Raw genomic sequence first — 225923 nt, 5'->3', positions numbered from 1 at the left:
AGCGCCCGGACGGGCGTGCCCATGGTCGCCTCGACGTTGAGCGTCGACCCGGTGGAAACGCTCGTCCCGGAACTGGGCGACACGCCAGGGTTCTTCCAGCTCTACACGCCGACTGACCGCGACCTCGCCGCCTCGCTCGTGCAGCGCGCCGAGGCGGCGGGCTTCCGCGGCATCGTCGTCACGCTCGACACGTGGGTCACCGGCTGGCGGCCGCGCGACCTGTCGACGGCGAACTTCCCGCAGCTGCGCGGGCATTGCCTGGCCAACTACTTCGCCGACCCGGTGTTCCGGAAACGGCTCGGCAAGGCTCCGGAGGACGACCCGGCCGCTGCCGTCGGGCTGTGGGCGCAGCTTTTCGGCAACCCGCTGACCTGGGAAGACCTGCCCTGGCTGCGGTCGCTGACCAAGCTTCCGCTGCTGGTCAAAGGCATCCAGCATCCCGACGACGCCCGCCGCGCGATCGACGGCGGGGTCGACGGGATCTACTGCTCGAACCACGGCGGACGGCAGGCCAACGGCGGCCTTCCGGCACTGGACTGCCTGGCCGAAGTGGTCGACGCCGCGGACGGCACGCCGGTGCTGTTCGACTCCGGCGTTCGCTCCGGGGCCGACGTGGTCAAGGCGCTGGCCTTGGGCGCGACCGCGGTGGGCGTCGGCCGGCCCTACGCCTGGGGATTGTCGTTGGCTGGTGAGGACGGCGTGGTCCATGTTCTGCGTACCTTGCTGGCTGAAGCTGACTTGATCATGGCGGTGGACGGCTATCCGACCCTGGCCGATCTCACCCGCGAAGCGCTGCGGAGAGTCGGCTAGCTCTTACGCGGGCAGGAAGTACCCCTCGCTCTCGTTCCACGGGATGTCGAAATCGTCGAGGTGCACCTGCCATTCCGCGTCCGGGAGGGCACGGCGCAACTCGGTCACCGAGCCCAGGACGTGTTCGAGCACCGGCATCACGCGGTCGACGTCGAACGGCATCTTGGTGGACCCGGCCACGATCGCGTCCGGCTCCTCGTACAGAAAGAGGGATTCCTCGTCGGGACAGGGAAAAGACGCCTGCCGCGCGGTGACGACGCGCTCGATGGCAGTGGTCTCGGCAGCGGTGAGCGCGGTCGCCCGGCTCGCGGTGTAGTAGAGGGAAGTGCTCATGGGCCAGACAGTAACGACGGGGTACGACAATTCCGGGAAAACGGTCATCCGGAACGGTCCGCCCGCCTCTTGAGCAGGCAGCTACAATCGCCGCCCGTATGTGGTTTCAGGGAAAGGCCGGGCGGCTCCTCGCCTGGTTGTCCGCGCTCGGCGCGATAGCCGTCGTCGTGGGCGTAGCGGTCGTCATCAGCAGCTTCAACCCGGTTGACTTGCAGGTTTACCGCTTCGGAGCGGACGCCGCCGTCCATGGTGGTGACCCATACGGTCCGCTCCCGACCACCACGGCAGGTTCCATGCTGCCGTTCATCTATCCGCCGTTCGCCGCGCTTCTCTTCTCCGGCTTGGCGTTCCCGCCGCTCGCCGTCGCGACCGTTCTGCTCGACCTCCTCTCCGTCGCCTCGCTCTGGCTCGTCTTGTACACCGTGGTGCGCCGCCGGTGGCGAGACTGGGGCCGCCGGACCGCGGTCCTGGCCGCGTGCGCGCTCACCTTGGCGGCCTTCGCTTTCGAGCCCGTGCGCTCCACTGTCGGCTTTGGACAGATCAACCTCGTCCTGATGGCCCTGGTTGCCGTGGATTGCCTAGCGCTTACCCCGCGGTGGCCGCGCGGAATCCTCGTCGGCTTGGCCGCCGCGATCAAGGTGACGCCCGCCGGTTTCCTGTTGTTCTTCGTGCTCACCAAGGATTTCCGAGCCGCCCGCACCACCCTGTTCACCGGTGCCGGCGTGACCTTGCTCGGCTTCCTGGTCGCCCCGCACGCTTCCGCCGAGTACTTCTTCGGCGGCGGCCTCACCAGCGCCGACGGCTTCAGCGGCGCGCCCTACGCGACCAACCAGACCATCCAAGGCGCCCTCAACCGCCTCGCCCTGCTGCCGCAGACCCACGACCTGCTGTGGCTGACCTTGTCCGCGTTCGTCCTGGTCACCGCGGTGCTCGTCATGCGGCGCGTCGACACCTCGCTCGCCTTTGTCGTCAACGCGACGGCAGTGCTCCTCGTATCCCCGATTTCCTGGTCTCACCATTGGGTTTGGGTGGTGCCCGCGGCGCTCATCCTCGCTGCCCGCGTCCGCACCCTTCGCGCTGGTGCGGCGCTGGCGGCGGGTGCCGCGGTCTTCATCGCCGCCCCGCACACCTTCGTGCCTTCCAGCGGGATGCGGGAACTCGCGTGGGAACCGTGGCAGCACCTCGTCGGCGATGCTTACGTCCTTCTCGGCTTGGGTTTCCTTGCCTGGCAACTATTCACGGTGCAGTTCGCCCGGGTTCCCGTACTGGAACGGGTCCGTTAAGCGGAACCGGGCCACGCCAGCGTCACCGGATCCCGGCCGGAGGACCCGAGATCCGGCGGCATTTCCGGGTCTACGCCCATCTCCAGCAAGGCCCGCTCGACCTCTCCGGCCGCGTCGGCGGGCAAGCACAACCGCCGCCGCACGACGTCCGCCATGGTCGAGAATTCCGCGTACTCCGGCTCCGGCGGCCGCCGCCATTCCACGACTTCCGGCTTGATTCCCGCTTCCGCGAGCGCCGCGAGACAGTCCACCGCAGTCGGCCCCGACGGGCGCTCGATTCCGTGAAACCGTTGCCACAACGGGTTAAGCTCGGTCAACGGATGCCGCGCGGCCGTCTCGACCACGACCCGCCGCCGGGCCGCCGCAGTGAGCGCCGCGGCGAACGGGGCCAGGTCGGGGACGTTGTAGACGACATTCCCGCACACGACGACATCCGCCACCCCAGCTTCGTCCGCGAGATCAGGCCACCGGCCGGACAACAGCCGGTGCTTCACACCCGCAGCCCGCTCGCCGAAGGCGGCGAGCAGCTCGTCGTCGGCGTCCAACGCTGTCACCGCGGTGACGTTCGACCGGCCGACCAGGGGCAGACTCGCCGCCCCGGCCGCCGCGCCGACGTCGAGCACCGTGCCAGGTTCCTGCAACGCTTCGGCGGCCAGCCGGTGAGTCGCCCCGATCGGCGCGGCGATCTGCCGGTCGGCCCGCCGCAGGAACACCTCCCGCGGAAGGACCCACGGCGATTCCGGAGGGTGCACGGTGTCCGGAATCGCCCAGGCGGCAAGGAGATCTCGCCAGGTCGACAGAGCGGTCATCGAGCCCGAATCAGGTCGGCCGCCTTCTCCGCCACCATGATCGTCGGTGCGTTGGTGTTCCCGCGCGGCACCACCGGCATCACCGAAGCGTCCACCACCCGCAGCCCCGAAACGTCGCGCACCTTCAGTTCCGGATCCACCACCGCGTGCTCGCCGCTGCCCATCGCGCACGTGCCGACCGGGTGGTACAGCGTCTGCGTGTTCTCCCGGACATGCTCAGTCAGTGCCTCGTCCGACAGGTCATGCGTCGCCGGCAAGAACGGTCGATCCAGGAACTTCGCCAGCGGACCAGACCGGCCGATCTCGATCAGCGACCGCAGGGCCGACTTCACCGACTCCAGGTCGATCGACTCCGCGTAGTAAGCCGGGTCGATTTCCGGCTTCCACAACGGATTCGCTGATTTCAACCGCAGCCGGCCGCGGCTCGCGACGTCGACCAGCGTGGCCGCCGACGTGAAGCCAGGACAGGTCGGTTCGCGCATCCCGTTGTCGTAGAACAACGTCGGGGCCACGTGGATCTGCATGTCCGGTGCGGCCAGCCCGTCGCGCGTCGAGTAGAACGCGCCCGCCTCGCCGATGTTCGACGCGAGCGGACCGCGTTTGGTCAGCTGGTACCGCACCAGTCCGGCGGGCGTCGCGGAGTCCGCGATGTCGGTCGTGCCCTTCGTCGACCAGATCACGCCGACCGCCGGGTGGTCGTGCAGGTTGTCGCCGACGCCGGGCAGCGCGGCGACCACGTCGATGCCCAGTTCGCGCAGGTGCTCGGCCGGTCCGACGCCGGACAGCATCAGCAGCTGCGGCGAGTTGATCGCGCCGCCGGAGAGCAGCACTTCGGCGTCCGCGCGGACCGTCGTCGGCACGCCTTTGTCCAGATAGGACACTCCGACCGCGCGGGTGCCCTCGAAGACCACCTGCGTGACCTGCGCGTTCGTCCGCACGGTGAGGTTCGGCCGCGACAACGCGGGCCGCAGGTAAGCGTCCGCGGTGGACCAGCGGCGGCCGCGCTTGCAGGTGACCTGGTAGAGCCCGGCCCCCTCCTGCGATTCGCCGTTGAAGTCGTCGGTGTGCTTGAGCCCCCACGCGACCGCGCTGTCCACCCACGCGTGCGACAGCTCGTGCGTGAACCGCCGGTCCTCGACGTGCAGCGGGCCGTCCGTGCCGTGCAGCGGACCGCCGAAGCGCTGGTTGCCCTCGGCGCGCTTGAAGTACGGCAGCACGTCGTCCCAGCCCCAGCCGGTGGCCCCGTGCGCATCGCGCCAGCCGTCGTAGTCGGCGCGGTTGCCGCGGATGTAGATCATCGCGTTGATCGACGAGCAGCCGCCGAGCATCCGGCCGCGCGGCCAGTACGCCGTCTTGCCGGTGTGCTTCTGCTCGACGGTCTCGTAGTTCCAGTCCCACTTCGTCTTGAACAGCGACGCGAACGCCGCCGGGATCCGGACCTCGTCCGCGGTGTCCTCGCCGCCCGCCTCGAGCAGCAGCACCCGCGCGGACGGGTCCTCGCTCAGCCGGTTCGCCAGCACGCAGCCCGCGCTGCCCGCGCCGACGATCACGTAGTCGAAGGAGTCCTGCTCTGGCACGCTGCCTCCCGGTGGTGTTGACACCCTGTCAACGACACATCATGGCGCAGGTCACGCTACGCGCAACTCCCCGGAAATCCGATCAGTCAGAAGTGGGGTCGAAGGAGGTGACGCACGCGCCGTCGACCGCGCGGTCGTCCGTTTCCACCCGGCCCTCCTTGGCGACGCCGTCGAGCTTGGCGTCGACGTGCACGATCGTCCGGCCTGCGGTCCGCAGCACGTCCGTCTTGCGCACGGTCAGCTTCGTTTCGCCGTAGATCCACTGCTGGGTGCCGTCACGGGTGGTGTCCGGCGCGTCGCGGCACATGACCGACAACGCCGCCGGGATGTCGCGCGCGTTGACCGCGTCGATGAACTTCGTCGCGGCGTCCGTGCCGTCCTTCATCGGCGGCCGCGGCTTCGGATCGGTCGACAGGCTGGCCAGCGGTGCCGGTTCGCCGTCCGCCTTGACGTCGCGCACGCACCAGCCCGTGCCGTCCGGGATCAGCGCGATGCCGAAGGCGAGGTTGCTCGCGGTGATCGTGGCCGCGCGCTCCTGCGGTCCGGTCGGGTGCACCGGGTTGCTGATCTTCGCGTCGCCCTTCGCGCCCCGGAACATCTCCTCGGCGGCGTAGGACCGCTTCGACCGGATCTTGCACCACAGGTCGTTCAGCCCGGTCTGCTCGGTGATCGAGTTCGCGACCGACTGGGCCAATTGCTCCGGCGTTCCCCGCGACGTCGTGTCCAGCTTCTCTTTGAAGAACCCCGGGGTCACCCAGCCGGTGAACGCGACCGCGCCGCCGAGCACCACGACTGCCGTGCCGAGCGAAATCCACAGCCCGGCCTTCGACTTCTTCTTCGACGGCTGCGGGTACTGCCCGAATTGCCCAGGTGGCGGCCCCTGCTGCGGCCCGCGCGGCGGAAAAGGCCCCTGCTGCGGGTACGGGCCCTGCGGCGGGTGGTTCATGTCTCCCCCTCGATACCGGTCTGTCTGCCGGTCAGGCTAGTGAAGTACGCTTCAACCGCACCCACGACCTGCAGAAATAAGGAGCAGCCAGCCGTGGCTCGAGTCGTTGTCGACGTCATGCCCAAACCCGAGATCCTCGACCCGCAGGGCCAGGCGGTGGCGCGCGCGCTGCCGCGGCTGGGCTTCTCCGGGGTCGCCGACGTGCGCCAGGGGCGGCACTTCGAACTCGAGGTCGACGACGACGTCGATGACGAGACGCTGGCCAAGATGGCCGAGGGCTTCCTCGCCAACCCGGTGATCGAGCAGTGGACGATCCGGCGGGTGGACGCGTGAGCGCCCGCATCGGCGTCATCACCTTCCCCGGCACGCTCGACGACGGCGACGCCGCCCGCGCGGTCCGCTACGCCGAGGCCGAGGCGGTTTCGCTCTGGCACGCCGACGACGACCTGAAGGGCGTCGACGCGGTCGTCGTCCCCGGCGGCTTCTCCTACGGCGACTACCTGCGCGCCGGCGTGATCGCCCGCTACGCGCCGGTGATGTCGTCGGTCATCGACGCGGCCCGCAAGGGCATGCCGGTGCTCGGCATCTGCAACGGCTTCCAGATCCTGTGCGAGGCCGGTCTGCTCCCCGGCGCGATGATCCGCAACGTCGGCCTGCACTTCGTGTGCCGCGACCAGTGGCTGCGCGTGGAGAACAACACCACCGCGTGGACCACGCGCTACGAGGCGGGCGCGGAAATCCTGATTCCGGTCAAGAACAACGACGGCTGCTACGTCGCCGAACAGTCCACTGTGGACATGCTGGAGGCGGAGGGCCGGGTGGCGTTCCGCTACGTCGGCGGCAACCCGAACGGCTCCCGCAACGACATCGCGGGCGTCACCAGCGAGAACGGCCGCGTGGTCGGTCTCATGCCGCACCCGGAGCACGCGATCGACGCGCTCACCGGCCCGTCCGACGACGGCCTGGGCCTGTTCTACAGCGCGGTCGACGCGCTCGTGAAAGCCTGATCCGCACCGAAAAAGGGGCCCTGGGGAACTTCCCGGGGCCCCTTTTCGCGTTACTTGCTGTGGTCGCTGGAGAGCCAGCGTTCGGTGCGCACCCGCACCAGCACCGAGGTCTCCTTGAGCGAACCCTCGACGAACTTCCGCGCCTCGGCCTCCGGCGCGTACCGGGAGGCGATGGCGAGCGCCTGCTCCTCGGTCGGTGCCGAGGACCGGTCGACGACCGGACCGGATACCGTGACGTACTTGTACGGCTGGGTTTCCTGCTGCACCGTGAGGCTCAGCTGGCCCGCCGCCTCGATCGCGCGATCCTTCGCCGAGCCGCGGTCCATCCAGATCAGCAGTTCGCCGCCGGGCTCGTAGTCGTACCAGACCGGCACGGCGAGCGGGGCCGCGCCTTCCCGGCCGATCGACAGCACGCCCACGCGCTCCTCGGCGAGGAATTTCTCTCGTTCGTCCACCGTCATGACCGCCATCCGGCGTCACCCCCAGGCTAGGAAGATCAGGATCCGCCTGAAGCCAACGCCGGATGCCCTCCGGACATTCCGGTCAGTTCGCCGCCCAGGCTCTTTCACCAATCGGAACCACACCGCGGGATCGCGCCGGCTTGAAGGCGATCCCGCACGCCTCGGCGGAGCCGAGGCAGAAGACTCAGCCGAGCCGGAAGACCAGCGCCGTGGACTGCCCGCTGTAGATCCCGCGGACTCCGAAAACGACCCCGTCTGCCCAGAACAAGCGGCAGAACCACGGTGCCAAGCCGCGATTGCCGGAGCCCGGGAGCGAGACCGTGCGCACGGGTGTCACGGCTCCGGTGTCCAGCGCGAACTTGACTATGTGCTGATCAGGACTGTCCTGGCCAGCGGAGACCACGGCGATCACCTGCCCGCCCTCCACCGCGAGCGGTGCCGCGACAATGCCGCCGCCGGGTGCCGGGACTTCCCAGCGTTTGGCACCGGTGCGGAGGTCGAACGCGGCGAGGCGGTTGGGCTTCTGCGGGCTGGTCAGCGCGATCATCGTGGTGCCCGTGACGAGTGCTCGCGAACGTCGATGTGACGTGCCGTGGGAGACCCCGCTCAGGCTGTAGCCGAATCCGTCGTCGCCCATGAAGCCGTTCAACGCGTCTCCGGCCTCGATGGTGGAAACCGGTTCGAGCGAGTCGTCGAGAGTTTCGTACAACCCTTTCGATGTATCGCTGAGGTAGGCGACCAGCGGCGACGCGCTCACCCACGCCATCGTGAGGAAGGACTTGCTCTTCACGAACTCGTTGTGCTGCTTGATTTTTCCGGTCGCGGGATCGACGGCAACGGCGACGTACAAGTCGTCGCCGGCGTCCTTGGCGCTGCAGTGGGACAGCAGCACGAAGTCCGCGCTGCGCGGCATCCCGTCCGACGGGATGCAGTTCGAGTACACCTTCTCGTCGGTCGGTGGCGTGACCTCGGACCAGCGGACGGCGCCGGTGGCCGCGTCCAGCCCGAGCAGCTGCTGGTAGTGCACGACCACGACCGAACCGCCGACGATCGCCAGCACCGCGTGCTCGTCGAGTTTCGCCTCCGACGGGCTTCCCGACGAGGTGATGGGCATCGCCCGCTGCCACAGCAGCTTTCCCGCGTTGACATCCAGTACGGCCGCGCTCGAGCAGAGATCCCCATAGCCGACGGCGATGCGGTTGTCGACGACAGAGGTGCTCGCCCCGCAGAAATGGCCGGAGGGGGAGGGGATCCTCCAGCGTTCCTTGCCGTCGCTCCGTGCGTACGCGACCGCATAGGTGTCGTTCACCAGCACCAGATCGTCGCCAACGACCCAGGAATCGATGCCGATCTCGTACGGCGCGATCCGGTCCGATCCCAGCTGCCACGGACCTTGCTGGGACACCGCGATCGCGTGGCCGGGCACCTTGCCGCTGTTGAGCGCGAGCGGTACCACGATCGCCGCGATCACCACGGCTGCCAGAAATGCTGAGCTTACGAGGAGGGCCCGCCGGCCGCCCATTTTGTCCGTCACTACCCGCTCCCCCTTTCGATGCGGGCAGTGTATTTGGGGAAATCTGATTCTTCCAAAGTTCCGCCACAGCTTTCCCCGCGCCGGATTTGTCGTCAGGGAATCGCGCTTCAGCTCGCCGCCGCGACCAGCCGCGAGTACGGGCCGCCCGCCGCGATCAGGTCCTCGTGCGGGCCGAGTTCGGTGATCTTCCCGCCTTCGACCACCGCGACCCGGTCGGCTGCCGCGGCCGTGTGCAGCCGGTGCGCGATCGCGATCACCGTGCGGCCTTCGAGCACCGCGTTCAGCGACCGTTCCAGTTCGCGCGCCGAACCGGTGTCCAGCAGCGACGTCGCCTCGTCCAGCACCAGCGTGTGCGGGTCGGCCAGGACGACCCGGGCCAGCGCCAGTTGCTGCGCGAGACCGGCCGGAACCGCGTACGCGCCCGAGCCGAGCTTGGTGTCCAGCCCGTCCGGCAGTCCGGCCGCCCACTCCGCCGCGCCGGCGGACGCGAGCGCGGCCATCAGTTCCTCGTCGGTCCAGTCCCCGCCGTCGCGCCGGGCTGGAAGAGCCAGGTTTTCCCGCAGCGTCCCGGAAAACGTGTGGTGCTCCTGCGTCAGCAGCAGAACCTCGCCGCGCAGCACGTCGTCGGAGAGCGTCGACACCTCGGTGCCGCCGACCTGGATCGACCCCGCGGTCGGCGCCGAGATCCCGGCCAGCAGCCTGCCCAGTGTGGACTTGCCCGCGCCGGACGGTCCGACGATCGCCAGCCGTTCGCCGCGCGGCACGCTCAGCGAGATGCCGTGCAGCACCTCGCGATCGGCCGTGTAGCCGAACCGGACGTCGCGCACCTCGATGTCGCGCCCGCGCGGCGCGGCGGTCACCTTGTCCGCCGCTTCGGCCGGCTGCACGCCGATGATCCGGCGCGTCGCGGCGATCGCGACCTGCAGGTCCTCCAGCCAGAACATCGCCTCGCTGAGCGGAGCGGTCATCGCCTGCGCGTACGCCAGCATCGTGGTGATCGTGCCGAGCCCGGCCCAGCCCTGGCTGTAGGCGAACATGCCGAGCAGCAGGAGCGCGGCGATCGGCAGGACGTAGCTGATCTCCAGCGTCGGCAGCCAGCGCATCTGCAGCGCCCGCATCCGGCGTTCGCCGAGCGTCGCCTGGTCGAGCGCGTGGTGCCCGGCGCGCATGCGCCGCCGCGTGAGGCTGAGCGCCTCCGTGGTCCGCGCGCCCTCCACGGTCTCGTGGGTGATCGACTGCAGGTCGCCCCAGCGGTCGAGCATCCACGCGAACGCGGTCGGGATCTTCCGCTGGTACCAGACGTTCACCGGCACCAGCAACGGGATCGCGACCAGCAGGGCCAGCGCGAGCAGCGGCGACGTCACGATCATCGCGATCGTCGTGAACAGCACGGTCACCGCGGCGATGAGGATTTCCGGCGCGGCGAACCGCACCGCGACGTCCAGCCGGTTGATGTCGCTGGTCGCCCGGCTGAGCAGGTCGCCGGTGCCGGCCGCCTCGACAGTGCCGAGCGGCAGGCCGAGCGCGTTCGTGACGAACCGTTCGCGGGTCTGCGCCAGCACGCGCTCGCCGAACATCCGGCCGCGCAGCCGCGCCGCCTTCCTCGCCCACGCCTGCAGCACGAGCACCACCACGAACGCCACGGCCAGCAGATCGACCTGCAGCGTCGGACCGTGCTCGACCACGCCGTCCACGAGCCTGCCGAGCAGCTGCGGCCCGGCCAGCCCGACCACCGTGGCCAGGCAGAACAGCCCGAGCATCACGGAAAACTCGCGCCGGTGCTCGACCGCCACGCGTTTCGCCCAGCGCCGTACGTCGCGTTTCGACGCCAGCGGGAGCCGCGTCGTCATACCGTCACTGCCTTTCCGTGGACGACCTCGTCGGCCACGTTCCTCCACAGTGGACTCTGGCTGAACACCACCGTGGTCCTTCCGGCCCGCAATTCCTTGGTGCGCCGGGTGATCCGGGCTTCGGTGTGCGCGTCGACCGCCGAGGTCGGCTCGTCGAGCAGCAGCACGTCGGAGTCCATCGCCAGTGCACGGGCCAGGCTCAGCCGCTGCCGCTGTCCGCCGGACACCTCGCGGCCGCGTTCGCCGATCAGCTCGTCGACTCCGCGCGGAAGGGCCTCGATGATGTCCTCGGCGTCCGCCGCGTGCAGCGCCGAGAAGATGTCGACCTCGCGCGGATGCTCCGGCGTCAGCTGATCGCGCAGCACCCCGGAAAACCACAGGTCCTGGTTGTGCGCGTACACCACCCGCCGGCGCAGTTCGGCGAGCGCGACGCGATCCGCGGGCACCCCGCCGACCAGCACCTGCTCGCCCTCGTCCGCGTCGGCGAACCGGCTCATCCGCGCGGCGATCGCCTCCGCCTCGGCGCCCAGATCGACCACGGTCAGCTTGCCCGGCGCGATCCGGATGCCGCTGGCGGTGTCCACCAGTTCGAGCGGACCCTCCGGCAGCGGCCGCGGCGACACCGGCTCGGCGAGCTTCGGCCGCAGGGCCAGCAGCCCGCACACCTTGCGCGCCGCGACCAACCCCGAGCTGAGCGAGCTGACCTGCTCGGTCGCCGTGGCGACCGGCACCACCAGGAACGCCGAAAGACCGTAGAACGCGACCAGTTCGCCGACGCCGATCGTGCCGTCGAGCGCGAGCCGCGCGCCCAGCCAGGTGATCGCCACCGTGACCAGCCCGGGCAGCAGCACCTCCGCGCCGGCGAGCCAGGCTTCGCTGCGCCCGACCTCGACGCCGGAGCGCCGCACCAGCTGGCTGGCCTCGCGGAACCGGGCGAGGAACCGCCGTTCGCCGCCGACGCCGCGCAGGATCCGCAGCCCGGACACGATGTCCGCGCCGAGTGCGTTCACGTCGCTCAGATTCTCCCGCTGCGCCGTTTTCCGCTTCTGCAGCGGCGCGAGCAGCGGACCGATGCCGAGCACCGCGAGCGGGACGCCGACCAGGGCGACCGTGCCCAGCACCGGCGAAGTGCCGAGCATCGCGATCCCGATCACCACGAACGCGACAATCGACCCGAATGTGCGACCGACGACCTCGAACGCGTTGCCGACCCAGTTCATGTCCGACGACGTGACCGCGACGACGTTGCCGGTGCTGGTCGCGTCGCGCAGGGACGCGCCGAGCCGGGTCGTATGGTCGGTGACCAGGCGTTGCGTGCTGCCCGCGCCGTGCATCCACAGGCCGTACGAGGCGAAGTGCAGACCGGTGCCGAGCAGCGCCTGCGTCACGCCGAGCACGCCCGCGACCAGCGCCCAGCGGCCCAGCGCGGCCGAGTCGCCCGCGGCGATCGCTCCCACGCCGCGGCCGATCACCAGCGGCAGCAGGGCGCTCGGCAGCGACCAGCCGGCCCCGGTGACGATCGCGGCGAGGACGAGCCCGGGCCGCGCGCGCAGGACCGCCAGCAGGTACCGGACCGGCGTCGGGTGTTCCGGCAGTCGGATCTCGGGAAAGCGGTACGTGGCGGAAAGCACGATCACTGACGCTAAGCCGCCGGGGCTGTCCGGCGCGACTGATTTATCCCCAGGCGAACGGTCCGTGAAGGGCTCCTTGAGGGAATCTGATTCCCTCAAGGAGCCCTTCACGGACCTTCCCGGGACCAGGGCGGGCGGCTGCGGGTGTGACCCGGCCGACACGTAGTCTGGAGCCTGTGGCGAACCCTGACACGGACACCGTGACCAGCACAGTTGACACCACCGCAGTGGCCGCGGCGACCCCGGAAACGAGCCAGCCGTACGTCGAACTCGGCCTCGCCGAAGACGAGTACGCGCGGATCCGGGAAATCCTCGGCCGCCGGCCCACCGACGCCGAGCTCGCGATGTACTCGGTGATGTGGAGCGAGCACTGCTCCTACAAGTCCTCGAAGAAGCACCTGCGCTACTTCAGCGAGACCGCCACCGACGAGATGAAGGCCAAGATGCTGGCCGGCATCGGCGAGAACGCGGGCGTCGTCGACATCGGCGACGGCTGGGCGGTCACCTTCAAGGTGGAAAGCCACAACCATCCGTCCTATGTGGAGCCGTACCAGGGCGCGGCCACCGGCGTCGGCGGCATCGTGCGCGACATCATGGCGATGGGCGCGCGGCCGCTCGCGGTGCAGGACGCGCTGCGCTTCGGCCCGGCCGACGCGCCGGACACCAAGCGCGTGCTGCCCGGCGTGGTCGCGGGCGTCGGCGGCTACGGCAACTGCCTCGGCCTGCCGAACATCGGCGGCGAGCTGGTCTTCGACCCGTCGTACGCGGGCAACCCGCTGGTCAACGCCCTGTGCGTGGGTGCGATGCGGACCGAGGACCTGCACCTGGCGTTCGCGTCCGGGGCCGGCAACAAGATCATCCTGTTCGGCGCGCGCACCGGCCTCGACGGCATCGGCGGCGTGTCCGTGCTCGCCAGCGACACCTTCTCCGGCGACGAATCCGCGTCCGGGCGGCGCAAGCTGCCCAGCGTGCAGGTCGGCGACCCGTTCACCGAGAAGGTGCTCATCGAGTGCTGCCTCGACCTGTTCAAGGAGAACCTGGTCGTCGGCATCCAGGACCTCGGCGGGGCCGGGCTGTCGTGCGCGACGTCCGAGCTGGCCGCGGCGGGCGACGGCGGCATGCACATCTACCTCGACCGGGTTCCGTTGCGCGCCACCGGGATGACGCCCGCCGAGGTGCTCTCCAGCGAATCGCAGGAGCGCATGTGCGCGGTCGTCGCGCCGGAGAACGTCGAGGCGTTCATGGCCGTCTGCGCGAAATGGGACGTCATCGCCACCGACATCGGCGAGGTCACCGACGGCGAGCACCTCGTCATCACCTGGAACGACGAGATCGTGGTCGACGTGCCCGCGCACACCGTCGCGCACCAGGGCCCGGTGTACGACCGCCCGATCGAGCGCCCCGCGTTCCAGGACGGCCTGATCGCCGACACGTCCGCGAAGCTGCCGCGTCCGTCGACCCCCGAGGAACTGCGCGCGGACTTCCTGAAGCTCATCGCGTCGCCGAACCAGGCGTCGAAGGAATGGGTGACCGCGCAGTACGACCGCTACGTGCGCGGCAATTCGGTGCTCGCCCAGCCCTCCGACTCCGGCATGATCCGGATCGACGAGGAGAGCAACCGCGGCGTCTCGGTCGCCACCGACTGCAACGCGAAGTTCGTCTACCTCGACCCGTACCGCGGCGCGCAGCTCGCGCTGGCCGAGGCGTACCGGAACGTCGCCACCGGCGGTGCGACCCCGGTCGCGGTGTCCGACTGCCTCAACTTCGGCGCCCCGACCGACCCGGGCGTGATGTGGCAGTTCGAGCAGGCCGTGCACGGTCTCGCCGACGCGTGCGTCGAGCTGGGCATCCCGGTCACCGGCGGCAACGTCAGCTTCTTCAACCAGACCGGCGACACGGCGATCCTGCCGACCCCGGTGATCGCGGTGCTCGGCGTGATCGACGACGTCACCCGCCGCATCCCGACCGGCATCGGCGCGGAAGCCGGCGAAACGCTGCTGCTGCTCGGCGAAACCCACGACGAGCTGGACGGTTCGGCCTGGGCCCGCGAACTGCACGGCCACCTCGGCGGCGTCCCGCCCCGCGTGGACCTGGCCCGCGAGAAGCTGCTTGGCGAGATCCTCGTGGCCGGTTCGCGCGACGGCATGATCTCCGCCGCGCACGACCTCTCCGACGGCGGCTTGGCGCAGGCCCTCACCGAGACTGTCCTCATTGGACAGTGCGGGGCCCGCGTGTTCCTCGACCGCGACCAGGACCCGTTCGTGCAGCTGTTCTCCGAGTCGTCCGGCCGCGTGCTCGTGGCGGTCCCGCGCACGGAGGAACTGCGGTTCACCGAGATGTGCACCGCGCGCGGCCTGCCGTGGCGCAAGACCGGCGTCGTCGACCCGGATTCCGGCACGCTCGAGATCCAGGGCATCACGGAGTTCTCCCTCGACGAGCTGCGCGAGACCTGGGAGAAGACCCTTCCGGCGCTGTTCGACTGAGCCCTCGTGAGTGCCTGCGCTGGTCAGAACGGCGCAGGCACTCACGAGCGGAAGGTGACCGCCTCCGCCAGCTCTGCCCGGGGAATCGCCGGCCGAGGCTCGTCGGGATCGGCATATCCGATCGACATGCCGCAGCCGAGGACGTACCCGGCCGGCGGCTCCGCGATCTCCGCGACGCTGCGGTGGTACCGGCCCCACGCGATCTGCGCGCAGCTGTCGAGCCCTTCGCCGCGCAGCAGCAGCATCACGGTCTGCAGGAACATCCCCGCGTCCAGCCATTGCGGCGGAAGCATCTGCTCGTTCAAGTAGCAGAACAGTGCGACCGGGGCGCCGAAGCAGTCCCAATTCCGGACGCGGACCCGCTCGCGGCCCGCATGGTCCTCCCGGGCCACTCCGACCGCGCCGTAGCGCAGCGCACCCAGCTCTTCGAGCCGCCGCGCGTACTGCTCGGGCAGTTCCCGCGGGTAGGGCAGCACTGGCGGCGGATCGCCGGGATCGCCGTCGGCGATGCGCTGCCCGACCAGGTATTTCAGCTCGGCCAGCTTCGCGCCGGACAGGACGTAAACCCGCCACGGCTGCAGATTTCCCCCGGACGGGGCGCGCAAGGCCGTGGTCAGGACCCGGGTCAGGACTTCGCTGGGTACCGGCTCGCCGAGAAAACCGCGGACAGAGCGCCGGGAGCGCACCGCTTCGTAGACGTCCACGGTTTCTTGATGCTACTCAGATCGGCACCGCTGCATATCCGCCATTTCGCGGTTCCAGCTTCCAGCCGTCCGGCAGCTGCACTTCCGCTGAATCCGAAAATGTCGCACCGTCGAACAGAACTTCCTTCGCGAAGGTCGCGCCCTTGAAGGTGGTCCGCCCGGCGAAAGTGGTGTCGGAGAAATCCGCCCGTTCGGAGAACGCGGTGCCGGAAAACCAGGCGCGGTCGAGGAAAGTCGTTTTGCGGCAACGGAACATGCCGACGAGGCGGCCGGGACCGGTGCCCGCGGCGGTGAAGTAGACCTGCCCGGTGAAGACACATCCGCCGAGATTCGTGCTGCTGTACAGCGAAGCGTGCCGCAGCAGCAGACTGCCGATCCGGCGGTGGGAAAGATCGAAATACTCGAGCACCGCGCCGGTCAGGTCGAGGTCCGGCCCTGGTCCGTCCACATCGGACGGTGGCAGCAGGTCCCGGATCAGCCGTTGCGCGGTGAGCCGCACTTGCAGCTCGCGTTCCTCTTCCGGCGTGCCGCTCTTCTCGGACTTGGCATAGCGGCCATGCGTGAACGGCCGCCGCAGATAGGAACACAGCACGTCCAGCACGGTCTGCCGATACTCCGGCCGCGTCCGCGCCAGCCCGGCCAGCGCGTGCAATGCCCCGACGCGCACCTGATCGGCCTCGTGCCCCAGCAGTTCCACCGACTTGGCGAATCGCTCGTCGGAGATCCGCTCCCGGTCGACGTCGTGCCGTTGCTGTTCGATCACCTGCCGCGCTTCTTCGACGCGGCGACGGCGATCGTTGAGCCACAACGCGTACAGCGCCACGACCGCGCCACCGGCGAGACCACCGGTTTTCAGCGCTTCGCTACGGCTGGTCGCGGGGTCGGCGAGCAGCCAGCCGCCGACCCCGCACAGCAGTGCCACGGACGCGATCAGCGTCCACAGCAGCGGCGAGCGCACCGGATCAGAAGGCCAGGATCAGGTACAGCCCCACGCACGCACCGCTGCCGCGGTTCATGATCACCATCGTGCCGCTGGCGTCCTTGCCCGACAGCGTGCCGGTGATCCGGGCGCTCGTCGTGGCGCTGCCCGCGGTGACCTTTCCGAGCGTGAGCTGCGGGTCGCCGCTCGTGGTCTCGTCGATGCTCTTCTTCGACATGCTCTCGGTGCCCTGGCAGACCAGCGAGGTCGCCCCGGCCGCGTCCTTGGCGTTGAGCTTCGCGAGGAAGTTGTCGATGACCTGCTTCGCCTCGCCCGACGCCCCGCTCGAACCGGGGTCGTCGCTCGAATCCGTGGACGGCGACGACGAGTCGCTCGGCAGCGGGGCCTCCGACGACTGGGACGGCGACGGGGCCGGGGCCGGCGGCTGGGCCTGCGAGCTGCCCTTGTCGTCCTTGCTCAGGAAGAACCCCGGCGCGACGAAGCCGGTGATGCCCAGCGCGACCACCACGACGACCGCGACGGCGATGCCGATCCACAGGCCGGTCTTGTTGTTCTTCGGCGGCTCGCCGCCCGGTCCGCCCGGGTATTGCCCCTGGTCCCAGCCCTGCTGCGGGAACTGCTGGGTGCCCGGGTAGGGCTGCTGCTGGTACCCCGGGTACTGCTGCTGAGCGTTCGGGTCCCAGCCCTGCTGCGGCTGCTGGTGAGCGTTCGGGTCCCAGGCGGGCTGCTGCTGGTGCTGGGCGTTCGGGTCCCATCCCGGCTGCGGCTGCGCCTGGTTGGGGTCCCACCCCGGCTGCTGCGGCACCCCGCCCGAGCCGGGCTGCTGCCAGCCCTGGCCGTAGGGGTCCCCGCCCTGTCCGGGCTGCGGTGGGTAAGTCATGGTTCCGCCTTCCTGCTGCACCGACTCGCGCCGCGGTCTGACGCCCCGCCGGCTCAGGCGGTTCCGTCTCCGCCCCAGGTCTGCAATTGTGCAAGGCCGGTAAAGCTCGCACAAAAGCGGCTCCCGGCCGCCCCGCCCGGCAGGAGGAGGGGAGAACCGGGAGCCGCGTCCGTGCGCGCCGTCAGGTCAGCCGTTGGCGAGTGCCTGCAGCCGGTCGTAGGCGCCGTTGAAGGTGTCCTGGTCGAGCGGGCTGGAGGTGTACTGCCACACGGTGTAGTAACCCCAGTTGTACGGCAGCGTGCCCGCCGAGGACGCGTACCGCGCGACCCACAGCGGCGCGGTGCTGGAGAAATCGCCGTCGACGCACTGGCTCCACCAGTTCGTCGAAGTGTAGATCACCGGCCAGCGCCCCGTTTTCGCGTGATAGGTGTCGTGGAAGTCCTTGATCCACGCCGTCATCGCGGATTTGCTCAGGCCGTAACAGGTCGCGCCGTAGGGGTTGTACTCCATGTCCAGCGCGCCGGGCAGCGTCTTGCCGTCTCCCGACCAGCCGCCGCCGTGCGCGACGAAGTAGGTCGCCTGCGCCGCGCCGCTGGAGGTGTTCGGGGTGGCGAAGTGGTAGGCGCCGCGGATGAAGCCCTGGTTGTAGGAACCGTTGTACTGCTGCGCGAAGTACGGGTTCGTGTAGTTCGTGCTCTCGGTCGCCTTGGTCCAGACGAATCGCTTGCCCTGGCCCCACCAGTTGCCCCAGTCGACGTTGCCCTGGTAGCTGGCGACGTCCATGCCGGCGACGGTGGCCGCCACCTGGTTCGGCAGCGCGGCCGCGGGCTGCGGTTGCTGCGCGGCGGCTTTCGTGTCGGGGGTGGACTGATCCCCCTCGACGCGCCGGATCTGCGAACCCATGGTGTGGTTGTTCGCCTGGATGTCGGCGTTGACGGCGTTGATCTCCCGCGTCGAAAGCGGGGAAGCCGCCGGGGCGGCCATCGCCTCCGTCGACGCGCCGAGCAGGAGCGCGACAACCGGGACGGTCAGAGCGGACAGCAGCGCGGTGCGCCGCCCTCTTCGGGAAGTGGACATCGTCGATCCCTTCACAGATACCCTCGCGGAGGGCGGCTATGTGCAGGTAGCCGCCACGGGGGAGATTCTTGAGGACGAATCGTCGTTTGTCATCAAGTTCCGTGAAGATGAATGGGCGGGTGGGTGATTTTCATCGGGCGGTGATGACTAATTCGTGACGCCGTCACGAACGTTCACCCGAATGCCAGATTGCGTAGCGCTGTTTGGGCTCCGTTGAGCCAGTTCTGGTCCCCGGGCAGGGTCCCGCTGTTCGAGAACTGCCAGATGGCGTGCTGTCCCCAGCCCGCGGGAAGTTCGCCGATGAACGAGTTGTAGCGCGCGATCCACAGCGGATTCCCTCCGAAAGAAGGGTTGTTTCCGGTGCAGCGTTTCCACCAGCTCGTCGACGTATAGATCGTCGGCAGCCGTCCGGTGCGGGCGCGATAGGTGTCGGAGAACGCGCGGACCCACTCGACCATCCCGTTCGCGTCCTTGCCGTAACACGTTTCGCCGTAGGGGTTGTATTCCATGTCGAGCGCGCCCGGAAGCGTCCTGCCGTCGGCCGACCAGCCGCCGCCGTGCGCGAGGAAGTAGTTGGCCTGCGCGGCTCCGTCGGACACGTCCGGGCGCGCGAAGTGGTAGGCGCCGCGGACGATCCCGGCTTGGTAGGAACCGTTGTACTGCTGGGTGAATTGCCCGCTCACGAACCCGGTGCCCTCGGTCGCTTTCACGTACACGAACTTCGCGCCTGCTCCGGCCGCGGCGGGCCAGTCGACCGGGCCCTGGTGTCCGCTGACGTCGTGGCCGAGGTACTGATCTTCGGTCGTGTACGCGATGTTCGGCGCGCCCAGAACGCCTTCGTGCTTCGCGATTTGCGAACCGGCGTAGTTGTCCGCGGCCCCGGCGTAGCTGGGCGCCGCCTCCGCGGTTTCGCACAGGGACGTGCCGGTGATCCCGGCGAAGAGAACCGCGCTCCAGCGCAGCAGCAGATGACGCTTCACCCAGGACTCCTCACCGGACGCATGTACTCCTACTGCGTCACGATGCCCGGATGCGGGGGTTTCGGCGAATCATGATCACTCGGCAGAGTGGTCTGCCCAGGTCAGCGCCGCTCTTCGGCCAGTGCCTTCAGCAGGTGCTCGGCCGGGACGACGGCGGTGATCAGGTCGTGCGGGTTGATCGCGAGCGGATGTCCGGCGAGCAGGCCGACGATGTCGCGGCCGAGCACCGCGCGGGCGTGCGGCCATTCTCGCGGCACCAGCGACTTCGACGTGTACGCCGGCACCATGACGCGGCCGTCGGCGTTGTGGAAGCCGATCACCGTGCGCTGCACCGGGGAGAGGGCGTAGACCAGCAGCGTCGAGTCGAGGATGACGCGCGGCAGGTCCTCGGCGGGCCGGTGTTCGGTCCGGACCATCTGCAGCAGCCGCTCGAGTTCGTTGCGCGGCTCGGGAAAACCGAGCGCCTTCGGCGAGGGCCGGTACCGGTCGTTGGGGTGGAAGTCCTCGACGACCTCTCCCGTCCCGTTCACCGGATACGCGCCGACGACCGCCCATGACGGCACCGGGCCGCGGGCGTCGAAGGCCTCGTCGATGACGTACAGCCAGCTGTTCGGGTTGGTCCGCGCGTTGGCCCGCATCTCGGGAGTGATCTCGGGCTTTCCCTGCGGTCCGCGGCGGGGGTACGCGTTCCGGCGCGCGCGTTTGCCCGCCGGGGTCCGGGAAACCATCCGATCTGCCTCGTCCCGCTGCGCCATCGCCGTCCCTCGGTGCCGGGTGCCTGAAAGTCCGTCCGCGGCCACTCTACTGTTGTCGCATGGCCTCTTCGCGTTCGGTCGATCCCGCTCAGTTACGGGCGGCGGTGCTGGCCGTTTCGGACTGGTTGCGCGGCGCCGGACCGGATCCGGCACGGGCCGAGCTGGCCGCCGCGGTGCGCGCGACGCTGCGGACGCTCGCCCAGGACGCACCCGGGCACACGGTCGAGGTCCGGGTGCCGCCGTACGCCGCGGTGCAGTGCATCGAGGGCCCGCGGCACACCCGCGGCACGCCGCCCAACGTCGTCGAGACCGACCCGCGGACGTGGCTGGAACTGGCCACCGGCCTCCTGGACTGGGACGACGCGCTCGGCGCCGCCCGCGTGTCCGCCTCGGGCAGCCGCGCGGACCTTTCGCACTGGCTTCCGGTCGTGCGGATCTGATTTTCCGCGCCGATTGTTCTCTCAGGTGTGTCTTCTGAGGCACACACTCCGTAGAATCGCCTGAGCCGAGGCCTGTGCCGTGCTGTCCGGGGCAGGGTCTTGCGTGTACTTTGGGTGGTCGGATTCCGACTCCCAGTAGAACAAGCGGCGATGGAAGGGCCCTGGTCATGAACGCGGTAGGCGTGTCCGCCGGCGAGCAGAGCCTCGGCCCGACAGCGCGCCGGATGATCCTCGGCTCGCAGCTTCGCCGGTTGCGCGAGGAAGCCGGGATCACGCGCCAGCAGGCGGGCTACAACATCCGCGGTTCGGAATCCAAGATCTCCCGGCTGGAACTCGGCCGCGTCGGATTCAAGGAACGCGACGTCGCCGACCTGCTCACCATGTACGGCGTCTCCGACGAGGAGGAGCGCAAAGCGTTCCTCGACATGGTCAAGCAGTCGAACGAAGCGGGCTGGTGGCGCAAGTTCGGGGAGACGGTGCCCGGATGGTTCACCGACCTCGTCGGGCTGGAAGAGGCGGCGTCCCGCATCCAGATCTGGGAGCCGCTGTTCGTGTCGGGCCTGCTGCAGATCGAGCCGTACGCGCGAGCGATCTTCAGCCACGGCCGCCCGGAGATGGCCGACGAACGCGTGGACCAGCTGGTCGCCCTGCGCATGCGGCGGCAGAAGATGCTGGCCCGCCCGGACGCGCCGCGGATCTGGGCGGTGCTCGACGAATCGGTGCTGTACCGGCCGATCGGCGGCCCGAAGGTCTTCCGGCAGCAGCTGGAGTACCTGCTCGAGGTCACCACGCTGCCGCACGTGTCGGTGCAGATCCTGCCGTACTGCCGAAGCGGTCTGTCGGCGGAGCACGCGTTCTCGCTGCTGCGCTTCGCGGAGGCGGAACTGCCGAACATCGTCTACGTCGAGTACCTGACCGGCGCGCACTACCTGGACAAGCGCGACGAGATCGAGAAGTACGGCCGGGCGCTGGACCTGCTCGCGGTCGACGCGGAGACGCCCGAACGCAGCCGGGCCCGCATCGCCAAGCGCAAGGCCGAGATCTGAGCGCTCGTCGCCTCCCGCACTTCCTCCGATGAATTCTCCCCGTCGAGAATTCCCGCCCATCCGAGCGATGGGCAGTCGAATAGCGAACGCCCGGCCCGCATTCACCTCACCGAACGTGCATAAGTCCGGAAACCGCGTTCCGCCGACCCGGTTCTCCGTCTCGCGAAGTCCTGCTTCGGACGTCACGTTGAGTGTTCCCCATTCACCCACTGCACCCGGCGACGGCGAGTGGCGAACGCACTGCGTTAACCGACTGCCAATATCGTGACCCAAGGTAATTATTAACCCATTAGGGTAGTGCTCGAATCACCTGTCTGGGAACTTCTACTGAACCGTGTCGTCACGCAGTGAGAAATTTGCAGAAAATTCTGCACGTGCATTTACCGCTGCATGCGCGCGTGCTAGCGTCGAAGTCACAGGCAGATGCACATGCAGATTCCTGAGCTTTTCATCGTCCTTCCCGGAAGGTGGCATCATGGCTGAGCGGTTCGAGAACGGTATTCCGGCCGACCGTCTGACCGGCGCGCAGTGGCGCAAGGCGAGCTACAGCGGCGCGGTGGGCAACTGCGTCGAAGTGGCCCCGCTGGTCTCGGGCGAGATCGCGATGCGGAACTCCCGTTTCCCGGAGGGCCCGGCGCTCGTCTACACGCGTGCGGAAATGGCCGCGTTCCTCGCCGGCGCGAAGGACGGCGAATTCGACGATGTCCTCGGCTGAGGCCAGCGTCGCAGACTCCGGCTTCGACCTGGACCAAGGCCTGCAGCAGCTCATCGCCCGCGGCTACCAGTTCGTCCACCCGACGAACGGAGCGGGCGAAGTGCAAGCCGTGGTCGGGGTGCGAGTCCACGACAACGTGGTAGACGTGGTCCGCCTGAACGCGGAAGACGACGTCGAAGCCACTCGCCTCCCTGGCGGCGAGCAGAACATCTTCGCCCCGACGTCCACGCTGTGGCGCTCGCGCGGCGAAGCAAGCCAGGTACTGGGCGAAGTGCTGGCCCTCCCCGAGCGCCCATCGGCCGCTCCCGCAGCCCCCGCGAACGGCTGCTGGGTCCCAGGGCGAGGCGGCCGCTCGAAGTGGCTAGCTGCCCGCTGATCCATCGATCTCTCCGCGCGCTGTTCCCCACCGGTGCCCCAGATTTCAGGCCCCGTACGAAGTGGCCCAATCCACTTCGTACGGGGCCTGGCTCATTTCTGCCCTCCCCGCCCGCCGCACGTGCTTCCGGCCGCGCGCCGTGAGGGCCACCTTCACGGACTCTGAGTCCCTCAGGGTTCCCCTCACGACCCGCGCAAGTCCGTGAGGGGCCCCTTCCCAGACCTAGATTCCCTCAAGGAGCCCTTCACGGCCGCCCGCCCGCAGCCCGCAGCGATGCGCCCCAACGCCACACCGGGGCGCCAGCCCTCCACACCCCCAACGCGAGCGGACCTCCCAACCCCGCACCCCGAACCGCAGCCCGCAAACCCAAAGCCCCATGCAGCCACCCCCCGCCCTGCACCCCGATGCGAAGCCTCCCTGCGGTCTGAGGGTGGTTGTCAAGGCATCTTTCCCGCCTTGACAACCACCCTCAGACCGTCAGCACACTCGGCTTCGGGGTGCCTGCCAGCCCAACGACAGCAATGTCGCCGCCAGGCGACGAGCCGAAGACCCCTGCTCACAACACAGAGCACCGCTCACCACAATCTCCCCCGTAGTGGTCAGAACCACGCCGCAACCCCACTCCCCACCTCATCCACCCCTTACACTTGAACCCGGCCCGCCCACGTCTTCCTGGGAGCTTCCCGGTGGTTTCCGACCCCTCCGCCAGTCCTGCTCGACCCGAAGATCACGCAGATCAACCCGACCCGGAACCCCGTGAGGAGTGCGGCGTCTTCGGCGTCTGGGCTCCCGGGGAAGAAGTCGCCAAGCTCACCTACTACGGCCTCTACGCCCTGCAGCACCGCGGGCAGGAGGCAGCGGGCATCTCCGTCTCGGACGGCTCGCAGATCGTCGTCTTCAAGGACCTCGGGCTCGTCAGCCAGGTCTTCGACGAGCAGGTCCTGCAGTCGCTGCAGGGGCACATCGCCGTCGGGCACTGCCGGTACTCCACGACCGGGGCCACGATCTGGGAGAACGCCCAGCCGATCTTCCGCACTACGGACACCGGCAGCGGCCTGTCCTTCGCGCACAACGGCAACCTGGTCAACACCGCCGAGCTGCGCGATCGCACAGTCGCCGCGGGGCTGAAGCCGCACGCCGGGCTCACCGGGTCCTCGAGCGACTCCGACCTGGTCTGCGGCCTGCTCGCCGCGAACGCCGCGGACAAGGGCATCGAGGCCGCCGCGCTGGAGCTGCTGCCGACGCTCAAGGGCGCGTTCTGCCTGGTCTTCGCCGACGAGAACACCCTGTACGCGGCTCGCGACCCGCACGGCGTGCACCCGCTGGTGCTCGGCAGGCTGGAGCGCGGCTGGGTCGTGGCGAGCGAGACCGCCGCGCTCGACATCTGCGGCGCGTCGTTCGTGCGCGAGGTCGAGCCGGGCGAGCTGATCGCCATCGACGCCGAGGGGCTGCGCTCGTCGCGGTTCGCGAACCCGGAGCCCAAGGGCTGCGTGTTCGAGTACGTCTACCTCGCCCGTCCGGACACGTCGATCGCCGGCCGCAGCGTGCACGCCACGCGCGTCGAGATCGGCCGCAAGCTGGCCGCCGAGCATCCGGTCGACGCCGACCTCGTGATGCCCGTTCCGGAATCCGGCACCCCGGCCGCGATCGGGTACGCGCAGGGTTCGGGCCTGCCGTACGGCACCGGTCTGGTCAAGAACGCCTACGTCGGGCGCACCTTCATCCAGCCGTCGCAGACCATCCGGCAGCTCGGCATCCGGCTGAAGCTGAACCCGCTGCGCGACGTCATCCGCGGCAAACGCCTGGTCGTGGTGGACGACTCGATCGTCCGCGGCAACACCCAGCGCGCGCTCGTGCGGATGCTGCGCGAGGCCGGCGCGCTCGAGGTGCACGTGCGGATCGCGTCGCCGCCGGTGCGGTGGCCGTGCTTCTACGGCATCGACTTCGCCTCGCGCGCCGAACTCGTCGCGAACGGGGTCGACCTCGACGGCATCCGCCGTTCGATCGGGGCCGATTCGCTCGGCTACATTTCGCTGGACGGCCTGGTCGCGGCGTCGGAGCAGCCGAAGTCGCGGCTGTGCACGGCCTGCTTCTCCGGCGAGTACCCGATTCCGCTGCCCGAGGACGCGCTCATCGGCAAGCACCTGCTCGAAAGCATGGACGCCGCCGGTGGCGCGGCGACTCCGGTCAGCGCCGCCGGGTACGGTGCCGAAGACGCCGTCCGGCGTCCGTGAACCAAGCATGTCCAGTAGGGAGTCCGCTTCCGTGAGCGAGTCCACGAGCGCCACGTACGCAGCCGCCGGGGTCAGCATCGACGCCGGTGACCAGGCCGTCGAGCTGCTCAAGCCACACGCCGAGCGGGCCACCCGGCCCGAGGTGCGCGGCGGGGTCGGCGGTTTCGCCGGGCTCTTCTCCCTCAAGCTCGACAAGTGGAAAGAGCCGATCCTCGCGTCGTCGACCGACGGCGTCGGCACCAAAATCGCGGTCGCGCAGGCGCTCGACAAACACGACACGGTCGGCATCGACCTGGTCGCGATGGTCGTCGACGACCTGGTTGTCACCGGGGCCGAGCCGCTCTTCCTGCAGGACTACATCGCGGTCGGCAAGGTCGTGCCGGAGAAGATCGCGGCGCTGGTCGGCGGCATCGCCGAGGGCTGCGTCCAGGCGGGCTGCGCGCTGCTCGGCGGCGAGACGGCCGAGCACCCCGGCCTGATGGGCGAGCACGACTACGACCTGTCGGCCACCGGCGTCGGCGCGGTCGAGGCGTCCGCGCTGCTGTCGCCGGAGAAGGTCCGTCCTGGTGACGTCGTGCTCGCGATGGGCTCGTCCGGGCTGCACTCCAACGGCTACTCGCTGGCCCGGCACGTGCTGCTGGACATCGCGCGGATGCCGCTGGACGGGCACGTCGAGGAGTTCGGCCGCACGCTCGGCGAGGAACTGCTCGAGCCGACCAAGATCTACGCGAAGGACTGCCTCGCGCTGGTCGCCGAGACCGAGGTGCGCACGTTCGCGCACATCACCGGCGGCGGTCTCGAGGCGAACCTGGCCCGCGTGATGCCGCGCGGCCTGGTCGCGAAGCTCGAACGCGGCACGTGGACGCCCGCTCCGGTGTTCGCCCTGATCGGCCAGCGCGGCAAGGTCGAGCGCGCGGAGCTGGAGAAGACGTTCAACATGGGCGTCGGCATGGTGGCGATCGTGTCGTCGGAGGACGTCGACCGGGCGCTGGCGGTGCTCACCGCGCGGCACGTGCCCGCGTGGATCCTCGGAGACATCCAGCCCGCCGAAGACCCGGACGGTCCGCGCGCGGTCCTGTCCGGCGACCACCCGCGGTTCTGAAAGCCGCTTGCCCCGGCTTGAGACACTGAGGACATGGCGGAGGACGTACGCGTCGGCGCCCGGTTCGTGATCCCGGGCGCCGAACTGCGAGAGCGCTTCTCCCGATCCTCGGGACCGGGCGGACAAGGCGTGAACACGACGGACTCGCGCGTCGAGCTGTCGTTCGATGTCGCGGGCTCCGCCGTGATCCCGCCCGCGCTGAAAGAACGCATCACGGCCCGGCTGGGCGCCCGCCTGGTCGGCGGAGTGCTGACCATCGCGGCCAGCGAATACCGCTCCCAGCTGATGAACCGCGACGCGGCCCGGGAGCGGTTGGCGGAGGTGCTGACGCAAGCCTCCGCGCCGCCGCCGGCCAAACGGCGTCCCACCAAGCCTTCGCGAGGCTCGAAGGAACGCCGGTTGGCGGCGAAGAAACGGCGCAGCGACGTAAAGCGCGGCCGGGGTGGCCGGTACGACGACTAGCTCAGCGACAGGTGCACGCACTCACCGGCGACTTGGTAGCCAGCTCGCTGATACACCGTCCCGATTCCGACCTCGCCCGGCGTAAGAAACGCCGTCCGCGCACCGCGTTCGTGAGCGAGGCGCGTGAGGTGGGCGGTGATTGCCGCTGCGACGCCTTGGCCTCGATGGGACGCGGCTACTGCGATGCCGACGATTTCCGTTGTCCCGTAAACGATATCCAGCGCCATTCCGCCGCCCACGATGGTTTCGTCGTGTTCGGCTAGGACGGTCAGGTGTTCGCGGTTGCGTTCAATCTCAGCGTCGGACACCTCCGGCGACCCGCCGAAGGCGACGTTCTGCACGGACCGCAAGCGGCGGAATTCGTCGTCGGACGACGGTTCGCGCAGCTGAATGTGTTCTGGCGCAACACAATCCACGCGATCGTCGGCGGTGCAGGTCATCACCGGCACTCGGCGTTCGAGGGTAAACCCGGCAGTGGCAAGGGAATTCTCCACGTCGGGACCGGCGTCGGTGAAGAACTCCAGCCGGGGCAGGAGATTCCGTTGCCGGTAAGCGGAAATCAGGAGAGCGATCTCGGCGGAAGAGGGCTGCGCGCCGTCGTCGGGGATGGCGTAGTTCTCCATCGGATGCGAGCTGTTCCGGGCGAAAGTCGCCAGGAATGGGCCGATTCGCTGGGTGTCGCGGCCGATCGGTGCGGTCGCGCGGACGTAGGCCTGAAGGGCGGACATCTTGGGTGGAAGCCTTTCGGGGAAGAAGGAAGCACGAAAACCGGCAACCCAACGCCGGGCGCGCAGGCAGCTCAGGCCACGCGGCCGGAGTGGGCCGTGGCGGAGCACATAGGCATTCCTTCGTCCGAAACGAACTTCCCGTTCATCGTCTCAGACCGGGCAAGCGAATTACCGGTCTAGCGCAGCACGCGCCTGGTCGACGATCCGAGCCAGGTGCACGCCTCGCCGGACATCGCACGGATGCGTGGTCGTTCCGGACGCCACCATCGCGGCGAAATCGTCCAGCAGCGCGGTGTACGCCTCGTTCGCCGTGCCGGTCCGGCCGAGCGTGCGGAAGCCGTGTTCGCCGAAGACCGAGTACTCGACCACCGTCGGCTGAACCGGCAGGCGCAGGCTGAGCGTCGCGGTGCTCGTGATGCCGCCCTCGTGTTCAAGCAGGAGCTGCCACAGGTCTTCCGGACCGCGATGCGCGGCGAGGACGTTGGTGATCGGGCCAAGAGCGGCGTCGAGCAGGTCGAACGCGTGCGGGCCGATGTCGGCGAGTGCGCCGCCAGCCGGGTCCTGCCGCCAGGCCGAGGTCGCGTACTTGCCGGCGAGCAGTGCGCCGGACAGCCAGCGCACGCTGCCGCCTCGCCAGGCGCCAGCCGCGGTCACGCCGTCCAGCCAATCGCGCGTCTGCTGGGCGAACCGCAGCGTCAGCATCACCAGCGAAGCGACGCCAGCGGACGTCACGGCGTCGGCGAGCCGCTCCGCCGCAGCCAGGTCGGAGGCGATCGGTTTCTCCAGGATCAGGTGCTTGCCCGCCTCCGCGGCCCGGGTCGCCAGCTCGGCCTGCACGGTCGGCGGCACGGCGAACGCGAGCGCGTCGACCTGCTCGAACAGTTCGTCCAGGGCACTGGTCGGCACCGCGTCGTAGGCCTGCGCCAGCGCGGCCGCGGCTTCCGGACGGCGGCTCCACACCGCACTGAGCACGGTCCCTGGATGATCCGCGAGCCCGGGGGCGTGCACCGTGGTGGCCCACGGTCCGGTTCCTACGAGGCCGACGCGCAATTGGTCCTGTCCCACGCCCGGAAGTGTAGGTGTGTCCGCGGTCGCTTCCGGCGGAGCCTGCGGTGCGTTAACGTCGACAAGTTCTTCGCCACGAACGGGGGAAGCCGGTGAGAATCCGGCGCTGGCCCGCAACCGTGAGCGGCCCCGGGTGGGACCGCGAGCCGGATCGCCCGTCGTGGTCCGATCGATGCGAGGTACATCTGACATGCGGTTCGTGCACGCGCGGCTCTGGGGGCGAGTCCTCGCCGGCTGCGCTCTTCTCGTCGCTACCGGTTTAGGCGGGGCGTCCTCCGCCTCCGCGACCACGCCCGGCAAGGGCGCCGACGGCTATTGCCAGGACGACAACGGCGTCACGGTGGTCGTCGACTTCCAGGGACTGGGCGGCGAAACCCTCATCCGGTGCGCGCCTGGCAAGCAGGAAAACGGCGTCACCGCCCTGCAAAACGCTGGTTTCGAACTCACCGGCGCGGGCAAATACGGCCTGGCGGTGATGTGCAAGATCGAGGGCAAGCCCGCCGACCAGACCTGCACCGGCATGCCGCCGGAGAAGGCTTCGTGGAGCTTCTGGACCGCCGCCAACGGCGGCAAATGGGAGTCCGCGCAGGTCGGCGCGCAGAGCTGGAAGCCACTGGCCGGTGCGTTCGAGGGCTGGTCGTTCGCGATCGGCAAGTCCTACACCGAGTATCCGCCGCCGCGCACCGAGCCGGTGCGCAAGGCCAACGCGCCCGCGCGGGCCCCAGCGTCCACTTCGGACAGCGGGTTCCCGTGGGGCGTGGTGCTCGGCATCGTGGTCGTCGTGCTGCTCGCGGTGGCCGGGACGGTCGTCGCGGTGCGCCGCAGGCGTGCCGCGGAGTAGTCCGCGAGCGCTCCATCCCGGCGCGTGGTGGGTGTGGGCGCTCGCGCTCGCCGTCGCCGCGAGCCGGACCACGAACCCGGTCCTGCTCGCGCTCGTAATCGCGGTGGCCGGGTTCGTCGTGGTGCTCCGCCGCGGCGACGCGCCGTGGGCGATGGCGTTCCGGATGTACGCCTGGATCGCCGGGGTCATTCTCGCCTCGCGCGTGCTGTTCCGGATCCTGATCGGCGGAGAGGACGGCGGCCACGTCCTGTTCACGCTGCCGACCATCCCGCTGCCGAGCGTCGCGGCCGGCATTCAGCTCCTCGGCCCCACTTCGGCCGAGGAGCTGCTCGGCGGGCTGTACGACGGGCTCCGGCTGGCCACGATCGTGCTCTGCGTCGGTGCCGCGAACGCGCTGGCGAACCCGAAACGCCTGCTCAAGGCCGTACCCGGGGCGCTGTATGAGGTGGGGACGGCGGTGACCGTCGCGCTGTCCGTCGCGCCGCAGCTGGTCGAGAGCGTGCAGCGGGTGCGCCGCGCGCGTCGGCTGCGCTCCGGAAAGACGCGCGGCCTGCGGTTCGTGAAGGGGATTTTCGTGCCGGTTCTCGCCGACGCTATGGACCGGTCTCTGCAGCTCGCGGCGGCCATGGACTCTCGCGGCTACGGACGGCGCAGCTACCTCTCGCCGCGCGTCCGGATCCTGATCGCGACCTGCGTGCTGGCCGGTTTGGTCGGCGTCGCGGTCGGGGTCTACGGCGTGCTCGACGGCTCGGCGTCGTGGCTCGGGGTGCCCATGCTTCTCGCCGGTCTGGTCCTTGCCGCCGCCGGATTCGTGCTGGGCGGACGGCAGATCCGGCGCACGACCTACCGGCCCGATCCGTGGCGGCTGCCGGAAACGCTGGTCTCGCTGTGCGGCGTCGCGACCGCGGTGCTCGTGCTGCTCGCCGACCCCGTTTCGCTCACCACCCCGGCCAGCCCGCTGACCTGGCCGGAGCTGCCGCTGCTGCCGACCGTCGCGGTACTGGTCAGCGTGCTGCCCGCTTGGTTCGCGCCGCGTCCGGCGCTGGTGTCGGAGGTCGCCCGATGATCGAGTTTTCGCACGTCAGCGTCACTTACGACGGGGCGGACCGGCCGGTGCTCCGGGACGTGGACCTGGCGATCGAGGAGGGCGAACTCTGCCTCGTCGCCGGACGCACCGGGGTCGGCAAGTCGACCTTGCTCGGCGCGATCAACGGCCTCGTCCCGCATTTCACCGGCGGCACGATGACCGGGCGCGTCAAGGTGGCCGGATTCGACACCGCGACGCATCCGCCGCGCGAACTGGCGTCGGTCGTCGGCGTGGTCGGACAGGATCCGCTGGCCGGGTTCGTCACCGACACCGTCGAGGAAGAACTGGCGTACGCGATGGAGCAGCTCGCTGTCGCGCCGGATGTGATGCGCAAACGCGTCGAGGAAACCCTTGATCTGCTGGGCATCGCCGAACTCCGTGACCGTCCACTTCGGACGCTGTCCGGCGGGCAGCAGCAACGCGTCGCGATCGGCGCGGTGCTCACGGCGCACCCGAGCGTGCTGGTGCTGGACGAACCGACGTCAGCGCTCGACCCGACCGCGGCCGAGGAAGTCCTGGCCGCGATCACGCGCCTGGTGCACGACCTGGGTACGACAGTCGTCGTCGCCGAGCACCGGATGGAACGCGTCGCGCAGTACGCCGACCGCCTGCTCTACCTGCCCGGCGACGGCACCGTGGTCTCCGGCCAGCCCGCGGAGGTTTTCGCCGAGACCGACGTCGCGCCGCCGATCGTCGAACTGGGCCGACTCGCGGGCTGGTCGCCGCTGCCGCTCTCGGTCCGCGACGCCCGCCGTCTCGCCCGCCCGCTTCGGGAACGCCTAGCCGAGCGCCGCCCCAATGCCACATTGGGTGCGTCAGACGCACCGAATGCCACTTTGGGTGCGTCGCATGCACCCAATGTGGCATTGGGGCGCTCTGGGGAGGCGGTGCTCAAAGCGGAGGGGGTGCGGGTCCGATACGGCGGCGTGAACGCGGTGCGCGGCGTTGACCTGCGGCTGAACCGCGCCGAGGTCGTCGCGTTGATGGGCCGGAACGGTTCGGGCAAGTCCTCGCTGCTGTGGGCGTTGCAGGGCAGCGGACCCCGCTCCGACGGCATCGTCGACGTCCTCGGCGCGGACCCGAAGACGCTCCGGTCGCGAGCGGCCCGCACGCGCGTCGGACTGGTTCCGCAAACCCCGTCCGACCTGCTGTATCTCGATTCGGTCGGGGCGGAATGCCGCCAAGCCGACGTCGAATCCGGCGTCGACGCGGGGACTGCCCGGAAGCTGCTCGACCGCCTCGTGCCGGGCATCGAAGACGACACCAACCCGCGCGACCTGTCCGAAGGCCAGCGACTCGCCTTGGTCCTGGCCGTGCAACTCGCCGCCGCCCCGCCGGTCGTGCTGCTGGACGAGCCGACCCGCGGCTTGGACTACCCGGCGAAACGGCACTTCGCGACCATCCTCGCCGATCTGGCCGCCGCCGGGCATGCGGTGCTGCTGGCCACCCACGACGTCGAGTTCGTCGCCTCCGCCGCGCATCGCGTCGTGGTCCTCGCCGAGGGCGAAGTAGTCGCCGATGGCCCGACCGCAGACGTCGTCGTGGCCTCGCCCGCCTTCGCGCCGCAGGTAGCGAAGATCCTCGCGCCGGAGCCGTGGCTGACCGTGGACGCGGTGGCGAAGGCGCTGGCGTGACCGATTTCCTGGGCCCAGCCGTCCGCATCCGGCACCGCACGGCGCTGGTGCTGACGGTGGCCGTCGTGGTCGGGCTGGCGATGTTCTGCTGGCCGCTGCTCGCCCGCAGCACCGTCGGCACCTCGGCACACGTGACCGACGCGCCGTTCGTTTTTCTCGTGACGCTGCCCGTGCTGATCCTGATCGTGCTGGCCGAACTGTCCAGCGGCGGACTCGACGCGAAGGCACTCGCCCTCCTCGGCGTGCTGTCCGCGGTGAACGCCGCGCTGCGCCCGCTCGGCGCGGGCACCGGCGGGATCGAGCTGGTGTTTTTCCTGCTCGTGCTGGCCGGACGCGTCTTCGGGCCGGGCTTCGGGTTCGTCCTCGGTTCGACGTCGCTGTTCGCGTCCGCTCTGCTCACCGGAGGCGTCGGGCCCTGGCTGCCGTTCCAGATGCTGGCGTCTTCCCTGGTCGGCCTTGGTGCCGGGCTGCTGCCGCGCCGGGCGAAGGGCCGGTCGGAGATCGCGCTGCTGGCGTTCTACGGCGTGGTCGCCGCCTACTTCTACGGCCTCGCGATGAGCCTGTTCACCTGGCCGTTCCTGGCGAACCACACCGCGCTGGACTTCGTCCCCGGCGGCCCGCTCGGCGACAACCTGCACCGGTTCCTGGTCTTCACCGTGCTGACCTCCACCCTGGGCTGGGACACCGGCCGCGCGCTCACGAATCTGGTCGCGATCCTCGTGCTGGGCCCGTCGATCCTGACGGTGCTGCGCCGGGCCGCCCGACGAGCGTCGTTCACCTGAGCGACTGGCCCACCTTGTCCAGCACCTCGACGAACTGAGCCATCCCGGCCGCGTTCGGGAAGTGCGAGGTGTCGAGGTCGTGCACCTCGAACGGGTTGCCGGGCGTTCGCGCGTCGGCCTCGGCGATCATCCGGTCCTGCAGGGCGAGCGGCACCAGGTGGTCTTGGAGATGCCGGACGTAGTGCCGAGGGACGCGGCCCCAGCGTTCCGGCGTGCCGCGCGAGTCGGTGGCGCTGCGGCCGATGATGTCGTCCGGAGCCATCGCGTTGAGCAGGGCGTAGAACTCGCCGTCGGTGGCGTCCGCGCAGAGCGCCGCCTTCGCCGCGTCCAGCGCCTCCGCCGAGGAAGACCGCCAGTTGAAGCGCATCACCCCGACCACCGCCGGATCGGCCGCGAGGAACCCGAGCATCGCCCCGACCTGCGACGTCGCGGCTTCGGGCGTGGCCAGGTACTCCTCCGGCGTCGGCAGCGCGACGCAGCAGAACGCGGCGTCGTAGACCAGCGCCGACACCAGCTCCGGGACCTCTTCGGCGACGAGCGTGACCAGCGCGCCGCCGATGCTCGACCCGACCAGCACGACCGGACCCAGCTCCGCGGCCCGGCGCACGACGTCCACCGTGGACGCGACCTGGTCGGCCACGGTCACGCCGGCCAGCGCCGACGGTTCGGTGGCGAACGCGCCGAGATCCTGCGGAGCCTGGTACGACCGCCGGAACTGCTGTTCCGGCTGCGGCACCCCCACCCCGCGATATCCGCGCAGCACGAGTTCCGGCGGGGCGGCGGACACGCCGTTGGCACCGGCGGCGAAGACGAACGTCGAAGTCATGCCGCACAGTCAAGCGAGCCGCCCGGCCGGGCACAGCGGGGAAAGGTTGCCCGTCCCCGCAACTAAAGTCAGGAGTACGAGTAGAACCCGCGGCCGGTCTTCTTGCCGAGCAGCCCCGCGTCCACCATGCGCAGCAGCAGCGGCGGCGACGAGTACAGCGGCTCCTTGAACTCGGCGTACATCGAGTCCGCGATCGCCTTGATGGTGTCGAGGCCGATCAGGTCGGACAGCCGCAGCGGACCCATCGGGTGCGCCGTGCCCAGCTCCATGCCGCGGTCGATGTCCTCGGCCGAGGCGAAGCCCGATTCGATCATCCGGATCGCCGACAGCAGATACGGCACGAGCAGCGAGTTCACGATGAACCCGGCCCGGTCCTGCGATCGGATCACCGTCTTGCCCAGCGCGCCGGTGGCGTGCTCCTCGGCCCGGCGGGCGGTCTCCTCGCTGGTCAGCAGCGACGGGACCAGTTCGACCAGCGGCAGCACCGGCACCGGGTTGAAGAAGTGGATGCCGACGACCTGCTGCGGACGGCCGGTGGCCATGCCGAGCTTCATGATCGGGATCGACGACGTGTTGGACGCGAACACCGCGTCCTCGCGCTCGACGATCTTGTCCAGTTCCCGGAACACGTCGACCTTGGCCTGCTCCTGTTCCAGGATGGCCTCGACGACGAGATCGCGGTCGGCGAACTCGGCGAGGTCCGTGGTGAAGCGCAGCCGCCCGAGAGCCGCCTCGGCGTCCTCGGCGGCCAGCTTGCCGCTTTTGACGCCGCGCTGCAGCGACTTCTCGATGCGCGCCTTTCCCGCGTCGAGGGCGGGCTGGTTCACCTCGGTGACCAGCACGTCCAACCCGGACCTGGCGTGCACCTCGGCGATGCCGGAGCCCATCAGCCCTGCTCCGACCACACCTACTCGTGCGATGTCGCTCACCCGTCCCACTCCTTCGTCACCTCACCGGCAGAGCCGGAGAAAACGGGCAGCACACAACGCACGAGGGCGTCTCGGACCTCGGTCCGATTCCGCCCTCGCGTGTCGTGTGCCTGCGTCAACGGCGGTACTCGTCGTACCCGTCGTCGTACGGGTCCTCGTACCGCTTGTCGTCCTCGTGGTTGTCCGAGGAACTACTCGACAGCTCGCGCTGCAAAGCATCGAAGTCGGTTTCGTGGGAGCTGTATTTGAGCTCGCGCGCCACCTTCGTCTGCTTGGCCTTAGCCCGGCCGCGCCCCATGGCTCGACCCCCTCGCACAGGGGCGGGGCGGCCGGGGGAATCGGCGGCCCCGCATCGTCTCGACAGTTCTTTCCTGCTGACACCGTACCGTGTCCCGGGGGTTGGATGCGACGTGGCACGGTGTGCTCGTCGCGACAGTGTCCGCCGGACGCCGGTTACCGGCACGTCGATGCGGATCGGCGCTGGTCGGCGTGCCACGATGCTCGGGTGCTCCGACCCTTCGCGGCCTATCTGCGGGTGTACGAACCTCTGCGCGCGCTGGGCGATCCTCCCGCGCAACAGCTGGTCCAGGCCGTTTTCGCGGGCGGGCTCAGCCGGGTCGGGATCGGCGAACGCGAACAGTGGATGTGGCTCAAGTCACAGGCGGCGGCTCCGGTGCGGCTGCTGCCCGCGCAGCTGCGCGACGGACGTCCCTCGCCGAGCCTCGTCAACGACGTGCTCGTGCTCGATCCGGCCGACGTCCCCGCCGGCCACTCGGCCGAGGGCCCGTTCGTGTGCCCGCTCGAACTGCGCGCCCGCTCCGCCGCGGCGCTGAGCACCTTCCTCGCCGACGCCGAGCCGGCGCTGCGGATCGCGGTCCTCGACGCGGGCGGCGTCACGGCGGACCGGGCCCGCGCGCAGGCCAAGGCCGCGATGACCGACCTCACCGCGGCCGCCGCGCACACCCTCACCACCACCTGGACCGTCCCGCTGCCCTGGTTCTCGCTGGTCGACCCGGACGAACGCAAGCTCGTGCTGGGCAGCGGCCCGGCCGATCCGGAGCGGGAGGCGTCCTGGCGCACGCCGATGTCGGCCGCGCTCCGGCGGGCGTCCGAGGCGGCCGAGCTGATCGAGACGACCTTCGGCGACTCCGGCCCCGGCCGGGTGCTCTCGCAGACCCGGCAGTGGCTGGAGAGCTTCGACCCGGACTCGGTCGTCGAACTGGACTACGGCGGTCTCGTGCAGCTGTTCGCCGATTCGCTGCTGGACGCCGACTCCACCGCCGAGGAGGTCCACGACATCCTCGACGCGCTGCGCACCGGGAACGTCGAGGAGCTGGCCGAGCTGTTTTCGCAGCTGCGCGAGTTCTGGGGCGACCTCGCGGCTAAGGAGCACTCCAACTGACCCGCAGCTCGCCCTGCGGTTTGCCGCCGCCGAGCACCGGCGGGTGAGCCAGGTCGGCCAGCTCGTCCGGAGTCTCGACGCCCAGCCGGGCGAGCACGGCCATAGCCAGCGGTGCCAAGGCCCGCTTGTTGCCGTCCGCGATCTTGATCGCGCACGCGGTGCCGTCGCCCAGCGTGAACGCCAGAACACCTTCCGCGCCGCTCTTCGACAGCAGCCCGGGCACGGCCTGCATCAGCCGGGTGTCTTCCCGGCCGGTGCCCGCGACCAGCCACGGGTGCTCCCGCATCGCGTCCGCCACCCGCCGTTCGTCGGTGCCCGGGCTGGCCTGCGCGAGCCGGCCGAACGATCGCGCGAGCCCGGTCGGCGAGAAGGCGAACAGCGGGGCGCTGCAGCCGTCGACCCCGACCGCGGCGATGGACTCGCCGGTCAGCTCCTCGACCGTCTTCGCGAGCTGGACCTGCAGCGGATGGTCCGGCAGCTGGTAGCCGTCGGTGGGCCAGCCGTTCGCGACGCAGGTGGCGAGCATCGCGGCGTGCTTGCCCGAGCAGTTCATGGTGATCTTCCGCGGCTCGTCAGCCGCGCGGCGGGCGTCCTCGCCGATCGGGAACTCGGCCGGGCAGGCCAGTGCCGACGGATCGAGCCCAGCGGCGGCGAGCATGGCGGCGACGCGCTCGACATGTCCGGTTTCGCCGGAATGCGAGGCGCACCCCAGCGCCAGGTCCGCGCCGTCGTAGCCGAGTCCGGCGCGAAGCATCCCGACGCCCTGCAGCGGCTTGTTCGCCGACCGGGGGAAGAACGGGCTGGTCACGTCGCCCGCGGAGAACAGAACGGAGCCGTCTGGCGCGGTCACGACGAGGCATCCGTGGTGGACGCTCTCGACGAACCCGTTCCGGACGACCTCGACGAGGATCGGCTGGCCGGTCATTCCTCGACGCGCCCCAGTTCGCTGTCCAGCAGCTGGTCCACAGTGGCCGCTCCGCTGCTGTAGCGCGCGGCGATCTCGGCGTTGAGCGTGTCCATCACGGTCTGGACCTGGCGGCGGAAGGAGGACACGGAGGCTTCCTCGGCCGCGTAGGTGTCCAGCGCGGCGGCGAGCTTGGCGTCGGTGAGCGAGCCGACGTCGGTGAGCCCGGTGTCGCCGATCAGCGCTTCCGCGTGTCTGCGGTGCTCGCCCGCGCGCGACGGTTCGAGCTGCTGGTGGCGGCCGGAACCGGCGGCCGGGCCGAGCGCGTTGTCGGCGAGGATGGACGCGAGCCGGTCGACGATGCTGCTTTCCCCGCCGGACGAGCGGCGCTCCTGTTCGGCGCGCACGATGTCGATGCGGGCGTGCAGGAGCCGGCGCAGGTAGGACAGGTCCGTCTCTTCCTGCGCGGCCTCGTCGCGCCGCTCGCGCAGCACCGGGAGCGGCAAGTCGCCTAGTCCGGTGAGATATCCCGGGCCGAGGACGCGGTCGATCCGTCGTCGCCCGCCGGGACGCACTTCGATCACGGGCACATCCTGCTCCACATTCGGCGACGACGCTACCGTCGAGTTCACTTCAGCCCCGGAGTCTCTGCGCCGCTTCCCGTCCGGGCGCCGCGTGAACGGCCGGCACCGAGTCCGGATCGACAGTGGCCTGGACCACTCGGTCCTCGTCGCCTGCCAGCAGTTCCGCCCCGCCCGGCACCGAACGTTTGACCAGCGCCAGCGCGATCGGCCCGAGTTCGTGGTGCTGCGCGACCGTGCCGATCCGGCCGACGACGCGCTCGCCGAGCTTCACCGGATCGCCGGTCTCCGGCGTGATCTCCGGCGAACCGTCGAGGTGCAGCAGCGCGAGATACCGCGGCGGGCGGCCGACGTTGTGCACCTTCGAGACGGTTTCCTGGCCGCGGTAGCAGCCCTTCGCGACGTGCGCGGCCGAGCCGATCCAGCCGACCTCGTGCGGGATCGTCCGTTCGTCGGTGTCGACGCCGAGGCGCGGATGCCGCGATTCCACGCGCAGCGCGTCGAACGTCCAAGAGCCGGCCGGACGCGCGCCCGCGTCGGTGAGCCGTTGCCACCATTGAGTGAGCTGAGCGCGCGGCACCACGAGATCCGCGCCCGCTCGCGTCGGCCACGGCATCCGGCGCGCGAAACCGCCTTCGGGCAGCGCGGCCACCGAGTACGGCTCGGTGCCGAGTTCAACGCCCAGCACGCTGTCGGTCTCCGGGCCGAGCACCGAAAGAACGGCGAGTTCTTCGGTCGCGTCGCGAATCTCGACCTTGGACCAGAACTTCATCGCTTCGAGGTACTCGCGCAGGGTTTGCTTGCCGCCCTTGGGCAACGCGCTCGTGACGAGCGGACCGGGGTCGCTGTCGAGGTACACCGTCTCGCCGGCGTGCGCGAGCACGAAGTGGGTGTCGACGTGGCCCTGGCTGTCGAGGACGAGCGCCTCGGTGCCGGTGTTCCCGGCGAGTTCGGTGACGTGCTGCGAGATCACCAAATGCAGCCAGGACAAGCGTTCCTCGCCGGTGACAGCGAGGATTTCTCGGTGCGAGCGGTCGATCACGACCACTCCTCGGGCGGCGGTGCGCTGCTCGGCGAACGGATCGCCCCAGTGCCACGGAACTCCGGCTTCCGGATGGCCCTCGGGCGCGGCGACCGCGCGGGGGATTTCGAGCAGCGGCGAGCTGTACGGCATAACCCTAAGAGTAAGTGAGTACCTTGTGGGGATGCGCGTTCTCGCCTTCCTCGACGGTTCACTGGCCGACCCCGAAGCCGCTCACCTCCGGGTGGACGACCTCGGCCTGCTGCGCGGAGACGGGGTGTTCGAAACGATCCTCGTGGCAGTGAAAAAGCCGCGGGAAATGGGTCCGCACCTCGACCGGCTCGCCCGTTCCGCGGCGATGCTGGACCTGCCCGCCCCGGACCTCGACGGCTTCGCGCGCGCCGCACAGGCAGTCGTCGACGCGTGGCAGGGCGGTCCGGAGATCGCGCTGAAACTCGTGTACACGCGGGGTGTCGACGGCGATCCGGAGGGCAAGCCGACGGCGTTCGCGATGGGCCTGGAGGTCGACGAGAAGGTGCTGCGGGCGCGCACCGAAGGCGTTTCGGTGGTGACTCTGGAACGCGGTTTCGGCCCGGAACTCGCCGAACGCGCCCCGTGGCTTTTGCTGGGCGCGAAAACGGTTTCCTACGCGATGAACATGGCCGCCCTCCGCGAGGCGGCCCGGCGCGGAGCCCAGGATGTGATCTTCACCGCTACCGACGATTCGGTGCTCGAAGGCCCGACCTCGACGGTCGTGCTGGCTAAGGAGCGCACGCTGTACACCCCGCCGTCCACTGTTGGCATCCTGCCAGGAACGACGCAGTACGCGTTGTTCCGCGGCGCGGAGAAGGCCGGTTGGTCGGTGAAGGTGGAGCCGCTGTCGGTGGACGACTTGCTGCGCGGGGAAGGCGTTTTCCTCACGTCGTCGGTCCGGAAGGTGACCCGGGTGCACACGCTGAACGGCACGGAGTTGCCGGATTCGACCGCATTGCACGGGGAGCTGGTGGCGGCTTACGAGAGCGAGTACTGAGCACGGTTCGCCTCGATGTGCGCGAGGTCCCGCAGATAGACCCGATCGTGTCCGGCTGCGAGGTGGCTGGCAAAGCCCTCGTGGCCGGACGCGGCTTGGGTGCGCATGAGGTGCACCAGGTCGCGCAGCCGGGCGACGGCCGATTCGAGCACCGCCGCGCGGTCGGTGAATCCGTAGCTGTCGCAGAACAGCTTCGCGCGGGCGGCCTGCTCTTCGATCGAGCCGAAACCGTCCTGATTGGCCGGATCGGTCAGCGGCGCGAACCGGTAGACGGCGTAGCCGAGGTCGTGCAAGCGCGGGCCGGGATGCGCGGTGTCGAAATCGATCAGGCCCACGACTTCTTCGCCGCGCAGCACGCAGTTGTACGGCGCGAAGTCGCCATGACAGATGACCTCGGCCGGTTCTCGGTCGGGCAGCATCCAGCCGCCGGGAAGGACGAGGTCCGCAGTCGCGTCGTGGTACCTGCGCAGCAGCTTCGCGGCGGAAATCAACGCGGTGGTGCTGCGAGCCGCGGGGGTGAGCGGGTAATCGCTGACCTCGCCGGGCAGGAACTCCAGCACGTCGGTGTCGCCTTCGCTGCCGAAATACCGCGGAGCCTGCCGGAATCCGACGTCTTCGAGGTGGCGCAGCAGCGCGGCGACCCGGTCGCTCCACGGCCCGCGGTCGCGCCGGACCGTAGAGCCGATCCGGACGACCGTGTTCAGCCCGCCGCGGAACACCTGCCGATCTTCGGTCATCTCCCCGAAGTTAGCTGGAACTTTCGGCCCGAGCAGCAGAAATAAGCACCACCGACGGCGTGACCCCCTCCGCCCGGTACGCGCTGATCTTGTGGTGCCCGTCCACCAGCATCGGCCGCGTACCGGACAAAACCACCGCCACTGGCCGGTGTCCTGACCGGATTGCCGTGCGGTAGTAAGCGACTCCGGCGTCGTCGTCGTCCGGCCAGTCGGTCGCCGGGGCCAGCGTCGCCGCTTCGAAGCGTTGGGGGCCGCTCACCCGGTAGTGGCCGTCGACGAGCAGCGCCAGCAGGTCGCGGAGGGTTTCCGCCAGCGGCAGGCGGACCTGACCGGTCGCGAGCGCGATGCGCAGCGACTGCGGCAGCTCCGCCCGTCCTCCGGTGTTCAGCTCCAGGAAACCCGCGCCGCCGGTGATCGTTACCCGTTCCACGCTCAGAAGGACGCGTGGAACCGCACCAAGGTTCCGGGGCGTGCTTGCGCGAGTGCTCCGAGTGACGCCCGTCTCACGACCGCGACCACGGGATAACCGCCGGTGGTCGGGTGATCGGAGAGGAAGACCAGCGGCAATCCGTTCGGCGGGACCTGGATCGCGCCGGTGAGCACGCCTTCGCTGGGCAACTCCGAAGTGGACACTCGACGTAGTGGCGGCCCGTCCAGGCGGACCCCCACTCGGTTGGATTCCTCGGTGACTGTCCACTGTGCGTTGAGCGCGCTCGTGGCGTCGGCGAACCAGTCGTCGCGGGGGCCAAGCAGAACCGGCACGGTCAGCTGCGGCGGCGCGGGCGGGGCGGCGACCACGTCGGCACCGGACGGAACACCGGTGACGGGACCGAGGGGGACCGTCCTGCCCGCGTCCAACGGAGACGGTCCCAGTCCAGAAAGGACATCCGTCGACCGGCTCCCCAGCACCGGCGGAACCGCGACGCCGCCGGACACCGTCAGGTAGCAGCGCAATCCGGTCGCGGGTCGGCCGATGGTCAGTTCTTGGCCTGGCTGCAACGGAATCGGCGTGTGCGAGCCCATTTCCCTGCCGCCCACGGACACCGCGACGGGTGGTCCGGTCACCGCGGCGGTGCACGAAGCAGCGGCCCGGACGGTCAGCCCGCCCAGCACGGTTTCGATCCCGGCGGCGTCCTCGGGATTGCCGACGAGCCGGTTGCCGAGTCGCAACGCGGCGACGTCGAGGGCACCCGACGGTGGGACGCCCAGATGTGCGTAACCAGGGCGGCCGAGGTCTTGCACCAAAGCCAGCGAACCGGGCGAGACGATCTCCAGCGCACGCATCAGACGCTCCGGAACCGCACTCGGAGACCGGGCGTGAACAACGCCGGCTGCGCGGCGGAAGGGTCGAACAGCGTCGCCTCGGTGTGTCCGAGCAACCGCCAGCCACCAGGGGATTCGCGCGGATAGACGCCGGTGTACTCGTCCGCGATGGCCACCGACCCGGCGGGAACGCGGGTGCGCGGAGAACTGAGCCGCGGCTGCCGCAGTTCGGCGGGAAGTCCGGCGAGATAACCGAAACCGGGCGCGAAACCGGTGAACGCGACCGTGTAGACCGCGCTGGTGTGGAGAGTGACGACCTGGTCGACGGTGAGCCCCGCGTCCTCAGCGACCAGGGCGAGATCTTCGCCGGAGTAGCGCACGTCCAGAACAACTTCGCGGCCGTCCCCGGCAGGCGGATGCGCCAGATCGGCCGAAGCCAGCAGCGATCGCGCGGCCTCCCGAGCCGCCGCGGTCCCGACCACCAGCAGGGTGCGCGCCCCGGGAACGATCTCCTCGACCCCGTCGAGCGCGGCTTCGAGGAGGGTGGCCCGGGCCGCGCTCATCTCCTCGAGCGAGGCGCAGTCGAGCAGGGCGGCGTCTTCGCCGTACCGCCGCCAGCGCACGGCGTCTCCCGGAGCCTCAGCCCACCACGCGGCGCAGCAGCGCGGAGGCGTGCGGCTGCATTTCCTGGCCGACCATCGCGCGTTCCTCGACGTAGCCGAGGTCGCCGTTCACCAGGCCGTACAGCCGCTGCGCACCAGTGACCTCCTTGGCCGTCGCGGTGCGGATGACCGCGTCGGTGCCGAGTTCCCAGGCCGTCTGGCTGCGCGGTTTGCCGTAGAACAGCTCGACGATGCCGGAGCTGTGCGTGAGCAGCAGTTCCAGGGTGTCGTCCTCCTGCGGCCGCCAGAACCCGGTTTCGCGGGCGGCCGGCCGCAGCACGCTGCCGTCCTCGTTCAGCAGCCACGAGCGCGCCTCGTGGAACAGGAACGGGCGGCCGTCGTGGGAGACGGTCAGCTGCTGGGCGAACTTGATCGGCCCGTCGATCGTCGGGTAGTCGATCTCGCCCTCGCCGCGCCAGACGCCGACGAGCGGCAGCAGCGCGAGGCACGCGTCGTTCAGGTTCGGGCCCTCGCGCAGGTTGGCCGTGTCGTTCGGGATCGGCAGGTCGTCCCACAACGGCAGGTTGCGGTCGCGCGTGCTTTCCGCCCGCTTCTCGGCTGCCGCGATGGCTTCGTCGCCACTCGTCATGCTGATCAGCGCTGGTCGGCGTACAGCCGGTAGACGACGTAGACCGCGAACCACACGGTGGCGATGCCCGCGATGATCAACAGGGTCGTAAACAAGGTCTCCACAGCGAGGACAATAGTCCGCCCCGGCTCATCTAGCGCCGCGCAGGGTCGCGGCGGTGAGGACGGTCACCGCCAGCAGCGCCGCTCCGGCCACCGCCATCGCGGTCCACAGCCCGGACGTGAGCGTGCTGCCCTGATCGAGGAGGGCTCCGAGCGCGGCCACGCCGAGCGCCATTCCGACCTGCCGCGCGGCGTTCACCGTGCCGGCCGCGGTGCCCGTGCGCCGCACCGGAAGCCCGGCGAGGCCGACGACGTTGGTCGGGGTGATGCTCAGGCCCAGTCCGACGCCGGACAGCGTCAGCGGGACGCTGAGCAGCCAGTACGGGCTCGCGGCGTCGACCAGCAGGAAGGCGAGACTGCCCGCCGCCGTGATGGCGAGACCGACCGGCAGCACGCGTTCCGCGGTGAACCGGCCGGCGAGCCGTCCGGAGAAGAACGCGAGAACGGCGTTGGCGACGACGTACGGCAGCATCTGCACGCCGGTCGCCGAGGCGGTGCTGCCCCAGGCTTGCTGCAGGTACACGGCGAGCAGCATCGGCAGCGGATAGCACGCGAAGCCGAGGACGAACGAGGTGAAAATCGAGGCGGCGAACCGGAACTTGCCGAACAGCCGGATCGGCAGCATCGGATGCGGGGCGCGCAGCTCCACGACGATGAACGCGGTCAAGCCGAGTGCGCCGAGCGCGGCGGCCACGATGTCGGACGCGATCACGGCGTAAGTGAAGGATCCGATCCATAGCGCGCCGAGCAGCTGTCCCGGCAAGTCCAGCGCGCCGTGCGCCGGATCGGACGACTCCTCGAGACCCCGGCGGCCAGCGAGTACCGCGAAGATTCCGATCGGCAGGTTGATCAGGAAGATGGTCGGCCAGCCGAGCGCGTCGGTGATCGGTCCGCCGATGAGCGGGCCGATGACGAGCGCGCATCCGGCCACTCCGCCCCACGCCCCCAGCATCCGGGCCCGTTCCCGCGGCTCCGGATACGCGTGCGCGAGGAGCGCGAGTCCGCCCGGGATGACCGCGGCGGCCGCGATTCCTTGCAGCACACGGGCGGCGATGAGCAAGCCGAGCGTCGGGGCGAGGCCGCACCCCAGCGAGGCGAGCGTGAACACGGCCAGCCCGCCGAGGTAGATCCGCCTGCGGCCGTACCGGTCGCCGAGCGTGCCGCCGGTGAGCATCAGCGCGGCGAGCCCGACGGTGTATCCGTCCACGATCCATTGCAGGTCAGCGAATTCGGCGTGCAGGTCGCGCTGGATGGTCGGCAGCGCGATGCTCACCACGCTCGCGTCGAGCAACGCCATGAAGCTGCCGAGGAACACGGCGGTGGCCAGCAATGGGCTCCGCGTAACGGTTTTCGTTTGCGTCACGCAAGCGAGCTTGGGTCCTCAAGCCGCCTTGAGGTCAAGCGTTCCCGCGGACGCGAGAAGGGCCCCTCGGCAACCGAGGGGCCCTTCTGCGAGAAAACCTTGTCAGGCAACCGAAATGGCCAGCTGGTGCAGGCCCGGCCCCTCCGCGGTCACGTTGGCCTCGCCGTTGCCCGTGCGGTGCAGCGCGCGCACCGTCCAGGAACCCTCAGCCGCGTAGAACCGGAAGTCGCCGTCCGCCGAGGACACGACCTCGCCGGCGAAGTCGCCGCCGCCGTCGAGCAGCCGGACGAACGCGCCGCCGACCGGTCCCTCCGCGCCGGTGACCTTGCCGGCCAGCACGACCTGACCGTTGGTGTCGAAGTCCGCCGGGGTCGCGACCTGTGCCGGTGCGCTGCAGCCGTCTGCCATCACTTAGCTCCCAACTCGACCGGAACGCCGACCAGCGAACCGTATTCCGTCCACGAACCGTCGTAGTTCTTCACGTCCTGCTGGCCGAGCAGCTCGTGCAGGGCGAACCAGGCGATCGACGAACGCTCGCCGATGCGGCAGTACGCGATGGTCGGCTTGCTCTCGTCGTAGCCGGCCTCGGCGTAGAGGTCCTTGATCTCCTGCTCGGACTTGAAGGTGCCGTCCTCGTTGGCGACCTTCGCCCACGGCACGTTCAGCGCGCCCGGGATGTGGCCCGGCACCTGCGACTGCTCCTGCGGCAGGTGCGCCGGGGCGAGCAGCTTGCCGGAGAACTCGTCCGGCGAGCGCACGTCGATGTAGTTCTTCGAGCCGATCGACTGGACGACCTCGTCGCGGAACGCGCGCAGCGACAGGTCCTGGTCCTTGGCCTTGTAGTTGGTCGGCTCGCGCTTGACCTCGTCGGAGTTCAGCTCGCGGCCGTCGAGCTCCCACTTCTTGCGGCCGCCGTCGAGCAGCTGCACGTTCTCGTGGCCGTAGAGCTTGAAGTACCAGTACGCGTACGCGGCGAACCAGTTGTTGTTGCCGCCGTAGAGGATCACGCGGTCGTCGTTCGAGATGCCCTTCTCCGACAGGAGCTTCTCGAAGCCCTCCTTGTTGACGAAGTCGCGGCGGACGCCGTCCTGGAGGTCGTTGCGCCAGTCGAGCTTCACCGCGCCGCGGATGTGCCCGTTGTCGTAAGCGGTCGTGTCCTCGTCGACCTCGGCGAACACCACGCCCGGGGTGTCCAGGTTTTCCTCGGCCCACTGGGTGGTGACCAGGACGTCTTCTCGGCTCATGGGAGGCTGGCTCTCTTTCTGATCGATACTGCGGCGCGCAGCGCTGTCGGTTGAGGGTGGTGGCGGGGGCATGGATGGATGGGGTTTTACGAGGACGCCCGCGCGGGGCTGAAACGCTTGATCAGCAGGTACACCTGGCACCCGAGGCAGTAGTTGAAAGCCGCGTTGAGGAACGCGGCGAAGAGCGCGAACGCGGTCGCGACGACGCCGAGCGGCGTCACGCCGGTCGCGAAGCCGATCGTGCCGACGAGCGCGAACACGAACCCGACCGCCTGCGCGAACCGCAGCGGGGCGGCGTCCTCGCGTTCGGTCGTCGGCCCGAGCCGCGGCGCGACCACGAGCCGGTACAGCACCGAGTACGGCGCGGGCTTGAGCCCGACGAACGCCCCGATCGCGAAGACCACGGTCTGCAGCGCGAGCAAGGGCCACCACTGCGTGACGAGCACGACGGCGAGCACCACCGTGGTCACGATCGCGGCGAACCTGGGACCTCGCGGGTCTACGGCCGGTCCGGCGGACATGGGTTCCTCCTGCTCAGTGCGAGGGGAAGGGCGTGCGGACGCACGCGGCGAAGACGGGTCGAGCGGCGGGACGGCGCGAGACGTGCTTCAGCGCCGACCGGAAAAAGGCAGACACAAGCTGCTGCGCACGCGGCAGAAATCGACCGCGCGGCGCTGCGTCAGGAGGGTGATGGGCAGCTCGTCCACAGGGGGGAGGGTACCCAGGCTCGCTCGCTCCCGGAACCATGTTCATTCCTTGGGACGAGGTCCGGATCCTGAGAATCAACCATCGCGGACCGCGGTGCCAGGCGCTTCCCCAATGTGGCATTGGGTGCATCTGACGCACCGAACGCCACATTGGGTGCGTGCGACGCACCCAATGCCACATTGGGGCGGCACCGGGAGGCCGGGGAGGCAGGGACCGCGCGGGTCAGTGCGACGCGGCGGCCAGATGCGGGCGGAGCGCCTCGAGCAGCTCCGGGCACTTGGGCACGCCGCCCACGCGCAGCAGTTCCCGGCCTTCCGGGTCCAGCGCGAGCGTGGTCGGCGTGCTGAGCACCGACAGCGCCTGCGCGACCTCGGGACGTTCGGTGACGTCCAGGTCGACGTGGTGCAGGCCGTCGGTCTTCTCCGCGAGCGACGACAGAATCGCCCGCGTGTGCCGGCACGGGGTGCAGAAGGTGGTGGAGATCTGCACCAGGGTGACGGCGGATTGCGGATCAAGGGCCTCGGCGACCGGAGCGGGGAGCGGGCGGGTCGCGGCGGCCGGTTTGGCCGCGCGGATCCGCCCGTTGCGGGCGCGCAGGACGAGGCCCGCGGCCGTCGCGACGACCAGCGTCGCCAGCAGCACCCACACTCCGGTCACCGGGATCAGCCTCCGTGGTTGGCGGACAGGTCGGCGAAGTTCACGTCGTGCGCTTCGCCCTTGATCGTCACCGAACCGCTGTCCACGCGGACCGCGGTCGGGGTGACCGACAGCGGCAGCCGGGTCGTCGAGATGGACGCCCGGAAGTTCGGCAGCAGAGCTTTCTGCACAGCTTCCGGAACGATCGTGGTCGTCTGGTCATTCCCGAACTGCAACCGGTAAGGCACGATCGAGATCGTCTTTTCCTTGAGCTGGATCAGCGCGAAGCAGAAGATCTCCACCTTCTGCCCGGCCACCTGCACGTCGCCGGAGATCCGCACGCCCGCGCTGGTGCCGTCGGCCGGTTCGCCGTCGGCGTTGGTCGGCGTCGGGTCCGGCTGCTTGCCCTGCTCGGTGTCGCCGTACTTCACGTACGCCTGGGTCGACTGCTCGATCTTCAGGTTCTGGATCTTGTTCAGCGGCGAGACCCGGGCGAGGTCGGACGCCTTGATCGTCACCGCGCCGGTGAGCTTGCCGATCTTCACCGCCTTGGTGTTGCCGGACGTCAGGTCCGACAGCGGCGCGATCACGTCCTCCAGTTCGGCGCTCACGCGCAGGTCGCGCAGTTCGCTGCCGACGGGCACGCCGTCCGCGGAAACGGTGATGTGACTGTAGTCACCCGAGAGCGCCTGCACGGTGAACGGGAAGCCGTGGATGGTGACCGACGGATCGTCGCTCAGCCCGAGCTGTGCGCGGGCCTTCTGCGAGATCGTGTGCTCGGCGAAGGCCGCCGCTCCGAAATCCGCACCGACCAGCAGGAGCACCAGCACTCCCAGCACGATGAGCCACCGCCGTACGCGCCTGCCTCGCCGGCCGCTGCCGGGGTTGCTGGCCGGTCGGTCGTCCCGGGTCACGGGCCTGCTCGCCATCGCCTCGGTTCTCCTGTTCGGGTGGATTTCGTCGTGGTGCGGGTCACGCCCGGACCATCGGCCCAGGTGTGATCGATCCAGCACGCGCTAGGTGCCGGGGTGTTCACCCGCTATTCTCACTTAGCACCGACCGACGCCACGTTCGAGGCGACGAATCTGAAGGCGGTGCGGATCATGAGCTTGGACCTGCTGGTGCTGACGGGGGAACTCGACGCTACCTCCGTATTACCCGCGCTGGACCTGCTGCCGCACACCGTACGCGTACGCGAGCCGGAAGTGACGGCCCTGCTCGACGCGGGCCACCGCGACGTCATCCTTCTCGACGCGCGCAGCGACCTCGCTTCCGCGAAGAGCCTGTGCCGTCTGCTCAAAGGCGCGGAGGACGAATCGGGCACGCCGGTCATCGCGGTCGTCGGCGAGGGCGGTTTGGTCGCGGTCAACTCCGAATGGCGCACGGACGACATCCTGCTGCCCACCGCCGGTCCCGCGGAGGTGGACGCACGGCTGCGGCTGGCCACCACTCGCGACGGCGTCGGCCTGCAGGCGGATGCCGAACTGCGCGTAGGCGACCTTGTCATTGACGAAGCGACGTACACGGCGAAGCTGCGCCGTCGCACGCTCGAGCTGACGTACAAGGAATTCGAACTCCTCAAGTACCTCGCCCAGCACGCTGGCCGCGTCTTCACTCGCGCGCAGTTGCTGCAGGAAGTGTGGGGCTACGACTTCTTCGGCGGCACGCGCACGGTCGACGTCCACGTACGGCGGCTTCGCGCGAAGCTCGGCCCGGAGCACGAGCAGATGATCGGCACTGTGCGGAACGTCGGTTACAAGTTCGAGCGTCCGGCGAAGGGCGCGAAGCCGGTTGTCGCCGTTCCCACCGACGCTTCGGAGCTGACCTCCCGCTGACGTTCGCCGGTAAGGTCGGTTCGTGGCTATCGACCTTGGCGACTGGACGACCGATCCCGACGACGCGGTGCGCGAAGTGCTGCTCGCGGCCAAAGCGACCGACGGACGTCCCGAGGTCGACGCGAGCGGTCCGTTGCCGCGTGATTTCGACGGCGGACTGCATCTCCTCGCTCGCTTTGACGGCGCGCCGGCCGGATACGTCCACCTTGATACTGAAGGCGACTCACACGGCCATCAGGTCGCGGAGCTGTTCGTGCACCCGGATTTCCGGCGTCGCGGCGTCGGCACCGCGCTCGCGCAGGCGGTCGTCGAGCGCGCCGACGCGGGGCTGCGCGTGTGGGCGCACGGCGATCACCCCGGTGCGGCCGCGATCGCGGCGAAACTCGGACTCGGCCGTCAGCGCGAGCTGCTGATCCTGCACGTCGACGTCTCCGCTGCGGACTGGCCGGAACCGGTGCTGCACAACGGTTTCCGGCTGCGGACGTTCGTCCCCGGCCAGGACGAGGACGCGATGGTCGCGGTCAACGCGCGCGCGTTCGACTGGCATCCGGAACAGGGCGCGCTGACCGTCGCCGAGGTCCGCGCCGAAGAACGCCACGCCTGGTTCGATCCGGCCGGTTTCTTCCTCGCGGAGAACGAAAGCGGCGAGGTCGTCGGCTTCCACTGGACGAAGGTGCACGACCCGGTGCCCGGCCGTTTCGACGGCGACCCGGTCGGGGAGGTCTACGTGGTTGGCGTCGATCCTGCTACTCAGGGTAGCGGCCTGGGGAAGGCGCTGACCTTGGCCGGACTCCGCTACCTGCGGTCCCGGGGACTACCGAGGGTGATCCTCTACGTCGAGGGCGACAACGCCGCGGCTTTGGCGGTGTACAACAAGCTGGGGTTCCAGCGTTTCGAGACCGACGTCCAGTACGGTGCGTGATCACGGTCGACGCGAGCGGTGACCTGTGTTACTTTCCGCGTACTAGCAGGTCACGACCAGGCCACGGCACCCGTTCGGGGTAGTAGTCCTGCTCACAAACGGTGACTTGTTCACCTGCCGTTCATCCAACCAAGGACGGCCGTCCACCGAGGCTGCCTAGTGTCCGGTTTCGGCGCGGCTCACCCCGCCGCCGATCCCGACCGGATTCAAAAAGGCACATCTCCGAGTGGAGGAAATGCAGTGAAGATCATGCGGCCCCTGGGTGCCGTCGGCATCGTGGCGAGCGCCGCGCTCGTCCTTGCCGCTTGTGGCTCCGACCCTTCGGCGTCCAACAGCGGCTCGGGCTCGAACTCCGCCGCTCCCGCCGCCACCGGAACCGCCCAGGTCGACTGCGGGGGCAAGAGCCCGCTTTCCGCTGAGGGCTCGACGGCCCAGAAGAACGCCATCGAGGTGTTCAACCAGGCCTACGGCAAGAAGTGCGACGGCCAGAAGGTGAACTACAACGGCACCGGCTCCGGCGCCGGCGTCAAGCAGTTCAACGCCAACCAGGTCGACTTCGGCGGCTCGGACTCGCCGATCAAGGACGCCGACCTCGAGGCCGCCACCAAGCGCTGCGGTTCGCCCGCGCTGAACATCCCGCTGGTCGTCGGCCCGATCGCGGTCGGCTACCACCTGTCCGGCGTGGACAAGCTGACGCTGACCCCGCAGGTCATCGCCAAGATCTTCAACGGCGGCATCAAGAACTGGAACGACCCGGCCATCAAGGCGGTCAAGGGCAACGAGAACCTGAACCTGCCGGACAAGCCGATCCAGGTCGTCTCCCGCTCCGAGGAGTCGGGCACCACCGACAACTTCCAGAAGTACCTCGGCGCGGCCGCCAAGGACGTCTGGACCCAGGGCGCGGGCAAGAAGTTCAACGGCGGCGTCGGCAACGGTGCGCAGGGCTCGAACGGCGTCGCGAGCACCGTCAAGGGCGCGGACGGCTCGATCACCTACGTGGAGAGCGCCTTCGCCAAGGACGGCGTCACCCCGGCCCTGATCGACAGCGGCTCCGGCGGCGTCGAGCTGAACGCGCAGAACGTGGCCAAGTCCCTGGACGCCGCGAAGTTCTTCCACCCGGGCACCAACGACCTGGCGATGGACCTCAACGGCATCTACTCGAGCAACGTGCCGGGCGCCTACCCGCTGCTGCTGACGACCTACGAGATCGTGTGCTCGAAGTACTCGAACCCGGACGTCGCGAAGGCCGTCAAGGCGTTCCTGACGGTGGCCGCGACCGACGGCCAGCAGCCGCTGTCGGCCAAGGGCTACGTCCCGATCCCGCAGAGCCTGCAGGACAAGGTGCTGAAGGCCGTCAAGGAAATTTCCTGAACCGCCTGACTGGTACGAAGGCTGACTAGAGACTGTCGATGAGCGACCAATCCTCGACGCGAACGCCCACCGGCGACCCCGGTGGGCGTTCGTCGTCCGCCCGAGCGTTCCCGGAGGATCCGATTTCGGACAAGCCACCCGCGCCGGCGCCTGATGCGCCCCCCGCGCGGAAGAAGCCGACGAAGGTGCGAGCCGGTGACCGCATCTTCCAGAACCTGACCACCGGGGCCGGGATCTTCGTCGTCGCCCTGATCGCCCTGATCGGGATTTTCCTGGTCGTCCAGGCGATTCCGGCGCTGAAGGCGGACAAGGTCAACTTCCTGTTCAACCACGGGTGGTCGACGAACGATCCGACCAACATGGCGTTCGGCATCGCCGATCTCGCCGAGGTCACCGTGGCGACCTCGCTGGTGGCGCTGATCATCGCGATGCCGATCTCGCTGGGCATCGCGCTGTTCCTCACCCAGTACGCGCCGCCGAAACTGGCCCGGCCGTTCGCCTACGTCGTGGATCTGCTCGCCGCGGTGCCGTCGATCATTTTCGGCCTGTGGGGCATTCTCGTGTTCGCGCCCGCGATCGAGCCGTTCTCCCAGTGGGTGAACACCACCTTCTCGTGGATCCCGATTTTCGCGCCGGGCAACATCGCGCCGAACGTGCGCGGCACCATTTTCACCGCCGGAATCGTGCTGGCGGTGATGATCCTGCCGATCATCACGTCGCTCACCCGCGAGGTTTTCGAGCGCACGCCCACCGCGCAGGTCGAAGGCGCGCTCGCGCTCGGCGCCACGCGCTGGGAGGTCATTCGCACGACGGTGCTGCCGTTCGGCAAGGCGGGCTTCGTCGGTGCTTCGATGCTCGGCCTCGGCCGCGCGCTCGGTGAAACCATTGCGCTGGCAGTGATTCTGCTGATCCCGCAGGGCCGCAACTTCGACTGGAGCCTTTTCGACGGCGGTGCGACGTTCGCCTCGAAGATCGCCCAGAACTACAGCGAGTTCAACAACCCGACCTCGGCCGGCGCCTACATCGCGGCCGGCCTGGTGCTGTTCGTGCTGACGTTCCTGGTCAACTTCGCCGCCCGCTCGATCGTCGGCAAGAAGGGGGAGTGACCGTGTCGACCACCCTCGAACGGCCCGCGACGACACCGGCTTTCCAGCAGGTGAGCGCGGCCCGGAAGGTCAAGAACGGCGTGGCCACCGTCCTGGTGTGGCTGTCCTTCCTGATCGCCGTGATCCCGCTGGTGTGGGTGCTGTACACGGTGATCGCCAACGGGATCAAGCGGATCCCGTACAGCAACTGGTGGGGCCAGGACTTCGGTTCGGTGCTCGGCGACGAGGTCGGCGGCGGCGTGCTGCACGCGATCATCGGCACCCTGCTGCAGGGTCTGGTGTGCGCGGTCATCTCGGTGCCGATCGGCCTGCTGGTGGCGATTTACCTCGTCGAGTACGGCCGGGGCAAGCTGGCCAGGGCCACCACGTTCATGGTGGACATCCTCTCCGGTGTTCCGTCCATTGTGGCCGCTCTGTTCATTTACGCGCTGTGGGTCACCACGCTCGGCCTGCCGCGCAGCGGGTTCGCGGTGTCGCTGGCCTTGGTGCTGCTGATGATTCCGGTGGTCGTCCGCTCGGCGGAGGAAATGCTGCGGATCGTGCCGGACGACCTGCGCGAGGCGTCGTACGCGCTGGGCGTGCCGAAGTGGAAGACGATCATGAAGATCGTGCTTCCGACCGCGCTGTCGGGCATTCTCGGCGGCATCATGATGGCGCTCGCCCGCGTGATGGGCGAAACCGCGCCGCTGCTGGTGCTCGTCGGGTACACGTCCTACGTCAACTGGAACATCTTCAGCGGGGAGCAGGCGTCGCTGCCGCTGGTGATGAACAACGAGCGCGCGACCAACTCGATGGACCCGGGCAGCGTCGGCTTCGACCGGATCTGGGGAGCCGCGCTCACCCTGGTGCTCATCATCGCCGTGATCAACCTGCTCGCCACGGTCCTTTCCCGCATCGTCGCCCCGAAGAAGAAGTGAGTCATGGCCAAGCGAATCGACGTCAAAGACCTGGACATCTACTACGGCAAGTTCCACGCCGTGGACAGCGTCACGCTGAACGTCCCGCCGCGGAACGTGACCGCGTTCATCGGGCCGTCGGGGTGTGGCAAATCGACCGTGCTGCGCACGCTGAATCGGATGCACGAGGTCATTCCCGGCGCTCGCGTCGACGGCCAGGTGCTGCTCGACGGGGAGGACATCTACGCCTCGGCGGTGGACCCGGTGCAGGTGCGCCGCACCATCGGCATGGTGTTCCAGCGGCCGAACCCGTTCCCCACGATGTCCATTAAGGACAATGTAGTGGCCGGGCTCCGGCTCGGCGGGGTGAAGAGCCGCAAGCAGCTCGACGAGGTCGCCGAGCGCGCGCTGCGCGGCGCGAACCTGTGGAACGAGGTCAAGGACCGGCTGAACAAGCCGGGCGGCGGCCTTTCCGGCGGGCAGCAGCAGCGGCTCTGCATCGCGCGGGCGATCGCGGTGCAGCCGGACGTGCTGCTGATGGACGAGCCGTGTTCGGCGCTGGACCCGATCTCGACGCTCGCGATCGAGGACCTGATCGGCGAGCTGAAGAAGGACTACACGATCGTCATCGTGACGCACAACATGCAGCAGGCGGCGCGAGTTTCGGACCAGACCGCGTTCTTCAACCTGGCCGGCGTCGGCCAGCCCGGCCGGCTGATCGAGCTGAACGACACGGAGAAGATCTTCTCCAACCCGGACGAGAAGGCCACCGAGGACTACATCTCGGGCCGCTTCGGCTGATTCCACTGTGGACGGCCGCCTCGGTTTCCTTGCCGGGGCGGCCGTTTTCTGGGTACTAAAAAACCGCCACCCGTCGGTCCGGGCGGCGGTTTTTGTTGTGGTGTCTCAGATGGTCAGGTCCTCGTCGTCGGTGCCGTAGCCGGGCATCCGGCCGGTGACCACGAAAATCATCCGCTTGGCGACGGACACCGCGTGGTCGGCGTAGCGCTCGTAGAAGCGGCCGAGCAGCGTGACGTCGACCGCGGAGGCGACGCCGTGCGGCCATTCGCGGTCCATCAGCACGGTGAACAGGTGCCGGTGCAGGTCGTCGACCTGGTCGTCCTCGGCCTCGAGGTCCTTGGCCGCGGACACGTCCTTGGTCTTGATGATCGCCTCGACCTGGCGGGCGAGCTTGACCGCGGCCCGGCCCATCTCGGCGAAGTACGGCTTGACGGCGTCGGGCAGCACCGGGTCCGGGTGGCGGCGGCGGGCGGCCTTGGCGACGTGCAGGGCGAGATCTCCCATGCGCTCCAGGCTTTCCGCCGCGTGGATGGCGGCGAGCACGGTGCGCAGATCGGTCGCGACCGGGGCCTGCAGCGCCAGCAGCGCGTACGCCTGCTCCTCGCATTCGGCGCGCGCGTCGTCGACCTTCGCGTCGTCGCTGATCACCTGCTCGGCGAGGCCGAGGTCGACCTCCAGCAGTGCTTTGGTGGCCCGCTCCATGGCGTCGGCGACCTGGACCGACATCGCGGCCAGGTTTTCGGCGAGCTGATCGAGTTCCACATGGTAGGCCTCACGCATGAGCACACCCTACGTCGTGGACTGTCCGAATACCGCATCGCTGGGTGAACCGCATATGAACCCCGCCTAACGAATCCGGGTGCTCAGCCGTTGCTGGCGCTCTTGCGCGAATCCGCGTTGGCGGGCGGCGCGTTCGCCGCGGTTCCGGCGGGCTGGTTGCCCGGCAGCGGCGTGTTGTCGCGCAACGCGTCGAAGAGGCTCTTGGTCTTTTCCTGGATCAGGACTTCGTTGCCACGCTTGTTCGGCAGGCCGACGGTGGGCACGGTCAGGAAGTTGATATTGGCCGGGTTGAGCCCGCGCATCGATTGCGCGAGCGTCATCATCTGCTGCACGCCGAGGTTGTCGCCGAACGTCGCGTGCGCGAAAGCGGTGATGAAACCGGAGAGTTTTCCGGGATCCAGCACGACATCCGAAGACATGACCTTCTTGAGCAGCGCTCCGATGAACGCCTGCTGCCGCTTGATCCGGCCGTAGTCGGAGGTCGGGTCGCCCTTGACGTGCCGGGCGCGCACGTAGCTCAGCGCCTGGTCGCCGGAAATGGTCACGTCGCCGGTTTCGGCCAGCACTTTGCCGAGCACCGTGTCGTCGATCGGTTTCTCGTTGTGCACGGTCACTCCGTGCACCGCGTCGACCATTTCCTTGAATCCGTTGAAGTCGATGCCGACGAAGTGGTTGATCCGCAGGCCGGTGACTTTCTGGATCACCTTCGTCATGCATTGCGGCCCGCCGACCGCGTAGGCCGTGTTGAGCTTCGCGGTCTTCTGCTCGGGCACGATCTCGTCGGTAGTCTGCGATTTGGCCGGATCCCACCGATTGCAATCGGGCCGGTCGACTTCGAGGTCACGCGGGAACGAAACGACGACGACCCGCTTCCGGTCCGCGGGAACGTGCGCCACCATCACCGTGTCCGACCGCGCGCCGGGGATGTTCGCCGCGTCTCCGACGTTTTCCTCGGAGGACGCGCCGTCGCGGGAATCGGAGCCGACCATGAGGAAGTTCTCGTCGTTGGCCTGGCCCTCGGCGTTTTGGATGTCGGAAGAATTCTCGTCCAGCGCGGACACCTGAGCGAACTTGGCGTCGAACCAGGTAACCGCGCCCCACGCGACTCCGGTGCCGATGAAAATAAGCGCGACGACCACAATCAACGCGATCCGCCCGATCCGGACATTGCGCGCGGTGTGCCGCTGCTTCTTCTCCTGAAGCCGAGTCTGCTCCGATTTTTCGGCGGGCTGCTCTTCTTCCTCGTCTTTGTCGAGCAATACGACCCGCTGCAACGCGGTCCGGGTCTGCTCGAACAACGCCATCGACTTGGTGGTGAGCCGCTCGCGCCGCTCCCGCCGCTTCGCTTCTTCGGCCGCGGCGTCATCATGCGCGGCGGAGAACCGAGCGAGACTGTGATCGATCTTGCGACGGTATTGCGTCGCCTCGTCGATCGCCTCCATCTCGTCGGTCATCGTGAGCGGATCCATCTCGGCCCGAACGGCCGCCGCAGGCTTCGCCGGGGTGCGCCGAGGCCGCTTGGGCACCTCGACTGCGGGGCTCAGCTGAGTGCGCTCCGGATCCGGTTTCGCCACGGAGCTGAACTGAGTCTGCTCCGGGTCCGGCTTCGCCGCCGGGCTGAACTGAGTCTGCTCCGGGTCGTCGGCGGCCTTGAGCCCGATCCCCTTGACCGGCGTGAACTGCGTCCGATCCGCTGCGCTCTGCTTGGCTTCGAGAGCTGGGCTGAGCTGGGTCCGCTCGCCGTCTGCTTCGGGCCGACTGTTCGGTGCGGGCCTCCGTCGGGGGCGGTCCCCTTCTGCGGCTGGCGTCGGGCTGAGCTGGGTCCGTTCGCCGTCTGCCTCGGGCCGACCGTTGGGTGCGGGCCTGCGTCGCGGAGGTTCCGCTTCGGCGGCTGGCGTCGGGCTGAGCTGAGTCCGCTCGGCATCTGCCTCGGGCCGACCATTCGGTCCGGGCCTGCGTCGCGGACGTTCGACTTCCCCGGCCAGCGCCGGGCTGAGCTGGGTCCGCTCCGGGTCCCGCGCCGCGTTCCGGCCATTGACCCCAGGACGGCGCGGAGGTCCGTCCGGCGAGTTGCCGTCCAGCGCCGGGCTGAGCTGAGTCTGCTCGAGCCCTGGGGCCGCTGCGTTCGGCCGCCCCGGAGATGGCGCGTTACGCCCTCGCTCAGGCTGCTTGCCCCGCACCGGGCCCGGCTCGAGCGCCGGACTCAGTTGCGTCTTCTCAAGTTCGTCCTCGGGCGTGCCGGGCACCCCGTTGCCGACCCCAGGCCGCCCCGGGCCCGCCGCCCGTCGGCTGGGCGTCCGAGGGGCACCGGAATCCTGCCCGCCGGGCACTGCCAGCGACTCAGGTCCCAGATTCTCGGCGGCTCCGCCAGGTACGCGTGGTCCCGCCGGGCCTTGTCCAGCGGACTCCACCGCCGCCGCGCTCGACCCAGCCCGGCGGGGACGGTCCGATTCCGGACCAGGCGATCCGCCGGAGCCCGGTCCTGCCACCGGTTGCCCGCCCAGTTCCGGACCGGTCGGCCGCTGCCCAGGAGCGTTCTCCGCCCCGTGCGGCCGCCGAGGCCCAGGCGGTTCCGGCGAAACCGGCCCCCCGACGCCTTGGCGAGGCCGCGGCGGAAGACCATCCGCCCGCCGTCGCCGGGGCCGCATCCCCGTCTCGGGAGACTCTGCTGCGGCGCTCCTCTGACTAGGCCCGTCCACGCCGGCCTGCGGTTCTGCTTCCCCGGAACCGGGCCGAACTCGCGCGCCCGGTTCCGCCAGAGGACCTTCAGGCAGCACCCGAGACCCGTTCGGCTCCCCGCGTCGGCCACCGGCTCGCCCGGCTGCCTCGTCCTGCTCTTGGGGAAGTCCAGCCGCGGGCCGCCCGTTCAGATCGCTGCGACGGTCACCAGGCTCAGAATCCGGCGCGGCATGCCGAGTCGTCCGGCGAAGGTCAGCTTCCTGAGCGCGCCGACCACCCGGCGGCACCGCATAGCCAGTCTCGCCGAGTCCCTCAACCGGCTCGGCCCGATAACGCCGCGAGCCCGGCTCCGCGGCCTGAGCATCGCCGTCCGGTACCGGTCCGCCAAGAAGCGCGCGCCCACCCACTCGAGCAGGCCCCGCGCCGTCGACGTCCGAGCTGCGCCGCGCCCGACGTCCGCCGGGAAGACCAACTTCGTCCGAAACGCCCCCACGCCGGTTGCCTGCCCCGTTCTGAGTTCCCAGCGCAGGGACATCGGCCGGTCCGGTTGCCCGCCCAGGGATGTCTACCGGTCCGCTGGCCTCATGACCGGGCCCGAGATCGTCGGCCGCCTCCCGGCCGTGCCGGTTCCCGACCCCGTTGACGTGCCCATTCGCGCGTCGGCCACTAGCCGCGGCGTCGTCCCCAGGCCCGGCGTGCCGACTGCCAACCGCATCGACGCCGCTTCCGCTGGACTCGCGGCGACGTTTGCCAACCCCGTTGACTCGCCCGTCAGCTGGTGCGGCGGGGGCGTCGTCCGCGGGTGCGGCCTGTCGTCCGGCGACTCCGTTGACCTGCCCGTTCGCTCGTCCGCTGGCAGGCGCAACGCCGCCTTCCGCAGGCTCACCGCGCCGTCCGCTGACGCCATTGATGCGCCCGTTCGCCAGGCTGCTGGTCAGCGCGACGCCGTCGTCGGCAGGTTCGCCGTGGCGTCCGGCGGTGCCGTTGATTCGCCCGTTGGTTGGTGTGATGCCGTCTTCGGCGGGTTCGCCGTGGCGTCCGCCGATGCCGCTGGCTCGCCCGTTGGCTGATGCGACGCCATCGTCCGCGGGTTCGCCGTGGCGTCCGGCGGCGCCGTTGACGTGCCCGTTCGCCAGGCTCCCGCCCAGCTCCGAGCTGTCTCCCGGCTCAGCGTGCCGGCTGCCGACCCCGTTCGCCCGCCGTCGGCCGGGCTCGGCGGGCAGGCCAGCGCGACCGTTCGTCCCCCGAAAACCGGCGTCGGGATCCGCTCGCCGTCGTCCTGGTTCGGGGCGGTCAGTGTCCGCGCGGCGACGGCCCGGCTCGGCCCGGCGGGTGGCCGGTTCCGCGAGGCGGCTCACCGGTTCCGCGTGCCGGGTGCCGGGATCGTCGGTGAAGGCGGGGCGTTCGCCGGTGTGCCGCGCGACCACGTCGGACACGCTGATGCCGCCGTGAGTGTCCATCGAACGGCGGCGTCCGCCGCGGGGGCGAGCCGTGGAGTCGGAATGGCGACCGGTGCCGGGGGTGGTGCGCTCGTCGGGCACTCGGTCTCCTCTCGCACGTCAGGCGCCAGGCTGGGCGGCTTACCTTTGAACACCCGGCGGCTTCGCCGGGTCTCCCAGGACTCGTCGTACCGGGGGAGCTTTTCGTTATCGTACGGATACCCGCCGTTCGTGACGACACCCTCCCGCGAATTTCTTCACCATGAGTCGCCCTTAGGCACACTGAAGCGGACGAACAGGTGAAGATCGGGTTCAGCGAATGGAGTAATCGCCGACGTGCGTTACTCAGAGTGCGTAATTACCCGCGCGGTCTCGCAGTCGTGAAAAGCGACCTTGTTGCGTCCCGCCCGCTTCGCGGCGTAAAGGAGATTGTCGGCTCGATGGAGCTGGCGCGGCCCGGATCCGGTGCCGTGCGCGAGGCCGACACTGATCGTCACGCGCAGGCCCGGCTGTAGTTCTGACCAGGGATGACGGGCGACTCGAAGGCGCGCGGCGTCGGCGATCCGGACGGCGCCCCGGTGATCGATTCCGGGCAGGACGAGAGCGAATTCCTCGCCGCCGTACCGTGCGCAGAACGCATCGGCGGGCAGCCCCTCCTGCAGGAGATCGGCCACCCGGCAGAGGACGCGGTCGCCGAGAAGGTGACCGTACGTATCGTTCACGGACTTGAACCGGTCGAGGTCGACCAGCGCGACGGCCACCGCGGCTGGCAGTTCGGGCAGTCGCTGGTCGAGGTAACGGCGGTTGTAGCTGGAGGTGAGCGGGTCGCGCAGGCTGCCCGCCCGCGCGATGTCGAGCGCGGAACGCAGGTGCCGGTAGGCCCGCCGCCAATCGCCGCGCGTCGCGAACAGGTCCGCGATGGACTCGTGCAGCGAGAGCAGGTCGGGCGCGGTCTCCCCCGTTCCGAGCTCGTCGTCCGCCGCCACTCTGACCTCCGCCACTCCATCGTTTTCGTCGTATAGGAGCGGCGGCTTGAGTGATCGGTACGGACGAAGGTGAATTTCGCTCAAGTGGACGACGGACTTCCGCCGATGTCACTCAGCGCAGTTTCTTCGCTCAGAGCGCGGAGAACGGCTTTTTATCCTTGAGCTGCGCGAATTGATCACGGGCCCAGTAACTCGCGTCGGCCGTCGGATCTGTGATCCACTGTGTGTAATCAGCCCAGGAAATCCATCGCCAGCCACCCACTTCTTCGGGATTCGGCCGCGGATCAGCGTCCGTCCAAGCAGCGAACACCGGGCAGAACTCGTTCTCCACGATCCCCTGGAAGGGCGGCGTGCGGTAGCGGTACGTGGGCAGCACGCACTCAAGCTCCTCGAGCTCGGGCAGCCCAAGCTCGTACGACGCCCGCCGGCGCACGGCGGTCTCCAGCGCTTCGGCGGGAGCGGGATGACCGCACACGCTGTTGGTCCACACCCCCGGCCACACCTTCTTGTGCAGCGCGCGCTGGGTGATCAGCAGGGCGTTGTCCGAACGGCGCAGGACGTAGCAGGAGAACGCGAGGTGCAGCCGCGTCTCCGCGTGATGACTGGCGAGCTTAGGCCCGGTTTCCCCGGTGGGCACGCCGTCCTCGGTCACGAAGACAACGCGTTCGGTTTCGGCTTCAGTGCTGGTGTCCACTCCGGATACTGAACACCACGCACCCACCGGCCGATACCGCGAGCCGGGTGGCCGTTTCGCCCGATTCGAGTGTCGCGCCCTCACGCAACGCGCGAATCCCCAGTCCGTCGAACGCCCAACCGAACGACAGTCCACGCAGGACCCGGTGTCACCGGCTGCCGAGATGCTCGACGATCAACGAGGTCAAGGCCTCCGGCGCTTCCTCCGCTACCCAGTGCGACACCTCCTCCAGCATCTCGAATCGGTACGGCCCGGTGCACCAATTCGCGGTGTCGAGCGCGGCGGTGGAACCGAAGGCGACGTCCTCTGTGGACCACACGTACATCGTCGGCACCGAAACCTTGCCGATCTTCCCGCCCGGCCGCCCGGCCCGGTACCAGTTCAGCGCGGCGGTGAGCGCGCCCGGTTCGGACAGCCGCTGGACGTACTCGTCGATCTTGCTCGGCGGGATGCGCCGGTCGAAGATCTCGCGCAACGCCTTGGCGTTGTCGGCCAGCATGCGGCGCTCGGTCGCGGGCGTCTGCCGCCACTCCGTCATGTAGGCCGAGCGCAGATGCTGGTCCTCGTCGGTCCGCATCGCCTCGGCGAGTGCGCCCGGGTGCGGCGTGGACACCGCGGTGAGGCTGCGCAGGCGCTCCGGGTGCTCGTCGGCCGTCCACCAGGCGACCGCGCCGCCCCAGTCGTGGCCGACCAGGTCGAACTCGTTCCAGCCCAGCGCGTCCGCCATCGCCGCGACGTCGGACACCAGCGTGGCGATGCCGTATTCGGCCGGGCGCTCGGGCCGCACGTCCGGCGAATAACCGCGCTGATCCGGCGCGACCGCGCGGTAGCCGAGCACGCCGAGCGTCGCCACCTGGTGCTCCCACTCCACGGCGGCCTGCGGAAAACCGTGCAGCAGCAGAACCGGGCGGCCGTCTTCGGGGCCGGCGGCGATGGCGTCGAAGGATCCCGCGTCGGTCGGGATGGTCAGCTGGTCGATCACGAGACGCACTCTACGGACCGGCACCGACAGTTTCGGCCGGTCTCGCACCAGTGTTGTGATGTGAGCTACACGGGAACAAATAAGTTGAGTCGCACGTTGGCAACTTTGCAAGGCTTGGTCAGCGCCCCAGCAGCTGGCCGCAGTTGTCCGAAAGGGGATTCGACAATGCTGATCCGCACTGACCCGTTCGCCCAGTTCGACCGCCTGGCCCAGCAGTTCTTCGGCGGTCAGGGCACCGCGCCGCGTTCCGTCCCGATGGATGCCTACCGCGCCGACGACGAGTACGTCGTCCAGTTCGACCTCCCGGGGATCGCCCGCGACTCCATTGACGTGAGCGTCGAGCGCAACGTGCTCACCGTCCGCGCCGAGCGCACGCCGGTCGCGGTCGAGGACGCGCAGGTCCAGGTGTCCGAGCGGCCGCGCGGCAAGTTCTCCCGCCAGCTGTTCCTCGGTGACACGCTCGACACGACGCGCATCGCCGCGGACTACGTCGACGGCGTGCTGACCCTGCGCATTCCGGTCGCCGAGAAGGCCCAGCCGCGCAAGATCACCGTGGGCGGTGCGCCGCAGGAGATCAACGCCTGTGGCGCGTACCCAAGTTGTCCCCAGGTTGTCCACAGTGGGTTGTGGATAACCTGGGGACAAGTGTTGTCTGCGCAGGTCGATGTGGATATTCGACCGGGCGTTCGCGCGATCGAGGACCACTGTGCGCGGGCCTCAAGTCCGATCAGCCGGGTCGACTCGGTCAGCCGCCGGAGTGCATGTCTTCGGCCTCGGGGACGCAGTCGTCGTCCGGGTCGTCCAACCAGCCGTGCGGGAGCGTCACCTTGCCCGGCGAACCCTGCCGCCCGCGCGGACCGGTCGCGGCGGACGGGAACGGGGCGTCGTGGTCCAGCTGCGCGATCAGGTCGTCCAGCTGGTTCAGGCTCGTCACCATCGCGAAGCCGCGGCGCAGCTCGGAGCCGACCGGGAAGCCCATCAGGTACCAGGCCATGTGCTTGCGGATGTCGCGCATGGCCTTGTCCGGGCCGTCGTGCTCGATGAGCAGTTCGGTGTGCCGCCGCAGGACGCGCGCGACCTCGCCGAGGTTCGGCCCCTCCGGAATCTCGCGCCCTTGGAAAGCGGCTTCCAGCTCGCCGAACAGCCACGGCCGACCGAGGCAGCCGCGTCCGACGACCACGCCGTCGCAACCGGTCTCGGCGACCATGCGGAGGGCGTCGTCCGCGCTGAAGATGTCGCCGTTGCCCAGCACCGGGATGCTGGTGACCGCCTCTTTCAGCGCCGCGATCTTCGACCAGTCGGCCTGACCGGAGTAGCGCTGCGCGGCCGTACGCGCGTGCAGGCTGACGGCAGCCGCGCCCTCGGCTTCGGCGATGCGTCCGGCGTCGAGGAACGTGTGATGGTCGTCGTCGATGCCGACGCGGAACTTGACGGTGAACGGAACGCCGCCCTCAGCCGCCGCTTTCGCCGACTCGCGCACGATGTCCGCGAACAGCCGCCGCTTGAACGGCAGCGCCGCGCCGCCGCCCTTCCGCGTCACTTTCGCGACCGGGCAACCGAAGTTGCTGTCCACGTGGTCGGCGAGTCCTTCGCCGACGATGATCCGGACCGCCTCGGCCATGGTCTTCGGGTCGACCCCGTACAGCTGCATGGACCGCGGTTTTTCGTTCTCGCCGAAGGTCATCATGTGCATCGTGCCGGGGTGCCGTTCGACGACCGCGCGCGCGGTGATCATCTCGCAGACGTAGATGCCCGCGCCGTACTCCTGGCAGAGCTGCCGGAAGGCGACGTTGGTGATGCCCGCCATGGGAGCGAGCACGACGGGAGGATCGACCTGGTAGGGGCCGATCTTCAACGTGGGCGCGCTCAAGGTGGCAGTCACGTCCTCCATTGTCGCCTGTGACGTCTGCCACGCTCGGTCGGGCTGGTTGATGGTCGGCGTCGCTTGCCCGTGTCGTCTGGCTCGGCCGGGGCCGTCGTCAGCTGCGGTGAGAGCCGTTTCCGCAGGTCGGACCGCCGTGTCGCCATGTTGACAACGGACAGCAAACGAGTACGCGATACCCAACTCGGGCTGGCCCATGCCGTCCCCCAGTTGTTCACCCGCTTCGCCCCTTCGCTGTCGGACCGGAGCTGCCCGTCACCGTTCCCGACAGGCTGCACGGGCAGGCGGTGATCCGCGATGCGTTCGGGGGGGAATTCCGGATGATCACCGCCAGAGGGCTGCCACCGCGTTGGCGTAGTCGGCGAAGGAGACCGGCGGTCGTCCGGTGATCCGCTGGACTTCGCCGGTCACGTCCGCGGCCAAGTTGTTGCGGATGCCCTCGTACAGGGCGGCGTAGAAGTCGGCGACATGGCCAGGAATGCCCCCGCGGAGCATGGCTTCGCGGAACTCGGCCGGGTCCATTGCCTGTTTTCTGCACCGGTTTTCCCCCGCCGCGTCACCCACGATCGCGGCCATGTTCCGAAAAGGACAGTGAATCGGGTCTTTGTTCAGTGTTTTTAGGTCTTGTGCTGATGCCCGTTCCTCGGTCAGGGCGACCGCGGCGACGGCGGCGATGTCCTCGACGGAGATCGGCGCCACCCGGCCATCGCCCGCGGGAACCGAGACGAGACCGGTGCGAATGCCCTGCAGGATCGCGGGGTGTTCGGAGAAGTTTTCGGCGAAGACGTTGGGGCGCAGGATGGTCGCGGGCACCGGCCCGGTTTCGAGGTAGCGTTCGACCCAGTGCATCGGGAAGTCTTCGCCGGACAGCTGCGCCGTCGCATTGGACAGGTGGACCACCCGGCGAACCCCGGCGGTCTTGGCGTCGTCCAGCAGCGCCGCGACCTCTGTCGTGGTGTCGGGGCTGATCGGGAACCACTGGTAGATCGCGTCCACGCCGTCCAGCGCGGGCGGGTAGGTCGCCGGGTCGCCCCAGTCGAAATGGATCGGCGTCACCGAACCTTCGGGACTCCCCGGGGCCCGGCTCGCTGCCCGGATCGTGTGTCCCTGCTCAGCCAGCAAGGACACCACGCGGCGTCCGGTGCGGCCGGTCGCGCCGAGAACAAGAACTGTGGCAGGCACCCGTTCCTCGCAAGTAAGGTCGAATCGGTAACACCATCACCGTAGGAATGGGTTATCGACGCACGCCATGGCAGTTCTCGTCAGATTCATGTCCGATCGGCACCGTGCCGGAGCGAATCGGGTACGGCGGTGCCCGTGAAAGCGGTCGGTCGTGAGCGCGATCATGTGGCCGACGTCGTGGGCCAGATCGTCGCCGCCCTGAGGCGCGGCGGCGTTGTCTACGGCAGGGCGTTGCTGAGCGCCCCCTGGGGAATCGCGTTCGAATCGCGATCGATCGCCACGATTTACGTAGTGATCGCCGGTTCCTACGTGCTCGTCCCCGACGGCGGGCAGGCTCTGCATCTCGCGCAGGGGGATGTCGCGTTGCTGCCGTCCGGCGCCGGGCACGTCGTCGCCGACGCCCCCGGACGACCGGCTCCCACCGTGCGTGAGCTGTTCGGTGCCGACCTGGAAGAACTGTCGGCCACCGACCTCGTCATCGAGGGCGAGGGACTCGAGACCGTCCTGGTCTGCGGCGCGTACCTGCTCGAACCGGTACCGCAGCACCCGTTCGTCGACTCTTTGCCCGACGTCGTGCACGTGACGGCGAGCCAGATGCGCGGCACCAGCCTCGCCGCCGCCGTCCACCTGCTCACCACGGAGGTCGACCAGGCCGGCCGCGGTACGCCAGCGGTGGTGGCCTCGCTGCTCGATCTGCTGTTCACCTACACGCTGAGGACCTGGTTTCTGGGCCAGTCTGACCAGTTGGTCGGGTGGGCCCACGCGCTCCACGACCCTGCGGTGGGCCCCGCGCTCGCACTCCTGCACGACGATCCCGGCAAACCCTGGACCGTGGAGACCCTCGCGCACGCCGTCGGTGTCCCGCGCGCCCGATTCAGCCGCCGATTCACGTCGACGACCGGCCACACCCCCATGGAGTACCTCGGCATTTGGCGGATGACCGTGGCCGCTCGCCTGCTGCGCGAGGACCAAGCGCCGCTGCGTCAGATCGCCCGGAAGGTCGGGTACGACTCGGAATTCGCGTTCGCGCGCGCGTTCAAACGGATCGTCGGCCAGGCCCCGGGGCGTTATCGCGCGACGCACCATCGCGATTCGGGCGCTGTTGATACACCGCGATGACACGTCGTTGAGCGCCGTACGGTCCTCGGGTGTCTTGTCACGCCGCGAACTCATCGCAACGTGACAAGGCAGCCGTCCCTGCTCGCGGCTTCCGTGAGCTGACCACGGCGAAGCCGCGGAACAGTCCGAACCAGTTGCCAGCCCAGGTGACCGCGGGTACACGGCTGTACCCGCGGTCACGAGACCATCTCGTGTCCGGTCTTGAGTAGTGCTACGGATCCGATCATCGTGTCGTTTCGCCAATGCTGTCCGGTATGACCACGGAAGCTGCAACGCTCCACCGCCTGGCCGGCGAACTGGACGACCTCGGCCGCCGCCTGACGCACGTAGGCGCTGAGCTGCGCGCGGTGCGTCCCCAGCCTGAACTGGCCACTGACCAGCCCGCCGAAGCACCCGCCCCGCACCCGGCGGCGGACTCCCAGCCGACGCCAGGCCAACCGGGCAGCCCCGCTGACCGGGCAGCGCCGACTCGGCAGGCGTCGCAGACGGCGTATCCGTCTGGCGACACGCAGCCCGCGAGCACTCCGCCCGTCGGCTCCGGCCACTCGGCTGAGCAGGGCTCCGTCGACCCAGCAGGATCCTCAGCCTCGTCGGGCCAGGCTGCCGCGCTAGGCCAGGCTGCCGCGCCGGATCGGGCTGCTGCGCCGGGCCAGGCTGCCGCGCCGGATCGGGCTGCTGCGCCGGGCCAGGCTGCCGCGCCAGGCGAGCCGTCCGCGTCAGGTCGTCCTGCCGAAGCGGACTCGGTCGCCGCGACCGAGCACGCCGCCGAACCCGGCTACGCCGCCGAACCCGGCCACCCTGGCACGCCGGGCCAAGCACCCGAGCCGGGCCGCCGCGTCGAACCAGGCCAGCCCGTCGGACCGGGTGAAGCTGCCGAGCCTGGTCACCCTGCCGAACAGCAGCAGACCGCCTCGCCAGGCCACCCAGCCGCGCAGGCTCCCCCGACTCCTCCGGGTCACGTGCCCGCCCAGGGCTACCCAGCTGCGCAGGGCCAGGGCCCGTACTTGCACCCGGCCTACGCGGCCGCGCACGGGACAGCATTCCACCCCCGCCCGGGCTACTATCCGTACAACCCTTACGCGGCACCGTATTCCGCCCAGCCCACGGCCAGCGCGACCCACCCGTCGACGCCACAACCCGGGACTGAACAACCCGCCGCTGGCGATGTCGCAGCCGACCAGTCCGCCGACCAGCCAGGCCACGGACAGCGCGCCACCAACGTGTTCGTCGGACAGCCTGGCCAGGAGCACCCCCAGACAGCGTCCCAACAGCCGTCGTCTGCCCAGGGGCACGCGCAGACCAATCCCCACGAGCCGCCGTACGGTCAGCCGCCCTTTGCCCAGCCGCCATACGGTGCGCTGCACTACGCCTCGCCGCCGTACACCCCAGTTCCGACGCTCCGTGAGCGACTCGGCCGTGAGGGCGCGGGTTCACGGCTGCTGGCGTGGATCGGCGGTGCGGTGACCTTGCTCGGGGTCGTCCTGCTGTTGATCCTGGCCATCCAACGCGGCTGGCTCGGTCCGTTGCCGCGGGTCGCGGTCGGCGCTGCGTTCGGTGGGATCCTGGTCGGCGCGGGTGCTTGGCTGCACCGCAAACCAGCTGGGCGCACAGGGGCGTTCGCCCTTGCCGCCACTGGGATCGCGACGCTTTACCTCGACACTGTCGCTGCCACCTCCTTGTACGATTTCCTGCCGGTTCCCGCCGGGCTCGCGGTCGGTTTGGCGATCGCGATGGGCGGCCTTGTGCTTGCGGTCAAATGGGATTCCCCTCTCCTGGCGAATGCCGTGGTGGGAGGATGCGGAGTGTGTGCGCCCCTGATCACGTGGGGCTTCACCGGTGAACTCGTGACGTTCCTTCTCATGATCCAGATCGCGACCGTCCCTGTCCAGCTCCGGCAGTCATGGTGGCCACTTTCGTTTACTGCAGCCATTCCTCCCTTGACAACGGCGCTCATCGGTATCGGGCTGCGCACGTTGCCGGTGTGGGCGGTGATCGCTGCCGGTGTCGTCAGTGCGGCGGCTGCGCTGATCACGTTGCGGCGCAATGACAATGAGCCTTACTCGCTGTCCGTCCTGGCTGTTTCTCCGCTGCCGATCCTGGTTGCCGCACTGGTGCTGCACAGGCCGGAATCCGTGCTTCTGGCGGGCGGAACAGCGGTCGTGCTCATCGCGACCTGGATCATCTTCCGGGGGAATTCCGGTACTGTCGCGGGAATCGCGGGACTCGTCGCCGCGATGCAGGCGACCGTCACGCAGTTCGACGGCGGAGCTGTCCTGCTCGGCGAAGCGGTAGCGCTCGCGTTCGCGGCGAAGTTCGCTCGAAACCGTTACGCGCTAGGCGGTTCGCTCACCTTCGCGGTGATCGGCGGGCTGTTCGCGCTCGGTTCGGAGGTGACGCCGGCGCTGTTGGTGCTCCCGCATTGGCATCCGCGTGACCTGCTCCTTTCCATGCTGGTCTCGGCAGCGCTTCTCCTCGCAGCAGCGATTGCGTTGCCGTGGGCGGCAATTCGGCTCAAGGTAGTGACATCGGACAGCCTCGCCCCTTGGCTGCCCGCGGGGTTGTGCGCGCTCTACGGTGCCGCCGGGCTGGTGCTCGCCGCGTCCATGCTCGTAGCCCCTGGCCGCGTCGGATTCCTGGTTGGCCACACACTCGTCACGGTTTCCTGGACGGTCGTGGCCTTCGTCCTTCTCCTGCGCGGGATCAAGGTGGTCGCGTTGCGGATCACCGGACTGGTGCTGGTAGCCGCGGCGGTGGCGAAGCTCGTGTTGTTCGACCTCGCCGCGCTGGACGGGTTGGCGCGCGTGGGCGCTTTCCTCGGCGCCGGGGTAATCCTGCTGGTGGCGGGTGCCCGCTACGCGCGGGTTGTCGCGTCCCGCTGAACGCCCGAGATATCCCCCGATCCGGCGAATCGAGATTGAGTCCGGATCGGGGGTTTCCCTTTTGCTGCAACAAAAATTGGCTGTCGGCGCGATGGTCGAGGACGGCTCTGTGAGGCCTCGGCACGGACCAGCGGCACAGAACTGTCGGTGGCTCGTGGTTACCTGGGAAACCTACCGAGGAGGTATCCGACCATGACCTACACCCACGACCCGAAACTCATTGAACGAGCAGGCGAATCCGTCGCATGGCTCACCACCGTGACTGCGAGCGGACGGCCCGCGCCGAGGCCGGTCTGGTTCGTGCTCGACGGCGAGGACATCGTGGTCTTCAGCCGGCCCGGGACGGCCAAACTCCGGCATCTCGCTGCCAATCCGGAGGTGAGTTTCCACCTGAATAGCGACGAACACGGCGGGAGCATCATCGTCGTCAGCGGACGTGCGCACATCGACGAGGCCAAAGCCTCCGAAGCGCCCGGCTACCTGGCGAAGTACCAGCGGCATTACGCCGGTATCGGGTTCGCCGATCCGGCTGCCTTCGACGCCGACTACTCCGTTCGGATCCGGATCGTGCCGGAGAAGTCCTGGGGGTTCTGAGCCAGCTCCTTTAGAAGCCGACGTCCAGGCAAGCCAGCCGTCCACCCGCGGTTCCGGCGTGCCCGGGGCCGGTGTGGGTGTGGGTTTCGTGGATCACCACGGACTTCGCCCGCGGTCCAGTGAATGTCCAGTCCACCATGGAGGTTGCATGACCGATGCCTGAGCGGTCGGTGGTGAAGTCGAGCCAGATCTCGTTGCGCGAGTTGGCGTAGGCCGGATCCACCGAAGGCTTAACCGGGTCCGGCACGTGCTGGAAGTGTCCGCCCGCGGCGTCACCGGTGGCGCCGCAGGAGTTGACATGCGCGTGTGCACCGTATTCGTGCTGCGGCAGGAGGCCGCTGATCACCAGCACGGTGGTGGTGCCGACGCGGCTGGCGGACAGGGCGGAGACGTGCGCCCTGGCTCCGGCAGGCACGAGAGCCGGACGGTAGGTGACGGCATGGCTGCCCGGCGCGTAGGCCTCGAAGGTGCCGTGGGCAGCAGTGAAGTGCAGCGGCGAAGCCTTGGTTGGACCAGCTGCGGCGGTGGTGGCCGGGAGACTCGTGACGGAGAGACCGGCGGCGAGAGCCGCGGAAAGGAGCTTAGGGAGGAAACGCATGAAACTTCTCTAACCAGTCGGTGCCTGCGGTGCCATGTTCTCCACTCGAACGTGTGGGGGTCGCCCGGATCTCGGCAGGCTTTCCGTGCAGGGTGAGGTGCGTGCGGCCGTTGGGTGGTGACGGTGCCGGGGTCAGCCCCTTCAGGCGTGTGTGCCGGGGTCGGCCGTTGACCGGGCCGGGCGAGGGTCGGGTCGAGTGCGGACCTGGGCCGGGCGAGGGTCGGGTGTGGACCGGCGTGGTGAGGGTCGGGGTGTGGACCGGCGCATGCCGAGGGCCAGGTCTGACGTCGGCTGGCGGGACGAGGGCCAGGTCTGGAGCGGTCCAGGCCCCGAGGCACCGGTGTGCGCCTCGCCTGGATGCCGGACGGGCCATCAAGCCTGACGCTGGCCGTGGAGGGCCTCTCGAGGTGTGGCTGGTTCGACTTGAGGCGCGCTCCGCGCCAAGGAGCGGCTGCCGGGCCGGAGGCGGTTCGCACGGCGGTCGCGGGGAGGTCCGAGTCGCCCGGCTGGCGTGGCGAGTTTTCGGGCGTTGGCGCGTTGGGTACTTGGCAGCGTGGCAGCGTCGGACTTGCCCGGCGATGCTTCGGCGAGCACCGGTGGAGCCTGACATGCCTGACGACCCGACTGACGCCATGGGGTTTGACGGCCGTCGTCCAGATGACCGTGGATCGGCAGGTGCGAGCGCGCCTGGCGAGGCTCGCGGGCCGTCGGAGAGCGGTGGATCGGCGGACCCCTGCGGGCAGGCCAGCGGTGACGGACCGACCGACGCCGGAGCGCCCGGAGATGGGGCGACCCGCGGCGGGCTGGCGCGCGGCGGCGAATCGACCGAAGGTGCATCGGCTGGAGGCGGGCCGGCGCGTGGCGGTGGAACGGCGCCATCCGGTGGGCGGGCGCAGGAAGGCAAACTTGCGGAGGCCCCCGGACCGTCGCGAACTGCCGGGTCGCCACCACCTAGCGGGTCGGTACGAGCCAGCGGCCCAGGGCAGGTTCCTGGATCGCCGGGGTCTAGCGGGTCGGCGCAGGGCAGCGGACCTGTACTTGCCCCCGGACCGGCGGAGGTCAGCAGGTCGGCCGAGACCGGCGAGTCGGCCACCGGCAGCGGGTCGGGCGAGAGCAGCGAGTCGGCCAGCGGCAGCGCGTCGCCCGGGGTTGGCGAATCTGTGCAGGGCAGTGGTCCAGCGCAGGTCGACGGGTCGGTGGACGTTGGCGACGACGTCGAGCACACCGGCGAGACGCGGAACCAGATGCTGCAGCGGAACGTCGGCGAGCTGTTGCAGGAGTTGCGGGTCGCGCAGGCGGGCGTCCAGATCCTCTTCGGGTTCCTGCTGTCGGTGGTCTTCACGGGCCGGTTCCACGACGCCAGCGGGTTCGAGAAGACGCTGCATCTGCTCGCGGTGCTGCTGACCGTCGCGGCGACGGCCTTGTTGATCGCGCCCGCGGCGTGGCACCGGATGCTGTTCCGGACTGGGCGGCGGGAGCAGATCCTGCGGGTCGGCAACCGGGTCGTGCTCGTTGGCTTTGGGTGTCTTGCCGCGGCGATCACGGTGACTGTCGCGCTGATCGCGAAGGTCTCCTTCGGCCCGGTCGCGATGGGGCTCGTCGGCGGGATGGCCGTGTTGCTGTTCGGGCTGCTCTGGTTTGCGGTGCCGGGCATGCTCGTCGGCGACCAAAGGCGCCGCGACGGTCACTGAGCGGCGTCGGTCCGACTGCTGTTTGTCCTGCGCAGGACAGAAATGTCGGTGTTCATCGAGCCGTCGGCAATTGTTGCCGTAGCGGTCGGGACCGGCCCGTAGCTTCCAGCTCGTGACTGACTCTTCACGGCGGAACTTCCTGCGCGGTGCCGGAATTCTCGGTGCCGGGGCGGCTGTGTCCGCGCTTCCTGGTCTGAACGGGATCGCCGCGGCCGATCCCGGTGTCGCTCGGCGGCCGGACGGTGACAGCCCGCGGTTCACGATCGCGGTCATGCCGGACACCCAGTACCTGTTCGACGAGGACCGGGGCGACTCGACGCCGGTGGACGCCTCGTTGTCGTACCTGCTGCGGCACGCACAGGACGACAACGTTGTCTTCCTCGCGCACCTCGGCGACCTCACTCAGAACGGGCAAGCCCGGGAGTTCGCTGGCATCAGCCGGTCGTTCCAGGTGCTCGACCGGTTCCGGTTCCCGTACAGCACGCTCGCGGGCAACCACGACATCGACGGTTCCACCGACGACCAGCGCGGCCGGACGCCGTACCTCGACGCGTTCGGGCCGCAGCGGCAGCGAAACTCGCCGACGTTCCGCGGCTCGTCGAAGGACGGCTACAACACCTACCACGTGTTCCGGGCCGCCGGTCGGGAGTGGCTGGTGCTCGCGATGGACTGGCGTCCCTCAGCGGGCGGGTTCGCGTGGGCGAAGCAGGTTCTCGCGCAGCACCCGAAGATGCCCGCCATCCTGACGATCCACGAGCTGGTCAACTCCGACGAGCAGGGCAAGGCGTTCCTGTCGGACTTCGGGCAGAAGGTCTGGGACGAGTTCGTCAACGAAAGCGACCAGATCTTCCTGACGCTCAACGGTCACTACTGGCCGCCGAGCCGTCTGGTGAAGCGCAACGCCGCCGGCCACGACGTGCACCTGCACCTCACCAACTACCAGGACCGCTACTACGGCGGCAGCGGCATGATCCGGCTGTACCAGTTCGACGTCGCCCGCGGCGTGATCGACGTGCGCACCTTCTCGCCGTGGCTCGACGGCAAGCGCGACCTCACCGAACTCGAGCGCATCGAGGCCGAGCGCAGCACCGACGTCGACTACTTCAGCCTCGACATCGACTTCGACCAGCGGTTCGCCAGTTTCGCGCCCGTGCCGGTGCCGCCGGCTCGCCCGGTGAAGCCGCAGCTCGTGCCGGGCACCGTCGCGTACTGGCGGTTCGAGGGCGGTCGCGCGGGGGCTCCGGTGCCGGACGACGCGGTGATCAAGGATCTCTCCGGCCGCGGCAACGACCTGCGTCGCGCGACCGTGCCGGGCAGCGGGCCCGGTGCGTTGACTTACTCGGCGGATTTCTCGCCCCGCCAACCGTCACGGGCGAGTCTTCGGTTCGACGGCGCGCGCAACCCTGGTCGCGGCGCGTATCTCCAGACCGTCGACAGCGCACCGATGAACAACCTGACCTTCCAGCGCGGCTACACCGTCGAAGCGTTCATCCGCCTGCCCGAGGACTTCCGCGACGGCACCCACGGCTGGTGCGGCATCTTCGCGCGCCTCGGCAACGGCGGCGCGGCCGGGAAATCCGGCGACGACCCCAACGAATCGGCCGCGACGTTCAGCGTCTCGGACGGCGCCGAGCTGCAGTGGGCGGTATTCCCGTTGAACCAGAACGGAATCTCGACCAACTGGGGTCACGAACTGCCGCTGGCGAAGTGGTGGCACGTCGCGGTTGTCAACGACGGATGGCGCAGCACCCTGTACGTCGACGGCTGCCCGCTGTTGCGCAACCCCAAGACCCCGGCGATCGGCCTGGCCAATCCGGGCGGCAGCTGGCTGGTCGGCGCGTCGTCGTACCGGGGCAAGGTGGAACGGAGCTTCTACGGCGAGATCGGCGAAGCGCGCGTCGTCGACCGGGCGCTGGCTCCGCGGGAATTCCTGCTGGGCGGATAAGCGATGCCGATTGGGCTCGGCGATTGCGGAACGCCGGGCGCGCGGGCCGGGGATTGGATCCGGACTTGGCAGCTGAGGCCGACCCGAATCCGCGGCTCGCTATTCCGAGTGCGCGGTGGGCAAATTCGACTGGTGCGGCCGTTCGGAGGCATTAGCGAAACTGATGGCTTCGTCCGGTCGGTCTAATCGGGGGCGGGAGGTAATAGTCATCTTGAAGTAGCATCAGGGGGCGGGAATTCTTTCCAGGGTGAGTGCTGGCCTCGTTTTTGCTGAGGTCAGCACTGTGCCGGTGAGCGGGACTGGGCTTGTTGCGCGGAAGGCGTGCCCGGCGAGCGTTCCCGTGCCGGGGACTGGGGCAGGGAACGTCGGGGCCGGTCCGTCGCCGGGCAGCGTCGTTGCTGGAGCCGACGGGTGGGTTGGTGTCGTGTGCTGGGTCAGCGTCGTTGCTGGTGCCAGCGGTGGGGCTGCTTCCGTGTGCTGGGTCGGCATTGTTGCCGGAGCCAGCGGTCGGGCCGTGGTCTGGGCCAGCGTCGTTGCTGGCTGGTGCCGGGTGCCGCCAGCGTCGTTGCTGGGACGGGGTTAGCCCGCGCTGGCCAGCGTCGTTGCTGGACCAGCCGTGGGGCTGGGTGCGGTGCCTGGGCGGGTGGTTGAGCCCGCTGTCGGAACGGGTGGTTGGGTCGGACCTCGCCGGGCCGACATTGGCACCGGAATTCCGGAGCCGTCACCAGCGCTGATGCTAGAAACGGGACTTCGGAGCCGGTGCTCGACGTCCTGGCTGATCGCGTCTGGGCAAGCCTGACCTCGGTCGATCGGGTGCCAGCCGCCCGGGGTCGTGCCGCGGGGCCGGGTTGGTCCAGTCCAGGAGCGCCGTTGGCGACGGCGGCCCGGGAGCCGTGTCCGCGGAACCAGGTGGTCTAGACCGCGGACCAGTCGATCCTGCCGGGAGGCAGTTCGATCCGGTCCAGCTAGCCAGGCCGATGCAGCCTGGTGCCGATCCGGTCCAGCCGACTGAGCTAAGCCGACGCAGCCGGGTGCCGACCCGGTCCAGCCAACGAACCAAGCCGACACAGCTGGGTGCCGACCCGGTCCAGCCCGCCGAGCTAGGCCGACACAGCCGGGTGCCGACAGATCCAGCTCACCGAGCTAGGCCGAGGCAGCCGGGTGCCAGATCCAGCTCAACGAGCCAGGCTGACGCAGCCGGGTTCCGACTCAGTCCAGCTCAACGAGCCACGCCGACGTACACGCCGACGCAATCGACCCGATCCGGCTCGACGGGCCGCGCCGGTGTCGACCCGGTTCAGCCCGCTCAACCAGTCCGGCGCAGCCGATCGATCCGGCCGCGCTGGTCTGGGGACCGTGCCGAGGACCCGCGGGCATCGCCCGAGGGGCCAGTCGGGGGCTCCAGCGCATGAACCTGGACCTAAAGCCCAGCTCAACTGCCCAGCCAAGCAGTCAGTCCGTCCGCGCCGCGCCGGAAGCCCGGCCAGCACCTCAGACCGAGAACCCCACCGAGAACTCAGTCTGAGCACGCCAGCCCACGAACCCAGCCCGTGCACCTAACCCGCGCACCCGGCCCGCGAATTCCGCGAGACCCGGCCCGCGAGCCCAGGCCGCGAATCCAATCCGCGCACCCGGCTCACGAACCCGCGAGACCCGGCCCATGAACCCCGCGAGACCTAGCCCGCGAAGCCGATCCGCGCACCGAGCCCGCGAATCCTGCGAGACCCAGCCCGCGAGCGCAATCCGCGCGCCCAGCTCACGAACCCCACGAGACCCAGCCTGCGAGCCCCGCGAACCCCGCGAGAGTCAGCCTGCGAGCCCCGCGAACCCCGCGAGACCCAGCACGCGATCCCGATCCGCACACCCAGCCCACGAACCCCGTGAGACCCAGCCCGCGAACCCCGATCCGCGGAAACCCGGCCGCGAAACCAGCCAGGAATCCGTGGTTCAGGCGGTGAGCCGTCCCCACGAATAGTCCTGTTTCGCGAGCTTCAGGTACACGAACAGCTCCGTCGAGACCACGCCCGCGATCGGCCGTACCTCGTCGCCTAGTACGGACAGCAGGTGGTCGTCGTCGCGGCAGAGCAGTTCCGCTAGCAGGTCGAAGCGGCCTGAGCAGAGTGCTACCTGGTGCACGTCGGCGACCTTGGCCAGTTGCTGGGCCACTTCGCGGGCGTCTCCGTCCACCGTGATGCCGACCATCGCCCTTCGGGTCAGGTCGACGTGTTCCGGCGAGGTCACGGCGACTATCTGCACCATTTCCTCCCGCAGCAGCCGTTGTACTCGCTGCCGCACCGCGCCCTCCGAAAGACCCACCGCCTTGGCCAGCGCGGTGAACGACGCCCTGCCGTCTTCCTGTAACAGCGTGATGAGCGTCCGGTCCGTCCCGTCTAGCGCTCTCGGAGCACGCGGTTCCTCGATTTTCGTACGGTTTTCGTCACCCATGCCGTCCCTCCCTGTGTTTCGGCATGTGATTTGTCAGACGCGCAGCGTATCGGCAGGAGCCGGAGAGCAGGAGACCCTTTCCCGTTTTCTTCTCCAGATGGCGGACATGTGCGCTCCCGCACGCCCCCGTTCTGGCTCGGGCAAACAGCGGGTACGGTCGCGAACCGCCGATCTCTAGGAGGAATATTCCAATGACCGAAGCCGTCGCCGCACCTGTGGTGCCGGCCAAGGGGCTCCGTTCGAACGCGCTCGGCATGGTGTCTTCGACGGTGATCGGGATGTCCTCGACCGCCCCGGCCTATTCGATCGCCGCGACGCTCGGGTTCATCGTGCTCGCCGGGACCGGGTTCAAGGCGGCCGCGTTCGTGCTGCTGTCGTTCGTGCCGGTGCTGTTCGTCGCCTTTGCCTTCCGGGAACTGAACGCGGCCGAACCCGATTGCGGCACCAACTTCACCTGGGCCACCCGCGCGTTCGGCAGCCGGGTCGGGTGGATGACCGGCTGGGTGGTCCTGGTGGAGCAACTGCTGGTGATGAGCAGTCAGTCCGCGCTGACCGGCCGGTACACGCTGCTGCTGTTTGGTCTAGACGACCTCGCCGGCAACCGCGCGGTGACGACCGCGATCGGAGGCGCGTGGCTGCTCGCGCTCTGCTGGCTTTGCTACCGCGGCATCGAGGTGTCCGCGCGGGCGCAGTGGATCCTCCTCGGCATCGAACTCGCCGTCCTGGTGATCTTTTCCGTCGTAGCGCTCACGCGCGTCTACCGAGGCACTGCGGGCCCGCAAGCGAGCCTGCCGCGGTGGGACTGGCTGTGGCCGAGCGGAGTGAGCGTCGGGACGGCGGTGTCGGCGGTGCTGCTCGCGGTCTTCATCTACTGGGGCTGGGAGAGTTCGCTTTCGGTGAACGAGGAATCGGCCGATCCGCGGCACGCGCCGGGCCGCGCGGCGATCCTGTCCACCGTGCTGCTGGTGCTCAACTACCTGCTGGTGACCGTCGCGGCGCTGGCGTTCGCGGGCGTCGGCGAGCACGGGATCGGGCTGGCCAACGAGGCGAACGCCGAGGACGTGCTCGCCGGGCTGGGCGGCGCGGTGTTCGGGACGTCCGGGTTCGGCAAGGTCATGGGGGTGCTGCTGATCGTGTCGGTGCTGACCAGCGGCGCGGCGACGAGCCAGGCGACGATCATGCCCGCCGCGCGGACGACGTTGTCGATGGCCAGCCACGGCGCGCTGCCCAAGGTGTTCGCCCGCGTGCATCCGAAGTACCAGACGCCGTCGGTGACCACGTGGGCGTTCGGGCTGGTGTCGCTGGCCTTGTACGTGCTGCTGGCGTTGTGGAGCCGGAACGTGCTCGCGGATTCGGTCGACGCGGTCGGGCTTACGATCGCGATCGAGTTCACGATGACGGCACTTGCGTGCGTGTGGGTGTTTCGCCGGACGCTGTTGTCGAGCGTGCGTAACTTCTTGCTTCGCGGCCTACTGCCATTTGTGGGCGGCGTGTTCTTCCTGGCGGTACTGGTGCTTGCGGCGATCGCGTACGCGAAGCCTGACGCTGGAGAGACCACTGTGTTCGGTATTGGCGGCGTTGCGGTGATTGGGGTCGTGGCGATCCTCGTGGGTTTCCCGTTGATGTTCGCCGTGCAACGCGCGTGCCGAGACTTCTTCGCCGGGCGACGTCTGACGCGCGGCGCCGTTGCCCGCGACGGTCAGACCATCGAAAGCTAGCAGCGGCGAAGCAGGTCTTCTTCGGTTTCGCGGCGTACGAGGAGCGTCGCGTGTCCGTCGCGGACGCCGACCAGCGGTGGGCGTCCGACGAGGTTGTAGTTCGACGCCAGCGAGTGGTGGTACGCGCCGGTGCACGGTACGGCCAACAGGTCGCCGACGTGGATGTCGTCGGGCAGACAGACATCCGCCAGTACGTCGCCGGACTCGCAGTGTCGTCCGACCACTGTCATCGGCGTACGCGCGGCCTTCGTGCGACGGCCGACGAGACGCGCGGTGTAGCGCGCGCCGTACAGTGCGGGGCGCGGGTTGTCGCTCATACCGCCGTCGACAGCGACGAAGGTGCGCGCGCCGCGTTTCACTGCGCACACGCGGTAAACGGTGATCCCGGCCGGTCCGACGATCGCGCGGCCGGGCTCGATGGTCAGTCGGGGCAAGGGGAAGTCGCGTGACGAGCATTCGTAGCCCAGCGCGACGCGGAGACGTCGTGCGTACCCGTCGAGGTCGAAGGATGCTTCGCGGTCGGCGTACGGCACCGCGTGGCCGCCGCCGAGATCCAGTTCGCGCAACGTGATTCCGTATTGGTCGCGGATGCGGACGAGTACTTCGACCATCCGCCGCGCGGCTTCCTCGTAACGGTCCACACGGGACACTTGCGAGCCGATGTGGCAGTGCAGTCCGGTCAGTTGCAGGCTTGGCTGCGAAAGTACTGCTGCGACAGCGCGGTCGACGTTGTCGCGTACGTCGGCGCGTAGCGAGAAGCCGAACTTCTGTCCTTCGGTGCCGGTTGTGATCGCAGCGTGCGTGTCGCCGCTGACGCCGGGCGTGACGCGAATGAGGACGCGTTGTGCGCCGTGTGCGAGCGCGCCGAGTTGTTCGACTTCGTCGAGAGAGTCGAGGACGATGCGGCCGACGCCGTACTGCAGCGCGGCTTTCAGATCTTCAGGTGTCTTCGCGTTGCCGTGCAACAGAATGCGCTCCGCGGGAAAACCGACAGCGCGCGCGACGGCGATCTCTCCTGCGGAGCACGTGTCGAGGGACAGTCCTTCTTCGGCGACCCAACGCAACACTGCTCGCGTACAGAGCGCCTTGCTTGCGAAGGCGACGTCGGCTTCCGGCAGCGCACGGCGGTACGCGCGGGCCGTTTCGCGCACCTGTTCCTCGTCGAGGAGGTAGGCGGGCGTACCGAAGCGCGCGGCCAGGTGGCTGACCGGCGCGCCGGCGAAGAGCAACTCGCCGCCTTCGCCGAGCTTCGTGCCTTGCGGCCAGAGTCCCGGCTCTAGGTGGTCGGCGGCCTCGCAGCCGAGACTCGGGAGCAGCTCGCTGAGCGTCACGGTTACCTCCGGTCGATGTCGATCGCGGCGAACACCGCCAGCACACGGCGCCGACCCCGGACCGGAACGTCCCGGAAACGGGCCCCTGACGGTCCGGGCGGTCGTGCTGACGCGTTCTTAACGCGCGAGTAACTTCCGCCACGCCCCGGTTGAGCTGGGCTTTGCTGAGTTTTCGGGCGACTCGCCGTCTTATCGGACATGGTTGAACAGATGACCGACTTCGCGAGCGAGACCGAGCCGTACCGGCACGAGCTGCGGGTGCACTGCTACCGGATGCTGGGCTCGTTCGACGAGGCGGAAGACCTGGTCCAGGAGACGCTGCTGCGCGCGTGGCGCAGCCGTTCGACGTATGCGGGCCGCGCCAGCCTGCGGGCGTGGCTGTACCGGATCGCGACCAACGCGTGTCTCGACCACCTCGAAGCGCATCCGCGCGAGCTGCCGACGCTCGATCTGCCGGTTGCGCACGACTCCGACCTCGCGCCGCGCCCCGATGTCGCCGTGCCGTGGTTGCAGCCTGCGCCCGACAGCGCGCTTCAACCGGACGCTGTCGTCGTCGCGCTCGAGACGGTGGAGTTGGCGTTCCTCGCCGCCATTCAGCATCTTTCGCCGCGACAGCGTGCTGCGTTGGTGCTTCGCGACGTACTCGGCTGGTCTGCGCGCGAAGCGGCTTCAGTGCTCGGTACGACGCCTGCGTCGGTGAACAGCAATGTGTTGCGCGCGCGGGCCGAACTGCAGGAGCACTTGCCTACACGACGTACGGAGTGGGCGTCGGCGTCCGCGAGCGACGAGGAACGCGCTGTCGTTGCGAAGTACGTGAAGGCGCTCGTAGAGCACGACGAAGCGGCCTTCGCTGAGCTGTTGCGCGAAGACGTGCGTTGCAGTCACGCTCCCGGCGCTGGCGGGCACATGGGACCGGAACCGACTTGGTATGCGGGGCGAGCCGCAGTGCTCGAAGCCTGGGCACCGGCGTTGCAAGGGGGCAACGCTGTCGAGTTCCGCGTGGTCGAGACGCGCGCGAACGGTCTGCCCGCCCTCGCGACGTACGCGCGCACAGTCGGAGAGTTCCGGCCTTTCGGTCTGGTGACGCTGCGGCTGGACGGCAGTCGGGTCGCGGAGGTGACCACCTTCGGCCCGGAGGTATTCCCAGCCTTCGACCTGCCGCCAGCGCTCGCCTGACTCGTTACGAAAGCCCCCACGCGGACAGGATTCCGAACAGCTGGTCCCGTTCGGCCGCAGTCAGCAGCCTGCTCGGCGGCCGAACGTCGGGGCGGCACAGGCCGAGCTGCGAGAGCGCGTCCTTGACCACGCTGACGTTATTCGCGTTGCTGTGGGCGGCGCGCATCTCCTCGAACGGGCGGATGCGGTCCCAGATCTCCATTGCTCCGGCGAAGTCGTGGTTGCGCAGGCGGCGGAACAGGTCGAGCGAGATCTGCGGGGCGACGTTCACCAGCCCGGAGGTGAAGCCCGTCGCGCCGACCGCGAAGTACCCAGGGGCGGACAGTTCGGCGAGACCGGCGATCCACACGAAGCGCTCGTACCCTGCGTCGCGCGCGACGGTGCGGAAGCGCACTGGGTCGGGCACCGCGTACTTCACGCCGAGCACGTTCGGTGCGGCGTCGGCGAGCTGTGCCAGGTCTGCCCCCTCGATGGCGGGGTTGCGCACGTACAGCACAACCCCGAGTTCGGGCACTTCGTTCGCGATAGCGCGGTGATAGTCGATCCAACCCGCGCGCGATACGTACGGATGCACGGGCTGGTGGATCATCACCATGTCCGCTCCGGAAGCGCGCGCGTGCTTCGCGGCCTTCACCGCTGTACGCACGTCATGGCCGACGCCTGCGAGGACGCTCGCCTCCCGCGCCGCCTTCGTGGTGAGTTCGAGACACTGTCGCGTTTCTTGCTCTTCGAGCGCGTAGAACTCGCCGGTGTTGCCGTTCGGCGTGACGACCTCGACGCCGCTCAGCACGAGCCGTTCGACGAGCCGCTCGTACGTCTCGGCGTCCACGTCCCCGGCCGCGGTGAAGGGGGTCACCGGGATCGCCACCACGCCGGCGAGCCGCTGTCGCTGTTTCTCGAACGCCACGAGCAGATCCGATCTGATATATGATGTCTCGACAAAGCGAAGAGTAACACGAGGCGAGCCAGGACAATCGTCCTGACCTTTGGGTTCAGCGTCCTGGAAATCCGTCGAAGAGCGGCCCGACCTGGCGAGAACCTGGGTACGGTGGGCAGATGCCCGACGCGTTGTTCGCCCATCCCCGCCTCGCGCCGATCTACGACACGTTCGACGGCGACCGGGTCGACCTGCCCGCGTATCTCCGGATCGCAGACGAGCTGGCGGCTCGCCGGGTGCTGGACGTCGGCTGCGGCACCGGCTGCCTGGCGGTCTTGCTCGCCGAAACCGGACGCACCGTCATCGGGGTCGATCCGGCGGAAGCGTCGCTCGACATCGCGCGGGCAAAGGACCGCCGCGTCGATTGGCGGCACGGAGACGCGACCACCCTGCCCCCGCTGGACGCGGATCTCGCGGTGATGACCGGGAACGTCGCGCAGGTCTTCCTGACCGACGACGACTGGGCGGCGACCCTCCGCGGAATCCGGACGGCGCTGCGGCCCGGCGGGTATCTGGTGTTCGAGACCCGGCGGCCGGATTACCGCGCGTGGGAGACCTGGGACGTGCCGCCGCACACCCGCGAGGTGCCCGGGATCGGGGCGGTGGAGCAACGAGTCGAGGTCACCGAAGTCCGGCTGCCGCTCGTCTCATTCCGCACCACATACCGGTTCCTGGCCGACGGGACCGTTATCGCCTCGGACTCGACCCTCCGATTCCGCAGTCAGGACGAGGTCGAGACGAGCCTGCGCGCGGAGGGCTACCGGGTCCTGGACGTCCGGCAGGCCCCCGACCGGCCGGACCGCGAGTTCGTCTTCCTCGCCCAAGCCGAGTGAACCGGCACGCCCCCGGCGAAGAGGGCGTGCCGAATCCTCAGCGCAGGGCGTCCAACGCGAACGCCGTGTACATGGCGACCCCGGCGGCCATCGCCGGTTCGTGGAACTTCACCCGGTTCGAGTGGTTGTCCTCGGTCGTCGCCGGATCCGCTCCCGGCTCGCGCGCGCCGATGAACGCGAACGTGCCCGGAACCCGTTGCAGCACATACGAGAAGTCCTCCGCGCCCATGATCGGCGTGGTCAGCTCCTCGACGTGGTCCGGCCCCAGCACCTCCGCACCCAGCGACAACACCTCAGCCGCCACCTGCGGGTCGTTGACCGTCGTCGGGTAGCCCGGGTCCACCCCAGCCGACACGCGGCAGCCATGGGCCGCTCCGACCGCCTCGCACACCTTCGGCAGTTCCTCGCGGACGAAGGACCGCGTCGTCTCCGAGAGGGTGCGAATGGTCCCCTCGAGCACCGCCGTCTCGGGGATGATGTTCGTCGTCGTTCCGGCCACGATGCGGGTCACCGAGACCACCGCCGGGTCGAAGACGCTGATCCGGCGCGTGACCATCGTCTGCAGCGCGCCGACCATCGCCGCCGCGGCGGGAACGGGGTCGATGGCGTCGTGCGGGGCGGAACCGTGGCCGCCGCGGCCGGTGACCTCGACGCTGAACGTGTCGGCCGACGCCATCATCGGCCCGCCGCGCACCTGCAGCACGCCGCTTGGACTGTTGGCGATCGTGTGCAGGCCGAAGGCACGCGTGACGCGCGTGCCGGCCGCGTCCAGCACTCCCTCGTGGATCATGTGCCGCGCGCCGTGCAGGCCCTCCTCGCCCGGCTGGAACATGAACACCACCGAACCCGCCAGCTCGTCGACGCGCTCCGACAGCAGCCGGGCGGCCGACGCGAGCATCGCGACGTGCGTGTCGTGTCCGCAGGCGTGCATCGTGCCGTCGATCTCGGACGAGAACTCCAGGCCGGTGTCCTCGGTCAGCGGCAGCGCGTCCATGTCGGCCCGCAGCAGGATGGCCGGGCCTGGCCGGGCACCGCGCAGCACGCCGGTGAGCGACGTCGTGGAGCGGCCGTCGGTCAGTTCGATCGGCAGGTCGGCCAGCGCGGCGCGGATCGCCGCCTGGGTGCGCGGCAGCTGCAAGCCCTGTTCAGGGTGCCGGTGCACGGCGCGGCGGAGCTCGACAGTGCGGTCCTGCAGCTGCCGCGCGGCGTCGAGCAGCCCGGGGTGGCGATTGCCGGGCAGGGTGGGGAGGTCGGTGGGTCCGGTCATGGCTCGATAGTGGCACCTCGCACGCTTCGGGCGCACCGTGCGTGCGTTCGCCAGCGAGGCGGAATACGGTGTGCGCATGGCGGTGCAAGAGCCGGTCACGGGCTTCGCGATAGCTGTGGTCCGTGAAGACGGTCGGTGGCGGTGCAGTGCGCTCGATTCCTCGGCGCTCACAGAACTGGATGCGGCGATCACCGAGCTGGGCAAGCTCCGGTCGACCGGGGCGGCGTTCGGCCTGCTGGCCGTCGACGACGAGTTCTTCGTGATCGTCCGGCCGAGCCCGAGGGGACCGTCGCTGCTGCTGTCTGACGCCGCCGCGGCGCTCGACTACGACATCGCGGCCGACGTCCTCGACGTCCTGCGCGTCGACCCCCCGGACGAGGACGACGACGCGGTCTGGCCCGAGGGCGACCTCGAAATCCTGGCCGACCTCGGCCTGCCCGGCGGCGAACTGGAGGTGATCGTCGGCGAGGTCGACCTCTACCCGGACGAACAGCTCCAGATGATCGCCCAGCGGTGCGGCTTCGAGGCCGAGTTCTCGAAACTGCTGGACCAGCTCTGAGACGGCCGGACGACACCGAGGCCGTGCGGGCCGCGCTCGACGCGGCCCGCGCCCCCGGTGCCGACGTGCCCATCGGCGCGGTCGTCTTCGACCCCGACGGGCGCCCGCTGGCCGCGGCCCGCAACGCGCGCGTCGAACTGGCCGACCCCACGGCGCACGCGGAGATCCTCGCCCTGCGCGCGGCGGCCCGCGAGTTCGGCGACGGCTGGCGGCTGGAGGGCTGCACCCTCGCGGTCACGCTGGAACCCTGCACGATGTGCGCCGGCGCGCTCGTGCTCGCCCGCGTCGCGCGGCTGGTGTTCGGAGCCTGGGAGCCCAAGACGGGCGCGGTGTCGTCGCTGTGGGACGTCGTGCGCGACCGCCGCCTCAACCACCGGCCGGAAGTCCACGGCGGTGTGCTCGAAAGCGACTGCGCGGCCCTGCTCGAGGCGTACTTCGCGGACCGCCGGCTAGGGGCCGAGTAACCCCCGCCGAACCCCGCGGAAGGGGTCCGGTATTGTTCTCGGCGGTGGCGTGTCCGAGCGGCCGAAGGAGCACGACTCGAAATCGTGTGACGGTTAATCCCGTCCGTGGGTTCAAATCCCACCGCCACCGCGTGCGAGTGGGCGAGCCATGCCGACGGAAAGCGTCGGCCTGGCTCGCCCGCCGTGTTTCTGGGGGTGCAACCCCCAGGCCCCGCCCGGAGGGGCTTCGCCCCCCGGACCCCCCGTCGTGGTGCTCGCCTTGGGTGGGCGGGTTCGGCCACCGGAGGGCTTCGCCCCCGGGCCCCTGTCGTGGTGCTCGCTTTGGGTGGGTGGGTGCGGCTAGCGAGTAATGGCCGTCAAGTGGGGTGTTTTCGCAGTAGCGTGGGGAGCATGAGCGGAGAGCTTCCGGCTGTTGGCAAGACTGCGGTGGGGGTCGCCGGGCTGCGGGCGTTGGAGAGCGGGCGGCCGGATCGGCTGTTCGAGGATCCGTACGCGGGGGCGTTTTTCCACGCCGGGCGCGCGATCTTCGAGGGCCGGGAGAATCACCGCGAGCTGGGGATGGTGTTCGCGCAGCAGGTCGCGATCCGCACCCGGTTCTTTGACGACTTCGTCGCTGGTGGCACGCAGACGGTGCTTCTCGCGGCCGGGCTCGACGCGCGGGCGTTCCGGCTCGACTGGCCCGACGGGGCGCGCGTGTTCGAGGTCGACCTGCCGGACGTGCTCGCGTTCAAGGAAACCGTGCTGGCCGAACAAGGGGCGCGCGCCCGGTGTGAGCGGACGGTGGTCCCGGTGGACCTGCGGGACGACTGGGTCACTGCCTTGCGCGACAAGGGATTCGACCCGGGCAAGCCGACGGTGTGGCTTGCCGAGGGGCTGCTGGTCTACCTCAGCCGTGACGAGGCGGAGCGGCTGCTCACGGCCGTCACCGAGGTGTCCGCACCGGGCAGTCGGATTTCGTTCGAGCATCGGCCGGACGGCGATCGCGACGGATTGCTGGAGCGGGCGCGCAAATACGGCGGCGAGGTCACGGCGCTCTGGCGCGGCGGGCTCGCGGGCGACGCTCCGGAGTGGCTCGCCGAGCACGGCTGGCGGCCGGAAACCGTTACGGTGGCGGAACTTTCCGTCCGGTACGGGCGTGAACCGCTGGAGCACACTCGCGGCGGATTCGTGCTCGCGACCCGTTAATTCTCTTCCTGCAACACGGGTGTGCCGAACGCGTCGAGGAAAGTCGTTGCCTCTCCTATGGTTGCGACGCCGCGCTCGACCGCTTCCGCGATGGTCGCGCACGCTTCGCGCACCGCTGGCTCCGCGGATCGGTCACCCGCCAAGAGCGCGACGGCCGCCGGCGACACTCCTTCGGCGATCAGCATGACCCGCGCCGCGGTCTGATCTGCCAGCCGGTCAAGCAAATCCGCCAGATCCAGGCCGACCGACGCGGTGCGGGCAGCGGCTTCGGCAGCCTGCCGGTAATGCGCGTCCAGTTCGTCGGCGCAGCCCCGGAATCGCGCGGCCGGTTCGCCGCCCCACTTGCGTTCCGCGCTGTGCGCCCCGCGTTCGAACTCCAGCCGCGCCATCACCAAAACGTCGCGTCCGCTGGAAAGCGTGCGCGCCGATTCGCGGATCGTCTGCGGGGAACAGTCGATCTGGCGCAGTGCGGCGACCGGGTCCGGTGCGCCGATCGCGGCGGCCGCGGCGCTCAATGAGGCAAGCCCGGCGGCCGCGTTGTCCAGCGCCGGGTGGAGGAACGGCATCAACTCAGCAGCGCCGTCGCGATCGTCGGGCGGTGGTGGTGGCCGCGGGCGGCCATCCGCAGCTGGCCGGCGAGGTCGGACGTCGCGTCGCCGAGAATGCGCGCGTCGACGTCCCGCGCGGCGAGCGCGGCCTCCCACCGGGCGGCGATTTCCCGCGCCGGCGCGGAAATGCCCCACGGCGTCGATTCGAGACGGGCTTCGGCGAACCGGCCCGCCGCTCGGTCCGCGTCGGCAGCCGCTCGATCGAGCGCGTCCGCGGCGGCGTTGAGCCGCTCGCTCATCGAACCTGCCATCGGGACCTCCGCTTCCGGGAGAGCGCGAACCGCGGCCCGCCACCCTCTGAGGAGATCTAACCCCATCGAGGCGGCCCGGGTCACTCGGCCGGGCGTGCGACGATTCCACATCGTGGGGATCCTTGACCAGCCGCTCCGCGCCCCGCCAGAATTGGAGTCATGCCAGAGAACCGGGTAGTGCCGCAAGCCGGCCGTGCCCCGGCGCGGTCGGACGGCGAGGGTGTAGCCGCCCTCCTGAGGCGTCGCGGTCGTCTCGGCTCCCCTCCCGCGTAGGCGATTTCCCGCTCACCAAGCCGAATTCGCCTATTCTTCCGGGAGTACCCCCATGTCTGTAGACCTGCCTGCCCGCCTGCGCTCGTCCGTCACCCCGGACGACGGGATCCTCGAAGGACCGCGCGTGCTGCGCCGCCTTCCGGACGGCGGCGAAGAACGTCCCTACGAGCTTTTCGCCCTGCGCCCGCTCGGAAGGGTGATCGGCGCGGAAATCTCCGGAGTGGACCTCGGCGCGCCGGTTTCGCCGCGGCTGCGGGCCGAGCTGAACCGCGCGCTGCTGGAGTGGAAGGTGCTCTTCTTCCGCGACCAGCACATCACGTCGCAGCAGCAGCGCGCGTTCGCCGCCAACTGGGGCGAGCTGGAGACCAACCCGTTCATCCCGCGGGGCGATTCCGACGAGGTCGTGCGGTTCACCCGCACCGCCGGGATGCCCGGGTACGAAAACATCTGGCACACCGACGTCACCTGGCGGCCGAACCCGGCGCTCGGTTCGGTGCTGCGGCTCGTCGAGGTCCCGCCGATCGGCGGCGACACGATGTGGGCCGACATGGCCGCCGCCTACGACAACCTGCCCGCCGACGTCCGCGAGCGGATCGACGGCCTCACCGCGGTGCACGATTTCGTCCCCGGTTTCGACCGGTTCACCGACCCGGACCTGCTGGCCCAGTGGCAGGACGCGTACCCGCCGGTCGAGCACCCGGTGGTGCGGACCCATCCGGAGACCGGACGGCGGACGTTGTTCGTCAACCAGGCGTTCACCACGCACATCGTCGGCCTCGACCGCGGCGAAAGCGACCGGCTGCTGCGGTATTTGTTCCTGCAGGCGCACACGCCGGAGTTCCAGGTGCGCTTCCGCTGGGAGCCGGATTCGGTGGCGTTCTGGGACAACCGCGCGACCCAGCACTACGCGGTCAACGACTACCACCCGCACGTCCGGATCGCCGAACGCGTCGCGATCGTCGGGGACCGGCCGTACTGATCAGCGGGGTACCCCGGTGAGGACGGTGTCGACGAGTCGTTCGAGATAGACGTCGTCGGCGGAGTTCGCCCGGATCAAGGTGTGGAACCAGAGGTTCCCGCCGAGCAGATCCATGATCATTTCCGCATCCGCGGGATCGGCGAGTTCGCCTCGGTCGTGGGCGCGGTCGAAAACGGCCTGCTCACGGCCGAGGCGGTCGGCGAAAAAGCGTCCGGCGGCCTCGGCGGTGGCGGCCCGGTCCGGCAGCGCGGAGACGACGGCCGTGATGACGCGCCGGTTCGCCGGATCGGTCAGCAGCCGGTGGATCTGCCTCGCCAGTTCGAGGAGATCGCCGCGCAGCGACCCGGTGTCGGGGATCTCGAAGGTCAGCTCCGGGGCCTGGACGAGGGCGTCGGCGAGGACCTCGTCCTTGGTCGCCCACGTGCGGTAGATCGTCGTTTTGTGCACCCCGGCTCGCGCGGCGACCGCTTCGACGGTCAAGGCGTCGTAACCGCGTTCGGCCAGCAGCGCGAGGGTCGCGGAGAAGATGGCGTCCGCCTTGCGCGGACGGGAGGCGGTCCGGTCCATGGCTCGATCCTAACCACGTTTGCAACGGTGCGTTGCATTTGGTAGACCGGTGATATGCAACGCACCGTTGCAAACTGGGCGAAGGGGGAGACATGAGCGACGTGCTGCCGGTGGTTTTCGTGCACGGCATCCGGCTGTCCGGAGCGTGCTGGCAACAGCAGAAACGCCTGGCACGGGGTCGAATCGCGACGCCGGACCTGCCGGGACACGGGACGCGGCGCGGGGAACGGTTCACTCTCGACGGTGCGGTCGACGCGGTCGCCGACGCTATCGACGAGGTCGGCGGCCGCGCGGTTCTGGTCGGGCATTCCCTCGGCGGCTATGTCTCGATCGCGACCGCGGCCCGCCATCCGGAGCGGGTCGTATCCCTGGTGGGAGCTGGCTGTTCGCTCGTGCCCAGTCCGATATTGCGCGGCGGGTTCCGGTTCGCGAGCCGCGGGCTGGCGGCAGCTGCGGACGACGGCGCGTGGCTGCTCCGCCGGGTTCTTCCCGCCGAGGTGGCGGAACCGACGATCGCCGCGGGAATCGCTTCCGAGGTCATCCCCGACGTGCTGGCGGCTGGGATGGATCCGCTCGCCGACCTCGCGCGGTACCCGGGGCGGGTACTGCTGCTGAACGGCCGCCACGACCACTTCCGCCTTGGCGAGCGCCGGTTTTTGGCTGCCTGTCAGGACGGAGCGCTGCAGATCGTGCCGGGAGCTGGCCACTACCTGCCGCTCACCCACGGCGAGATCTGCGCGCGAGCGGCGGCGCTGGTCAGCGGTTAATGCTCACGAGTGGCGAGGCAGGCCGCCTTCCTCCCCCTCCCGCGCTCCCCCGCGCGGTCAAGGCGGCGCCTCGCCACTCGCGAGGCTTCCCCGGGGCAAATCCGTGGAGCCGCGGTCGCGGGAGAAGCGGAAAAAGTCCCGCGCCCGCGGCTGTTTTCCTCCGGCGGTGGCACCCGCGCACTCGACGACGGTCAACCCCCACGTGACCGTGTCGCCTCCCCCGCGAGGTGCTACCCGTGAGCGCCGGGGCGGCCCGAAAGTGGTCTGGGCCACAGTTTCCGTGCTCATCGGTAAGGTACTCCCGCCCGGTACCCGCCGACCCCGGGCTTGAGCTGCATTTAAGGCAGATGCGCCGTCCGGGTGAAGGCGGGACCGGCGGTCTAGCCGCGAAGTCCTTCGACGGTCGCGAAGCCATCACTGACCGTCACGGTCGTGCCGCGCCGCGCGGACAACTCCACGAAGCGCCGCAGTGCTTCGTCGGCGTCGGCTCCCGTCAACGGTACGCATTCGTTGTCTTCGTCGCGGCGGATCGGCACTAATTCGACCCGCATCTGCTCGCCGACGACGCAGCCGGCGAGCAGGCCGTCGCGGTGCCGGTCGCGCATGGCCGGCCAGTCGAAGACGAGGTTTCCCAGGCTGTAGAGGATCGGGCGGCCGCGGTACACCTCGACCGGCTGCACGGTGTGCGGTCCGTGCCCGACGACCAGGTCGGCCCCGGCGTCGACGATCGCGTGCGCGTAGGTCACCTGGTACTCGGCCAGTTCTTCGCCAGGGAGGCCCCAATGCATCGACACCACGACGTGGTCGGCCTCGGCGCGGGCGCGGCGGATGTCGGCGAGCAGCAGCTCCAGGTCGCGGCGGACCGGCGTGGTGTGCACGATCGGCGGGCGGCCGGGGACGTCCAGGACGCGCGGATCCGGTTGGTACGACGTGTAAGCGCCCGCTACGGCGACGCCCGGCGAGTCCTCCGTCGCCTCCTGCCCGACGGGCCAGCACAGCGACGTGTAGGCGAGGAACGCGATCCGGCCGCCGGGCCGTTCGAGGATCGCCGGCGCGTGCGCTTCGGCGAGGTTCGCGCCCGCGCCGCAATGCGCGATTCCGGCGCGGTCCAGGACGGCGAGGCTCGCCATCGCCGCGGCCGGCGGGTAGGTGACGTTGTTGGCCACCGACACGACGTCGATCTCGGCGGCGGTCAGCGCGGCGACCATCTCCGGCGGGGAATGCCGCCAGTTCGGCTTGTGCGGGATGTCCGTGCCGGTCGAGCCGGACAGCGGTCCCTCGAGATTCACGAACCGCACGTCGGCGCCGGTGAGCAGCGAGCTCAGCGGCTGGAACGCCGTTTCCGGGTTCGCGCGGCCCTGCAGGTTGACGTCTCCGCCGAGTACGAGCGTGATCATTGCGTCAACCCGTCCAAAGGAGGAAATCCCTCCAGCTCGTTACGAATCGTTGCCCTTTCGTCTTCCTCTGCTTCGCTTGTTCGGGGGACGATGCCTCGACCGTTGTCATGCAGAGGGGACTCAGGGTGACCATATCCCGTCGTCCCGCCGGGGGCCGCAGCGCCGGTGGGACAAGACTGACCAGAGGCGCGGTTGCCGTCTCCGCCGCTGCTCTCGCGCTCGGCGGACTGGCCGTGCCCGCTGCCGCGGCGCCGAGCGCGGACGCCCTGATCGCCGAGGTCTACGGCGGCGGCGGCAATTCCGGCGCCACGCTCACCAACGACTTCATCGAACTGGCCAACCACGGCGGCGCGCCGGTCGCGCTCGACGGGTACAGCGTCCAGTACCTGCCCGGTTCGGCGAGCGCGTCGAGCAAGTGGCAGGTCACGCCGCTCACCGGGTCCGTCGCGCCGAAGGGCCGCTACCTCGTCGCGGAGGGGAAGGGGAACGGCGGCACGGTCGCGCTGCCGACGCCCGACGCGACCGGCGGCATCGCGATGTCCGCGACCGCGGGCACCGTCGCGCTCGTGTCCGACAGCGCGCCGCTGACCTGCAAGACCGCCGCTGACTGCCTGGCCGACAGCCGCGTCAAGGACCTCGTCGGCTTCGGCGATGCCGTTGTCCGCGAAGGAAATCCGGCCGCCGCGCCGTCCAACACGACCTCGGTCGCGCGGGCGGCGACGCTCGCCGACACCGACGACAACAGCGCGGACTTCACCGTCGGCGACCCGACGCCCACCAACACCAAGGGCGAGACCACCGGCACGCAGCCGGGCGAACCGGGTGTTCCGGCGAAGATCCACGACATCCAGGGCACGACGCGGATCTCGCCGTTCAAGGACAAGCAGGTCGAGGACGTCACCGGCATCGTCACCGCGGTGCGGAGCTTCGGTTCGGCGCGCGGGTTCTGGATCACCGACCCGCATCCGGACAGCGACCCGCGCACCAGCGAGGGCCTGTTCGTCTTCACCGGCTCGACGACGCCGGCGGTCGCGGTCGGCGACGCGATCACCGCGCGGGGCAAGGTCAAGGAGTACTACCCGGACGCGCCCGCGACGTCGAACTACCAGTCGCTGACCGAGCTGACCAGTGCACAGTGGACGGTCGACTCGGCGGGCAACCCGCTGCCCGCCCCGACCGTGCTGACCCCGGACCAGGTGCCGGATGTGCTGGCTCCCAACGCGGGCGGCAACATCGAGTCGTTGCCGCTCGAGCCGTCGAAGTACGCGCTGGACTTCTGGGAAGCGCACGAAAGCGAGATCGTCCAGATCTCGGACGCGCGCGTGGTCGGGCCGAGCAACAAGTACGGCGAGCTTTACGTGACCACGAAACCGCAGCAGAACCCGACCCCGCGCGGCGGCACGGTTTACCTCGGCTACGACAAGATCAACACTGGCGTGCTGAAGGTGCAGTCGATCATTCCGGCCGCGCAGCAGGCGGCTCCGAAGGTCAACACCGGCGACGTGCTCACCGGCGTCACCTCCGGCCCGGTGGAGTACAGCAACTACGGCGGCTACACGCTGCTCGCGTCGAAGCTGGGTGCGGCCAAGGACAACAAGCTGCAGAGGGAAACGACGCGCAAACAGCGTCCGGGCGAGCTTTCGGTGGCGACGTACAACGTCGAGAACCTCGCACCGTCCGATTCGGACACCAAGTACGCGCAGCTCGCGCACGGCATCGTCGACAACCTCGCGACGCCGGACATCGTTACCCTGGAAGAAATTCAGGACAACAGCGGCGCGACCGACGACGGCACGGTCGATGCCGACGCGACGCTGAAGAAGTTCACCGACACGATCGTTGCCGCGGGCGGACCGCAGTACCAGTGGCGGCAGATCAACCCGGTGAACGACGAGGACGGCGGACAGCCGGGCGGCAACATCCGCGTCGGCTTCCTGTTCAACCCGGCGCGGGTGTCCTTTGTGGATCGACCGGGCGGCAGCCCGACCTCTTCGGTGGGCGTGGTTTCCGACCACGGCAAGGCGCATCTGACGCAGTCGCCGGGCCGGGTCGACCCGGGCAACGAGGCGTGGGAGGACAGCCGCAAGCCGTTGGCGGGCGAGTTCGTGTTCCGCGGCCGCACGGTTTTCGTGCTGGCCAACCACTTCAACTCGAAGGGCGGCGACCAGCCGACGCACGGCCGCTACCAGCCGCCGACGCGCAGCTCCGAGGTGCAGCGACAGAAGCAGGCGACTGTGCTGCAGGGTTTTGTGGCGCAGCTGCTCGGGGCGGACCCGCGGGCGAACGTCGTGGTGGCCGGTGACTTGAACGACTACCAGTTCTCGCCGGCGTTGGCGAAGCTGACCTCGGGTGGGTTGTTGAAGGACCTGATTTCGACGCTGCCTCCGGCTGAGCGGTACAGCTACGTGTACGAGGGGCAATCGCAGGTGCTGGACCACATTCTGGCGTCGGGTGCTCCGCGCGGGGTGGATTACGACGTCGTGCATGTGAATGCCGAGTTCGCTGACCAGGCCAGCGATCACGACCCGCAGGTGGTGCGCTTCCGTCCTTCGGCGGGGAATCCGTTCGCGGACTTCGCGAACGACGTGCTCGACCAGCTGGACCGCTTGCTGCACCGAACGGCGTAGCTAGTTGTTCGTGAAGGACTCCTTGAGGGAATCAGATTCCCTCAAGGAGTCCTTCACGGACTTTGGCCAGCCCGGCGCGAGGTCAGCGTTTTGCTCGCCAGCCGAGCCCCAGGACTGCCTGCACCAGTTCCTGATAACTCGGCTTGACCTCTTCCAAATACCGGTCCAGATACTGCGGCCGAGCCGTAGTAACCGGCTGCGGGTCGTCCAATGCCTCGACAAAGCTCAGCCGCGAAACGTTGTGCAGCGCCATTTTCCACCACCGGCTCGCGCGTTCGTGGGCCTTCTCCTCGCGTTCCCGAGCGGCAGCAACCGCGGCGTGCGCGTCTGCCAGCTGGCGTTCGATTTCGTCCGCTCGGGCCAGTTCCCACGCGCGCAGGTTGTCCGCCGAACCGCGGGCCAATCCCACGATTTCCTTGTAGCGCATGGCGGGGCTGGTGGTTCCCTCGGTCACGGCGTGCCTCCCGCGGTCGGCTCGGTTTCCGGGCGCTGGAACGGGATGATGACTTCCGGCGCCCCGTGCGTGGTGCGGTCGAAGAACAAAGCCCGGCCCGGGCGGGGCGACCAGTGCACGACCTGGCCCGCGGCGAACGGGGACAGTTCGTTGCCCTGGACGTCCAGCGCGGCCCAGGTGCCGATGTCGTCCGTGCCGCCGAAGCCGAGGGTGTCCTTGAGCCGGGCGACGCTGCGCCACCAGCCGATGGTGTGGACGCCGTGCGACGGGCCGTTTTTCAGCAGCGTGCGCAGGTGGTCCAGGCCGCTCTTCAGCTGACCGACGGCCTTGGCTTCCAAAGACGGCAGCGCGGCGTCCACTCCGTACAGCAGCAGGATGCGCGGCGTCGTCGTGTCGAGCGAATCGACGATGGTCTCCAGGTCAGCGGACAGGTTGTCGGTCAGCGTCGCGAGATGTCCTTCGGCGACCAGCCGGTCCTTGAGGTCCACGACGGCTGACGAACTCGCTTCGATCGGGCAATGCAGCAGGAACTCGACTTCGCCTTCCTTGAGCTGCTTGGAAAGCGAGCGAGCCGCGGAGTCCATAATGGACAGCGCTTCCGCGGTCGCGCCGCCGAGGACCGCGACGTTTCGGCCGGGAACTCGGGGCAGTTCGACCCCGCAGGCGGCCTCGGTGACGTCGATCGACTGGCCGAGGATCGCCCGCGGCTGGGGGCTCGGCTTGAGTTCCATAAACGCCGGGAACTGTTCCAGCACCGGCGAATGCGCCCCGTCGAACAGACGCGGCCGGGTAAACCGGCCGGCGTAGAGTTCCCACAGTTTTTGCTGCAGGTTCACGAAAACGTTGCGGGTGCTCGCATCCGGGACGTGCGCGAGCTGGTTGCCGTGCGCGACACCGGAATCGTGGTTGATCACCGCGTGCCACTTGGGAGCGGAGACGGCCGCGTTGTTCGTTTCCGCGAGCACCCGGCGCGCCTTCGGCATCGCGATGCGCAGCGTGCATTGCTCGAAGACCGCGGGTTTGCCCCAGAAGGCTTCGATGCCCGCGACGTCCTGGCTGGCCAGCACCAGGTGGATGCCCTGCGAACGACCGCGGCGCGCGATGTCTTCGAGCAATTGCGTGGCCTGCGCGGTGACCTGGTCGCGTCCGGCGAAGAGGTACTGGAATTCGTCGATCACCGCGACGATCCGCGGCCAGTGTCCGCCCGGATCCTGTTCGCGCAGGTCGGCCAGGTTCGTGACCTCATGCTCCTTGGCCGCGGCGGACCGGCGGCGCAATTCGTCGGCGAGGAAGCGCAGCAGCGCCAGGCCGAATTCGCGGTCGGTGTTGACGTTGACGCCGACGAGTTTCGCGTGCGGCAGCCAGCTGGAGTCCTTGCGACCGGGCGCGAGACCGGCGAACGAGACGCCTTCCTTGAAGTCCAGCAGGTACAACGCCAGCTCGTCCGGCGAGTAGCGCGCGGCGAGGCTGCCGAGCAAGGCGTACAGGAAGTTCGTTTTCCCGGAACCGCTCGGGCCGCCGATGAGCGCGTGCGGGCTCGCGTCGCCGATCACCACTTCGACGGCTTCGCCCTCGTGGAACCCGATCGGGGCGCGCAATTCCCGCGCGGAACTCTCCTGTCCGATCTCGGCGGGCATCAGGTCGGCGAACGAACGCGGGCCGCCCTGTTTGGAAATCAGGGCTTCGGCGATGCGGTTCGCCGCGCGGATGACCTGCCCGGACGGCATCGGCGGGTCGAGGTCGACGACCAGGTCGCTGCCGGTCATGCTGCTGACCGCGCGGCGTTCGTCCAGCAGGCTGAGCGTTTCGATCGACGCGCTCACCGCGGTCGGCACGTCCACCAGGATCAGGCAGATCCCGGCCGCGAGCGCGCCGCTGGCCACGCGTTTGAGGTCGCGCGCGCGTTCCGCGTCGAGGGTTTCGCCGTTGCCGTACAGCACCGCGATCCGGTACGGCTCCAAGCGCTGGCCGGTGGCTTTTCGCAGTTCCCGCAACGAGGTGTGGCCCGCCTGCATGCCGGTGGCGTGGATCCGGCGGATGTGCCCGGCGAGTTCGTCGAGCAGATCCTCCAGCCGCGTCGGGTCGTACAGCGACAGCGCGCTCGTGCGGCTGAGCGGGTACAGGTCCGGCAGGATCGCGGTGAGCTGCCCGACGTCCCACAGGTGGATTTTCACCGCACCGGGCTCGAACGCGGACAGCACGCGCATCAGCAGGCCCTGCACGATTCCGTCGACCACCGGCCGCGTTTTCGGCGCGGACGTGATGGCCAGGTGCGATTCGTCCAGCAGCGGCACGGCGACGTCGAACGTGCGCGAGATGTCGCGGCCGGCCGCGGTGGCCGACCCGACCCGCCACAGGCCGGGCGCGGTGACGCCCGGATTCGTGCCGACGCGGCCGAGCCATTCGCTCGGCGGCCGCCCGGCCGGGCCCGGCGCGTGCGCGGCGACGAGGTCGCGCAGTTCGCCGGGACCGGCGCTCCAGTCGGTGTAGAAGGCGGCGCGGGTGCCGCCGAGCGCGGCGAACACCTCGTGCGCCGCCGGATGCCGGGCCCACTCCGTCTGCTGCGCCGGATCGGCGTGGTCCATGCCGACCCGGACGATCTCCTGTTCCAGCGTCAGCCGGGCCACCTCGGCCTCGGCCATTTCGCGCGCGCCCGCCGCGGCCCCGAGCACGAGCCCGATCTGGTGCCGGACCCGGTCGAGGGCGGTTTGCACACGGTTGCGCTGCTCGGCTGCCTTGCTGGCCATCTCATCCCTACAGACGTGACTGGTAGCCGCCCACCAGATCGTCGGCGGCGGCTAAACGGGTGAGGAGGTGCTCGAGTGCCTCGTCGGCCTGCGCCAATTGCCCCGGCAGCCACGGATCTGCCTTGGCCTGCGCGTCGACGAGTGCGCGCCGGGCGTCGCCGAGCAGAGTCCTCGCCCGCTCGGCGTGCGCCCGTCCGTCGCCGACCCCCGCTCGCGCGGCGGTGAGCAACTGGTGGATTTCGGCGAGCCCCGACATCGGCGTTAAAGCCGCGCCGAGTAGGAATCGGCCGACGAGATGCCGGCCTGGATGGTGCTTTGCATGCCGGTGATCCCTTGCAGCGCTTCGGCGAGCAGGCCGTGCGCCTGATTCACCTCGTGCTGGCTGCTGCCCTGGGTGGCTTGGGACAGCGACAGCTGTGCTTCTTCGAGTGCCTGCGCTGCCTGCTGCAGCGCGGCGATGCTCGCGGACGCCTTCTCGTTCGCGAGCGCGATACCAGCGCGGATCTCTTCCACTCCGGCCATGGGGGCGGGCTCCTCGGTGCGTCGTGGGCTGAAACGACCACATACAAACTTAGCGTGATCAGGTGTCTTCGGTAAGTAAGTGAGAACGGGAGAATCGACAAAGCCCCGGACGCGGTCAGCGGTCCGGGGCCTGTCAGGCGTCGGCTTCCCGTGTGCGCACGCGGTGCCCGAAACCCGCGTTTCAGCCTTCTGACCTGCGGGTTCTCGGCGTGCGTGCGGCGGCCGACGCCCAGGTCAAAACGGTATTCGTGACACCGGGAAACCTCTCCGGACGGCTGCGATGAAGTCTGCGGCGAAGCCTAGCGGGTAGGCCCGTTCGGCCGAGCCGAGCCCCTGCCCCGGTTGCGGACAGCGACGGCCCGCCGCCCGGTTCAGCGAGCGCCGGCCGGATTCGGGTCGTCGCCGAGGTAGGTGCCGTAGCCCTCGACGACGAGCGGGCCGTCGAAGACCAGGACCTCGCTGACCAGCCCGCCCTTCTGGTTGCGGTAGTTGATGACGAGCGCGTCGACTCCGACATAGACGCCGAGGACCTCGAAGCGGAGGTCGGGAATCCGGCGCAGCCCCTCGGCCCAGTACGCGCGCAGCGCCTCCTTGCCGCGGATCACGCCGTCGCCGCCGAGCACCTGGATCGCGACCGGGGACCGGAAGGTCACGCCGTCGGCGAAGTGGGTCATCAGGGCGTCGAGGTCGTGGGCGTTCCAGGCCTTGGCCCAGTGGGTGGCGAATTCTTGAGCTGCGCGGTGGTCCATGAACGAATTCTGCCAGCGTCCGAGGGGCGGGAGCGGGTGCCGTCAGAGGATTCCCTTGCCCGCCAGATCGGCCGCGATCCCGTCCAACACACCGGAGAGCCCGGACGCGAACAGTTCGTCCAGCTCCCACGGGTCGGCCATCGCCCGCATCGCCTTGCCGAGGCGCGGGTAGGCGTCGAAGCTCGGGTGGTGCACCGGTGCGCCGCGGCGTTCCGCCTCCACGTCGCTGACGTAGGTGAGCGCGACGCCTTGCACGTACGAGGCGAACAGGAACAGGTACCGGAACGCGTCCGCCGGGTCGAGGTCGAGGCCGTCGAAGGAGGCGAACGCGTGCTCGCTGTCCGCGGAGAGCGCGGGGCTGTCGTGGGTCCGGGTGGTCACCAGCACTTTCGCCAGGATCCACGGGTGCCGGTGGTAGAGGTCCCAGTCGCGGTACGCAGCGCGCTCCAGCCCGTCGCGCCAGTCTCGCGGCGGGGTTTCCGGCAGCGGGACCTCGGTGAGCGCCGCTTCGACCATCAGCGCCACCAGGTCGTCTTTGGACGCGACGTGCCGGTACAGCGCCATGGTTCCCGCGCCGAGTTCGGCCGCCACCCGGCGCATCGACAGCGCTTCGAGCCCCTCGGCGTCCGCGACCGCGATCCCCGCCCGCACGATCCGGTCGACAGTCAGGTGGCCGCGGTCCTCTTCGGACTCTGCTTTGCGAGCGCGGTACGCCCTCGCCTGGCAGGCCCTTGAGCAGTATTGCCGCGGACGGCCCCGATCCGGAGCGGCGAGCGGCTTTCCGCAGGATCCGCACTGCACCCGAGGCACCTCTTTTCGTCACACATCGACTGGCTGTGCGGAAAGTCTAACGCGTTGGATAATGGCCGCATAACTGCGCCGGATAAAAGACTTTGAGGGTTGCCGTCGAGCATGCGTACTTTGTACGCATGCTCGAAGAATCAACCTCCGCGAAAGCCGGTCCACGGGAATGGCTCGGGCTGGCTGTCCTGCTGCTGCCGTGCGTGCTGGCGTCGATGGACATGTCGGTGATGTTCGTTGCCATGCCGTCGTTGACCGCCGATCTGGAGCCGAGCGGCGCGCAACTGCTGTGGATCATGGATTCGTACGGTTTCCTGCTGGCCGGCCTGCTCATCACCATGGGCACGCTCGGCGACCGGATCGGCCGCCGCCGGTTGCTGATGGCCGGAGCGGCGGCGTTCGGCGGCGCGTCGGTCCTCGCCGCTTTCGCCGCCACGCCGACGATGCTCATCGTCGCCCGGATGCTGCTCGGCATCGCCGGGGCCACGCTCGCGCCTTCTACCCTCGCGCTGATCCGCAGCATGTTCCACGATGCCCGGCAGCGCGCGACGGCGGTCGGCCTGTGGACAGCGGGTTTCGCGGGCGGTGCCGTGCTCGGCCCGATCATCGGCGGCCTGCTGCTCCAGCACTTCCACTGGGGTTCGGTGTTCCTGATCAACGTGCCGGTGATGCTTCTCCTGTTGATGCTCGGTCCGTTGCTGCTGCCCGAACACCGGGTGCCCGTGCAAGGCCGCTTCGACCTGCTTGGCGCGGTGTTGTCGATCGGGTCCGTGCTCGGAATCGTCTACGGCGTCAAGCAACTCGCCGCGCACGGCTTCGGTTGGCTGCCGATCGCGAGCTGTGTTGCCGGGCTCGCTGTCGGGGTGGCTTTCGTGCGGCGTCAGCGCACCGCCGCGCGTCCGCTGATCGACCTCGCGCTGGTGCGGTCGCGCGCGTTCGCGGTGCCGTTGCTGATCGATCTGCTGGCGACGTTCGCGCTGGTCGGGTTCAACCTGTTCACCTGGCAGTACCTGCAGGTCGTGCTGGGGATGAGCCCGCTGGAGTCGGCGCTGTGGTCGCTGCCGACGTTCGCCGTGATGCCGATCGGGATCGCCGCGGCCGCCACGCTGGCCGCCCGGATCGGCAAACCGCGCGTGATGGCGATCGGCCTGCTCGTGGCCGCGGCGGGCTTCGTCGTGCTGACGTTCCCGCCGCCCGGAGTCGGGTCTTTCATCGCGGCGCTCACGGTGGTGTCGCTCGGCATCGCCGGAGTCGCGGCGGTGGTGACGGACGTGATTCTGTCCGCCGCGCCCCCGGAACGAGCCGGAATGGCGTCGGCGATGGCGGAGACGTCCGCGGAGTTCGGGGGCGCGATGGGAATCGCCCTGCTGGGAAGCATCGGCGCGGCCGTGTACCGCTCGGCGATGGGGCCGGAGGGCGGGAAAACCCTGGAGTCCGCGGCGAAGCTCCCGCCCGGAGACGCGCTGCGAGAGGCGGCCTTCGCGGCGTTCGGCACGGAAACCCGAGTGGCAGCGGCGGTGTGCGCGGCACTGACTCTCGGCGCGGCTGTGGTGATCGCGCGCACTCGGTGAAACGACGAAGGTCCCGGCTTCTGAGAAACCGGGACCTTCGTCTTACCGCGGCGGAGGATACAGGATTCGAACCTGCGAGGGCGTGAACCCAACACGCTTTCCAAGCGTGCGCCTTAGGCCGCTCGGCCAATCCTCCGTGGGGAAGAATACCGGATGGCCCTCCGGCCTTTCGCAGGTGGTCCGACCTGCGGCGACGGGCTCAGGCCGGGACGACGTCGGCGACCACGATGGTGATGTTGTCCGGGCCGCCGCCCTCGTTGGCCAAAGCGATGAGCCTCGGGACGACTTCCTCCGGGGCGCCCTGGGAGAGGACCTCCTGGATGGCCGGTTCGCTGGCGCCCGCGGTGAGGCCGTCGGAGCAGAGCAGGTAGCGGTCGCCGGGGTGCGGGGTGAATTCCCAGACGTCCGGTTCGGCCGAGCCGGTGCTCAGGAGTGCCTTCATCAGCATCGAGCCGCGCGGGTGGTGGTCGGCGTCGGCGGCGCTGATCGTGCCGTCTTCGACCAGGGCCTGCGCCAGGGTGTGGTCGCGCGTGATGCGCTGCAGTTCGCCGTCGCGCAGGAGGTAGCCGCGGGAGTCGCCGACGTGCGCGGCGGCGAAGTGGGTGCCGTCGAACAGCAGCGCGGTGAGGGTAGTGCCCATGCCATGCGTGGCGGGGGTTTCCTCGGCCACGCGCGCGAGCTGCCCGGCGACCCGGCGGACGCCGTCGGAGAGCAGGTTCGACAGGTTGTGCGCGGTGAGGTCCAGGGTGCGCAGCTCCGCGTCCAGCGAGGCCAGCACGCTGACCGCGGTCGAGCTGGCCACTTCGCCGTGCGGCTGGCCGCCGATCCCGTCCGCCACCACGAGCAGCCGCCCGCTGGCGTACACGGAGTCCTCGTTGTTGGGGCGTCGTCGCCCTTGGTCCGAGCCCGCGGAGTACCGCAGGGTGAACCGGGTCTGCTCGGTGGCCATGCCCCCATGAAACCATTGGTTGACTGAGTTAACAAGCAAAACGATGGAAACCGCTGTCGTCGGCTATCGTGCTCGACATGGCAGACGACGCGGCGGTGAGTGCGGCCGACATCGCGCGCCTGGCGGGCGTGCGCCGGGCGGCGGTGAGCAACTGGCGGCGGCGCCATGACGATTTTCCCAAACCCGTAGGCGGCACGGCGTCCAGCCCGTTGTTTTCGCTTCCGGAGGTGCAGGCGTGGCTGCGCGGGCGCGGTCGTCCGTTCGAGCTGGCGCCGATTGACGAAGCGTGGCAACGGCTGCGCGCGCTCGGCGACGACCTCGACCTCGGCACACGGCTGGCGGCAGTCGGCGAGTACCTCGCGGGCGACGGGGAAGGCCCGGACGACCCGGAGCTGCTGGCGCTGATCTCCCAGCTCGCCTCGAGCGAAGGCGCGGCGGAGACCTTCGAGCAGCTTTGCGATCGCTTCTTCGAAGCACACGCCCGTCGGCTCTCGCCGACGCCGACCGCGTACGCCGACCTGATGGTGCGGCTGACCGGCGCGAAGGGGGCCAAGGTGCTGGACCCCGCGTGCGGGTTCGGCTCGTTGCTGCTGGCCGCCGCGGCGACGCGGGCGCGAGGGCAGGACGTCGACCCGGACACGGCGCGGATCGCGGGCATCCGGCTGCGGTTGCACGGCGCGGACGCCGAGGTGTACGCCGCGGATGCGTTGCGCGCGGACGCTTTCGCCGGTCGGCTGGCGGACGTCGTGCTGTGCGATCCGCCGTTCAACGAGCGCGGGTGGGGGCACGAGGAACTCGTCGGCGACGCGCGCTGGGAGTACGGCCTGCCGCCGCGTGGCGAGTCGGAGCTGGCGTGGGTGCAGCACTGCCTGGCGCACGTGAAACCCGGTGGCGCGGTGGCGGTGTTGATGCCGGGCGCCGCGGCCGGACGGCGGAGCGGGAAGCGCATCCGGGCCAATCTCCTTCGAGCGGGCGCGTTGCGCGCGGTGTGCACGCTCGCGCCGGGCACCGATCTCTGGCTGCTCACCCGGCCGGAACCGGAGCGGCGCGCGCCGGCGACGGTGTTGATCGCCGACACCACCGCGGACGACGTCGAGCAGCTGTGGCAGGACTTTCTCGCCGATCCGGACCTCGGCGAACGCATCATCGACGTGCTCGACGACGACGTCGACCTGACCCCGTCGGGCCGTCCCGGCGAGAGCGATTCGGGCGAGGCTTTCCTTGCCGCGCAACGGGTTTTCGGGCAGATCGGGATCGAGCTGCCCGAGTTGGAACCGGCGTCCGGCGAAACGGCGCACACGACCGTCGGCGAGCTGGTGAAGGCGGGCGCGCTGCGGATCACGCACGCGCCCCCGCGCACCGCCGACGGCGACGAACCCGTGCTGACCACCGACGACGTCCTGCTCGGCGGCCCGCCGACCGGGCACGCCGCACCGGATCCGGCGGCGGTGTTCGCGCACGACGGCGACGTGGTCGCGTCGGTCACCGGCGCAGTGATCGTCCACAGTGGAGCGCCGGTGCGGCTCGGGCCCGCGCTTTCCCGTTATCGCGTGGATCCGGAGCTGCTCGACGCGCAGTTCCTCGCCGGCTGCCTGCGCGCCGCGGACTTCCCGGTGCACAGCGCGTCGACCCGGATCGACGCGCGCCGGCTCAAGGTGCCGCGGCATCCGCTCGAAACGCAGCGTGCGTACGGCGTCGCGTTCCGCGCGCTCGCGGACTTCGACCGGGCGCTGCGGCAAACCGCGGAAATCGGCCGCGACCTGGTGCGGCTAGGCTTTGCCGCACTCGCCGAAGGACGGCTGAAGCCCGGTGGCGGGTGAGCGCTGTGAGGGGGCCCATGCTGATCGCGGACCGCTACGAGGTCGACGATCTGCCGCTCGGGCGGGGCGGCATGGGTTCGGTGCACCGCGGGCTCGACCGGCGGCTCGGCCGGCGAGTCGCGATCAAGCTGCTTCGGCTTCCCGGCGGTGACGAAGAGCTGGAAGAACGCTTCGCCCGCGAAGCGCGGATCCTCGCCACGCTCGACCATCCCGGCGCGCCCACGCTCTACGACTTCGGTGCCCATGACGACCGGTTGTTCCAGGTCATGCAGTTCGTCGAAGGCGTGACGCTGGACGATCTGCTCGCCGAACACGGTCCGCTGCCGGTGCCGTGGGCGGCGGCGATCGCGGCGCAAGCGGCTGCGGTGCTGTCGGCGGCGCACGCTCGCGCGGTCTGTCACCGTGACCTCAAACCGGCCAACCTCATGCTTTGCCCGGACGGCAGCGTGAAGGTGATGGACTTCGGGCTCGCTGTGTTGCGCGAAGCCGACACTGCTCGCTTCACGCGCGCGGGGCAGTTGCTGGGTACGCCGTCGTACATGGCTCCAGAGCAGATCCAGCGTGGGCACGCGGAGCCGCGAAGCGACCTGTACGCGCTTGGTTGTGTACTGCACGAGATGCTCACTGGCCGTCCGGTCTTCACCGGGCCGACGGCGTACGCGGTGTTCGACAAGCAGGTGAAGGAAACAGCGCCCGTCGTTCCTGGCGTACCTCGGGAGCTGAACGCGCTTCTCGCTGCGACGCTTGCGAAGGATCCTTCGGTGCGACCGTCTGGGGCCGAAGTGCTGTACGCGCATCTCGTGCCCTTCGCGCGCGACTTGCCGCCATTGCCGGGATTCCTGCACCCGCCAACCGTGCTGAGTCCTTCGCGGATGTACGCGCGCATGGTCGGGCTTAGCGGCGAGCGCTGATGCTCGTCGGCGTCTGCTCCGAGAGCGGCAGACCACGCTTCTGAATGCGGTAGTAGGTGGTGGCGTTCTGTACGCCGATGCTGATGCCAATCGTGAGCATGATCGTCGACGACGTCACGGCGTTGCTGACGCCCATCGCGGCTCCTAGGAAAGAGAAGCCGACGCGTACGCCGATGGTGGTGAACCACAGCACCAACGTGAGCGGAGTGCCCTTCACGAACGTCGTGCCTTCGCGGGCACTGAGGACCGAAGTGGAGCTACGCAGAACGCCCAGCAGTCCGAGAAGCACGACGTCGCCGATCAGCAGCGCGTACTCCGTCGCGGTGGCGCTTTGCAGGGTGGTGGCGGCGGAGAACACGCCGATCGCGGTCAGGATGAAGGGGAGCGTCACCAAACGTTTGCGGCTGAGGAGCGTGCCGCGCCACTGCCGGTAAACGACCCGGTACAGGACGAGTGCCGCGATCGCGGCGTAGAGAACGATGGTGAGCGGGCCGAGGTTCACGGTGTTCCTTCGCGGTGGTCGTCGGCTTCGCCCGGCCGGCGGCGGGTGCCGGGAGGGTGCCCGGCGTGCTTTCAGCGTCGTCGGAATGGATGCGGTTTTCGTCGGCGTCCGGGCTGGCGCCGGGTGGATTCGCGACTCAACCCAGAGGTGGAGACGCCGGATCGTGACCATCGCCGAGCAACCACGGTGGGGTGACGGTCGTCTATTCGGGTGATACGGGTCCGGAAGAGGACCCGACCGAACGCGGGGGGTACCGGATCGTGAAGAGGGTTCTGGTGGGGATGGCGGCGCTGGCCGCGGCTTTCGGGCTCGTGGCGTGCTCCGGCGGGACGGCCGGGTCGGCTTCCGGCGGCGGCGCGGTGGCCGCGGCGGCGAGCGTGCCCAGTTCGTCGTCCAGCGCGCCGACCAGCAGTTCTGCCCCGGCGACCAGTGCCAGCCCGGAGAGCACCAGCGCGAAGCCGACCCCGAAACCGACGCCGAAGCCCGCTCCCAAGCCGAAGGCGGACCCGGAGCCGAGCACCGCCGACGTTCCGTGCGCGGCGGCCGCCGCTGCTTCCGGGACCAGCGCTTGCGTGGACATTTCCGCGCACCGCGCCTGGCTGCTGCAGGACGGCAAGGTGATCTACGGTCCCGTTTCGATGCTTCCCGGGCGCAGCGGTCACGCGACGCCGACCGGCACGTTCCACGTGCTTTCCAAGGAAAAGCTGCACCTGAGCAAGCAGTTCGACAACGCGCCGATGCCGAACTCGGTCTTCTTCTACCCGGGCGACGCGTTCCACACCGGCAGCCTGAAGGTGTACTCGCACGGCTGCATCCACCTGTCGGCGGCGTCGTCGCTGCGGTTCTTCAACACCCTGCACGTCGGCGACGTGGTCCAGGTCGTGCCCTGACCGTGCGTCACGGTCGAGTAAATATCACCCAATAGCGGCAACTTACTCCCCCTTTCGAGCGATTACCGGTCGCTGAGAAAGGGGTCCTGAATGGCCTGGCGCAAGCTCCGCTCCCTGCTGGTGGCCGCAGTCGCGGTCCTCGCCGTCCCCACCGTGGTCACCGCCGTCGCCCCGGCGGCAGCAGCCGGCACCCCGGCGCTGCCGCCGGGGTTCGTCTTGCGGGACCTGCCCACCGGACTCGGACAGTACGAGTTCACCGACTTCGCCTGGCTGCCCGACGACAGCGTGCTGGCCCTCGGCAAGTCCGGCGTCGTCAACTGGGTCCCGGCCGCAGGCGGCGGCGCGCCGGCGCGGATCGCCGCCTTCCCGGTCGAAACGCAGGGCGACATGGGCCTCACGAGCATCGCCCTCGCACCGGACTACGCCGCCTCGCACCAGATCTACCTGAACCGTTCGGTCTCGCTCGGCAACGGCCAGTACACGCTGCGCGCCGCGAAGTTCACCGTGCAGCTCGACGGCGCGGGGCATCCGTCCGGACTGACCGGCGAGCAGGTGATTTTCGACCTGCCCGGCAGCCCGTACTACATCCACGGCCTCGACACGGTTTACCCCGCGCCGGACGGCACGCTCTGGTACTCCGTCGGCGACAACGGCGACGCGGGCAAGACCAACCCGGTCGCCTTCGTCGCACAGGACCTCGACTCGCCGTTCGGCAAGATCCTGCACCTCACCGCGGACGGCAAGGGCGTGCCGAGCAATCCGTACTACAACGCGGCCGCGCCGGATTCCGCGCGCAGCAAGGTGTTCGCCAGCGGCTTCCGCAACCCGTTCCGGTTCAGTCTCGACCCGAAGAGCGGACTGCCGGTGGTCGGCGACGTCGGCTGGTACACGTGGGAAGAGCTGGACGTCGTCCAGCCGGGGGCGAATCTCGCGTGGCCTTGCTACGAGGGGAACCACCCCACGCCGGGCTACTCGACCGACTCGCGGTGCGCTTCGGCGGTGAACACCGCGCCGTTGTGGGACTACCAGCACGGGACGGATCCGTCGCAGGGCAACTGCGTCACCGGCGGGATCGTGTATGGCGGCACTACTTATCCGGCGGCTTACCAGGGTGCGTACTTCTTCGGCGACTACGCGGGGGAGAAGATCTGGACGTTGCGTTATGACGAGCAAGGCAAGCTTACGCAGGCACCGACGAGTCCAGCGCCGTTCCAGAATGTCGGTGGGGTTACTAGAATTTCCGCCGCGCCTAACGGGGACATCGTGTTCAGCGACCTCAACTCTGGCCTGCTGCGCCGGTTGAGCTATTCGACGAACAACTCCCCTCCGGTGGCTAAGGCGACGTCTTCGACGGATCCGGATACGCGTACGGTTTCCTTTGACGCCAGCGGTTCTACGGACGCGGACAGCGATCCGCTCACCTATTCCTGGGACTTCGGCGACGGCAGCACCGGTACTGGGGTTCAGGCCAGCCACCAGTACGGAGACGGTGCTTCGTTCACCGCGACCTTGACGGTTTCCGATCCGCTCGGCGGGGTCGGGACGGCGAAGATCGCTGTCGCACCGGGGAATCACTCGCCAGTGCTGACTTTGTCCGCACCGGACAAGGACTTCGCGGTCGGTGAGCCGGTTTCGTTGTCGGCGACGGCTACCGATGTCGAGGATGGGCCGCTTCCGGTTACGTGGACGTCGTTGATTCGGCATTGTCCAGATCTCGGGGCCTGTCACGTGCATCCAGGGGACGGAACAACTGGTCCTACGTGGACTGTTCCGTTTACCGATCACACTGACTCCCGGATGGAATTCACCGCGACGGTCACGGACAGCGCGGGGGTGCAGGCGAGCAAGACGTACGTCGCTTACCCGCGCCAGCACCGGTTGACGTTGGTGGGGACGCAGCCCGCCGCGCTGAGCATCCCGAGCGAGGGCGGCGTCAGCACCTCGATGGTCACTGAGGGTGCGACGTTTGACGTGACCGCGGCGTTGGTCGGCACCGATGGGGTCTCCAAGTTCACCGGTTGGCAGGGCGGTCCGGCTACCTCTTCGTGGTCGATCACCGTGGGCACCAGCGACATGACGCTGACCGCGAACTACCTGACGGCGATCGATCAACGATATGCGGCTGAGCCGGGATTGCAGAGTGTGCTCGGCGCGCCGACGGGTCCCGAGGTGGTGGACGGCCTGGTGCGGTACCGGCCTTACGCGAACGGGCGGTTGTACTGGTCCGCGGCCACCGGGGTGCACGAGATCGGCGGGCAGATCCTGGCTCGGTATCTCGCGATCGGCGGGCACCAGGTGTACGGGCCGCCGGTGACCGACGAGACTTCGACTCCGGACGGCGTCGGGCGGTACAACCATTTGCTCGGTACGCCGGCCAGTCAGGCCGCGTCGGTTTACTGGACTCCGTCCACCGGAGCGCATTCGGTGCAGGGGCAGATTCGGGCCAAGTGGGCCGCCCTCGGCTGGGAGCGCGGGGTGGGGTATCCGACCACCGACGAGACCGGGACTCCCGACGGGGTCGGGCGGTACAACCACTTCACCGGCGGGTCGGTGTATTGGACGCCTACCGGTGGCGCGCATCAGATCGGCGGCGCGATCCGGGACAAGTGGGCTTCGCTGGGCTGGGAACGCGGTCTTGGCTACCCGACCACGGACGAGTCGGTGACGCCGGACGGCGTGGGCCGGTACAACCACTTCACGATCGGCGGGTCGATCTACTGGACGCCGTCGACCGGGGCGCACCAGATCGGCGGGGCGATCCGGGACAAGTGGGCTTCGCTGGGTTGGGAGCGCGGGATGGGATACCCGACGACCGACGAAACCAGTACTCCCAACGGAATCGCGCGGTACAACCACTTCACCGGCGGTGGCTCGATCTACTGGAGCCCGGGCACCGGAGCGCACATGGTGCAGGGAGAGATCCGCAAGCGGTGGGCCGCGCTCGGCTGGGAGAACGGGTACCTGCGGTTGCCGACCTCGGACGAGTACCCGATCAGCGGTGGCGCGCGCAGCGATTTCCAGGGCGGGTACGTCGTTTACCGGTATGGGAGCACGGCGGATTATCGGTGGTGAGGCACGTTGGCGGCGGTCGTCGGGCAGCATCTCCCGACGGCCGCCGCTGGCTTCGCGCCGGAATTTCTTGTTACTGTGTCTGCAGGCCGTGACTGGCGTCTGAAGATGGATCACCATCGGGGAGCGGCCTCGTCCACGTGACGTCATGCCGTACGCCTGGGCTCTTGTGGGATCGAGATCCGGGAGACGCGGCGATGGTTTATCCTCTTGCCCTTTCGGGAGAGTCCGGGCACCGGCCCCGGCTGGTCGGGATTGTCAACGTCACCGCAGACTCGTTCTCCGACGGAGGCCGGTTCCTCGCCCCGGAGAATGCGCTCGCGCAGGCTCGCCGGTTGCTGGCGGCGGGGGCGGACGTCGTCGAACTCGGACCCGCGGCGAGTCATCCCAGTGCCGAGCCGGTGACCGCCGACGAGGAGGTGCGGCGGCTGGACCTGGTCCTGGACCAGCTGGTCGCCGAAGACATCCCGGTGTCGGTCGATTCGTTCCAGCCCCAGACCCACGTGTTCGCCGCGGCTCGCGGCGCGATGTTCCTCAACGACATCCACGGTTTTCCGGACCCCGAGCGGTACGCGGAGCTGGCTGACACCGGATGCCGCCTCGTCGTCATGCATTCGGTGCGGCGGCAGGAGCCCGCGACCGATCCGCGGGCGGTGCTGACCGCACTGGAGCGGTTCTTCGACCAGCGGCTGGCCGCGCTCCAGGCGGCGGGCATCGACCGCGAACGGCTGATCATCGATCCCGGGCTCGGATATTTTCTCGGCACCACGCCGGAACCTTCGCTGGCGGTGCTGTCCGCGCTCCGGACGATCCAGGCCCGCTTCGGGGTCCCGGTCATGGTCTCGCCGTCCCGGAAATCGTTTCTCCGCGCGATCACCGGACGTGCGCTGGCGGAGATCGGACCGGCCAGCCTGGCCGCGGAGCTGTACGCCGCCAGCCACCGCGTCGATTTCATCCGCACGCACGACGTCGCCGCGCTTCGGGACGCACTCACCGTCCTCGCGGCTTTGGACCAGTACCCGGGAGCCAGCCGATGACGCGTCTCGACACCGCTCGGATCCGAGCTGCTCGCCAGCGGATCGACCCGGTCTTTCTCGACACTCCGCTGTATCGCTGCGAAGGATTGGAACGCGACCTCGGCTGCGCGGTGAGCATCAAACTCGAAACGGCGAACCCGGTCCGCAGCTTCAAAGCGCGCGGCACCGAAGTGGTCGCCAGCGCGCTTGCCGACAACCGTGCCTCCGCGGTCGTGTGCGCGAGCGCGGGAAACCTTGGCCAAGCACTCGCCTGGTCCGGCCGCGGCCGGGGACTCGACGTGACCGTGGTGGCGTCCCGTTTCGCGCCCGCAGCCAAACTTGCGCGCATCCGTGAGCTGGACGCCAGGTTGGAACTGGTGGACGGCGACATCGAAACAGCTCGCGAACGAGCGGCGGCCATCGCGCGGCACGACGGCATCCGGCTGGTCGAAGACAGCCTGGACCTCGAGACCTGCGAGGGAGCGGCAACCATCGGCCTCGAGCTCGCGGACGCCGCGCCCGCGTTCGACGCCGTGCTGATCGCGCTGGGCGGAGGAGCGCTGGCCACCGGGGTGGGCCACGTGCTCAAGGAGCGCGCGCCCGAGGTCGAGGTGCTCTGCGTCCAGCCGCTCGGCGCACCGGCGATGACGCGCTCCTGGCACCAGCGGCGCGTCGTCACCACCGACTCGACCGACACCATCGCCGACGGCGTCGCCGGCCGGTTTCCCATCCCGGCCGTTTTGAACGACCTCCTCCTCGTCGCGGACGACGCCGTCCTGGTCCAGGAGGCGTCGATCATCGCCGGCATGCGGCTGCTGCTCGATCGCGCCGGACTCGTCGTCGAACCCTCGGCCGCGCTCGGCATCGCGGCGATTCTCGAAAACCGAGCCCGCTTCACCGGACGGCACGTGGTCACGATCGTCTGCGGGAGCAACGTCGACGCGGGCGCCTACCGCCGCTGGACCGATGCGGCCGCCGACGACCAGCCTTGACCGGTTTCGGGCGCGACGGGCGCGGCAGCGGGGTCCGCGAGAGGGGTCCCCGACGCAGGGAGGCTCCGACGGACCACGGGCGGACTTCGTTTCCCCGCAGCCGAATCTGCGGAGCCGCGAAATTCTCCAGGCGCGACGAGGACCGAGGCGGCGCCGCAGGGTCGTTGCGCCGCAGGCGGATCCGCGGCAAACCGGCCGATTCTAGGTCGAAGTGTGTCAGTGCAGTCCAGGGTCAAGTCGATGGTCGCAGTCATGCCGAAAAGCTACTGCGCACCACCGACAAAAACTCAGGCCAGATCAGCCGGCCGGGTGCCAACGGAGGTCAGCGGCAGGCCCAGCGCCACCCGTTCGGTGAGCCAGCCACTTGGGCGGTAGCGCGGATCACCGGTGGCGCGCAGCAGGCCGTTCAGGATGCGCAGGACCTTTTCCGGCCCGACCAGGTCGCCCCATTCCAGCGGGCCGCGCGGGTAGCCCAGGCCGAGGCGGACCGCGGTGTCGATGTCGGCGGGCGCGGCGAGGCCCTGGTCGGCGAGGTAGCAAGCGGTGTTGATGATCGAGGCCAGCAGGCGTTGCGCGATGGGAGCGGCACCGTCGCGGACGACTGTCACCGGGGTTCCGGTCGCGGCCAGGGCACCCCAAGCCGCACGGCCGTAGTGCGGGTCCAGTCCAGGATGGACAGACATCGTGAAGCGCGATTCGTAGCCGAGCGCATCGACTCCGACGACGCGCGACGCGGGCAGTTCCAGTTGCCGGGCAGCCTCCACAGTGGACTCTCCGCGCAGGGTCACCAGGAGAACCGTGTCCGGATAGGCGTCCGGGACCACGTCGACGCCTGCCGCGGACAGGAGACGGCCCAGGCGTTCGTCGGCGGCGTAGACCGGCATGGTCGGGGCGGGCGGGGCCGCGGGCTCCGGGGGAACCTCTTGTTTTCCGTCGACATAGCGGTAAAAGCCCTCGCCGGTCTTGCGGCCGAAGAGTCCGGCGGCGACGCGCGGGCGGGTGAGCCACGACGGGCGCAGGCGCGGTTCGGCGTGGAAGCCGCTCCAGATGCTTTCCAGCACCGCGTGCGAGACGTCCAACCCGGTGAGGTCCAGCAGTTCGAACGGGCCGAGTTTGAGGCCGAGGACGTCGCGCGCGATGCGGTCGACCTCGGCGGGCGCGGCGAGGGATTCCGAGAGAATCTGCAGCGCTTCGGTGTTCAGGCCGCGGCCCGCGTGGTTGACGAGGAAGCCGGGAGCGTCCTTCGCCAGCACGGGTTCGTGGCCCCAGCGGCGGACGAGTTCGCGGGCTTCGCCGGGCAGCCAGTCGGCGGTGCGCGCGCCGGGGACGACCTCGACCAGCCGCATGAGCGGGACCGGGTTGAAGAAGTGCAGGCCGATCATCCGCGACGGATCGGTGAGCCCGGCGGCGATTTCGGTGACCGACAGCGAGCTGGTGTTGGTCGCGAAAATCGTGTCGGGGCCGCAGATCTTTTCGAGACCGGCGAAGAGCGTCTGCTTCGTTTCGAGGTCTTCGCGGACGGCCTCGAGCACCAGGTCCACCCCGTCGGCGGGGGCGAGCGGGCCGTCGACCGGGACGAGGCGGTCCTTCGCCGCGCGCCCGGCCTCCTCGGTCAGCTTCTCCTTGGCGACCAGCCGGTCGACCATCGCGCCCACGTGGTCGATCGCCGCGGCGACGGCTTCCGGCTGCACGTCCGCGAGTTCCACGGTGACGCCGCCGGTCGCGGCGAGCTGGACGATGCCGCGTCCCATCACCCCGGTGCCGATCACCCGGATCCTGCCGACCCGTCCGGCCCATCCCGTCACGTTGAAACCGCCTTTCGCTGTGGCCCCACGGCGAACTTACCCCGGGCTACAGACCGACGAAGTCCGCCATCTGCCCGATGAGGTGCTCGAAGTACGCGTCCGCCGGGTCGACGCTGCCGACGTACTGGCCGAACAGCTCGAAGTTGAGCGCGCCGAACAGCTGGGTCCAGGCGGCGATGGCGCGCATGACGACCTCGGCCGGCGCGTCGATCTCCAGGACCTTGGTGAGCTGCTCAGCTTGCGCGCGCAGTTCGTCGGACATCGGCGCGGTGACCGCGGGCTCGTGCGGATGGGCGTCGCGCAGCACTGCGACCAGCGCGAACGCCACTCGCCCGGCGGGGCCGACGGTGTCCTGCGGAGCCTGGTAACCGGGGATCGGCGAGCCGTAGATGAGCGCGTACTCGTGCGGGTTCGCGCGAGCCCAGTCGCGGGTCGCGCGCCAGACGGCTCGCCAGCGTTCGCGCGGGTCGCCGGTGTGCGGGTCGGCCTGCTCGGCGGCCTCGCCGACGGCGTTGTACGCGTCGACGATCAGCGCGGTGAGCAGGTGATCGCGGCTCGGGAAGTACCGGTACAGCGCCGACGAGACCATCCCCAGCTCCCGGGCGACCGCGCGCAGGGAAAGCCCGTGCGCGCCGACCTCGGCCAGCTGGCGGCGGGCCTCGTCCTTGATCTCGCGGGTCAGCTCGGCGCGGACCCGTTCGCGGGCGGTGCGGGGTGCGGCTGTCATGCGATCAGTGTGCCTCGAAGGAGAGCGCCGCGCAAAATCGAGAGCACTGCTCTTGACGCGGGGCAGGCCACGGGTGTTCACTGTTCACAACAGAGAGCACCGCTCTCGCAAACCGAGGAGGACCCCATGACCAGCACTCGTTACCTCGAACCGGGCAAGGCGACCGCGGTGTTCAACGGCTGCGTCCGCTGGCTCACCAAACGCGGCTTCAGCGTGTGGGGCAGCCGGGTGCTGGGCGTCCGCGGCCGCAAGTCCGGCGAACTGCGCGAGGTGCCGGTGAACCTGCTGCCGTTCGAGGGCAAGCAGTACCTGGTGGCGGCGCGCGGCGAAACCCAGTGGGTGCGGAACCTGCGTGCGGCGGGCGAGGGTCAGCTGACCGTCGGGCGGCGCACCGAGACGTTCACCTACCGCGAGCTGGCCGACGAGGAAAAGCCCGCCGTCCTGCGCTCGTACCTCAAGCGCTGGGCGTTCGAGGTCGGCACGTTCTTCGAGGGCGTGGACGCGAAGGCACCGGAGGAGAAGCTGCTGGAGATCGCGCCGGGCTACCCGGTGTTCGAGGTCTTCGCCCGGTGAGTCAGCGCGCGCGTTTGCGGAACGCGGTGGCCGCGACGAGGACCACGCCGGCCAGGAGCGCGACCAGCCCGATCAGGAACCAGAGCTTCTGGCCGGTCATGAAACTGCCGGTCAGCACCCCGACGCCCTGCAGCACCCACACCGCGCCGACGAGCACCAGCACCACCCCGCACGCCAGCGTGATCCACCGCTTCACGACCATCTCCTCGCTCGGGAAGGGAACCTCGAGGCAAGTCTCTCAAGGTTCCCTTCTCCGAACGGGCTACCCGCGGCGGCGCGGCTGGCCGTTGCCGAACTGCTGTGCTTCGCCGAGCGAGGTCGCGGTGGCCGTCGTGCCCTGGACCTTCGCGACCACCGTGACGTTGTCGCCGGACTTCGGCGAACCGGTTTTCTCCGTGGCCGAATCCAGCGTGTAGGTCTGCTTGTAGCCGTCCTTGCTCGTGAGGGTCACCGAGGTGGCGCTGAGTTCGGTGATCGTCCCGGTCTGCAGGCGTTCGGTCACGTATCCGCCGGCCGGATCCGCCACCACGAAGTCGCCGTGCAGCGCCTCCCGCAGCGCGGCCATCCCGCCCATGCCTCCGCGGCCGGCGAAACCGCCGGGGCCGCCCGGTCCGCCCGGCCCGCCGAATCCGCCCGGACCCTGCTGCGCGGTCGCGTTGCCGCCGCTGGTGCCGGCCCAGATCGCCAGTCCGCCGCCCACCGCGATCACGACCGCGACGCCCGCCGCGATCGCGGTTTTCCGGCCCGACCACGCCTTCCCCGGACCGCTGCCGCCGGTGGCGGGAGCAGGCTGCTCTCCCCAGGTCGCGCCCTGTGCTGGATCGGTCGTCATGGTCTCCTCCGGAACGTTCGGGCTGGTCCTTCCCGAGCGTCGGGGCGGCCGCTGTGCGGAAGCTGTGGCGGACGTGGGGGACACCTGTGCGCCCCGGCGGGGGCGCCACCGCACAGGAAACACACAGGCGGGGCACAGCCCGACCTGAAGACAGGGCCCGAAGATGGCACCATGAGCAGTGTGAACGCCGCGTCTGCCGGCCGGGGCAAGGCCGAACTGCGCCGCGCGGACGGCAGCCCGGTCCGCGTGCTGGTCGTCGACGACGAGTCGACGCTGGCCGAACTCGTGTCCATGGCCCTGCGGATGGAGGGCTGGGAGGTGCGCAGCGCGGGCACCGGGGCCGAGGCGGTGCGGATCGGCCGCGATTTCCGCCCGGACGCCGTGGTGCTCGACGTGATGCTGCCCGATTTCGACGGCCTCGAGGTGCTGCGCCGGATGCGCGCCGAAACGCCGTATCTGCCGGTTCTTTTCCTGACCGCGAAAGACGCGGTGGAAGACCGGATCGCCGGGCTCACCGCGGGCGGCGACGATTACGTGACCAAACCGTTCAGCCTGGAAGAAGTGGCGCTGCGGCTGCGCGCGCTGCTGCGCCGCGCGGGCGGGGTTTCCGGGGCGACCGGCTCGCAGCTGGTGGTCGGCGACCTGACGCTGGACGAGGACAGCCGCGAGGTGCACCGCGGCGGCGACCTGGTGCCGCTCACCGCGACCGAGTTCGAACTGCTGCGTTACCTGATGCGCAATCCGCGCCGGGTGCTGTCGAAGGCGCAGATCCTCGACCGCGTGTGGAGCTACGATTTCGGCGGCCAAGCGAATATCGTCGAACTGTACATTTCCTACCTCCGCAAGAAAATCGACGCCGATCGGGAACCGATGATCCACACCATGCGCGGCGCCGGATATGTCCTCAAACCCGCCGCGGGCTGAGCGCCGCCGTCCGTGGTCGTTGCGCCGCAGGCTGATCGTGCAGCTGGCGGCGCTGCTCGCGCTGGTCTGCCTGGTGGTCGGCGTGGTCACCGAACTCGCGTTGAACAGCTTTCTCGTCGGACAGCTCGACGGGCAGCTGGCGGCGGCGAGCGACCGCGGGTTCCGGCACGGGGCGCCGCGTCCGCCGATCTTCGGGCCCGGCAAGCCGGCGCCGGATCCGCTGCGCGTGCTCGGCCAGCCCGAGGGGACGCTCAGCCTGGTGGTCCACGACGGCGCGGTCAACGGGCAGGTGATCGGCCCGTTGGGGCTCCTCGCGCTCACGCCCGACCAGGACCGGGTCCTGCTCGTGCTGTCCCCGAACGGCCAGCGCCGCACGGTCGAGCTTCCCGGGAATCTCGGGAAATACCGCGTGGTCGCGACGTATTCGCCGCGCGGCGAGTTCACCGTGATCGGGCTGCCGATGAACCGGGTCTCGGAAACGTTGTGGCGGCTGGGATTCATCTTCGGCGGGGTCGCGCTCGGCGGTATTCTCGTCGCCGGATTCGCTGGTGCGGTCACGATCCGGCGCACGATGGCTCCGCTCGACCGGCTCGCCGCGACCGCTTCCCGGGTGTCTGAGCTGCCGCTGGACCGCGGCGAGGTCGCGCTGTCCGAGCGAGTGCCCGAAGTGGACACTGACCCGCGCACGGAGGTCGGCAAGGTCGGTTCGGCGATCAACCGGATGCTGGGCCACATCGCCGAGGCGCTCGCGGTCCGCCATGCCAGCGAAAGCCGGGTGCGGCAGTTCGTCGCGGACGCGAGCCACGAATTGCGCACGCCGCTCGCCGCGATTCGCGGGTACGCCGAGCTGACCCGCCGCAGCAGCGAGCAGGTGCCGCCGGACATCGCGTTCGCGATGAGCCGGGTGGAATCCGAATCCGCGCGGATGACGACGCTCGTGGAGGATCTGCTGCTGCTCGCGCGGCTCGATTCCGGACGTCCGGTCGTGCCCGAGCCGGTCGATTTGTCCCGGCTGGTCGCCGACGCGGTCGCGGATTCGCACGTCGCCGGTCCGGAACACAAGTGGCTGCTGGAACTTCCCGGCGAACCGATCGCGGTGCTGGGCGATTCCGGGCAACTGCACCAGGTCGTGCTGAACCTCCTCGGCAACGCCCGGACGCACACGCCCGCGGGCACCACGGTGACCACCGCACTGTCTGCTCGGGACGGATGGGCGACTTTGTCCGTTGTGGACGATGGGCCGGGAATTCCGCCGGAAATCCTGCCCGAGGTGTTCGAACGATTCGCCCGCGGCGACAATTCCCGGTCGCGGGCGGCCGGAAGCACCGGGCTGGGGCTGGCGATTGTCGCGGCGGTGGTGGCCGCGCATTCCGGTCGGGTGATGGTGAACAGCGTTCCGGGGCGCACTGAATTCGTGGCGTCGTTCCCGCAGGCGTGACCTGTTCACAGCCCGCGCACAGGCGGTGCCGTGAGAATGATCGGCATGACGACTGCCGACGCGCCACGTTGGGTGCGCCCCGCCGTCGCGGTGCTGCTGCTGGGCACCGCCGCGTTGTACCTCACCGACGTCGCGATTTCCGGCTGGGGCAATGATTTCTACGCGATGGCCGTGCAAGCGGGCACGTGGGACTGGAAAGCGTGGTTCTTCGGTTCGCTCGACCCGGGCAACGTGGTCACCGTCGACAAACCGCCCCTTTCCCTGTGGATGATGGGGCTGTCCGGGCGGATCTTCGGCTTTTCCAGCTGGAGCATGCTGGTGCCGGACGCGCTGGCGGGCGTGGGCTCGGTCGGCCTGCTGTATCTGGCGGTGCGGCGGCTTTCCGGTCCGATCGCCGGGTTGCTGGCCGGGGCGTTGCTCGCGATCACTCCGGTGGCCGCGCTGATGTTCCGGTTCAACAACCCGGACGCGTTCTTGGTGCTGCTGCTCGTCGCGGGCGGGTATTTCCTGGTGCGGGCACTGGAAAGCGCCGGTACGAAGTGGTTGCTGCTGGCAGGGGTCGCGATCGGCTTCGGGTTCCTCGACAAAATGCTGCAGGCGTTTCTGGTGTTGCCTGCCTTTGTGCTCGCTTACGCGGTCGCGGCGCCGACCACGTGGGGACGGCGGCTATGGCAATTGCTCGCTGCTGCCGGTGCGGTGGTGGTTTCCGCGGGCTGGTGGGTACTCGCGGTGGCGTTGTGGCCGGTTGCCGATCGACCGTATATCAGCGGGTCGACGAACAACAGCGTGCTGGAATTGGCCTTCGGGTACAACGGACTCGGCCGGATCTTCGGACAGTCGCACGGCGGTGAAGCGCGACCGAAACTGCCTGCGCACGGCCAGCCGGGTTTGACTCGCTTGTTCACCGAGCAATTCGGCGGCGAGGCGTCCTGGTTGCTGCCAGCTGCGTTGATCGGACTCGTGGCCGGGTTGTGGTTCACCCGGCGTGCGACACGCACTGATCGAACTCGCGCGGCGCTGTTGCTGTGGGGTGCCTGGACGGTGCTCAGCGCATTCGTGTTCAGCTACATGAGCGGGATCATCCACCCGTACTACACGGTCGTGCTCGCGCCGGGAATCGCCGCCACGGTAGCGATTTCCGCGACCGAACTGTGGCGCGGCCGTGCCTACTTCGCCCCGCGCGCGGTGCTTGCGGTGATGCTGGCGGCGACTGTCGCGTGGAGTTTCGTGCTGCTGCAGCGGACGCCGAACTGGCAGCCGTGGGTGCGGTACACCGTGCTGGTGCTCGGCGTTCTAGGCGTGGCCGCGCTGTTGATCGGGACCGCCCGCCGCGCGGTCGCGGTGCTGGCGCTGGTGGCCGCGCTGCTGGGGATGGCGTCCTTCACCGTGGCGACCGCGTCGACGGCGCACACCGGCGGAGGTCCGGCGTCTGGGCCACAGCACAAGGGACGCCCCGATTTCGGTGCCTCGCAACCGTCCACTGTGGAGCTGAACCGGCTGCTGGAGACCACGACGACGAAGTGGGCCGCCGCCGAAACCGGTGCGATGCAGGCTGCCGGGCTCGCGTTGAACAGCGGCAAGCCGGTACTCGCGGTCGGCGGCTTCAGCGGCGGCGATCCCGCGCCGTCGCTCGCGCAATTCCAGCAGTACGTGGCGAGCGGCGAGATCCACTACTTCGTCGTCGGCGCGCGCAACGGCCGCGGCGGCCCGGGTGGCAGCCGCGGCACCGCCGGGAAGATCACCGCTTGGGTCAAGCAGCACTTCCGGCCCACCATGGTCGGCGGCGCGACGGTGTACGACCTCACGCAAAAGTGACCGAGGTATTGGCTCCGCACAAGACAAAACAAGGCAGCTCGGCCGGGACGCGCCCGGCCAGCCGGGCGGCCAGCGGAGCCGCGGCGGCCGGTTCGACGACGAGCCGGAAGTCGCGCCACAGCAGGTCTCGCGCGGCGAGGATCTCGGCGTCGGACACCAGCACGGACGTGACGGCCGGCGAGTTGAGGATGCCGAAGGCCAGCTCGCCGACGCGGGTCGCGCCGAGCGCGGAGGCGGCGACCGAGTCGATGGTGACGTCTACCGGCTCGCCCGCGGCGATGGCGGCGTGCAGCGCCTGGCAGTGCTCCGGCTCCACCGCGAACACCTGACGGCCGTCCGCGGCCAGCGTCGCGCCGGACGCCAGCCCGCCACCGCCGACCGCGACGGCAATGGCATCGACGTCCGGTGCGTCGGCCACGATCTCCGCGGTCGCGGTTCCTTGCCCGGCAATCACGTCGGGGTCGTCGTACGCGTGCAGGTAGCGAGTGCCGGATTCGTCGGCCACGGCCAGCGCGGCCGCGGCAGCCTCGCCGTACGTCGCGCCGTGCCGGATGAGCTTCGCGCCAGCCGCTTCGATGCCGGCGGCCTTCGCTTCGGGCACGGACTCCGGCACGTAGACGACAGCGGGAATGCCCAGCGACTGCGCGGCGGTGGCGACGCCGAGACCGTGATTTCCGCCGGACGCCGTGACGACCCGCTTCGGCTCCGGCCCGGTGAGCAGGGCGTTTACCGCGCCGCGGAGCTTGAACGACCCGGACCGCTGGAGCTGCTCCAGCTTGAGGACGAGGGGACGGCCGTCGATTTCGGTGCGTAACAGCGGCGTCCACCGGACGTGTGGTCGGAGGCGAAGGTGGGCTGCGGCGACGTCGGCGGCGACAGGTGCGGTGCGCATATCGGTCATTCTCCTCCCCGGCGTGCTCCCCGGGTGCCGCTCGCCGGGAAAACCCCAGCGTGTCAGGGCACGACACGGAACAAGAGGGCATTGTCTAGCTCTTGCCGATCTCGCTAAGCTCTGCGCAGACGTGGGGTGTCCGACCATGTGCGTACCGCGACGAGTACTACCGAGAGTAGTAGCGTCCCGCGGGTGTCCCCGTTCGGTGCACTTCACGCCTCGGTCTCGTCGGGACTCCTCGGGAACGAAAGGTGACGTGCATGCGCGACGGCTCGGCCCGGTCGCCGGAAGCCGCTGCGCGGCTGCTCGACCGCCTGGGGCTCCGCACTGTGCAGGCGCGAGTGACCGTGCTGGTCGTGGTTCCGCTGATCCTGGTCGCCGCGGCGGCGGTTCCGTTCGTGCTCACTCAGGTCACCGCCGCGTCGACGGCCGCGACCGCCTCGGACGCCGCGGCCCGGGCGCAGCGGGTGGGCGGCCTGGTGGGCCAGTTGCAGCGGGAAAGCCTGCTCGCGGCCGCTTTCGTCGCCGACCTGTCGGCCACCAATTCAGCGCTCGTCCGGCAGCAGCAGTCAGTGGACAGCGCCGCGCACGGGGTCGCAGATGGCCTGCTCAGTCCAGGCGGCTCACTGGCGAAACTGCGGCAGAACGCACTCAATCGGCAGATTTCCGTAGCCGATATCGCCTCTGGCTACGATTCCCTGTCCACGGGAGTGATCGACGCACTGGGACTGGCCACTTCGGACAGTGCGGACGCCCGAGCGCTCGACGCCTTGCTGCGCGCGGACGAGCAGCGAGCCGCCCGGGCGACCGCGCTGGTCGCTTCCGTCGGAGTTGATCGCGCAGGTCAGCGCGCCGCTGTCTACGGAGAACAGTTCGCCCGGCTGGCCGGGACTCAGGACGCGGCGCAGCTCGCCGCCGTCGAGAGCGGGACGACGGCTCAGCAGCTCGACCGGCTCGCGGCGGCCCCACGGCAAGACCGGCAGTTCGTGTCCGATGTGGTCACCGCCGGTACTCAGCTCGCCGATCAGCGCGACGCGGCGGAAACCCGGCTCGCCGGAGCGATCGCGAATGCCGCCTCCGCGAAAGCGTCCAGCGCGACCCGGACGGCGTTCCTCGTCGGCGGCGCCGCAATTGTCCTTTTCGGACTGGTTGCCGCGTTGTCCGTACTGGCCGCGCGATCCATCGCCCGGCCGCTGCGCCGGCTGAGCAGCCAAGCTCGTTCGACCGCCGACCTGGCCGCCCCCGAACTGGTTCAGATCGCCGAACCGGGATCGGATTCGCCGCAACCGTCGCTGCCCGCTCTCGAGGCCGGGACCGGTGGCGAGCTGGCCGAGCTGGCCGACGCGTTCAACCGGCTCCGCGGCGCCGCGGTGGATGCGGTGACCGAACAGGCGAACGCGCGCCGTGCCGGGGTCCAGTTGCTGGTCGGAGCGGCCAAGCGCACGCAGAACCTGGTCGCCGGCCAGCGCACGATGGTCGAGGAATTGACTCGCGGCACCGACGATCCGGTGTTGCTCGCCGGCTTGCACCGCGTGGAGCACGCCGCCCTCCGGCTGCGCCGCACCGCGGACGATCTGCTTGTGGTGACGGGAAATCGCGACGAAAGCCGGGTCGGCGGCCCGATCGAACTGGCCACCGCGTTGCGCTCGGCCGCCGTGGAAATCGACGACGAATCCCGGATCCGGATCGGCGAACCGGCGGACGCACTGCTCGCGCCCTCGCTGGGGATCGACCTGGTGCTGTTGTTCGCCGAACTGCTGGAAAACGCCGCCGCGTTCTCGCCGCCGGAATCGCCGGTGGAGATTTCGACGGAGTTCGAGCCGTCCGGCGATCTGCTGGTGCGCATCGCCGATCACGGCGTCGGGCTGTCCGCGGACCGGCTCGCGCAGGAGAACCACCGGCTCGCCGAACCAGTCGACGCGGCGTCCGGACAGCAGCTCGGCCTGGCCGTGGTCGGGCGGCTCGCGCAACGGCATTCGCTGCGCGTCGAACTGGAGTCCACTCCGGACGGTGGGGTGACCGCGAAGGTTTCGGTGCCGAAGGCGTTGTTCACCCGAGACGTCGATTTCCGGCGCGGGCCAGGGCTTTTCGAACCGGGACAGGTGCCCGACCCGCGGCCGGTGCTGCTGCCCGCGCCCGCGATCGCCGCGCTGTCCACGCCGACTCCGGCCGGCTTCAGCTGGTTCACCGACCCGCCGGAACCCGACGCTGCCGAGCCGAAGCCGGACGAGGCCCCGAAGTGGCCGGAAGCGGAGCCGGAATTCGCCTCGCTCACCGGAACGCTGGAGCTTCCCGAGGAACCTGAAGAGTCCACAAAGGACACCCCGGACACCTCGGACGTCGCGGATCCGTCGCCGACGCACCAGTTCACCGTCGTGCCACCGGAATCCCGCGACGGCGTCTTCCGCCGCGTTCCCGGCGCTCAGCTGGCCCCCGGGCTCAAAATCCCGCAGATCGTCCGGACCCCGTTGCCGCGCCGCGGACTGCGCGATCCGGCCGCCGAGCGGGCCACCTTCGACTCGTTCTCCGACGGCGTCGCCAAAGCTCAGCAAGTCACCGCCCAGCAGGCCGATCAAGGAGGATCATGACCGTTCCCGCCGCCGCGCAGAACTTCAACTGGCTGGTCAACCGCTTCGCGCTGCACACCGCCGGCGCGATCGCCGCGCTCGCGGTGTCCGCGGACGGGCTGCTGATCGCCGCGTCCCAGGACCTCGACCGCGCGGACGCCGACCGGCTCGCGGCGACCTGCTCGGCGATGCTCGCGCTGGCCCAGAGCGTGTCCGAAAGCCATCCGCTCGGCGATCCGGACAAGGTCGTGGTCGAACTCGAGCGCGGCTACCTGGTGGTCTGCACCATCAGCATCGGCTGCTCGCTCGGCGTCCTGGCCAACAAACAGGCCAGCCTCGGCACGATCGCCTACGAGATGGCGATGTTCGCCAACCGCGCGTCCGAAGTCCTCACCCCCGCGCTGGTCGAGGAGTTGAAGAACACCGCGTTCGCCTGACCCGTGAAGATCCTCGTGCTTGGCCCGGCCGGAGCCGGGAAAACGACGGCGGTGCACGCCGTTTCGGAGATCGCGCCGGTGCGCACCGACGCCGGCGACACGACCGCGGCGCTCGACTTCGGCAGGCTCGGCGAGGGCGAGCGGCGGCGGTACCTGTTCGGCGCGCCGGGACAGGCCCGGTTCTGGTTCCGCTGGCCCGACCTCGTGCGGGGCGCGGACGCGGCGCTCGTCGTGGTCGACCCGCGGCGGATCGCGGACGCGTACCCGGTGCTCGACGCGGTCGAAGGCATGCGGCTGCCGTTCGTGGTCGGCGTGAACTGCTTCGACGGCCTGCTCACGCGTCCGCTGCACGACGTGCGCTGGGCGCTGACCGTGCGCGACGGCGTCCCGGTGCACCCGTTCGACGCCCGCGACCCGGGGTCCGTGCGGGAGGTGCTCGACCTGGTCGAAGCGAGGGCGGCCGAGGGGGCGGAGGCCCGGCAACCGAGTCCGCTATAGTCGTCTGCGGGGACCCCCCGTGGCGTCCACCCTGTGAACTTCCCCAGGGCCGGAAGGCAGCAAGGATAAGCGGGCTCTGGCGGGTACGGGGGGAACCCGCTTTTTTATGCCTAGGACAGGTCTAGAACAGGCCGAGGACGTCGTCCGGTGGCGTCGGCGAGGGCAGTGATTCCGCGTCGAAGACCGGGGCCGCCTTCCCGCGCAGCTGCCGCAGTTCAGCGCCGTGCACCACCCGCGCCGGATACGGCGAAGACGCCGCGCGCCGGGTCAGCTCCGCGGTCGGCAGGTCGGACCGCGAGGCGGCCAGCACGAGGTTCCCGAACCGGCGGCCGCGCAGCACACTGGGCTCGGCCAGCAGGACGACGTGCGGAAACACCTCCGCCAACGTCGCGAGGAACCGGCGGGCGAACGGCAGACCAGGGCCGTCGGAGATGTTCGCCAGCATCGTCGCGCCCGGGCGCAGCACGCGGGCTGCGTCCGTGACGAACTCGACGGTCGCCAAGCCGCCGGCCAGGGTCGCGCGCTCGAAGGCGTCGATCACGATCAAGTCCGCCGTCGCGTCGTGCCTGCTGCGCACGCCCGCTCTGCCGTCCTCGATCCGTACCCGCAGCTTCGGGACGCTGCGCAGGTCGAGCTGTTCGCGGACCAGAGTGATCAGCGGCTCGTCGGCGTCGAAGACCAGCTGCCGCGAACCCGGTCGCGTCGCGGCGACGTAGCGCGGCAGGGAACAGCCCGCGCCGCCGACGTGCAGCGCGTCGAGCGGGCCGGGCGGGAGGAAGTCGACCAGGTCGCCGAGCCGGCGCACGTAGTCGAACTCCAGGTTCGTCGGGTCGTCGAGATCGACGTAGGACTGCGCCACCCCGTCGACCGAAAGCAGCCACGCGTTGGGCCGATCGGCGTCGCGCAGCAGCTCGGCGGTCCCGAACCGCACCGGGTAACTGCCCGGTCGCGGCCCGCTCGGCGCACGGCCGCGACCGGAACGGGAGGGGCTCACCGTGCTCACTGTAGTCTCGGGCACGTGGCTCTCGCGCTGTACCGGAAGTACCGTCCGGCGACCTTCGCCGAGGTCGTCGGCCAGGAGCATGTGACCGAACCGCTGCGCACGGCGCTGGCCGCCGGGCGCATCAACCACGCGTACCTGTTCTCCGGGCCGCGCGGCTGCGGCAAGACGTCGAGCGCGCGGATCATGGCGCGCTCGCTCAACTGCGCCCAAGGCCCGACCCCGGATCCGTGCGGCGAATGCAACTCGTGCCGCGCGCTCGCGCCGGAAGGCCCGGGCAGCGTCGACGTCACCGAACTCGACGCGGCCAGCCACGGCGGCGTGGACGACGCCCGCGAACTGCGGGACAAGGCGTTCTACGCGCCCGCCGAATCGCGCTACCGCGTGTTCATCATCGACGAGGCGCACATGGTCACGACGCAGGGCTTCAACGCCCTGCTGAAGATCGTCGAGGAACCGCCCGAGCACCTGATCTTCATCTTCGCCACCACCGAGCCGGACAAGGTGCTCACCACCATCCGCTCGCGCACGCACCACTATCCGTTCCGGCTGATCCCGCCGAGTTCGATGCGGGAGCTGCTGGAGCGCAACGTGGCGGCCGAGGGCGCGACGGTCGAACCGGCGGTGTACCCGCTGGTGATCCGCGCCGGAGGCGGTTCGGCTCGCGATACCCAGTCGGTGCTGGACCAGCTGCTCGCCGGGGCCGGTCCGGAGGGCGTCACGTATCCGCGGGCGGTGGCGCTGCTGGGCGTCACGGACACCGCGCTGATCGACGCGGTGATCGACGGGCTCGCGAACGACGACCCGGCCGAAGTGTTCGGCACCGTCGAGAAACTCGCCGACGCCGGACACGACCCGCGCCGCTTCGCCACCGACCTGCTCGACCGGCTGCGCGACCTGCTGCTGATGCGCGCGGTCCCGGAAGCGGGCGAACGCGGCCTGGTCAACGCGCCGGACGACGAGCTGAAGCGGATGACCGAACAGGCCGAGAAGCTCGGCCCGGCCACGCTGTCCCGCTACGCCGACATCGTCCACAGTGGACTCCTGGAGATGCGCGGCGCGACCTCGCCGCGGCTCGTGCTCGAACTGCTCTGCGCGCGGATGCTGCTGCCGTCGGTCACCGAGGCGGAGAAAGCCTTGCTGGCGCGGATCGAACGGCTCGAGCGACGTCCGGCAGGCGCGCCCGCTCCGGCTGGCGCCGCCCCGGCTCCGCAGGCTGGACCCGCTCCGGTCGCTGCTCCGGCCGCGTCCGCTGCTCCGGCGGAGGCTCCGGCTCGGTTCCAGCGGCCTTCGCAGCGTCCGGCGCAGGAAGCTCCGGCGGCACCGGCTCGTCCGGCGCAGGAAGCTCCCGCCGCACCGGCCCGTCCGGCGGCGGAGGAACCCGCGCGTCCGGCTCGCCCGGAGGTCAGCCGTCCGGCTCCTGCTGAACCGCCTGCCCCCGCTCCTGCCCCGGAAGCGCCCGCGGCTGCGGAAGCCCCGGCCGCGGGCGGCGTCGACGCGGCCAAGGTGCGCGAGAAATGGCCGCAACTGCTGGCGTCGCTGCGGAAGTTCACCGGCGGTCGCGCGCTCGAAGCCATGCTCACGCAGGCGACGGTCGCCGAGGTCGACGGCTCGGCGGTCACGCTGACGCACAAGTCCGAACCGCTCGCCCGGCGCCTCAGCGACCAGGGCAACGCGAGCAAGATCGCGGCCGGGCTGAGCGAGGTGCTCGGCGGCGAATGGCAGGTCCGCTGCGTGCACGGCGCGGCCGCGGCCGCCGCTCCGGCACGGCAGGCCCCCCGGCAGCAACCGGCGGCTCCGGCTCCGGAACGGTCGTTCACACGCCCGTCCGCGTCCGCGCAGCCCCCGGCGGCCGCCCCGCCCGCTCCGAAGCCCGCGCCGGAAGCGCCGAGCCGCCCGCGCGTCACCACGAGCGAACCGGACATCCCGCTCCCGCCCGAGCCCACGGACGAGGACGACGACATCTACTCCGAGGACTCCAGCCCGGTCCCGCCGCCTCCGCCGCCGCCCGCGGAGGAGGATCCGGAGCAGATCGCGCGGAAGCTGCTCTCGGACCACCTCGGCGCGCGTCCGCTGGACTGACCGCCTCGTGAGTGTTTGTGCCGGTTCTAACCGGCACAAACACTCACGACGTTCAGCGGATGGCGCGTCCGCTGGACTAGCGGATCAGCCGAACCTGCAGCGGATGTGACGTCGGCGGCGTCTGCACGGTCACCGTCCGAGTGGCCGCGTCCCAAGTCCAACTCCCGCTGCGCCGACCGTCCACGTACACCGCGGACGGCGCGGCGGCATTGGTGAACCGGACCGTCCACGCGCGCTGCGAAGGACCGATCGCGAGCGTCGCCGCGTGGGGATTTTCGTTGTAGCGCAAGGAAGTCGTGGCCGCCCCTTCGTAGAGACTGAACGCGCCGTCGTGCCCGGAAGCCACCGTGACGGTCGCGGCGGCAAGCGGATCGTGCGCGTCCCCGGCGACGTTTCCGCTGCGGGTCACCATGATTCCGCCCGAACGCACGAACACCGGCATCGTGTCCCAGCCCGTGGTGATCTGCGCGGTGGTGCAGCCGCGGTAGGTCTTGCCGGTCAAGTAGTCCGTCCAGTCGTTGCCCGGCGGGAACCAGACACTCGTGGTCGCCGTGGTGCCCGGGCTGGTCGCCGGAGCCACGAGAACGTCCGGACCGTACAGGTATTCGCCGCCGGACTGGGCGTATGCCTCCTGCTGGTCCGGATACTGCAGGTACAGCGGCCGCACGATCGGCATTCCGGTCGCGGTGGCCTGCTGCGCGAGCGTGTACGTGTACGGCACGAGATTCTCGCGCAGGTTAAGGAATTTCGTCGCTGACGCATCCGCGGCCGCACCGTACTGCCACGGCAACCGGTCGCTGTGGTTGGAGTGCAATCGGTCGATCGGCTGGAACGTGCCGAGCTGCACCCAGCGCGCGTACAGGTCGTCCGGCAGTTTCGTGCTGCCCGGTTCCGTTCCCGGCTGCTGCAATCCGCCGGTGTGGCCGCCGATGTCGTGGCTCACCGACGCCAGGCCGGTCGCCGCGGATTCGCCGGGCGTGTAACCGACCTCGAAGGCCAGCGTGGCCCAGTCGGAAATGGTGTCTCCGGTGAAGTGCAGCGTGGTGCGCTTGTCCGCCCACGGCCCGGTCGGCACGGCGGTCGGCGAGCTGTATCCACCGGCTTGCAGCGAACCGTACGCGCGGGAGAACGCGAAGCCGCCGTGCTCGGCGTACTGCTGGTTGATCCACGCGTCCGGAGTGACCCCGGCGAGGCTGGATTTCGAGGCGTCGCAACACCAATCGAGCCACCAGACGTCGTTGCCCTGCTGTTCCATCGTCCGGTGCAGGTCGAAGTAGGCCCGCAGCTGGTCGGGATCGCCGAAATCGAAGACGTAGCAGTCTTTTCCGCAACTGGGCTGCAGTTTGCCCTTCGCGGTCGCCTGCGCCGCCGGGAACTGCGGGTCGTCGCCGCGGATGCTCGGGTGAATGTTCAGCGACGTGTGCAGGCCCTGGTCGTGCGCCCACTGGAAGAACGCCTTCGGGTCGGGGAAGCGGGTCGGGTCGATTTCCCAGCCGTTCCACCGGTCCGGAGATTTGAAGTCGGTGTCGACGACGAGCATGTCGAGCGGCACGTGCTGCTCGCGGAATTTCGGCAGGATCGTTTGCTCGAAGTCGGCGGCGGTGCGGTCGTAGTACTCGGAGTACCAGACGCCGTAAGCCCAGCGGGGCAACAGCAGCGACGGTCCGGTCAGCTGGGCCAGTTCTCGCAGCGCTTGGCCGTAGTTCTGGCCGTACGCGAAGACGTAACCGTCCTGATAGGACTCGCTGCTGGGGCGTTGGGTGACGACCTTGGTGCGCGGGTCGTACAGCGCGGAGGCGGTGTCGTCGAGCAGGGACCAGCCGTCCTGGTAAAGGATTCCGGGCGCGGAGACCGCGCTTCCGTCGACCCCGTCGAGGCCGCGTCGGTAACCACCGAGCGGTGCGTGCGGGGCGAGCAGAACCGAATGCGCGGCGGTGACGGCGACGGTGTCGAGGTTGACGTGGCAGTTCGAGTCCGGGCAGGACAGGGTGACGGTGTTGCTGCCCGCCTTGAGGTTCACCGGGATTGCCTTGGTGCGCCACGAATTCCAGCTGCTGGTCGACGGCAGGCTCAGGTTGGTCGAGGCGCCGCCGGCTTGCAGCGTCAACGACGTCGGCTGGGTTTGGCCGGAAACGGCGGTCGCGTCGGCGTAGCGAAGCTGCAGGTCGTAGGCACCGTCGGCGGGGACGCCGGTGATTGTCAGCGCGTCCGACGCACCGGGTCGCTCCATGCCTGCGAGGAAGGCCTTGCCGGAGTGCCCGTCGTGGTCACTGGCCGGATGCGCGCCGCCGGACAGCGCGCCTTGCTCAGCCTCGCAGAGGACACCGAACGCGCACGGTGTCGGCGCGGGCGGCACGGGTTGCGGGTACTCGGCACCGGTGTTGACCAGGGCGAGGCTGTCGATGTTGACGTTGCCCGAGTCGGCGGTGCCGCGCTTCACGGTCACCTGGTGCTGTCCCGCGGACAGGGTGAGCGGGACGGTCGCGACGGCCCAGGTGTCCCAGTCGGTGGTGGTCGGCAGCGTGATGGTGTGGGCGTCCGTGCCGTCTACGAGGACGCTGAGCGTGCGGGTCGTGTGCTGTCCGTCGCCGCCGGTTCCGTTGGCGTAGCGCAGGTCCAGCTGGTGCGCACCGGGAGCGGTGGCGCGGAAGGACAGGCTGTCGCCGGGATTGGTGAAGCCCGCCGCGAACCCGTCGCCGGTGTAGCCGCGGTGGTCGCTGGCCACGCCTGGCCCGTTGAGCTGCAGTTGCTCAGCCTCGCAGAGGGTGCCAAACGCGCAGCTCGGCGTGAGCTTGCCCGCCCACGGCCGGGCGGTGACGTCCTGGCCGCCGGTACGCAGCTGGACGGTGAGGTTGTCGTCGGAGAACGCTCCCGAATCGAGCTTGTAGCGCAGCTGGACGGCACTGGTCCGGATGGTCAGCCAGCCGTCGCGTTTGGTTGCGGTGTATGGGGTTTGCGGAAAACCGCCGCGACCGACCGCGTTGAACGTGCCGGCGTCGACGAACTTGGCGTCGCCCGCGTATTCGGTGCGGATGAGCGTCGGCGACAGCACTTCGAACCGTGCTGATCCGGCGGTCACCGCTTGGGGTGCGGCCTCGGCGACTCCCGTCGACACGAGAGTGCCCGCCATGGCTGTCACGGCCAGCAGCCGCACCAGTCGTCCTCGGAGTGATGTTGCCACCGGTGCCTCCTCGAGAAGTCCCCAGCGACGGTAAGTCGGGACCGATCAAGAAAGAAGACGGTGTCCGGTGTTCTGTCCGCTCAGTAGCCCTTTCGGCTCTCTGGGTCAGGAACCGGCCAGGTACGCCTCGATCGCCTTCGCGATGGCCTGCGCGTAGTGCGCCCGGCCCGCCGCCGACGACATCTGGCTCGCCTCGTCGGCGTTGCGCATGTTGCCGCATTCGACGAGCACGGACGGCCGGCTCGACAGGTTGAGCCCGGCCAGATCATTCCTCGGCGACAGGCCCGCCGAGCCGAGGTAAGTGGAGGTGGGGAAGCCGTCGTCGCGGATTCCGTCGCGCATGACGCGGGCGAGCTTCAGCGACGGTTCGCCCTGCGCCGCGTTCAACGGCGGCGCCGAGTAGGCGACGTGGAAGCCGTGCGCGGTCGGCGAAGTGGAGCCGTCGGCGTGGATCGAGACCACGGCGTCGGCGTTCGCGTCGTTGCCGATCTTCGCGCGCTCGTCAACGCACGGACCGACGCCGGAGTCGTTCTGCCGCGTGTAGACGACCTTGATTCCCTTGGCCGCCAACGCGTTCCCGACCTCCTGCGCGACCGCGAAGGTGAACGCGTGCTCCGGGTACCCCGCGTTGGTCGACGTGCCGGTGGTGTTGCACGGCTTCGTCTGCCCGCGCCCGGCGGGCACCTGGCGGTTGATCTCGCCGGGATGCGAGGCGTTGCCGCCGTTGTGCCCGGGATCGAGCACCACGACCTTGCCCGAGCCGATCGGCGGCGCCGCGGACGTCGAGGGCGGGCGCGAAGACGAGGAAGACGGCGGCGGGCTGGAGGAGGACGGGCTCGGAGCCGGGGACGCCGGGGTCGCCGACGTCGGCGCGGCGGCAGGTGAGGCAGGCGTCTCGCCGCCGCCGGAACACGCTGTGAGCAGCACCAGGCCGGTCAGCAGCGGGAGTGTCTTCGCTCGCACGCGACCACGGTGCCACAGCGCAGGCGTGCCGCCAGGGCGGACGCGCCGGGTGCGCGGCTAGGCTGGGGAGGAACACCCAAACGCGGAAGGACCGAGTGCGATCATGGTGCAACCCGGCGGCGGCGGCTTCGACCTGTCGCAGATCATGCAGCAGGCCCAGCAGATGCAGCAGAAGCTGGTGGAGGCCCAGGAGGAACTCGCCAGCACCGAGGTCACCGGCACCGCGGGCGGCGGGCTGGTCACCGCGACGGTGTCCGGCGACAGCCAGCTGAAGAGCCTCGTCATCGACCCGAAGGTGGTCGACCCGGACGACGTCGAAACCCTGGCCGACCTGGTGGTCGCCGCGGTGCGCGACGCGTCGGCGAGCGCGCAGAAGCTCACCGAGCAGAAACTGGGCCCGCTGGCGGGCGGCCTCGGCGGCGGCATGCCGGACCTCGGCAGCCTCGGCTTCGGCGGCTGACACTTGTACGAGGGTGTCGTCCAGGACCTGATCGACGAACTGGGCCGGTTGCCCGGCGTCGGTCCGAAGAGTGCCCAGCGCATCGCGTTCCACCTGCTGGCCGCCGACCCCGCGGACATCGCGCGGCTGCAGGACGTGCTGGGCAAGGTCAAGGAAGGCGTGCAGTTCTGCGAGATCTGCGGCAACGTCTCGGAACAGGAAACGTGCCGGATCTGCCGGGACGAACGGCGCGACCTCACGGTGATCTGCGTGGTCGAGGAGCCGAAGGACGTCCTGGCGGTCGAGCGGACCCGCGAGTTCAAGGGCCGCTACCACGTCCTGGGCGGCGCACTCGACCCGCTCTCCGGCATCGGCCCCGAGCAGCTGCGGATGCGGCAGCTGCTGCAGCGCATCGGCGAGGCGGACGTCAAGGAGATCATCATCGCGACCGACCCGAACACCGAGGGCGAGGCGACGGCCACGTACCTGGTGCGGATGCTGCGCGATTTCCCCGGGCTGTCGGTGACGCGACTGGCGTCGGGGTTGCCGATGGGCGGGGATTTGGAGTTCGCGGACGAGCTGACTCTGGGACGCGCGTTGTCCGGTCGCCGCGCGCTGTAATTTGGCGCCGACTTCGTCGGCGCGGCGGGATCGCCTTCAAGTCGGCGTCTGACGGAGATGCGCACCCGGCCCGGGGGGCCGTGCACGCAGCTCCGTCAGACGCCGACGCGATCCCGCGTTCGGGTCGGTTTCTCTGTGGCAGCCCCGAGTTTGGTGACTTCCAGCATTTCCGCACCGACGGCCGCGCCAAGGCTGGCCCCGATCCGCTCTCCGCGCTGGAAGCCGCCAGGACCGAGTTCTTCGCGAAGATGTCCGAGCTGACCGGAAAGGGCTACGCGCCGGAGCTCCGGATGCTCTCCGGTCAGCAATAACCCAGCTGTGCCAGCGAATCCACCACGATGTCCGACGGGTGGTACTTGTCCATCCAGGACTCCCCGCGCCGGTTCTGGTACGTGTCCAGGAATTCCTGCAACCGGTCGCCGCGCATTTCGGTCAGGATGACGTTCTCGCCGATGCCCACGTGCCGTTCGGTGCGGGCGCGGTGGACCGCGCACGGCAGGCCCAGGTAACCGCATTCCTCCTGCAGCCCGCCGGAGTCCGTGACGACGTACTCCGCTCGCGCGACCAGCGGCAGGAACTTCAGGTACCGCATTTTCGGCTGCGCGATGAACTTGTCGTCGAAGAGATTGTCCAAGCCCAGCGCCCGGATCTTCTCCCGCTCCGGCGCGCCGGCCATGTACAGGATCGGCATCTCGCGGCTCTGCGCGCGCAGGATTTCCAAGACCTCGCGGTATTTGTCCGCGCGCGACACCAGCTCGAACCGGTGCAGCGTCGCCAGGCCGAATTTCTCCGGCAGTCCCGGCACGTCGAGCGGCTGGCCGATGACCTGGCGCATCGAGTCGATCGCCGTGTTCGCCTCGGTGTTCACCACGACGCCGCGCGCGTTGCGCAGGTTGTGCACCTCGCGCTCGCTCGGCGAGAAGTGGATGTCCACCAGTTTCCCGGCGATTTTGCGGTTCATTTCCTCCGGCAGCGGCGACAGAATGCTGCCGGACCGCGTCCCGGCCTCGATGTGGCCGACGCGCGCCTTCAGGATCTTCTTGCCGAGCAACGCCCCGTACGGCGTCGTGAACGTGTCGCCGTGCACCAGGACCAGGGGCGGGCGGCCGTCGGCGGTCAGCCGGGCGCGGAGTTCGGCGCGGCGGCTCCACGCGGTGCGCATCACCTGCGCGGCCCAGCCGGGGACCTGCGCGGGCGATTCGAGGTTGTGCGCCCGTTCCCGCGGCACGAACCACAGCGCGGGTTCCGGCAGCTTCAAATCCGCGAGCACGTCCGCGACCTCGTCCACGTGCTGTGCGGTGAACCAGATCTCCGGTTTCGCGCCGCGTTCGGCGATGCGGTGGAACACCGGCGCGATTTTGATCAGTTCCGCGGTGGTGCCGACAACGAACGAAATCACCGTGGATTACCCAATCTCCGGGCCGGCCACAGCCGGGTGAACAGCAGGTCAACGGCGCGGGCGCGGATGCTGCGCACTCCGTCCCGCCCGGTACAGGGTAGCCTCGCCGGGGTGAGTGCGAATCCGCCCCTCCCGTCGCTCAGCGTCGTGATTCCGGTCTACAACGAACAAGACTGGATCGACCGCAGCGTCGGCGCGTTGATCGCCTCGGCGGAGGCGGCGCGGTGGCCGGTGGAAATCCTTGTCGTGGACGACGGGAGCACCGACGGCACGCCCGCGCGGCTCGCCCGGCTGCGCGACCAGTACGGCATCACCGTGCTGAGCCAGGCCAACAGCGGCCGGTTCGAGGCCCGCCGGGCCGGCCTGGCGAAGGCGTCCGGCGAATGGCTGCTGCTGCTCGACAGCCGCGTCCTCGTGGACGCCGGCAGCCTCGGTTTCCTGCGCGACCAGCTGACCGGCCACCCCGAGCGGACAGCCTGGAACGGCCACATCAACGTCGCGTCCGAGCACAATCCTTACGCCGGTTTCATGGCCGGCCTGGTCGCATTCTCGTGGCGGAAGTACTTCGCGGATCCGAAGCTGACGTCGTTCGGCATCGAGGAATTCGATCTCTACCCGAAGGGCACCGGATTTTTCTGCGCCCGCCGCGATCTGCTCGAGGGCTCCGTCACCGCTTTCGAATCGCTGTTCGACGACGTCCGGCTCGCCAGCGACGACACCCGGATGCTGCGCTGGATCGCCGAACGCGCGCGCATTCACCTTGCCCCGCAGCTCGCCGGGACCTACCACGGCCGCGATTCGCTCAAGAAGTTCTGGGCGCAGTCCTTCTTCCGCGGTACCACCTACGTGGATTCCTACCTCGGTTCGCCCGGTCCGGCGCGCACCGCGCTGTTCGGCGCGCTCGCGGTCGGCGCGGTCGGAGCCGGGCTCGCGGTGAAGAAGCCGAAAACGACGGCCGCGCTCGGGATCGCCGGGTCGGCGGCAGCCGCCGCGGCGGTCAAGAAGTGCGGAGCCAGCACGGCCGAGGCGCGGGCGGTCGGCACCTTGCTGCCGGTGTTCGCGGCCGGGTTCGGCTCGGGCGTGTTCCGCGGGTTGTTCCTCGCCTTGCGCGCCCGGCTGCGGCGCCGATGAGCGTGGCGGACACCGGCGAGGCGGCCAACGGGGTCGTCCGGGACACCCATCGCACCGCGGGCAAGCTCGGCGGTTCGCTGATCGTGGCGATCCTCCTCGGCTACGTCCTCACCGTCGCCTGCGCGCGGCTGCTTCCCCCGGACCAGTACGCCACCTTCCTCACGTTCTGGGGCCTCCTGATGGGCCTCGGCAGCGCGCTGTCCCCGCTGGAGCAGGAGCTGTCCCGGCAGTCCGCGACGGCCGCGCTGACCGGCGGGGTCGCCGGTCGCGGAGCGCTGCGCGCGGTGGCCGTCTCCGCGGCGGCCGCGGCGGCGTTCGGGCTGGCGCTGCTCATCCCGCCGGTCAACGACCGGCTCTTCCACGGCAGCGGCGAACTCGCGCTGGTGGTCGTGGCCGGCGGCGTCGCGTTCGCCTGCCAGTTCGGCGTCCGCGGCCTGCTGATCGGCCAGCACCAGGTCAAGCACTTCGCCGGGCTGATCGTCGCCGAACCCGCGGTCCGCGCGCTGGTGCTGGGGCTGCTGGTGCTCGCCACCGCCTACCGGCTGGTGCCGCTGGCCCTGGCGGTCGCGGCGGGCTCGTTCGCCTGGCTGCTGTTCATCCGCCAGGCGTGGCGGTTGCTGGACGTCCGCGCGGACGGCGACGGCTGGGGGGTCACCAGCCGCCGGATGCTCATGCTGCTGCTCGGCGCGGCTCTCACCGCGACGGTCATCACCGGCTACCCCGCGCTGGTCGGCCTGCTCGCCCCCGGCGGCGACCGGGACCGGCTCGGCGCGGTGTTCGCCGCGCTGGTCATCGCCCGGCTGCCGCTGACGCTGGTCGCGCCGGTGCAGTCGCTCGCGGTGCCGTTCGTGGTGCGGCTCTCCGCCACCGCGGACGGCCGGAGCCGGTTGCGCCGCGTGCTGCTGCTGGGCACCTTCGCCGCGCTCGCGCTGGCCGCGCTCGGCGCGCTGGTCGGCATGCTGATCGGCCCGTGGGCGGTGCAGTTCGTCAACGGCCCCAAGTACCAGGTGGACGGCTGGGCGGTCGCCGGGCTCGTGTGGTCCTCGGTGCTGCTGGTGCCGATGCAGTTGCTCACCGCCGTGCTGGTGGCGCGCGCCCAGGCCAACCGGGTGTTGATCACCTGGGCAGTGGTCGCGGTCACGGCTTCGGCGTTGCTGCTCGCCGTTCCGGGCGACACCGTGCTGCGAGCCGTCGTTTCGCTCGCCGTCGCGCCGATGGCCGGGCTCGCGGTCGTGCTGGTATTCGTGCTCGCGAATTCGTCCGCGCAAGCAACCTCAGACACGGGTGAAGCGTGTTCTTAGCGTCGCAGTAGTGTGAGTTCCGAGCGGCCGTTCCCGGTGCGCGTCGGATGGCGAAAGCCGATCAGGGTTGGATTCGAATTCGATGAACGTTCTTCTGGTGCTGCTTGCATTCTGGGTGCCTGGGCTCGTCTTCGGAGCGGCCATCCGGTTGCGCGGGTGGACGCTCGCCGCCGCGGCTCCGCTGCTGACGTTCGGGGTCATCGCCCTCGGCGTCCCGGTGCTGGGCGGCCTGGGCATCCGCTGGACGCTGCTGAACGTCGCGCTGTGGACGCTGGTGCTCGTCGTCGTCGGCTTCGGGCTGGCGTTCGCGGTGCGGTGGCTGCGCGCCCGCAGGCATCCGGACTGGACCGGCGAGGACCTGGAGAAGCTGCCGCTGCGCGACCACCTCGTGATGGCGGCCGGGGTCGTCGTCGCGCTGGGCGTGGGCGCGGTCACTTTCTTGCGCGGCACCAACGGGATCTACACCGTCCAGCAGGGCTGGGACGCGCCGTTCCACGGCAACCTGGTCCGCTGGATCGCCGAACACGGCGACGCCCGGCCGTCCACTGTGGGCACTATCGCCAACCTGCCCAACCAGACCAACTACTTCTACCCGGACACGTATCACGCGTTGCTCGCGCTGGTTTTCGGCAAGGGCGGGCTGACCATGATGCCCACGCTGAACCTCGCCGCGCTGGCGGTGGTTTTCACCGTGCCGTTCGGGATCGCCGCGCTGTGCCGGGTCTGGGGAATGCCCGCGCTCGGCGCCGCCGCGGCGGCCGCGGTGAGCACGTGGTTCAGCGCCTTCCCGTACGACTCGCTGTGGCGCGGCCCGTTGTGGCCGTATGTCGCGGGCGTCGCATTGGTTCCGGCGATGCTCGCGCTCGGCCGTTATTTGCTGAAGCCGAACGGCATTGCCGGCCCGGTCGCGATCGGGGTCGGCGTGGCGGGATTGTGCGGTCTGCACACCAGCGTCGTGTTCGTCGTCGTGGTGTATTTCCTGTTTATTCTCGTCGCCGTTCTCTGTCGTTTCGAGAAGATCGAATGGCGGCGCAGCCTGCCGTCGCTGATCGCGACCGGCGGGCTGGCGATCGCGCTCGGCGTGCCGCTGGTGCTGCCCTCGCTGTACAACGCCGGCGGGGTGACGAGCGCGTACTGGGCGCCGGAGACCACGCTCGCCGGCGGCTTCGGCCAGACGATCACGTTCTCCCCGATGTCGGACTTCCCGCAGTGGTGGATCGGCGTGCCCGCGTTCGTCGGGCTCATCCTGCTGGTGCGGCACCGGCGGATGCTGTGGTTGGTCGCCGCGTACGTCCTGTTCGGCGGCCTCTTCATGCTGACGGTGTCCATCAACTCGCCGCTCATGCAGACGCTGACCAGCCTCTTCTACAACGACCACTGGCGGATCGCCGCGTTGCTGCCGCTGGCGGGCGCGGTCGCGTTCGGAGAGTTCGCGCACACCGCGGCCGCCTGGTTCGTGCGGAAGGCGCAGCCGCGGGTCAAGCTCGCGCCGGCCACGCTCGGCGTCGTCGCGGTCGTCCTGCTGGGGCTCGTGTGCGGCGGCCTGAGCAAGGGCGGCTACGTCGGCCGCAACGCCGTCCGGCTGGCCACGAACTACCACGACGGGCCGACGGTGTCCAAGGCCGAGGAGGCCGCTTTCGCCTGGCTCGGCCAGCACACCGTGCCGGGCGAGCGGGTGATGAACAACCGGTCCGACGGTTCGGCGTGGATGTACGCGCTGGCCGGAGTGCAGCCGGTCGAGTGGACCTTCTACGGCGCCGACGCGAACACCAAGGCCGGCTACCTGAGCGCGTGGGTCAACGACATCGACAAGTATCCGCAGGTCCGCGCGGACCTCACCGACCTGCGGGTGCGCTATCTCATCCAAGGCAAGGGGAAGGCCACGGAGACCGCGATCGAGTCCGTCGGCGTGACCCGGGTCCGGCCCGGCCCGCAGTTCCGCGTGGTGTTCCACAACGAGGGCGCGACGATCTACGAGATCGCCGGACAGTCCGGCGTGAGCGGCCCTACCACGGCGAACGGTCAGTAAGCGGTTATGGTGACTGCTGTGTCCAGCACATCCGTGAGCACTCGACGCGTGCTCATCGTGATGCCTGCGCTCAATGAGCAAGACAGCATTTCTTCGGTGCTCGACCAGGTCAAGCAGTCGCTGCCGAGTGCGGACGTGCTGGTGGTCGACGACGGTTCGACCGACCGCACGGCCGAACTCGCCCGCGACTCCGGGGTCCGGGTCGCCCGGCTGTCGGTGAATCTGGGCGTGGGCGGCGCGATGCGCACCGGTTTCCGCTACGCCGCCGCGCGCGGCTACGACGCCGTCGTCCAGGTCGACGCCGACGGCCAGCACGACCCGGACGAGGTCGGCGCGCTGCTGCAGCTGCTCGACGAGGGCGCCGACATCGCGATCGGCTCCCGGTTCGCCGGCAAGGGCTCCTACCGCGCGGTCGGGCCCCGCAAGTACGCGATGGTCGTGCTGTCGCTGGTCTTCAGCAGGCTGTCGGGCAGCAAGCTCACCGACGTCACCTCCGGGTTCAAGGCGATGGGCCCGCGCGCGATCCGCCTGTTCGCCGGCTACTACCCGGCCGAGTACCTCGGGGACACGATCGAGGCGCTGGTCATGGCGATCCGGGCGAAGCTGTCGATCCGGGAGACCCCGGTGGTCATGCGCGAACGGGCGGGCGGCAAGCCGAGCCATTCGCCGGTGAAGTCCGCGGTGTACCTGGGCCGGGCGGGCCTCGCGCTGCTGCTGGCGCTGGTGCGCCGTCGTCCGTCCGTTGACTCGTCCGACGCGGCGTAGGGAGGCTCCATGGCAGGCTGGCAGGTACTGAGCGTCGTCATCGCGGTTCTGGTGCTGCTCGTCGTCGTCGAGATGATGCGGCGGCGCAAGCTGCGCGAGAAGTACGCCGGCATCTGGCTCGTGGTGGCCATCGGCGTCGTGGTGCTCGCCGTGGTCCCGCCGGTCGCGGAGTTCCTGGCGCACCTCACCGGGGTCGCGACGCCGTCGAACTTCGTCTTCTTCCTGTCCGGCGTCGTCCTCGCCCTGGTGTCGCTGCAGCTTTCGACCGAGGTCGGGCACCTGGAGGAAGAGGTGCGGACCGCGGTCGAGGAAACCGCGTTGCTGCGCTGCGAACTCGAGGACACCCAGCGCGCTCTCGAAGCGCGCATCGCCGAACTGGAGAAGCGCACGGCCGCGCCGGACAGCGTGGACGGCCTGCCCGAAGCGAGCCCGGCACGCGTTCGCTGATCTCCGCGCTCCTCGCCGCTCCGCCCCGGCTCGGCGGCGTCCGGGTGCTTGCCATCGACGGTCCTTCCGGGGCCGGGAAGTCCACTCTCGCCGCCGAAACGGTCGGCGTGCTCGGGTCGCGCGCCGCGCTGGTCAGCACGGACGCCTTCGCGACTTGGGACGATCCCGTCGCGTGGTGGCCCCAGCTGGAAGACGGCGTGCTGAAACCGCTGGCAGCGGGCCGGTCTGGCACGTATCGCCGGGTGGACTGGACCTCCGGCAGCCCGCGTCCCGGCGAGCTGGTGCGCGTCGAGGTTCCCGAGGTGCTGGTACTGGAAGGCGTGTCGAGCGGACGCCGGGCGCTGCGGTCCCGGTTGTCGTGGCTGTGCTGGATCGAGGGCGGCAGCGAATCCGAACGGTTGTCCAGGGCGGTCGCCCGCGACGGCGAGGCCGCGCGCGACGAACTGCGCCGGTGGCAGCTGTTCGAACGCGGCTGGTTCGCGGTCGACGGCACCCGCGAGGCCGCGGACCAGCTGGTCTGAACAACCGGAGACCAGCTCGCCTCGGTTTGCGACCGGGGAAAACGGCTATTGCGCGGAATGCGCGAGCGCTGGAAACTCGAGTGCATTCGGGCTCTTCGGAGTGCCTTCCCGGGCAACTCGGAACGGCCCGCGCGGGGATTCCGGAACATCCACGGCACCCGGAACGGACAACCCGACCGGTTAGGCCGTTCGGGTGAGCAAACCACCACTCAACGTACCAAACCGGCGTATTTCGCTACGCAGCGCGCACATTTGCCGACACGTTGCGGTCAATTTGGGGTTTACGTAGCGCGATCGTAACCTCACGTGCTTAAGCGGAGGCCGAGTTCCCGCTAGTGTCACCGAACACACCGATCGCACTGGTCTTCCCGAACCGACCGCCGACGGTGAATTCGAGACACCGAACATTTCCAAGGGGTGCCAGATGCAGCAATTGCGGCTGACCCGAACACGCCGGGCAGCTCTGATCGGGCTCGCGGGCGCGCTCGCGGTCTCGCTGTCCGCGTGTGCGGAATCGAAGCGCGACGAGGCCGGAGGCGGTGGGTCCGGGGGCACCATGGTCTTCGGCAACACCGGCAACCCGAAGATGTTCGACCCGATCTTCAACGACGAGGGCGAGACGTTCCGGATCACCCGGCAGATGCTGGACACGCTGATCCAGAACAAGCCGGGCACCGCCGACCTGGCCCCGTCGCTCGCCACGAAGTGGACGCCGAGCAACGACGGCAAGACCTGGACCTTCGACCTCAAGCAGGGCGTGAAGTTCAGTGACGGCACGGCGTTCGACGCCAAGGCCGTCTGCTTCAACTTCGATCGCTGGTACAACATGAAGGGCGCCACCGCCCAGAGCCAGATGATCTACTACGGCGACGTCTTCGAGGGCTTCGCGCACAACGAGGGCACCACCAAGGGCGAGCCGGTCTACAAGAGCTGCGAAGCCAAGGACGACCACACCGCGGTCTTGAACCTGAACCGCGCGAAGGGCGCCTTCCCGGCCGCGTTCACGCTGCCGTCGTTCGCCATCCAGAGCCCCACCGCGCTGCAGAAGTACAACGCGGACAAGATCACCGGCTCCGGCACGTCGATCACGTATCCGGAGTACGGCTACAAGCACCCGACCGGCACCGGCCCGTTCAAGTTCGACAGCTGGGACCAGGGCAACGGCCAGATCACCTTGGTGCGCAACGAAACCAGCACGATGCCGCAGCCGGCCAAGCTGGACAAGCTCGTGTTCAAGGTGATCCCGGACGAGAACGCCCGCAAGCAGGCGCTCAAGGCCGGCGACATCAACGGCTACGACTTCCCGGCCCCCGCGGACTACGGGCTGCTGCGCAACGACGGCGAGCAGGTGCTGATCCGCCCGTCGTTCAACGTGCTCTACCTGGGCATCAACCAGAAGAACAACCCGCTGCTGAAGAACGACAACGTCCGCAAGGCGCTGGCGTACGGCATCAACCGCGAGCAGTTCGTCCGCTCGAAGCTGGCCGAGGGTTCCGAGGTCGCGACCGAGTTCGTGCCGAAGGCGATCAACGGCTACACCGACGACGTCGCCAAGTACCCGTACGACCCGGCCAAGGCCAAGCAGCTGCTGAAGGACGCCGGCGCCGAGGGCATGACGCTGAAGTTCTACTACCCGACCGAGGTCACCCGGCCGTACATGCCGAACCCGGCCGACACCTACACCGCGATTTCCGAGGACCTGAAGGCCATCGGCATCAACGTGCAGCCGGTCGCCGAATCGTGGAACGGCGGGTACAAGGACGACGTGCAGCAGGCGGGCAAGCAGGACATCCACCTGCTCGGCTGGACCGGTGACTACAACGACGCGGGCAACTTCGTCGGCACCTTCTTCGGCCGCCCGAAGCCGGAATTCGGCTTCGACAACCCGGATCTGTTCAAGGCGCTCGCCGACGCGGACGCCGCGCCGGCAGGCGACGCGCACACCAAGGCGTACCAGGAAGCCAACAAGAAGATCATGGACTACCTGCCCGCCATCCCGATCGCCTACCCGACGCCGGCGATCGTGGTCGGCCCGAAGATCAAGGGCGTGGTGGCCAGCCCGCTCACCGACGAACGCTTCGACAACGTCACGATCGGCTGACGTGCTCCACTGAGCAGCCAGGCCAAGGGCAGGTGCTACCGCGCCTGCCCTTGGCCTCGTTCCCGGGCTGTACACAAAGGACTACTCGTGCTCCGTTTTCTCGTGCGTCGGCTGCTACAAGCGATCCCGACGCTCCTCATCCTGTCCATCCTGGTGTTCGCCTGGTTGCGCTCCCTGCCCGGCGGGCCCGCGTCCGCCCTGCTCGGGGACAAAGCGACCCCGGAGAAACTGGCGAACCTGAATCACGTGCTCGGCCTCGACCAGCCGATTTTCGTGCAGTACTTCAAATTCCTCGGCCGGGCGGTCACCGGCGATTTCGGTTATTCGCTCGTGTCGTCGCGCCCGGTGATGTCGGAGATCGGCACGTTCCTTCCGGCGACCATTGAACTGGGCATCACGGCGATGATCATCGCGGTGGTGTTCGGCATTTCGTTCGGCTATCTCGCCGCTCGCTTCCGCGGCCAGATCGTCGACAACGTCATCATCGTGCTGACGCTGGTCGGCGTCGCGGTGCCGATCTTCTTCCTCGGCTACATGATGCAGGACCTGCTTTCCACGCCGCTCGGCTTGCCGTCGCAGGGCAGGCAGGCCCCCGGCATCAACGCCACCGCCGTCACGCATTTCGCCATTCTCGACGGAATGATGACCGGCGAATGGGACGCGGTGTGGGACGCGATCAAGCACCTCGTTCTTCCCGCGCTCGCGCTCGCCACCATTCCGCTCGCGGTGATCACCCGGATCACCCGCGCGTCGGTGCTCGACGTGTTCAACGAAGACTTCATCCGCACCGCGAACTCGAAGGGCCTCACCCAGCCCGTGGTCCGCCAGCGGCACGTGCTGCGCAACGCGCTCCTGCCGGTGATCACCACGATCGGCCTGCAGACCGGCGCGCTGCTCGGCGGCGCCGTGCTGACCGAGCGAGTGTTCAACTTCCGCGGCCTCGGCTTCCTTCTCGCCGAAGGGATCGACAAGCGGGACTACCCGCGGCTGCAGGCACTGCTGCTTCTCGGCGCACTGGTCTACGTGCTCGTGAACATGCTCGTGGATATTTCCTACGGGCTCATCGACCCGAGGGTGCGTGTGCGGTGAACACTCTGCTGAACAAGAAGAAAGAGCCGATCGACAAGCTCGCCGCGTCGTCGGCGGGCGGGCGGAGCCTCGGCGCCGAGGCGCTGCGCCGGATGCTGCGCAGCCCGGTGGCGATCGTCGGCGGCGTGATCACCCTGCTGTTCCTGCTGCTGGCGATTTTCGCGCCGCTGCTCGCGCCGAAGGACCCGCAGGTCCGGTACCTGCAGGACAAGGTCATCCTCGGCCGGGGCATCATCCCGGGCGCCCAGCCCGGTTTCCCGCTCGGCGTCGACGATTTCGGCCGCGACTTCCTGTCCCGGCTGCTCATCGGCGCACAGCAGACGCTGCTGGTCGGCGTGCTCGCCACGGTGATCGGCGTGCTGATCGGCGCGCTCATCGGCGGCCTCGCCGGCGCGTTCGGCGGCTGGGTCGACACCGTCCTCATGCGACTGGTCGACGTGCTGCTGGCGTTTCCCTCGCTGCTGCTGGCGATTTCGATCGCGGCGCTGTTCGCGAAGCCGAGCCAGTGGACGGTGATCATCGCGGTGTCGATCATCGGCGTGCCGATTTTCGCCCGGCTGCTGCGCGGTTCGATGCTCGCCCAGCGCGAGGCGGACCACGTGCTGGCCGCGACGTCGCTCGGCGTGAAGCGGACGACGATCGTGTTCCGGCACATGCTGCCGAACTCGCTCGGCCCGGTGATCGTGCAGGCGACGCTGACCCTGGCGACCGCGATCCTGGAGGCCGCGGCGCTGTCGTTCCTCGGTCTCGGCGACCCGGACCCGACCCGCGCGGAATGGGGATTGATGCTGGGCAACGCTTCCCAGCACTTCCTCGACATCCGGCCCGAGCTGGCGTACTACCCGGCGATCGCGATCATCATCGTGGCGCTCGGGTTCACGCTGCTCGGCGAGTCCCTCCGCGAAGCCCTCGACCCGAAGAACCGGCGGTGACCCCGTGGCACTTCTCGAAGTCCGCGACCTGAAGGTCGTGTTCCAGCGCCGCGGGGAACGTCCGTTCACCGCGGTCGACGGCGTGAGTTTCGACGTCGAACCCGGCCAGACGGTCGGTCTGGTCGGCGAGTCCGGCTGCGGCAAGTCGGTGACCTCGCTCGCGATCATGCGGCTGCTCGCCAAGCGCGGCAACACCGTCAGCGGTTCGGTGCGCTTCGAGGGCACCGACCTGCTGACCCTGTCCGACCGCGAAATGCGCGACCGGCGCGGCCGCGATCTCGGCATGGTGTTCCAGGACCCGCTGTCCTCGCTGAACCCGGTCATCCCGATCGGGCTGCAGATCACCGAGGTGCTGGAGCGCCACCGCGACATGCCGCGCAAGAAGGCGCGGGTCGAAGCGGCGGAACTGCTCGACAAGGTCGGCATCCCCGACCCGACGCGGCGGCTTTCCGAGTACCCGCACCAGCTTTCCGGCGGCATGCGCCAGCGCGCGCTGATCGCGATCGCGCTGGCCTGCCGTCCCCGGCTGCTCATCGCGGACGAGCCGACCACCGCGCTCGACGTGACGATCCAGGCGCAGATCCTCGCGCTGCTGCGGGAACTGGTGCAGGACACCGGGACCGCGCTGGTGATGATCACGCACGACCTCGGCGTCGTCGCCGGGCTCTGCGACGAGGTCAACGTGCTGTACGGCGGCCGGATCGTCGAGCGTCAGGAACGGCATTCGCTGTTCGCGCAGCCGCGCCATCCGTACACGCACGGCCTGCTGGCCTCGATCCCGCGGCTCGACGAGGGCCGCGGCGAGAAGCTGGTGCCGATCCGCGGTTCGGTGGCCGACAACATCCCGTGGGACGGCGGCTGCGCGTTCGCGCCGCGCTGCCCCAACGCGATCCAGGCGTGCCTGGAGCATTCGCCGGAGCTGGTTCCAGACCGGAACGGCTTGCTGCGCTGCCACAACCCGGTGCAACCCGCCGTGGCGGCAGGAGGAGGAACCCGATGACCGACGACGTGCTGCTCGAGGTCACCGACCTCAAGGTGCACTTCCCGATCAAACGCGGCATCGTCGTGGACCGCACGGTGGGCCACGTGTTCGCGGTGGACGGCGTCGACCTGGCGATCCGCCGCGGCGAAACCTACGGCCTGGTCGGCGAATCCGGCTGCGGCAAGTCGACGCTCGGCCGCGCGATCCTGCGGCTCAACGAGCCGACCGGCGGCAAGGTCGTGTTCGACGGCACCGACGTCGCCCAGCTCAAGGGCGAGCAGCTGCGCAAGGCGCGGCGGCGGATGCAGATGGTGTTCCAGGACCCGATGTCGAGCCTGGACCCGCGCCAGTCGGTCGAGTCGATCCTCGTCGAGGGCATGCGCGCGCACGGGCTCGACAAGGACAAGGAATCGACCGCCGCCAGGTTGCGCGAGCTGCTGAGCGCGGTCGGTCTCCCGGAGACTTCGCTGCGGAAGTACCCGCACGAGTTCTCCGGCGGCCAGCGCCAGCGCATCGGCATCGCGCGGGCGCTGTCGGTGGAACCGGACCTGATCGTCGCCGACGAACCGGTGTCCGCGCTGGACGTTTCGGTGCAGGCGCAGGTGGTGAACCTGCTGGAGGACCTGCAGGACGAGCTCGGTCTCACCTACGTGGTGATCGCGCACGACCTCGCGGTGGTCCGGCACATCTCCGACCGGATCGGCGTGATGTACCTCGGCGCGCTGGTCGAGGAGACGACGTCGGAGGAGCTGTACCAGAATCCGCTGCACCCGTACACGCGAGCGCTGCTGTCGGCGATCCCGGTGCCGGACCCGGTGGTGGAGGACAGCCGCGAGCAGATCCTGCTCGCCGGAGACCTCCCGTCGCCGGCCAATCCGCCGTCGGGCTGCCGCTTCCACACGCGGTGCCCGTGGAAACAGGAAAGCCTGTGCACCACGGACCGCCCGCAGCTGCGCGAACTCGGCGCCGGACACCGGGTGGCCTGCCACTACGCGGAAGACATCCGCGACGGGCGGATCCAGCCGCACAAGGTCGAGGTGGAACTGGTCGATGCCGGGGCGCTGAACCCCGATCTTGGACCGCCGGACGTCGGTTCGGCTGCCGAGATCCTCTGAGGCATCCGTGAAGGGCTCCTTCCGGGAATCTGATTCCCGGAAGGAGCCCTTCACGGCTTTTCAGGGCTGAAGATCGACAGCAGCACGGAACGAACCGTCCATGTGGAACGGCGTCGAGTTGTGCTCGTGGGCGATCCGCCAGCCGTTTCCGGTGCGCCGCAAGGCGAACGTGGTGCGGAACCAGAGCGTGAACGATTCGCTCTCCCCCCGCGGCGTCGCGGTCAGCTTCGCCAGTGCGGCCACCACCGCCAGATCGCCGGACACCGTGATCTCCTCGTCGTGGTACGTGTAGGAAATCGGTCCGTCGAAGGTGCTGAACCACTGCGCGACGTAGTCCGCGGAAGCGCCGGTCGTGCGCAGCGGCGGGGCGAGGTCGAACTTGACCGCCTTTTCGGTGTAGCTCGCGACGACCCGCTGCGGGTCCTTCGCGTGCATCGCGGCGGTGCGCTCGGCCAGCAGGTCGCGGATCTCGTTCTCGGACATTTTGTGTTCTCCTTTTCCCGGATGCGGGTTACGTCCGGGACGTCGAAGCTGTCCGCGCGGCTTCGACATCAGGGGTGGAAGAACTTTCGAGGAGGCTCCCGATGAAGTATCTGGTCCTGATCTACGGCAACCCGGCGTCGCGCGCGGCCTGGGCTGGGATGAGCGACGAGCAGAAGGCCGAGGGACTGCGCGCCTACCAGCGGTTCCACGAGGAGCTGGAGCGCACCGGCGAGCGGATCGTGTCCGAACGGCTGGCCGCGCCGGAGCTGACGAAGCAGGTCCACGTGCGCGCGGACGGCGTGAGCACCACCGACGGCCCGTTCGCCGAGATCAAGGAACAGCTCGCCGGGTTCTACCTGCTGGAATGCGATTCGGAGGCCCGCGCGCTGGAGATCGCCGCGCGGATCCCGGAGGCCCCCTTCGCGACGATCGAGGTGCGGCCGGTGATGGGACTGACCGGCGACGTGGACTTCGAGCTGTGATCGACAGCCTCCTGCGCGACCTCATCCCGCAGGTGCTGACCGCGCTCGTGCGCCGCTACGGCGATTTCGGCAAATGCGAGGACGCCGTGCAGGAGGCCCTGCTCGCCGCCGCCGTGCAGTGGCCGAAGGACGGGGTCCCGGACAACCCGAAGGCCTGGCTCATCACGACGGCTTCGCGGCGGCGGATCGAGATGTGGCGCAGCGAAGCCGCGCGGATCCGTCGTGAGGAGACGGTGGCCGCGCTGGAACCGCCGTCCTTCGAACTCGTGCCGCAGCAAGACGACACCCTCACGCTGCTGTTGCTGTGCTGCCATCCCGCGTTGAGCCGCCCGTCGCAAGTAGCGCTCACTTTGCGCGCTGTTGGCGGTCTGACCACGGCCGAGATCGCGCGGGCGTACCTCGTGCCGGAGCCGACGATCGGCCAGCGGATCAGCCGGGCGAAACAGAAACTGCGCGGTGCGGAATTCGCGTTGCCGCCGCAGGACCAGCTGCCAGAACGCGTCGCCGCGGTGTTGCAGGTGCTGTATCTGGTGTTCACCGAAGGCCATACCGCGAGTTCCGGCAGCGCGGTGAACCGCGTCGAACTGACCGCCGAAGCGATCCGGCTCGCCCGGCAACTGCACGCCCTGCTGCCTGCCGACGGCGAGGTCGCCGGACTGCTCGCGCTCATGCTGCTCACCGACGCCCGCCGCCCGGCCCGCACCGGTCCGGACGGGATCCCGGTGCCGCTGGCCGAACAAAACCGCTCGCGCTGGGACGCGTCCGCGATCGCCGAAGGCAGCGCGCTCATCGAACACGCGCTGACCACCACTCCGGTCGGCCCGTACCAACTGCAGGCCGCGATCGCCGCCGTGCACGACGAGGCCCCGACCGCCGACGACACCGACTGGCCGCAGATCCTGCTGCTGTACGACCTCCTGCAGCAGCTCGCGCCCGGTCCGATGGTCGACCTCAACCGCCTGGTCGCGCTGGCCCGTGTCGAAGGTCCGGCGGTCGCCCTCGCCGAACTGGACGCGACCGAGCACCTGGACCACTACCGAGCCGACGTGGTCCGCGCCCACCTCCTGGAACTGTCCGGCGACCCGCGCGGCGCCCACGACTGTTACGTCCGCGCCGCCCAGCGCACCTTGAGCCTTCCGGAACGGGAGTACTTCGAAGCGCGTGCTTTGCGTGTTATGTCGGAAAAACCCCGATAACCCCTGTCTGAAGACGGACCCCGGCCCCGACTCCAGGTGGACGCGAGAACGCTCGTCAGCTGGGTACCCTGCGGGGACCAGGCACGAATCACAAGGGGGTTGGCAGTGAACATCGACCACGTGCTGGAGGCGATCCCTCCGCTGTCGGTCTACCTGTTGGTGGGCTTGGTGGTGATGGTCGAAAGCCTGGGCATTCCGTTGCCGGGGGAGATCGTGCTGGTGAGCGCCGCGCTGCTGGCGTCGTCGCACAGCGGGCTGAACCCGCTGTGGATCGGCGTGCTGGCGTCGGCGGGCGCGATCATCGGCGACAGCATCGGGTACCTGATCGGCAAGAAGGGCGGCAAACGGCTGTTCGCCTGGGCGGGCCGGAAGTTCCCCAAACATTTCGGCCCGGACCACATCGCGAGCGCCGAGAGAATGTTCCACAAACGCGGCATGTGGGCCGTGTTCTTCGGCCGGTTCGTCGCGGTGCTGCGCATCCTGGCCGGCCCGCTCGCCGGATCGCTGAACATGCACTACCCGCGCTTCCTGATCGCGAACGCCCTCGGCGGCATCGTGTGGGCAGGCGGAACGACGGCGCTCATCTACTACCTGGGCGTGGTCGCCGACAAGTGGCTGAAGGGCTTCCAGTGGGCCGGTCTTGGCGCGGCGCTGGTGATCGGCGCGGTGGTGACGCTGGTGCTGAAGAAGCGCATGTCCCGCCACGCGACGGCTTCCTCGTCGGAGTCGTCGGAAGAGAAGAACGACGCGGTCGCCTGAGCCTCGAGCTGACTGACGGGATTTCCCCGGCAGGTCTTCGGACGTGCCGGGGTTTCTTGTTTCCATGCCTGGAAATAAGCGATGCCCCGGGCGGCATGCGAAAGCAGAGGCGACCCGGGGCGTACTGCGCCATACTAGCACATCCCCTCCGGCCCGAGAGGGGCGAAAAGGGGGGAGGGGCGGCCGATGCCGGAGGAGCCGGGGTGGATCCGGGACGGTTTGTCGGCCCCGAGATTCGCGCCGTATCTCGCGAAGGCGGACGGCGATTTCACCCGGGCCAGCGCGCTGTATTGGTGGAACGTGGAGGTTTCCGCGGCGTTCTACCCGGCGCTGCATTGCCTGGAGCTGGCGTTGCGCAACGGGCTGCACCGCACGTTGGCGACGGCGTTCGACCGCGAAGACTGGTGGCGGGTCGCCCCGCTGCGCCCCGATGGCGTGGGCAAGCTGGCCGAGGCTCGGCGCAAGCTGACCGTGCGCGGACGGCCCCACACGCCCGACGACCTCGTGGCGAACCTGTCGCTCGGGTTCTGGGTGTCGACCCTCAGCAGCGCCTACGACCGCACGCTGTGGGTGCCGCACCTGCATCGCGCGTTCGCCTTCTATCGCGGCAAACGGCGTGATCTGCACGCCGATCTACGCACTGTTCTGCTGTTCCGCAACCGGATCATGCATCACGAGCCGATTCATCATCGGCATCTGTGGAAGGACCACGAGACGATTCTGCGTGTGCTCGGCTACCTGGTCCCGGAGCTGGCCGGCGAGCTGAAGACGTACGACCGGGTGCCCGAAGTCCTGCGGCAGCGCCCCGGCCGCTGACTCTCACACCGGCAGCAGTTCCTCCGGCGTAACCGCCGGCTTCCTCCGCAGCGAGCCCAGCAGCACCCCGCCGATCACCACCGCCGCGGCCACCAGGGTGAGCACCGTCGGGACCTCGCCGAGGATGAAGAACGACGCCGTCAACCCCACCACCGGCACCAGCAGCGAGAACGGCGCGACCACGCCCGCCGGGTTGCGGCGCATCAGCGTGGTCCAGATGCCGGAGCCCACGACCGTCCCGAAGAGGACCACGTACGCCAGCCCCGCGACGCCGATCAGGCCCGTTTTCGTGCCGAGCGTCGTCAGCGAGTGCCAGGCGGCGCCCGGACCCTCGAAGATGCTCGACAGCGCCAGCATCGGCAGCGGCGGCACCACGGACATCCACAGCGTCAGGTGCAGCGGGTTGTCCGGCTCCGCGCGGCGCATGCTCAGGTTGCCGATCGCCCAGCTCAGCGCGGCCAGCAAGGTCAGCAGCACCGGCACGAGCGCGGCCTGTCCGGACTGCTGCCAGGCGATCGCCGTCATGCCCGCCACCGCGAGCAGGATCCCGGCCAGCTGCCGTCCGGAGACGCGTTCCCGCAGCAGCACCGCGCCCAGCAGCACGGTGAACGGCGCGGACGCCTGCAGCACCAGCGACGCGAGCCCGGTCGGCATGCCCAGGTGCATCGCGACGAACAGGAACGCGAACTGCCCGGTGCCGAACCCGAGTCCGTAGCCGAGCAGGTACCGCAGCTTCACCCGCGGCCACGGGACGAGGAACACCGTCGGGATCGCGATCAGCAGAAACCGCAGCGCGCCGGCGAACATCGGCGGGAACTGGCCGAGGGTGGCGTGGATCGCAATGAAATTCAGGCCCCACAGGACGGCGACGAACACGGCGAGCAAACGGTCCCGGATGGCCATGCCTCAAGCTTGCCTAGGCGAACCTTGAAGCACCAGCGAGAAAAACTGCACTGACTGTGTAGCGCAGCTTCACATACACTGCGCGAATGGACTTGGGCCGGCTCCGCACGCTGCGCGAATTCGCGGATCGGGGCAGCGTCACCGCCGCGGCGCGGGCGTTGCACTGCACGCCGTCGGCGATCTCGCAGCAGTTGCGCGCGTTGCAGGCGGAGGTCGGCATCCCGCTGACCGAACCGGCCGGCCGCGGCCTGCGGCTCACCGACGCGGGCCGCGCGCTGGTCGCCCGCGCCGACGACGTGCTGGCCGCGCTGGACCGCGCCGAGGCGGAGCTGGACACCTACCGCAGCGCCCCGCGCGGACGCGTGCGGATCGCGATCTTCCAATCCGCCGGCCTGATGCTCCTGCCCGGCCTGCTGCGCCGCATCGACCAGCACGAAAACCTCGAGGTCGACGTCCGCGACGTCGACATGGTCCCGCCGCAGGTGCCCGGACTGGTCGCCGATTACGACGTCGTCGTCGCCCACCGCGACGAGCACGCGCCCGAATTCGACACCGAACGCCTCGACGTCTTCCCGCTGCTGCGCGAACCGCTCGACGTCGCTCTTCCGGTCGGCCACCGGCTCGCGCGCAACCGCCGCGTCGGCCTGGCCGATCTCGCCGACGAACGCTGGATCTCGGTGGACCACGGCTTCCCGGTCGACGACGTCCTGCGCTCGCTGACCGTGCGCACCGGAGTGCGGCCGCAGATTGTCCAGCGGATCAACGATTTCCGTATCACCGAACGGCTCGTCGCGGCCGGACACGGGATCGCACTGATGCCTCGGTACACAATGGACACTCGACGCGGCAGCGGCTTGGTCGGCCGTCCGCTGGCCGGAATCCGCGCGGCACGGCTGGTGGAAGTGGTGTGCCGCACCGGCGCCGCGAACCGTCCGGCTGTCGCGACTGTGATCGACGAAATGCGCGCCGAGGTAGCCGCGCTCACGACCTAGCTGGGTTCGCTGCCACGCAACCGATGGTGCTGACCCCCGAGCGGCAGGTTCCCCCGGCCGCCGCGATCAGCCCGCTGATCAATGCGCTGTACTCGGCGCTGCGTGCCGTCGAATCCCGACCGTGATCGCCGAGCCCAGCAACACCGCGATGGTCAGCGACAACGCCAGGCTCACTCCCGGCTCGGCAACCAGTTGGCCACCGGCGTAGCCGAGGAACGCGACGTACGACGTCCACAGCAGCACGCCGAGCGCGGACGCGGTCAGAAACTCGGTGAATCGCCACCGCAGCGAGCCGGCCAGCAGCGCGCCGACCGTCCCGCCGGAAGGCAGCCACCGCGCGACCACCAGGACCGGCCTCGGGTGCCGCTGCAGGCGTCCGTCGAGCCAGGTCAATCCGGCGGCCAGCTTGCGCCGACGGCCCAGCCGGGTGAGCATCCGCGCCCCGCCGAACCGCCCGAGCGCGTACAACGCCTGGTCGGACAGCAGGCAGCCGAGGCTGGCGACCGCGATCACGACTGCCAGCGACGCCCCGTGCTGCGCGGCGGCCACGCCCATGCCGAGCAGCGTCACCTCGGTGGGCAACAACGGCACCAGCGAGACGACGAACAGCACCACCAGCCCAGCCGTCGTAGCGTTCATATCTCTATTAACCGCTCCGCCAGCGCCGATGAGTCCCAATCATCGGCACTTCACAGCAAGGCACAGCCGGGACATAGCTTCCTCGAAGAACCCGGACAGAGGATGTCAGGGTTCGCCCGCACACTGGTGGTTCACCGAGAGAAAAGGGGACGAACGGAATGAGCGGGGAACTGGCCGGCAAGGTCGCGCTCGTGGCGGGCGGCACGCGCGGGGCGAGCCGGGCGATCGCGGTCGAACTGGGCCGGGCCGGGGCGTACGTGTACGTCACCGGTCGCACGACGCGGACTGGACGGTCCGAAGTGGACCGTCCGGAGACCATTGAAGACACGCTGGAGCGGATCGAGGCCGCGGGCGGCAGGGGAAGCGCGCTGCGGGTCGACCACCTGGTGAGCGACGAGGTCGCCGCGCTCGCCCAGCGGATCGACGCGGAACACGGCGGGCTCGACATCCTGGTCGACGGCATCTGGGGCGGCGACCGTTACCTGGAGTGGGGCAAACCGGTCTGGGAGCATTCGCTGGACGCGAGCCTGCGGATGATGCGGCTGTCCCTCGACGCCCACCTGATCACCAGCCACCACCTGTTTCCGCTGGTGATCCGCCGTCCGGGCGGGCTCGTGCTCGAGCTGACCGACGGCACCGCCGAGTACAACCGGAAGTACCGCGAGGGCACGTCGCTGCCGTACTACCTGGCCAAGGCGGCGATCAACGTCCTGGCCGTCGGCGAGGCGGCCGAGCTCGAAAAGCACGACTGCACCGCGGTCGCGTTCACGCCGGGGTGGCTGCGGTCGGAGGCGATGCTGGAGATTTTCGAGGTCACCGAGGAAAACTGGCGCGACGCGACGGTCCGCGAGCCGCACTTCGTGATCTCGGAATCGCCGGTCTTCTCCGGCCGCACGGTCGTCGCGCTCGCCGCCGACCCGGACCGGCACCGCTGGACCGGCCAGACCGTCTCCAGCGGACAGCTGGCGAAGGTCTACGAGATCGACGACGTGGACGGCAGCCGCCCGGACGCGTGGCGGTACATCGAAGAGGTGCAGGAACCCGGCAAGCCCGCCGACGCCACCGGCTACCGCTGATGCCGACTGTCCGTGAAGGGCTCCTTGAGGGAATCAGATTCCCTCAAGGAGCCCTTCACGGACGGTTGCGGTCGGCGAGCGCCTGACCGAATTCCGCGACCGCGGCGCGGATCTCCGGCGGGCTCCGCACCTCGACGCCGGGGCCGAGGGAAACCAGCTGAACGACGGCGACTTCCTTGCCTTCCAGGGCGAACTCGGCCTCGGCCCACCCGTCGGCGTCCTTCGGGCCGAGCGACACCAGCACCTCGTTCATGTGCTCCGGCCCGAAAACCCGGCGCAGCGCCCCCGCCGCGGCCCGGTCCAGCCGAGCCGTCACCTTCAGCGGCAACGGCATCTTCTCGAACTCCGCCGACGATGCCCGCCACCAATCAGCGAGCGAGAATTCTTCCGGCCGCGCAAAGGTTTCGCCGGTTTCGGCGACCCCTTCCAACCGCGAGACGCGATACGTCCGCAGGTCCGCGTCGACGCGCGCCACCAGGTACCAAACCCCGGCCTTCAACACGAGACCCAGCGGATCCAGCGTCCGCCGGGTGACCTTGTCGCGCCGCCGATAACGCACGTCGAGCCGTTGCTGCGTCCACACCGCCTTCGCGACCGCGGGCAGCGCGGCCGCGTCGTCCGGAGAGGTGAACCAGGCCGAAGCGTCGAGATGAAACCGCCCGGCGACCGTCCGGGCCTGTTCCTGCAGCTGAGCGGGCATGCTCGCGGACACTTTCGCGTGCGCCGCGGCCACCGCGGTGCCGAGACCGAGCCCGGCCAGCGCGTCCGGCACGTCGAGGGCCAGCAGCGCGACGGCCTCCCGCGAGGTGAGGCCGTCGAGCCGCGAACGCCAGCCGTCCACGAGCCGGATGCCGCCGTGCCGCCCTGGTTCGCTCCAGAGCGGCACGCCGGCTTCGCGCAGCGCGGCGAGATCCCGCCGCAGCGTCCGCTCGGTCACGCCCAGTTCGCCGGCCAGCTCCCCGACGGTGCCCGCGCGTTTGCGGTGCAGCGTGAAGAGAAGCGCGACCAGGCGCTCGGCTCGCATCAGGCTCGGATCAGCGGTTGGCCCGGTTGACCGCGCTCACTACCGCGCGCAGCGACGCGGTGACGATCGACGGGTCGACGCCGATGCCCCAGAACACGCGGTCGGAGATCGCGCATTCGATGTAGGACGCGGCGCGCGAATCGTCGCCCGGGCTCAGCGTGTGCTCGCTGTAGTCCAGGAGCCGCAGGTCGTAGCCCACAGTGGACAGTGCGTCGAAGAACGCGGCGATCGGCCCGTTGCCGCGGCCGGTGATCTCGTGCTCGTCGCCCTCGACCTTCACCGTGGCCTCGAGGTCGTACTCGCCGCCGCCGTTGTCGGTGACGCGCTGCTTGATCAGCTCCAGCGGCGTCTTCGACTCCAGGTACTCGGCCGAGAACGCGCGCCACATGGTGGCCGGGTCGACCTCGCCGCCCTCGGAGTCGGTGTAGGCCTGGATGACCTTCGAGAACTCGATCTGCAGCCGGCGCGGCAGGTCGAGCTGGTGCTCGGCCTTCATGATGTAGGCGACGCCGCCCTTGCCGGACTGCGAGTTCACCCGGATCACGGCCTCGTAGGTGCGGCCGACGTCCTTCGGGTCGATCGGCAGGTACGGGACCTCCCACGGGTGCTCGTCGACCGGGACGCCCTTCTTGTCCGCGGCGTCCTTCATCGCGTCGAGGCCCTTGTTGATCGCGTCCTGGTGGCTGCCGGAGAAGGCGGTGAACACCAGGTCGCCGCCCCACGGGGAGCGTTCCGGGACCGGCAGCTGGTTGCAGTACTCGACGGTCCGCTTGATCTCGTCCATGTCGGAGAAGTCGATCTGCGGGTCGATGCCCTGGCTGTAGAGGTTCATGCCCAGCGCGACCAGGTCGACGTTGCCGGTGCGCTCGCCGTTGCCGAACAGGCAGCCCTCGATCCGGTCCGCGCCGGCCTGGTAGCCCAGTTCGGCGGCGGCGATCCCGGTGCCGCGGTCGTTGTGCGGGTGCAGCGACAGGATCACCGAATCGCGGCGCTCCAGGTTGCGCGACATCCACTCGATCGAGTCGGCGTACACGTTCGGGGTGGCCATCTCGACGGTCGCCGGCAGGTTCAGGATGACCGGCTTCTCCGGCGTCGGCTGCCAGATCTCGGTGACCGCGTTGCACACCTCGAGCGCGTAGGACAGCTCGGTGCCGGTGTAGGACTCGGGCGAGTACTGGAAGCGGAAGTCGGTGTCCGGCTGCTTCGCCGCCAGCTCGACGACCATTTCCGCGGCCGAGGTGGCGATCTTCTTGATGCCCTCTCGCTCCTCGCGGAACACCACGCGGCGCTGCAGGATCGACGTCGAGTTGTAGATGTGGACGATCGCCCGCGGCGCGCCCTCGAGCGCCTGGAAGGTGCGCTCGATCAGCTCGGGACGGCACTGGGTCAGCACCTGGATGTGCACGTCGTCGGGGATCGCGCCCTCTTCGATGATCTCGCGCACGAAGTCGAAGTCGGTCTGCGACGCGGCCGGGAAACCGACCTCGATCTCCTTGTAGCCCATGCGGACCAGCAGGTCGAAGAACTTGCGCTTGCGCGCGGGCGACATCGGGTCGATCAGCGCCTGGTTGCCGTCGCGCAGGTCGACCGCGCACCACAGCGGCGCGCGCTCGATGCGCTTATCCGGCCAGGTGCGGTCGGGTACGTCGATGTTCTCGACGACGTCGTACCAGGGGCGGTAACGGTGGACCGGCATGGACGTGCCGCGCTGCGGATTCCACGAGGGCTGTCCGGCGGGCGCGGGACGAGAGGGCGTGCGCAGACGGGAATTAGTGGTACGAGGGTCGGTGCTCATCGCGGGAAAATCTCCTGAAGGGATCGGTGCGGACGACCGGCACCACAAAGCCCCGCGACGAGGAGCCGGTCAGATCAGGCCCCGTCGCGGCAGCGAAGCAGGAGTTCACGCGCCACGGGGTCACTGTAACCACCCGACGCGCGGAAAGGAAAGCCGCCCGTCGCGATCGAACTGTTACGTCGGGTGGCTGATACCTGTTACTAGCGGGTAGCGTCCCGCGAAGCGACGTGCCAGACTGCCCGGCATGGGCGAGCACGCGGAGCAGGCACAGGAAACCGAGGCGAAGGCGCGTCCCCAGCGCACCCCGGTGGACTGGCGGCGCACCCGGGAGCGCGGGGTGTCCTTTCTCGCGGCACTGGTGCGCTGGGTCGGACTGCTGTTCGCCGCGATCCTGGTGCTGCACGTGATTTTCGTCATCGGCGAGGCGAACCAGGGCAACGGCATCGTCTCGTCCGTCCGCGACTGGGCCGACGGGCTGTCGCTCGGCTTCAAGGACCTGTTCACGCCGAGTGACGCGAAGCTGCGCGTGCTGGTGAACTACGGCATCGCGGCGGTCTTCTGGCTGATCGTGTCCGGAATCCTGGCGAAGATCATCCGCCGGGTCGGGGGCGCGGGGGCCTGAGCCGGGCTCAGGGCTGCCAGACGATCGGGTTTGCCCGGTAGTCCGTGCCTGTGGCCAGCCAGGCATAGGAGTCGCTGTCGTACTTCGCGCCGGTCACCGTGGTGCCGGGGGCGACCAGTTCCATCGTGCAGTCGCCGTAGGTCGCGCCCTTGGCCGTGAAGCCGTCGGTTTCGTCGCTGTGGCACTTCGGCGAGTCCGCGGACATGCCTAGCCTGCTTTTGGCGCCGTCCTTGAGCAGTCCGCGAATAAGGGCCACGTGGGCGTCGGAGAAGTCGTCGCCGGTCTCGTTCGACACGGTGAACCGGACGTAGAACGGCACCAGCCCGGCGACGTCGTCGCCGAGGTTCATCCGAGCCACCTCCGCCTCGGTGCCCCGGTCGATGCGGGTCACCGTGATGCCGACCGCGCCGACGGGTGAGGTGTCGGTCGTGAACGGCACCACGGCCTTCTCGCCGATCTTGAGCTTCGTGCCCGGCTTGGTGTAAGCGATCTTCTTCCGCGCGGGCGCGCTCGACGATGCGGGCGCGCTCGACGATGCGGGCGCTGCGGCCGGGGCAGTGCCCGGCGGCGGCGCATCGGCCGCGCTCGAACACGCGGACAGCGCGAACGCCAGCGTCGCCGCCAAGGCAATCGATCTTCTGCCAGCCATCCGTTCTTCCCCCAGGACGCGAAAGGGGGCGTCAGCCCTCGGCTGACGCCCCCGCGGTGGTCTTTAGCTTACTGCCAGGTCACCGCGTCCTTGCCGTAATCCGTGTTCGGCGCCAGGTCCCGGTAGGTGCTGGCGCTGTAGCTGGCCCCCTTCACCTCAGCGCCCGCCGGGGCCAATGCCAGCACGCAGCTGTTGTACGAAGCGCCCTTCGTGGTGAACGCCTTGCCGGAGTTCCCGCTGTCGCATTTCTCGAACTTGCCGATCACCGTCACGTGCGGGCCCTTGGTGCCGTCCCCGAGCAGGCCGTTCATCAGGCCCAGCGAGCTGTACGCGAAGTCCGCTCCGGTCTCGTTCGTGACCTTGACCTGGATGTAGTACGGCGTCATGCCCTTGGCTCGGTCGCCGAGCTTCAGCGGGGCCAGGTCGGCCTCCACGCCCTTGTCGATGCCGGTCACCGTCACGCCGATCGCGCCGGTGTTCTTCTGCGATTTGAACGGCACCACGGCCTTCTCGCCGATCTTCAGCTTCGTGCCCTGCTTCGTGTACTCGGCCGAGGCGGAGTCGCCGGCCGGCGCGGACGACGAAGACGACGAGGACGGGGCGGCCGCCGACGAGGAGGCGGGCGGAGTGGCGATCGGCGGGGCGGGGGTGTCCCCGGAAGAGCAACTGGACAGCGCGAACGCCATCGCCGTTGCGGAGACCGCCAGTACAACCGGCATCGCAGTACGCATTTCGTCACTCCTTGAGAAGATTCCCACCGATTCAGCTGCCTGACCGGTTTGGTGCCTATCTGACCTCAAGGACGGGCCGCCGGTTCCCTCAATCGCTCACGAAACGGTCACAGTGCCGGAGACCCCCACTTGTCCCCGAACGCGAACTCCGCGAGCGGCAGCCGTCGCCGAGGGGCCAGTTCGCGTTCGATCCGGCGCGGATCGTCCAGCACGGACGGGTCGGCGGGCGACCCGACCGCGATCGCGACCCGGGCCACCGCGTCGTCGGGCAGGCCGAATTCCTCGCGCACCCGCTCCGCCGAGAAGCCGGCCATCTGGTGCGCGATCAGGCCCAGCTCGACGGCCTGCAGGACCAGGTTCTCGGTCGCCAGCCCCAGTCCGTAGTCGCTGTAGGGCACCTCGCCCTTCTCGTTCGTGGTGACCATCACGCCGATCAGCAGCGCGCTCGCCCGGAACGCCCACGCCTGGTTCCCCGAGTTCAGCGTCGCGAGGAGGCGCGGGAACACCCGATCGCCCCGGCGGCCGACGAGGTAGCGGGCCGGCTGGGTGTTGCCGAAAGACGGCGCCCACCTGGCGGCTTCGAGCAAGGCGGTCAGCTGGGCGGCAGTGAGTTCGGCGGTCTCGTCGTAGGCGCGAGGGCTCCAGCGCTCGGCGATGGCCGGCGCGACGGGGACGCTCGTCTCGGCTGGTTTGCGCATGCGGCGAACGTAGTACGGCGCGGGAGTGCTCTCCGTCACTCCGGAGGAAGGGCTTCGAGCTTTTCCGTGCCGTTAAGGAAAATTTACTTCCAAACCCTCCGGACGGGCCGTGGCGGACCACTCGATGGGGTGGCGAGCGCCGTTCGCGCCGGTAGGCTCTTCCCCAAATGAAGGGCCGTGGGCGCTCCTCGGTGCCCTCCAAGGAGTACGCCCCGGCCCGTCAAGGAGGTTCGGGCGTGGCCCTCGTGGTCCAGAAGTACGGCGGATCGTCGCTGGAAAGTGCCGACCGGATCAAGCGCGTGGCAGAACGGATCGTCGCGACCAAGAAGGCGGGCAACGACGTGGTCGTCGTGTGCTCGGCGATGGGCGACACCACTGATGAGCTGCTCGATCTGGCGCAGCAAGTGAACCCGGCGCCGCCGGAGCGGGAAATGGACATGCTGCTCACCGCCGGTGAGCGCATCTCGAACTCGTTGGTCGCCATGGCCATTTCCGCGCAAGGCGCGCAGGCCTGGTCGTTCACCGGGTCCCAAGCGGGCGTGGTCACCACGTCGGTGCACGGCAACGCGCGCATCATCGACGTCACTCCGAGCCGCGTCACCGAGGCGCTGGAGCAGGGTTACGTCGCGCTGGTGGCCGGTTTCCAAGGCGTGGCACAGGACACCAAGGACATCACGACGCTCGGCCGCGGCGGTTCCGACACCACGGCGGTGGCACTGGCCGCGGCGCTGAACGCGGACGTCTGCGAGATCTATTCCGATGTGGACGGTGTGTATTCGGCCGACCCGCGGATCGTGCCGGACGCCAAAAAGCTCGACACCATCCCGTACGAGGAGATGCTGGAGCTCGCGGCGAGCGGATCGAAGATCCTGCACCTGCGTTCGGTCGAGTACGCGCGCCGCTACGGCGTGCCGATCCGAGTCCGTTCTTCCTACAGCGACAAGCCGGGCACCACGGTGGCCGGATCGATCGAGGAGATCCCCGTGGAACAAGCGCTGATCACCGGTGTGGCACACGACCGCTCGGAAGCGAAGATCACCGTGACCGGCGTGCCGGACCACGCCGGTGCCGCGGGCCGGATCTTCCGGGTCGTCGCCGACGCCGAGATCGACATCGACATGGTGCTGCAGAACGTGTCCAGCACGTCCTCGGGCCGCACCGACATCACCTTCACGCTGTCGAAGGCCAACGGGGCCAAGGCGGTCAAGGAACTCGAGAAGATCAAGGCGGAGATCGGCTTCGAGTCGGTCCTGTACGACGACCACGTCGGCAAGGTGTCGCTCGTCGGGGCCGGGATGCGCTCGCACCCGGGCGTCACCGCGACCTTCTGCGAGGCGCTGGCCAACGCGGGCGTGAACATCGAAATCATCAACACCTCGGAGATCCGCATTTCGGTACTGATCCGCGACGCGCAGCTGGACGAGGCCGTGCGCGCGATCCACGAGGCGTTCGAACTGGGCGGCGACGAGGAAGCCGTCGTCTACGCGGGGAGTGGTCGCTGATGGCACAGGGTCTTCGCGTCGGAGTGGTCGGGGCGACCGGCCAGGTCGGCGCCGTCATGCGCAAGCTGCTCGACGAACGGAACTTCCCGGTCGAGCAGATCCGGTACTTCGCCTCGGCTCGGTCCGCGGGACGCACGCTGCCGTGGCGTGACCAGGAAATCACCGTCGAGGACACCGCGACCGCTGACCTGTCCGGTTTGGACATCGCGTTGTTCTCCGCGGGCGGCGCGACCTCTCGCGAGCAGGCGCCGCGGTTCGCCGAGGCGGGCGCGATCGTGGTCGACAACTCGTCGGCGTTCCGGCGCGATCCGGACGTGCCGCTGATCGTCAGCGAGGTCAACCCGGAGGCGATCAAGGAGGTGCGGAAGGGGATCATCGCGAACCCCAACTGCACCACCATGGCCGCGATGCCGGTCCTCAAGCCGCTGCACGACGAAGCCGGACTGGTGCGGATCGTCGCGAGCACCTACCAAGCGGTGTCCGGCAGCGGCCTGGCCGGCGTCGACGAACTCGCCGCGCAGGTGAACGCGGTCGCCTCGCGCGCGGCCTCGCTCACGCACGACGGTTCGGCGGTCGAATTCCCGGCCCCGGCCAAGTACGTCGCGCCGATCGCGTTCAACGTCCTGCCGATGGCCGGGTCCATTGTGGACGACGGCACGTTCGAAACGGACGAGGAACAGAAGCTGCGCAACGAAAGCCGGAAGATCCTCGGCATCCCGGAGCTGCTGGTGTCCGGCACGTGCGTCCGGGTGCCGGTGTTCACCGGGCACTCGCTGTCGATCAACGTCGAATTCGAACGGCCGCTGTCGGTCGAGCGGGCGACGGAACTGCTGTCGAACGCGCCGGGCGTGCAGCTGGCGGACGTGCCGACGCCGCTGCAGGCCGCGGGCATCGACCCGAGCCTGGTCGGCCGGATCCGCACCGACCCGGGCGTCCCGGACGGCCGCGGCCTGGCCCTGTTCGTCTCCGCCGACAACCTCCGCAAGGGGGCGGCGCTGAACACCGTGCAGATCGCCGAGCTGGTGGCGCAGAACCGCTGAGCGAGTCTCGCGAAACTGCCCGGTCCCTTGTCGAAGGGGCCGGGCAGTTTTCATTTCTGCCGCCGGGTGATGGGTTTCAACCCGAAAGCGGCCCGCAGCTCCGGCTTCTGCAGCGGCCGCAGCACGGCCTGCATCAGGAAACCCCACAGAATCAGGCCGACTGGCGCACCCGAGGACCCGGAAGCCGCGGTGAACGACAGAATCGCGCCGAGCAGCAGCAGTGCGACGAACCCGCACTCCAGCCAGACGAGCGTGAGCATGACCTTGCGCTGCCGCCTGCCCAGCAGGACCGCGCAGACCACCAGCGCGACGGTCAGCGCCGAGTTGATCGCCACGATCGCCACCGGCAAGGCCGCGGCGCTCGGGGCGCCGCCGAGCCCGAGCAGGTAGCCGCCGAACGCGGCGAGCGCCAGGCAGAGCACGGTCTGGCCGCCGATCGCCCACCGCATCGACCGGATTCCGCGCCGCACCTCGTTCTCGCCGGACTCGGGCATCGGCTGGTCAGGGCTGGACACCGCGGGCACCACCTCAGGCTCGGGAACCGGAGCAGGAGACCACTGGTTCCCGGGACCGGTCCCCGCTACTTGGCGAGCCGGCAGGCCCGGCTCCGGTGCGTCCGGAATTCGTGGATCGCGCCGAAACCGCTGTACGACCACACCCGGCCGGACGCGCTCCGGCCGAGGTGGCGGAACTGCTCCACCGCTTCGGAACCACGCCGAAGTTCGACGAGCGCGCGGGCCGCGTAGGCGCGGCTGTTCAGGGTGTCCGGCGCGTCCCGGCCCTCGCCGTCGAGCCACGGCAGCAGCCGGTCGAGCGCGGCCTCGACGCGCCTGTCCCGCCACGCGTCCTTGACTCCCGCGAAGGACGCCTCGAACGCCGCGGCAAGCGGCAGAAACGCCAGTTTCGGATGCTTCTCCGCGCCCTCCTCGGCGAAGGTCCACATCAGATCGTCACTGCCGAACCAGTACTGCAGGGCGCGCGCGTGGGCGTGGACGTGCAACGGATCGCGAGCCATCGCGCCGTCCCACACCGCGCGGAATTCCTCGTGCCAGTATTGGCGGCCCATCGCGATCATGCACCGGATCGCCCACGGCGTCGGGTCCTCCGGCGCGAGTTCCGCGGCGGTCTGGCTCGCCTCGTCGGCCTCGTTGAGCACGCGCTGGAATCCCGCGAATCGCTCCGCGGTGACGTGTTTCGCCCCTCGTGCGCTGCGGATCTGCCACGCCACCTCCGTGAGCGCGTCCGCGTGGACCGCGGCGGCGTCCGCGTCGTCGGGCCGGGCCGCGCGCCAGGCCTTCAACGCGGTGTCGTCGTCGGCCGCGACCTCGCCGAGGAGGCTCACGACCGCACTGCGCCGATCCCAGTCCTGTCCGATTCCGGCTAGCAGATCAGCGCCCGGCTGCCAGTCCCCGGCGGCATGGGCGATTTTGGCGGCCCGGACGGGCTCCGGCAGCAGCGGTTTCTTGGTGAGCTTGGCGTCCGGCGGCAGGCCGAACCGTTCGACGTCCGCCGGTTTGATCGGCGGAACGAGATAACGGGCCAGGTCGCTGGTGCCGAGCGTGCGCATGTAGTCGGAGGTGGTCAAGCCGCGCTTCTTGGCGTCTTTCGCGATCCCCTTCATCATCCGGCGGTATTTCGGAACGGTGTAGAGCTTGATCAGTTTCAGCAACGGTTGTCCTCTCCGGAAAGAACCGGGGCGAGCAGCGCGCGCAGCGGCGCGGTGTTCCCGTCGACCGCCGCGCCGACGGCGGGATCCAGTTCGGTGGCATACGGTTCGGCCAGCACCAGCTTCGCTGGTCCAGACCAGGACAGTTCCCAGTGCGCCGCACCGGCTTTGGCGAGCCGTGCGTGCAGCACAATGGACAGTCGAGTGTGGACCAGCGGGCGGTAAAGCTCGCGCTTCGCCCGCGCCTTGACCTCCGGCGGAGCCGTCGAACCAGCGATGTCCTCGAGGCGTCCGGCGTCGAGCAGGTCCAGCAGGTCCTCGATGCGGCGCCTGCGGAGAATTCGCAGCGCCTCGGCCTGATTCGAATCGCGGACCCCGACGTCGACCAGGCTGGCCCAGTCGAGTTTCTTCTTCGAGGCCGCTCCCTCCGTGAAACCAGTCGTCAGCACCGCGTCAAGCAGCTCCGGTCCATTGTGGAGAAGGTCCGTCGCGGGCCGTTCGCCGCCGGGCGGCACGGGGACGTCCGGCCCGGCTTCCAGCAGGGCGATCCGTTCCGCGACCGGCGGGTGGCTGTCGTACTTCGAGGCCGCCCGGGTCGGCGGATTCTCTCGCAGGGAAGCCATTTCCGCCACGCGCTTCTCGTCGGAGATCAGCAGTTGGTAACCCTCGGCCATCCGTTCCGGCAGGTATCCGGAGGACCAGGCGACCGTCGCGTAGTCGTTCAGGAAAACCCACCACGCCGCGTCGAGGACTTCCACCTCGCGCAGCGCGCTGGCCGCGGCGGCGGTGCCGGCGACCCGCGCGGAGTCGGTGTCGGCGGCGAGTTCCTGTTGCTGGCTCACGCGCGCCGAGACCTGGAAGTACACGGTGGCGTACGCGGTGAAGATCGGGCGCAGCAGCCGACCGGACCCAGTCGAGCTGAGTCCGCTCACGACTCGCCCGATCGTCTGCCGTCCGCGATAGGTCGCGCCGGCGAACCGGGTGTGGCGGTTGCTGTATTGGCCGAGTTCGTGCCCGAGAATGGCCCGGAGCTGACTGACCCGCAGCCCGGCGAACAGCTGTGCGCCGATGAACATCCGGCGCCGCCGCACGCGCAGGCCCGCCCAGTGCGTCTCCTCGTTCACCGCCGCGTTGACCTGCGGAACGAGGTAGATCTCGTCCGGCGGCCGGGTGCCGACTTCCCGGGCGAGTTCACGGACGGTCGCCCACAGTTCAGGCTGCTCCTCGGGCGTGACCGGCACGCCGTCCACGTCGTCGCGCGACCGTTCGAACGTCAGCAGGGCGGTGGCCAGCACATACAGCACCGGAACGGCGAGGAAGCCGAGCCGCACCGCGGTGAACGGATGCCCGTGGAACGCGGCGACTTCGAGCCAGACGAGCGCTCCGGCGACGGCGAGCATCAGCACCGGAAAACCGGCCAGCAACAAGACCGCGAGCGTCGCTCGCATCGAGTACTTCATGGAAAAACGGAATCCTCCCCAAGACCGGCACCCTGGGCGAACCGGTCGTCCGAGCCCGTTATCGACGGAAGTCCCGATTTCGTTTCACCGATGTCCCGGTGTCCGAAAACCCGTTGTCGCGAGCGCCGGGGTGGCGGATGCTGAGCGGGCAAACCTCGTTCTGGGAAAGGAAAGTCATGTACACGGCAGTAGGCGGCGAGCGGGTTCCGATCCGGATGTGGGCAGATCCCGCGTCGGTCGAAGACCAGGCCATGCGCCAGTTGCGCAACGTCGCCAACCTGCCGTGGGTGCACGGCGTCGCGGTGATGCCGGACGTCCACTACGGCAAGGGCGCGACGGTGGGCAGCGTCATCGCGATGCGCGACGCGGTGTCGCCAGCCGCGGTCGGCGTCGACATCGGCTGCGGGATGAGCGCGGTGCGGACGTCGCTCACCGCGAGCGACCTGCCCGACGACCTCGGCAAGCTGCGCAAGCGGATCGAAGCGGCGGTGCCGGTCGGGTTCGGCTTGCACAAGACGCCGGTCAACACCGCGAAGGTGCACGGCGTCGGCGGCTGGGACACGTTCTGGAAGTCGTTCGGCGATCTGCACGAGGGCGTCCAGGACCTGCACGACCGGGCGGCTCGCCAGATCGGCAGCCTCGGCGGCGGCAACCACTTCATCGAGGTCTGCCTCGAACAGGGCGGAGCCGACGAGGGCCGGGTCTGGCTGATGCTGCATTCGGGTTCGCGCAACATCGGCAAGGAACTCGCTGAGCGGCACATGGCGATCGCGCGGAAACTGCCGCACAACCGGGACCTGCCGGACCCCGACTTGTCGGTGTTCGTCGCGGACACGCCGGAAATGCAGGCGTACCGGCGCGATCTGTTTTGGGCGCAGGATTACGCCGCGCGGAACCGGGCGACGATGGTCGCGCTGGTGAAGCTCGCGGTCTCGGAAGTCATTCCGGGAACGAGTTTCGACGACGCGATTTCGTGCCACCACAACTATGTCGCCGAGGAAACCTACGACGGCGTCGACCTGCTCGTCACCCGCAAGGGCGCGATCCGGGCCGGCTCCGGAGACCTCGGGATCATCCCGGGCAGCATGGGCACGGGTTCGTACATCGTGCGCGGACTGGGCAACACCGCGTCGTTCGAATCCGCGTCCCACGGCGCCGGACGGCGGATGTCGCGGACGAAGGCCCGCAAGACGTTCACCGCCGCCGACCTCGCCGCGCAGACCGCGGGCGTGGAATGCCGGAAGGACACCGGGGTCGTCGACGAGATCCCGGCCGCGTACAAGGACATCGAGACGGTGATCCAGGCACAGACCGACCTGGTCGAGGTGGTCGCCCACCTCAAGCAGGTCGTGTGCGTGAAGGGATGAGCTGGCCCCGCGGGCGAATCGCGCTGGTGCGCCCGCGGGACCCGCTACCCTGAGAGCATGAAGAGCTGGGGGGTGGCGGTCGCCTTGGCGGTGGCCGGGGCGGTGCTGGCCGGATGCGACCAGGTCGATTCGGCGGTCAACCAGACGAATTCCGCGGTCGGCAAGGTCTCCGCGTGCACCGAGGCGCTGGGCTTGGCCGACCTGAACCCGTTGGTGGACGGCGAAAAGCTCAAGGCCCGCGCGCAGGACAAGGAACGACGCCTGCGCGAGCTGGCGGCCGACGTCAAGGAAGAGAACGTCAAGAACGCCCTGCTCGGCATGGCCGACTCGTACGTCCAGGTGCAGAAGGAACACCTCGAGGACGCCGGGGTGATCGCCCGGTGGACCAAACGGAACCTGGAAAAGCTCGACGCGCTGCGCAAGGCCTGCACCTGACCTTCGCCCGCCCCGGCGCTCGGCGAATCTTGCCGGGAGAGGGCGCGCGCTGCGTGGGCGAGCGCCACTGTCGCGAAGCCGCCCCGCGAGGCAAGGTGGGTGCGCCGACTGAGACGGGATCCCTCACGGACCTCCGCACCCTGCGCCCGCCAACGTGCGACCCGCGATTGAAAGAACCCCAATGTGGCATTGGGTGCGTGCGACGCAACCAATGCCACATTGGGTGCGTGGGATGCAGCGAGTGCCGCGTTGGGTGCATGCGACGCAACCAATGCCGCGTTGGGTGCGTGGGACGCAGCGAATGCCACATTGGGTGCGTGGGACGCAACCAATGCCACATTGGGTGCATGCGACGCAACCAATGCCGCGTTGGGTGCGTGGGACGCAGCGAATGCCACATTGGGTGCGTGGGACGCAACCAATGCCACATTGGGTGCATGCGACGCAACCAATGCCGCGTTGGGTGCGTGCGGCGCAGCGAATGCCACATTGGGTGCGTGGGACGCAACCAATGCCACATTGGGTGCATGCGACGCACCCAACGCCGCGTTGGGTGCATGCGGCGCAGCGAATGCCACATTGGGTGCGTCACACGCAACCAACGTGGCATTGGCGCAGCTCAGCGCCGAGCCCGCACCGCCGCCGCCAGGGCAGGCGTTTGCACCGGACTCCGGCGCAGCGACCACACGAGTCCCAGCGCCGCCAGGGCCAGGCCGCCGAGTCCGGCTGCCGCGAAGCCCCACGCCGGGCTCGAATGGTCGATCGCGTAACCGACCACCGGGCTCCCCGCGGCCAGTCCGAGCCGGGTCGACGCGTCCTGCAGGCCCATCGCCTCGCCGCGGACGGCGGGCGGCGCGAGTTCGCTGACCGATTCCGTCGTGGCGGCGAGCGTCGGGGCGCAGAGCAGGTTCGTCGGGATCAGCAGGAGCATCAGCAGCCACCACGGCTGCGTCGCGAGCCCGACCGGGATCACCAGCAGCGCCAGCAGCAGCATCAGCAACCCCTGCGGCAGCGACTTCCGCACCGCGCCGTGCACGATGCCGCCGGTCATCGACGCCGCGCACATCACCGCGATGACCAGGCCGGTCCAGCCGACCTCGCCGTGCGAGCGCAGTGCGGCCAGCGTCGCGACCTCGGTGCCGACCAGGCAGAACATCGTTCCGGCGGCGATCAGCAGGGTCGCCAGCAGCCGCCCGGTGAGCCAGGATCGCAGCGGCGGCCGCGCGGTACCGGCCGGGGCCAGTTCGTCCTCGTTCCGGATTGGCGGGTTGAGCAGGAAGATCAGCAGCGCGGTGACGCCGAAAATGCTGCCGATGCCGCTCAGCGTCAGCGTCGCCGACAGCGACGAGATCGCCGCGATCCCGGCCGCGGGGCCGATCATGAACGACGCCTCGACCAGGACCGTGTCCAGCGAGTACGCCGCGCGCCGCTGCTCCGCGGGCACGAGCGCGGCCAGGATCTGCCGAGCCAGCGAACCCGCGGGCACCGACAGCACCCCGGCCGGCAGCGCGCACACCACCAGCGCCTCGTACGAAAGATGCGGAGCCGCGAACCAGAACGCGGTGGACGACAACCCGCACACCGCGACGACTGGACGCAGGCCGTACCGGTCGATGGTGCGCCCGATCATCGGCGCGCCGAGTGCCATGCCCAGCGTGACGGCGGCGCCGACGACCCCCGCCGCGCCGTAGCCCCGGCCGAGCCCGCTGACGACGTACAGCGTCAGCGTCACGCCGGTCATCGTCATGGGCACGCGTGCGAAGAACATCAGGGTCATCGACGGGCGGACGCCAGGGACGCTCAGGACGCGGCGATACGGCTGAAAAGGCACGTACCCCATGAGAGCAAGAGTTGGTACGAGCGTGCAACTTCTTTTCGTCACACCTGCCGCGCGACGGCCCGGTACCCGTCCGGGTGTCGCGCAGGCGTTCGGCGGACCCGGAAAATGCGCTCGCGACCTGGGTGCTAACTTCTTCGGCAGCACGGATAAGCATTTCTCGCCACCCATTCGCGAACAGTTTTTCAGATTTCTGCGCCGACCTCGGAGTTTCCGGTCGGCGCGAGGGCGATCCCCAGGAAAAAGGGGAGCCGGCCCGAATGCGGGCGGCGGTGCGTGCGTGGGGGACCCTCCACGGTCGGACGAGCGAGTTCACGCGTCCCGACGGGGTGATGAAGGTAATCGATCACGAACTACGCCTGTGTGAGTGAGCGAGGCGGCCATTCGGGCAATTCGGCTACGATGAGTCAGATTTGGGTCCGCGGTCCGTGATCGTCGGGGGACGCGCAAGCCGCCCACGTTAATCAATTGCGGGCCGGTTCCCGATTATTGGATTCGGCACGTAAGGGTTAGAAAAACTCCCTATCCGGTGATCGGCTGGTGCTGGGCCGACACGGCGGGTATCGATTTACCCGGCAGGTCCCAAAGGCCAGGGAGGTAAAGAATGAAAGGCAAGATCGGGCGGATCATCGCTGTGGTCGCCGCGGGCAGTCTGCTGGCCGTCGGCACCTCGGGGATGGCCTCCGCGAGCCCGGCGGGCGGCAAGGGCTCCTCGGCCACTCAGGCCGTCGCCGCGCAGGTGCTGCAAATGCGTGACGACCTGACCAAGGTGGCGTACGCGGGCGATGTCGCGAAGACGAGGGCAGACCTCGACCGGCTCAGCCCGGTGCTCGCGGACATCGCGGCGGGCAAGCGCTACCAGGTCCAATCCGAAACCCAGCAGCTCTCGTCGGCGGCGAAGCTCCGCGCGGACGAATCCAGCCGGCTCGTCAGCAACCCGAAGGCGACGCCGCGGCAACTGCCGCCGCTTCCAGTGCCGATCCCGTCGCTGCCGGACCTGCCCGGACCGCTGAAGATCGTGAGCGACCTGGTCAAGGCCCTGCTCGCCGCGGTGACCGGCATTCTGGGCGGCCTCCTCGGCGGGCTTCCGGTGCCGCCGCTTCCGGTGCCGCCGTTGCCGACGCCGCCGCTGCCCGCCCCGGCGGCAGTGCCGGGTACCTGAGCGGCCTGAACGGGAGGGGGAAGGCCCGGAGCCTGGTGCGGTTCGCCGCGCCAGGCTCCGTTCCATGTCCGGGCTCGTGAGTGCGCACGCCGGTGCTCACCGGCATTGCCGCTCACGACCGCTTGGCGAGTCCCACCCGCAGAGCACCGGCCATCTCGGCGATCGCCTCCCGGAACCGCGTCCCGACCCCGGCGAAGTTGAGGAATCCGTGGATCAGGTCGGACTGTCGGCTGAGCGCCACCGGTACCCCCGCGGCACGCAGTTTTTCCGCGTACGCCTCGCCTTCGTCGCGCAGCGGGTCGAAGCCCGCGGTCACGATGTAGGCCGGCGGGAGTCCACTGTGGTCAGACGCGAGCAACGGCGACATCCGCGGGTCGGCCTTGTCGATGCCTTCGGGCGCGTAATGGCCCTCGAACCACACCATCGCCTCGTCGGTGAGGAAGAGGTCTTCGCCGAACAACTGGCGAGACCGGCGGCGCGTGGTGAAGTCGACCGCCGGGTAGATCAACAGCTGGAACGCGGGCGCCGGGCCGCCGCGCCGCGTCGCCTCCAGCGCGACGACGGCGGACAGGTTGCCGCCCGCGCTGTCGCCGCCCACCGCGATCCGGTCCGGGTCCGCGCCGAGGTCGGCCGCCTTGGCGTACGCGTAGTCGAACGCGGCCAGCGCGTCCTCCACCGGCCCGGGGAACGGGCTTTCCGGCGCGAGCCGGTACTCGACCGACAGCACCCGCACCCCCGCGTGCTTCGCGAGGTAGCGCGCGGCGTTGTCGTGCGTGGCCCGGCTGCCGATGACCCATCCGCCGCCGTGGAAGAACACCAGCAGCGGCGACGGCTCCGGCAGCCCGGCGGGCGTGTAGAGAGTGGCTTCGAGGGACGCGTCGCCGGACGGAATGGCCACGTCCCGGGTCGCGACCGGGTTGATCCGCTTGCCGTTCACCAGGTGCTGGCTCGCTTCCAGCAGCGCTCGGGACCGCTCGACCGACCCGTTGACCAGCGAGGCGCCGGAGAGTTTCTGCAGCTTCAGCAGCAGCTGGGCGTCGAGCGCGAGCTCCTGGCCGTCGAGCCGCAGCGGCGCTCCGGCGATCAGCCTGCGCGCTGGCCGGGGCAGCCAGAACAACAACTGCGCGGCGGCAGCCTGGGCGCGGATCTGCAGCGGAATGGCCATCGTTCCTCCTCGAACGCCGATGCGCCGAGGTTACTTGCCAGTAGGTACGTTGGTCCAGTCGGTGTGTGACCCAAGCCTCCGTCTCAGATCCTGGTCCTCTAGTTAGGTCGAGGGGTTAGCCTCGACCTGTGACTTCCGCCAAAAGCGTCAAGGTGCTGGGTATCGGCGGCTCGCTGCGAGAGGGCTCGCAATCCGAGCGCGCGTTGCGCATCGCGCTCGCCGCCGCCGAAGAACGCGGCGTCGTGACCGAGCTGATCCCGGGTCCCGAGCTGGTCCTGCCGTTCTACGACACCGCCATCCCGGAGCGGAACGAACGCGCGCGGAAGCTCATCGAGGGCATCCGCCAGGCGGACGGGCTCATCGTCGTCTCGCCGGGCTACCACGGCGGGCTGTCCGGGCTGGTCAAGAACGCCCTGGACTACGTCGAAGACCTTCGCGAGGACACCCGCCCGTACCTCGACGGCCGCGCGGTGGGTCTCGCCGCCGTCGCGTACGGCTGGCAGGCCGCGGTCACCACGCTCGAACAGCTCCGCACGATCACGCACGCGCTGCGCGGCTGGTCCACCCCGTTGGGTGGTTCGATCAACTCCGCCGAGACGAAATTCGACGAGGGCGGCGGCGCGTCGGACGAGAAGAGCGTCCGCACGTTGCGGCTGATCGGACAGCAGGTCGCGGAGCACGCGTTGCTTCGCGCACACTGACGTTTCGCCTCCTCGGATCCCGGTTATTCCCGGGGTGATGACTGCCATGCCGGGGCACTGTTCCGCGGATGCGGGGCGTTGAACTCATTGAGACGCTGACTCCGGAGGCGTCCCGATGAGGAGGTAACCCGCATGGCCGAGCCGATCTACACCGCTGTCGCGACCGCGCGAGGAGAAGGCCGCAACGGCGACGTGACGTCCTCGGACGGCGTGCTGGACGAGTCGCTGGCGATCCCCAAGGAAATGGGCGGTCCCGGCGGGGACAAAACGAATCCGGAGCAGCTGTTCGCCGCGGGCTACTCCGCGTGCTTCCTGAGCGCGCTGCAGGCCGTGGCCCGGCAGGCGAAGGTCGCGCTGCCGGCCGCGACGGTGACCGGTTCGGTCAGCGTGTTCAAGAAGGACGTCGGATTCCAGCTCGGCGTGCGGCTCGACGTGTCGCTGCCCGGGTTGGCGAAGGCCGACGCCGACCAGCTGGTCGAGCAGGCGCACCAGGTCTGCCCGTACTCCAACGCGACGCGCGGCAACATCGAGGTGGAGCTGACCACCACCGTCTGATTAGGCACCGTCTGGATCAAGACCGAGGAGGGACACCCGAGATGACCACTTCCCCCATCAAGAGCCCGCTTTCCGACGCGGACAAGGAGATCACCGGCAACGCGCTGCAGGCGACGCTGGCCGACCTGATCGACCTCTCGCTGATCGCGAAGCAGGCGCACTGGAACGTCGTGGGACAGAACTTCCGCAGCGCGCACCTGCAGCTCGACGAGCTGGTGTCGACCGCGCGGCAGTACGTCGACGAGGTGGCCGAGCGCGCCGCCGCCATCGGGATTTCGCCCAACGGCAAGGCGAAGACCGTGGTGGCGACCTCCGGTGCGCCGGAGTACCCGGACAACTGGCAGTCCGTCGAATCGACCATCGCCGCGATCGTCGACACCCTCGCGGCCCTGATCGAGCGGCTCCGCAAGCGCATCGACGAGACCGACAAGAGCGACCTCGTGACGCAGGATCTGCTGATCGAGATCACCCGCGCGCTGGAAGAGGCGCACTGGATGTGGCAGGCGCAGCAGGCCTGATCCGCTTCCGGGGAAGAAAAGCCGTCCGCCTCGCCGCGGACGGCTTTTCCGCATCCGGTGGTCGTTCCGGCCGCCCGGCAGTAGGTTCGCTGACATGGTGCTGCATCAGGGGAAACAAGATCGGGCAGACCGGAAGACCGGCACGAATCCGTTGTACGCGGGGAGCAATCCGGCGCTCGCCGCGAACTTCACGATGCCGCGCGACCGGCTGCGGGACGATTCGCTGCCGCCGGACACGGCACTGCAGCTGGTGCGCGACGAGCTGATGCTCGACGGCAACGCGCGGCTCAACCTCGCCACGTTCGTCACGACGTGGATGGAGCCGCAGGCGCGCGAGCTGATGGCCGAATGCGTCGACAAGAACATGATCGACAAGGACGAGTACCCGCAGACCGCGGAACTCGAGCGGCGCTGCGTCAACATCCTCGCCGATCTGTGGCACGCCCCGGATCCCGCGAACATCATGGGCTGCTCGACCACCGGCTCGTCCGAGGCCTGCATGCTCGCCGGCATGGCGTTGAAGCGGCGCTGGGCGAAGCTGGGCCGCAGCGGGAAGCCGAACCTGGTGATGGGCATCAACGTCCAGGTCTGCTGGGAAAAATTCTGCGAATACTGGGAAGTCGAACCGCGCCTGGTGCCGATGGAGGGCGACCGGTACCACCTGTCCGCGGAAGAAGCGGTGAAGCTCTGCGACGAGAACACCATCGGCGTCGTCGCGATCCTCGGTTCGACCTTCGACGGCAGCTACGAGCCGGTCGCCGAGATCGCGGCCGCCCTCGACGCGCTGCAGGAGCGGACCGGCTGGGACATCCCGGTGCACGTCGACGGCGCGTCCGGCGCGATGATCGCCCCGTTCCTCGACGAGGACCTGGAATGGGACTTCCGGCTGCCGCGCGTCGCGTCGATCAACACCTCCGGGCACAAATACGGCCTCGTGTACCCCGGCGTCGGCTGGGTGGTCTGGCGCGACAAGGCGGCGCTGCCGGAAGAGCTGGTGTTCAACGTCAACTACCTCGGCGGCGACATGCCGACCTTCGCGCTCAACTTCTCCCGCCCCGGCTCGGAAGTCGCCGCGCAGTACTACACCTTCGTCCGGCTGGGCCGCGAAGGTTTCCGGGTGGTGCAACAAGCTTCGCGCGACGTGGCGACGTACTTGGCCGACGAGATCTCCAAGCTGGAGCCGTTCGAGTTGCTCACCCGCGGCGACCAGCTGCCGGTATTCGCCTTCACCACCCGGTCGGACGTCAGTTCGTTCGATGTCTTCGACGTGTCCCGCCGCCTCCGCGAACGCGGCTGGCTCGTGCCCGCGTACACGTTCCCGGACAACCGCACCGACCTGGCAGTGCTGCGCATCGTCGTCCGCAACGGGTTCACGCACGACCTGGCCGACCTGCTGCTCGCCGACCTGAAGCGGATCCTGCCGGAGCTGAACCGCCAGCCCTCCCCGCAACACGACCCGGCCACATCGACGGCATTCCACCACTAACTGGCGAGTACTCCGCCTTCCTCCCCTCCGCCGCCCTCAACGGAGTGGCTTCGCCACGCAGTACTGTCCCTAGACATGGGCCTTGCCAAAGACGAACGCCAAGCGCTGAGCGACCTCTTCGAGCAGCTCGGCCCGGACGCCCCGACCCTGTGCGAGGGCTGGCAGACGCGGGATCTGGCCGCGCACCTGGTCGTGCGGGAGCATCGGCCGGACGCGATGCCGGGCATCGTGGTGCCCGCCCTCGCCGGGCACACGCAGAAGGTGCAAGACGGCGTCGCGGCGCGCGCGTGGGACGAGCTGGTAGCGACGGTCCGCCGCGGCCCGTCCCGCTTCTGGCCGACGTCGTTCGGCCCGGTGGACGAGGCGGCGAACGGTGCGGAGTTCCTGGTGCACCACGAGGATGTCCGCCGAGCCCAACCGGAGTGGACGCCACGGCCCGCCGACCCGTCCCGAGACGGTGCGGCCTGGCGGCTGGCGACGCGGACGGCGCAGCTGAACCTGCGCAAGTCCCCGGTCGGAGTGGTGCTCCGGACCCCCGACGGCAAGTCGGCCTCGGTGAAGTCGGGTGCGCCGGTGGTGACGGTGGTGGGCGAGCCGGTGGAACTGCTGCTGTTCGTCTTCGGCCGCGATGCGGTGCAGGTGGAGTTTGAGGGCGACGAGGCCGCGGTGGCGCGGTTGAAGGGCGCTAAGCGCGGGCTGTGAGCCGGGCCGTCCAGGAACCCCCTGGACGGCCCGAACCCTCAGCGCATTCCCAAAGCCCGCAGAGCGAAGTACACCTCGATGGACGTCTGCTTGATCGTCTCCGCGATCACCAGCGAGCCGTGCCCCGCGTCGTAGCGGTAGAACTCGTGCGGCGCGTTGCGCTTGGCAAGGCGGTCCAGGTAGTTCTCGATCTGCCGGATCGGGCATCGCGGGTCGTTGTCGCCGGCCAGGATCAGCACCGGGGCGGCGACCGCGTCCACGTACGTCAGCGGCGAGCATTCGCGGTACACCGCCGGTACGTCCTCCGGAGAGCCGCCGAACAGGGCGCGGTCGAACGAGCGCAGCTGTTCCATCTCGTCCTCGTACGCGGCCACGTAGTCGGCCACCGGAACGCCCGCGACCCCAGCGGCCCATCGGGTCGGCTGGGTGCCCAGCGCCAGCAGCGTCAAATAGCCGCCCCACGAAGCGCCGTTCACGACGCACTTGTCCTTATCGGACAGTCCACTTTCGACTGCCCAGTCGTGGACCGCCGCGACGTCTTCCAGTTCCGTCAGGCCCGGTCGGCCTTCGATGGCGTCCCGCCACGCCGAGCCGTAGCCGGTGGAGCCGCGGTAGTTCACCTCGACCACGGCGAATCCGGCGTCCAGCCACGTCGCGCGGTAGGCGGAGAACCGGTCCTCGTCGGCCGCGTGCGGGCCGCCGTGCAGGGAGAACACCGTCGGCAACGGGCCTTCGGGCGCGTTCTCGGGCCGGGAAACCAGCGCGTGGATCCGGCCGCCGACGCCCTCGACGAACGCGTCGGTGACCGGCGACGAACCGGGTGCGCGCTCGCCCGGCGGCGTCAGCAGCACGGAGTCCGTGCCGTCCGCCGCGCGGGCTCGGACCGCAGCCGGCTCCGCGGCGCTGGACCACGAGTACTCGATGGTGCCGTCCGGCCGCACGCCCGCGCCGCCGATCCGTCCGGCCGGAGTGTCCACAGCGGACAGTTCGCCGGTGTCGAGGTCGTAGCGGTACAACGAACTGCGTGCCTCGTGGAAGTGCACGACGAGCAAAGCGCGGGCGTCCGGATACCAGTCCGCGACGACCTCGCCGGGCAGATCAATCAGCAGTTCGGTCTCGGTGTCCGCCTGCACGTCCCACACCAGCAGTTCTTCGCGACCGCGGCGCTCGTGCAGGACGAGGAGGCGCTGGTCGCCGGGCAGCGGCGAGAATTCCAGCGCCTGCAAGCCTTTTCCTTCGCCGTCCCACTTCTCCGCGACGGTGGTGAACCCGTCGGTGGACAGCACTCGCAACGCCGGGTGCCGGGAATCGCCGTGTTCGGAATGGGAAATGGCGAGCAGGCTTTCGTCGCGGGACATCGACGCGATGCCGGCGTCGTCCGCGTGCTGGTAAAACCGCGTGGTTTCGCCGTCGATTTTCGCGAACAGCTCGCTGCCGTCGTCGGTCGAAACGCCGGCCGCGATGACTCGATGGCCGATCTCGAGGCCGGCCGGGTATCCGTCGTGAATATCGGGCAGTGCTTTGACGGCTGCGGAGCTGTCGCCGTCGAACGGCTGGCTGCGCCAGGATCCGAACTCGTCGCCGTCGGTGTCGTCGAACCACCAGATGGCGGTCCCGTCGGGCGAGGGCGTGGCGTGCAGGGTGCCGTTGGGCCGGTTGGTGACGCGTCGGTGACTGTCGGTGGCCCGGTCCCACGCGTAAACCTCCCATACGCCGCTGCCGTTGGAGACGTACACGTTGGCGTCCGGGGCGTCGCGGGCCCATTCGGGCACCGAGATGCGGGGCGCGTGGAACCGCGCCAGCCAGCGCTTTTCGGCTTCGGGGTCGTCGAACAGGCGGTCCGGGACCACCGCGGGCGGATTTTGGTTGCCTGACTGCGTGCTCACCCCTCGATCCTGCCACCTCTCACCCGTACTCTGTGCGGGGTGCTGGAGGGTTACGCGCCGGGCTATGCCCAAGACGCGCTGTCGATGATGAACACACGCACAGCGAGTGACCGCGCCGCGTTCGCCCAACCGCTCTTCACCCCAGGCTCCCGCGTCCTGGACCTAGGCTGCGGCCAAGGCTCCATCACCGCGACCCTGGCCCCCGCCTGTCACGTAATCGGCGTAGACATCCACCACCCGTTACTAGCCACGACGTCCACAGTGGACTACCTAACGGCAACCGCCTACGCCCTGCCGTTCAAAACCGCCTCAATAGACACAGTCTTCTCCCACGCCCTCTTCGAACACCTGACAAACCCCGCCGCCGCGCTAGCCGAAATCCGCCGAGTCCTCCGCCCGGGCGGCCATCTGGCAATCTCCACCTCAGACTGGAGCAGAGCCAAAATCCGCCCAAGAACCGCGAACGTAGACGCCGCCCTGCGCGGCCACTATCTCCTGCGCCGCGCCTGCGGCGGCGACCCTTTCAGCGGCCGCACAATCGCCGCGAAACTAGCCGCCGCGGGCTTCACGAACATCACCGAACGCACGCGCTACCGAGAAGATCTGACCTACCGAGCCCTGGCCACCTACGTGGAGTCCCGCCTGGCCACCGCCCTGTCGCAACCCCTGACCAAAGACCACGACCAACTAACCTCAGCCGCCCGCTCCGCCTGGTCCTGGACGAAATCCCCCGCCATCGGCGACTTCCACCAATGCTGGCAAGAACTAACCGCCACCCGCTAACCGCCGCACCTGCCGAGGGGTCAAGGCCGCACGACCACGACAACCGCAGCCGATGCACCTTCGGAGGCGCAGGGCCACACGACGCCCAACCGCAACCGATGCACCTTCGGGGGTCCAGGGGGCGAGCCCCCTGGCGGGGGCCTGGGGGTCCGACCCCCAGAGGAAATAACGAAGTGAGGGCTCCCAGTCTGCGCTTTTTGCAGACAGAGAGCCCTCACTCACCAGTCGGGGTGGCGGGATTTGAACCCACGACCTCCTCGACCCGAACGAGGCACGCTACCAAGCTGCGCCACACCCCGAGGTACTGCTTAGCGGGTCGGGAGTAAGTCTAGCGGACGGGTTTCGCGGCTTTACGCGGGGCTGGTTTGCGGGGGTCGGAGGTGCCGGATCCGCGCGGGACCAGCGTCAATAGGCTCGCTTCGGGCGGGCAGGCGAAGCGGGCGGGGGCGTAGGGGGAGGTGCCGAGTCCGGCGGAGACGTGGAGCCACATGCGGGCTCCCCAGCGGGAGGCGCCGCGGGCGCGGCTGCGGTCGAGTTCGCAGTTGGTGATGATGGCGCCGTAGCCGGGGATGCGGAGCTGTCCGCCGTGGGTGTGGCCGGCGAGGACGAGGTCGTAGCCGTCGGTGGCGAAGGTGTCGAGGACGCGGGGTTCGGGGGAGTGGGTGACGCCGATGCGGACGGCCGCGGCGGTGTCGGCGGGTCCGGCGATGTCGGAGTAGCGGTCGCGGTGGAGGTGGGGGTCGTCGACTCCGGCGGCGAAGACGGCGCGGCCGCCGACGTCGATGGTGCGGCGGACGTGGGTGAGGTCGACCCAGCCGTGTTCGAGGAAGGCGGCGCGGAGGTCGCGCCAGGGCAGCTGGGTGCCGTGGATGCGCTTCTTTTTGCCGCGGGGCATGAGGTAGCGCGCGGGGTTTTTGGGTTTGGGCGCGTAGTAGTCGTTGCTGCCGAAGACGAACAGCCCGGGCCGGTCCAGCAGCGGTCCGAGCGCGCGGAGCACGGAGGGGACTGCGGTGCGGTGGGACAGGTTGTCGCCGGTGTTGACGACGAGGTCCGGGTCGAGCTCGTCGAGCGCGGCGACCCAGCGCTGTTTGGCCTGGTGCCCGGGAAGCATGTGCAGGTCGGAGACGTGCAGGATGGTGAACGGCGGCGTGCCGGGCGCGAGCACGGGCAATTCGACGGTCCGCAGGGTGTAGCGACGGCGTTCGATGCCGACGGCGTAACCGAGGGTGGCGGCCCCGAGGGCGATGGTCCCCGCGGCCCACCGCTTCGCGGTGCCCCCGGGCGGACTGGAGTTACCGAGCGTGCTCACAGGGTCGAGGATACGTGTTCGATCGGGTCGTCCGCTGTGGCCGGTGCCGGATGGCGCAGGGCGAAGGTCTCCACGGCGTTCTCGCGACAGCCCGCACCGGGCGTCGTTGGATTGGATTGGACCAGTCCGACGGAGATGCGGAGCCTGCCGACGGGATTTATCTCTGTCGTGGCGGCGCTTCCGTGGCGTCGGATAAAGGGTGACGGGACAAGTGAAACGGGACGGGAGGTCGCGTCTCCCGTCCCGTTTTCACCGGATTCAGTTGGTGTACGCCGGATCCTCCGGCGGCAGTGGCACGACCGGCTGGCCGTCCATGATGTTCTTCATCGCACCGAACCACGTCTGCGCCGGTGTCTTGCCACCGAACATGTTTCCGGAGCCGCAGGTGGACACGTCGCCGACGCCGTTGTAGCAAAGACCGCCGCTGCCGCCTTCGGGACGGAACACCATGGCCGCACCGGCCATCTGCGGGGTTCCGGCCACGAAGGTCGCCGAGCCGTTGTTCTGCGTCGTACCCGTCTTGCCCACCAGCGGGCGGTTCCAGCCGACCGCTTCCGCGGCCTTGGCGGACGTGCCGCCGGGCTGGTCGTCCTTGCTCATGCCGACCGCCATGGTGTTCGCGAGGCCTTCCGGCACAACCTGCTCGCAAGCCGCTTCCTTGACCGGCACCGGCTTTCCGTCGCGGTCGGTCACCGAGGCCAGCGGCGTCGGCGGGCACCATTTGCCGCCGCTCAGGATGGTCGCGGCGACGTTCGCCAGTTCCAGGCCGCTCGTCGGGCTGAAGCCGAGCGTGAACGCACCGGTGCCCGGGTACTTGCCCTTGGGCCCGTAAGCCTGGGCCTGGGTCTGGTTCTTGCTCGACTCGGTCGACTTCGGGTCGACCTTGCCGCCGCCGGGGTTGCTCGCCATGGTCTCGCGCATACCGAGCTTCGTCGCCATGTCGATGGCGGGCCCGGTGCTGCCGAGCTTGTCCTCCAGCGCCACGAACGCGGTGTTCGGCGACGTCGCCAGTGCCATCTGCAGCGAAGCCGATTCGGGGTAGGAATCGGACGCGTTGCCCACGCAGTACCAGCGCGTGTTCGGCGCGCCGGTCGGCGGACAGTGCGGCTGGCTGCCGGTGAACACGTGCGAGACGTAGCTGTTGCCGACCGGGATGTTGCTGTAGATCCCGGCGATGTGCTGGTTCAGCACCGCCGCGGTGGTGAAGATCTTGTAGCTCGACCCCGCGCCGCCGGTGTTGAACACGCCGGACGGGAGCGCGTAGGTCGTCTGCCCTTGATCCGCGTCGATGCCGTAGTCCCGGTTCGCCGCGAGCGCCACCACTTCGTGCCGGTCCTTGCCCGGCCGGATCAGCGAAAGCGTGTTCGCGACGTTCTTCTGGGTTTTGCTCACCTGGGTTTCGGCCGAGACCTTCGCCTCGTGGTTGGCCTTTTCGTCCAGCGTGGTCTTGATCGTGTAGCCGCCGGTGTAGAGCTGGTCCTTCGACATCCCGGACTTGATCAGATAGTCCTCGACGTATTGGCAGAAGAAGCCGTTCTCGGGACCGGCCCCGGTGCAGTTGGACGGGGGCTTCGAGGGAGTGTCGGGCGTGACGCCGAGCGGCTCGGCCTTGAATTTCTCCGCGTCCGCCTTCGCCAGTTTCTGGTTGCTGACCATCCGGTCGAGCACCAGGTTGCGCCGTTTCGTCGCCTTGTCCGGGTGGTTCCACGGGTCGAGCACGATCGGGTTGTTCACGATGCCGGCGAGCAGCGCGGCCTGCGGGACGGTCAGGTTCTCCGGCGTGGTGTTGAAGTAGGCGTGCGCGGCCGCTCCGACCCCGTAGATCTTCCGGGAGAATTCCACGATGTTGAGATAACCGGCCAGGATCTGGTCCTTCGAGAGCTTCGTCTCGAGGTTGATCGCGATCCGGGCTTCCTTGAGCTTGCGCGACAGCGACTGCTCCTGCGCTTTCGCCTGGCCGTTCTTGTCGTTCCGGTAGACGACGTTGATCAGGTAGTTCTTCACGTACTGCTGCGTGATCGTCGAGGCGCCCTGCGTGTCCCCGCCCGCGGTGTTGGAGACGGCGGCGCGCAGCGTCCGGCCCCAGTTCACCCCGTGGTGCTCGTAGAACGCCTTGTCCTCCGCCGACAGCAGCGCCCACTTCAGCGCCGGGTTGATCTGGTCGGGGCGGACCGGGATGCGGTACTGGTCGTAGAGCGTCGCGATCGGCTTCCCGCCGGAGTCGGTGATCGTCGTCACCAGCGGCGGCGGGATGTCGGCGAGGTCGGAAGACGTCTTGTCGACCGTCTCGCTCGCCTGGTTGGACACGACCCCCGCGGCGCCCACCACCGGGAACATGATCCCGGCGACCAGCACCCCTGCCAGCAGGCACAGGCCGAGGAGCTTGAAAAGACCATCCGTTTTGCGCACGAAAGCCAGGGTACTGAAGGCCCGTGTCGCCTTTGTGACCTCACGCCCGCGCGCCCCTCTGACGAGCGATAACGGGACCCCGTGTCGTGACCTCAGGTAACGGAATGCATGCTAGGTCTCGACGGAGGGAACCGAGGGACCCTACAGTCCGTCAACGTCTCACGTAGATGCCGACAGACGGAGCAGCCCGGGTGGGAGCCTGGCTGGTCCGGACGGCGGCAGCGGCACCGGGGAGGTGCCGTCACCGACGTGCGGCGCAGTGGGAAACGCTCGCGGGGGTGGGAGCGGGAGCTTCGCCTTCGCTGGTGCCATACACCAGATGAGGGAGCTGGGGGTATGCAAACCAATCAGGTTGGCTGGCGGATCGACGCCTCGTGCCGGGACGCCGATCCCGACGGGTTGTTCGTGCGAGGCGCGGAACAGAACAGGGCGAAAGCCGTGTGCATGGGGTGCCCGGTCCGTACCGAATGCCTCGCCGAGGCGCTCGACGGCCGGATCAATTTCGGGGTCTGGGGCGGGATGACGGAACGGGAACGGCGTGCCCTGCTGCGCCGTCGTCCGGACGTGACCAGCTGGACTGACCTGCTCGAAGCGGCCAAGCGGGACGCGCTGGCCGCCGCCGCGGCGGGCTGAACCCGCGCGTGAGCGGCTGTGCTCCGGCGCAGCCGCTCACGACGCCAGCTTCGCTCCGATGTCGCGCAGGCCTTCGAGGTCGTGCACGTCGCCGGCGAGCGCGGGCACCCGGGTCAACGGCACTTCGGGATGCGCGCGGGTGAAACGCGCCAGCAGGCGGTTTTCCCGCTCGGCCAGCGCGACCCGGTCGGCGTGCAGCCGAAGCACGGCCTCGGCGAGCGGCGCGTTCTGCACCGACTCCGCGGCGGTCAGCGCTTCGGTCGCGGACAGCGGCGCGAGCACCGGATGCGTCCGGTTGGCGACCAAGCCGGCCAGCGGCATGGACTCTCCGGCCAGGCGCTCCACGAAGTAGGACGCCTCGCGCAGCGCGTCCGGCTCCGGCGCGGCCACCACGAGGAACGAGGTGCCCGACGACCGCAGCAGCTCGGCGGTTTTGCGCGCGCGTTCGCGGAAGCCGCCGAACATGCTGTCGAAGGCCTGCATGAACGCGGACGCGTCGGCCAGCAGCTGGCCGCCGATGATCGTCGAGACGGCCTTCGCGAACATCGAGAACCCGGCGCTGACCACCTTGCGCAGACCCCAGCCGCCGGCCTTCGCCGGACCGGTGAGCAGGCGGATCATCCGGCCGTCGAGCGCGGTGGACAGCCGGGTCGGCGCGTCGAGGAAGTCGAGCGCGGACCGGCTCGGCGGGGTGTCGACGATGATCAGATCCCATTCGTCGGTCGCCGCGAGTTGGCCGAGCTTTTCCATCGCCATGTACTCCTGCGTGCCGGAGAACGACGTGGAAATGGTCTGGTAGAAGGGGTTCTGCAGCAGCTGCTCGGCCCGTTCCGGGCCCGCGTGCACGCGCACCATGTCGTCGAACGTGCGGCGCATGTCGAGCATCATCGCCCAGAGTTCGCCCTTGGGCTCGAAGCCGTCGACCTGGACCTGCCTCGGGTGATTGCCCAGTTCGCGCAGTCCGAGCGCCTGCGCGAGCCGGCGCGCCGGGTCGATCGTGAGGACCACGGTCTGCCTGCCGCGTTCGGCGGCCCGCAGCGCGAGCGCCGCCGCGGTGGTGGTCTTGCCGACGCCGCCGGAACCGCAGCACACGATCACGCGGCTGGCCGGGTCGTCGAGGAGGGCGTCCACGTCGAGCGTCGGGTCGGCGGGCATCAGCGCACCCCCTGTTCCTGCAGCGTTTCGGCGAGTTCGTAGAGCGCGGCGACGTCGATGCCGTCGGTCAGGTCCGGCAGCTCCAGCGTCGGCAGGTCGGCCTCGGCGAGCTGTTCGCGGGCCCGCTGTTCGGCGGCGACGCGGACGGCGTGCTCGACGGTCTCCTCGACCAGCGCGTCGAGCGTCGCCTCGGGCAGGTTCAGCCCGGCCGAGGCGAGGCCGGAGCGCACCCGGTCGGCGTCCACCCGGCCGTCGGCGGCCGCGGTCACCGACCGCGCGGGCAGCCGCGGCGGGCGGACCCGGTTCACCAGCACCGCACCCGGCCGCAGGTCGGCTCCGTCGAGCTCAGCCACCGCTTCGACGGTCTCTCGCACCGGCATCTCCTCCAGCAGCGTGGTGAGGTGCACGGCGGTCTCGCCGGAATGCAGCAACCGGACGACGCCGTCGGCCTGGCCGCGGATCGGGCCGGTCTTGGCGAGGTCGGTGAGAGCCTTGGTGACGTCGAGGAACTTCACGACGCGCCCGGTCGGCGGCGCGTCGACCACGACCGCGTCGTAGGTGTGCCGGCCGTCGGACTCCGTGCGGCCGACGCATTCCTTGATCTTCCCGGTGAGCAGCACGTCGCGAAGGCCCGGCGCGAGCGTGGTGGCGAACTCGATCGCCCCCATCCGGCGCAGCGTCCGCCCGGCGAAACCGAGGTTGTAGAACATCTCGAAGTACTCGAGCAGCGCCGCTTCGACGTCGATGTGCAGCGCGCGCAGTTCGCCGCCGCCGGGGACCGACGCGATCCGCTGTTCCGCGTACGGCAGCGGTTCGGTGTCGAAGAGCTGTGCGATGCCCTGGCGGCCCTCGACCTCGATCAAGAGCACCCGGCGGCCGCCCGCGGCGAGCGCGAGACCCAGCGCCGCGGCGAGCGTGGTCTTGCCGGTTCCGCCCTTGCCGGTGACGAAGTGCAGCCGGGCCCTGGCGAGCTCGTCGGTCCAGCCGGCGGAGGGTGTGGTCACATGCTCAACACTAAACCGGTGCTCAGCTGGCCAGCATCATGACGCTGACCGCAGCGGCGACCGCCGCGACGACGATCCAGGTCACCAGGGGCGGCAGCACGGTCAGCGTGAGCACTGCCACCACGAGCAGCCCGGTGAGGGTGACCGCGCCGGCGATCGCCACCTGGCCCGAACTGTCGATCCGGTCCCGCGTCTTGGCCATCACGGCCAGCACGAGCGGCACCCCGGCCGCGGCGAGCAGCACGGTCGCGACGATCCGCCAGGTCTCCACGCGCCCACGCTAGCGAGCGACGATCGAATGTGAAGTGACCCACACTCGTCCGGTCCGGCCAGGCGCTCCCCTGGACGGGTGACGGGCTTTCGGCGGCGGCGGTCCGGAGGGGCCTTGCCCGCTTGGTTACGCTCCCGAGTCATGAGTGCGACCAAATGGGAGTACGCCACCGTCCCGCTGCTGATCCACGCTACTAAGCAGATTCTCGACCAGTGGGGCGAGGACGGCTGGGAGCTGGTGACCGTGCTGCCCAACCCGAGCGGCGAACAGCACGTCGCGTACCTGAAGCGGCCGAAGAGCTGAGGGGGCGGCGTTGACCTGGAGCGACCGGCTCGCCGAGCTCGGCATCGAACTGCCCGGAGTCGCCGCACCGCTGGCCGCGTACGTGCCGGCCGTGCGCACCGGCTCGCACGTCTACACCTCCGGCCAGCTGCCGTTCGTCGACGGCTCGCTCGCCGCGACCGGCAAGGTCGGCGGCGAGGTCAGCCCGGAGGAAGCCAAGGGCCACGCCCGCACGGCGACGCTCAACGCGCTCGCCGCGGTGCACGCCCTCGTCGGCATCGACTCTGTTGTCCGGATTGTCAAGGTGGTCGGTTTCGTCGCCTCCGCGGAGGGCTTCACCGGCCAGCCCGCGGTCGTGAACGGGGCGTCCGAACTCCTCGGCGAGATCTTCGGCGACGCCGGGGTGCACGCCCGGTCGGCCGTCGGCGTCGCGGAGCTTCCGATCGCGTCGCCGGTGGAGGTCGAACTGATCGTGGAGGTGAAGTGATGGACCCCGACATCGAACAGTCCCTGCACGAACTCCTGCTGCGGCTCGCCGGCCGCCTGCCGGACCAGCTGTTGTGGCGCTTCCGCGACTGGCTCGGCGAAGGCGCGATGGGGACGCTCGCGCGGACCCTGCCGAGGTCTTTGCTCAAGCACAGGATCGATTTGGACCAGGCGGAGTACCGCCTGCTCGTGGCCGGTCTGATCCCGCACGGCGCCGACTGGCACCAGGTGAGTTCCACCCTGGGGGTAGACGACGTCACCGAGACCAGGTACACATTCACGCAGAGTGCGCCCGAATGGGTGAACTCCGTCGACTCTGTGTCCGTCTTGCTCCACGCGACGTTGCGTGGACGCGCGGATGTGGGGGAAGTACGGCAGAGCTGGCGGCGCCTCGGTGCGGCCAGTGAGGGCGGGGCGAAGCGAGTCCTGCTGGTGACGGCGACCGCGGGACAGCCCCGGCTCACCGGTGAACTGCAGCGGGTGCTGCGGGTCATGGGGGACGAGGAACCCAGCGTCGAGGTCATCCCGCCGCGCTTCGACCTTCCCGGGTACCACCGGGCCGCGCTCGCCGAGTCCGAGCTGGTCTGCGTAGGCGCCGCGGGAGCCGGTCATCGACTTGTCGCCGCTTAACGCTCGTTGCCGCCAGGCGAGCTGGGAGGAGCAGAGCCATGGTGGAGGTTCACGACGGCCCGATGGACGGGTTCTCGGTGCCCCTGCGCCTGCATAACTTGTTGCTGGCCCTGGCGGGCCGCATCGACGACAGCGCGCTCACCGAAGCGCGCGAACTGATCGCCCGGGCCCACATCGACGAGGCGGTGGAACTCACCACCGGAACGTTGATCGCGGGCCGGATCGCGGTGAGCGAGGCCGAACAGCGCGAACTGGCGCTGGTGCTCGAGATGAGCCGGTCGGACGCGACGCTCGCCAACGACCTGCTGGTCACCGACCACGAGCCGATGCACACGCACCGGTTCACCGGCGACAACCAGCCCGAGTTCGGCCTCGCCGAGGCGCTCGACCGCACCCTGCAGGTACTGCCCGACGTGCGTTCCGTGCACGCGGTGTGGCGCAACACCCCGGCGGGCAGCGTGCCGGGCGCGCTTCCGCAGCGGGTCGTGCTGGTCGAACTGGGCCCGGAGGGCAACCCGCCCGCGGTCGCGTTCCGCGTCGACACCGCGCTGCGCCGGGCGGGCATCCGCTCGGTCGTCGAGGTGAGCGGCCCGGGGATCCCGCAGTCGGACTACCACCAGGCCGCGGGCGCTGTCGCGAGCCCGGTGTGGGTCACCGGCAGCACGCATTCCGCCCCGGACTACCGGCCGGAACCGACCCCGCAGCGCAGCGCCCCGGCGCCCGCTTCGGCCCCGGTTCCCGAACCGGCCTCGGAAGCGCCGAGCCGGCACGGGCACCGGCAGCCCGAACCGGAACCGGTCGCCGCCGCCGAGCCGGTGGTCCCGGTCGCGCCCGTGGTGCCGATCGTGCAGGCCGTGCCCGCCCAGCCGGTCTCGATGCCGGAGCCGGCGGCTGAGCCCGCCGCCGCGGAGCGTCCGCGGACGGCCGGGTCGGAGACGCGTGCCGAGCGCACGTCGGACCTGACTCCGTCCGAGGTGGCGCAGCTGCGGCGCGCGCTGGCCGAGGACCCGGAGAAGGGGCGCGAGATCGCCGCGGGCAAGCCGAGCATGCACGAGGTGGTCGAGCTGCCCGCGCTGGATCTGGACGACCCGAGCCTGTCCGAACGCGACCGCGCCCTGCTGCGCGAGCTGCACGAGGAACTGGCCGAACGCGAACGTGCCGAGGCCGCCCGGTTGCGGCTCAACGGCGCGTCCCGTTCCGGCGGGGATCAGCACTGGTCCTGACGCCACTGTGGTGTTCCGTGAAGGGCTCCTTGAGGGAATCTGATTCCCTCAAGGAGCCCTTCACGGCGTTCGGGCGACCGGACGCGGGGCTTTGGGCTGGCTCGGGCCGCGGTCGGTGAGGGCCATCCTGAGTCTGTGTAGGTCCCTCTCCCGGACTGTCGCGAGGTGACACAAGTAATCCGCGACGCGTACGGATTGCGAGGTATGTTGCCCGGGTGGAACGGCCGCGTGAATTCGTTTTCGACATCCCCGCCCGTCCCGGCATCGCGATCCGGGACAACGCGGATGGCCCGCCGGCGACCCCGAAGGACGCCGCCACGGTGATCCTGCTGCGGGACGCTCCGAGCGGCGTGGAGGTCTTCCTCCAGCACCGCGTCATGGGCATGGCGTTCGCCGGCGGGATGACTGTGTTTCCTGGCGGCGGGGTGGATCCGCGCGACGCCGATGCCTCGGTGGCATGGGCCGGGCCGCCGCCGTCGTGGTGGGCCGAGCAGTTCACCTGCGACGAAAGCCTCGCCCGCGCGCTCGTGTGCGCGGCGGTGCGCGAGACGTTCGAGGAGTCCGGTGTGCTGCTGGCCGGGACCGAGGACTCGGTGGTCGCCGACGTCGCGCCGTATCACGAAGCGCGAAAAGCCTTGGAATCAAGGGAAATATCGCTCGCTGGCTTTCTCGCGGACGCCGGGCTCACGTTGCGCGCGGACCTGCTGCACCCGTACGCGCACTGGGTCACGCCGCCGCAGGAACAGCGTCGATACGACACCCGCTTCTTCGTCGCGAAGCTGCCCGAAGGCCAGCGCGCGGACGGCGCGACGTCCGAAGCGGCCGCCGCTGGTTGGCAGCCGCCCGCCGAGGCAGTCGCGGACGCGCGCGAAGGCCGTCGCACGCTGATGCCGCCGACCTGGCTGACCCTCGTCGAACTCGCCGAGTTTTCCGAGGCCGACGCGGTGCTCGCGGAGCCGCGCGAGATCGTGAAGACCGTGCCGACCCTCGTCCGGGACGGCGAGAACATCCGCGTTGTCCTCGATACTTCGGAGTCCTGAGTGACCGCTCCTGCTTACGGCGTGCTGCGCCGTGTTTCCGAAACCGCGTCGGTGCTGTTGGAGAACAACCCGTCGACGATGACGTTGGAGGGCACCAACACCTGGGTGCTGCGCGGTGGTGACGCCGCCGGCGCCGTGGTCGTCGACCCCGGCTACCACGACCTGGAACACCTGGAAAAACTCGCCGCGGTCGGTCCGGTCGAGCTGATCCTGCTCACGCACCACCACCCGGACCACGCCGAAGGCGCACCGTGGTTCGCCTCGAAAACCGGTGCCCCGGTCCGGGCCTTCGACGCTTCCCTTTGCATCGACGCACCCCCCTTCGCCGACGGTGACGTCTTCAGCGCGGGCGGCCTGGACTTCCGCGTCCTGCACACCCCCGGCCACACCGACGATTCGGTGTCCCTGCTGGTCGGCGGCCAGATCCTGACCGGAGACACCATCCTCGGCCGAGGCACGACGGTGCTGCACGACCTGGGCGACTACCTGCGCTCGCTGCGCAAACTGATCGCGCTCCCGGACGGCACTCCCGGCCTCCCCGGCCACGGCCCGGAACTGCCGGATCTGCCCGCGACCGCGCAGGAGTATTTGGCGCACCGGGAACAGCGCCTGGACCAGGTGCGTTCCGCCTTGCGAACGCTCGGCGAAAACGCGACGCCGCGGCAGGTGGTCGAGGTCGTCTACGCCGACGTCGACCGCGCGCTGTGGGCCCCGGCCGAGGCGAGCGTGCGCGCACAACTGGAGTATCTACGGGCTTCATCGGAGGACGGACAATGAGCGACGTCGAGGTCGAGTTCTACTGGCGCCCAGGCTGCGGCTTCTGCTCAGCCCTGCGCCGCCCGCTGCTGGAAAGCGGCTTGCCGGTTCGGGAGATCAACATCTGGGAGGAACCGGGCGCGGCCGAGCGAGTGCGCGAGGTAGCGAACGGCAACGAAACGGTGCCCACGGTGATCGTGGGGTCGACCGCGCTGGTGAACCCGACGTTCGACGAGGTCAAGGCCGCGGTGGCAGCGGAGACGGCTGCCTGAGGACGGCCCTTCCCGGGCTTGGCGAGGGCGCTTTCCCGCCCGCAAGCCCGGGAGTTGCCTGGTAACGGGCGCGCTCAGACGACGGGTGCGGGCCGCGAGGTACCCGCTCAGCGGCAGGCTCGAGGTCGGCCGTCGCGAAGGGTGGCAGCCGCGAAGGGTGGCAGCCGCGCGCTGCCTTCCCCGCAACCCCGGCCAAGCCGCCGCGAGTTGGCAACGGCATGCGCTAGTTGGCCGTCGACCTTGCCTCGCCGCCGCGTTCGCTTGGCACTGGTCACCGGCGCAGCATTGGCATCAAGTAGTACATCAAGGCCACCTCCCGTCCGTCCTCGTCGGCCGGGGTCAGGACGCACGCCCGCAACCCTGGCTGGATTGCCAGGCGGACTCGTTCTCCGGAGAACGGGGCGAGAGCGTCCAGCAGATAGCGGGCGTGGAAGGACGGGGACGTCCGGCCGCCGCAAACGTTTGCTTTCAGGTGTTCTTCTGCTTCTCCGGTGTCTTGCCGGGCGCTGGCCAGGCGGAGGTGGGCGTCGCCGACTTCCAGGGTCAGGACTCGGCGGTCTTCGGAGTAGACGCCGACTCGGCGGATGGCGGCGGCCAGCTCGTCGGCGCTTACCTCGACCTCCGTGTCGATCGCATTGGACGGGATGGAGTCCGCGGACAGGAAGCCCGCGTCCAGGACCGCGGTGGTGACCGTGCCGCCGGGCCAGCTCAGGGCGAAGTGGCGGTCATCGGCGTGCAGTCCCATGGCGCCGGAGCCGTGGCGGGCGGCTTCGGTCAGGAGGGTCGCTGGGACCAGGACGTCGATGGGGTCCCGGACTTCTCGCAGCGGCAGACGGGCTACGGCCATGCGGTAGCGGTCGCAAGCAGTCAGGCAGAGTTCGCCGCCGATGGACTGCACTCGTACGCCGGTGAAGACCGGGAGCGGGTCGTCCTTCGCGGCGGTGCCCGCGACGGTGCGCAAGGCCGCTTCCAAGGCCAAACCGTCTACTTTGGACAGTAAGGGTGGCGGGGACGGATCGTGGAGCAGGTCGCGGTCCAGCAGGGGCAGGGCGAACCGGGCGCTGTCTGTCCGGATCGCGAGGCGGGTTCCTTCCACGACCAAGCGGACCTGGTCGACGTCCAGCATGCGGACCGTTTCGGCGAAAGGCGCTGCTGGGACTACGACTTCGCCGTCGAGGTGCGTGGTCGCGGGGCAGGACAGCTGGACGGCCAGGTCGCGATCGTTGCCGGACACGACGAGGCCGTCAGCGTTGGCCCGCAGGCGCAGGCGGGCTTGCTTTGAGAGGAGGCGGGCGGCGGCGGTCACGGCGGCTGCTAGCGGTCGGACGAAGGAAGTGAGATCCATGCCACGCAAAGTAGCGACGACCACCGACAAAAACGGCGACTGCGGCAGCTGAACTGGGAAAACGCCGGCAAATGGACACGGGCGGTGGTGGCAAAAGGCAGGGAGTCGAGCGGAGACGGGGGGTGGTAGCGAGAGGCAGGGAGCGAAGTGGACGCGGGCGGTGGTGGCAGACGGCAGAGAGCCGAGCGGGCGCGCGCGGGCGGTGGCGGCAAACGGCAGGGAGCAGACCGGCCACCGGCGGTGGTGGCGAGAAGCGCGGTCGTGCCAAGAAGCAAGGAGCGGAGGCCCCTAGTTCGCCGCCCCAACAAGATCAGCAACCACCGGCGAAGCAGCCCGCACGGTCCCCCGCATCAGCCACACCACCACGGCCAGCGCGACACCAGCCGCCCCGGCAGCCAGGAACGCCGAAGCTGTCCCGGAATGCTCGACCAGGTAGCCGCTCGCCGACTGGCCTGCCGCGAGTCCCAGCGTCACCGCCGTGAGGACCCACCCGAAGGCCTCGGCCGCGGTGCCGCGCGGCGCGACGACCTCGATGGCCGCGGAATGGGTCGTCGACTGCGGGGTGATCATCGCGCCGGCCAGCAGCATCAGCAGCGCCAAGGCCCATAGGCTCGACGGAAGCGCCAGCAGGGCGACCAAAGCACCGAAACCGCCGAGCAGAACCGGCAGGCGCAGGCCGAGCCGGCGCGGCCAGGGGTGCAGGCTGTAGGCCACCCCGAACGCCACCGAACTCAACGACCACGCGGACAGCAGCAGTCCGCTGAGCGAAGGGTGGCCGGATTCGGTCGCGGCGGCGGGCACGGCGACCTCCACGAAACCGATCACCACGCCGAAACCGAGCGCGGCCACGGCGAGCGTCCGCATTCCGGGGCTGGCCAGCGCGCCGAGCAGCGGCGTCTTCGCCTTCGGGGCCGGACCCCACGCGCGCACGGTCGGGTTCAGCGCGAACAGCACCGCGCCGGTGACCATCGTGATCGAACCGACGACCATGCCGGTGCCCGCCCACGGTGCGGTGATCAGCAGGCCCGCGATGCCGGGGCCGAGGATGAAGAACACCTCCATGCTGATCGCCTCGTAGGACAGCGCGGCGTTGCGCGCCGGTCCTTCCGGCAGGATTTTCGTCCACAGCGCCCGCGACGCGGAGCCCACCATCGGCTCCGCAAGCCCGGTCGCGGCGGCCAGCGGGATCAGCACGAACGTCGGCAGATGAGCCTCGATCGCGACCGCGAGCGAAGCCATCGACAGCGCGAACACGGCGGCGACGACCAGCAGCGGACGGCTCGGTCCGAACTGGTCGATCAGCCTGCCCTGCACGACCGCGCCCACCGAGACCCCGGCCAGCGAAGTCGCCGAGACCAGTCCGGCCGCGGCGAACGAGCCGGTTTCGCGCTGCACGTACAGGAGCGCGGAAATGCCGATCATCGCGATCGGGAGCCGGGCGAGGATCGACGCGATCACCGGGCCGCGCGAACCAGGGGCGGTCAGCGCGGCGCGGTAGTCGGCGAGCGTGGTGCGGCCTTCGGAGCGGGCAGACTGGGACACGCGTACTAGTATGACGAAATTGGTACGGAGGTACCAGTAATTTTGCGGTCGTCTTGGTCACGCCCGATCGGGTCAGTCAGTACGCTCGCGCGATGCGGCTGATGTTCTCCTCCGGAGCCGGGTACAGCCATCTCGCGCCGATGCTTCCGCTCGCGCACGCAGCACAGGAAAGCGGGGACGAGGTCGCGTTCGTGACCGGTCCGGAAGCCGTGCGGTACCTGGAAAACACCGGCCTGCGCGCGGTGTCGGTGGGGCGGCCGAACGATCCCGCCGCGGCGGCGTCGACGTGGCAGCGGGCTCGCGAGGAGATGGCCGGGATGACCCCGGACGAGCGGCTCTCCCACCTGGTCGCCGAGTACCTGGTCGGGCTCGGCGCGGCCGCGCGGCTCGACGACATGGTCGAGTTCGTCCGCGAGTGGCGGCCGGATCTCGTCATCGCCAACCTCGCCGAACGCGCGGCCGTGCTGGCCGCGGGCTTGCTCGGCGTGCCGTACGCGATGCACGCGATCGGCCCGCCGAAGTCCGCCGCGACGATGGAGCGGGCCTGGGAGGTCGCGAACGGCCTGGTCCGCCAGCGAGGACTCGACGAGTTGCCGTCCCGCGACGCCGTGCCGTACCTGGACTTCTGGCCGGAGGGATTGCTCCCGGCTGACGTCGCGTGGGAGTACCCGACGCGCTGGCCGCTCCAGCCCGCTGGCGTAATGCCCACGCCCGGCCCGCGCCCGGCGGTTCTGGACGGACTGCCGTATGCCCGGACCGTCTACGTCACCCTCGGCACCACCCACAACGCGCGCCCCGGTGTGCTGGAAGCAATGGTGGCCGCGCTGCGCGACGAGCCGGTGAACGTCGTGGTGACGATCGGCAAGGACGGCGACGTCGGCCGGTTCGGCGAGCAACCGGACCACGTGCGGATCGAGCAGTTCGTGCCGCAGACGCAGGTGCTGCCCGCCGTCGACGCGGTGGTCTGTCACGGCGGTTCGGCGACCGTTCTCGGCGCGCTCGCGCACGGGGTCCCGCTCGTGGTTTTGCCGCTGGCGACTGATCATTTCGAAGTAGCCGCGCAGATTCAGGCCGCGGAAGCCGGGATCGCGGTCGACTCGAGCGACGGAATCCTCGACGCGGTCCAGACGGTGCTCGCCGACCCGGCCTACCGGGCGTCCGCGAAGTCGCTGGCCGCGCAGCTGGCCGAGCACCCCACCCCGGCGGCAGTGGCGGCCTGGTTGCGTGACCTGGAGGTCTCGATCCGATAACACCAGCTGGATTCTTCGTGAACTCGTGCAACGAAGACGCGGTCTTGGCGTCCTTGAGGGTGAAAGGCCTTGAATTCGTGAGTTTTGGCCGTGATGGTTGAACGACAGCCCGATGCGGGCTGGACAGCACTGCAGCACCCAGCTCCCTCCGGCATATGGGTCGGGGCCTGGTCCGGAGGGCGGGGAGCGCGGGTCGTCGGGGGATGATCCGTGCGCAGGCGAGGAGCCGGTGCGCCACGTCGGGGGTGGCGCCCGGCTCCTCGTCATTTTCCGGGTCGGTTCGGCCGGAACCGGCGCCGACACGGGGTCCGCGAGGAATGCCGCTCTTGTGGGGGACGCACGCACGAAGGCCACCCCCAGTAGGAGGTGGCCTTCGAAAAAACCCGTGCGGATTAACCCACTCGGGGGAAGATCAGCGGGCGCGGCGAGCGAGTCGCTCCGGGTCCAGGATCAGCACGCTCTTGCCCTCGAGCCGCAGCCAGCCGCGGTGGGCGAAGTCGGCGAGCGCCTTGTTGACGGTCTCGCGGGACGCGCCGACGTACTGGGCGATCTCTTCCTGCGTCAGGTCGTGCGTGACCCGCAGCAGGCCCGCCTCCTGGCTGCCGAAGCGCTGCGCCAGCTGCAGCAGCGCACGCGCCACGCGGCCGGGGACGTCGGTGAAGATCAGTTCCGCGACCATGTTGTTCGTGCGGCGCAGGCGGCGCGCGACGACGCGCAGCAGCTGCTCGGCGATCTCCGGGCGGGTGGCGATCCACTGCCGCAGCGCCGGGCGGTCCATGGTGACCGCGCGGACCTCGGTGACCGTCGTGGCGCCGGACGTGCGCGGGCCCGGGTCGAAGATGGACAGTTCGCCGAACATGTCGGACGGACCGGCGATCCACAGCAGGTTCTCGCGGCCGTCCGGGGACTTGCGGCCGATCTTCACCTTGCCGGACTGGATGATGTACAGCCGGTCGCCCGGCTCGCCCTCGTTGAAGATGACATGGCCGCGGGGGAACTCCACGGATTCCAAGGTCTGGGCCAGCGCCTCCGCCGCTGCCGGCTCCACACCCTGGAAAATGCCCGCACGGGCCAGGGTTTCGTCCACCTCGGGTGCCTCCTCGTCGAGAAACGATCACTTCCTTCGCAGGTCGAAGGCAGTGTCGCCGATCACTTTCGCGTCAGTCTAGGGCGTGTCGGGCGGATCGCTCGTCAGCTCGCCGCGCCCGGCGCGGCTGCCTGGAACGATCACGTCCGACTGAGCAGCCTAACTCCGCACCTTGCGCGCGCGTAGCCTGGCTGCCCGTCCGCCGAGCCGGCGCAGCCGGAACAGCTCGAGCGCGCGGCCGATCCCGTGTCCGTAAAGCGCCCTGACCTCGTTGGGCTGGGCCTGCTCCAGGAACTCCTCGACCTCGTTCTCCTGGACCGCGACGTGCTTGAGCCGGCTCTCGACCCGCTCCATGAACAACGCGAAGAACATGATCACCAGCGGGACCAAGATCACGAACCACACGGTCATGCCACAGCTCCGCTGTTTTCGGTGACGCACTCGGTCATGGATCTCCAGATCCTCGCTCAGGGCGGACGCACGGCCCGCAGAGGTGGTGCTCTGGCGGTTCGGCCGTCCACCGGCGGATGCTCCCGACCGGCTCGTCCGACTCGCCCGTAGGCTATCGGGGTGCCCCCTGTTGTCCCGAACGGGCCCCGCGCGGACCGCGAAGAAAGCCGGCTCGCTCTCGTGAGACGCGCGCGGCGGATGAAACGTTGCCTCGACGAGGTTTATCCGGACGCGAAGGCCGAACTGGACTTCACGAATCCGCTGGAACTGCTGGTCGCGGTGGTGTTGTCGGCGCAGACCACGGACGTGCGGGTGAATCTGGTCACGCCCGCGTTGTTCGCGAGGTACCGCACCGCGGCCGATTACGCCGGGGCCGACCGCGCCGAACTCGAGGAATACCTGCGCACGACCGGGTTTTTCCGGGCGAAGGCGAATTCGCTGATGGGTCTCGGCGCGGCGCTCGTGGAGCGCTACGGCGGCGAGGTGCCGAAGAAACTGGACGACCTCGTCACGCTGCCCGGCGTCGGCCGCAAGACCGCGAATGTCGTGCTCGGCAACGCTTTCGACGTGCCGGGAATCACAGTGGACACTCACTTCGGCCGCCTCGTGCGGCGCTGGGGCTGGACCGCGGAAGAGGATCCGGTCAAGGTCGAGCACGCGGTCGGCGAGCTGATCCCGCGGAAAGAGTGGACCATGCTGTCCCACCGCGTGATTTTCCACGGCCGCCGCGTGTGCCACGCGCGGAAACCCGCCTGCGGCGCGTGTCCGCTGCGCAAGGACTGCCCGTCGTTCGGCGCCGGGCCCACTGAGTTCGAAGTGGCCGCGAAGCTGGTCAAAGGCCCGGAGAAGGACCACATTCTCGAGCTGGCGGCGCGCGGGTGACTGCGGTCACCAAATGGGCGCTCGGGGTCGCGGTGCTGGCGGTGGCCGCGTTGGTCGCGGTCCTGACGCTGCGCGGCGGCGATGCGACGTCCGCGCCTCCCGCGTCCGGCGACCTCGCCGCGGCGCGAGCGGCGGCGAAGCTCCAGGCTTGCCCGCCCGCCGCGGCGAAGGCGGTCGGCCAGCTGTCCGGGATCGAGGCGGACTGCCTCGGCGACGGGTCCCGAGTGGACGTCGGCAAGGTCCTCGGCGGCGGTCCGGTGCTGGTCAACGTGTGGGCGTCGTGGTGCCAGCCGTGCCGCACCGAATTGCCGGTGCTGCAGCGGTACGCCGCTGAGCCGGGCGCGGTGCGCGTGGTCGGCGTGCAGGTCGCGAGCCCGGCCTCGGACGGGCTCGGCTTGTTCCAGCGACTCGGCGTGCACCTCCCGTCGCTGTATGACGGCGACGGCCAGACCGGTCCGATCCGCGCCGCGCTCAAGGTCCCCTCGTCGTTGCCCGCGTCGTACCTGGTCACCGCGGACGGCCAGGTCCGGTTCATCGCGAACCCGCGGTTGTTCGACAACACTGACCAGGTGCGCGCTGCTGTGAAGGACTACTCATGACCACCGGACCGCTCGTCGAACCCGAAGCCGTGCCGGAATGGCTGCGGCCGCTGGTGAAGGTGTCGGGAGAGGTCGACAGCCGCACCTTCACCCGGTTCAGCCCGCCGGAGGACCTGCTCACCCGCGCCGCCGCGGTGCTCATCCTGTTCGGCGAACGACCTGGTGGCGACGGTCCGGACGTCCTGTTGCAGCGGCGGGCGGACACGCTCGGCTCGCACGCCGGGCAGGTCTCGTTCCCCGGCGGCGGCGCGGAGGACGGCGACGACGGACCGGTCGGCACGGCGTTGCGCGAGGCTGAGGAGGAGACCGGCGTCGACCCGTCGGGGATCCTGCCGGTCGCGGTGCTGCCGGAGCTGTTCGTGCCGGTGTCGAGGTTCGCGGTGACGCCGGTGCTGGCGCATTGGCACACCCCGTCGCCGGTGCGCGCGGTGGACCCGGCCGAGACGGCGGCGGTCGCGCGGGTCGCGCTGGCGGACCTCGCGGACCCGGCGAACCGGTTCACCGTGCGCCGCGGCGACGCGTCGTGGCGGGGGCCGGCGTTCACCGTCGACGGCCTGTTCGTGTGGGGGTTCACCGCGGGTCTGCTGTCCGTGCTGCTGTCGCTCGGCGGCTGGGAACGGGAGTGGGACACCGGCGATGTGCGCGAGCTTGACGTAGCGTGGGCCGAACATCAGGGCCGGTTGGCGGCCCGGGACGGCACTATCGAGGAGTGACGGCGCGGTGAACTGGGTCGATGTCGTCGTCCTGCTGCTCGCGGTCATGGCCGCGGTTTCCGGCGCGTTCCAGGGCGTGATCGTCGCGCTGCCCGCGCTCGTGGGCGTCGCGCTGGGCGCGGTGGCCGGGGTGAAGCTGGCGCCGCTCGTGATCAGTCTCTTCGACAGCCCGGTCGCGAAGGTCGCCTTCGCGTTCGCGGTGGTCGTGTTCCTGATCGTGCTCGGCGAGACGCTCGGCGTGTGGGTCGGGCGGAAGCTGCGGCAGAAGATCAATCCGGACAAGCTTTCCGGCATCGACAAAACGCTCGGCGCGATCTTGCAGGCGGCCGCGGTGTTCGTGGTTGCCTGGCTGGTCGCGAATCCGTTGACGACCGTGTCGGCGATTCCTGGGTTGGCCAAGTCGATCAACTCGTCGGTGGTGCTGGGCGAGGTCAACGACCTGATGCCGGCGGAGGCGCAGGGGCTTCCCAGTGATCTGCGGAAGTTGCTTGACGCGTCTGGTTTTCCGTCTGCGTTGTCGCCGTTCGAGAAGGCTCCTTCGGCGGATACGCCGCCGCCGGATACTTCGTTGAATGTGTCTGCGGTGGCCAAGCGGGTGCATCCGAGTGTGGTGAAGATCCGGGGGAATGCGCCGTCTTGTTCTCGGGCGCTTGAGGGCAGTGGGTTTGTCGTTGCGCCGCAGCGGGTTATGACCAATGCGCATGTGGTGGCGGGGACTGAGGAGGTCGGGATCGAGTCGACCTCTGGGGATTACCGGGCTCGGGTCGTGTACTTCAATCCGGAGGTGGACATCGCGGTGCTGGCGGTGCCTGGGTTGCGGGCGCCGGTGTTGCCGTTCGCGGCGCAGACCGCCAAGGCTGGGGATAACGCGGTGGTGCTGGGGTATCCGTTGGATGGGCCGTATACGGCTACTCCGGCTCGGGTTCGGGGGCGGATCAATCTGCGCGGGCCGGATATTTACGACGCCAATACTGTGCAGCGGGATGTGTTCACCGTTCGGGGGACGGTGCGGAGCGGGAACTCCGGGGGGCCGATGATCACGCCTGACGGGGACGTTATCGGCGTGGTTTTCGGGGCTGCGGTGGAGGATCCGGAGACTGGGTTCACGTTGACCGCAGATCAGGTGCGCAGTGAGGTGGATGCGGCTTCTTCGCAGACTGAGCGGGTGGGGACTGGGGCTTGTGCTAATTGAGGGGGCGGCTCGTCGCCTGGCGGCGACATTGCCGGTTAGTGGTTGCGAGGGGCACCCCGAAGTTTCATTGTGCTGACGGTCTGGGGGTGCTTGTCAAGGCGGGAAAGATGCCTTGACAAGCACCCCCAGACCGCAGGGAGGCTTCGTATCGGGGTTGGGGGAGGGAGTGGGTGCCTCGATGGTTGGGTGGTTTGGCTGCGGTTTTTTGGCCTGCGGCCCTGTGTGGTGGGTTAGCTGATGAAGTCCACAACGGACTTTGTCACTCGGTTTGGGTCTTCCAGGTGGGGGAAGTGGCCGAGGGCTGGCCAGATTTTCGGTTCGCTGTGCGGGCCTGCCCAGTGGACTGACGCCAGCGCGGTTTCCGGGAGGATGCAGGTGTCGTCCGCGCCGTGTAGCTGGAGTACGGGGGCGTTGATGCGGGTGCCGACCGCGTCGGTGAAGCGTCTGCCTTCGCCGCGGAATTGGGCGCGGAAGGCCCAGCGGTAGTACTCCAGGGCGGAGTGGGCTACGCCGGGGACCAGCATGGCTTGGCGGAACGCGGGGACGGTCTCGGTGAAATCCGTGGAGGCTCGCCAGGTTTCGCCCGACCATTTGGTGAACAGCTCTTCCACCGCCGCCGCGTTGTCGCGGACCAGCCACTTTTCCGGGGCCATCGGGATCTGGAAGCGGAAGAGGTGGCCTACTGCGCGGATCTGGCTGCTGGGGCGCTTCACCGCGGACTTGAACGCCAGCGGGTGTGCGGCGCCGATCGCGGTCACCGACGACACCAGGCGCGGGTGCAGTGCCGCGACTGTCCACGCGAGCATGCCGCCCCAGGCGTGGCCCACCAAGTGTGCCCGGCGGGCGCCTAGGGCCTTGATCAGGCCGCCGACATCCCCCGCCAGCGTCCACGCGTCGTAGCCGCGCGGGGGCTTGTCCGAGTCGCCGTAGCCGCGCAGATCTACCGCTACCGCGCGGAAACCCGCGTCGGCCAGTGCGGGCAGCTGGTGCCGCCAGGTCCACCAGAAACCCGCGAACCCGTGCAGGAGCAGCACTAACGGGCCCTCGCCGCATTCGGCTACGTGCAGGCGGATGCCGTTGGCCGAGACGTCGCGATGCGTCCACGGCCCGTCGACCCGCACGCTCGACGGGTCCGGCGTCAGCTCCACCACCGCGCGCGGGCTGGCGTCAGCCCTGCGTCGAGGGCAGGTCGGCGTCCTCGGCCGGCTTGCGCTTGAACGCCTCGGCCGTCTCCTTGACGCTGGTGATGGTGCGTTCCGGCGCGCGCAGCTTCTTCACCTTGCGCCAGCCGAGGAACGCCGTCGCGGCCGTGGTGACCAGCATCAGGCCGAACACCGTCGCGAACGCGGGCCAGCGGATGCCCCACCAGTCCGACAGGCCCTCGGCGATCAGCAGGAACAGGAAGAAGGTGCTGTACAGAAAGACGGTGAGGGCGATCAGGAAGAAGACCGTCCCCTTGAGCGCCTTCTTCGCTTCCTGCGCCAGCTCGGCTTTCGCCAGCTCGATTTCGGCGCGGACCAGCGTCGACAGGTGCTGGGTGGCGTCGCCGACGAGCTTGCCGATGGACTGCTCGCTCGCCGCGGCTTCCTCGTCGCTGGACAGGGGCAGGTACGGCACGGCCCCCACGCCGTCGGGGCTGGTGCGCTCGTGTTTGGGGCTGCTCACTGGGTCATCGTGCCACGTCACTGTATGCGAGGCGCGACGGACCGGCGGGAGTGTCGGGATCAAGCCGCCTTCGCGTGTACGCGGCTGCGCCGCAAGAGCAGCAAAGCGGCCGTCAGCGAGGCGATCGCCGAGGCGATCAAGACCGCCGCCTTGGCCACTTCAGCCGCTTCGCCGGGCAGCGCGAGTTCGGCGATCAGCAGGCTGACGGTGAACCCCACGCCGCCGAGCACGGACAGCGCGGCCACGTCTCGCCAGCTCATTCCGCTGGGCTTTTCCGCCACGTGCAGCTTCACCGCCAGCAGGCTCGCGCCGAAGATCCCGACGAACTTCCCGACGACCAGTCCGATGAGGACAGCCAGTGGCAACGCGGTGGTGAAAACCGTCGACAGCGCGTCGCCGTTCACCGAAATCCCCGCGGCGAACAAGGCGAACACCGGCACCGCCACCGCCGCTGACCACGGCTGCAACCGGTGTTCGAGCCGGACCGCGGGCGCTTCCTCCTCGCCCTCGTCCTCGCGGACCCGGGTAAGGAGCCCGAGGGCGACGCCGGCGATCGTCGCGTGGATGCCCGCCGAGTGCACCGCGACCCAGGTGATCAGCGCGATCGGCACGTACAGCCACGGCGTGCGGACGCGTTTGTGCTGCAGGAAGGCGTACAGGCCGAGCGCGACCAGCGCGACCGCCGCCGCGATCAGGTTGAAACTGCTGGTGAAGAGGATCGCGATGACGAGAATCGCGCCAAGGTCGTCCACCACGGCAAGGGAAAGCAGGAACACTCGCGCGCTGCTGGGCAGGTTCGACGCGGTCAGCGCGAGCACGCCGAGCGCGAACGCGATGTCCGTGGCCACCGGGATCGCCCACGCCCGGTCGACGCCCGGCGCGCCCCAGGCGACCGCGAGCGCGAGCACCGCGGGCACGACCATCCCGCCGATCGCGGCGATCACCGGCAGCACCGCCTGCCGCCACCGGGACAGCTCGCCGACCACCAGTTCTCGTTTGAGTTCAAGCCCGGCGACGAAGAAGAACAGCGCGAGCAGGCCGTCCTTCGCCCAGTCTCCGAGCGAGAGGTTGAGGTGCAGGAATTCCGGGCCGAGCCGGAAGTCGCGCAGCGCCTCGTAAGCCGGGGCGAGCGGAGAGTTGGCCCAGATCAGCGCTACCGCGGTGGCGGCGAGCAGGATCAGCCCGCCGGTGGTCTCCGTGCGGAGGAAACGGGCGAATTCGGCGACGGCGCGGGCTGGGGTCACGAAAAACTCCTTGTGGGGACGGCGGCTTTCCCGCCGACCAGACTTCCCGGCACACCGATGTCCCAGTTTACCGTCCGCAGTCGCCGATTACCGGCCGTTGTGACGAACGGCAACCTCGCGCCTGCCCGAAGACGCTCGCATCCGGTGCGCCAGCGCGCAACCGCAGGTCAGCCTGCCGGTTGGAGCAAGTTGTCTAGTCCATACCGACGCCGGTTTTTCGTTCACCTGTTCGCCTTCTAGCATGCGAGGAGAGAACGACAACGCTGTTGCATACAGGGACGAGGCAGTTGTGAGCACCCCGATCGACGCCCAGGCCGACACCAGATTCTTCGGGCACCCGCGGGGGTTGGCGAACCTCTTCGGCGTGGAGATGTGGGAGCGCTTCTCCTTCTACGGGATGCAGGGCATCCTCGCCATCTACCTCTATCACTCGGTCGCGGCAGGCGGGCTCGGCCAGCCGGAGGCCGCGGCGACCAGCATCGTGGGCGCGTACGGCGGTCTGGTCTATTTGTCGACAATCGTCGCGGCCTGGGTCGCTGACCGGCTGCTCGGCTCTGAACGCACGCTGTTCTTCAGCGCCTTGCTGGTGATGGCGGGGCACATCGCGCTCGCGGTCGTGCCGGGACTGGCCGGGGTGGGCATCGGCCTGGTCTGCGTGGCCCTCGGCAGCGGCGGGATCAAAGGCAACGCCACCGCGCTGGTCGGCACGCTTTACGCGGAGAAGGACCCGCGCCGGGACGGCGGCTTTTCGCTGTTCTACATGGGCATCAATCTCGGTGCGCTGGTCGGCCCGCTGATCACCGGGTGGGTGCAGCAAGAGATCGGTTTCCACCTCGGGTTCGGGGTCGCGGCGCTCGGCATGGCGATCGGGCTCGTCCAGTACAGCCTCGGCAGGCGCAATCTCCCGGACGCGGCGCGGACGGTTCCGAACCCGCTCCCCGCCGGGCAGCGAGGCGGTGCTGTCGGCGTCGGCCTGGCGGTCGTGGCCGTCGTGTTCGTCGCGGTGCTGCTGGGCTGGGTCACCGCGGGCAACCTCGCCACCGTCACCGCGCTGGTGATCACCGCGGGCTCGATCGTGCTTTTCGCGATCTTGCTCACCAGCCGCAAGGTCACCCGGATCGAGCGGCGCCGGGTGGTGTCGTTCATTCCGATGTTCGTGGCCAGTGTCGTCTTCTGGTCGCTGTACCAGCAGCAGTTCACGGTGGTCGCGATCTACGCGGACAAGCGGCTCGATCGCGACCTGTTCGGCTGGACGATGCCGGTGTCCTGGGTGAACACGATCAACCCGGTCTTCATCGTCGTGTTCGCCGGCGTCTTCGCCGCGCTCTGGACCCGGCTCGGCGACCGGCAGCCGGCGACGCCGATCAAATTCGCCCTCGGCACCGGGCTGATGGGCGTCGCCTTCCTGCTGTTCCTGCCGACCGCCGACAGCGCGACGCGGACTCCGCTGCTGATGCTGGTGCTGATCCTGTTCGTCTTCACCCTCGCGGAGCTGAATCTGTCCCCGGTCGGGCTTTCGCTGTCGACGAAACTGGCTCCCGAGGCGTATCCGGCTCAGATGGTCGCGTTGTTCTTCCTTTCGGTCGCCCTCGGCAGCGCGCTGTCGGGTGCGCTGGCCGGGTACTACTCGCTGGACAACGAGACTCCGTACTTCGGCATTCTCGGCGGTATCGCGGTGCTGGTGGGCTTGCTGATCGCGGCCGCGTCGCCGATGATCCGCAAGCTGATGTCCGGCGTGCGCTGAACGTCAAGCGCCGGTCGCCTCGTCGAGCCTGCTGATCACCCACGCGGTAAGGCTCTGCCCGGCGGCTTGGGCGGCTTCCTCCCACCGTCGTTTGCGCTGCGGAGGAGCGTCGATGCGCAACGACACCGGCCGTGCCCCGCCGGTGCGGCCGCGCAGCTGGTCCCGCAAAGTGTTGCGGGACCAGCCGTGTTGTTCCGCGGCGAGAAGCCACCTGGTCTGCTGCTCCGCGGGCAGCCGGGCGACTTCGGCGTGATGTTGGAAACTCAGGCCCCGGCGCCGCCGGGACAGGTGGACATGGCGGGAAACCCACGCGTAGTTGCGCAGCGTCTGGTAGTCCAGCGAATGTTCGGACATGCTGAGCCGGTAGCGATCCTTGTACCGGTCTTGGCCGTAGACGAGCCAATCGCCGATCCACCATGCGGCCGCGGTGCCCAGCTGAGTCATGTGCGAGCCGAGCCGGCACCAGGAGGGCAGGCTGAGCTCCGCTTCGAAACGCAGCCCGACCGGACTGGCCGTCACGGCGAGCCCGGGCAGCGCGACGCCGAATGCGGTCCGGGAACCGTTGCCGTTGCCGTCCAGTGTTGCGGTGTCTTGTACCACGGTCGTTCCTTTCCTTGAGGTCACTGGGCATCCGTGGTGTGCAAGGCGGGGTAATCGGTGTATCCGGCGGCGCCGCCGCCGTAGAAAGTGCCGCGATCCGGTTCGTTGAACGGGCCGCCTGCCCGGAGACGGGCAGGCAGGTCGGGGTTGGCCAGGAACAGCCTCCCGAAGGACAGGACGTCGGCGAGCCCGTCGTCGATCAACGGCAGGTCCGCCGGGCCCGCCGGGATCGCGCCGTTGCCGTAGTTCTCGTGCGGGTTCAGCACGAACGGACCCGGCCAGCGTTCGCGCAGCCGCCAGGTGAGGTCCCGTCGTCCGGTTTCGAAGACGCTCAGCCCGCCGAGAGCGGTGGGCAGGGCGGCGAGCAGGGCGTCGTAGAGGGCAAGGGAATCGCCTTCGACAATGTCCGTGCCGACCTTCGCGGGCGTGAGGTGCAGCAGAACCCGGTGCGGCGGGACGACTGAGCAGACCGCCTCGACGACTTCCACGACGAAGCGCAACCGTGCCGACAGGGAACCGCCGTAGCCGTCGGTCCGGAGATTGGTGTTCTCGGCGAGGAACTCGTGGAGGAGATATCCGTTGCCCGCGTGCAACGTCACCCCGTCGAATCCCGCGTCGAGCGCCAGGCCCGCCGCGGTCGCGAAGTCGCGCACGGTCTGGTCGATCTCAGCGACCGTCAGCGCGCGGGGGCACGGGTGCGGCTGGCGGCCGCGATGCGTGTAGATCTCGCCGGGAGCCGGCACCGCCGACGGCGCCACCGGTTGAAGCCCCTGCGGATTGTTCTCCGGATGACCGACCCGGCCGGAATGCATGAGCTGAGCGAAGAAGAGGGTGTCCCGGGCTTGGACCGGGGCGGTCACCGGCAGCCATGCTTGGGCTTGTTCCGCGGTGTACATGCCAGGCGTGTCGGGTTCGCCTTGCCCATGCGGGTTGGGGTGCATGCCCTCGGAGACCATCAGTCCAGCGCTCGCGCGCTGGGTGTAGTACTCGACTGCCCCCGGCCCCGGCGTCTGGCCCGCGCCGTAGGCCCGGCTGCGGGTCATCGGAGCCATCGCGATGCGGTTCTTCAAGATCGAGCCGAACAATTCGGCGGGCTCGAAGGCGGAGCGCACCCTGTTCCCCTCCTCGGATCGATGTCGATCACCAGCCTTGGCCGGGAGCCGCTGGGAGGGCAACTGCCAGTACGAGTGGTATGCCCCGCGTGAGCGGGTAGGTGCGGCCGGATCTGTCGCTGGTTACGTTGGCGGGGAACGGTTTTGGTCCTGAGGAAGGGAAAAGACGTGGGCGTGCCAGCGATCGCACCGTACGCGATGCCCGCTGCGGAGGACGTGCCGGAGAACATCGCCCAGTGGCGGTTCGACCCAGGCCGGGCGGTCTTGCTCGTGCACGATATGCAGCGCTATTTTCTGTCGCCGTTCACCGAGGGAGCCGCACCGCGCACCGAACTGGTGCGCAACTGCGCGGCGCTGCGCGGCCGCTGTGCGGAACTCGGCGTCCCCGTCGTGTACACCGCGCAGCCAGGCGGGATGTCGGAATCGGAACGCGGGCTGCTCAAAGACTTCTGGGGGCCGGGCATGACGGTGGAACCGGCGGACCGCGAAGTCGTCGACGAGCTCGCCCCCGCACCGGGCGACGTGGTGTTCACCAAGTGGCGTTACAGCGCCTTTCACCGCACCGGGTTGCTCGAGTTGCTGCGCGACCTCGACCGCGATCAGCTGGTGATCTGCGGGGTGTACGCGCACGTCGGCTGCCTGATGACCGCGTGCGAGGCTTTTTCCCACGACGTCCAGCCTTTCCTGGTCGCGGACGCCGTCGCCGATTTCTCCTCCGAATACCATCGGATGGCTCTGCGCTACGCGGCCGAGCGGTGTGCCGCGACCCCGACCACCGCCGCGCTGTTGTCGCATGTGGACAGTCAGATGGTCACCGCGGGTTCTGGTGGATGAGCCGGGTCAGGTCCACCCGCGACCGGATCCCCAGCTTCCGGTAAATGCTCCGGAGGTGGTAGTTGACGGTGTGCGTGGAGATCATCGCGTCCCTGGCGACCTGCCGGTTGGTCAGGCCGGAGCCGACGAGCTTGGCGATGTGCCGCTCCGCGCTGGTCAGCCGGCTCCATCGGGCGGACGATTCCTGCCCGGCCTCGTCGTCGGATTCCCGGTTTTCGGCGGTTGATTCGCCGAGCAGCGCTTCGGCTTCGGCCCGCAGCGGCGCGAACACGCTCGGCGCGACGGAATCGGCGACGCCCTGCCACACCAGCCGTCCGGGGAAGCTCAGCCGTTCTCCGGATTCGACGAGCAGGCCCGCGGCCAGCGCCTCGTCTGCGCACAGCAGCAGGTTTCCGGGAGCTTCCCGGAGCAGTTTCGCCGCGTCGGCCAGGAGGAAAGCACGGCCGAGCCCCGCACCGACCTGGACGAGCTTGCGGGTCGGAGGGGTGAGGCTGCGGACCTTGTGGACCAACGTGGTCCGCAGCCGTTCCGGTGGCACCGTTCCGCGCAGCCGCGCGATTCCGTCCGCGGTTTCGATCCCGTCCTCGGCACGCAGGCCGGTCACCAGGTCGACCAGGAGCCGAGGGTTGCCGCCGAGTTCGGCGGCCGCTTGGCGCAGCGGTTCATCCGGGCGGGCGCCGAGCAAATCGCCCAGCATGGCGTCGAACGAAGCGGCGTCGAGCGGGTTCAACCTGATCGGGTGCACCAGGGTGCTGGCGGTGGTGAGCAATCGGTTCAGTTCGGTGCCGCCCATGCCCGGAACTCGCGCCAGGACGAGGCAGAGCGGGCGAGCGGAAAGCAAACCGGGCAACCAGGAGAGCCGCCGGACGGCTTCCGGTGCGGCCAGTTGAGCGTCGTCGGCGAGCACGAGCAGCGGTTGGCCGCTCGGCTGCCGCGTGCACCAGGAATGGGCCGCGCCGGATGACTGCGTGGTGTCGAACAGGGAAACACCACTGGGTGCCAGGCGAAAACCGAATTCCTCGCCCAGGTCGCGGGTCTTCTTCAGGAGAATGCTTTTCCCGATTCCGGGAGCGCCCTCCAATAAAATGATTCTCCCGGTGTTCGATCTGATGTGGATAAGCAGGTCTCTTATTCGACTGCGGACTTCGTCGCGGCCGCGCACCACCACGTTCTCGAACATCTTACCGCCCGTAGCCCCTCCGGAATCAGTTCGTTGATCATGCCATCGGAGGCTTCTCCGTTGCGGTGATGTGGCTCAGGCCACCGAATATTCATGCGAACAGCGGCGGCCGATCGGGTGATGTCCCGCCGCGGCGGGACATCACCCGGGACTCAGTGCTCGATCAATTCGGGCCGGCTCTTCGCGGGAGCCGAATCTGCCAGGCGGTCGGCCATCGCGGCCGCGACTGGCTCCACCGCTTGTGCGATTTCCCGCGTTCCGGGCGTGTTCATCTGCTCAGTCAGCAGCATTCCCGGCCGACTGACGAAGAATTCGCACTCGGGATGCTGTGCGGCCGCCCACTGGGTGAGCCCTTCGACCGCGTGTTTGGCGGCGACGTAGTGCGGCCAGTCCGCGGGCGGTTCGGCGACCGCGGACGAGGACACGACCAGGCAGCGGCCGGACGTTTTCGCCAGCGAGGGCAGCAATCCGGCCAGCGGCGCGCTCGCCAGGGCGAAAGCGTCGGCGACGAAATTCTGGACGCGCGGCAGGCTCGCGGAGTCCAAGCGCAGCGGGCGGATCGGCGGCGCGGCACTGCAGACCAGCAGATCCAGCTCATCGCCGGCGAGTCGCCTGACCTGGTCGGCCCAGGCCGGGTCTGCCGCGTCGCCGGGGCACGACACGACCTCTCCACCGAGTTCCGCGCCTTTCACGGCCAGTTCGGACAGGTCGCCGCTCCGATGGCCGACAAGCACCCGGGCGCCTTGGCTGGCAAGCGCGAGCACCAGTGCCGCGCCGAGGCCGCGGCTTCCGCCCGCGATGGCCGCGGTGCACCCGTACAGCCGGTCGGAACAGGGCAGGAGGGCGACGAGCCGGTCGCTGTCCGGTCCCGGCACCGGGCGGCGGACCATCGTCTCCAGGGTCGCTTCGGCCACGACCGCCGCCCCGTCGTCGAGTTCGGCCTCGACGGTGAGCAGACCGAAACGGGGATCGAAGTCCCGGACCTCCGCGCGGTACCGCAGCGCGGGCCGGCCGCCGGCCGGGCGCAGCCTCAGCGAAATGGTGTTGAGCAGGCAGTCGCGGCCCGGAAGTTCCATGCCCGCGACAAAACTGCACCACAGGAGCCCGGTCAACGCGGTTCGCCCGAGCAGCCGGGCCGCTCCCGGCCACCGCGCGACGAGCGCGTCCAGCTCGCTGCCCGGGCCGTATTGGCCGCTGACCGCGAGCCCCCGGGCGAATTCCTCCGGTGCGAAGGAACGCGGATGGCTGCGCGGACGGCGTGGCGCCGCGACCGCGGTGCCGCCGGGGCCGTGGGTCAGCCGGACGGTCAGGCAGGTCTCCGCTCCCTCGGCGACGGTGACCTTTGTCCGGCCGTCCGGATCGTGGGAAATATTGGTGCTGTAGGGAAAGCCGGCATGCGTCGGCCGCGTGAACTCGAGGTCGACGCCCGAGATCTCGCCCGGCGGCCCCGGAACCTCGTCGAGAGCCGCGACGGCGGTGAGCACGCCGTGCGCGACTGGTTGCCCGAAAGGCGTCCGACGAGCGTATTCGGCATCGACATGCAAGGGATTGCGATCTCCGCTCGCGTCGGCGAACAGGGTGAGGTCGGCGGGGGCAAGCAGCATTTAGGTACTCCATTCGAGGGGCGGCCGCGCTATGGGAACAAACGCGACCGGTTGACAGTGCTGTCGAAAAATGGCACGAGAACGGTGATTCGTTAGTTGGTTGTCCTCGCCGTGAATGGTGCGGTAGCCTCCGAAAGTCCGCAATAGTGCGGAAGTTCGCTCTGTGTTCGAGTTTTCTCTCCCATGCGTGCGCGCCGGGGCGCAATAAGCCAAGCAATAACTTCTTTGGGGTGATCTCATGGAGAAGCACCGGAATTCCGCGCTGGCCGTGAACTCGGCCGGGCGGCCCGACCGGGTCGAAGAGACAGTTTTGACGGCGTTGCGAGACGTGCTGGACGTGGCCGAAGTGGCTCCAGAGAACCGGTTCGCCGTGCTGGGCGGCGATTCGTTGCGCGCGGTGCGCGTGCTTTCCCGGCTGTGGCGCGAGCTGGGCGTCGAGCTTCCGGTGCACGCGTTGCGGCCCGGCACCACGGTCGGGGAGTTCGTCGGCGCGGTCCGCGAGCACGTCGAGGCGAGGCCCGCATGAACGGCGCCGGGAAACCGGGGATCGCGCTTGCCGGAACCTTCACCCTCGATGCCGTGACCGGCCCGATGGCGGCGCTGCTCGCGGAGCGGGAAGGCGGACGGCCGCTCGCGGTCGCGCCGTACGGCCAGGTGCTGGAAGCACTGCACGATCCCGCGAGCCCGTTACGCGGCCACAACGGCGTCAACGTTCTTCTCCTGCGGCCCGAAGACTTCTTTCGCGGCGGGGGATTCGCCGCCGGGCGAGACCGGGCTGACGCCATGCTCGCGGAACTCGTCGAGATGCTCGGACGGCTCCCGGACCTGGCGGCGGCCACTTGGTTCGTGGCGGTGCTGCCGGCTTCTCCCGCCGTGTGCGCCCGGCCGGAAACCCGCCAGTGGGTCCGGGAGGCAGGCGCTCGCCTCGTCGCCGCGGCCGAAGCCGTGCCCGCGGTGTACCCGGTTGCCGTCGACGAACTCGGAACTCGTTACGGCGTAACAGAAGTGCACGACGAGTACGCCGACCGCATCGGACACTTGCCGTATACCGACGAGTACTGTGCCGCTCTCGGCACTCAGCTCGTGCGGCTCGCCGCGAGCGTATGGGCCAAGCCGAAGAAGGTCGTCGTGCTCGACTGCGACAACACCTTGTGGGCCGGGGTCTGCGGCGAGGACGGAGCTCTCGGCGTGCGGGTCACCGCGGCCCACCGGCGGTTGCAGGAGTTCATGCTCGACCAGCGCGCCCGCGGAAAGCTGCTCTGCCTGTGCAGCAGAAACAACGAGGCAGACGTCAAGGAAGTCTTCGAGCGCAATCCGGGCATGGTGCTGGGCTGGCAGCACGTCTCCGCGCACCGGATCGGGTGGAACCCGAAAGCGCATTCTCTGCGCGAGCTCGCCGAAGAACTGGACCTGTCGCCGAGCTCGTTCGTCTTCGTCGACGACGACGTCGTGGAGTGCGCGTCGGTACGGGCTCAGCTGCCGGACGTCACCGTGCTGGAACTGTCGCGCGACCCCGCGGAGATCGACAGTCAGCTCGACCACGCCTGGGCTTTCGACCAGCTGGTGGTGACCGAGGAGGACCGGTTGCGCGCCGACTGGTACTCCACCCGCGGCGACCGGGTCGCGCTGCGCGATGCCAGTGCCGACTATCAGGACTTCCTCGACAGGTGCGAGATCGAGGTCGGCTTCACCGAGCTGACCGAGGACATGCTCGACCGGGCCGCTCAGCTGACCGCGCGCACCACGCAGTTCAACCTGGCCGGTGTCGTCTACTCGGTCGGAGAGCTGCGCGCGTTGCTGGCCAGCGGGTCTCGAGGCTGGACGGTGCGAGTCGCGGACCGGTTCGGCGACTACGGCACGGTCGGCCTGGTGGTCGCCGAAACCAAGGGCGACGCCCTCGAACTCCCGGTGTTCTTGCTCAGCTGCCGGGTCCTCAACCGCCGCGTCGAGCAGGAAGTGCTGCGGTTCGCGGCGGACCAAGCCGCCCGGTCGGGGCTTTCGGCACTCCGCTTGCCGGTGCGGCCGACCGCGCGCAACGCGCCGGCCAGGTTGTTCGTCGAGCAGGCGGCGGGCGTCGTCCTCGGCGAGGACGACGAGCCGGTGACCGTGACGGTCCCGGTGCGCGAATGGCTGCGCCAGCCCGCTTGAGCCGGAGCACATCCATCCGAGGGAGGAAATCGCATGTCTAGCGATCTGGGGAACATGCGAGCGGTGGCGTTGCCGGTCACCGACGCCCAGCGCGAACTGCTCGCGGTCGATCGATTCGTCCCGGTGCCCCATCTCTACAACGTCGTGGTGGAGGCGGAGGTGGATCCGGGGTGCGAACCGGCGGATCTCGCCGAGGCTTTCGCCGCGGTGCTGGCGGTGCAACCGGCATTGCGCTCCGGGCTGCCGGAACGGCCGGACGACGGTGCGCTGCTAGTGGCTTCGGACGTGGGCAGTTCCGGGGTGCTCCGGGACTGGTCGGCTCCGGCGGCGGAGTTCGAGCTCTGCCGGGCCGCCGCGCTCGAAGAAGTCGGCGCCACGGCTTTCGCGCTCGACCGGCCGCCTCTTGTCCGCGCGGTGCACCTGCGTGCCGATGACCGGTCGCGCGCCGTGCTCGTACTCGCGGTGCACCATTCGGTCTTCGACGGCTACTCGGTGGGCGTGCTTCGGACCGAGCTGAATCTGGCCCTGCAGGGAAAACTGGAAGTCGAGGACCTGGTTCCGCAACGGGAAGCGGCCTTTGCCGGAGAACTCGCCGAGCAGGTCGCGGCGGCGGCCGCGCCGGAAGCGGACGCCGCGGCGGCCGCGCTGGCCGATCGGCTCCGGGGAGTGTCCCCGACCGTGCTGTATCCGCTTCCGGGCCGTCCGGCCGAGACGCTTTTCGCCGGCGCTCGTCGGGAAATCCCGCTCACTCCAGCGGAATCGTCCGGAATCGACCAGGTCTGCCGCGAGCTCGAGATCAGCCCGTTCACCCTGTTCGCCGCACTGCACTCGGCGACGCTGGCCCGGCACACCGGCGAGGACGCCGTCGTTTTCGGGACGAGCGTGATGACCCGCAGGACCGGTGCGTCCTTCGACCTGTGCGGGTTCTTCGTGAACACCGTGCCGGTGGCCGTGCGGGTGGACTGGGACCAGTCCTTCGCCGGCTTCGTCGCCGACGCCGTGGCACCCGAGGCGGCGCGGGCGCGCCGGAACGCGGCCGTGCCGCTGAGCCGGGTCGCCGCCCATCTGAAGCCCGAACGCCGGGGCAATCGGAACCCGGTCTTCACCACGCTGCTGACGATGCAAGAACCGGCGGACGACGGGGGAGCGGGCGCGCCGGTTCGTTCGATGCGCCAGCACGGCAACGACACCGCGAAGTTCGATTTGCTGCTGTGGGCGAAGCCGACCCGGCAAGGGTGGCTGCTGGAGGTCGAGCACGACCGGCGGCTGGTGCCGGATCCCGTGGTCTCCGGTTACCTGGACTCCCTTCGGTCGGCCATCGCCGCCGTAGGCCGGGAGCGCGGCGGCGTCCCGGTGCGCGAGCTGTTCGGCAACGGTTCCGCGGTGCGCGAGCTTCCGGGCAACGTCGTGGAATATTGCGATTTCGCGCGACGAGTGCTCGAGGTCGCCGACGCCTGCCCGGACGCGGTCGCGGTGGAGGAACGGCGGACCCGGCTCGCCTACGGCGAACTCGCGAAACGCGTCCGGGAAGCGACCGGCGGCTTGGCCGAACGCGGCGTGGGCCCGGGCGACATCGTCGGCGTGACCACCGGAGACCTCGTGCACAGCGTGGTCGCGGTACTGGCGATTCTTTCGTGCCAAGCCGTTTATCTGCCGCTGGAAACGGACCTTCCCCGCGAACGGCTGGCAGCCATGGTCGAGCAGGCTGGTTGCGAGACGGTGGTCGGCGAAGGCGAATTTCCCGGGGCTCGCGTTTATCCCATCGAAGAACTCCGCGGCCCCGCGACAGAACCCGCTTCCGGCGGAGACGGCGCGTGCGGCGTCTACACGATGTTCACCTCAGGCTCGACGGGACGGCCTAAGGGCGTCTTGATGGCCAACGCGCCGTTGGCGAACCTCGCCGCATGGCAGCAGAGCGCGCTGGACATGTCTCCTCGGACGAGATTCCTGCAGTACGCGCCGCTCGGCTTCGACGTTTCTTTCCAAGAGATCTTTCCTGCCTTGCTGGCGGGCGGGACCGTCGTTTCGCGACGACCGGTCGACCGGCAGGACCTGCCCGCGTTGGTGCGCCGGGCGGCGCTGGCCGAGGTGACTCACGTCTATCTCCCCGCCGCCGCGCTCGGCGCCTTCGCCAGAGCCGCGCAGGCGGCAGGAGAACTGTTGCCCGCGGCCCGGTTTCTCTGCGTGGCGGGCGAGCAGTTGGTGGCAGACGAATCGGTGCAGCGGTTCTTCGCCGAGCGGCCGCACATCGTGCTCGTGAACATGTACGGCCCGACCGAAACCCACGTCGCCACCGCGGCCTTCTTCCGGGCCGCGGACCAGCCGTGGCGGGTGCACGCCCCGATCGGCCGTCCGCTCCCCGGCGTGGTCGCCCGGATCGTCGACGCGGCCGGGCGGTCGGCTCCTCCCGGCGTGCCCGGCGAACTTCGGCTCGGCGGGATCGCGCCGGCGTTGGGCTACGTCCGCGATCCGCGGCTCTCCGCCGAACGATTCGTCGACGGCGAATACCGCACCGGCGATCAGGTGCTGGCCGACGCGGGGGGCGAACTGGTTTACCTCGGCCGGGGCGACGGCCAGGTGAAGATCCGCGGCTACCGGGTCGAACTGGGAGAGGTGGAGGCCGCGGCGAACGGGATCGCCGGAGTGAAGCGCGCGGTCGCCGCGGTCGCGCCGGGGCAGCGGCTGATGCTGTTTTTCGTGCCTGAGGGCGACCCGGAGCCGGACGCGGTGCGTGCGGCCCTTTCCCGGCGGCTGCCCGGATACATGGTCCCCGTCCGGGTTTTCCCGGTCAGCTCGATCCCGACTGGATTCACCGGGAAGCTCGACCGGGAAGCGTTGGTGCGCAAGGCGGCCGAGGCGGTGGGAGACGAGTCGCCGTCCGCGGCCGGAGTGCCGTCGAATGCGCTGGAGGCGCAGCTGCGACGGTGGTGGGAGGAGGCGCTTGGCGCGCCGGTTCCTCTTGACGGGTCGCTGCTCGACCACGGTGCGCACTCGCTGAATGTGGTGGTCGTGCTCAGCCGGATCGAAGCCGAGCACGGGGTCGAAGTGCCGGTGCTGGATTTCTTCCGGGAGCCGACTGTGCGCGCGCTGGCCGGGCTTGTCGAGGCCGGGCGAGGTGCCGCGTGAGCCGCGCGGTGCTCGTCCCGGAGCTGCGGAAGCTCGCTTCCGGACGGACCGGCCGCCAGCTCGTCGTGCTTCCTCCCGCGGGCGGTGGTTTCCTGCCCTACCTGGGGTTGGCGGCCACGCTTGCCGAGCACGGCGACGTGCACGCGGTGCGGGCGACGGGCCTCGCCGCGGGCGAAGAGCCCGACACTGACGTACCGGCGATGGTATCCCGCTGCCTGGCCGCGATCCGCGGTCTGCCGGCCGCACCGGCGGTGCTGACCGGATGGTCGCTCGGCGGAGTGCTGGCCTGGCACGTCGCGGCTCATCTCGCCGCGCACGAAGGACACCGGCCCGCGGTCGTGCTGCTCGACAGCTTCGCCCGGCTGTCACCGGACGCGGACCTCGCCGCGTTCACTCAATCCATTGTGGACGGATGGCCTGCCTCGCTGCCGGAGGCGGACCGGAACCGTCTGCGCCGTACCGCGACCGCGCACGTACGGGCCGCGGCCGGACATCAGGTGAGCGTTCCGTACGCCGGGCCCGTCCTGTTGCTGGCTTGCGGCGACGGTCCGGTGCCGCGGCAGCGCGCGGACTGGGAACGGCTTTCGAGCCGGCTGCGCACGGAGGTGGTCGACGGCGGCCACTTCGGTTTGCTTGCGGAGGAACGTTTGCCTGCCGTCGCTGGTCACGTCGACGGTTTCCTGCACGACGTACTGGGGAAGGAGGGGAGCCCGTGAGCGACCAGGAGACGTTCTCGCGGGAGTTCGCGACCGACGGGGAACCGTTCGCTCTGCTGTACCGGCCGGGTGCGACCGGGACCGGGACACTGGAGCTGTTCCGCGGGCCGATGGCCGAGCTGTCGAGTCTTTCGGACCTGGCGGCGGAAACGCCGGAACGTCCTCGCACCGGCCCGGCGACGTTGGTGCTGGTGCCGTTCCGGCAGGTCGTCGAACGGGGATACGCCTGCCAAGACGACCACGCGCCGTTGCTGGCGATGCGGATCCGCACGGCGACGACCATCAGCCTGACCGACTTCCTCGCCGCGGTACCGGACAGCGAGGTGCGCTTCGACGCGGCCGGTTTCGACCTGGCCGACGACGATTACGCACGCATCGTCGCGAAAGTGCTCGCCGAGGAAATCGGCTCCGGGGCTGGGGCCAACTTCGTGATCAAACGGTCTTTCTCGGCCCGGGTGCGGAATTGCTCCGTGGCCACCGAGCTGACTCTGTTTCGCCGATTGCTGCTGGGCGAGGACGGCGCGCACTGGACCTTCCTCGTGCACACGGGCGGACGTACGTTCGTCGGGGCGAGTCCGGAGCGGCACGTCGGCCTGTCGGCGGGCATCGCCACGATGAATCCGATCAGCGGCACTCTGCGCTATGGCGCGACCGGGCCTTCTGTCGAGCAGGCACTCAGTTTCCTAGACGACCGCAAAGAGGTCGAGGAGCTGTACATGGTTGTCGACGAGGAACTGAAGATGATGGCGGGGGTCTGTGCCGAAGGCGTCGAGATCGACGGGCCTTGCCTTCGGCAGATGCGGCATCTGGCACACACCGAGTACTTCGTCCGCGGCCGGACGGCCCAGCCTCCGCACGAGATCCTGCGCCGGACTCTTCTCGCCCCCACGGTGACCGGCAGCCCGGTGGAAAGCGCGTGCCAGGTCCTGAAGCGACACGAACCCGCGGGCCGCGGCTACTACAGCGGGGTGGCCGCGCTGATCGGCCACGACGCCGAGGGCAGGCCCGAGATGGACTCCGCGATTCTCATCCGCACGGCCGAACTGGCGCCGGACGGTTCTCTCGCGTTCGGAGTCGGGGCGACCTTGGTCCGCCATTCCGACCCGGACAGCGAAGTGGCCGAGACCCACGCGAAAGCGGCTGGTCTGCTCTCCGCGCTGCGGGGCGAGCAACGCTCGGCCAGCGGAACGGCAGGCCTCGATCTGAGCCGTCATCCCGACATCCGGCGCGGCCTCGCCGCTCGCAACAGCGGGCTGGCCCGGTTCTGGCTGCGCGACCGGGCGGGCGTCGATTGGCAGGCCCCCGAACTGACCGGGCTACGGGCACTGGTCGTGGACAACGAAGACACTTTCACCGCGATGCTCGCCCACCAGTTGCGTGCGCTCGGCCTCGTCGTTTCCGTCGTGCCCTGGCGTTCTCGGCCCTCGCACGAGGAGTTCGACGTGGTGGTGCCCGGTCCTGGCCCGGGCGATCCCAACGACAGCGGTCAGCCGAAGATCGCCGCCCTCGGCGCCTTGATCGAGCAATTGCTCGCTGACCGCCGCGCATTCGTCGCGGTGTGTCTGTCCCACCAGGTGCTCTGCAGACTGCTGGGACTCGACGTGGTTCGTCGTCCCGAGCCCAATCAAGGGGTGCGGCACCGCATCGATCTGTTCGGCGAGAACGTGGATGTCGGCTTCTACAACACGTTCGCCGCCCGGTCCGACAGCGAGAGCCTGTTCAGCGCGTACTCCACGGAGCCGGTGCGGCTGAGCCGGGACGAGCCGACCGGCGAGGTGCACGCGGTGAGCGGCTCCGGATTCACGTCAGTCCAGTTCCATCCGGAATCGCTGCTCACCGAGCACGGCCCGCACTTGCTGCGGAATCTCGTCAGCACGGCGTTGTGGCCGGGAGTGCGCACCGTCGGCCGCCTTCGTTCCGTTCCGACCGCAAAGGATTGATCGATGTCCGTCGTGTCTCCCAGCTTCGTCGTCAGCAGGCCCGCGGCACCGCTGCCGGAAGCCGAACTCAACGCCTTGCGCGCGCTTCCGGCCGGGCAGCAGCCCAGCTGGCCGGATCCGGCGGCGCTGGCCGTTTCGACCGAATGGCTGCGGGCCGCACCAGGACTGGTCACCGCGGCCGAGGTCGACGAGCTTCGCGGCCTTCTCGCCGGAGTCGCCGAGGGCCGGTTGCGGGTGCTCCAAGCAGGCGACTGCGCGGAGGACCCGCGGCACGCGACTCACGAACACGTCGCGCGCAAAGCGGAACTTCTCGTGCGGCTCGGCGACCTGATGAGCGAACAGTCGAGCCGTCCCGTCGTCACGGTCGGCCGGATCGGCGGGCAGTTCGCCAAGCCGCGGTCATCGCCCTTCGAGGTCAGAGACGGAGTCGAACTGCCTGCATTCCGCGGCCACCTGGTCAACGATCCGGCTTTCGACGCGAAGTCCCGGACGCCGGACGCGCGGCGGCTGGTGGACGGCTACCGATCCGCCGCCCGGGTGTCCGAGGCGCTGCGCCGCACTCGCCCATCGGGGTTGAGCCGTCCTCGGGTATGGACCAGTCACGAAGCGCTGGTGCTGGACTACGAACTGCCGTTGCTGCGCCGGGACGACGACCAGCTGGTGCTGGCCTCGACCCACTGGCCGTGGATCGGAGACCGCACGCGGCAGCTCGACGGGGCCCACGTGAACCTGCTCTCGAGGGTCGCCAATCCGGTGGCCTGCAAGGTCGGTCCCGGCCTCGAAGCCGCGGACCTGGTCGAGCTGTGCGAACGGCTCGACCCCAGCCGCGAACCGGGCCGGCTGACTCTCATCGCCCGGCTCGGGGCGAGCCAGGTCGGCGACCGGCTGCCGGGACTCGTCGCGGCGGTCCGCCGGGCCGGGCATCCCGTGATCTGGTTGTGCGATCCCATGCACGGCAACACTTTCCGTGCCGCCGGAGGGCGCAAGACCCGGTTGGTCGGTTCCGTGATCCGGGAGATGCTCGGCTTCCACAGCGCGGTCCGGTCCGAGCACGGCGTGGCGGGCGGGCTGCACCTGGAGGCTACTCCGGACGAGGTCGTCGAATGCGTCCTTCAGGAGGAGGAACTCGCCGGATTGCCCGCCGGGACGGAACCGCTGTGCGATCCCCGGCTCAACCCCGACCAGGCTCGCCTGGTGGCCAGCGCGTGGCCGGGCTGAGCAGCGCCCGGAATCCCGCCCGCTCGAAGCGAAAGGAAGCGAACATGCCCACTCTCTTCGTGGCCAACAACCGCACCGAGCACATGGTCGGCGACCTCGCCGTGCTCACCGACGAGCAGCGCCGGCTCGCCGGCTACACCGCCCAGCGCATGCTGTTCTACGTCGGGGAAGGCGACATCCTGGTGGTGCCGCATCCGCCGAGCGAGTCTTTCGCGCGGTACCTCACCGAATTGATGGACGTCGACCTCGGCAAGATCCGGGTCATCGCGCCGCCGCCGGGCCGGTTCGGCCTGGACGTTCTGTCGGCCGACCGGTTCGAGGACAGCCGCTTCGACCGCGCGCTGGCCGCGGCGATCGAGGAAACCGGCGCTTCGCGCTTGTTCCCGATCATCTTCGACGCCGTGATGGTCCGGCTGGCCCGGCGGCACGGGCTGGCCGCGGACACCCCCGGGTTCGGCTTCGTCGGGCAGGGCGGAAGCGACCTGCTCAACAGCAAATCGGTCTTCCGGGCGCTGGCGGGCGGCACGGGCTGCCCGATTCCCGAGGGCCGGGTGACCGCGGACCCCGCCGCCGCCGAGGAATGGCTCTGGGAACTGCTTTCCAGCGGCCGGTGCGCGATCGTCAAACAAGACCAGCACGTCGGCGGTTACGGCAACGAGATCCTGAGCCCGCACGACGGGGTCACGCCGATCGGCGCGGCCGAGGTGATCACCGTCCCGGATCGCGAGGCGCTGCGCGCTCTGGTCAGGCGCCGCTGGCCGTGGTACTCCGGCGACGGCCGCCGCCGGGTCGTGGTGGAGCACTACGTGCCGGACTGCACGCCGGTGTACGTCGAGATGAGCATCACCGACGACGGCGTCGAGCTCTTCGGGCACGGAGAAATGCTGACCAAGCCGATCTTCAACGGCTTGGTGATCCCAGCTCAGTCCGCGGCTCACCCCGGCTGGCCGGGTTACCTCGAAGCCGCGGAAAACCTGTGCCAGGCCATTCGGGGCATGGGCTACCGCGGGCTGATCAGCATCGACGGAATTGTCACCCCGGCGGGGGAAGTACTGCTCAACGAGGTGAACGGGCGGGTCGGCGGATCAACGCATGTCACCCGGATCGCGCAGCATCTCGTCGGCCCGGGGTTTCTGCGGGAGCGGGTGGTGATGCAGCGGCATTTCTGGCCGGTGCCCTCGTTCGACCAGGCGCTGGCGGCCCTTCGGGCCGGCGGTCTCGCGTTCGATCGGAAGGACCGCAGCGGCGTGGTGCTCACCTCGGACGACGTCACCGGGGGGACCGTCGAGTATTGCCTGATCGCGGAAAACGTCGAGCACGCCACGGAACTGGAAGACCGGATCGGGAAGCTGCCGATCAGCTGATCCCGGCATCGAGCCGATCGCATCGAGGAACGGAGGCGTGTTCATGGGCTACCGGGGGCTGGCCAAGAAACCGGTGCTCCTCTGGGCGCTGGTCGCGGTGGTGGCCAGGCTGCCCATCGCGATGGCACCGCTGGGGCTTGTCTTCCTGGCCAGGGACCGGCCGGGCGGCTATTCGCTCGGCGCGACCCTCGCCGCCGCCTACGTCGTCGGCGAGGTGCTCGGCGCGTTGTTCATCGGCACCCTGCCGGTCAGCCGGGGCAAGCCCGGGCTGGCGCTCGGGCTGGGAGCGGGGGCGGTCGCGTTCGGGGGCCTCGCCCTCGCCTCCTCGGCTCCGGACCCGGTGCTGGTGGTCCTGGCCGCGCTGGCCGGTGGCTGCCCGGCGGCGAGCCCGGGCGGCATGCGGGCGATGCTGACCCGGCTGGTCGACGAGGACGTTGTCGCGTCGGCATTGAGTGCCGAATCCACCCTGACCCAGGCGATCTGGGCCATCGCACCAGGCCTGTCGGTTTCGCTGGCGTTGTGGGCAGGCGCCGAGGTGCCTCTCGAGGTCGGCGCGGCGGCGATGGCGGTCGCGGCACTGACCTTGCCCCTGCTGCCCGGACCGGCCGGCGCCGCGGCGCCGGCGAAGACACCGGCGAAGACCAGGGGCCATGGTCGGCAATTGCTGGCGGCTTGGCCGATCTACCTGACCAGCGCCGCGTCGATGGCTTTGCTGTCGGCCGCGGAGCTGATCCTTGCTCCGCTGCTGGAGTTCCGGCACCTGCAGACCGGCTGGGCGGGGGTGCTGCTGACAGTGTTCTCGGGGTCGAGCGCGGTGGGCGCGTTCGTCTACGGGCTGCGGAAATGGCCTGGTGCGGTGCGGACGCAGAGCCTGGTGCTTCTGGTCGGCATGTCGGCCTGCGTGGCGTTGATCGCGGTCGTGCCCGGCTTGATCGCGATCAGCGTCGTCTTGGTCGTCGGTGGTCTTTGCCAGGCGGCCGTGGCCGTGACGCGCAACCTCTCGTTGCGTGAAGCACTGCCGGCGGAGGTGCACACCGGCGGATACTCCGTCATGTATGCGGTGCAGGGAGTCGGCTACACGCTCACCGCGACGCTGACGGCACTGGCGCTGGCGTCGTTCACCCCGGTCACCGCGTTGATCGGCGCGGCGGCGCTGACCTTGCTGCTCACCGTCGCGAGTGCCCTGGCCGAGTTGCGCCGGGTACCGACTTCGTCGATGCCTGCGGTACCGGGTGCCGACGAATGCTGAGCTAACCGACGGTGGTGCCGAAAAGCACTCCGACGAAGTAAGTGACGAGCATGGTGAGGGCGCCGACGCCGACGTTTCGGGCGATCGCGCGCCCCGCCTGCGCGTTGCCGAGCCTCGCGCTCACGTAACCGGTGAGCGTGAGGCCGACGACCACCGCCAGCGCGCACGCCCAGACGCGGACGCCGACCGATGCCCAGGCGATCGCCAGCAACGGCAGCAGCGCGCCGACGGAGAACGCCAGCAGCGACGCCCACGCCGCCTGCCACGGGCTCGTCAGGTTGTCCGGGTCGATGCCGAGTTCGGCCTCCGCGTGCGCCTGCAGCGGGTCCTTTTCGGTCAGCTCGCGCGCGACCTGCTTCGCCAGCTCCGGCGAGAGGCCCTTGTCCTCGTAGATCTGCGCGAGTTCGCGTTCCTCGGCCTCCGGCATCGTTTTCAGCTCGTGCTTCTCGAGCCGCAGCAGCGCGCGTTCGGTGTCGCGCTGGGTGCTCACGCTCACGTATTCCCCGCCCGCCATGGAAAACGCGCCGGCGACGAGTCCGGCGATTCCGGCGGTGAGGATCGTGGTGCTGTCGGTGGTGGCTCCGGCGACGCCCACGACGATGCCCGCGACGGACACGATCCCGTCGTTCGCGCCGAGAACCCCGGCGCGCAGCCAGTTCAGCTTGCCGCCGAGATCGTCGTGCGGTTCGTGCGCGTGCACCGCGTCGCCCATCGTTTCGGTCACGGCTTCAGTGAATCACGGAAATTGTTTCCGCGCGACATTTTCCCGGGTGCTGGAATTCGGTTAAGAAAGGCAATCCTCAATGAATTGTGCCTTGCCTGACCAGGCGAATAGGCTGCCGGGATGGAGCAGGAGTGGCGGACGTTGTCGGTGGTGGAAGGGCAGCCGTTGCGCGGCGGCACCGGGCTGATCCGGGAACGGGCGCGCGCGGAACACGGGCTGGCGTACGAAATCCGTTATCCGGCAGGCGTCGCGTCGGCCGAGCACAGTCACGACCACGACAGCATCGTGCACGTGCTGGAAGGACGGCTGCGCGGCACGGTCGACGGCGTCTGGTCCGAACTCGGGCCGGGTGACGTGGTGGTGCATCCGCGCGGGGTGTGCCACCACGTCGAAGCGGTCGCCGACAGCCGGTGGATCGAGTTCAAGGCCCCGCTGCCCGGCCGGCCGCCGGTGGGCTGAAACGACGAACGCCCGGGCCCGGCGCCACCGCGGGCACCGGACCCGGGCGAACCGGGTCTGGCTCAGTTGTCGAGTTCGGCCAGCGCCGCCTTCGCGGCTTCGAGCTCGGCCTCCAGCTGCGCGACCTTCGCGGCCTGCGCCTCGCGGGCGGCGTTGATGACCTCGTCGATCGGGCCGGACAGGTCGTCGTGCAGTTCCTTCGCTGCCCGCGACACCGCCGCGGCCGGGACCGCCAGGCCCTTCGCGACCCACTTGGCGCCGTTCTTCAGCTCGGCCTGCCACTCGCCGTCCGCCGTGCCGGTGACGGTGAGCGTCAGCTCCACGGTGCGGGTCTTCTTCGCCGTCGACGCCGCGGCCTTCGGGCGGCCGCGCTTCGGCTTCGGCGATTCGACCGCCGGGGTCTCCTCAGCCTGCGAAGACTCCGGCTTCGGAGCGTCCGCCGGGGCGCTCGAAGCTTCCGGAGCGGCAGTGGGCTCGGCGACTTCCGGGGCCTCCGGGGTGCCGGCGGCCTGCGGCGATGACGCCGCCGCCGGCCCGGCCGCAGTGTCCTCGTCGTGCGTCAAGGCTTCCACGGACATTCGTGTCGTCTCCTTGCCCGGATCTGGGTTGGGTACGCGGGCATCTTAGAACATGCGTTCGATGCCCGCACTTTCAGGGGAACAATGCAGGAAGGGACCCTCCCAGCCGGGAGAGCCCCTTCCTGACGGTGAAGAACTTACTCCTCCTTGCCGGAGTTCAGTCCGGAGGAGATGAGGTCCATCACCGACGAGTCGGCGAGCGTGGTGACGTCGCCGATCTGGCGGTTCTCCGCGACGTCGCGCAGCAGCCGGCGCATGATCTTGCCGGAACGGGTCTTCGGCAGCTCGGCCACGACCATGATCTGGCGCGGCTTCGCGATCGGCCCGATCTCCTTCGCGACGTGGTTGCGCAGTTCCTGCACCGCTTCGTCCCCGCCGTCAACGGCGTTGCCGCGCAGGATCACGAACGCGACGATGCCCTGTCCGGTGGTCGGGTCGGTCGCGCCGACGACCGCGGCCTCGGCGACCGTCGGGTGCGAGACGAGCGCGGACTCGACCTCGGTGGTGGAGATCCGGTGCCCGGACACGTTCATCACGTCGTCCACCCGGCCGAGCAGCCAGATGTCGCCGTCCTCGTCGTACTTCGCGCCGTCGCCCGCGAAGTAGAAGCCCTGCTCGGAGAAGCGGGACCAGTAGGTGTCGCGGAAGCGCTCGTCGTCGCCCCACACGCCGCGCAGCATCGACGGCCACGGCTTGTCCAGCACCAGGTATCCGCCGCCGCCGTGCGGGACCTCCGTGCCGGTGTCGTCCACGACCTTCGCCGAGATGCCCGGCAGCGCGCGCTGCGCGGAACCCGGCTTGGCCGCGGTGACGCCGGGCAGCGGCGAGATCATGATCGCGCCGGTCTCGGTCTGCCACCACGTGTCCACGACCGGCGTCTTGTTCGCGCCGATCTTGTCGCGGTACCAGATCCAGGCCTCGGGGTTGATCGGCTCGCCGACGCTTCCCAGCACGCGCAGCGAAGACAGGTCGTACTTCGCCGGGATGTCCTCGCCCCACTTCATGAAGGTGCGGATCAGCGTCGGCGCGGTGTAGTAGATCGAGACCTTGTACTTCTGGATGATTTCCCAGTGCCGGCCCTCGTGCGGGGTGTTCGGCGTGCCTTCGTAGACGACCTGGGTCACGCGGTTCGCCAGCGGCCCGTACACGATGTAGGAGTGTCCGGTGATCCAGCCGATGTCGGCGGTGCACCAGTAGACGTCTTCGCCCGGCTTGTGGTCGAACACGACGTTGTGCGTGTACGCCGTCTGGGTCAGGTAGCCGCCGGAGGTGTGCAGGATGCCCTTCGGCTTGCCGGTGGTGCCCGAGGTGTACAGGATGAACAGCGGGTGCTCGGAATCGAACGCTTCCGGCTTGTGCTCGGTGGACTGTCCGTCGACCAGTTCGTGCCACCACAGGTCGCGGCCCTCGGTCCACGGCGTCTCGCCCTCGAGGTCGCTGCCGGTGCGCTTGACGACAATCACCTTCTGCACGGTTTCCGCGCCCTGCAAGGCTTCGTCGACGTTCGCCTTCATCGGCGCGGCCTTGCCGCGGCGGTACTGGCCGTCCGAGGTGATCACGATCTTCGCCGCCGCGTCGTCCACCCGCGCGCGCAGCGCCGTCGGCGAGAAACCGCCGAAGACCACGCTGTGCAGGGCGCCGATCCGCGCGCACGCCAGCATCGCGAAGATCGCCTCAGGCACCATCTGCAGCTGGATCGCCACGACGTCCCCGGCCACGACGCCCAGCGACGACAGCGCGTTCGCGGCCTTCGAGACCTCGTCCTTCAGCTGCGCGTAGGTGATGTCGCGCGTGTCGCCCGGCTCGCCGACCCAGTGGATCGCGACCTGGTCCCCGTGGCCGGACTCGACGTGCCGGTCCACGCAGTTGTAGGCGACGTTCAGCTTCCCGCCCACGAACCACTTCGCGAACGGCGCATTGGTCCAGTCCAATACCTGGGACCACTTCGTGTCCCACGACAGCCGCTCCGCCTGCCCGGCCCAGAACTTCTCCCGGTCAGCGTCCGCCGTCGCATACAACTCGGCCTTCGCGTTCGCCTGACCAGCGAACTCTTCGCTGGGAGGAAACGTGCGGCTCTCCGTGAGCAGGTTGTCCAACGCTGGGGACTGCTCGGTCATGGTGCAAAGCCTCCTGTAGTGCGAACCCGCGGCTCAGGGAACGCTAGCGACGTTAGTCCGCCTACGACAAGGTTGCAGCCACGTTGCGCGCACAGCTCCAAGCGCCGTGCGGCGAGGCTCAGCCGAGGCGGGCGAGCAGCCGGGCACGGGCGCCCGGCCACTCGGCGTCCGTCATCGAGTAGAGCACCGTGTCCCGGGTCGTGCCGTCCGGACGGATCCGGTGCGCGCGCAGCACGCCCTCGCGGAGCGCGCCGAGCCGTTCGATGGCGCGTTGCGAACGGAGGTTGCGGTTGTCGGTTTCCCACGCGACGCGCTGCGCGCCCCAGTCCTCGAAGGCGTTGCGCAGAAGGAGGAATTTGGCCTCGGTGTTGAGCGCGGTGCGCTGGAATTCCGCGCCGATCCAGGTGTGCCCGATCGAGAGGATCCGGTGCTTCGCTACTACCTGGTAATAAGAAGTGGTGCCGGCGACGCGGCCGGACGCGACGTCGATCTGCGCCCACGGGCGGCGGTCCGGGTCGGCGAGCGCGTCCTTCACCATCGTCTCGGCTTCGCCGAGGTCGGCGGGCTGCCGGACGCTCAGCCAGGCCCAGATGCCCGGGTCGGCGCCTGCCTCGAGCAGGCCGGGGGCGTGCTCGGGCGCGAGGGGTTCGAGCCGTACGTGGCGGCCGGACAGGACGGGATGCTCGTTCCAGGTCACGGGCTCACGCTACGACGGCAAGTGGATGTGCCGAAGTGCCATTTCCCGGTCATTTCAGCAGTCCACTTTACGGCCGCTTATGCTCGGCGGACCACCCGAGAAAGAGAGCGCGCATGGCCGAGGAACGAGAAAACCTCACGTGGGAGTTGTTCGGTTCGGCGAGCCGGGAGCTGGCACGGGAAGTCGCCGCGGACGGGTTCGTCCCCGACCTCATCCTCTCCATCGCGCGCGGCGGGCTGTTCGTCGCCGGCGCGCTCGGGTACGCGCTCGACGTGAAGAACCTGCACGTGATGAACGTCGAGTTCTACACCGGGGTCGACCAGCGGCTGGACCTTCCGGTCATGCTCCCGCCGGTGCCCAACGTGGTGGATCTCACACACAAGAAGGTGCTGGTCGCCGACGACGTCGCGGACACCGGCGCGACGCTCAAACTGGTCCGCGACTTCTGTGCCGACCACGTCGCGGACGTGCGCTGCGCGGTGGTTTACGAGAAGCCCGCCTCGACGGTGAAGTGCGAGTACGTGTGGAAGCGGACCGACCGGTGGATCAACTTCCCGTGGTCGGTGCTGCCTCCGGTGGTCGAGCGCGCGGGGCAGGTGCTCGACGCATGAGCGCTGCTTGCGAGCGAATCATCGATGTTCATGCCGTCGCCTTCTCGGCAACCAGCGTGCAACTCGTTATGGAGGCGACGGCATGAGCGATCCGCTGAAGCCGCTGCTGGAGCTGGACGGCGTTGCCGCGGCAGCGAAAGCCGCGCAGGACGCCATCTTCGCCGTGCACCGGCTGCCCGCGAATCTGCGGGGCGGGGCGGAAACCGCGGCGGAGGCTTCGGTGCGCGCGGCTCGGGCTTCGGCCGGGATCGACGGGGCCAACCCCGAGTTGCCGGAAGACGGTTCGGTGACCGACCCGCTGCTCGCCGGTGCGCTGCGGGTCGCGGAGAAGCTGGAGTCGCTGCTGCCGACGTGGCGGCGGGCTCCGTTGCAGGCCTTGGCCCGGCTGCATTTGCTGGCCGCGTCGGACGTTGTGTCGGATCCGGACCAGCTCGGCCGTCCGCGGCGCGGCGGCGAGCGGCTGGAGTTGCTGGCTCAGCTCGTCACCGGTGCCACCTCGGTGCCGGGCCCGGTGCTGACCGCGGTGGTGCACGGCGAGCTGCTGGCGTTGGCCCCGTTCGGTTCGGCGGACGGGGTGGTCGCGCGGGCGGCGGCACGGCTGTCGATGGTCGCCACTGGGCTGGACCCGAAGGCTTTGACGGTGCCGGAGGTCGCGTATTTCCGGCGCGTTCCGCGGTATGTCGAGCTGGCTCAGGGGTTCGCCGGCGGGACCCCGGACGGGGTCCGCGAGTGGCTGCTCTTCTGCTGCGAGGCCTTCGAAACCGGGGCGAACGAGGCGCGGAGCATCTCGTCGGCCGCTGGCTGAGACGTGTGGTCTGACCACATGACCGGACGGCGTTCTGGGGTGGGTTGAGCCATGGTCGCCCAGGTCGGAGCGACTTACTGTTTCCGGCCATGACCAGTCACAGTTCCCTCGCCGGACGCACCGCCTTGGTGACCGGCGGCGGCAGCGGCATCGGGCTGGCCTGCGTGCGGGCGTTCGGCGCGGCCGGGGCCAAGGTGCACGTCGTGGACGTCGCCGGGGCGGAGGAGGCGGCCGCTGAGGTCGGCGGGCAGGCGCACGTCGTGGACCTGACCGACCCGGCGGCGCTGGCGACCCTGCCGGTGGACGTCGATGTGCTCGTCAACAACGCGGGCGTGCAGCACGTCGCGCCGCTGCCGGAATTCCCGCCCGAGCGGTTCGCCTTCATCCAGTCGTTGATGGTGACCGCGCCGTTTTTGCTGATCCGCCAGTGCCTTCCCGCGATGTACGCGCGCGGCTGGGGCCGGATCGTGAACATGTCGAGCGTGCACGGCGTGCGGGCGAGTCCGTACAAAGCCGCTTACGTCACGGCGAAACACGCGCTCGAGGGACTGTCCAAAGTGGCCGCTCTCGAAGGCGCGGAGCACGGGGTGACGAGCAACTGCGTGAACCCCGGCTACGTCCGGACGCCGCTCGTCACCGGGCAGATCGAAGCGCAGGCCGCCGAACACGGGGTGCCGCGAGAAGAAGTGCTCGAACAGGTTCTGCTGCGCCGGGTCGCGATCAAGCGGCTGATCGAACCCTCGGACGTCGCCGATCTCGTGGTGTGGCTGTGCGGCGAGGCCGCCGGGCACGTCACCGGTGCGTCGCTTCCCGTTGACGGCGGCTGGACCGCCGGCTGAAATCCCCTTTCCCCACAACGGAGTGGAGTCCACTATGGACAAAAAGCTGCTGCGCGTCGTCGGAGCCGGGCTGATCGGAACCACCATCGAGTGGTACGACTTCTTCCTCTACACCTCGGCCGCCGCGCTGGTCTTCAACAAGCTGTTCTTCCCGACCGCCGACCCGCTCACCGGCACCCTGCTGGCGTTGCTCACCTACGCGGTCGGCTTCCTCGCGCGGCCGATCGGCGGACTCGTGTTCGGGCACTTCGGCGACCGGATCGGACGCAAGAAACTGCTGGTCGTGAGCCTGCTGATGATGGGCGGCTCGACGTTCGCGATGGGTTTGCTGCCCACGTACACCGCGGTCGGCGTGCTCGCGCCGATCCTGCTGACGCTGCTGCGGCTGATCCAGGGCTTCGCCCTCGGCGGTGAATGGGGCGGCGCGGTGCTGCTGGTGTCCGAGCACGGCGACGACCGGCGGCGCGGGTTCTGGGCGTCCTGGCCGCAGACCGGCGTTCCGGCCGGGAACCTGCTGGCCACGGCGGTGCTCGCGATCCTGGCGTCGGCGCAGTCGGACGCGACCTTCCAGGCATGGGGCTGGCGGATTCCGTTCCTGCTCTCCGGCGTGCTGGTCGTGCTCGGCCTGTGGATTCGGCTCGCGGTTTCGGAATCGCCGGTGTTCATCGCGGCGAAGGCCGCCGCGGACGAGCGTGAGCAGGCGCCGATCGTCGACGTCTTCCGCGGGCACTTCCGGGCGCTGGCGGTGACGTTCGGCGCGCGGATCGCGGAAAACGTGTCGTACTACGTGATCACCGCGTTCATTCTCGTGTACGTGACCACCGGGCTCGGCCTGCCGAAGGCGACCGGCCTGACCGCGGTGCTCGTCGCGTCGGCGGTGCACTTCGTGACGATTCCCTTGTGGGGCTTGCTTTCCGACAAGATCGGCCGGAAGCCGGTGTACCTGTTCGGCGTCGTCGGGATGGCCGCGTGGTCGTTCGGGTTCTTCTGGCTGCTCGACCTGCGCACGACCTGGTCGGTGATCGGCGCGGCAGTGGTCGGGCTGGTCGTGCACGGCGCGATGTACGGACCGCAGGCGGCGTTCTTCGCGGAGCAGTTCCCGACACGGGTGCGCTACACCGGGCTTTCGGTCGGCGGCCAGCTGTCGTCCATCGCGGCCGGTGCGGTCGCGCCGTTGATCGCGGTGGCGCTGTTCGAGGCCTACCGCTCCACGGTGCCAGTTTCGGTCTATGTGGTCGCGATGTGCCTGTTGTCGCTGGTCGCGCTGCTCGCGGCCCGGGAGACGCGCGGCGCGTCGTTGCACGAGACGACGGCCGAACGGCAGGCTTCAATGACAGCATGACGGGTGTGGACCCCACTGCCGAGGCGTATCGCCGGCTGCTCGAACTGCTCGCCGCCGGAGCGAGCAGCGAGCAGCTGGCGCACGTCGCTGCCCGGGGGTTGTCCGCGGAACAGGCCGCCGCGATCGGTTCGGCGACCGAGCTGGCGTTGCGGATCCGCGAGACGCTCAGCGAGCACCGGCGGCGGGAAGCCGAGCTGACCGCGTTGTTCGACACCGCGAGCGACCTCGCCCGGCTGCGGGATCCGGACGCGGTGCTGCGGTCGATCGTCCGGCGCGCGCGAACGCTGTTGAACGTAGACGTCTCGTATCTCAGCCTCAACGACGAAGCGAACGGCGAGACGTACATCCGGGTCACGGACGGGTCGGTTTCCGCGCTGTTCCAACAGATTGTGCTGGGAATGGGCGAGGGCCTCGG

Annotated in this window: 217 protein-coding genes, 3 tRNA genes, 1 other RNA gene, 2 pseudogenes and 2 riboswitches (2 of these 225 only partly in view); of the genes and pseudogenes, 119 read left to right on the top strand and 104 right to left on the bottom strand. The window is 69.4% G+C overall.

The features are described 5' to 3' along the window. On the top strand, nt 1-810 hold the 3' portion of the coding sequence (locus SSMG_RS37265) for a lactate 2-monooxygenase (RefSeq protein ID WP_199786421.1). It extends 357 nt beyond the left edge of the window; 810 of the gene's 1167 nt are visible here — the last part of the coding sequence; its start codon lies beyond the left edge, outside the window; its stop codon occupies nt 808-810. A 3-nt stretch (nt 811-813) separates the two neighbouring features. Here SSMG_RS37265 and SSMG_RS37260 read toward each other — a convergent pair whose 3' ends face one another. After that, nucleotides 814-1143: a hypothetical protein gene (locus tag SSMG_RS37260; RefSeq protein ID WP_037716155.1), complete on the bottom strand. Its 330-nt coding sequence runs from the start codon at nt 1141-1143 to the stop codon at nt 814-816. A gap of 98 nt (nt 1144-1241) precedes the next feature. On the opposite strand from SSMG_RS37260, the gene SSMG_RS37255 reads away from it, so the two are divergent. Then, complete coding sequence (locus SSMG_RS37255) at nt 1242-2426, top strand: glycosyltransferase 87 family protein (protein WP_009084805.1); 1185 nt, start codon at nt 1242-1244, stop codon at nt 2424-2426. On the opposite strand, the gene SSMG_RS37250 is transcribed toward SSMG_RS37255, so the two are convergent. The 3 genes from SSMG_RS37250 to SSMG_RS37240 all read right to left on the bottom strand — a co-directional run bounded on the left by SSMG_RS37250 (nt 2423) and on the right by SSMG_RS37240 (nt 5758). Continuing rightward, nucleotides 2423-3235, bottom strand: coding sequence for a bifunctional 2-polyprenyl-6-hydroxyphenol methylase/3-demethylubiquinol 3-O-methyltransferase UbiG (locus SSMG_RS37250; RefSeq protein WP_009084803.1), 813 nt, complete (start codon nt 3233-3235; stop codon nt 2423-2425). The two genes, SSMG_RS37255 and SSMG_RS37250, sit on opposite strands and share 4 nt — an antisense overlap. After that, nucleotides 3232-4812 carry a GMC family oxidoreductase gene (locus SSMG_RS37245; protein WP_037716153.1) on the bottom strand — a complete coding sequence of 527 codons (1581 nt, stop codon included), beginning with the start codon at nt 4810-4812 and terminating at the stop codon, nt 3232-3234. Before SSMG_RS37245 ends, SSMG_RS37250 begins: the two co-directional genes overlap by 4 nt. 82 nt (nt 4813-4894) lie before the next feature. After that, nucleotides 4895-5758 (bottom strand): hypothetical protein, encoded by an 864-nt coding sequence (locus tag SSMG_RS37240; RefSeq protein ID WP_009084801.1) that lies wholly within the window; start codon nt 5756-5758, stop codon nt 4895-4897. 93 nt (nt 5759-5851) lie between these two features. Between SSMG_RS37240 and purS the strand changes: the two genes are divergently transcribed. Continuing rightward, nucleotides 5852-6091 (top strand): phosphoribosylformylglycinamidine synthase subunit PurS, encoded by a 240-nt coding sequence (purS, locus tag SSMG_RS37235; protein WP_009084798.1) that lies wholly within the window; start codon nt 5852-5854, stop codon nt 6089-6091. Next, on the top strand, nt 6088-6765 hold the full coding sequence (gene purQ / locus SSMG_RS37230; RefSeq protein ID WP_009084796.1) for a phosphoribosylformylglycinamidine synthase subunit PurQ: 678 nt from the start codon (nt 6088-6090) through the stop codon (nt 6763-6765). Before purS ends, purQ begins: the two co-directional genes overlap by 4 nt. A 50-nt stretch (nt 6766-6815) precedes the next feature. On the opposite strand, the gene SSMG_RS37225 is transcribed toward purQ, so the two are convergent. The 4 genes from SSMG_RS37225 to SSMG_RS37210 form a co-directional block, all read right to left on the bottom strand. Further along, nucleotides 6816-7235 (bottom strand): pyridoxamine 5'-phosphate oxidase family protein, encoded by a 420-nt coding sequence (locus tag SSMG_RS37225; protein ID WP_009084795.1) that lies wholly within the window; start codon nt 7233-7235, stop codon nt 6816-6818. Between the two features lie 175 nt (nt 7236-7410). Continuing rightward, nucleotides 7411-8760, bottom strand: coding sequence for a PQQ-binding-like beta-propeller repeat protein (locus SSMG_RS37220; protein WP_078561031.1), 1350 nt, complete (start codon nt 8758-8760; stop codon nt 7411-7413). 107 nt (nt 8761-8867) lie between these two features. Continuing rightward, nucleotides 8868-10610 carry an ABC transporter ATP-binding protein gene (locus tag SSMG_RS37215; protein WP_009084791.1) on the bottom strand — a complete coding sequence of 581 codons (1743 nt, stop codon included), beginning with the start codon at nt 10608-10610 and terminating at the stop codon, nt 8868-8870. After that, nucleotides 10607-12241 carry an ABC transporter ATP-binding protein gene (locus SSMG_RS37210; protein ID WP_037718620.1) on the bottom strand — a complete coding sequence of 545 codons (1635 nt, stop codon included), beginning with the start codon at nt 12239-12241 and terminating at the stop codon, nt 10607-10609. The genes SSMG_RS37215 and SSMG_RS37210 overlap by 4 nt, the downstream gene beginning before the upstream one ends. Nucleotides 12242-12441: 200 nt before the next feature. Between SSMG_RS37210 and purL the strand changes: the two genes are divergently transcribed. After that, nucleotides 12442-14724: a phosphoribosylformylglycinamidine synthase subunit PurL gene (purL, locus tag SSMG_RS37205; RefSeq protein WP_009084787.1), complete on the top strand. Its 2283-nt coding sequence runs from the start codon at nt 12442-12444 to the stop codon at nt 14722-14724. A gap of 41 nt (nt 14725-14765) precedes the next feature. Here purL and SSMG_RS37200 read toward each other — a convergent pair whose 3' ends face one another. From SSMG_RS37200 to SSMG_RS37185, 4 genes are all read right to left on the bottom strand, one after another. Continuing rightward, nucleotides 14766-15428, bottom strand: a complete 663-nt coding sequence (locus SSMG_RS37200) for a nitroreductase (RefSeq protein ID WP_009084786.1) — start codon at nt 15426-15428, stop codon at nt 14766-14768. A gap of 16 nt (nt 15429-15444) precedes the next feature. Beyond that, entirely contained in the window at nt 15445-16386 is a 942-nt protein-coding gene (locus SSMG_RS37195; protein WP_009084784.1) for a pentapeptide repeat-containing protein, read from the bottom strand. A gap of 4 nt (nt 16387-16390) precedes the next feature. Next, a complete protein-coding gene (locus SSMG_RS37190) occupies nt 16391-17248 on the bottom strand; it encodes a hypothetical protein (protein WP_037716146.1) in 858 nt (285 codons plus the stop codon). A 186-nt stretch (nt 17249-17434) separates the two neighbouring features. Further along, entirely contained in the window at nt 17435-18325 is an 891-nt protein-coding gene (locus SSMG_RS37185; protein ID WP_037716144.1) for a lysozyme, read from the bottom strand. Here SSMG_RS37185 and SSMG_RS47425 point away from each other — a divergent pair. After that, the gene (locus SSMG_RS47425) at nt 18318-18452 is read left to right on the top strand and encodes a hypothetical protein (protein WP_255409789.1); all 135 of its coding nucleotides are present in this window, start codon (nt 18318-18320) and stop codon (nt 18450-18452) included. The two genes, SSMG_RS37185 and SSMG_RS47425, sit on opposite strands and share 8 nt — an antisense overlap. 46 nt (nt 18453-18498) lie before the next feature. Here SSMG_RS47425 and SSMG_RS37180 read toward each other — a convergent pair whose 3' ends face one another. Both SSMG_RS37180 and SSMG_RS37175 read right to left on the bottom strand, forming a co-directional pair. Beyond that, a complete protein-coding gene (locus SSMG_RS37180) occupies nt 18499-19305 on the bottom strand; it encodes a lysozyme (protein WP_009084779.1) in 807 nt (268 codons plus the stop codon). A gap of 101 nt (nt 19306-19406) precedes the next feature. Beyond that, nucleotides 19407-20033, bottom strand: a complete 627-nt coding sequence (locus tag SSMG_RS37175) for a type VII secretion system-associated protein (protein ID WP_009084777.1) — start codon at nt 20031-20033, stop codon at nt 19407-19409. Between the two features lie 191 nt (nt 20034-20224). Here SSMG_RS37175 and SSMG_RS37170 point away from each other — a divergent pair. From SSMG_RS37170 to arfB, 7 genes and pseudogenes are all read left to right on the top strand, one after another. After that, nucleotides 20225-20500, top strand: a pseudogene (locus tag SSMG_RS37170) (sterol carrier family protein); the annotation flags it as partial. 167 nt (nt 20501-20667) lie between these two features. Next, the gene (locus SSMG_RS37165; RefSeq protein WP_037354011.1) at nt 20668-21546 is read left to right on the top strand and encodes a helix-turn-helix transcriptional regulator; all 879 of its coding nucleotides are present in this window, start codon (nt 20668-20670) and stop codon (nt 21544-21546) included. A gap of 475 nt (nt 21547-22021) precedes the next feature. Next, the gene (locus SSMG_RS37160; RefSeq protein ID WP_009084772.1) at nt 22022-22261 is read left to right on the top strand and encodes a DUF397 domain-containing protein; all 240 of its coding nucleotides are present in this window, start codon (nt 22022-22024) and stop codon (nt 22259-22261) included. Then, entirely contained in the window at nt 22248-22637 is a 390-nt protein-coding gene (locus SSMG_RS37155; protein WP_037716139.1) for a hypothetical protein, read from the top strand. Before SSMG_RS37160 ends, SSMG_RS37155 begins: the two co-directional genes overlap by 14 nt. Nucleotides 22638-23323: 686 nt before the next feature. Continuing rightward, nucleotides 23324-24871 carry an amidophosphoribosyltransferase gene (purF, locus tag SSMG_RS37150; protein ID WP_037716136.1) on the top strand — a complete coding sequence of 516 codons (1548 nt, stop codon included), beginning with the start codon at nt 23324-23326 and terminating at the stop codon, nt 24869-24871. 31 nt (nt 24872-24902) lie between these two features. After that, a complete protein-coding gene (purM, locus tag SSMG_RS37145; protein ID WP_009084767.1) occupies nt 24903-25973 on the top strand; it encodes a phosphoribosylformylglycinamidine cyclo-ligase in 1071 nt (356 codons plus the stop codon). A gap of 33 nt (nt 25974-26006) precedes the next feature. Then, complete coding sequence (gene arfB / locus SSMG_RS37140; RefSeq protein ID WP_009084765.1) at nt 26007-26435, top strand: alternative ribosome rescue aminoacyl-tRNA hydrolase ArfB; 429 nt, start codon at nt 26007-26009, stop codon at nt 26433-26435. On the opposite strand, the gene SSMG_RS37135 is transcribed toward arfB, so the two are convergent. Continuing rightward, nucleotides 26432-27271, bottom strand: coding sequence for a GNAT family N-acetyltransferase (locus SSMG_RS37135; protein ID WP_199786093.1), 840 nt, complete (start codon nt 27269-27271; stop codon nt 26432-26434). The two genes, arfB and SSMG_RS37135, sit on opposite strands and share 4 nt — an antisense overlap. Before the next feature lie 60 nt (nt 27272-27331). Further along, complete coding sequence (locus SSMG_RS37130; RefSeq protein WP_037716133.1) at nt 27332-28228, bottom strand: Gfo/Idh/MocA family protein; 897 nt, start codon at nt 28226-28228, stop codon at nt 27332-27334. Nucleotides 28229-28275: 47 nt separating this feature from the next. After that, nucleotides 28276-28406, top strand: a riboswitch (cobalamin riboswitch). Between the two features lie 12 nt (nt 28407-28418). Here SSMG_RS37130 and SSMG_RS37125 point away from each other — a divergent pair. From SSMG_RS37125 to SSMG_RS37110, 4 genes are read left to right on the top strand one after another with little or no spacing between them, the layout of a single operon-like run. Further along, entirely contained in the window at nt 28419-29069 is a 651-nt protein-coding gene (locus tag SSMG_RS37125) for a hypothetical protein (RefSeq protein ID WP_009084761.1), read from the top strand. Then, nucleotides 29056-30135 carry a CbiQ family ECF transporter T component gene (locus SSMG_RS37120; protein ID WP_009084757.1) on the top strand — a complete coding sequence of 360 codons (1080 nt, stop codon included), beginning with the start codon at nt 29056-29058 and terminating at the stop codon, nt 30133-30135. Before SSMG_RS37125 ends, SSMG_RS37120 begins: the two co-directional genes overlap by 14 nt. Beyond that, nucleotides 30132-31790, top strand: coding sequence for an ABC transporter ATP-binding protein (locus SSMG_RS37115; protein WP_009084755.1), 1659 nt, complete (start codon nt 30132-30134; stop codon nt 31788-31790). The genes SSMG_RS37120 and SSMG_RS37115 overlap by 4 nt, the downstream gene beginning before the upstream one ends. Beyond that, a complete protein-coding gene (locus SSMG_RS37110; protein WP_009084753.1) occupies nt 31787-32572 on the top strand; it encodes an ECF transporter S component in 786 nt (261 codons plus the stop codon). The genes SSMG_RS37115 and SSMG_RS37110 overlap by 4 nt, the downstream gene beginning before the upstream one ends. On the opposite strand, the gene SSMG_RS37105 is transcribed toward SSMG_RS37110, so the two are convergent. From SSMG_RS37105 to SSMG_RS37095, 3 genes are all read right to left on the bottom strand, one after another. After that, nucleotides 32565-33398, bottom strand: a complete 834-nt coding sequence (locus SSMG_RS37105; RefSeq protein ID WP_009084752.1) for an alpha/beta fold hydrolase — start codon at nt 33396-33398, stop codon at nt 32565-32567. The two genes, SSMG_RS37110 and SSMG_RS37105, sit on opposite strands and share 8 nt — an antisense overlap. 68 nt (nt 33399-33466) lie before the next feature. Further along, nucleotides 33467-34327 (bottom strand): 3-hydroxybutyryl-CoA dehydrogenase, encoded by an 861-nt coding sequence (locus SSMG_RS37100; protein WP_078561029.1) that lies wholly within the window; start codon nt 34325-34327, stop codon nt 33467-33469. Between the two features lie 115 nt (nt 34328-34442). Continuing rightward, the gene (locus SSMG_RS37095) at nt 34443-34625 is read right to left on the bottom strand and encodes a DUF3073 domain-containing protein (protein ID WP_037716129.1); all 183 of its coding nucleotides are present in this window, start codon (nt 34623-34625) and stop codon (nt 34443-34445) included. Nucleotides 34626-34832: 207 nt separating this feature from the next. On the opposite strand from SSMG_RS37095, the gene SSMG_RS37090 reads away from it, so the two are divergent. Continuing rightward, a complete protein-coding gene (locus SSMG_RS37090) occupies nt 34833-35729 on the top strand; it encodes a hypothetical protein (RefSeq protein WP_009084746.1) in 897 nt (298 codons plus the stop codon). Here SSMG_RS37090 and SSMG_RS37085 read toward each other — a convergent pair. Genes SSMG_RS37085 through SSMG_RS37075 form a run of 3 tightly spaced genes read right to left on the bottom strand, consistent with a single transcriptional unit; the run spans nt 35710 to nt 38388 of the window. Next, nucleotides 35710-36654, bottom strand: a complete 945-nt coding sequence (locus SSMG_RS37085; protein ID WP_009084744.1) for an asparaginase — start codon at nt 36652-36654, stop codon at nt 35710-35712. The genes SSMG_RS37090 and SSMG_RS37085 overlap by 20 nt on opposite strands. Then, nucleotides 36651-37217 (bottom strand): hypothetical protein, encoded by a 567-nt coding sequence (locus SSMG_RS37080; protein WP_009084742.1) that lies wholly within the window; start codon nt 37215-37217, stop codon nt 36651-36653. The genes SSMG_RS37085 and SSMG_RS37080 overlap by 4 nt, the downstream gene beginning before the upstream one ends. A gap of 49 nt (nt 37218-37266) precedes the next feature. Continuing rightward, nucleotides 37267-38388, bottom strand: a complete 1122-nt coding sequence (locus SSMG_RS37075; RefSeq protein ID WP_009084741.1) for a folate-binding protein YgfZ — start codon at nt 38386-38388, stop codon at nt 37267-37269. 31 nt (nt 38389-38419) lie between these two features. On the opposite strand from SSMG_RS37075, the gene SSMG_RS37070 reads away from it, so the two are divergent. Further along, entirely contained in the window at nt 38420-39265 is an 846-nt protein-coding gene (locus SSMG_RS37070) for an aminodeoxychorismate lyase (protein ID WP_009084739.1), read from the top strand. Here the strand turns inward: SSMG_RS37070 and SSMG_RS37065 are convergent. From SSMG_RS37065 to SSMG_RS37015, 11 genes are all read right to left on the bottom strand, one after another. Next, nucleotides 39247-40002 (bottom strand): aminoglycoside phosphotransferase family protein, encoded by a 756-nt coding sequence (locus tag SSMG_RS37065; protein WP_009084737.1) that lies wholly within the window; start codon nt 40000-40002, stop codon nt 39247-39249. The two genes, SSMG_RS37070 and SSMG_RS37065, sit on opposite strands and share 19 nt — an antisense overlap. Before the next feature lie 10 nt (nt 40003-40012). Continuing rightward, on the bottom strand, nt 40013-40432 hold the full coding sequence (locus tag SSMG_RS37060) for a hypothetical protein (RefSeq protein ID WP_009084736.1): 420 nt from the start codon (nt 40430-40432) through the stop codon (nt 40013-40015). Between the two features lie 2 nt (nt 40433-40434). Continuing rightward, the gene (locus SSMG_RS37055) at nt 40435-41286 is read right to left on the bottom strand and encodes a biotin-dependent carboxyltransferase family protein (protein ID WP_009084734.1); all 852 of its coding nucleotides are present in this window, start codon (nt 41284-41286) and stop codon (nt 40435-40437) included. After that, on the bottom strand, nt 41286-41888 hold the full coding sequence (locus SSMG_RS37050; protein ID WP_009084733.1) for an allophanate hydrolase subunit 1: 603 nt from the start codon (nt 41886-41888) through the stop codon (nt 41286-41288). Before SSMG_RS37050 ends, SSMG_RS37055 begins: the two co-directional genes overlap by 1 nt. A 16-nt stretch (nt 41889-41904) precedes the next feature. Continuing rightward, nucleotides 41905-42516, bottom strand: coding sequence for an FABP family protein (locus SSMG_RS37045; protein ID WP_009084731.1), 612 nt, complete (start codon nt 42514-42516; stop codon nt 41905-41907). 129 nt (nt 42517-42645) lie between these two features. Continuing rightward, nucleotides 42646-43980, bottom strand: a complete 1335-nt coding sequence (locus SSMG_RS37040; protein WP_009084728.1) for an MFS transporter — start codon at nt 43978-43980, stop codon at nt 42646-42648. Nucleotides 43981-44082: 102 nt separating this feature from the next. Continuing rightward, complete coding sequence (locus SSMG_RS37035) at nt 44083-44388, bottom strand: DUF1416 domain-containing protein (protein WP_009084726.1); 306 nt, start codon at nt 44386-44388, stop codon at nt 44083-44085. Further along, nucleotides 44388-45224, bottom strand: coding sequence for a sulfurtransferase (locus SSMG_RS37030; RefSeq protein ID WP_009084724.1), 837 nt, complete (start codon nt 45222-45224; stop codon nt 44388-44390). The genes SSMG_RS37035 and SSMG_RS37030 overlap by 1 nt, the downstream gene beginning before the upstream one ends. Nucleotides 45225-45310: 86 nt before the next feature. Then, nucleotides 45311-45745 carry a DUF4395 domain-containing protein gene (locus SSMG_RS37025; protein ID WP_009084723.1) on the bottom strand — a complete coding sequence of 145 codons (435 nt, stop codon included), beginning with the start codon at nt 45743-45745 and terminating at the stop codon, nt 45311-45313. 409 nt (nt 45746-46154) lie between these two features. Further along, nucleotides 46155-46589, bottom strand: a complete 435-nt coding sequence (locus SSMG_RS37020) for a thioredoxin family protein (protein WP_037716126.1) — start codon at nt 46587-46589, stop codon at nt 46155-46157. 5 nt (nt 46590-46594) lie between these two features. Then, nucleotides 46595-47497, bottom strand: a complete 903-nt coding sequence (locus tag SSMG_RS37015) for a DUF2993 domain-containing protein (RefSeq protein ID WP_078561026.1) — start codon at nt 47495-47497, stop codon at nt 46595-46597. A 174-nt stretch (nt 47498-47671) separates the two neighbouring features. Between SSMG_RS37015 and SSMG_RS37010 the strand changes: the two genes are divergently transcribed. From SSMG_RS37010 to pstB, 6 genes are all read left to right on the top strand, one after another. Continuing rightward, nucleotides 47672-48403, top strand: a complete 732-nt coding sequence (locus SSMG_RS37010; protein WP_037718614.1) for a response regulator transcription factor — start codon at nt 47672-47674, stop codon at nt 48401-48403. 22 nt (nt 48404-48425) lie between these two features. Further along, the gene (gene mshD, locus SSMG_RS37005) at nt 48426-49325 is read left to right on the top strand and encodes a mycothiol synthase (RefSeq protein ID WP_009084714.1); all 900 of its coding nucleotides are present in this window, start codon (nt 48426-48428) and stop codon (nt 49323-49325) included. 249 nt (nt 49326-49574) lie between these two features. Then, on the top strand, nt 49575-50696 hold the full coding sequence (gene pstS / locus SSMG_RS37000; RefSeq protein WP_009084712.1) for a phosphate ABC transporter substrate-binding protein PstS: 1122 nt from the start codon (nt 49575-49577) through the stop codon (nt 50694-50696). Between the two features lie 185 nt (nt 50697-50881). Beyond that, a complete protein-coding gene (gene pstC / locus SSMG_RS36995) occupies nt 50882-51802 on the top strand; it encodes a phosphate ABC transporter permease subunit PstC (RefSeq protein WP_037716120.1) in 921 nt (306 codons plus the stop codon). Next, entirely contained in the window at nt 51799-52719 is a 921-nt protein-coding gene (gene pstA, locus SSMG_RS36990) for a phosphate ABC transporter permease PstA (protein WP_009084708.1), read from the top strand. The genes pstC and pstA overlap by 4 nt, the downstream gene beginning before the upstream one ends. Nucleotides 52720-52722: 3 nt before the next feature. Next, a complete protein-coding gene (pstB, locus tag SSMG_RS36985; RefSeq protein ID WP_009084706.1) occupies nt 52723-53499 on the top strand; it encodes a phosphate ABC transporter ATP-binding protein PstB in 777 nt (258 codons plus the stop codon). 105 nt (nt 53500-53604) lie between these two features. Here pstB and phoU read toward each other — a convergent pair whose 3' ends face one another. After that, complete coding sequence (gene phoU / locus SSMG_RS36980; protein ID WP_037716118.1) at nt 53605-54279, bottom strand: phosphate signaling complex protein PhoU; 675 nt, start codon at nt 54277-54279, stop codon at nt 53605-53607. 83 nt (nt 54280-54362) lie between these two features. Next, nucleotides 54363-55733 carry an LCP family protein gene (locus tag SSMG_RS36975; RefSeq protein ID WP_199786092.1) on the bottom strand — a complete coding sequence of 457 codons (1371 nt, stop codon included), beginning with the start codon at nt 55731-55733 and terminating at the stop codon, nt 54363-54365. Nucleotides 55734-57542: 1809 nt separating this feature from the next. On the opposite strand from SSMG_RS36975, the gene SSMG_RS36965 reads away from it, so the two are divergent. Further along, nucleotides 57543-58028, top strand: coding sequence for a hypothetical protein (locus SSMG_RS36965; RefSeq protein WP_037716111.1), 486 nt, complete (start codon nt 57543-57545; stop codon nt 58026-58028). A gap of 710 nt (nt 58029-58738) precedes the next feature. Here the strand turns inward: SSMG_RS36965 and SSMG_RS36960 are convergent. The 3 genes from SSMG_RS36960 to SSMG_RS36950 all read right to left on the bottom strand — a co-directional run bounded on the left by SSMG_RS36960 (nt 58739) and on the right by SSMG_RS36950 (nt 61059). Next, nucleotides 58739-59467, bottom strand: a complete 729-nt coding sequence (locus SSMG_RS36960; protein ID WP_009084699.1) for a GGDEF domain-containing protein — start codon at nt 59465-59467, stop codon at nt 58739-58741. A gap of 46 nt (nt 59468-59513) precedes the next feature. Continuing rightward, nucleotides 59514-60077, bottom strand: a complete 564-nt coding sequence (gene idi, locus SSMG_RS36955; protein ID WP_037716109.1) for an isopentenyl-diphosphate Delta-isomerase — start codon at nt 60075-60077, stop codon at nt 59514-59516. A 148-nt stretch (nt 60078-60225) separates the two neighbouring features. Continuing rightward, nucleotides 60226-61059, bottom strand: coding sequence for an alpha/beta fold hydrolase (locus SSMG_RS36950; RefSeq protein ID WP_037716107.1), 834 nt, complete (start codon nt 61057-61059; stop codon nt 60226-60228). Between the two features lie 165 nt (nt 61060-61224). Between SSMG_RS36950 and SSMG_RS44065 the strand changes: the two are divergent. Further along, nucleotides 61225-61635: pseudogene (locus SSMG_RS44065) on the top strand (Hsp20/alpha crystallin family protein); the annotation flags it as partial. A gap of 169 nt (nt 61636-61804) precedes the next feature. Here SSMG_RS44065 and dusB read toward each other — a convergent pair. Next, a complete protein-coding gene (gene dusB / locus SSMG_RS36940) occupies nt 61805-62941 on the bottom strand; it encodes a tRNA dihydrouridine synthase DusB (RefSeq protein WP_286157002.1) in 1137 nt (378 codons plus the stop codon). Between the two features lie 324 nt (nt 62942-63265). Further along, entirely contained in the window at nt 63266-64123 is an 858-nt protein-coding gene (locus tag SSMG_RS36935) for an NAD(P)H-binding protein (RefSeq protein WP_009084690.1), read from the bottom strand. A 165-nt stretch (nt 64124-64288) separates the two neighbouring features. Here SSMG_RS36935 and SSMG_RS36930 point away from each other — a divergent pair, with 165 nt between their 5' ends. Then, complete coding sequence (locus tag SSMG_RS36930; protein ID WP_199786091.1) at nt 64289-65242, top strand: AraC family transcriptional regulator; 954 nt, start codon at nt 64289-64291, stop codon at nt 65240-65242. A gap of 716 nt (nt 65243-65958) precedes the next feature. Here SSMG_RS36930 and SSMG_RS45745 read toward each other — a convergent pair. Next, nucleotides 65959-66201: a hypothetical protein gene (locus tag SSMG_RS45745; RefSeq protein WP_158688128.1), complete on the bottom strand. Its 243-nt coding sequence runs from the start codon at nt 66199-66201 to the stop codon at nt 65959-65961. 261 nt (nt 66202-66462) lie between these two features. On the opposite strand from SSMG_RS45745, the gene SSMG_RS36915 reads away from it, so the two are divergent. Next, a complete protein-coding gene (locus SSMG_RS36915) occupies nt 66463-68121 on the top strand; it encodes a DUF2339 domain-containing protein (protein WP_199786090.1) in 1659 nt (552 codons plus the stop codon). 192 nt (nt 68122-68313) lie between these two features. Beyond that, a complete protein-coding gene (locus SSMG_RS36910) occupies nt 68314-68715 on the top strand; it encodes a TIGR03667 family PPOX class F420-dependent oxidoreductase (RefSeq protein WP_009084682.1) in 402 nt (133 codons plus the stop codon). Nucleotides 68716-68725: 10 nt separating this feature from the next. On the opposite strand, the gene SSMG_RS36905 is transcribed toward SSMG_RS36910, so the two are convergent. Continuing rightward, a complete protein-coding gene (locus SSMG_RS36905) occupies nt 68726-69313 on the bottom strand; it encodes a superoxide dismutase (protein WP_009084681.1) in 588 nt (195 codons plus the stop codon). Nucleotides 69314-70509: 1196 nt separating this feature from the next. On the opposite strand from SSMG_RS36905, the gene SSMG_RS36900 reads away from it, so the two are divergent. Both SSMG_RS36900 and SSMG_RS36895 read left to right on the top strand, forming a co-directional pair. Further along, nucleotides 70510-71004: a DUF6328 family protein gene (locus SSMG_RS36900; protein WP_009084677.1), complete on the top strand. Its 495-nt coding sequence runs from the start codon at nt 70510-70512 to the stop codon at nt 71002-71004. Between the two features lie 112 nt (nt 71005-71116). Beyond that, nucleotides 71117-72949 carry a LamG-like jellyroll fold domain-containing protein gene (locus SSMG_RS36895; RefSeq protein WP_009084675.1) on the top strand — a complete coding sequence of 611 codons (1833 nt, stop codon included), beginning with the start codon at nt 71117-71119 and terminating at the stop codon, nt 72947-72949. A 1947-nt stretch (nt 72950-74896) separates the two neighbouring features. On the opposite strand, the gene SSMG_RS36890 is transcribed toward SSMG_RS36895, so the two are convergent. After that, nucleotides 74897-75394 (bottom strand): Lrp/AsnC family transcriptional regulator, encoded by a 498-nt coding sequence (locus tag SSMG_RS36890; RefSeq protein ID WP_009084674.1) that lies wholly within the window; start codon nt 75392-75394, stop codon nt 74897-74899. 191 nt (nt 75395-75585) lie between these two features. Between SSMG_RS36890 and SSMG_RS36885 the strand changes: the two genes are divergently transcribed. Further along, nucleotides 75586-77112, top strand: coding sequence for an APC family permease (locus SSMG_RS36885; RefSeq protein WP_037716099.1), 1527 nt, complete (start codon nt 75586-75588; stop codon nt 77110-77112). Here the strand turns inward: SSMG_RS36885 and lysA are convergent. Next, a complete protein-coding gene (lysA, locus tag SSMG_RS36880; protein ID WP_009084670.1) occupies nt 77109-78443 on the bottom strand; it encodes a diaminopimelate decarboxylase in 1335 nt (444 codons plus the stop codon). The two genes, SSMG_RS36885 and lysA, sit on opposite strands and share 4 nt — an antisense overlap. A 210-nt stretch (nt 78444-78653) precedes the next feature. Here lysA and SSMG_RS36875 point away from each other — a divergent pair, with 210 nt between their 5' ends. Beyond that, nucleotides 78654-79619: an RNA polymerase subunit sigma-70 gene (locus tag SSMG_RS36875; RefSeq protein WP_100267180.1), complete on the top strand. Its 966-nt coding sequence runs from the start codon at nt 78654-78656 to the stop codon at nt 79617-79619. Nucleotides 79620-79623: 4 nt separating this feature from the next. Here SSMG_RS36875 and SSMG_RS36870 read toward each other — a convergent pair whose 3' ends face one another. Then, a complete protein-coding gene (locus SSMG_RS36870; RefSeq protein ID WP_009084667.1) occupies nt 79624-80532 on the bottom strand; it encodes a dihydrodipicolinate synthase family protein in 909 nt (302 codons plus the stop codon). A gap of 143 nt (nt 80533-80675) precedes the next feature. On the opposite strand from SSMG_RS36870, the gene SSMG_RS36865 reads away from it, so the two are divergent. Next, nucleotides 80676-81389 carry a class I SAM-dependent methyltransferase gene (locus SSMG_RS36865; protein WP_009084665.1) on the top strand — a complete coding sequence of 238 codons (714 nt, stop codon included), beginning with the start codon at nt 80676-80678 and terminating at the stop codon, nt 81387-81389. 37 nt (nt 81390-81426) lie between these two features. On the opposite strand, the gene SSMG_RS36860 is transcribed toward SSMG_RS36865, so the two are convergent. Beyond that, the gene (locus SSMG_RS36860) at nt 81427-82656 is read right to left on the bottom strand and encodes a M20 family metallopeptidase (protein WP_037716094.1); all 1230 of its coding nucleotides are present in this window, start codon (nt 82654-82656) and stop codon (nt 81427-81429) included. A gap of 76 nt (nt 82657-82732) precedes the next feature. Between SSMG_RS36860 and SSMG_RS36855 the strand changes: the two genes are divergently transcribed. The 4 genes from SSMG_RS36855 to SSMG_RS36840 all read left to right on the top strand — a co-directional run bounded on the left by SSMG_RS36855 (nt 82733) and on the right by SSMG_RS36840 (nt 84864). Next, nucleotides 82733-83215, top strand: a complete 483-nt coding sequence (locus SSMG_RS36855; RefSeq protein WP_037354362.1) for a tRNA adenosine deaminase-associated protein — start codon at nt 82733-82735, stop codon at nt 83213-83215. Between the two features lie 23 nt (nt 83216-83238). Continuing rightward, nucleotides 83239-83679, top strand: a complete 441-nt coding sequence (locus SSMG_RS36850; protein WP_037716091.1) for a nucleoside deaminase — start codon at nt 83239-83241, stop codon at nt 83677-83679. A gap of 43 nt (nt 83680-83722) precedes the next feature. Then, nucleotides 83723-83809, top strand: a tRNA-Ser gene (locus tag SSMG_RS36845). A gap of 260 nt (nt 83810-84069) precedes the next feature. Continuing rightward, on the top strand, nt 84070-84864 hold the full coding sequence (locus SSMG_RS36840; RefSeq protein ID WP_078561024.1) for an SAM-dependent methyltransferase: 795 nt from the start codon (nt 84070-84072) through the stop codon (nt 84862-84864). On the opposite strand, the gene SSMG_RS36835 is transcribed toward SSMG_RS36840, so the two are convergent. Then, entirely contained in the window at nt 84861-85430 is a 570-nt protein-coding gene (locus SSMG_RS36835; RefSeq protein WP_009084656.1) for a hypothetical protein, read from the bottom strand. The genes SSMG_RS36840 and SSMG_RS36835 overlap by 4 nt on opposite strands. Beyond that, nucleotides 85430-85723 carry a hypothetical protein gene (locus SSMG_RS36830; RefSeq protein WP_037716087.1) on the bottom strand — a complete coding sequence of 98 codons (294 nt, stop codon included), beginning with the start codon at nt 85721-85723 and terminating at the stop codon, nt 85430-85432. The genes SSMG_RS36835 and SSMG_RS36830 overlap by 1 nt, the downstream gene beginning before the upstream one ends. A gap of 325 nt (nt 85724-86048) precedes the next feature. On the opposite strand from SSMG_RS36830, the gene SSMG_RS36825 reads away from it, so the two are divergent. Beyond that, nucleotides 86049-86975 (top strand): TauD/TfdA family dioxygenase, encoded by a 927-nt coding sequence (locus tag SSMG_RS36825; protein WP_009084653.1) that lies wholly within the window; start codon nt 86049-86051, stop codon nt 86973-86975. Here SSMG_RS36825 and SSMG_RS36820 read toward each other — a convergent pair whose 3' ends face one another. Continuing rightward, entirely contained in the window at nt 86976-87542 is a 567-nt protein-coding gene (locus tag SSMG_RS36820; protein WP_009084651.1) for a TetR/AcrR family transcriptional regulator, read from the bottom strand. Nucleotides 87543-87634: 92 nt separating this feature from the next. Here SSMG_RS36820 and SSMG_RS36815 point away from each other — a divergent pair, with 92 nt between their 5' ends. Further along, nucleotides 87635-88309, top strand: coding sequence for an alpha/beta fold hydrolase (locus SSMG_RS36815; RefSeq protein ID WP_009084649.1), 675 nt, complete (start codon nt 87635-87637; stop codon nt 88307-88309). Nucleotides 88310-88689: 380 nt separating this feature from the next. On the opposite strand, the gene SSMG_RS36810 is transcribed toward SSMG_RS36815, so the two are convergent. Continuing rightward, a complete protein-coding gene (locus tag SSMG_RS36810; RefSeq protein WP_009084646.1) occupies nt 88690-89706 on the bottom strand; it encodes a CapA family protein in 1017 nt (338 codons plus the stop codon). Nucleotides 89707-89813: 107 nt separating this feature from the next. On the opposite strand from SSMG_RS36810, the gene SSMG_RS36805 reads away from it, so the two are divergent. Then, complete coding sequence (locus SSMG_RS36805; protein WP_107487939.1) at nt 89814-92333, top strand: endonuclease/exonuclease/phosphatase family protein; 2520 nt, start codon at nt 89814-89816, stop codon at nt 92331-92333. Between the two features lie 82 nt (nt 92334-92415). Here the strand turns inward: SSMG_RS36805 and SSMG_RS36800 are convergent, their stop codons facing one another. The 6 genes from SSMG_RS36800 to SSMG_RS36775 all read right to left on the bottom strand — a co-directional run bounded on the left by SSMG_RS36800 (nt 92416) and on the right by SSMG_RS36775 (nt 97606). After that, nucleotides 92416-92787, bottom strand: a complete 372-nt coding sequence (locus SSMG_RS36800) for a hypothetical protein (RefSeq protein ID WP_009084642.1) — start codon at nt 92785-92787, stop codon at nt 92416-92418. Beyond that, on the bottom strand, nt 92784-95534 hold the full coding sequence (locus SSMG_RS36795; protein WP_037716085.1) for an FtsK/SpoIIIE domain-containing protein: 2751 nt from the start codon (nt 95532-95534) through the stop codon (nt 92784-92786). Before SSMG_RS36795 ends, SSMG_RS36800 begins: the two co-directional genes overlap by 4 nt. Before the next feature lie 7 nt (nt 95535-95541). Continuing rightward, on the bottom strand, nt 95542-95790 hold the full coding sequence (locus tag SSMG_RS36790; RefSeq protein ID WP_009084637.1) for a hypothetical protein: 249 nt from the start codon (nt 95788-95790) through the stop codon (nt 95542-95544). Between the two features lie 5 nt (nt 95791-95795). Next, complete coding sequence (locus SSMG_RS36785; protein WP_009084635.1) at nt 95796-96056, bottom strand: hypothetical protein; 261 nt, start codon at nt 96054-96056, stop codon at nt 95796-95798. Between the two features lie 371 nt (nt 96057-96427). Then, the gene (locus SSMG_RS36780) at nt 96428-96805 is read right to left on the bottom strand and encodes a nuclear transport factor 2 family protein (protein WP_009084634.1); all 378 of its coding nucleotides are present in this window, start codon (nt 96803-96805) and stop codon (nt 96428-96430) included. A 42-nt stretch (nt 96806-96847) separates the two neighbouring features. Then, the gene (locus SSMG_RS36775; protein WP_199841109.1) at nt 96848-97606 is read right to left on the bottom strand and encodes a TetR/AcrR family transcriptional regulator; all 759 of its coding nucleotides are present in this window, start codon (nt 97604-97606) and stop codon (nt 96848-96850) included. 128 nt (nt 97607-97734) lie between these two features. Here SSMG_RS36775 and SSMG_RS36770 point away from each other — a divergent pair, with 128 nt between their 5' ends. Beyond that, complete coding sequence (locus SSMG_RS36770) at nt 97735-99177, top strand: MFS transporter (protein ID WP_009084631.1); 1443 nt, start codon at nt 97735-97737, stop codon at nt 99175-99177. A 51-nt stretch (nt 99178-99228) separates the two neighbouring features. Here SSMG_RS36770 and SSMG_RS36765 read toward each other — a convergent pair. Together SSMG_RS36765 and SSMG_RS36760 are read right to left on the bottom strand one after the other, a co-directional pair. After that, nucleotides 99229-99313, bottom strand: a tRNA-Ser gene (locus SSMG_RS36765). A gap of 63 nt (nt 99314-99376) precedes the next feature. Beyond that, nucleotides 99377-100126, bottom strand: coding sequence for a PP2C family serine/threonine-protein phosphatase (locus SSMG_RS36760; RefSeq protein ID WP_009084629.1), 750 nt, complete (start codon nt 100124-100126; stop codon nt 99377-99379). A gap of 77 nt (nt 100127-100203) precedes the next feature. On the opposite strand from SSMG_RS36760, the gene SSMG_RS36755 reads away from it, so the two are divergent. Next, on the top strand, nt 100204-101946 hold the full coding sequence (locus tag SSMG_RS36755; RefSeq protein WP_037718605.1) for a class I SAM-dependent DNA methyltransferase: 1743 nt from the start codon (nt 100204-100206) through the stop codon (nt 101944-101946). 17 nt (nt 101947-101963) lie between these two features. Next, nucleotides 101964-102857 carry a serine/threonine-protein kinase gene (locus tag SSMG_RS36750; RefSeq protein WP_037716082.1) on the top strand — a complete coding sequence of 298 codons (894 nt, stop codon included), beginning with the start codon at nt 101964-101966 and terminating at the stop codon, nt 102855-102857. Here the strand turns inward: SSMG_RS36750 and SSMG_RS36745 are convergent. Next, nucleotides 102841-103359 (bottom strand): hypothetical protein, encoded by a 519-nt coding sequence (locus tag SSMG_RS36745; RefSeq protein WP_037716080.1) that lies wholly within the window; start codon nt 103357-103359, stop codon nt 102841-102843. The two genes, SSMG_RS36750 and SSMG_RS36745, sit on opposite strands and share 17 nt — an antisense overlap. Before the next feature lie 202 nt (nt 103360-103561). Then, nucleotides 103562-103939: a hypothetical protein gene (locus tag SSMG_RS46515; RefSeq protein ID WP_009084620.1), complete on the bottom strand. Its 378-nt coding sequence runs from the start codon at nt 103937-103939 to the stop codon at nt 103562-103564. Here SSMG_RS46515 and SSMG_RS46510 point away from each other — a divergent pair. The 4 genes from SSMG_RS46510 (at nt 103932) to SSMG_RS36725 (ending at nt 109326) form a co-directional block, all read left to right on the top strand. Next, entirely contained in the window at nt 103932-104249 is a 318-nt protein-coding gene (locus SSMG_RS46510; RefSeq protein WP_009084622.1) for a L,D-transpeptidase, read from the top strand. The genes SSMG_RS46515 and SSMG_RS46510 overlap by 8 nt on opposite strands. Nucleotides 104250-104339: 90 nt before the next feature. Further along, a complete protein-coding gene (locus SSMG_RS36735; RefSeq protein WP_009084618.1) occupies nt 104340-107321 on the top strand; it encodes a PQQ-dependent sugar dehydrogenase in 2982 nt (993 codons plus the stop codon). Nucleotides 107322-107399: 78 nt separating this feature from the next. Beyond that, nucleotides 107400-107490, top strand: a riboswitch (ZMP/ZTP riboswitch). A 25-nt stretch (nt 107491-107515) separates the two neighbouring features. Then, complete coding sequence (folP, locus tag SSMG_RS36730) at nt 107516-108355, top strand: dihydropteroate synthase (protein WP_009084617.1); 840 nt, start codon at nt 107516-107518, stop codon at nt 108353-108355. Continuing rightward, nucleotides 108352-109326, top strand: a complete 975-nt coding sequence (locus SSMG_RS36725; protein WP_009084615.1) for a threonine/serine dehydratase — start codon at nt 108352-108354, stop codon at nt 109324-109326. Before folP ends, SSMG_RS36725 begins: the two co-directional genes overlap by 4 nt. A gap of 287 nt (nt 109327-109613) precedes the next feature. Here the strand turns inward: SSMG_RS36725 and SSMG_RS36720 are convergent, their stop codons facing one another. Next, entirely contained in the window at nt 109614-111131 is a 1518-nt protein-coding gene (locus tag SSMG_RS36720; protein WP_009084613.1) for a 3-hydroxyacyl-CoA dehydrogenase, read from the bottom strand. A gap of 46 nt (nt 111132-111177) precedes the next feature. Continuing rightward, nucleotides 111178-111858: a TetR/AcrR family transcriptional regulator gene (locus SSMG_RS36715; RefSeq protein WP_037716077.1), complete on the bottom strand. Its 681-nt coding sequence runs from the start codon at nt 111856-111858 to the stop codon at nt 111178-111180. 126 nt (nt 111859-111984) lie between these two features. Here SSMG_RS36715 and SSMG_RS36710 point away from each other — a divergent pair, with 126 nt between their 5' ends. Continuing rightward, entirely contained in the window at nt 111985-112431 is a 447-nt protein-coding gene (locus tag SSMG_RS36710; RefSeq protein WP_037716075.1) for a nitroreductase family deazaflavin-dependent oxidoreductase, read from the top strand. Nucleotide 112432: 1 nt separating this feature from the next. Here the strand turns inward: SSMG_RS36710 and SSMG_RS36705 are convergent, their stop codons facing one another. Continuing rightward, nucleotides 112433-112627, bottom strand: a complete 195-nt coding sequence (locus SSMG_RS36705; protein ID WP_037718599.1) for a hypothetical protein — start codon at nt 112625-112627, stop codon at nt 112433-112435. A gap of 66 nt (nt 112628-112693) precedes the next feature. Continuing rightward, the gene (locus SSMG_RS36700) at nt 112694-113263 is read right to left on the bottom strand and encodes a hypothetical protein (RefSeq protein ID WP_037716073.1); all 570 of its coding nucleotides are present in this window, start codon (nt 113261-113263) and stop codon (nt 112694-112696) included. A 171-nt stretch (nt 113264-113434) separates the two neighbouring features. Here SSMG_RS36700 and SSMG_RS36695 point away from each other — a divergent pair, with 171 nt between their 5' ends. From SSMG_RS36695 to SSMG_RS36685, 3 genes are read left to right on the top strand one after another with little or no spacing between them, the layout of a single operon-like run. Further along, nucleotides 113435-114187 carry a response regulator transcription factor gene (locus tag SSMG_RS36695; RefSeq protein ID WP_009084604.1) on the top strand — a complete coding sequence of 251 codons (753 nt, stop codon included), beginning with the start codon at nt 113435-113437 and terminating at the stop codon, nt 114185-114187. Continuing rightward, the gene (locus tag SSMG_RS36690) at nt 114162-115625 is read left to right on the top strand and encodes a cell wall metabolism sensor histidine kinase WalK (protein ID WP_009084602.1); all 1464 of its coding nucleotides are present in this window, start codon (nt 114162-114164) and stop codon (nt 115623-115625) included. Before SSMG_RS36695 ends, SSMG_RS36690 begins: the two co-directional genes overlap by 26 nt. Before the next feature lie 45 nt (nt 115626-115670). Further along, the gene (locus SSMG_RS36685) at nt 115671-117440 is read left to right on the top strand and encodes a glycosyltransferase family 39 protein (protein ID WP_050788517.1); all 1770 of its coding nucleotides are present in this window, start codon (nt 115671-115673) and stop codon (nt 117438-117440) included. Here the strand turns inward: SSMG_RS36685 and SSMG_RS36680 are convergent. Beyond that, nucleotides 117427-118332 (bottom strand): serine/threonine dehydratase, encoded by a 906-nt coding sequence (locus SSMG_RS36680; protein ID WP_100266981.1) that lies wholly within the window; start codon nt 118330-118332, stop codon nt 117427-117429. The two genes, SSMG_RS36685 and SSMG_RS36680, sit on opposite strands and share 14 nt — an antisense overlap. 260 nt (nt 118333-118592) lie before the next feature. On the opposite strand from SSMG_RS36680, the gene SSMG_RS36675 reads away from it, so the two are divergent. The 4 genes from SSMG_RS36675 to ffs all read left to right on the top strand — a co-directional run bounded on the left by SSMG_RS36675 (nt 118593) and on the right by ffs (nt 121939). After that, on the top strand, nt 118593-120920 hold the full coding sequence (locus tag SSMG_RS36675) for an ATP-binding protein (protein ID WP_037716071.1): 2328 nt from the start codon (nt 118593-118595) through the stop codon (nt 120918-120920). Next, the gene (locus tag SSMG_RS36670) at nt 120917-121336 is read left to right on the top strand and encodes a roadblock/LC7 domain-containing protein (RefSeq protein WP_009084595.1); all 420 of its coding nucleotides are present in this window, start codon (nt 120917-120919) and stop codon (nt 121334-121336) included. The genes SSMG_RS36675 and SSMG_RS36670 overlap by 4 nt, the downstream gene beginning before the upstream one ends. Before the next feature lie 3 nt (nt 121337-121339). Further along, complete coding sequence (locus tag SSMG_RS36665) at nt 121340-121834, top strand: ATP/GTP-binding protein (protein WP_009084593.1); 495 nt, start codon at nt 121340-121342, stop codon at nt 121832-121834. A 5-nt stretch (nt 121835-121839) separates the two neighbouring features. Then, an RNA gene (gene ffs / locus SSMG_RS43050) (signal recognition particle sRNA small type) lies at nt 121840-121939 on the top strand. Nucleotides 121940-121955: 16 nt separating this feature from the next. Here ffs and SSMG_RS36660 read toward each other — a convergent pair. Continuing rightward, the gene (locus tag SSMG_RS36660) at nt 121956-122828 is read right to left on the bottom strand and encodes a spermidine synthase (RefSeq protein WP_009084591.1); all 873 of its coding nucleotides are present in this window, start codon (nt 122826-122828) and stop codon (nt 121956-121958) included. Nucleotides 122829-122852: 24 nt separating this feature from the next. On the opposite strand from SSMG_RS36660, the gene SSMG_RS36655 reads away from it, so the two are divergent. Next, nucleotides 122853-124916 carry a DNA polymerase III subunit gamma and tau gene (locus tag SSMG_RS36655; RefSeq protein WP_009084589.1) on the top strand — a complete coding sequence of 688 codons (2064 nt, stop codon included), beginning with the start codon at nt 122853-122855 and terminating at the stop codon, nt 124914-124916. Between the two features lie 76 nt (nt 124917-124992). Here SSMG_RS36655 and SSMG_RS36650 read toward each other — a convergent pair whose 3' ends face one another. Both SSMG_RS36650 and SSMG_RS36645 read right to left on the bottom strand, forming a co-directional pair. Continuing rightward, nucleotides 124993-128097: a TIM-barrel domain-containing protein gene (locus SSMG_RS36650; protein WP_009084587.1), complete on the bottom strand. Its 3105-nt coding sequence runs from the start codon at nt 128095-128097 to the stop codon at nt 124993-124995. Between the two features lie 105 nt (nt 128098-128202). Further along, a complete protein-coding gene (locus SSMG_RS36645) occupies nt 128203-129060 on the bottom strand; it encodes an N-acetylmuramoyl-L-alanine amidase (protein ID WP_234392782.1) in 858 nt (285 codons plus the stop codon). Nucleotides 129061-129166: 106 nt separating this feature from the next. Between SSMG_RS36645 and SSMG_RS36640 the strand changes: the two genes are divergently transcribed. The 3 genes from SSMG_RS36640 to SSMG_RS36630 all read left to right on the top strand — a co-directional run bounded on the left by SSMG_RS36640 (nt 129167) and on the right by SSMG_RS36630 (nt 130431). Next, nucleotides 129167-129520 carry a YbaB/EbfC family nucleoid-associated protein gene (locus tag SSMG_RS36640; protein ID WP_199786419.1) on the top strand — a complete coding sequence of 118 codons (354 nt, stop codon included), beginning with the start codon at nt 129167-129169 and terminating at the stop codon, nt 129518-129520. 3 nt (nt 129521-129523) lie between these two features. Further along, nucleotides 129524-130120, top strand: coding sequence for a recombination mediator RecR (gene recR / locus SSMG_RS36635; protein ID WP_009084581.1), 597 nt, complete (start codon nt 129524-129526; stop codon nt 130118-130120). A gap of 80 nt (nt 130121-130200) precedes the next feature. Further along, a complete protein-coding gene (locus SSMG_RS36630) occupies nt 130201-130431 on the top strand; it encodes a hypothetical protein (RefSeq protein WP_009084579.1) in 231 nt (76 codons plus the stop codon). On the opposite strand, the gene SSMG_RS36625 is transcribed toward SSMG_RS36630, so the two are convergent. After that, nucleotides 130422-131519: a UDP-N-acetylglucosamine 2-epimerase gene (locus SSMG_RS36625; RefSeq protein WP_009084578.1), complete on the bottom strand. Its 1098-nt coding sequence runs from the start codon at nt 131517-131519 to the stop codon at nt 130422-130424. The genes SSMG_RS36630 and SSMG_RS36625 overlap by 10 nt on opposite strands. A 111-nt stretch (nt 131520-131630) precedes the next feature. Between SSMG_RS36625 and SSMG_RS36620 the strand changes: the two genes are divergently transcribed. The 11 genes from SSMG_RS36620 to SSMG_RS36570 all read left to right on the top strand — a co-directional run bounded on the left by SSMG_RS36620 (nt 131631) and on the right by SSMG_RS36570 (nt 143932). Continuing rightward, nucleotides 131631-132650 (top strand): glycosyltransferase family 2 protein, encoded by a 1020-nt coding sequence (locus SSMG_RS36620; protein WP_037716066.1) that lies wholly within the window; start codon nt 131631-131633, stop codon nt 132648-132650. Further along, entirely contained in the window at nt 132647-133951 is a 1305-nt protein-coding gene (locus SSMG_RS36615) for a hypothetical protein (protein ID WP_037716064.1), read from the top strand. Before SSMG_RS36620 ends, SSMG_RS36615 begins: the two co-directional genes overlap by 4 nt. Nucleotides 133952-134048: 97 nt before the next feature. Then, nucleotides 134049-135980 (top strand): DUF6541 family protein, encoded by a 1932-nt coding sequence (locus tag SSMG_RS36610; protein WP_199786087.1) that lies wholly within the window; start codon nt 134049-134051, stop codon nt 135978-135980. 18 nt (nt 135981-135998) lie between these two features. Then, entirely contained in the window at nt 135999-136745 is a 747-nt protein-coding gene (locus tag SSMG_RS36605) for a glycosyltransferase family 2 protein (protein ID WP_286157001.1), read from the top strand. Between the two features lie 9 nt (nt 136746-136754). Beyond that, a complete protein-coding gene (locus SSMG_RS36600; RefSeq protein ID WP_009084570.1) occupies nt 136755-137192 on the top strand; it encodes a DUF2304 domain-containing protein in 438 nt (145 codons plus the stop codon). Between the two features lie 44 nt (nt 137193-137236). Beyond that, a complete protein-coding gene (locus tag SSMG_RS36595) occupies nt 137237-137713 on the top strand; it encodes a uridine kinase (protein ID WP_037716060.1) in 477 nt (158 codons plus the stop codon). A gap of 424 nt (nt 137714-138137) precedes the next feature. Further along, nucleotides 138138-139814, top strand: coding sequence for an ABC transporter substrate-binding protein (locus SSMG_RS36590; RefSeq protein ID WP_050788365.1), 1677 nt, complete (start codon nt 138138-138140; stop codon nt 139812-139814). Between the two features lie 87 nt (nt 139815-139901). After that, nucleotides 139902-140903 carry an ABC transporter permease gene (locus tag SSMG_RS36585; protein ID WP_009084563.1) on the top strand — a complete coding sequence of 334 codons (1002 nt, stop codon included), beginning with the start codon at nt 139902-139904 and terminating at the stop codon, nt 140901-140903. Further along, a complete protein-coding gene (locus tag SSMG_RS36580; RefSeq protein ID WP_009084562.1) occupies nt 140900-141835 on the top strand; it encodes an ABC transporter permease in 936 nt (311 codons plus the stop codon). Before SSMG_RS36585 ends, SSMG_RS36580 begins: the two co-directional genes overlap by 4 nt. Before the next feature lie 4 nt (nt 141836-141839). Next, on the top strand, nt 141840-142835 hold the full coding sequence (locus SSMG_RS36575) for an ABC transporter ATP-binding protein (RefSeq protein ID WP_009084560.1): 996 nt from the start codon (nt 141840-141842) through the stop codon (nt 142833-142835). Further along, a complete protein-coding gene (locus tag SSMG_RS36570) occupies nt 142832-143932 on the top strand; it encodes an ABC transporter ATP-binding protein (RefSeq protein WP_009084558.1) in 1101 nt (366 codons plus the stop codon). Before SSMG_RS36575 ends, SSMG_RS36570 begins: the two co-directional genes overlap by 4 nt. Before the next feature lie 60 nt (nt 143933-143992). On the opposite strand, the gene SSMG_RS36565 is transcribed toward SSMG_RS36570, so the two are convergent. Beyond that, nucleotides 143993-144415 carry a nuclear transport factor 2 family protein gene (locus SSMG_RS36565; RefSeq protein ID WP_037716057.1) on the bottom strand — a complete coding sequence of 141 codons (423 nt, stop codon included), beginning with the start codon at nt 144413-144415 and terminating at the stop codon, nt 143993-143995. A gap of 101 nt (nt 144416-144516) precedes the next feature. Here SSMG_RS36565 and SSMG_RS36560 point away from each other — a divergent pair, with 101 nt between their 5' ends. The 4 genes from SSMG_RS36560 (at nt 144517) to SSMG_RS36545 (ending at nt 147668) form a co-directional block, all read left to right on the top strand. Next, entirely contained in the window at nt 144517-144897 is a 381-nt protein-coding gene (locus SSMG_RS36560) for a YciI family protein (protein WP_037716055.1), read from the top strand. Further along, a complete protein-coding gene (locus SSMG_RS36555) occupies nt 144894-146093 on the top strand; it encodes an RNA polymerase sigma factor (protein WP_009084551.1) in 1200 nt (399 codons plus the stop codon). The genes SSMG_RS36560 and SSMG_RS36555 overlap by 4 nt, the downstream gene beginning before the upstream one ends. A 105-nt stretch (nt 146094-146198) precedes the next feature. Further along, a complete protein-coding gene (locus SSMG_RS36550; protein WP_009084549.1) occupies nt 146199-146852 on the top strand; it encodes a DedA family protein in 654 nt (217 codons plus the stop codon). A gap of 186 nt (nt 146853-147038) precedes the next feature. Then, nucleotides 147039-147668 (top strand): hypothetical protein, encoded by a 630-nt coding sequence (locus SSMG_RS36545; RefSeq protein WP_009084548.1) that lies wholly within the window; start codon nt 147039-147041, stop codon nt 147666-147668. 3 nt (nt 147669-147671) lie between these two features. Here the strand turns inward: SSMG_RS36545 and SSMG_RS36540 are convergent, their stop codons facing one another. Next, nucleotides 147672-148571 (bottom strand): EamA family transporter, encoded by a 900-nt coding sequence (locus SSMG_RS36540; RefSeq protein ID WP_009084546.1) that lies wholly within the window; start codon nt 148569-148571, stop codon nt 147672-147674. A gap of 86 nt (nt 148572-148657) precedes the next feature. On the opposite strand from SSMG_RS36540, the gene SSMG_RS36535 reads away from it, so the two are divergent. Beyond that, a complete protein-coding gene (locus SSMG_RS36535; protein ID WP_037716052.1) occupies nt 148658-149563 on the top strand; it encodes a LysR family transcriptional regulator in 906 nt (301 codons plus the stop codon). Between the two features lie 78 nt (nt 149564-149641). Here the strand turns inward: SSMG_RS36535 and SSMG_RS43045 are convergent, their stop codons facing one another. Further along, a complete protein-coding gene (locus SSMG_RS43045; RefSeq protein ID WP_009084542.1) occupies nt 149642-150202 on the bottom strand; it encodes a DedA family protein in 561 nt (186 codons plus the stop codon). Between the two features lie 158 nt (nt 150203-150360). Here SSMG_RS43045 and SSMG_RS36525 point away from each other — a divergent pair, with 158 nt between their 5' ends. After that, nucleotides 150361-151278, top strand: coding sequence for an SDR family oxidoreductase (locus SSMG_RS36525; RefSeq protein WP_009084540.1), 918 nt, complete (start codon nt 150361-150363; stop codon nt 151276-151278). A gap of 55 nt (nt 151279-151333) precedes the next feature. On the opposite strand, the gene SSMG_RS36520 is transcribed toward SSMG_RS36525, so the two are convergent. Next, nucleotides 151334-152302, bottom strand: coding sequence for a YafY family protein (locus SSMG_RS36520; protein WP_009084538.1), 969 nt, complete (start codon nt 152300-152302; stop codon nt 151334-151336). A gap of 10 nt (nt 152303-152312) precedes the next feature. After that, nucleotides 152313-153998 (bottom strand): 2-isopropylmalate synthase, encoded by a 1686-nt coding sequence (gene leuA, locus SSMG_RS36515; RefSeq protein ID WP_086024925.1) that lies wholly within the window; start codon nt 153996-153998, stop codon nt 152313-152315. 343 nt (nt 153999-154341) lie between these two features. Between leuA and SSMG_RS36510 the strand changes: the two genes are divergently transcribed. Next, nucleotides 154342-154719 carry a hypothetical protein gene (locus SSMG_RS36510; protein WP_009084534.1) on the top strand — a complete coding sequence of 126 codons (378 nt, stop codon included), beginning with the start codon at nt 154342-154344 and terminating at the stop codon, nt 154717-154719. Nucleotides 154720-154726: 7 nt separating this feature from the next. Here the strand turns inward: SSMG_RS36510 and SSMG_RS36505 are convergent, their stop codons facing one another. From SSMG_RS36505 to SSMG_RS36495, 3 genes are all read right to left on the bottom strand, one after another. After that, nucleotides 154727-155368 carry a hypothetical protein gene (locus tag SSMG_RS36505; RefSeq protein ID WP_009084532.1) on the bottom strand — a complete coding sequence of 214 codons (642 nt, stop codon included), beginning with the start codon at nt 155366-155368 and terminating at the stop codon, nt 154727-154729. A gap of 68 nt (nt 155369-155436) precedes the next feature. Then, nucleotides 155437-156099 (bottom strand): hypothetical protein, encoded by a 663-nt coding sequence (locus tag SSMG_RS36500; RefSeq protein ID WP_009084530.1) that lies wholly within the window; start codon nt 156097-156099, stop codon nt 155437-155439. A gap of 107 nt (nt 156100-156206) precedes the next feature. Next, nucleotides 156207-156797, bottom strand: coding sequence for a nitroreductase family protein (locus tag SSMG_RS36495; protein ID WP_037718586.1), 591 nt, complete (start codon nt 156795-156797; stop codon nt 156207-156209). Nucleotides 156798-157033: 236 nt separating this feature from the next. Here SSMG_RS36495 and SSMG_RS36490 point away from each other — a divergent pair, with 236 nt between their 5' ends. Together SSMG_RS36490 and SSMG_RS36485 are read left to right on the top strand one after the other, a co-directional pair. Beyond that, a complete protein-coding gene (locus tag SSMG_RS36490) occupies nt 157034-158299 on the top strand; it encodes an aspartate kinase (RefSeq protein ID WP_009084527.1) in 1266 nt (421 codons plus the stop codon). Further along, nucleotides 158299-159339 (top strand): aspartate-semialdehyde dehydrogenase, encoded by a 1041-nt coding sequence (locus SSMG_RS36485; RefSeq protein ID WP_009084525.1) that lies wholly within the window; start codon nt 158299-158301, stop codon nt 159337-159339. The genes SSMG_RS36490 and SSMG_RS36485 overlap by 1 nt, the downstream gene beginning before the upstream one ends. Before the next feature lie 50 nt (nt 159340-159389). Here SSMG_RS36485 and SSMG_RS36480 read toward each other — a convergent pair whose 3' ends face one another. From SSMG_RS36480 to SSMG_RS36470, 3 genes are all read right to left on the bottom strand, one after another. Next, the gene (locus tag SSMG_RS36480; protein ID WP_158688127.1) at nt 159390-159854 is read right to left on the bottom strand and encodes a hypothetical protein; all 465 of its coding nucleotides are present in this window, start codon (nt 159852-159854) and stop codon (nt 159390-159392) included. A 65-nt stretch (nt 159855-159919) separates the two neighbouring features. Then, nucleotides 159920-161008, bottom strand: a complete 1089-nt coding sequence (locus SSMG_RS36475; RefSeq protein ID WP_050788363.1) for a DUF4034 domain-containing protein — start codon at nt 161006-161008, stop codon at nt 159920-159922. Further along, on the bottom strand, nt 161002-162465 hold the full coding sequence (locus SSMG_RS36470) for a M48 family metalloprotease (protein WP_009084519.1): 1464 nt from the start codon (nt 162463-162465) through the stop codon (nt 161002-161004). The genes SSMG_RS36475 and SSMG_RS36470 overlap by 7 nt, the downstream gene beginning before the upstream one ends. A 176-nt stretch (nt 162466-162641) precedes the next feature. On the opposite strand from SSMG_RS36470, the gene SSMG_RS36465 reads away from it, so the two are divergent. Together SSMG_RS36465 and SSMG_RS36460 are read left to right on the top strand one after the other, a co-directional pair. Further along, entirely contained in the window at nt 162642-163832 is a 1191-nt protein-coding gene (locus SSMG_RS36465; RefSeq protein ID WP_009084517.1) for an RtcB family protein, read from the top strand. Between the two features lie 57 nt (nt 163833-163889). Further along, nucleotides 163890-164267 (top strand): hypothetical protein, encoded by a 378-nt coding sequence (locus SSMG_RS36460; RefSeq protein WP_009084515.1) that lies wholly within the window; start codon nt 163890-163892, stop codon nt 164265-164267. A gap of 619 nt (nt 164268-164886) precedes the next feature. Here SSMG_RS36460 and SSMG_RS36455 read toward each other — a convergent pair. Then, entirely contained in the window at nt 164887-166107 is a 1221-nt protein-coding gene (locus tag SSMG_RS36455; RefSeq protein ID WP_199786086.1) for an MFS transporter, read from the bottom strand. Between the two features lie 601 nt (nt 166108-166708). Here SSMG_RS36455 and SSMG_RS36450 point away from each other — a divergent pair. Further along, nucleotides 166709-167266: a hypothetical protein gene (locus SSMG_RS36450; RefSeq protein ID WP_009084512.1), complete on the top strand. Its 558-nt coding sequence runs from the start codon at nt 166709-166711 to the stop codon at nt 167264-167266. Nucleotides 167267-167378: 112 nt separating this feature from the next. Here SSMG_RS36450 and SSMG_RS36445 read toward each other — a convergent pair whose 3' ends face one another. After that, complete coding sequence (locus SSMG_RS36445; protein ID WP_009084510.1) at nt 167379-168431, bottom strand: alpha/beta hydrolase; 1053 nt, start codon at nt 168429-168431, stop codon at nt 167379-167381. A 128-nt stretch (nt 168432-168559) separates the two neighbouring features. Between SSMG_RS36445 and SSMG_RS36440 the strand changes: the two genes are divergently transcribed. From SSMG_RS36440 to SSMG_RS36420, 5 genes are all read left to right on the top strand, one after another. Then, the gene (locus tag SSMG_RS36440) at nt 168560-169132 is read left to right on the top strand and encodes an NADPH-dependent FMN reductase (protein WP_199786085.1); all 573 of its coding nucleotides are present in this window, start codon (nt 168560-168562) and stop codon (nt 169130-169132) included. Between the two features lie 132 nt (nt 169133-169264). Then, on the top strand, nt 169265-169687 hold the full coding sequence (locus tag SSMG_RS36435) for an organic hydroperoxide resistance protein (protein WP_009084505.1): 423 nt from the start codon (nt 169265-169267) through the stop codon (nt 169685-169687). Nucleotides 169688-169728: 41 nt separating this feature from the next. Beyond that, nucleotides 169729-170205, top strand: a complete 477-nt coding sequence (locus tag SSMG_RS36430) for a Dps family protein (RefSeq protein ID WP_009084503.1) — start codon at nt 169729-169731, stop codon at nt 170203-170205. Nucleotides 170206-170299: 94 nt separating this feature from the next. Further along, complete coding sequence (locus SSMG_RS36425; protein ID WP_009084501.1) at nt 170300-171691, top strand: glutamate decarboxylase; 1392 nt, start codon at nt 170300-170302, stop codon at nt 171689-171691. A gap of 75 nt (nt 171692-171766) precedes the next feature. Further along, the gene (locus SSMG_RS36420) at nt 171767-172393 is read left to right on the top strand and encodes a TIGR03085 family metal-binding protein (protein ID WP_009084499.1); all 627 of its coding nucleotides are present in this window, start codon (nt 171767-171769) and stop codon (nt 172391-172393) included. A gap of 38 nt (nt 172394-172431) precedes the next feature. On the opposite strand, the gene SSMG_RS36415 is transcribed toward SSMG_RS36420, so the two are convergent. Next, nucleotides 172432-174279: a prolyl oligopeptidase family serine peptidase gene (locus SSMG_RS36415; RefSeq protein ID WP_037716049.1), complete on the bottom strand. Its 1848-nt coding sequence runs from the start codon at nt 174277-174279 to the stop codon at nt 172432-172434. Between the two features lie 39 nt (nt 174280-174318). Here SSMG_RS36415 and SSMG_RS36410 point away from each other — a divergent pair, with 39 nt between their 5' ends. After that, the gene (locus SSMG_RS36410) at nt 174319-175062 is read left to right on the top strand and encodes a methyltransferase domain-containing protein (protein WP_037716047.1); all 744 of its coding nucleotides are present in this window, start codon (nt 174319-174321) and stop codon (nt 175060-175062) included. A gap of 225 nt (nt 175063-175287) precedes the next feature. Here SSMG_RS36410 and SSMG_RS36405 read toward each other — a convergent pair. The 3 genes from SSMG_RS36405 to SSMG_RS36395 form a co-directional block, all read right to left on the bottom strand. Next, a tRNA-Pro gene (locus tag SSMG_RS36405) sits at nt 175288-175361 on the bottom strand. Nucleotides 175362-175390: 29 nt separating this feature from the next. Continuing rightward, nucleotides 175391-176371: a metallophosphoesterase gene (locus tag SSMG_RS36400; protein ID WP_009084493.1), complete on the bottom strand. Its 981-nt coding sequence runs from the start codon at nt 176369-176371 to the stop codon at nt 175391-175393. A 258-nt stretch (nt 176372-176629) separates the two neighbouring features. Continuing rightward, a complete protein-coding gene (locus SSMG_RS36395) occupies nt 176630-178780 on the bottom strand; it encodes a transglycosylase domain-containing protein (RefSeq protein ID WP_037716046.1) in 2151 nt (716 codons plus the stop codon). 336 nt (nt 178781-179116) lie between these two features. On the opposite strand from SSMG_RS36395, the gene SSMG_RS36390 reads away from it, so the two are divergent. After that, the gene (locus tag SSMG_RS36390; protein ID WP_037716044.1) at nt 179117-179413 is read left to right on the top strand and encodes a WhiB family transcriptional regulator; all 297 of its coding nucleotides are present in this window, start codon (nt 179117-179119) and stop codon (nt 179411-179413) included. 36 nt (nt 179414-179449) lie between these two features. Here SSMG_RS36390 and SSMG_RS36385 read toward each other — a convergent pair whose 3' ends face one another. Genes SSMG_RS36385 through SSMG_RS36375 form a run of 3 tightly spaced genes read right to left on the bottom strand, consistent with a single transcriptional unit; the run spans nt 179450 to nt 181843 of the window. Further along, a complete protein-coding gene (locus SSMG_RS36385; RefSeq protein ID WP_009084488.1) occupies nt 179450-180568 on the bottom strand; it encodes an ArsA family ATPase in 1119 nt (372 codons plus the stop codon). After that, entirely contained in the window at nt 180568-181572 is a 1005-nt protein-coding gene (locus tag SSMG_RS36380) for an ArsA-related P-loop ATPase (protein WP_009084487.1), read from the bottom strand. Before SSMG_RS36380 ends, SSMG_RS36385 begins: the two co-directional genes overlap by 1 nt. Nucleotides 181573-181594: 22 nt before the next feature. After that, the gene (locus tag SSMG_RS36375; protein WP_009084485.1) at nt 181595-181843 is read right to left on the bottom strand and encodes a hypothetical protein; all 249 of its coding nucleotides are present in this window, start codon (nt 181841-181843) and stop codon (nt 181595-181597) included. Between the two features lie 141 nt (nt 181844-181984). On the opposite strand from SSMG_RS36375, the gene SSMG_RS44515 reads away from it, so the two are divergent. The 7 genes from SSMG_RS44515 to SSMG_RS36345 all read left to right on the top strand — a co-directional run bounded on the left by SSMG_RS44515 (nt 181985) and on the right by SSMG_RS36345 (nt 186532). Continuing rightward, nucleotides 181985-182146: a DUF4177 domain-containing protein gene (locus tag SSMG_RS44515; RefSeq protein WP_020664158.1), complete on the top strand. Its 162-nt coding sequence runs from the start codon at nt 181985-181987 to the stop codon at nt 182144-182146. A gap of 10 nt (nt 182147-182156) precedes the next feature. Next, a complete protein-coding gene (locus SSMG_RS36370) occupies nt 182157-182612 on the top strand; it encodes a RidA family protein (RefSeq protein WP_009084481.1) in 456 nt (151 codons plus the stop codon). Next, nucleotides 182612-183241, top strand: coding sequence for a hypothetical protein (locus tag SSMG_RS36365; protein ID WP_037361427.1), 630 nt, complete (start codon nt 182612-182614; stop codon nt 183239-183241). Before SSMG_RS36370 ends, SSMG_RS36365 begins: the two co-directional genes overlap by 1 nt. A gap of 38 nt (nt 183242-183279) precedes the next feature. Then, nucleotides 183280-184464, top strand: coding sequence for a hypothetical protein (locus SSMG_RS36360; protein WP_009084477.1), 1185 nt, complete (start codon nt 183280-183282; stop codon nt 184462-184464). Between the two features lie 215 nt (nt 184465-184679). After that, entirely contained in the window at nt 184680-185504 is an 825-nt protein-coding gene (locus SSMG_RS36355; protein ID WP_009084475.1) for an NUDIX domain-containing protein, read from the top strand. A 78-nt stretch (nt 185505-185582) separates the two neighbouring features. Beyond that, nucleotides 185583-186281, top strand: a complete 699-nt coding sequence (locus tag SSMG_RS36350) for an MBL fold metallo-hydrolase (RefSeq protein ID WP_199786417.1) — start codon at nt 185583-185585, stop codon at nt 186279-186281. Next, complete coding sequence (locus SSMG_RS36345; protein ID WP_037716041.1) at nt 186278-186532, top strand: glutaredoxin domain-containing protein; 255 nt, start codon at nt 186278-186280, stop codon at nt 186530-186532. Before SSMG_RS36350 ends, SSMG_RS36345 begins: the two co-directional genes overlap by 4 nt. A 271-nt stretch (nt 186533-186803) precedes the next feature. Here SSMG_RS36345 and dnaN read toward each other — a convergent pair whose 3' ends face one another. Then, entirely contained in the window at nt 186804-187877 is a 1074-nt protein-coding gene (gene dnaN, locus SSMG_RS36340) for a DNA polymerase III subunit beta (RefSeq protein ID WP_037716038.1), read from the bottom strand. Nucleotides 187878-188165: 288 nt separating this feature from the next. Further along, on the bottom strand, nt 188166-189419 hold the full coding sequence (locus SSMG_RS36335; protein WP_037716036.1) for an MFS transporter: 1254 nt from the start codon (nt 189417-189419) through the stop codon (nt 188166-188168). Nucleotides 189420-189511: 92 nt separating this feature from the next. Here SSMG_RS36335 and SSMG_RS36330 point away from each other — a divergent pair, with 92 nt between their 5' ends. After that, the gene (locus SSMG_RS36330) at nt 189512-190669 is read left to right on the top strand and encodes a glycosyltransferase (protein ID WP_037716033.1); all 1158 of its coding nucleotides are present in this window, start codon (nt 189512-189514) and stop codon (nt 190667-190669) included. Between the two features lie 412 nt (nt 190670-191081). Here SSMG_RS36330 and SSMG_RS36325 read toward each other — a convergent pair whose 3' ends face one another. Together SSMG_RS36325 and SSMG_RS36320 are read right to left on the bottom strand one after the other, a co-directional pair. Continuing rightward, entirely contained in the window at nt 191082-191756 is a 675-nt protein-coding gene (locus SSMG_RS36325; protein ID WP_009084463.1) for a Crp/Fnr family transcriptional regulator, read from the bottom strand. A gap of 159 nt (nt 191757-191915) precedes the next feature. Then, a complete protein-coding gene (locus SSMG_RS36320; protein ID WP_037369289.1) occupies nt 191916-192167 on the bottom strand; it encodes a hypothetical protein in 252 nt (83 codons plus the stop codon). Between the two features lie 159 nt (nt 192168-192326). On the opposite strand from SSMG_RS36320, the gene nth reads away from it, so the two are divergent. The 4 genes from nth to SSMG_RS36300 are packed head-to-tail and all read left to right on the top strand — an operon-like array spanning nt 192327 to nt 195592. After that, nucleotides 192327-193088 (top strand): endonuclease III, encoded by a 762-nt coding sequence (gene nth / locus SSMG_RS36315; RefSeq protein ID WP_009084459.1) that lies wholly within the window; start codon nt 192327-192329, stop codon nt 193086-193088. Then, nucleotides 193085-193687, top strand: coding sequence for a TlpA disulfide reductase family protein (locus tag SSMG_RS36310; RefSeq protein ID WP_009084458.1), 603 nt, complete (start codon nt 193085-193087; stop codon nt 193685-193687). The genes nth and SSMG_RS36310 overlap by 4 nt, the downstream gene beginning before the upstream one ends. Beyond that, nucleotides 193684-194400, top strand: coding sequence for a CoA pyrophosphatase (locus SSMG_RS36305; RefSeq protein WP_009084456.1), 717 nt, complete (start codon nt 193684-193686; stop codon nt 194398-194400). Before SSMG_RS36310 ends, SSMG_RS36305 begins: the two co-directional genes overlap by 4 nt. A 7-nt stretch (nt 194401-194407) precedes the next feature. After that, a complete protein-coding gene (locus tag SSMG_RS36300) occupies nt 194408-195592 on the top strand; it encodes a MarP family serine protease (protein WP_009084455.1) in 1185 nt (394 codons plus the stop codon). Nucleotides 195593-195822: 230 nt separating this feature from the next. Here the strand turns inward: SSMG_RS36300 and SSMG_RS36295 are convergent, their stop codons facing one another. From SSMG_RS36295 to nhaA, 3 genes are read right to left on the bottom strand one after another with little or no spacing between them, the layout of a single operon-like run. Beyond that, nucleotides 195823-196743, bottom strand: a complete 921-nt coding sequence (locus SSMG_RS36295) for an alpha/beta fold hydrolase (RefSeq protein ID WP_009084454.1) — start codon at nt 196741-196743, stop codon at nt 195823-195825. A gap of 16 nt (nt 196744-196759) precedes the next feature. Further along, a complete protein-coding gene (locus tag SSMG_RS36290; RefSeq protein ID WP_037716028.1) occupies nt 196760-197257 on the bottom strand; it encodes a phage holin family protein in 498 nt (165 codons plus the stop codon). A gap of 59 nt (nt 197258-197316) precedes the next feature. Continuing rightward, on the bottom strand, nt 197317-198501 hold the full coding sequence (gene nhaA, locus SSMG_RS36285) for a Na+/H+ antiporter NhaA (RefSeq protein WP_037716026.1): 1185 nt from the start codon (nt 198499-198501) through the stop codon (nt 197317-197319). A 289-nt stretch (nt 198502-198790) separates the two neighbouring features. Between nhaA and SSMG_RS36280 the strand changes: the two genes are divergently transcribed. After that, the gene (locus SSMG_RS36280; protein WP_037716024.1) at nt 198791-200245 is read left to right on the top strand and encodes a peptide MFS transporter; all 1455 of its coding nucleotides are present in this window, start codon (nt 198791-198793) and stop codon (nt 200243-200245) included. A gap of 3 nt (nt 200246-200248) precedes the next feature. Here the strand turns inward: SSMG_RS36280 and SSMG_RS36275 are convergent, their stop codons facing one another. Beyond that, a complete protein-coding gene (locus tag SSMG_RS36275) occupies nt 200249-200845 on the bottom strand; it encodes an LmbU family transcriptional regulator (RefSeq protein ID WP_199786084.1) in 597 nt (198 codons plus the stop codon). 20 nt (nt 200846-200865) lie between these two features. Continuing rightward, complete coding sequence (locus SSMG_RS36270; protein WP_037716022.1) at nt 200866-201957, bottom strand: 12-oxophytodienoate reductase; 1092 nt, start codon at nt 201955-201957, stop codon at nt 200866-200868. Between the two features lie 168 nt (nt 201958-202125). Here SSMG_RS36270 and SSMG_RS36265 point away from each other — a divergent pair, with 168 nt between their 5' ends. Continuing rightward, nucleotides 202126-202791 (top strand): isochorismatase family protein, encoded by a 666-nt coding sequence (locus SSMG_RS36265; protein WP_037716020.1) that lies wholly within the window; start codon nt 202126-202128, stop codon nt 202789-202791. Here the strand turns inward: SSMG_RS36265 and SSMG_RS46505 are convergent. Next, on the bottom strand, nt 202769-203971 hold the full coding sequence (locus tag SSMG_RS46505) for a LuxR C-terminal-related transcriptional regulator (RefSeq protein WP_009084441.1): 1203 nt from the start codon (nt 203969-203971) through the stop codon (nt 202769-202771). The genes SSMG_RS36265 and SSMG_RS46505 overlap by 23 nt on opposite strands. Nucleotides 203972-204123: 152 nt before the next feature. Beyond that, complete coding sequence (locus SSMG_RS42760; protein WP_009084440.1) at nt 204124-205575, bottom strand: SDR family NAD(P)-dependent oxidoreductase; 1452 nt, start codon at nt 205573-205575, stop codon at nt 204124-204126. 238 nt (nt 205576-205813) lie between these two features. On the opposite strand from SSMG_RS42760, the gene SSMG_RS36250 reads away from it, so the two are divergent. The 8 genes from SSMG_RS36250 to SSMG_RS36215 are packed head-to-tail and all read left to right on the top strand — an operon-like array spanning nt 205814 to nt 217336. Beyond that, nucleotides 205814-206101, top strand: a complete 288-nt coding sequence (locus tag SSMG_RS36250) for an acyl carrier protein (protein ID WP_037716015.1) — start codon at nt 205814-205816, stop codon at nt 206099-206101. Beyond that, nucleotides 206098-207723: an HAD family hydrolase gene (locus SSMG_RS36245; RefSeq protein ID WP_050788362.1), complete on the top strand. Its 1626-nt coding sequence runs from the start codon at nt 206098-206100 to the stop codon at nt 207721-207723. The genes SSMG_RS36250 and SSMG_RS36245 overlap by 4 nt, the downstream gene beginning before the upstream one ends. Nucleotides 207724-207756: 33 nt before the next feature. After that, complete coding sequence (locus tag SSMG_RS36240) at nt 207757-210849, top strand: AMP-binding protein (RefSeq protein ID WP_009084435.1); 3093 nt, start codon at nt 207757-207759, stop codon at nt 210847-210849. Then, complete coding sequence (locus SSMG_RS36235; protein ID WP_009084433.1) at nt 210846-211565, top strand: thioesterase domain-containing protein; 720 nt, start codon at nt 210846-210848, stop codon at nt 211563-211565. The genes SSMG_RS36240 and SSMG_RS36235 overlap by 4 nt, the downstream gene beginning before the upstream one ends. After that, the gene (locus SSMG_RS36230; protein WP_009084431.1) at nt 211562-213505 is read left to right on the top strand and encodes a phenazine-specific anthranilate synthase component I; all 1944 of its coding nucleotides are present in this window, start codon (nt 211562-211564) and stop codon (nt 213503-213505) included. The genes SSMG_RS36235 and SSMG_RS36230 overlap by 4 nt, the downstream gene beginning before the upstream one ends. A 3-nt stretch (nt 213506-213508) precedes the next feature. Continuing rightward, complete coding sequence (locus SSMG_RS36225; RefSeq protein WP_100266978.1) at nt 213509-214723, top strand: 3-deoxy-7-phosphoheptulonate synthase; 1215 nt, start codon at nt 213509-213511, stop codon at nt 214721-214723. A gap of 44 nt (nt 214724-214767) precedes the next feature. Further along, nucleotides 214768-216087, top strand: coding sequence for a peptide ligase PGM1-related protein (locus SSMG_RS36220; protein ID WP_009084427.1), 1320 nt, complete (start codon nt 214768-214770; stop codon nt 216085-216087). 43 nt (nt 216088-216130) lie between these two features. Beyond that, the gene (locus tag SSMG_RS36215) at nt 216131-217336 is read left to right on the top strand and encodes a hypothetical protein (RefSeq protein WP_037718572.1); all 1206 of its coding nucleotides are present in this window, start codon (nt 216131-216133) and stop codon (nt 217334-217336) included. Nucleotide 217337: 1 nt separating this feature from the next. Here SSMG_RS36215 and SSMG_RS36210 read toward each other — a convergent pair whose 3' ends face one another. Beyond that, nucleotides 217338-218048 (bottom strand): VIT family protein, encoded by a 711-nt coding sequence (locus SSMG_RS36210; protein WP_199786416.1) that lies wholly within the window; start codon nt 218046-218048, stop codon nt 217338-217340. 132 nt (nt 218049-218180) lie between these two features. On the opposite strand from SSMG_RS36210, the gene SSMG_RS36205 reads away from it, so the two are divergent. Continuing rightward, nucleotides 218181-218519, top strand: coding sequence for a cupin domain-containing protein (locus tag SSMG_RS36205; protein WP_009084420.1), 339 nt, complete (start codon nt 218181-218183; stop codon nt 218517-218519). A 62-nt stretch (nt 218520-218581) separates the two neighbouring features. On the opposite strand, the gene SSMG_RS36200 is transcribed toward SSMG_RS36205, so the two are convergent. The 3 genes from SSMG_RS36200 to SSMG_RS36190 form a co-directional block, all read right to left on the bottom strand. Then, entirely contained in the window at nt 218582-219097 is a 516-nt protein-coding gene (locus tag SSMG_RS36200) for a DUF6319 family protein (protein WP_009084418.1), read from the bottom strand. Between the two features lie 137 nt (nt 219098-219234). Beyond that, complete coding sequence (gene acs, locus SSMG_RS36195) at nt 219235-221214, bottom strand: acetate--CoA ligase (protein WP_009084416.1); 1980 nt, start codon at nt 221212-221214, stop codon at nt 219235-219237. Nucleotides 221215-221332: 118 nt separating this feature from the next. Then, entirely contained in the window at nt 221333-221911 is a 579-nt protein-coding gene (locus SSMG_RS36190) for a GNAT family N-acetyltransferase (RefSeq protein ID WP_009084414.1), read from the bottom strand. 113 nt (nt 221912-222024) lie between these two features. Here SSMG_RS36190 and SSMG_RS36185 point away from each other — a divergent pair, with 113 nt between their 5' ends. The 5 genes from SSMG_RS36185 to SSMG_RS36165 form a co-directional block, all read left to right on the top strand. Continuing rightward, entirely contained in the window at nt 222025-222522 is a 498-nt protein-coding gene (locus SSMG_RS36185) for a phosphoribosyltransferase (RefSeq protein WP_009084412.1), read from the top strand. Nucleotides 222523-222604: 82 nt separating this feature from the next. Further along, nucleotides 222605-223327, top strand: a complete 723-nt coding sequence (locus tag SSMG_RS36180) for a hypothetical protein (RefSeq protein WP_009084410.1) — start codon at nt 222605-222607, stop codon at nt 223325-223327. An 89-nt stretch (nt 223328-223416) separates the two neighbouring features. After that, entirely contained in the window at nt 223417-224166 is a 750-nt protein-coding gene (locus SSMG_RS36175) for a 3-hydroxybutyrate dehydrogenase (protein WP_009084408.1), read from the top strand. 34 nt (nt 224167-224200) lie between these two features. Beyond that, a complete protein-coding gene (locus SSMG_RS36170; protein WP_037716012.1) occupies nt 224201-225508 on the top strand; it encodes an MFS transporter in 1308 nt (435 codons plus the stop codon). After that, a protein-coding gene (locus SSMG_RS36165; RefSeq protein ID WP_037716010.1) for a GAF domain-containing protein crosses the window boundary here: on the top strand, nt 225505-225923 show its 5' end (the start). The gene runs 1402 nt beyond the window's last position; the window shows 419 of its 1821 coding nt (coding positions 1-419); its start codon is at nt 225505-225507; its stop codon lies off the right edge, out of view. The genes SSMG_RS36170 and SSMG_RS36165 overlap by 4 nt, the downstream gene beginning before the upstream one ends.

The organism is Streptomyces sp. AA4, from assembly GCF_000158875.1.
Lineage (GTDB): Bacteria > Actinomycetota > Actinomycetes > Mycobacteriales > Pseudonocardiaceae > Amycolatopsis.
The sequence above is the reverse complement of the archived record's forward strand: the minus strand, read 5'-3'. Positions and strand labels throughout refer to the sequence as shown.

What these genes read in the sequence shown, in the direction of transcription:
- SSMG_RS36725 (WP_009084615.1), top strand. Translation starts at nt 108,352, where the DNA reads ATGACGCGTCTCGACACCGCTCGGATCCGAGCTGCTCGCCAGCGGATC.
- SSMG_RS37115 (WP_009084755.1), top strand. Translation starts at nt 30,132, where the DNA reads ATGATCGAGTTTTCGCACGTCAGCGTCACTTACGACGGGGCGGACCGG.
- SSMG_RS36785 (WP_009084635.1), bottom strand. Translation starts at nt 96,056, where the DNA reads ATGGCCGGAGTGGAAGAGATCCGCGCTGGTATCGCGCTCGCGAACGAG.
- SSMG_RS36770 (WP_009084631.1), top strand. Translation starts at nt 97,735, where the DNA reads ATGCTCGAAGAATCAACCTCCGCGAAAGCCGGTCCACGGGAATGGCTC.
- SSMG_RS37125 (WP_009084761.1), top strand. Translation starts at nt 28,419, where the DNA reads ATGCGGTTCGTGCACGCGCGGCTCTGGGGGCGAGTCCTCGCCGGCTGC.
- leuA (WP_086024925.1), bottom strand. Translation starts at nt 153,998, where the DNA reads ATGCCGGTCCACCGTTACCGCCCCTGGTACGACGTCGTCGAGAACATC.
- SSMG_RS36830 (WP_037716087.1), bottom strand. Translation starts at nt 85,723, where the DNA reads ATGGCAGGTTCGATGAGCGAGCGGCTCAACGCCGCCGCGGACGCGCTC.
- SSMG_RS37095 (WP_037716129.1), bottom strand. Translation starts at nt 34,625, where the DNA reads ATGGGGCGCGGCCGGGCTAAGGCCAAGCAGACGAAGGTGGCGCGCGAG.
- SSMG_RS42760 (WP_009084440.1), bottom strand. Translation starts at nt 205,575, where the DNA reads ATGCTGCTTGCCCCCGCCGACCTCACCCTGTTCGCCGACGCGAGCGGA.
- pstB (WP_009084706.1), top strand. Translation starts at nt 52,723, where the DNA reads ATGGCCAAGCGAATCGACGTCAAAGACCTGGACATCTACTACGGCAAG.
- SSMG_RS36590 (WP_050788365.1), top strand. Translation starts at nt 138,138, where the DNA reads ATGCAGCAATTGCGGCTGACCCGAACACGCCGGGCAGCTCTGATCGGG.
- SSMG_RS36435 (WP_009084505.1), top strand. Translation starts at nt 169,265, where the DNA reads ATGGCCGAGCCGATCTACACCGCTGTCGCGACCGCGCGAGGAGAAGGC.
- SSMG_RS36210 (WP_199786416.1), bottom strand. Translation starts at nt 218,048, where the DNA reads ATGGGCGACGCGGTGCACGCGCACGAACCGCACGACGATCTCGGCGGC.
- SSMG_RS36175 (WP_009084408.1), top strand. Translation starts at nt 223,417, where the DNA reads ATGACCAGTCACAGTTCCCTCGCCGGACGCACCGCCTTGGTGACCGGC.
- SSMG_RS36570 (WP_009084558.1), top strand. Translation starts at nt 142,832, where the DNA reads ATGACCGACGACGTGCTGCTCGAGGTCACCGACCTCAAGGTGCACTTC.
- SSMG_RS36905 (WP_009084681.1), bottom strand. Translation starts at nt 69,313, where the DNA reads ATGCGTTTCCTCCCTAAGCTCCTTTCCGCGGCTCTCGCCGCCGGTCTC.
- SSMG_RS37165 (WP_037354011.1), top strand. Translation starts at nt 20,668, where the DNA reads ATGAACGCGGTAGGCGTGTCCGCCGGCGAGCAGAGCCTCGGCCCGACA.
- SSMG_RS37225 (WP_009084795.1), bottom strand. Translation starts at nt 7,235, where the DNA reads ATGGCGGTCATGACGGTGGACGAACGAGAGAAATTCCTCGCCGAGGAG.
- SSMG_RS36670 (WP_009084595.1), top strand. Translation starts at nt 120,917, where the DNA reads ATGACCGTTCCCGCCGCCGCGCAGAACTTCAACTGGCTGGTCAACCGC.
- SSMG_RS37250 (WP_009084803.1), bottom strand. Translation starts at nt 3,235, where the DNA reads ATGACCGCTCTGTCGACCTGGCGAGATCTCCTTGCCGCCTGGGCGATT.
- SSMG_RS37160 (WP_009084772.1), top strand. Translation starts at nt 22,022, where the DNA reads ATGGCTGAGCGGTTCGAGAACGGTATTCCGGCCGACCGTCTGACCGGC.
- SSMG_RS36680 (WP_100266981.1), bottom strand. Translation starts at nt 118,332, where the DNA reads ATGCGCACCGCACCTGTCGCCGCCGACGTCGCCGCAGCCCACCTTCGC.
- SSMG_RS37010 (WP_037718614.1), top strand. Translation starts at nt 47,672, where the DNA reads ATGAGCTTGGACCTGCTGGTGCTGACGGGGGAACTCGACGCTACCTCC.
- SSMG_RS36825 (WP_009084653.1), top strand. Translation starts at nt 86,049, where the DNA reads ATGTCTGTAGACCTGCCTGCCCGCCTGCGCTCGTCCGTCACCCCGGAC.
- SSMG_RS36500 (WP_009084530.1), bottom strand. Translation starts at nt 156,099, where the DNA reads ATGCGTACTGCGATGCCGGTTGTACTGGCGGTCTCCGCAACGGCGATG.
- SSMG_RS36810 (WP_009084646.1), bottom strand. Translation starts at nt 89,706, where the DNA reads ATGATCACGCTCGTACTCGGCGGAGACGTCAACCTGCAGGGCCGCGCG.
- SSMG_RS37240 (WP_009084801.1), bottom strand. Translation starts at nt 5,758, where the DNA reads ATGAACCACCCGCCGCAGGGCCCGTACCCGCAGCAGGGGCCTTTTCCG.
- SSMG_RS36455 (WP_199786086.1), bottom strand. Translation starts at nt 166,107, where the DNA reads ATGGGGTACGTGCCTTTTCAGCCGTATCGCCGCGTCCTGAGCGTCCCT.
- SSMG_RS36860 (WP_037716094.1), bottom strand. Translation starts at nt 82,656, where the DNA reads ATGACCGGACCCACCGACCTCCCCACCCTGCCCGGCAATCGCCACCCC.
- SSMG_RS37055 (WP_009084734.1), bottom strand. Translation starts at nt 41,286, where the DNA reads ATGCGTGCGCTGGAGATCGTCTCGCCCGGTTCGCTGGCTTTGGTGCAA.
- SSMG_RS36675 (WP_037716071.1), top strand. Translation starts at nt 118,593, where the DNA reads ATGCGCGACGGCTCGGCCCGGTCGCCGGAAGCCGCTGCGCGGCTGCTC.
- pstS (WP_009084712.1), top strand. Translation starts at nt 49,575, where the DNA reads ATGCGGCCCCTGGGTGCCGTCGGCATCGTGGCGAGCGCCGCGCTCGTC.
- SSMG_RS36965 (WP_037716111.1), top strand. Translation starts at nt 57,543, where the DNA reads ATGACCGGGCCCGAGATCGTCGGCCGCCTCCCGGCCGTGCCGGTTCCC.
- SSMG_RS36510 (WP_009084534.1), top strand. Translation starts at nt 154,342, where the DNA reads ATGGGCGAGCACGCGGAGCAGGCACAGGAAACCGAGGCGAAGGCGCGT.
- SSMG_RS36865 (WP_009084665.1), top strand. Translation starts at nt 80,676, where the DNA reads ATGCCCGACGCGTTGTTCGCCCATCCCCGCCTCGCGCCGATCTACGAC.
- SSMG_RS36350 (WP_199786417.1), top strand. Translation starts at nt 185,583, where the DNA reads ATGACGTTGGAGGGCACCAACACCTGGGTGCTGCGCGGTGGTGACGCC.
- SSMG_RS36225 (WP_100266978.1), top strand. Translation starts at nt 213,509, where the DNA reads ATGTCCGTCGTGTCTCCCAGCTTCGTCGTCAGCAGGCCCGCGGCACCG.
- SSMG_RS36875 (WP_100267180.1), top strand. Translation starts at nt 78,654, where the DNA reads ATGACCGACTTCGCGAGCGAGACCGAGCCGTACCGGCACGAGCTGCGG.
- SSMG_RS36320 (WP_037369289.1), bottom strand. Translation starts at nt 192,167, where the DNA reads ATGACCGTGTGGTTCGTGATCTTGGTCCCGCTGGTGATCATGTTCTTC.
- phoU (WP_037716118.1), bottom strand. Translation starts at nt 54,279, where the DNA reads ATGCGTGAGGCCTACCATGTGGAACTCGATCAGCTCGCCGAAAACCTG.
- SSMG_RS36365 (WP_037361427.1), top strand. Translation starts at nt 182,612, where the DNA reads ATGGACCCCGACATCGAACAGTCCCTGCACGAACTCCTGCTGCGGCTC.
- SSMG_RS36885 (WP_037716099.1), top strand. Translation starts at nt 75,586, where the DNA reads ATGACCGAAGCCGTCGCCGCACCTGTGGTGCCGGCCAAGGGGCTCCGT.
- SSMG_RS36220 (WP_009084427.1), top strand. Translation starts at nt 214,768, where the DNA reads ATGCCCACTCTCTTCGTGGCCAACAACCGCACCGAGCACATGGTCGGC.
- SSMG_RS36840 (WP_078561024.1), top strand. Translation starts at nt 84,070, where the DNA reads ATGAGCGGAGAGCTTCCGGCTGTTGGCAAGACTGCGGTGGGGGTCGCC.
- SSMG_RS36755 (WP_037718605.1), top strand. Translation starts at nt 100,204, where the DNA reads ATGGCAGACGACGCGGCGGTGAGTGCGGCCGACATCGCGCGCCTGGCG.
- SSMG_RS36805 (WP_107487939.1), top strand. Translation starts at nt 89,814, where the DNA reads ATGCAGAGGGGACTCAGGGTGACCATATCCCGTCGTCCCGCCGGGGGC.
- SSMG_RS36200 (WP_009084418.1), bottom strand. Translation starts at nt 219,097, where the DNA reads ATGTCCGTGGAAGCCTTGACGCACGACGAGGACACTGCGGCCGGGCCG.
- SSMG_RS36545 (WP_009084548.1), top strand. Translation starts at nt 147,039, where the DNA reads ATGCCGGAGGAGCCGGGGTGGATCCGGGACGGTTTGTCGGCCCCGAGA.
- SSMG_RS36735 (WP_009084618.1), top strand. Translation starts at nt 104,340, where the DNA reads ATGGCCTGGCGCAAGCTCCGCTCCCTGCTGGTGGCCGCAGTCGCGGTC.
- SSMG_RS36430 (WP_009084503.1), top strand. Translation starts at nt 169,729, where the DNA reads ATGACCACTTCCCCCATCAAGAGCCCGCTTTCCGACGCGGACAAGGAG.
- SSMG_RS36975 (WP_199786092.1), bottom strand. Translation starts at nt 55,733, where the DNA reads ATGACCGACGAGATGGAGGCGATCGACGAGGCGACGCAATACCGTCGC.
- SSMG_RS37190 (WP_037716146.1), bottom strand. Translation starts at nt 17,248, where the DNA reads ATGACTTACCCACCGCAGCCCGGACAGGGCGGGGACCCCTACGGCCAG.
- SSMG_RS37175 (WP_009084777.1), bottom strand. Translation starts at nt 20,033, where the DNA reads ATGGTTTCCCGGACCCCGGCGGGCAAACGCGCGCGCCGGAACGCGTAC.
- SSMG_RS36795 (WP_037716085.1), bottom strand. Translation starts at nt 95,534, where the DNA reads ATGGCCAGCAAGGCAGCCGAGCAGCGCAACCGTGTGCAAACCGCCCTC.
- SSMG_RS37105 (WP_009084752.1), bottom strand. Translation starts at nt 33,398, where the DNA reads ATGACTTCGACGTTCGTCTTCGCCGCCGGTGCCAACGGCGTGTCCGCC.
- SSMG_RS36170 (WP_037716012.1), top strand. Translation starts at nt 224,201, where the DNA reads ATGGACAAAAAGCTGCTGCGCGTCGTCGGAGCCGGGCTGATCGGAACC.
- SSMG_RS36465 (WP_009084517.1), top strand. Translation starts at nt 162,642, where the DNA reads ATGTACACGGCAGTAGGCGGCGAGCGGGTTCCGATCCGGATGTGGGCA.
- SSMG_RS36185 (WP_009084412.1), top strand. Translation starts at nt 222,025, where the DNA reads ATGGCCGAGGAACGAGAAAACCTCACGTGGGAGTTGTTCGGTTCGGCG.
- SSMG_RS36505 (WP_009084532.1), bottom strand. Translation starts at nt 155,368, where the DNA reads ATGGCTGGCAGAAGATCGATTGCCTTGGCGGCGACGCTGGCGTTCGCG.
- SSMG_RS36685 (WP_050788517.1), top strand. Translation starts at nt 115,671, where the DNA reads ATGACGACTGCCGACGCGCCACGTTGGGTGCGCCCCGCCGTCGCGGTG.
- SSMG_RS36600 (WP_009084570.1), top strand. Translation starts at nt 136,755, where the DNA reads ATGGCAGGCTGGCAGGTACTGAGCGTCGTCATCGCGGTTCTGGTGCTG.
- SSMG_RS36715 (WP_037716077.1), bottom strand. Translation starts at nt 111,858, where the DNA reads ATGACAGCCGCACCCCGCACCGCCCGCGAACGGGTCCGCGCCGAGCTG.
- SSMG_RS36420 (WP_009084499.1), top strand. Translation starts at nt 171,767, where the DNA reads ATGGGCCTTGCCAAAGACGAACGCCAAGCGCTGAGCGACCTCTTCGAG.
- SSMG_RS36330 (WP_037716033.1), top strand. Translation starts at nt 189,512, where the DNA reads ATGCGGCTGATGTTCTCCTCCGGAGCCGGGTACAGCCATCTCGCGCCG.
- SSMG_RS36450 (WP_009084512.1), top strand. Translation starts at nt 166,709, where the DNA reads ATGAAAGGCAAGATCGGGCGGATCATCGCTGTGGTCGCCGCGGGCAGT.
- SSMG_RS36750 (WP_037716082.1), top strand. Translation starts at nt 101,964, where the DNA reads ATGCTGATCGCGGACCGCTACGAGGTCGACGATCTGCCGCTCGGGCGG.
- SSMG_RS37085 (WP_009084744.1), bottom strand. Translation starts at nt 36,654, where the DNA reads ATGACCGGCCAGCCGATCCTCGTCGAGGTCGTCCGGAACGGGTTCGTC.
- SSMG_RS37035 (WP_009084726.1), bottom strand. Translation starts at nt 44,388, where the DNA reads ATGGCAGACGGCTGCAGCGCACCGGCACAGGTCGCGACCCCGGCGGAC.
- SSMG_RS36385 (WP_009084488.1), bottom strand. Translation starts at nt 180,568, where the DNA reads ATGCCCGCCGACCCGACGCTCGACGTGGACGCCCTCCTCGACGACCCG.
- SSMG_RS37070 (WP_009084739.1), top strand. Translation starts at nt 38,420, where the DNA reads ATGCGCGTTCTCGCCTTCCTCGACGGTTCACTGGCCGACCCCGAAGCC.
- SSMG_RS37155 (WP_037716139.1), top strand. Translation starts at nt 22,248, where the DNA reads ATGTCCTCGGCTGAGGCCAGCGTCGCAGACTCCGGCTTCGACCTGGAC.
- SSMG_RS36815 (WP_009084649.1), top strand. Translation starts at nt 87,635, where the DNA reads ATGAGCGACGTGCTGCCGGTGGTTTTCGTGCACGGCATCCGGCTGTCC.
- SSMG_RS36790 (WP_009084637.1), bottom strand. Translation starts at nt 95,790, where the DNA reads ATGTCGGGGCTCGCCGAAATCCACCAGTTGCTCACCGCCGCGCGAGCG.
- SSMG_RS36560 (WP_037716055.1), top strand. Translation starts at nt 144,517, where the DNA reads ATGAAGTATCTGGTCCTGATCTACGGCAACCCGGCGTCGCGCGCGGCC.
- SSMG_RS36360 (WP_009084477.1), top strand. Translation starts at nt 183,280, where the DNA reads ATGGTGGAGGTTCACGACGGCCCGATGGACGGGTTCTCGGTGCCCCTG.
- SSMG_RS36890 (WP_009084674.1), bottom strand. Translation starts at nt 75,394, where the DNA reads ATGGGTGACGAAAACCGTACGAAAATCGAGGAACCGCGTGCTCCGAGA.
- SSMG_RS37075 (WP_009084741.1), bottom strand. Translation starts at nt 38,388, where the DNA reads ATGCCGTACAGCTCGCCGCTGCTCGAAATCCCCCGCGCGGTCGCCGCG.
- SSMG_RS36520 (WP_009084538.1), bottom strand. Translation starts at nt 152,302, where the DNA reads ATGCGAGCCGAGCGCCTGGTCGCGCTTCTCTTCACGCTGCACCGCAAA.
- SSMG_RS36470 (WP_009084519.1), bottom strand. Translation starts at nt 162,465, where the DNA reads ATGAAGTACTCGATGCGAGCGACGCTCGCGGTCTTGTTGCTGGCCGGT.
- SSMG_RS46515 (WP_009084620.1), bottom strand. Translation starts at nt 103,939, where the DNA reads ATGTCCACGCAAGCGCTGGTCCCGGAAGCAGCGGCGGCCGCCGCGCAC.
- SSMG_RS36615 (WP_037716064.1), top strand. Translation starts at nt 132,647, where the DNA reads ATGAGCGTGGCGGACACCGGCGAGGCGGCCAACGGGGTCGTCCGGGAC.
- SSMG_RS36780 (WP_009084634.1), bottom strand. Translation starts at nt 96,805, where the DNA reads ATGGACCACCGCGCAGCTCAAGAATTCGCCACCCACTGGGCCAAGGCC.
- SSMG_RS36565 (WP_037716057.1), bottom strand. Translation starts at nt 144,415, where the DNA reads ATGTCCGAGAACGAGATCCGCGACCTGCTGGCCGAGCGCACCGCCGCG.
- SSMG_RS37045 (WP_009084731.1), bottom strand. Translation starts at nt 42,516, where the DNA reads ATGACGAGTGGCGACGAAGCCATCGCGGCAGCCGAGAAGCGGGCGGAA.
- SSMG_RS36710 (WP_037716075.1), top strand. Translation starts at nt 111,985, where the DNA reads ATGACCAGCACTCGTTACCTCGAACCGGGCAAGGCGACCGCGGTGTTC.
- dnaN (WP_037716038.1), bottom strand. Translation starts at nt 187,877, where the DNA reads ATGGATCTCACTTCCTTCGTCCGACCGCTAGCAGCCGCCGTGACCGCC.
- SSMG_RS37025 (WP_009084723.1), bottom strand. Translation starts at nt 45,745, where the DNA reads ATGTCCGCCGGACCGGCCGTAGACCCGCGAGGTCCCAGGTTCGCCGCG.
- SSMG_RS36215 (WP_037718572.1), top strand. Translation starts at nt 216,131, where the DNA reads ATGGGCTACCGGGGGCTGGCCAAGAAACCGGTGCTCCTCTGGGCGCTG.
- SSMG_RS36425 (WP_009084501.1), top strand. Translation starts at nt 170,300, where the DNA reads ATGGTGCTGCATCAGGGGAAACAAGATCGGGCAGACCGGAAGACCGGC.
- SSMG_RS36205 (WP_009084420.1), top strand. Translation starts at nt 218,181, where the DNA reads ATGGAGCAGGAGTGGCGGACGTTGTCGGTGGTGGAAGGGCAGCCGTTG.
- SSMG_RS36445 (WP_009084510.1), bottom strand. Translation starts at nt 168,431, where the DNA reads ATGGCCATTCCGCTGCAGATCCGCGCCCAGGCTGCCGCCGCGCAGTTG.
- SSMG_RS36835 (WP_009084656.1), bottom strand. Translation starts at nt 85,430, where the DNA reads ATGCCGTTCCTCCACCCGGCGCTGGACAACGCGGCCGCCGGGCTTGCC.
- SSMG_RS36695 (WP_009084604.1), top strand. Translation starts at nt 113,435, where the DNA reads ATGAGCAGTGTGAACGCCGCGTCTGCCGGCCGGGGCAAGGCCGAACTG.
- SSMG_RS36820 (WP_009084651.1), bottom strand. Translation starts at nt 87,542, where the DNA reads ATGGACCGGACCGCCTCCCGTCCGCGCAAGGCGGACGCCATCTTCTCC.
- SSMG_RS37030 (WP_009084724.1), bottom strand. Translation starts at nt 45,224, where the DNA reads ATGAGCCGAGAAGACGTCCTGGTCACCACCCAGTGGGCCGAGGAAAAC.
- SSMG_RS36485 (WP_009084525.1), top strand. Translation starts at nt 158,299, where the DNA reads ATGGCACAGGGTCTTCGCGTCGGAGTGGTCGGGGCGACCGGCCAGGTC.
- SSMG_RS36855 (WP_037354362.1), top strand. Translation starts at nt 82,733, where the DNA reads ATGGCGGTGCAAGAGCCGGTCACGGGCTTCGCGATAGCTGTGGTCCGT.
- SSMG_RS36345 (WP_037716041.1), top strand. Translation starts at nt 186,278, where the DNA reads ATGAGCGACGTCGAGGTCGAGTTCTACTGGCGCCCAGGCTGCGGCTTC.
- SSMG_RS36700 (WP_037716073.1), bottom strand. Translation starts at nt 113,263, where the DNA reads ATGACGACCGATCCAGCACAGGGCGCGACCTGGGGAGAGCAGCCTGCT.
- SSMG_RS46505 (WP_009084441.1), bottom strand. Translation starts at nt 203,971, where the DNA reads ATGTTCGAGAACGTGGTGGTGCGCGGCCGCGACGAAGTCCGCAGTCGA.
- SSMG_RS37260 (WP_037716155.1), bottom strand. Translation starts at nt 1,143, where the DNA reads ATGAGCACTTCCCTCTACTACACCGCGAGCCGGGCGACCGCGCTCACC.
- SSMG_RS36390 (WP_037716044.1), top strand. Translation starts at nt 179,117, where the DNA reads ATGCAAACCAATCAGGTTGGCTGGCGGATCGACGCCTCGTGCCGGGAC.
- SSMG_RS37015 (WP_078561026.1), bottom strand. Translation starts at nt 47,497, where the DNA reads ATGGCGAGCAGGCCCGTGACCCGGGACGACCGACCGGCCAGCAACCCC.
- SSMG_RS37215 (WP_009084791.1), bottom strand. Translation starts at nt 10,610, where the DNA reads ATGACGACGCGGCTCCCGCTGGCGTCGAAACGCGACGTACGGCGCTGG.
- SSMG_RS36690 (WP_009084602.1), top strand. Translation starts at nt 114,162, where the DNA reads ATGTCCTCAAACCCGCCGCGGGCTGAGCGCCGCCGTCCGTGGTCGTTG.
- SSMG_RS37065 (WP_009084737.1), bottom strand. Translation starts at nt 40,002, where the DNA reads ATGACCGAAGATCGGCAGGTGTTCCGCGGCGGGCTGAACACGGTCGTC.
- SSMG_RS36305 (WP_009084456.1), top strand. Translation starts at nt 193,684, where the DNA reads ATGACCACCGGACCGCTCGTCGAACCCGAAGCCGTGCCGGAATGGCTG.
- arfB (WP_009084765.1), top strand. Translation starts at nt 26,007, where the DNA reads ATGGCGGAGGACGTACGCGTCGGCGCCCGGTTCGTGATCCCGGGCGCC.
- SSMG_RS36250 (WP_037716015.1), top strand. Translation starts at nt 205,814, where the DNA reads ATGGAGAAGCACCGGAATTCCGCGCTGGCCGTGAACTCGGCCGGGCGG.
- acs (WP_009084416.1), bottom strand. Translation starts at nt 221,214, where the DNA reads ATGACCGAGCAGTCCCCAGCGTTGGACAACCTGCTCACGGAGAGCCGC.
- SSMG_RS36535 (WP_037716052.1), top strand. Translation starts at nt 148,658, where the DNA reads ATGGACTTGGGCCGGCTCCGCACGCTGCGCGAATTCGCGGATCGGGGC.
- SSMG_RS36240 (WP_009084435.1), top strand. Translation starts at nt 207,757, where the DNA reads ATGTCTAGCGATCTGGGGAACATGCGAGCGGTGGCGTTGCCGGTCACC.
- SSMG_RS36180 (WP_009084410.1), top strand. Translation starts at nt 222,605, where the DNA reads ATGAGCGATCCGCTGAAGCCGCTGCTGGAGCTGGACGGCGTTGCCGCG.
- SSMG_RS36910 (WP_009084682.1), top strand. Translation starts at nt 68,314, where the DNA reads ATGACCTACACCCACGACCCGAAACTCATTGAACGAGCAGGCGAATCC.
- SSMG_RS37185 (WP_037716144.1), bottom strand. Translation starts at nt 18,325, where the DNA reads ATGTCCACTTCCCGAAGAGGGCGGCGCACCGCGCTGCTGTCCGCTCTG.
- SSMG_RS36525 (WP_009084540.1), top strand. Translation starts at nt 150,361, where the DNA reads ATGAGCGGGGAACTGGCCGGCAAGGTCGCGCTCGTGGCGGGCGGCACG.
- SSMG_RS36540 (WP_009084546.1), bottom strand. Translation starts at nt 148,571, where the DNA reads ATGGCCATCCGGGACCGTTTGCTCGCCGTGTTCGTCGCCGTCCTGTGG.
- SSMG_RS43045 (WP_009084542.1), bottom strand. Translation starts at nt 150,202, where the DNA reads ATGAACGCTACGACGGCTGGGCTGGTGGTGCTGTTCGTCGTCTCGCTG.
- SSMG_RS37255 (WP_009084805.1), top strand. Translation starts at nt 1,242, where the DNA reads ATGTGGTTTCAGGGAAAGGCCGGGCGGCTCCTCGCCTGGTTGTCCGCG.
- SSMG_RS36495 (WP_037718586.1), bottom strand. Translation starts at nt 156,797, where the DNA reads ATGCGCAAACCAGCCGAGACGAGCGTCCCCGTCGCGCCGGCCATCGCC.
- SSMG_RS44515 (WP_020664158.1), top strand. Translation starts at nt 181,985, where the DNA reads ATGAGTGCGACCAAATGGGAGTACGCCACCGTCCCGCTGCTGATCCAC.
- SSMG_RS36760 (WP_009084629.1), bottom strand. Translation starts at nt 100,126, where the DNA reads ATGGCCACCGAGCAGACCCGGTTCACCCTGCGGTACTCCGCGGGCTCG.
- SSMG_RS36460 (WP_009084515.1), top strand. Translation starts at nt 163,890, where the DNA reads ATGAAGAGCTGGGGGGTGGCGGTCGCCTTGGCGGTGGCCGGGGCGGTG.
- folP (WP_009084617.1), top strand. Translation starts at nt 107,516, where the DNA reads ATGGTTTATCCTCTTGCCCTTTCGGGAGAGTCCGGGCACCGGCCCCGG.
- SSMG_RS36245 (WP_050788362.1), top strand. Translation starts at nt 206,098, where the DNA reads ATGAACGGCGCCGGGAAACCGGGGATCGCGCTTGCCGGAACCTTCACC.